This is a genomic window from Dactylosporangium sp. NPDC051541, assembly GCF_044454505.1.
Lineage (GTDB): Bacteria > Actinomycetota > Actinomycetes > Mycobacteriales > Micromonosporaceae > Dactylosporangium.
Map to the genome: position 1 here is coordinate 31,385 of NZ_JBITDU010000016.1, position 170,015 is coordinate 201,399.

Annotated in this window: 155 protein-coding genes, 2 pseudogenes and 1 riboswitch; of the genes and pseudogenes, 74 read left to right on the forward strand and 83 right to left on the reverse strand. The window is 72.0% G+C overall.

The features are described 5' to 3' along the window. Positions 1-443 precede the first annotated feature (443 nt). Together ACIA8L_RS45155 and ACIA8L_RS45160 are read right to left on the reverse strand one after the other, a co-directional pair. Complete coding sequence (locus ACIA8L_RS45155) at positions 444-1,559, reverse strand: hypothetical protein (protein WP_395914697.1); 1,116 nt, start codon at positions 1,557-1,559, stop codon at positions 444-446. Then, positions 1,559-2,047, reverse strand: coding sequence for a SigE family RNA polymerase sigma factor (locus ACIA8L_RS45160; RefSeq protein WP_395914699.1), 489 nt, complete (start codon positions 2,045-2,047; stop codon positions 1,559-1,561). The genes ACIA8L_RS45155 and ACIA8L_RS45160 overlap by 1 nt, the downstream gene beginning before the upstream one ends. Before the next feature lie 575 nt (positions 2,048-2,622). On the opposite strand from ACIA8L_RS45160, the gene ACIA8L_RS45165 reads away from it, so the two are divergent. Beyond that, positions 2,623-4,047: a hypothetical protein gene (locus ACIA8L_RS45165; protein ID WP_395914701.1), complete on the forward strand. Its 1,425-nt coding sequence runs from the start codon at positions 2,623-2,625 to the stop codon at positions 4,045-4,047. A 15-nt stretch (positions 4,048-4,062) separates the two neighbouring features. Here ACIA8L_RS45165 and rox read toward each other — a convergent pair whose 3' ends face one another. Continuing rightward, positions 4,063-5,490 carry a rifampin monooxygenase gene (gene rox, locus ACIA8L_RS45170; RefSeq protein WP_395914703.1) on the reverse strand — a complete coding sequence of 476 codons (1,428 nt, stop codon included), beginning with the start codon at positions 5,488-5,490 and terminating at the stop codon, positions 4,063-4,065. Positions 5,491-5,671: 181 nt separating this feature from the next. Here rox and ACIA8L_RS45175 point away from each other — a divergent pair, with 181 nt between their 5' ends. Both ACIA8L_RS45175 and ACIA8L_RS45180 read left to right on the forward strand, forming a co-directional pair. Next, positions 5,672-6,187 (forward strand): SigE family RNA polymerase sigma factor, encoded by a 516-nt coding sequence (locus ACIA8L_RS45175; protein ID WP_395914705.1) that lies wholly within the window; start codon positions 5,672-5,674, stop codon positions 6,185-6,187. Then, positions 6,180-7,328, forward strand: coding sequence for a hypothetical protein (locus ACIA8L_RS45180; RefSeq protein ID WP_395914707.1), 1,149 nt, complete (start codon positions 6,180-6,182; stop codon positions 7,326-7,328). Before ACIA8L_RS45175 ends, ACIA8L_RS45180 begins: the two co-directional genes overlap by 8 nt. A gap of 1 nt (position 7,329) precedes the next feature. On the opposite strand, the gene ACIA8L_RS45185 is transcribed toward ACIA8L_RS45180, so the two are convergent. Further along, on the reverse strand, positions 7,330-8,130 hold the full coding sequence (locus tag ACIA8L_RS45185; protein WP_395914709.1) for an NAD(P)H-binding protein: 801 nt from the start codon (positions 8,128-8,130) through the stop codon (positions 7,330-7,332). 82 nt (positions 8,131-8,212) lie between these two features. Between ACIA8L_RS45185 and ACIA8L_RS45190 the strand changes: the two genes are divergently transcribed. After that, on the forward strand, positions 8,213-9,145 hold the full coding sequence (locus ACIA8L_RS45190; RefSeq protein ID WP_395914711.1) for an AraC family transcriptional regulator: 933 nt from the start codon (positions 8,213-8,215) through the stop codon (positions 9,143-9,145). Positions 9,146-9,149: 4 nt separating this feature from the next. Here ACIA8L_RS45190 and ACIA8L_RS45195 read toward each other — a convergent pair whose 3' ends face one another. Continuing rightward, positions 9,150-9,689, reverse strand: coding sequence for a DUF488 family protein (locus ACIA8L_RS45195; RefSeq protein ID WP_395914713.1), 540 nt, complete (start codon positions 9,687-9,689; stop codon positions 9,150-9,152). Positions 9,690-9,725: 36 nt separating this feature from the next. On the opposite strand from ACIA8L_RS45195, the gene ACIA8L_RS45200 reads away from it, so the two are divergent. Further along, on the forward strand, positions 9,726-10,400 hold the full coding sequence (locus tag ACIA8L_RS45200) for a helix-turn-helix domain-containing protein (RefSeq protein ID WP_395914715.1): 675 nt from the start codon (positions 9,726-9,728) through the stop codon (positions 10,398-10,400). Here ACIA8L_RS45200 and ACIA8L_RS45205 read toward each other — a convergent pair. Together ACIA8L_RS45205 and ACIA8L_RS45210 are read right to left on the reverse strand one after the other, a co-directional pair. After that, on the reverse strand, positions 10,382-11,014 hold the full coding sequence (locus ACIA8L_RS45205) for a class I SAM-dependent methyltransferase (RefSeq protein ID WP_395914717.1): 633 nt from the start codon (positions 11,012-11,014) through the stop codon (positions 10,382-10,384). The two genes, ACIA8L_RS45200 and ACIA8L_RS45205, sit on opposite strands and share 19 nt — an antisense overlap. A gap of 61 nt (positions 11,015-11,075) precedes the next feature. After that, complete coding sequence (locus ACIA8L_RS45210) at positions 11,076-12,485, reverse strand: M36 family metallopeptidase (RefSeq protein ID WP_395914718.1); 1,410 nt, start codon at positions 12,483-12,485, stop codon at positions 11,076-11,078. A 39-nt stretch (positions 12,486-12,524) separates the two neighbouring features. Between ACIA8L_RS45210 and ACIA8L_RS45215 the strand changes: the two genes are divergently transcribed. Beyond that, positions 12,525-13,016: an RICIN domain-containing protein gene (locus ACIA8L_RS45215; RefSeq protein WP_395914720.1), complete on the forward strand. Its 492-nt coding sequence runs from the start codon at positions 12,525-12,527 to the stop codon at positions 13,014-13,016. Positions 13,017-13,107: 91 nt separating this feature from the next. Here ACIA8L_RS45215 and ACIA8L_RS45220 read toward each other — a convergent pair whose 3' ends face one another. After that, positions 13,108-13,788, reverse strand: a complete 681-nt coding sequence (locus tag ACIA8L_RS45220; protein ID WP_395914721.1) for a TetR/AcrR family transcriptional regulator — start codon at positions 13,786-13,788, stop codon at positions 13,108-13,110. 70 nt (positions 13,789-13,858) lie between these two features. Here ACIA8L_RS45220 and ACIA8L_RS45225 point away from each other — a divergent pair, with 70 nt between their 5' ends. Next, positions 13,859-14,764 carry an ABC transporter ATP-binding protein gene (locus tag ACIA8L_RS45225; RefSeq protein ID WP_395914723.1) on the forward strand — a complete coding sequence of 302 codons (906 nt, stop codon included), beginning with the start codon at positions 13,859-13,861 and terminating at the stop codon, positions 14,762-14,764. Further along, positions 14,761-15,519: an ABC transporter permease gene (locus tag ACIA8L_RS45230; protein WP_395914725.1), complete on the forward strand. Its 759-nt coding sequence runs from the start codon at positions 14,761-14,763 to the stop codon at positions 15,517-15,519. Before ACIA8L_RS45225 ends, ACIA8L_RS45230 begins: the two co-directional genes overlap by 4 nt. Positions 15,520-15,578: 59 nt before the next feature. Here ACIA8L_RS45230 and ACIA8L_RS45235 read toward each other — a convergent pair whose 3' ends face one another. Together ACIA8L_RS45235 and ACIA8L_RS45240 are read right to left on the reverse strand one after the other, a co-directional pair. Continuing rightward, positions 15,579-16,052 (reverse strand): hypothetical protein, encoded by a 474-nt coding sequence (locus tag ACIA8L_RS45235; protein WP_395914727.1) that lies wholly within the window; start codon positions 16,050-16,052, stop codon positions 15,579-15,581. Further along, positions 16,049-16,660, reverse strand: a complete 612-nt coding sequence (locus ACIA8L_RS45240) for a CDP-alcohol phosphatidyltransferase family protein (protein WP_395914729.1) — start codon at positions 16,658-16,660, stop codon at positions 16,049-16,051. Before ACIA8L_RS45240 ends, ACIA8L_RS45235 begins: the two co-directional genes overlap by 4 nt. A gap of 142 nt (positions 16,661-16,802) precedes the next feature. On the opposite strand from ACIA8L_RS45240, the gene ACIA8L_RS45245 reads away from it, so the two are divergent. From ACIA8L_RS45245 to ACIA8L_RS45255, 3 genes are all read left to right on the forward strand, one after another. Next, positions 16,803-17,906, forward strand: coding sequence for a sensor histidine kinase (locus ACIA8L_RS45245; RefSeq protein WP_395914731.1), 1,104 nt, complete (start codon positions 16,803-16,805; stop codon positions 17,904-17,906). Next, positions 17,903-18,553: a response regulator gene (locus tag ACIA8L_RS45250; protein ID WP_395914733.1), complete on the forward strand. Its 651-nt coding sequence runs from the start codon at positions 17,903-17,905 to the stop codon at positions 18,551-18,553. The genes ACIA8L_RS45245 and ACIA8L_RS45250 overlap by 4 nt, the downstream gene beginning before the upstream one ends. A 171-nt stretch (positions 18,554-18,724) precedes the next feature. Beyond that, positions 18,725-20,437: a diguanylate cyclase domain-containing protein gene (locus ACIA8L_RS45255; protein ID WP_395914735.1), complete on the forward strand. Its 1,713-nt coding sequence runs from the start codon at positions 18,725-18,727 to the stop codon at positions 20,435-20,437. Positions 20,438-20,477: 40 nt separating this feature from the next. Here ACIA8L_RS45255 and ACIA8L_RS45260 read toward each other — a convergent pair whose 3' ends face one another. After that, entirely contained in the window at positions 20,478-21,620 is a 1,143-nt protein-coding gene (locus tag ACIA8L_RS45260) for a DUF5925 domain-containing protein (protein ID WP_395914737.1), read from the reverse strand. A 101-nt stretch (positions 21,621-21,721) separates the two neighbouring features. Here ACIA8L_RS45260 and ACIA8L_RS45265 point away from each other — a divergent pair, with 101 nt between their 5' ends. Further along, complete coding sequence (locus tag ACIA8L_RS45265) at positions 21,722-22,675, forward strand: helix-turn-helix domain-containing protein (RefSeq protein ID WP_395914739.1); 954 nt, start codon at positions 21,722-21,724, stop codon at positions 22,673-22,675. Further along, positions 22,676-23,149, forward strand: a complete 474-nt coding sequence (locus ACIA8L_RS45270; protein ID WP_395914741.1) for a cupin domain-containing protein — start codon at positions 22,676-22,678, stop codon at positions 23,147-23,149. A gap of 67 nt (positions 23,150-23,216) precedes the next feature. On the opposite strand, the gene ACIA8L_RS45275 is transcribed toward ACIA8L_RS45270, so the two are convergent. From ACIA8L_RS45275 to ACIA8L_RS45295, 5 genes are all read right to left on the reverse strand, one after another. Then, on the reverse strand, positions 23,217-24,458 hold the full coding sequence (locus ACIA8L_RS45275; protein WP_395914743.1) for a lipopolysaccharide biosynthesis protein: 1,242 nt from the start codon (positions 24,456-24,458) through the stop codon (positions 23,217-23,219). A 22-nt stretch (positions 24,459-24,480) separates the two neighbouring features. Continuing rightward, entirely contained in the window at positions 24,481-25,272 is a 792-nt protein-coding gene (locus ACIA8L_RS45280; protein ID WP_395914745.1) for a FadR/GntR family transcriptional regulator, read from the reverse strand. A gap of 10 nt (positions 25,273-25,282) precedes the next feature. After that, a complete protein-coding gene (locus tag ACIA8L_RS45285; RefSeq protein WP_395914747.1) occupies positions 25,283-26,533 on the reverse strand; it encodes an amidohydrolase family protein in 1,251 nt (416 codons plus the stop codon). Positions 26,534-26,827: 294 nt separating this feature from the next. After that, positions 26,828-27,607, reverse strand: coding sequence for a class II aldolase/adducin family protein (locus tag ACIA8L_RS45290; protein WP_395914749.1), 780 nt, complete (start codon positions 27,605-27,607; stop codon positions 26,828-26,830). Between the two features lie 489 nt (positions 27,608-28,096). Continuing rightward, the gene (locus tag ACIA8L_RS45295) at positions 28,097-28,558 is read right to left on the reverse strand and encodes a hypothetical protein (protein WP_395914751.1); all 462 of its coding nucleotides are present in this window, start codon (positions 28,556-28,558) and stop codon (positions 28,097-28,099) included. Between the two features lie 207 nt (positions 28,559-28,765). On the opposite strand from ACIA8L_RS45295, the gene ACIA8L_RS45300 reads away from it, so the two are divergent. Beyond that, positions 28,766-30,205, forward strand: a complete 1,440-nt coding sequence (locus tag ACIA8L_RS45300; RefSeq protein WP_395914970.1) for a hypothetical protein — start codon at positions 28,766-28,768, stop codon at positions 30,203-30,205. On the opposite strand, the gene ACIA8L_RS45305 is transcribed toward ACIA8L_RS45300, so the two are convergent. Beyond that, the gene (locus ACIA8L_RS45305; RefSeq protein ID WP_395914753.1) at positions 30,187-30,702 is read right to left on the reverse strand and encodes an NUDIX domain-containing protein; all 516 of its coding nucleotides are present in this window, start codon (positions 30,700-30,702) and stop codon (positions 30,187-30,189) included. The genes ACIA8L_RS45300 and ACIA8L_RS45305 overlap by 19 nt on opposite strands. Between ACIA8L_RS45305 and ACIA8L_RS45310 the strand changes: the two genes are divergently transcribed. Further along, a complete protein-coding gene (locus ACIA8L_RS45310) occupies positions 30,649-31,068 on the forward strand; it encodes a hypothetical protein (RefSeq protein ID WP_395914755.1) in 420 nt (139 codons plus the stop codon). The genes ACIA8L_RS45305 and ACIA8L_RS45310 overlap by 54 nt on opposite strands. An 82-nt stretch (positions 31,069-31,150) precedes the next feature. Continuing rightward, a complete protein-coding gene (locus tag ACIA8L_RS45315; protein ID WP_395914757.1) occupies positions 31,151-32,017 on the forward strand; it encodes a S41 family peptidase in 867 nt (288 codons plus the stop codon). 18 nt (positions 32,018-32,035) lie between these two features. Here ACIA8L_RS45315 and ACIA8L_RS45320 read toward each other — a convergent pair whose 3' ends face one another. The 4 genes and pseudogenes from ACIA8L_RS45320 to ACIA8L_RS45335 form a co-directional block, all read right to left on the reverse strand. Further along, positions 32,036-33,298, reverse strand: coding sequence for an ammonium transporter (locus ACIA8L_RS45320; protein ID WP_395914759.1), 1,263 nt, complete (start codon positions 33,296-33,298; stop codon positions 32,036-32,038). 187 nt (positions 33,299-33,485) lie between these two features. Further along, on the reverse strand, positions 33,486-33,713 hold the full coding sequence (locus tag ACIA8L_RS45325) for a hypothetical protein (protein WP_395914761.1): 228 nt from the start codon (positions 33,711-33,713) through the stop codon (positions 33,486-33,488). Between the two features lie 103 nt (positions 33,714-33,816). Beyond that, the gene (locus ACIA8L_RS45330) at positions 33,817-34,584 is read right to left on the reverse strand and encodes a S1 family peptidase (protein ID WP_395914763.1); all 768 of its coding nucleotides are present in this window, start codon (positions 34,582-34,584) and stop codon (positions 33,817-33,819) included. 282 nt (positions 34,585-34,866) lie between these two features. Beyond that, a pseudogene (locus tag ACIA8L_RS45335) lies at positions 34,867-36,135 on the reverse strand (MFS transporter); the annotation flags it as partial. Positions 36,136-36,236: 101 nt separating this feature from the next. Here ACIA8L_RS45335 and ACIA8L_RS45340 point away from each other — a divergent pair. Continuing rightward, positions 36,237-36,878 carry an AAA family ATPase gene (locus ACIA8L_RS45340; RefSeq protein WP_395914765.1) on the forward strand — a complete coding sequence of 214 codons (642 nt, stop codon included), beginning with the start codon at positions 36,237-36,239 and terminating at the stop codon, positions 36,876-36,878. Between the two features lie 42 nt (positions 36,879-36,920). Further along, positions 36,921-37,310 carry a nuclear transport factor 2 family protein gene (locus ACIA8L_RS45345; RefSeq protein ID WP_395914766.1) on the forward strand — a complete coding sequence of 130 codons (390 nt, stop codon included), beginning with the start codon at positions 36,921-36,923 and terminating at the stop codon, positions 37,308-37,310. A gap of 306 nt (positions 37,311-37,616) precedes the next feature. On the opposite strand, the gene ACIA8L_RS45350 is transcribed toward ACIA8L_RS45345, so the two are convergent. Further along, positions 37,617-37,979, reverse strand: coding sequence for a DoxX family protein (locus ACIA8L_RS45350; RefSeq protein WP_395914768.1), 363 nt, complete (start codon positions 37,977-37,979; stop codon positions 37,617-37,619). Positions 37,980-38,046: 67 nt separating this feature from the next. Here ACIA8L_RS45350 and ACIA8L_RS45355 point away from each other — a divergent pair, with 67 nt between their 5' ends. Further along, the gene (locus ACIA8L_RS45355) at positions 38,047-38,604 is read left to right on the forward strand and encodes a TetR/AcrR family transcriptional regulator (protein ID WP_395914769.1); all 558 of its coding nucleotides are present in this window, start codon (positions 38,047-38,049) and stop codon (positions 38,602-38,604) included. Positions 38,605-38,676: 72 nt separating this feature from the next. On the opposite strand, the gene ACIA8L_RS45360 is transcribed toward ACIA8L_RS45355, so the two are convergent. Beyond that, positions 38,677-42,357 carry an FHA domain-containing protein gene (locus ACIA8L_RS45360; protein WP_395914771.1) on the reverse strand — a complete coding sequence of 1,227 codons (3,681 nt, stop codon included), beginning with the start codon at positions 42,355-42,357 and terminating at the stop codon, positions 38,677-38,679. Between the two features lie 49 nt (positions 42,358-42,406). Further along, entirely contained in the window at positions 42,407-42,850 is a 444-nt protein-coding gene (locus ACIA8L_RS45365; RefSeq protein WP_395914772.1) for an HPP family protein, read from the reverse strand. 158 nt (positions 42,851-43,008) lie between these two features. Between ACIA8L_RS45365 and ACIA8L_RS45370 the strand changes: the two genes are divergently transcribed. From ACIA8L_RS45370 to ACIA8L_RS45380, 3 genes are all read left to right on the forward strand, one after another. Beyond that, on the forward strand, positions 43,009-44,853 hold the full coding sequence (locus ACIA8L_RS45370; RefSeq protein ID WP_395914774.1) for a 3-oxoacyl-[acyl-carrier-protein] synthase III C-terminal domain-containing protein: 1,845 nt from the start codon (positions 43,009-43,011) through the stop codon (positions 44,851-44,853). Next, positions 44,850-45,698: a DUF6999 family protein gene (locus ACIA8L_RS45375; protein ID WP_395914776.1), complete on the forward strand. Its 849-nt coding sequence runs from the start codon at positions 44,850-44,852 to the stop codon at positions 45,696-45,698. Before ACIA8L_RS45370 ends, ACIA8L_RS45375 begins: the two co-directional genes overlap by 4 nt. Positions 45,699-45,805: 107 nt before the next feature. Beyond that, positions 45,806-46,261, forward strand: coding sequence for a hypothetical protein (locus ACIA8L_RS45380; RefSeq protein WP_395914778.1), 456 nt, complete (start codon positions 45,806-45,808; stop codon positions 46,259-46,261). Positions 46,262-46,290: 29 nt separating this feature from the next. On the opposite strand, the gene ACIA8L_RS45385 is transcribed toward ACIA8L_RS45380, so the two are convergent. The 11 genes from ACIA8L_RS45385 to glgX are packed head-to-tail and all read right to left on the reverse strand — an operon-like array spanning position 46,291 to position 58,235. Continuing rightward, the gene (locus tag ACIA8L_RS45385) at positions 46,291-47,667 is read right to left on the reverse strand and encodes an MFS transporter (RefSeq protein WP_395914780.1); all 1,377 of its coding nucleotides are present in this window, start codon (positions 47,665-47,667) and stop codon (positions 46,291-46,293) included. Further along, a complete protein-coding gene (locus tag ACIA8L_RS45390; RefSeq protein WP_395914781.1) occupies positions 47,660-48,097 on the reverse strand; it encodes a MarR family winged helix-turn-helix transcriptional regulator in 438 nt (145 codons plus the stop codon). Before ACIA8L_RS45390 ends, ACIA8L_RS45385 begins: the two co-directional genes overlap by 8 nt. A gap of 24 nt (positions 48,098-48,121) precedes the next feature. Beyond that, on the reverse strand, positions 48,122-48,703 hold the full coding sequence (locus ACIA8L_RS45395) for a hypothetical protein (protein WP_395914783.1): 582 nt from the start codon (positions 48,701-48,703) through the stop codon (positions 48,122-48,124). A gap of 33 nt (positions 48,704-48,736) precedes the next feature. Then, positions 48,737-50,530 (reverse strand): ankyrin repeat domain-containing protein, encoded by a 1,794-nt coding sequence (locus ACIA8L_RS45400; RefSeq protein WP_395914785.1) that lies wholly within the window; start codon positions 50,528-50,530, stop codon positions 48,737-48,739. Positions 50,531-50,559: 29 nt separating this feature from the next. After that, positions 50,560-51,408, reverse strand: coding sequence for a type 1 glutamine amidotransferase domain-containing protein (locus tag ACIA8L_RS45405; protein WP_395914787.1), 849 nt, complete (start codon positions 51,406-51,408; stop codon positions 50,560-50,562). After that, positions 51,405-52,229: a hypothetical protein gene (locus ACIA8L_RS45410; RefSeq protein ID WP_395914789.1), complete on the reverse strand. Its 825-nt coding sequence runs from the start codon at positions 52,227-52,229 to the stop codon at positions 51,405-51,407. The genes ACIA8L_RS45405 and ACIA8L_RS45410 overlap by 4 nt, the downstream gene beginning before the upstream one ends. Beyond that, entirely contained in the window at positions 52,222-52,995 is a 774-nt protein-coding gene (locus tag ACIA8L_RS45415) for a DJ-1/PfpI family protein (protein ID WP_395914790.1), read from the reverse strand. The genes ACIA8L_RS45410 and ACIA8L_RS45415 overlap by 8 nt, the downstream gene beginning before the upstream one ends. After that, entirely contained in the window at positions 52,992-53,420 is a 429-nt protein-coding gene (locus ACIA8L_RS45420; protein ID WP_395914792.1) for an ester cyclase, read from the reverse strand. The genes ACIA8L_RS45415 and ACIA8L_RS45420 overlap by 4 nt, the downstream gene beginning before the upstream one ends. A 12-nt stretch (positions 53,421-53,432) precedes the next feature. Beyond that, positions 53,433-54,017 carry a DJ-1/PfpI family protein gene (locus tag ACIA8L_RS45425; RefSeq protein WP_395914794.1) on the reverse strand — a complete coding sequence of 195 codons (585 nt, stop codon included), beginning with the start codon at positions 54,015-54,017 and terminating at the stop codon, positions 53,433-53,435. Next, positions 54,014-56,185: an AGE family epimerase/isomerase gene (locus ACIA8L_RS45430; RefSeq protein WP_395914795.1), complete on the reverse strand. Its 2,172-nt coding sequence runs from the start codon at positions 56,183-56,185 to the stop codon at positions 54,014-54,016. Before ACIA8L_RS45430 ends, ACIA8L_RS45425 begins: the two co-directional genes overlap by 4 nt. 10 nt (positions 56,186-56,195) lie before the next feature. Continuing rightward, a complete protein-coding gene (gene glgX, locus ACIA8L_RS45435; RefSeq protein WP_395914796.1) occupies positions 56,196-58,235 on the reverse strand; it encodes a glycogen debranching protein GlgX in 2,040 nt (679 codons plus the stop codon). A gap of 88 nt (positions 58,236-58,323) precedes the next feature. Here glgX and ACIA8L_RS45440 point away from each other — a divergent pair, with 88 nt between their 5' ends. After that, positions 58,324-59,103, forward strand: coding sequence for a hypothetical protein (locus ACIA8L_RS45440; RefSeq protein WP_395914798.1), 780 nt, complete (start codon positions 58,324-58,326; stop codon positions 59,101-59,103). Here the strand turns inward: ACIA8L_RS45440 and ACIA8L_RS45445 are convergent. Beyond that, the gene (locus ACIA8L_RS45445) at positions 59,073-59,993 is read right to left on the reverse strand and encodes a hypothetical protein (RefSeq protein ID WP_395914800.1); all 921 of its coding nucleotides are present in this window, start codon (positions 59,991-59,993) and stop codon (positions 59,073-59,075) included. The genes ACIA8L_RS45440 and ACIA8L_RS45445 overlap by 31 nt on opposite strands. Before the next feature lie 111 nt (positions 59,994-60,104). On the opposite strand from ACIA8L_RS45445, the gene ACIA8L_RS45450 reads away from it, so the two are divergent. Beyond that, entirely contained in the window at positions 60,105-60,659 is a 555-nt protein-coding gene (locus ACIA8L_RS45450) for a DUF4240 domain-containing protein (protein ID WP_395914801.1), read from the forward strand. On the opposite strand, the gene ACIA8L_RS45455 is transcribed toward ACIA8L_RS45450, so the two are convergent. Then, a complete protein-coding gene (locus tag ACIA8L_RS45455) occupies positions 60,650-61,225 on the reverse strand; it encodes a GNAT family N-acetyltransferase (RefSeq protein WP_395914802.1) in 576 nt (191 codons plus the stop codon). The two genes, ACIA8L_RS45450 and ACIA8L_RS45455, sit on opposite strands and share 10 nt — an antisense overlap. A gap of 98 nt (positions 61,226-61,323) precedes the next feature. Here ACIA8L_RS45455 and ACIA8L_RS45460 point away from each other — a divergent pair, with 98 nt between their 5' ends. Next, positions 61,324-62,094: a VOC family protein gene (locus ACIA8L_RS45460; protein ID WP_395914803.1), complete on the forward strand. Its 771-nt coding sequence runs from the start codon at positions 61,324-61,326 to the stop codon at positions 62,092-62,094. Here ACIA8L_RS45460 and ACIA8L_RS45465 read toward each other — a convergent pair. Next, a complete protein-coding gene (locus ACIA8L_RS45465) occupies positions 62,066-63,019 on the reverse strand; it encodes a class I SAM-dependent methyltransferase (RefSeq protein ID WP_395914805.1) in 954 nt (317 codons plus the stop codon). The two genes, ACIA8L_RS45460 and ACIA8L_RS45465, sit on opposite strands and share 29 nt — an antisense overlap. A gap of 69 nt (positions 63,020-63,088) precedes the next feature. Between ACIA8L_RS45465 and ACIA8L_RS45470 the strand changes: the two genes are divergently transcribed. Further along, positions 63,089-64,264: a glycosyltransferase gene (locus ACIA8L_RS45470; protein ID WP_395914807.1), complete on the forward strand. Its 1,176-nt coding sequence runs from the start codon at positions 63,089-63,091 to the stop codon at positions 64,262-64,264. Positions 64,265-64,493: 229 nt separating this feature from the next. Here ACIA8L_RS45470 and ACIA8L_RS45475 read toward each other — a convergent pair whose 3' ends face one another. From ACIA8L_RS45475 to ACIA8L_RS45505, 7 genes are all read right to left on the reverse strand, one after another. Further along, entirely contained in the window at positions 64,494-65,210 is a 717-nt protein-coding gene (locus tag ACIA8L_RS45475) for an FkbM family methyltransferase (RefSeq protein WP_395914809.1), read from the reverse strand. Beyond that, positions 65,207-66,532, reverse strand: coding sequence for a hypothetical protein (locus tag ACIA8L_RS45480; RefSeq protein WP_395914811.1), 1,326 nt, complete (start codon positions 66,530-66,532; stop codon positions 65,207-65,209). Before ACIA8L_RS45480 ends, ACIA8L_RS45475 begins: the two co-directional genes overlap by 4 nt. A 192-nt stretch (positions 66,533-66,724) precedes the next feature. Then, the gene (locus ACIA8L_RS45485; RefSeq protein ID WP_395914813.1) at positions 66,725-67,990 is read right to left on the reverse strand and encodes a hypothetical protein; all 1,266 of its coding nucleotides are present in this window, start codon (positions 67,988-67,990) and stop codon (positions 66,725-66,727) included. Continuing rightward, a complete protein-coding gene (locus ACIA8L_RS45490) occupies positions 67,983-69,056 on the reverse strand; it encodes a glycosyltransferase (protein WP_395914814.1) in 1,074 nt (357 codons plus the stop codon). Before ACIA8L_RS45490 ends, ACIA8L_RS45485 begins: the two co-directional genes overlap by 8 nt. Beyond that, on the reverse strand, positions 69,049-70,242 hold the full coding sequence (locus tag ACIA8L_RS45495) for a glycosyltransferase family 4 protein (RefSeq protein WP_395914816.1): 1,194 nt from the start codon (positions 70,240-70,242) through the stop codon (positions 69,049-69,051). Before ACIA8L_RS45495 ends, ACIA8L_RS45490 begins: the two co-directional genes overlap by 8 nt. A gap of 182 nt (positions 70,243-70,424) precedes the next feature. Continuing rightward, positions 70,425-71,588, reverse strand: coding sequence for a glycosyltransferase family 4 protein (locus tag ACIA8L_RS45500; RefSeq protein ID WP_395914818.1), 1,164 nt, complete (start codon positions 71,586-71,588; stop codon positions 70,425-70,427). A 4-nt stretch (positions 71,589-71,592) separates the two neighbouring features. Next, positions 71,593-72,375 carry a class I SAM-dependent methyltransferase gene (locus ACIA8L_RS45505; protein WP_395914820.1) on the reverse strand — a complete coding sequence of 261 codons (783 nt, stop codon included), beginning with the start codon at positions 72,373-72,375 and terminating at the stop codon, positions 71,593-71,595. A gap of 198 nt (positions 72,376-72,573) precedes the next feature. On the opposite strand from ACIA8L_RS45505, the gene ACIA8L_RS45510 reads away from it, so the two are divergent. The 6 genes from ACIA8L_RS45510 to ACIA8L_RS45535 are packed head-to-tail and all read left to right on the forward strand — an operon-like array spanning position 72,574 to position 77,387. Further along, entirely contained in the window at positions 72,574-73,344 is a 771-nt protein-coding gene (locus tag ACIA8L_RS45510) for a class I SAM-dependent methyltransferase (RefSeq protein WP_395914822.1), read from the forward strand. A 47-nt stretch (positions 73,345-73,391) separates the two neighbouring features. Next, positions 73,392-74,345, forward strand: coding sequence for an NAD-dependent epimerase/dehydratase family protein (locus tag ACIA8L_RS45515; protein WP_395914824.1), 954 nt, complete (start codon positions 73,392-73,394; stop codon positions 74,343-74,345). 1 nt (position 74,346) lies between these two features. Continuing rightward, positions 74,347-75,420, forward strand: a complete 1,074-nt coding sequence (locus ACIA8L_RS45520) for a glycosyltransferase family 4 protein (RefSeq protein ID WP_395914826.1) — start codon at positions 74,347-74,349, stop codon at positions 75,418-75,420. Next, complete coding sequence (locus ACIA8L_RS45525) at positions 75,417-76,022, forward strand: low molecular weight phosphatase family protein (protein ID WP_395914828.1); 606 nt, start codon at positions 75,417-75,419, stop codon at positions 76,020-76,022. The genes ACIA8L_RS45520 and ACIA8L_RS45525 overlap by 4 nt, the downstream gene beginning before the upstream one ends. A gap of 29 nt (positions 76,023-76,051) precedes the next feature. Then, positions 76,052-76,393, forward strand: coding sequence for a hypothetical protein (locus ACIA8L_RS45530; RefSeq protein WP_395914829.1), 342 nt, complete (start codon positions 76,052-76,054; stop codon positions 76,391-76,393). A gap of 46 nt (positions 76,394-76,439) precedes the next feature. Beyond that, positions 76,440-77,387, forward strand: a complete 948-nt coding sequence (locus ACIA8L_RS45535) for a hypothetical protein (protein WP_395914830.1) — start codon at positions 76,440-76,442, stop codon at positions 77,385-77,387. Between the two features lie 276 nt (positions 77,388-77,663). Here ACIA8L_RS45535 and ACIA8L_RS45540 read toward each other — a convergent pair whose 3' ends face one another. After that, entirely contained in the window at positions 77,664-78,341 is a 678-nt protein-coding gene (locus ACIA8L_RS45540; RefSeq protein ID WP_395914832.1) for a hypothetical protein, read from the reverse strand. Positions 78,342-78,406: 65 nt separating this feature from the next. Between ACIA8L_RS45540 and ACIA8L_RS45545 the strand changes: the two genes are divergently transcribed. The 3 genes from ACIA8L_RS45545 (at position 78,407) to ACIA8L_RS45555 (ending at position 80,433) form a co-directional block, all read left to right on the forward strand. Continuing rightward, positions 78,407-78,844: a SigE family RNA polymerase sigma factor gene (locus ACIA8L_RS45545; RefSeq protein WP_395914834.1), complete on the forward strand. Its 438-nt coding sequence runs from the start codon at positions 78,407-78,409 to the stop codon at positions 78,842-78,844. Positions 78,845-78,895: 51 nt separating this feature from the next. After that, entirely contained in the window at positions 78,896-79,420 is a 525-nt protein-coding gene (locus tag ACIA8L_RS45550) for a hypothetical protein (RefSeq protein WP_395914835.1), read from the forward strand. 221 nt (positions 79,421-79,641) lie between these two features. After that, entirely contained in the window at positions 79,642-80,433 is a 792-nt protein-coding gene (locus ACIA8L_RS45555) for a hypothetical protein (protein WP_395914836.1), read from the forward strand. Positions 80,434-80,469: 36 nt separating this feature from the next. Here the strand turns inward: ACIA8L_RS45555 and ACIA8L_RS45560 are convergent, their stop codons facing one another. The 4 genes from ACIA8L_RS45560 to ACIA8L_RS45575 form a co-directional block, all read right to left on the reverse strand. Then, positions 80,470-81,786: a UDP-glucose dehydrogenase family protein gene (locus ACIA8L_RS45560; RefSeq protein WP_395914837.1), complete on the reverse strand. Its 1,317-nt coding sequence runs from the start codon at positions 81,784-81,786 to the stop codon at positions 80,470-80,472. A gap of 103 nt (positions 81,787-81,889) precedes the next feature. Further along, a complete protein-coding gene (locus ACIA8L_RS45565; protein WP_395914838.1) occupies positions 81,890-83,194 on the reverse strand; it encodes a UDP-glucose dehydrogenase family protein in 1,305 nt (434 codons plus the stop codon). Continuing rightward, positions 83,191-83,991, reverse strand: a complete 801-nt coding sequence (locus tag ACIA8L_RS45570) for a class I SAM-dependent methyltransferase (protein WP_395914840.1) — start codon at positions 83,989-83,991, stop codon at positions 83,191-83,193. The genes ACIA8L_RS45565 and ACIA8L_RS45570 overlap by 4 nt, the downstream gene beginning before the upstream one ends. 55 nt (positions 83,992-84,046) lie before the next feature. Beyond that, complete coding sequence (locus tag ACIA8L_RS45575) at positions 84,047-84,862, reverse strand: phytanoyl-CoA dioxygenase family protein (protein ID WP_395914842.1); 816 nt, start codon at positions 84,860-84,862, stop codon at positions 84,047-84,049. Between the two features lie 1,140 nt (positions 84,863-86,002). Here ACIA8L_RS45575 and ACIA8L_RS45580 point away from each other — a divergent pair. Further along, positions 86,003-87,109 carry a hypothetical protein gene (locus ACIA8L_RS45580; protein WP_395914843.1) on the forward strand — a complete coding sequence of 369 codons (1,107 nt, stop codon included), beginning with the start codon at positions 86,003-86,005 and terminating at the stop codon, positions 87,107-87,109. 98 nt (positions 87,110-87,207) lie between these two features. Beyond that, positions 87,208-87,762 (forward strand): GNAT family N-acetyltransferase, encoded by a 555-nt coding sequence (locus tag ACIA8L_RS45585; protein WP_395914844.1) that lies wholly within the window; start codon positions 87,208-87,210, stop codon positions 87,760-87,762. Positions 87,763-87,818: 56 nt separating this feature from the next. Here ACIA8L_RS45585 and ACIA8L_RS45590 read toward each other — a convergent pair whose 3' ends face one another. Continuing rightward, positions 87,819-87,953 carry a hypothetical protein gene (locus ACIA8L_RS45590; RefSeq protein ID WP_395914846.1) on the reverse strand — a complete coding sequence of 45 codons (135 nt, stop codon included), beginning with the start codon at positions 87,951-87,953 and terminating at the stop codon, positions 87,819-87,821. A 102-nt stretch (positions 87,954-88,055) separates the two neighbouring features. On the opposite strand from ACIA8L_RS45590, the gene ACIA8L_RS45595 reads away from it, so the two are divergent. Next, a complete protein-coding gene (locus ACIA8L_RS45595) occupies positions 88,056-88,271 on the forward strand; it encodes a hypothetical protein (protein WP_395914848.1) in 216 nt (71 codons plus the stop codon). A gap of 15 nt (positions 88,272-88,286) precedes the next feature. On the opposite strand, the gene ACIA8L_RS45600 is transcribed toward ACIA8L_RS45595, so the two are convergent. Further along, positions 88,287-89,768 (reverse strand): polysaccharide biosynthesis tyrosine autokinase, encoded by a 1,482-nt coding sequence (locus ACIA8L_RS45600; RefSeq protein ID WP_395914850.1) that lies wholly within the window; start codon positions 89,766-89,768, stop codon positions 88,287-88,289. Positions 89,769-89,849: 81 nt separating this feature from the next. Here ACIA8L_RS45600 and ACIA8L_RS45605 point away from each other — a divergent pair, with 81 nt between their 5' ends. Together ACIA8L_RS45605 and ACIA8L_RS45610 are read left to right on the forward strand one after the other, a co-directional pair. Further along, the gene (locus ACIA8L_RS45605) at positions 89,850-91,589 is read left to right on the forward strand and encodes a DUF4012 domain-containing protein (RefSeq protein WP_395914852.1); all 1,740 of its coding nucleotides are present in this window, start codon (positions 89,850-89,852) and stop codon (positions 91,587-91,589) included. Positions 91,590-91,630: 41 nt separating this feature from the next. After that, positions 91,631-92,185, forward strand: coding sequence for a hypothetical protein (locus ACIA8L_RS45610; RefSeq protein WP_395914854.1), 555 nt, complete (start codon positions 91,631-91,633; stop codon positions 92,183-92,185). Between the two features lie 58 nt (positions 92,186-92,243). Here ACIA8L_RS45610 and ACIA8L_RS45615 read toward each other — a convergent pair whose 3' ends face one another. The 7 genes from ACIA8L_RS45615 to ACIA8L_RS45645 form a co-directional block, all read right to left on the reverse strand. After that, positions 92,244-92,459 carry a hypothetical protein gene (locus tag ACIA8L_RS45615; protein ID WP_395914855.1) on the reverse strand — a complete coding sequence of 72 codons (216 nt, stop codon included), beginning with the start codon at positions 92,457-92,459 and terminating at the stop codon, positions 92,244-92,246. 478 nt (positions 92,460-92,937) lie between these two features. Then, positions 92,938-93,423 (reverse strand): dihydrofolate reductase family protein, encoded by a 486-nt coding sequence (locus ACIA8L_RS45620; protein ID WP_395914857.1) that lies wholly within the window; start codon positions 93,421-93,423, stop codon positions 92,938-92,940. Further along, positions 93,416-95,269 (reverse strand): asparagine synthase (glutamine-hydrolyzing), encoded by a 1,854-nt coding sequence (gene asnB, locus ACIA8L_RS45625; RefSeq protein WP_395914859.1) that lies wholly within the window; start codon positions 95,267-95,269, stop codon positions 93,416-93,418. The genes ACIA8L_RS45620 and asnB overlap by 8 nt, the downstream gene beginning before the upstream one ends. Beyond that, on the reverse strand, positions 95,266-96,240 hold the full coding sequence (locus ACIA8L_RS45630) for a glycosyltransferase family 4 protein (RefSeq protein WP_395914861.1): 975 nt from the start codon (positions 96,238-96,240) through the stop codon (positions 95,266-95,268). Before ACIA8L_RS45630 ends, asnB begins: the two co-directional genes overlap by 4 nt. Positions 96,241-96,322: 82 nt before the next feature. Further along, positions 96,323-97,330: an NAD-dependent epimerase/dehydratase family protein gene (locus ACIA8L_RS45635; RefSeq protein WP_395914863.1), complete on the reverse strand. Its 1,008-nt coding sequence runs from the start codon at positions 97,328-97,330 to the stop codon at positions 96,323-96,325. Between the two features lie 70 nt (positions 97,331-97,400). Next, positions 97,401-98,741, reverse strand: coding sequence for a trehalose-6-phosphate synthase (locus ACIA8L_RS45640; protein ID WP_395914864.1), 1,341 nt, complete (start codon positions 98,739-98,741; stop codon positions 97,401-97,403). Positions 98,742-98,820: 79 nt separating this feature from the next. Beyond that, on the reverse strand, positions 98,821-100,848 hold the full coding sequence (locus tag ACIA8L_RS45645; protein WP_395914866.1) for a glycoside hydrolase family 6 protein: 2,028 nt from the start codon (positions 100,846-100,848) through the stop codon (positions 98,821-98,823). 456 nt (positions 100,849-101,304) lie between these two features. Between ACIA8L_RS45645 and ACIA8L_RS45650 the strand changes: the two genes are divergently transcribed. Both ACIA8L_RS45650 and ACIA8L_RS45655 read left to right on the forward strand, forming a co-directional pair. Next, a complete protein-coding gene (locus tag ACIA8L_RS45650) occupies positions 101,305-103,695 on the forward strand; it encodes a GH32 C-terminal domain-containing protein (RefSeq protein ID WP_395914867.1) in 2,391 nt (796 codons plus the stop codon). Positions 103,696-103,891: 196 nt separating this feature from the next. Further along, a complete protein-coding gene (locus tag ACIA8L_RS45655) occupies positions 103,892-106,444 on the forward strand; it encodes a tetratricopeptide repeat protein (RefSeq protein WP_395914868.1) in 2,553 nt (850 codons plus the stop codon). 21 nt (positions 106,445-106,465) lie between these two features. On the opposite strand, the gene ACIA8L_RS45660 is transcribed toward ACIA8L_RS45655, so the two are convergent. Next, a complete protein-coding gene (locus tag ACIA8L_RS45660) occupies positions 106,466-107,356 on the reverse strand; it encodes a Glu/Leu/Phe/Val dehydrogenase dimerization domain-containing protein (RefSeq protein ID WP_395914870.1) in 891 nt (296 codons plus the stop codon). A 78-nt stretch (positions 107,357-107,434) separates the two neighbouring features. Between ACIA8L_RS45660 and ACIA8L_RS45665 the strand changes: the two genes are divergently transcribed. From ACIA8L_RS45665 to ACIA8L_RS45680, 4 genes are all read left to right on the forward strand, one after another. Then, on the forward strand, positions 107,435-107,893 hold the full coding sequence (locus ACIA8L_RS45665) for an Lrp/AsnC family transcriptional regulator (protein ID WP_395914872.1): 459 nt from the start codon (positions 107,435-107,437) through the stop codon (positions 107,891-107,893). Between the two features lie 105 nt (positions 107,894-107,998). Then, positions 107,999-110,833, forward strand: a complete 2,835-nt coding sequence (locus ACIA8L_RS45670) for a PAS domain S-box protein (RefSeq protein WP_395914874.1) — start codon at positions 107,999-108,001, stop codon at positions 110,831-110,833. Continuing rightward, positions 110,830-112,302 (forward strand): chemotaxis protein CheW, encoded by a 1,473-nt coding sequence (locus ACIA8L_RS45675; protein ID WP_395914875.1) that lies wholly within the window; start codon positions 110,830-110,832, stop codon positions 112,300-112,302. Before ACIA8L_RS45670 ends, ACIA8L_RS45675 begins: the two co-directional genes overlap by 4 nt. Further along, a complete protein-coding gene (locus tag ACIA8L_RS45680) occupies positions 112,277-113,023 on the forward strand; it encodes an aminotransferase class IV (protein WP_395914877.1) in 747 nt (248 codons plus the stop codon). The genes ACIA8L_RS45675 and ACIA8L_RS45680 overlap by 26 nt, the downstream gene beginning before the upstream one ends. On the opposite strand, the gene ACIA8L_RS45685 is transcribed toward ACIA8L_RS45680, so the two are convergent. After that, positions 113,015-113,590: a helix-turn-helix domain-containing protein gene (locus tag ACIA8L_RS45685; protein ID WP_395914879.1), complete on the reverse strand. Its 576-nt coding sequence runs from the start codon at positions 113,588-113,590 to the stop codon at positions 113,015-113,017. The two genes, ACIA8L_RS45680 and ACIA8L_RS45685, sit on opposite strands and share 9 nt — an antisense overlap. Before the next feature lie 47 nt (positions 113,591-113,637). On the opposite strand from ACIA8L_RS45685, the gene ACIA8L_RS45690 reads away from it, so the two are divergent. Continuing rightward, positions 113,638-114,507, forward strand: a complete 870-nt coding sequence (locus tag ACIA8L_RS45690) for a class I SAM-dependent methyltransferase (protein WP_395914881.1) — start codon at positions 113,638-113,640, stop codon at positions 114,505-114,507. On the opposite strand, the gene ACIA8L_RS45695 is transcribed toward ACIA8L_RS45690, so the two are convergent. The 4 genes from ACIA8L_RS45695 to ACIA8L_RS45710 form a co-directional block, all read right to left on the reverse strand. Next, on the reverse strand, positions 114,504-115,181 hold the full coding sequence (locus ACIA8L_RS45695; RefSeq protein ID WP_395914883.1) for a TetR/AcrR family transcriptional regulator: 678 nt from the start codon (positions 115,179-115,181) through the stop codon (positions 114,504-114,506). The two genes, ACIA8L_RS45690 and ACIA8L_RS45695, sit on opposite strands and share 4 nt — an antisense overlap. 10 nt (positions 115,182-115,191) lie before the next feature. After that, a complete protein-coding gene (locus ACIA8L_RS45700; protein WP_395914885.1) occupies positions 115,192-116,115 on the reverse strand; it encodes an alpha/beta fold hydrolase in 924 nt (307 codons plus the stop codon). 34 nt (positions 116,116-116,149) lie between these two features. Further along, positions 116,150-116,776 (reverse strand): 5,6-dimethylbenzimidazole synthase, encoded by a 627-nt coding sequence (gene bluB, locus ACIA8L_RS45705; protein ID WP_395914887.1) that lies wholly within the window; start codon positions 116,774-116,776, stop codon positions 116,150-116,152. A gap of 38 nt (positions 116,777-116,814) precedes the next feature. After that, positions 116,815-117,024: riboswitch (cobalamin riboswitch) on the reverse strand. Between the two features lie 9 nt (positions 117,025-117,033). Then, positions 117,034-117,600, reverse strand: a complete 567-nt coding sequence (locus ACIA8L_RS45710) for a TetR family transcriptional regulator (protein ID WP_395914889.1) — start codon at positions 117,598-117,600, stop codon at positions 117,034-117,036. A gap of 87 nt (positions 117,601-117,687) precedes the next feature. On the opposite strand from ACIA8L_RS45710, the gene ACIA8L_RS45715 reads away from it, so the two are divergent. From ACIA8L_RS45715 to ACIA8L_RS45725, 3 genes are read left to right on the forward strand one after another with little or no spacing between them, the layout of a single operon-like run. Continuing rightward, positions 117,688-118,086: a nuclear transport factor 2 family protein gene (locus ACIA8L_RS45715; protein WP_395914891.1), complete on the forward strand. Its 399-nt coding sequence runs from the start codon at positions 117,688-117,690 to the stop codon at positions 118,084-118,086. A 9-nt stretch (positions 118,087-118,095) separates the two neighbouring features. Beyond that, a complete protein-coding gene (locus ACIA8L_RS45720; RefSeq protein ID WP_395914892.1) occupies positions 118,096-119,178 on the forward strand; it encodes a sensor histidine kinase in 1,083 nt (360 codons plus the stop codon). Further along, positions 119,142-119,783: a response regulator gene (locus ACIA8L_RS45725; RefSeq protein ID WP_395914894.1), complete on the forward strand. Its 642-nt coding sequence runs from the start codon at positions 119,142-119,144 to the stop codon at positions 119,781-119,783. The genes ACIA8L_RS45720 and ACIA8L_RS45725 overlap by 37 nt, the downstream gene beginning before the upstream one ends. Here the strand turns inward: ACIA8L_RS45725 and ACIA8L_RS45730 are convergent. Both ACIA8L_RS45730 and ACIA8L_RS45735 read right to left on the reverse strand, forming a co-directional pair. Further along, positions 119,721-122,069, reverse strand: coding sequence for a putative bifunctional diguanylate cyclase/phosphodiesterase (locus ACIA8L_RS45730; protein WP_395914896.1), 2,349 nt, complete (start codon positions 122,067-122,069; stop codon positions 119,721-119,723). The two genes, ACIA8L_RS45725 and ACIA8L_RS45730, sit on opposite strands and share 63 nt — an antisense overlap. Positions 122,070-122,154: 85 nt before the next feature. Next, on the reverse strand, positions 122,155-123,165 hold the full coding sequence (locus ACIA8L_RS45735; protein ID WP_395914897.1) for a LacI family DNA-binding transcriptional regulator: 1,011 nt from the start codon (positions 123,163-123,165) through the stop codon (positions 122,155-122,157). Between the two features lie 169 nt (positions 123,166-123,334). Between ACIA8L_RS45735 and ACIA8L_RS45740 the strand changes: the two genes are divergently transcribed. From ACIA8L_RS45740 to ACIA8L_RS45770, 7 genes are all read left to right on the forward strand, one after another. Further along, complete coding sequence (locus ACIA8L_RS45740) at positions 123,335-125,158, forward strand: glycoside hydrolase family 127 protein (protein ID WP_395914899.1); 1,824 nt, start codon at positions 123,335-123,337, stop codon at positions 125,156-125,158. 22 nt (positions 125,159-125,180) lie between these two features. Then, positions 125,181-128,483 carry a discoidin domain-containing protein gene (locus ACIA8L_RS45745; protein ID WP_395914901.1) on the forward strand — a complete coding sequence of 1,101 codons (3,303 nt, stop codon included), beginning with the start codon at positions 125,181-125,183 and terminating at the stop codon, positions 128,481-128,483. Between the two features lie 2 nt (positions 128,484-128,485). After that, entirely contained in the window at positions 128,486-129,508 is a 1,023-nt protein-coding gene (locus ACIA8L_RS45750) for a LacI family DNA-binding transcriptional regulator (RefSeq protein WP_395914903.1), read from the forward strand. Positions 129,509-129,550: 42 nt separating this feature from the next. After that, positions 129,551-130,825 (forward strand): ABC transporter substrate-binding protein, encoded by a 1,275-nt coding sequence (locus ACIA8L_RS45755; protein WP_395914905.1) that lies wholly within the window; start codon positions 129,551-129,553, stop codon positions 130,823-130,825. Positions 130,826-130,833: 8 nt separating this feature from the next. Further along, entirely contained in the window at positions 130,834-131,763 is a 930-nt protein-coding gene (locus ACIA8L_RS45760) for a carbohydrate ABC transporter permease (protein ID WP_395914907.1), read from the forward strand. A 1-nt stretch (position 131,764) separates the two neighbouring features. Further along, positions 131,765-132,544, forward strand: a complete 780-nt coding sequence (locus ACIA8L_RS45765) for a carbohydrate ABC transporter permease (RefSeq protein ID WP_395914909.1) — start codon at positions 131,765-131,767, stop codon at positions 132,542-132,544. Positions 132,545-132,692: 148 nt separating this feature from the next. Beyond that, on the forward strand, positions 132,693-135,005 hold the full coding sequence (locus ACIA8L_RS45770; RefSeq protein WP_395914911.1) for a beta-L-arabinofuranosidase domain-containing protein: 2,313 nt from the start codon (positions 132,693-132,695) through the stop codon (positions 135,003-135,005). A gap of 44 nt (positions 135,006-135,049) precedes the next feature. On the opposite strand, the gene ACIA8L_RS45775 is transcribed toward ACIA8L_RS45770, so the two are convergent. Beyond that, positions 135,050-135,547 (reverse strand): hypothetical protein, encoded by a 498-nt coding sequence (locus ACIA8L_RS45775; RefSeq protein WP_395914913.1) that lies wholly within the window; start codon positions 135,545-135,547, stop codon positions 135,050-135,052. Between the two features lie 92 nt (positions 135,548-135,639). Here ACIA8L_RS45775 and ACIA8L_RS45780 point away from each other — a divergent pair, with 92 nt between their 5' ends. Then, positions 135,640-136,974, forward strand: coding sequence for an alpha/beta hydrolase family protein (locus tag ACIA8L_RS45780; RefSeq protein WP_395914915.1), 1,335 nt, complete (start codon positions 135,640-135,642; stop codon positions 136,972-136,974). A 23-nt stretch (positions 136,975-136,997) separates the two neighbouring features. Here the strand turns inward: ACIA8L_RS45780 and lexA are convergent, their stop codons facing one another. Continuing rightward, positions 136,998-137,609, reverse strand: coding sequence for a transcriptional repressor LexA (gene lexA, locus ACIA8L_RS45785; protein ID WP_395914916.1), 612 nt, complete (start codon positions 137,607-137,609; stop codon positions 136,998-137,000). A 126-nt stretch (positions 137,610-137,735) separates the two neighbouring features. Between lexA and ACIA8L_RS45790 the strand changes: the two genes are divergently transcribed. Both ACIA8L_RS45790 and trxA read left to right on the forward strand, forming a co-directional pair. Continuing rightward, the gene (locus ACIA8L_RS45790) at positions 137,736-138,785 is read left to right on the forward strand and encodes a hypothetical protein (protein WP_395914918.1); all 1,050 of its coding nucleotides are present in this window, start codon (positions 137,736-137,738) and stop codon (positions 138,783-138,785) included. Positions 138,786-138,837: 52 nt separating this feature from the next. After that, positions 138,838-139,278, forward strand: a complete 441-nt coding sequence (trxA, locus tag ACIA8L_RS45795) for a thioredoxin (protein ID WP_395914920.1) — start codon at positions 138,838-138,840, stop codon at positions 139,276-139,278. A gap of 79 nt (positions 139,279-139,357) precedes the next feature. Here trxA and ACIA8L_RS45800 read toward each other — a convergent pair whose 3' ends face one another. Next, complete coding sequence (locus tag ACIA8L_RS45800; RefSeq protein WP_395914921.1) at positions 139,358-139,657, reverse strand: hypothetical protein; 300 nt, start codon at positions 139,655-139,657, stop codon at positions 139,358-139,360. A 16-nt stretch (positions 139,658-139,673) separates the two neighbouring features. Here ACIA8L_RS45800 and ACIA8L_RS45805 point away from each other — a divergent pair, with 16 nt between their 5' ends. After that, the gene (locus ACIA8L_RS45805) at positions 139,674-140,141 is read left to right on the forward strand and encodes a GNAT family N-acetyltransferase (RefSeq protein ID WP_395914923.1); all 468 of its coding nucleotides are present in this window, start codon (positions 139,674-139,676) and stop codon (positions 140,139-140,141) included. A 71-nt stretch (positions 140,142-140,212) separates the two neighbouring features. Here ACIA8L_RS45805 and ACIA8L_RS45810 read toward each other — a convergent pair whose 3' ends face one another. Next, positions 140,213-141,790 carry an aminotransferase class I/II-fold pyridoxal phosphate-dependent enzyme gene (locus ACIA8L_RS45810; protein ID WP_395914925.1) on the reverse strand — a complete coding sequence of 526 codons (1,578 nt, stop codon included), beginning with the start codon at positions 141,788-141,790 and terminating at the stop codon, positions 140,213-140,215. Positions 141,791-141,876: 86 nt separating this feature from the next. Between ACIA8L_RS45810 and ACIA8L_RS45815 the strand changes: the two genes are divergently transcribed. Together ACIA8L_RS45815 and ACIA8L_RS45820 are read left to right on the forward strand one after the other, a co-directional pair. Continuing rightward, positions 141,877-142,407, forward strand: a complete 531-nt coding sequence (locus ACIA8L_RS45815) for a CGNR zinc finger domain-containing protein (RefSeq protein ID WP_395914927.1) — start codon at positions 141,877-141,879, stop codon at positions 142,405-142,407. Positions 142,408-142,564: 157 nt separating this feature from the next. Further along, positions 142,565-143,314 carry a magnesium transporter MgtE N-terminal domain-containing protein gene (locus tag ACIA8L_RS45820; protein WP_395914929.1) on the forward strand — a complete coding sequence of 250 codons (750 nt, stop codon included), beginning with the start codon at positions 142,565-142,567 and terminating at the stop codon, positions 143,312-143,314. Between the two features lie 137 nt (positions 143,315-143,451). Here ACIA8L_RS45820 and ACIA8L_RS45825 read toward each other — a convergent pair whose 3' ends face one another. After that, positions 143,452-144,183: a hypothetical protein gene (locus ACIA8L_RS45825; protein ID WP_395914931.1), complete on the reverse strand. Its 732-nt coding sequence runs from the start codon at positions 144,181-144,183 to the stop codon at positions 143,452-143,454. A gap of 118 nt (positions 144,184-144,301) precedes the next feature. Between ACIA8L_RS45825 and ACIA8L_RS45830 the strand changes: the two genes are divergently transcribed. The 3 genes from ACIA8L_RS45830 (at position 144,302) to ACIA8L_RS45840 (ending at position 147,908) form a co-directional block, all read left to right on the forward strand. Further along, entirely contained in the window at positions 144,302-145,597 is a 1,296-nt protein-coding gene (locus tag ACIA8L_RS45830) for a serine hydrolase domain-containing protein (RefSeq protein ID WP_395914933.1), read from the forward strand. Between the two features lie 56 nt (positions 145,598-145,653). Beyond that, a complete protein-coding gene (locus tag ACIA8L_RS45835) occupies positions 145,654-146,757 on the forward strand; it encodes a hypothetical protein (protein ID WP_395914935.1) in 1,104 nt (367 codons plus the stop codon). Between the two features lie 221 nt (positions 146,758-146,978). Further along, entirely contained in the window at positions 146,979-147,908 is a 930-nt protein-coding gene (locus ACIA8L_RS45840; RefSeq protein WP_395914937.1) for an alpha/beta fold hydrolase, read from the forward strand. A gap of 46 nt (positions 147,909-147,954) precedes the next feature. Here the strand turns inward: ACIA8L_RS45840 and fxsT are convergent, their stop codons facing one another. The 6 genes from fxsT to ACIA8L_RS45870 all read right to left on the reverse strand — a co-directional run bounded on the left by fxsT (position 147,955) and on the right by ACIA8L_RS45870 (position 157,898). Further along, complete coding sequence (fxsT, locus tag ACIA8L_RS45845) at positions 147,955-151,881, reverse strand: FxSxx-COOH system tetratricopeptide repeat protein (RefSeq protein WP_395914938.1); 3,927 nt, start codon at positions 151,879-151,881, stop codon at positions 147,955-147,957. Continuing rightward, positions 151,878-153,044, reverse strand: a complete 1,167-nt coding sequence (locus tag ACIA8L_RS45850; RefSeq protein WP_395914940.1) for a TIR-like protein FxsC — start codon at positions 153,042-153,044, stop codon at positions 151,878-151,880. The genes fxsT and ACIA8L_RS45850 overlap by 4 nt, the downstream gene beginning before the upstream one ends. Continuing rightward, complete coding sequence (locus tag ACIA8L_RS45855) at positions 153,044-153,757, reverse strand: TIR domain-containing protein (protein WP_395914942.1); 714 nt, start codon at positions 153,755-153,757, stop codon at positions 153,044-153,046. Before ACIA8L_RS45855 ends, ACIA8L_RS45850 begins: the two co-directional genes overlap by 1 nt. Before the next feature lie 132 nt (positions 153,758-153,889). After that, positions 153,890-156,091 (reverse strand): FxsB family cyclophane-forming radical SAM/SPASM peptide maturase, encoded by a 2,202-nt coding sequence (locus ACIA8L_RS45860; protein ID WP_395914944.1) that lies wholly within the window; start codon positions 156,089-156,091, stop codon positions 153,890-153,892. A 53-nt stretch (positions 156,092-156,144) separates the two neighbouring features. Further along, on the reverse strand, positions 156,145-156,312 hold the full coding sequence (locus ACIA8L_RS45865) for a hypothetical protein (RefSeq protein ID WP_395914946.1): 168 nt from the start codon (positions 156,310-156,312) through the stop codon (positions 156,145-156,147). Positions 156,313-156,425: 113 nt separating this feature from the next. Next, positions 156,426-157,898, reverse strand: a complete 1,473-nt coding sequence (locus ACIA8L_RS45870) for a phenylacetate--CoA ligase family protein (protein ID WP_395914948.1) — start codon at positions 157,896-157,898, stop codon at positions 156,426-156,428. Positions 157,899-158,072: 174 nt separating this feature from the next. Here ACIA8L_RS45870 and ACIA8L_RS45875 point away from each other — a divergent pair, with 174 nt between their 5' ends. The 3 genes from ACIA8L_RS45875 (at position 158,073) to ACIA8L_RS45885 (ending at position 161,612) form a co-directional block, all read left to right on the forward strand. Further along, entirely contained in the window at positions 158,073-158,834 is a 762-nt protein-coding gene (locus ACIA8L_RS45875) for an SDR family NAD(P)-dependent oxidoreductase (RefSeq protein WP_395914950.1), read from the forward strand. Continuing rightward, positions 158,831-159,577 (forward strand): LLM class flavin-dependent oxidoreductase, encoded by a 747-nt coding sequence (locus ACIA8L_RS45880; protein WP_395914952.1) that lies wholly within the window; start codon positions 158,831-158,833, stop codon positions 159,575-159,577. The genes ACIA8L_RS45875 and ACIA8L_RS45880 overlap by 4 nt, the downstream gene beginning before the upstream one ends. An 88-nt stretch (positions 159,578-159,665) precedes the next feature. Further along, complete coding sequence (locus ACIA8L_RS45885) at positions 159,666-161,612, forward strand: hypothetical protein (RefSeq protein WP_395914954.1); 1,947 nt, start codon at positions 159,666-159,668, stop codon at positions 161,610-161,612. Between the two features lie 11 nt (positions 161,613-161,623). On the opposite strand, the gene ACIA8L_RS45890 is transcribed toward ACIA8L_RS45885, so the two are convergent. After that, on the reverse strand, positions 161,624-161,917 hold the full coding sequence (locus tag ACIA8L_RS45890) for a hypothetical protein (RefSeq protein WP_395914956.1): 294 nt from the start codon (positions 161,915-161,917) through the stop codon (positions 161,624-161,626). An 865-nt stretch (positions 161,918-162,782) separates the two neighbouring features. On the opposite strand from ACIA8L_RS45890, the gene ACIA8L_RS45895 reads away from it, so the two are divergent. Then, positions 162,783-162,899 carry a hypothetical protein gene (locus ACIA8L_RS45895; protein WP_395914971.1) on the forward strand — a complete coding sequence of 39 codons (117 nt, stop codon included), beginning with the start codon at positions 162,783-162,785 and terminating at the stop codon, positions 162,897-162,899. 106 nt (positions 162,900-163,005) lie between these two features. Here ACIA8L_RS45895 and ACIA8L_RS45900 read toward each other — a convergent pair. Beyond that, a pseudogene (locus ACIA8L_RS45900) lies at positions 163,006-164,106 on the reverse strand (serine/threonine-protein kinase); the annotation flags it as partial. Positions 164,107-164,243: 137 nt separating this feature from the next. On the opposite strand from ACIA8L_RS45900, the gene ACIA8L_RS45905 reads away from it, so the two are divergent. The 3 genes from ACIA8L_RS45905 to ACIA8L_RS45915 are packed head-to-tail and all read left to right on the forward strand — an operon-like array spanning position 164,244 to position 167,340. After that, positions 164,244-164,594, forward strand: coding sequence for a molybdopterin oxidoreductase (locus ACIA8L_RS45905; protein ID WP_395914958.1), 351 nt, complete (start codon positions 164,244-164,246; stop codon positions 164,592-164,594). Beyond that, a complete protein-coding gene (gene nirB, locus ACIA8L_RS45910) occupies positions 164,591-167,035 on the forward strand; it encodes a nitrite reductase large subunit NirB (RefSeq protein WP_395914959.1) in 2,445 nt (814 codons plus the stop codon). Before ACIA8L_RS45905 ends, nirB begins: the two co-directional genes overlap by 4 nt. After that, positions 167,032-167,340, forward strand: a complete 309-nt coding sequence (locus ACIA8L_RS45915) for a Rieske (2Fe-2S) protein (protein WP_395914961.1) — start codon at positions 167,032-167,034, stop codon at positions 167,338-167,340. Before nirB ends, ACIA8L_RS45915 begins: the two co-directional genes overlap by 4 nt. Here ACIA8L_RS45915 and ACIA8L_RS45920 read toward each other — a convergent pair. Together ACIA8L_RS45920 and ACIA8L_RS45925 are read right to left on the reverse strand one after the other, a co-directional pair. Then, the gene (locus ACIA8L_RS45920; RefSeq protein ID WP_395914963.1) at positions 167,312-167,938 is read right to left on the reverse strand and encodes a hypothetical protein; all 627 of its coding nucleotides are present in this window, start codon (positions 167,936-167,938) and stop codon (positions 167,312-167,314) included. The two genes, ACIA8L_RS45915 and ACIA8L_RS45920, sit on opposite strands and share 29 nt — an antisense overlap. Positions 167,939-168,010: 72 nt before the next feature. Next, on the reverse strand, positions 168,011-168,829 hold the full coding sequence (locus ACIA8L_RS45925; protein ID WP_395914964.1) for an alpha/beta fold hydrolase: 819 nt from the start codon (positions 168,827-168,829) through the stop codon (positions 168,011-168,013). A 145-nt stretch (positions 168,830-168,974) separates the two neighbouring features. Here ACIA8L_RS45925 and ACIA8L_RS45930 point away from each other — a divergent pair, with 145 nt between their 5' ends. Then, positions 168,975-169,331 (forward strand): hypothetical protein, encoded by a 357-nt coding sequence (locus ACIA8L_RS45930; RefSeq protein WP_395914966.1) that lies wholly within the window; start codon positions 168,975-168,977, stop codon positions 169,329-169,331. Between the two features lie 49 nt (positions 169,332-169,380). Here the strand turns inward: ACIA8L_RS45930 and ACIA8L_RS45935 are convergent, their stop codons facing one another. After that, entirely contained in the window at positions 169,381-169,797 is a 417-nt protein-coding gene (locus ACIA8L_RS45935) for a hypothetical protein (protein WP_395914968.1), read from the reverse strand. Positions 169,798-170,015: the final 218 nt, after the last annotated feature.

A 170,015-nucleotide genomic window follows, 5' to 3' on the forward strand; every position in this document is an offset into this window, starting at 1 on the left:
GCCGCGTGACGGTGACCCGCGCCGCGTGACGGTGACCCGCGCCGCGTGACGGTGACCCGCGCCGCGTGACGGTGACCCGCGCCGCGTGACGGTGACCCGCGCCGCGTGACGGTGACGTGCATTGCGTGACGGTGACATGCGGCGTGTAGCCGTGACGTGCATTGCGTGACGGTGACATGCGGCGTGTAGCGGTGACGTGCATTGCGTGACGGTGACGTGCGGTGTGTGACGGTGACGTGCAGCGTGTGATGGTGACGTGCGGTGTGTGACGGTGACGGGTGCCGCGGGACAGTGACGGGCGGTGCGTGATGGTGACGTGCGGCGTGTGATGGTGACGTGCGGTGCGTGATGGTGACGGGCGGTGCGTGATGGTGACGTGTGGCTCGTAACGGTGACGGTGATGGGCGGGTTGGGGTGTCGGCTGGCGGTGGCTTGCTGCGTTGTCAGGCCAGGGGGTCGGCTGGCCAGTTGCCGGGTTCGATGGTGACGAAGTCGGCTACCGCGGCCAAGTGGCGGACCTCGGCGCCGTCGTAGCCGCCCTCGGCGATCACCGACAGGCCGCCCGGGCCAAACTGCCGGTCGATCTGCAGCGTCTTCGTGCCGCCGTCGCCCGCGCCCTCGACGATTCGGGCCGGTACCCCACCGACCAGCGCGTCCTTGAAACGGTCCTCGTCCAGAGCTTGGCGTTCGAAGCTGAAACCCGCGTAGGACTGGCCCAGGCGCACCGTGATGCCGGCCGACAGGACGTAGTTCTCCTGGAACGTCATCGAGCAGCTGTCGACGATGCCGCCGGCGGCTCGGGCGGCTGGCAGGCGGATCGGGGCCGAGCAGCGGTACGCGCGGTCGAATCGGACACCGTCGGCGAACGCCAGGAGGCCGGGCTGGTCGAACGGGCCTGTTGCTTGCGCCCACAGGCCGTTGGTCAGCTGCCAGCGGACCGTGGACCGGGCGAACTGTTCGTCGCGGGCGAACTGGCCGGGGCGCCCGGCCACCGTGACGTCCTGCTTCGCGCCGGGCACGGGGTCGAACCCGTTCGTCGTGCGGGCCAGGTCGACGCGGACCTGCCGGCCGCCGTTGGTCGCGCCCTGCAGGATCATCCACTCGCCGTCGCGGCTCGTGTGGAACTGGCCCGTGCGGATCGGGAACGGTGGTGTGGCCAGGCCGATGTGCAGCTCGCCCGGGTCGCCGACGGACTCCGGGGTGACCGCGCCGGGGACGACCGGCATCGGCGGGAACCGCTCCAGCAGCACCGGGGCGGCCGCGGTCGGCTGGGCGGAGCCGTTGGCGGACGCGGGGGTCGGCGTGGGTGCGGAGGTCGGGGCCGAGAGTGGCGGGCCGGCCGGCTGCTGGGGTGCCCACGGCAGCAGCGAGGCGGCCACCGCCAGCGTGGACCCGGCGGCGGCGGTCACGGACGCCATCGAGCCGGCGATGACCAGCAGCCGGCGCCGGCGTCGGCGGGTTCCGTCGGCGCGGGCCCCGGCGAGGAGCCGCTCCACGTGCACGTCGTCGTCGGCGGCGCGGGCCAGGGAGTCGGCCACGACCCGGTCGAGGTCGGTCATCACTTGTCTCCGTTCATGGCCGGGCTGATCCGGGTCCGCAGCGTGTCCATGGCCCGTTTGACCTGGCTGCGGACGGTCTCGCGGGTGCAGCCGAGCAGGTCGGCGATCGCGGTGTCGTCCAGGTCCTCGTAGTAGCGCAGCACGACCGCGGCGCGCTGCCGGGCCGGCAGCCGGCTGATCAAGCGCCAGGCCAGGTCGCGGTCGGCGACGGTGGCCCCGACGTCCTCCAGGGACCGCGTGTCGGCGGGTACGGCTACCGGCACCTCGTGGCTGGAGACCCGCCGCCAGCGGGAGATGGACGCGTTGACCAGGGCCCGGCGCAGGTAGGCGTCGGGGTTCTGGGTGGCCGCGATCCGCTTCCACTTGACGAAGGCCCGCGCGAGCACCTCCTGGGCGAGGTCCTCCCCGTGCTGCCGATCCCCGGTCAGCAACCGCCCGAGCCGCACGAGCGCGGCCCCCCGCTGCCGCACGTATTCATCGAAGTCCAACCGGCTGCCCTCCGCAGATGGGTACTGTCATCCAACTGCACGCACCCCGCCCCCGAACTGTTGCATCGATGATCACGTCGCTCGGCCCCGCCTCGGTGCAGGTCCGAACCCCGCCGGTACGATGCGGACCGCACCGACGGGGGAGGACATCGATGCAACCTGACTACGAACCGCCACAGCCCGGCTACGGCCCGCCGCAACCGTCACAGCCCGGCTACGGCCCGCCACAGCAGTCACCGCCCAGCTACGGAACGCCACAGTCACCACAGCAGCCGCCGCCCAGTTACGGAACGCCACCGCCGCCACCACAGCAGCCGCCGCCCGGCTACGGAACGCCGCAGCCGCCACAGCAGCCCCCGCCCGGCTACGACTGGCCGCCGCCCGCAGGCCCACCCACAGCACCGTTCGCAGCCCCGCCATCCGGGCCGCCGTTCGCAGCTCCACCATCCGGGCCAGCGTTCGGTGCACCGCCATCCGGGCCAGCCTTCGGTGCACCGCCATCGGGGCCGGCGTTCGGCGCACCACCGTTCGGCGCACCACCGTTCGGTGCCCAGCCCAAGAAGCGCCGGCGCTGGGTGCTGTGGACCGTCCTCGGAACCGTGCTCATGCTGCTGCTCTGCTGCGGCGGCATCGTCGGCGGCGTCTTCTACTACCGGGCGCAGCAGGCCGACTACCTGCGCCTCGACGGGCTGGCGGCGGCCGACGGCAAGCTCGACGAGCTCAAGTCGGTCAAGCTGCCCGGCGACACCGAGATCGTCCGGGTCGCCACGGACGGTGCGACCCTCTACTACCTGGCGTATCAGCCGACGGTCGGCACCAAGGTGACCGCCGTCTCCGTCAAACCGGACGGCCACAACTGGGAGGTCCAGCTCGGCCTCGACCCGCGGGTCAATGACGCGCGGCTGACGCTCGTCGGTGACGTGCTGCTCGTCGACGTCGTCGACAAGAGCCGGACGCCGATGCTGCTGACCCAGCTGTCGCTGGCCACGGGGGACGGGCATCAGCTGTCGAAGCGGGAGGGCAAGCAGGACCAGACGGCCTACGCGGCGATCGTCGACAACTCGATCATCCTCGCCTACGACGGTGACAGCCGCAGCAGCTCCAAGGTCGAGCGGCAGGACCTGAAGACCGGGAAGGCGGCCTGGACCTATCAGGTCGACGACGCCGGCACCGCGCTGCTCGCCGCGTCCGTCAGCTGGCCGGGCGGGCCGAACAAGGGCGCGTTCCCGTATCGGCACGCGGGGGAGCTGCGCGAGCGCGGCGAGCAGAACCTGCGCACCTCGCTCGTCGCCGACCCGGGCACCCTCGTCTTCAACGACAACCGGGGCGTCGTCCACGTCCTCGACGGGGCCACCGGGCAGCTGAAGGTCAAGAAGAAGATCGAGCGGTGGACGTGGATGGTGGTGACCGGCGGGCTGGTCATCGGCAACTTCGGCAGCACCACCGCGGCCTACGACCTGGCCACCCTCACCGAGCGGTGGCGGGTGTCCGGGCAGGCGCTGTACTTCGGCATGTGCGGCGCGACGACGCTGTGCCTGAGCATCCCCGCGGGCAGCGACAAGGACCTGGTGCGCCCGGTCGACCTGACCACCGGCAAGCCGATGGGCGACTCGACGACGGCGCCGAAGGCCCAGGGCGGCGCGTCCGAGTTCGGCGCCACCGAGTTCACCCCCTTGGACAAGCGTGTGATCGCCTCCAACGTGGTGTCCGGGGCCATCATCCGCGACCCGGCGTCGTGGGACATGACCCGCCTGCTGCAGGACAAGCTCAGCGTCACGCCCCTCGCGGCGTCCGGGCGCTACGCGGTCCTGGAGGTGAACGCCCCCGGCATCCTCAAGAGCGGGGTGTCGGTGCTGGACGTCGAGTCGCTGCGATACACCCAGGCCGTGGCGATGGGCGACAGCGACTACGGGTTCGACGCCACCGCCGACATCGCCGGCGGCGTCGCGGTCGTCGTCACCACGGACCGCAGGATCCTGGCCCTGAAGGTGCCGTTCTAGGGCCCCGGACCAACCCTAGGCGGCCGGGGCGCCGAACCACTGCTGCAGCCGGCCCGGCAGCTCACGCTGGTCGTCACCGAGCCAGGCCACGTGACCGTCGGGCCGTAGCAGTACCCCCGGAGCCGGAAGTTTGGCGTCGACGTCCGCGACCACGTCCACCCGGTCGGCCCAGCCCGTGACGCAGAGCCGGCCGGTCCGGTCGAGGAGCAGGCCGCGGCCCCGGTGCAGCCGCTGGTAGAGGCGGCCGCCGTTCAGCGGGATGTCGCGCTGGTGACGGCCGACGAGGGGGTGCGGGTCGCCGAGGTCGTAGCGGACGTCGACGGCGACGACCTTCTCGATGAGGTACCGGTTCACGTCGTCGAAGTCCATCAGCTCGGCGAGGAGGCGGCGCACGGCGAGCGGGCCGGGCTCGGTCGACAGCAGCTCCATCTGGGCCCGGGTGTTGACCAGCACGTCGGCGGCGACCGGGTGGCGCTCGGCCTCGTACGTGTCCAGCAGCCCGGCCGGCGCCCACCCGGCGACCGTGGCGGCCAGCTTCCAGCCGAGGTTGAACGCCTCGTGCAGGCCGAGGTTGAGGCCCTGCCCGCCGGTCGGCGGGTGGACGTGCGCGGCATCACCGGCGAGGAAGACGCGGCCGCGGCGGTACCGCTCCGCCTGCCGGGTCGCGTCGCCGAAGCGCGACAGCCACCGGGGCGAGTGCACGCCGAAATCGGTGCCGGCGGTCGCCTTGAGCTGCTGCCGAAAATCCTCGAGCGTCGGGGGTACTGTCCGGTCGCCGACGACACCGGCGGCGGGGACGACAACCCGGTACACCCCGTCGCCGACCGGCCCCAGCCCGAACCGCTTCTCGGTCTTGCGCACCTCGGCGACGATCGCGCGGACGGTCTGCGGGTCCTCGTCCGCCGACATCTCCCCGAGCAGCGTCTCGACCCGGCTCGGCTCGCCCGGGAAGCCGATGCCGAGCAGCTTGCGCACGGTGCTGCGGCCGCCGTCGCAGCCGACGAGGTACCGCGCCCGCAGCCGCTCCCCGCCCGCGAGCTCGACCGTCACCCCGTCGTCGTCCTGCGCCACTGCGACCACTTCGGCCGAGCGCCGCAGCCCGGCCCCGAGCCCGACCGCCCACTCGGTGAGGATCCGCACCGTGAGCGGCTGCGGGATGCCGAGGACGTAGGCGTGCGCCGAGTCCAGGTCCGCCGGCGGCGGCTTCTCGATGGCGGCGAAGAAGCCCCGCAGCGGATGCTTGCGGCCCAGCTCCAGGAACCGGTCCAGGAGCCCCCGCTGGTCCATGATCTCGATGCTGCGCGCGTGCAGCCCGAGCGCCCGTACGACCGGCGTCGGCTCCGCCTCCCGGTCGAGTACCACCACGTCCACCCCGTGCAGCCGCAGTTCCCCGGCGAGCATCAGCCCGGTCGGTCCGGCCCCGGCCACGATCACGTCAACCACGAGCACGAGTCTGCGCCCGCACCCGGGTCTTGCGGCAAGAGGTGGGGTCTGCTATACGTTAAATATGGCAAGGGCTGACAAATCGTCCCTCGCCATTTTTCTTGCCCTCCTGCTGTAACCGCCGGACCCCCTCGCGCGTGTGCCTCTGCGTCGGGCCGGACGCAGCCAACGGAGGAACGGTGTGACGACGCGGACCGCGGACTCGCCGCCGGTGAGCCGGGACATCGAGGCGTTCTACGCGGCCAATGTGCGGGCGCTGACGTTGCAGCTGTGGGCGTACACCGGCGATCTGGCCTCGGCTCAGGACCTGGTCCAGGAGGCGTTCTGCCGCGCGCTGCCCCGGTGGGAGCGCATCCGCCGGTATGACGACCCGGCGGCCTGGGTCCGCCGGGTCGCCTGGAACCTCGCCACGAGCCGGTGGCGGCGGGCGCGGGCCGCGGCCGAGTTCCTCCGCCGCCAGCGGGCCGAGCACGTCGAGGGCCCCACCCCGGACCGGGTCGTCCTCGCCGCCGCCCTGGCCGCACTGCCGGAGCAGCAGCGCGCGGCCGTCGTCCTGCACCACCTGGCCGACCTGAGTGTCCGGGACATCGCCGCCCAGCTCGGCGCGGCCGAGGGGACCGTCCGCGTGTGGCTGCACCGCGGGCGCACCGCCCTGGCCGCCCAGCTCGCCGACGAGCCGGAGGGCCACCGTGGCTGACGACCTCGACCGGATGCTCGGCGCGGCCTTCGCCGAGCTCACCGCGGCCCGCGCGCCGCACGTCAAACCGGCCGGCCTCGCCCCCGTCCGCGCGAGGGTCCACCGCCGCCGCACCGTGCGCACCGCGCTCGCGGCCGCGGCCGCCGTGCTCGTCGTCGTCATCCCCGTGGCCGCGTTCGCCACCCGCGACCGCGGTGACGCCACCCCGCCGATCCCGGCCGTCTCCGCGTCGGCCCCGAGCTCGCCGGCCGGGACCGACGCCCCGACGATCGACGCGGTCAACGCCGACTGCTCCCGCCCGCCGGTCGAGGGCCCGGTCAGCGTGCAGGACCTCTGCGACGGTACCGTCCCGATGCCCGCGACCGACCACAGTGGACTCTGCCCCGAGGGGCCCACCCTCTTCTCCGCCGGGCAGAGCGGCGGCCCCGTCCTGCTGCTGCGGACCGTCCGGGCGGACGTCGACCACGACGGCCGGCCCGAGACCGCCGCGCTGTATCACTGCGGCGGCGCCGACCCCGGCCGGAGCACCGTGGCCGCCGTCCTCACCCGCACGGCCGAGGGCGTTCGCGCGCTCGGCGGACTCCGGGCGGCTGCGGACATCGGCGCCGACGAGTCCGGCCGGATCTGGGCCCGCTTCGACAGCGACCGCCCGGCCGACCCGTTGTCCATTGTGGACGCGGTGCACCAGTGGCGCGGATTCGGCTGGGACGGATCGGCCTTCGTCCAGGACCGCGGCTCGGTGTCGTTCGACGTGCGGGCCGCGGGTCTCACCGTGACCGCGGCCCTGCGCCTCGACCGGCCCGGACCCGACGGTGTCCGCCCGGCCACGCTGACGATCGCCGTCGGCAACCTCGACCGCGACGCGCACGCCGGCGTCGACCTGCGCATCCCGGCCCTCACCGGCGGCCCGGTCGCGGAGCGCGGCGACTGCATCCTCGCCGACGAGTCCCACACCACCTACAACCGCTGCCTCGTGGGCACGGTCGCGGCCGCCGAGACCAGGACCGTCGTCCTGCACTACCTCGTCAACCCGGCCGACGTGCCGCGGCTCACGGACCCCGCGGGGGTCGCCGGCACCGTGTTCGTGCACCTCGGCGACCGCCGGGCCGGTCAGGTGGCCATCCCGCCGGCGACGACCTGACTCAGCCGCGCAGCCCGGCCACGTACTCCTCGAACGGCCGCGCCGGGCGCCCGAGGGCCTGCCGCACACCGTCCTGCGGCCCGGGGTCCTGTCCTTCCCGCAGGGCGGTGAAGACCCCGGCCATGATCCGGGCCACGGCGGGCGGCGCACCGGCGGCGACCGCCCGGGTCACGTACGTCTCGGCGTCGATGTCCACGAACCGCGCCGCCCGCCCGGTCGCGGCCGCGATCAGCTCCACGGCCTCGCCGAAGCTCAGCGCCCGCGGCCCGGTCAGCTCCAGCGCCGCCCCGTGCAGCCGGTCCGAGGTCAGCGCGGCCACGGCGACGTCGGCGATGTCCCGCGCGTCGACGAACGCCGTCCGCCCGTCCCCGGCCGGCAACGCCAGCTCCCCGGCCCGCAGCTCGTCCCGCCACGCCGTTTCGGTGAAGTTCTGCGCGAACCAGCCCGGCCGCAGGATCGTCCACCCGGCCCCGGAGTCCCGCACGGCCGCCTCAACGGCGAAGAGCGGATGCCGCGGGTGTACCGCCCCGGGCGCCGACAACAGCACGAGCCGCCCGACCCCGCGCGAAGCCGCGGCCGCGACGAACGCGGGCAGGCGCACGGTGCGCAGGTCCGGCTCGACCAGGTACGCGGCCGTGACACCGGCGAGCGCCGCGTCCCACGTCGCGGGCTCCCCGAGATCGAGGCGGACGTCGGCGCCGTGCCGGGCGGCCGTGCGGGTGGGGACGTTCCTGGCGCGCAGGCGCTCGGCGATGCGGCGGCCCGTCTTGCCGGTACCCCCGAGAATCAAGTGTTCATCCACACGGCCAAGACAACGCCACGCGGCCGTGGACGGTCCATGGGCCGGGGTCGAGGAAACCTTTGCGATCGTCTAGCGTGGGGCGGTGGACGTCCTCAGCGACCTGCTGCACCGCGCCCGCGCCGGTGACGCCCTCGTGCGCCGGCTCATCCAGCGCCCGCCGTGGTCGATGACCTACGGCGACACCCCGCCCCTCACCATCGTGACCGCGCTCGGCGGCCCGGCCGCGATCGCGCTCCCGGACGCCCCGCCGCGCACCCTGGCCCCGGGGGACATCGCGCTCATCACCGGCGGCGGCCCGCACACGGTCGCGGACCGTCCCGGCACCCCGCCGCGGTACGTGATCCGGGCCGGCCGCAAGTATTCGGCCGCGACCGGCGAACCGGTCCCGCTCCGGCCGGGCTTCGCGCCGCGCACCTACGGCGACGGTGACGCCGGCGCGACGACGATGCTGCGGGGCGCCTACGAGCTGCGCGGGGGCGTGGGCGACCGGCTCCTGGCCATGCTGCCGCCCCTCGCGGTCGTCCCGGCCGGCCCGCGCACCCGGCCCGTCCTGGACCTGCTCACCACCGAGGCCGGGCACGACGACCCGGGCCAGGACGCCGTGCTGGCCCGGCTGCTCGACCTGCTGCTGGTGATGGCGCTGCGGGCCTGGTGCGCGGGCCCGGACGCGGCCGCACCCGGCTGGTACACGGCCCTCGCCGACCCGGCCGTCGGCGCCGCCCTGGAGCTGCTGCACGCGGACCCGGCCCGGCGGTGGACGGTGGCCGCCCTGGCCGCCGAGGCGCGGCTGTCCCGGGCCGCGTTCGCCGCCCGGTTCACGGCCAGGGTCGGCGAACCACCCCTGGCCTACCTGACGACCTGGCGGATGACCCTGGCCGCCGACCGGCTCCGGGCCACCGACGACCCGGTGGCGACGGTGGCCCGGGACGTCGGCTACGGCGACGCGTTCGCGTTCAGCGTCGCCTTCAAACGCGCCCACGGCCGCAGCCCGTCGTCGTGGCGCCGGACCGGGTGACCGTTCACAGGCCGGGGAGCGTCGGCTGCTCGGTGACGTCGTAGACCGGCCAGCCGTCGGCGCCGGCCCGCACGCCGCCGGTGAGCCGGTGCGGCTGGCGGGTCCCGGGCTCCAGGAGATGCTCGACGGCGGCGCCGCGCAGCACGAGCGCGTCGGCGATGAGCATCCGGTGGCAGTGCCACCACAGCGTCTCCGCGCACATCACCGCGTGCAGTCCGGGCGCCGCCAGGAGCGCGCCGATCGCGTCCCGGAACTCGGGGGTGTCCATGTGGTCGGCGTAGGCGACGAACGCGCCGTTGCGCAGCGCCGTGTGCCGGGAGCCGGGCCGCTCGCGGCGCCGCCCGCCGAGCGCCTCACCCGGCCACGAATACTCCCGCCCGGCCCCGCGGACGGCCGCGGCGAGCTCGTCCCGGCCGAACTGCGGATGCCGGCGCGAACCCGGGTATCGGCGGACGTCGACGAGGGTGTCGACCCGCGCGTCGGCGAGGATCGCCAGGAACGCGTCGATCGACCTGGCCCCGTGCCCGATGGTGCAGACCCGCACGCCTCCCACGCTACCGCGGGTGCCAGGATCGCAGGCATGGGCACGGGGTTCACGATCGGCGACGGCTACGCGATGTATCGCGGGCCGGTGCGCGACAGTGCCCCGCATCGGCACGCCGCGTTCCAGATCGCCATCGCCGCCCGGGGTGACGTGGCCGTCTCCGGTGACGGTGCCGAGCATCGAGGAGCCGCGATCGTGGTGGCGCCGATGGTGGCGCACCGGCTCCTGGCCGCCGCGGACGTGCTCACGTTCTTCGTGGAGCCGCACTCGGTGTTCGCGGATCGGCTTCGCCGGCAGTACCCCCGCGGCATTGTCCTTGCTCCGGAACTGCGCCACCTCGGCGAACACGACGTCGGGCCGCCGAGCCTGCGGCCGTCCGGGGTGCTCGATCCGCGGCTCACGCGGGCGCTGCACACGCTGCTGGAGCGGGAGCTGTCGATGCCCGAACTGGCCGCCAGCGTCGGGCTGTCGGCGCCGCGGCTGCGGGCCCTCGCGCGGGAGCAGGTCGGGATGCCGCTGCCGCGCTGGCGGGTGTGGGTCCGGCTGCGGCGGGCGGCCGAGGCGTTGCGGGCCGGGCAGGCACCGGCGGCCGCGGCGGTGGCGGCCGGGTTCGCCGACCAGGCCCACCTGACCCGCGACATGCGGGACATGATGGGCCTCACCCCAGCGGTGGTGCTGCCGGTGCTGCGCGGTCAACGCCTCGCGACATAAACCGAGATAGAGCCGGTCACGGTGGGTACCACATCAGCCTCGCGAACCCCGATGAACCCGGCCTCGGCCATCAGTCCCGGCAGCGCGCCGTCCGCGTTCGGCTGGGTGTCCTCCTTGCCGTCCGCGAGCTGCACCGTGCGGAACGCCAGCCGCATGAGGCCGGTGCGCTGCCGGCCGTAGTCGGCGATGACGAGCCGCCCGCCGGGGCGCAGGACGGCCGCCATGGACGCCAGGATCGAGCGCTTCATCGGCACCGGACACTGGTGCAGCACCAGGCTCGACACGACCGCGGAGGCCTCGCCGACCAGGTCGGTGAGGGCGTCGCCGCGGCCTTGGACGAAGCTGACGGTGGGCGCCTTGGGCCGGGCCCGTTCGAGGATTTCGGGGTCCGGGTCCACGCCGATGATGCGCGCCCGCGGCTCGACGTCGGCCAGGAGCCGGGCGAGAGAGCCGGTGCCGCAGCCCACGTCGACGATCACGTCGTCGGGCCGGGGGCTCACGTACAGGGCCGTGAGGGAGCGCCACCGCTGCTCGCGGGTGAGGGCCACCACGGCGTCGTAGAAACGGGTCGGGGCGAGGCGGCCGAGGGCGGGCGTGAAGGTGTCGTCGCTCATGCCCGCAGTCTCGGCCGCCCGCCGCTCGTCCGTCTTGAACGGAACGCTTGCCGGTCGGTGTCTACAGGATGCCGCGGGCGTGGAAGGCGGCCCGGACCTGGTTGGCGGCCTGCTGGCCGTAGAGGGCGCGGGCGGTCCGCACGGTCTCGCGGGCGGCGGCCGGCATCGTGGTGTTGGGGTCGAAGCCGAACTGCGCCTCCAGGATCACCCGGTTGGCCTTCGTGCGCCCGAGGGCGTGGTTGATGTCGAACAGCGCCCGCGACCAGATCTCGCCGTCGGCGTGGACCTCACCCTCGAGGTCGGCCGGGTACATCTTCGTCCCGTCGGTGCGGCGCAGGCAGTGCGGGACGTCGTCGGTGTAGGACGTCGAGTCCCAGTCGGCGATGCACGCGAGGGGCGTCCGGGCCGTGTCCGGGCTGTTCGCCTGCGACATCGTGAACGCCCAGTAGTCGCCGAAGCCCTCGCCGATCGAGCCCGCCTCGAGCTCCACTTCGCTGTTGCCGAAGCCGGGGACCTGGTCGTCCTGGATCGCGTGGCCGTATTCGTGCCAGATGACCTCGATGTCCTCGGCGTCGTCGACGCCCCCGGTCCCGAACGTGATGCCGTCGGTGTCCGGGTCGTAGAACGAGTTGTCGTCGGTGAACCCGGTCGTGGCGTAGTCCTGCGGCTCGTTGTTCACGTCGCGGAAGCCGAGGCCGTGGATGTACTCCTGCGCCGAGGTGATGCCGTGATACCCCATCACCTGCTCGAACCCGGGCTGTGAGCGGTTGAAGCTGAAGTCGCCGCGGGCCGAGCGGACCGGGTCGGTGCTGATGTTGTTCGCGTACGCCCCCTGCAGCGTCGTGCCCCGCCCGTCGAGGTGCGTGAGCGCGACGCGGCGGTAGGCCCGCCGCAGCCCCGGGTAGTCGGCGTCGTCGCGGTCGGTGAGCGACTCGTTTTGCGTGGCCACGACCGGATTGGGGTCGAACACGGTCCCGGTCCCGGTGGCCTCCTTGACCAGGTTCTGCTCCTTGAGCGTGGCCCCGCTGCCGGCGTCGACCACCGTCTGCACGGACCCGTGCCCGGTCCGCGTGACGACCAGCCAGGCCAGTTTGGCGGCGGCCCCGGGCACGACGACCAGCTCGGACCGCCCCGCCTGCCCGCCGTGGCGCCCGGCCACCGACGCCCGGGCATGATCGGCCGCGACGCCGGGCGTCTCGGTCGTGAGCCCGCGCACGTCGAGCCGCCCGTCCTGCACGGTCACCGCCCCGCTCGCCGAGTCGGTGTGCGTGGCGTAGAACCCGCCGAGCACCGGCAGCCCGTGATAGAGCTGCTGATACCAGGTGTGCGAACCCAGCAGCGACTGCCGGACCTGCACCTGCCGCAGGTCGTTCGGCACCGCGGGCGCCGCCTGAGCCGCCGTCCCCGACCCGGCGACCACCATCACCCCACCGGCCACCGAGGCCAGCACTCCAACCACACGTCGATACATCCCGTCAGGCTAGGCCCGCACCAAGATCCATTTGCATTTTTGGATGTACTGCGAGGGCCCGGACGAGGGCCGCAGACCCCGGCCACCGCCGCGACGGTGACCGGCCCCTACGAGATCGTGTTCGCCCACTCCGGCAAGTGCCTCGACGTGGCCGGCGCGACCCCGTTGAACGTCCAGCTCACCCAATACACCTGCACGGGCGCGTACAACACACACTGGTATCTGGACTGGGCTGCCGACAACAGCTACTTCCTGATCCGCAACCGCGCGACCGGCCTGTGTGCCAACGTCTCCGGCAACATCTACCTCAACGGCCGGCCGATCATCCAGTGGACCTGCAACCAGGCGTACAACAACGAACGCTTCAAACGCACGACCGCCCCGAATGGCTACTACCTCGAAACCTGGTTCCCGACCGACAAGGTCATCCACCAGGAGGGCAACCAGACCACCGCGAACAACGCCCCGGTGAGCCTGTGGGGCAAGAGTCCGACCGCCAAGAACACCCAGGTCAGGCTCGTCCAGCGGTAGCACCCGCATCCGCTCGTCCGGTGCGGCGGCCGGGGGTCACGAGGCGAGCGGGTCGAACCGGTGGCGGTGCGGCGCCGCCGCCGGTGGATCGCTATTCGCCGGGTGCCGGGGCGGTGGCGTACGCGCGGAGGAACGCCTCGACGCCGGCCACGATGACCGCCTCGAGCTCGGGCTGTGGTGCGGCCGGCGCCGCCCCGTCCGGCCGGTCCAGGACCCTTTCCAGCGCGATGCCGATGGTCAGCGCGGTGAAGTGGCGCGCCGCCAGCAGCGGGTCGTCCAGTGGCGGTACCCCCAGGCGCAGTACCCCCTCGGCGGCCAGCTCGGCGAAGCGCTGCTCGAGGAGCCGCTCCGGACGGTCCCGCACCAGCGTGGGCAGCCGGGGTACCCCGGGTTGCTGCACGATGAGGCGCCGCAGGGTCGCGTAGTCCGGCGACGGCAACGCCCGCGTGACGATGCGGCCGGCGAACGCGGTCAGGGCCGCGCGCAGGTCCCGCCCGGGCGTGAGCTCCTCGTCGACCGCGGCCCGCACGGTGGCCGTCAGCGCGTCGGTGACCCGTTCGGCCACGCGCACGAAGACGGTCTCCTTGTCGATGAAGTGGTCGTAGATCGTCCGCTTCGAGACGCCGGCGCGCGCGGCGATCGCGTCGACGCTCGTGCGGTCGTAGCCGTCGGTGGTGAACAGCCGCAGGGCCGCGTCGAGGATCGCGCTGCGTTTGTCCTCCGAGCGACGGCGACGGCCGGGCGTCTGCACCGGGGCGATCTGTCGAACCACGTTCACAGCGTACGCTCAGCCAGCATAATTCACACTGACCGGTGTACTTTTCGAGCAGAGGAAGGCTGCCATGACCGTCACCGACATCAAGGCTCAGCGGCTGACCAAGCGCTACGGCCCCATCACCGCCGTGGACGGGCTGACGTTCACCGCGCGGCCGGGCGTGGTCACCGGGTTCCTCGGACCCAACGGCGCCGGCAAGAGCACCACCATGCGGATGCTGCTCGGCCTGGCCCGCCCGACCAGTGGCACCATCACCGTCGGCGGACACCACATCGGCGAACTGCCCAACCCGGCCCGGACTGTCGGGGCGCTGCTCGACGCGCGAGCCGTGCATCCGCACCGCACCGCGACCGCCCATCTGCTGGCCTTCGCCCAGGCCGCCGGCCTGGACCGGCGGCGGGTCGGCGAGGTGCTCGACCTGGTCGGGCTGGCCGGGGCCGCGAACCGCCGGGCGGGCGAGTTCTCGCTCGGCATGCACCAGCGGCTGGGCATCGCGGCCGCCCTGCTCGGCGACCCGGCCGTGCTGGTCCTTGACGAGCCGCTCAACGGGCTCGACCCGGAGGGCATCCGCTGGATGCGCACGCTGCTGCGCGGCCTGGCCCACGAGGGGCGGACCGTGCTGTTGTCCAGCCATCTCATGTCGGAGATGGAGCTGACCGCGGACCATCTGGTCGTCGTCGCCGGTGGCCGGCTCATCGCCGACAGCCCGCTGGAGCGGTTCGTGCGCGACAACACCACGCAGACGGTCACGGTCCGCGCCGCGTCGCCGCAGGAGCTGGCCCGGGCGCTCGAACGGGCCGGCATCCGCTTCTCCACCCGGCCCGACGCGGCCCTGACCGTCACCGGCGCGGACAGCTCGGCCGTCGGCCGGATCGCCGCCGCCGAGGGGCTCGTCCTCGCCGAGCTCACCAACGTCCGCGAGTCGCTGGAGAACGTGTTCCTCCGGCTGACCGAACACCAGGAGGCCGTATGAACGTCCTGCGTTCCGAATGGACCAAGCTCCGCAGCGTCCGCAGCACCTGGATCGCGGCCCTGAGCGCCGTCGTAACCGCCGTGGCTCTGGGTGCGCTCGGAGTGTCCGACGTGCTCACCGGTTCACCGTCGGACCTGCCAGCCGGCTGGGACCCGACCGCCGCCAGCCTGAAGGGGTTGCTGCTGGCCCAGCTCATCGTCGGCATGCTCGGCGCGCTGAGCATCACGCCGGAGTTCGGCACCGGCCTGATCGGCGCCAGCCTGGTCGTCGTGCCGGGCCGTTCCCGCCTGCTCGCGGCCAAGGCCGTCGTGGTGGCCGCGGTCGCGTTCGCCACCGGGCTCGTCGCCACCCTGACGAGCTTCACCGTCGTGCGGCTGCTGCTGCGCGGCGCCGGGCAACCCGCGGCGGGGCCCGGCGATCCCGGTGTCGTCCGCGCGCTCGCCGGGGCGGTGCTGTACCTGACGTGCATCGCCCTGCTGGGCCTGGCCGTCGGCGCGCTCGTCCGCTCGTCCACCACGAGTCTCGCCGTCCTCGTCGGTGCGCTGCTGCTCGCGCCCGCGCTCATGCCCGCCCTGCCCGGTGCCCTGGGCGGCCGGCTGGCCCAGTACTGGCCGATTACCGCTGGTCAGGCCGCGTACGCGGTCGTCGATCGGCCCGGTGCGGTCGCTGCGCCGCTCGGGCTGGCCATCCTCGCCGCCGCTACCGCATTGACCGGCGTCGCCGGCCGGCTGGTATTGCGCCGCCGCGACGTCTGACCGTTCCCGGGGAACTGCTGCAGGATTCGGCGTGCGTGCGGCCCGGTCGGCGCGCGTCGTCAGCGGGCGAGCAGGGCCGGCAGGGCCAGGGCGGCGAAGCGGACCACCCGCCCGATCAGGCAGGCGGTGGCGAACTCCCAGTGCCGCCGGCCGGCGGGGCCGGCGGCGATGCTGACCAGCGCCAGCGGCGGCACCCCGACCGTGGCGGACAGCAGGACGGTGGGCAGTCCGGTGCGGCGGCGGGCGAGCCAGCGCCGGACCGGTTCGGCCCAGCGGGCGGCGCGGGACGCCGTGCGCCCCGGACGGTCGTGCCGTCGCCGGAGCGTCGAGAGCCGGCCGGTACCGCGCCGGGACGCTTCGAACAGCAGCAGCTTGCCGGTGGTCTGCCCGGCCGCGAGGGCCACGACGGCGATCGCGGCCGCGCCGCCGCGGTGTCCGGCCAGGACCGCGTACGCCTCGGCGTTGACGATCGGGACGAGGGCGGAGGCCACACCGTAGCCCAGCCCGGCCAGCGCCTCGACGACGAGGTTCACGCCCGGCCGTCCCGGCCCAGCCGGCGGCCGATCGCCACGGCCGACCACACCTTGACCGCCACCACCATCACGGCGACCACGAGCGCCACGGTGTACTGCCCGAGGGCCACCGCGGCGACGACCCCGGCGGTGTTCACCGCCTTCGCCGCCGGCGACCAGTTCAGCCGCCAGATCCGCCGGTCGACCCGGTGGAAGTCGTTCGGGCCGAGCACCGGCCAGCACAGGAACGCCAGCGACAGCATCGTGTCGAGCACCATGAACGAGGGCAGGAACACGACGGCGACCGGCGCGACGCCGGGGACCAGGGCGACCAGGCCCGTGCAGAGCACCGCCGTGCAGGCCCGGTCACCGATGATGTCGAAGACGGCGCCGGCCCGGGTCTCCTGGCCCAGCCACCGGGCCACGGCACCGTCGAGCATGTCGCCGATCCAGTAGATGGCGTACGCCACCGCGGTCAGCGTCAGGGATCCCGCCGCGACCGCGACGACGCCGACCGTGACGGCGGCGAGCGTCCGGGCGAGGGTGATGCCGTTGGGGACGGTCAGCAGGGGTCCGACCGGCAGCACAGCCGCGGTTCGGGTGCCGGCCCGGGCGTTGATCAGCGTCATGCCCGCAGCGTCCCGGTTCGGCCGGTCCGGGCGGAACCGGCCCGGGTACCGCCGCCGCTGAGGGCCCGGCACCCGGGTACCGGATCGCCCGGTACCCCGGTACCTGGCTGCCGGGCGGCGGATCATCGAGACTGTGCGGGTGGTGACAGCAATCGCGCGATGGGTCCGCGGCGCTGACGGTGTGCGGCGGGCCGCGTACGTCGCAACGGGACTGATCGTCACGGTGATCGTGACGACCGTCGACGAGAACGTGCTCGTGCCGACGGGCTGGGTGTGGCTGGTGCTGCCGGCCGCCCTCATCGCCGTCGTACTGCCGAAGGAGTACCGGGCGCCGGTCCTGGCCGCCTGCGCCGGGTTCACCGCGGTCGTGAGCACCGGCGAGTCGGTCCAGCTGGGCCTGGCGGCGGCCGGCTTCGTCTTCGTCTCGACGTGCGAGGACCCGGCCCGGCGCCCGTGGCTCGGCGTCGCGGCCGGCCTGGTGGGGGCCGCGGGCGCCCTCGCCGCATCGGTACTGCACCAGCACGGGGTCTACGCGCAGCCGTTCCTGTTCGCGGCCGCCGGCTACGTCCTCGCCGCCCTGCTGCGCGCCTGGTCGCACGGCAGTGCCCTCACCCGCGAGGCGGCCGTGCTGCGCGACCAGGCCGCCTGGCTGGAGCAGCGCACCGGCCTGGCCCGCGAGCTGCACGACGTCGTCGGCCATCACGTCACCGCCATGGTCGTGCAGGCCGAGGCCGGGCAGTTGGGCCCCGACCCGGCGGCCGCGCTGCGGGCGATCGCCGAGAACGGCCGGACCGCGCTGCGCGAGCTCGACACGCTCGTCGTGCACCTGCGCGACCCGGGGGCGCGGCTGGCGGTGAGCGCACCGCCGCGGCTGTCCGACATCGACGAGCTGCTGGCCGAGCCGCTGCGCCGGCAGGGGGTGACCGTGTGGGTCCATATCGACGCCGAGCCGGGCCTCGACGAGCTGGGCCGGCTCGCGGTGTACCGCATCGCGCAGGAGGCCATGACGAACATCGCCCGCCACGCGCACGCCACCGCCGCCTGGGTGGAGCTGATCCGCACCGGCGACCGGGCCGAGCTGCGGGTCAGCGACAACGGCACCGGCCCGCCCACGACCGTCACCCGCGGCTCCGGACTGCTCGGCATCGGCGAGCGCGTCGACGCGCTCGGCGGCCGCTGGCACCTGCGTCCCCGGCCCGGCGGCGGCACGGTCCTGGAGGCCGTCCTGCCGGTGACACGATCATGATCCGGGTCGCGATCGCCGACGACCAGCAGCTGATCCGCGACGGCTTCAGCCAGATCCTGCGCTCCCAGCCCGACATCGACGTCGCCGCCGACGTCGCCGACGGACGAGCGCTGCTCGACGCCGTCCGCCGCGACGCCCACATCGACATCGCCCTCGTCGACATCCGCATGCCGGTGCTCGACGGTCTGCGGGCCACCCGGGAACTGGCCGCGGTCCCGCACGCCCCGGCCGTCATCATCGTCACCACCTTCGACGACGACGCCTACGTCCTGGACGCCATCGCGGCCGGCGCCCGCGGGTTCCTCCTCAAACGCGCCAGCGCCCGCGACCTGATCGCCGCCGTGCGCACCGTCGCGGCCGGCGAGGCGATCCTCTCGGCCGAGGTCACCGGGGCCGTACTCGAACGGGTCCGGGCCACCGACCCGGCCACCCGCGCCGATATCACCGGATATCAGCTGACCGCCCGCGAGACGGACGTGCTGAGCCTGATCGGCGCCGGCCTGAACAACGACGAGATCGCGCGCCAGCTGCATCTGTCCATGAGCACGGTCAAGACCCACGTCGCCAACGTGCTGGCCAAGACCGGCAGCCGCGACCGCGTCCGCGCCGCGATCCTGGCCATCCAGGCCGGTCTCCCGTCGCGATGAAGGCGGCCGCCGGCCGGCCCCGGGTCAGCCGGGCCGCACGGTGCGGCTGGGTCCCCGTCCGGTTCCGGTGCGGTTGCGGCTCGGGTCTCCGGCTCAGGTTGTGGCGGGCCGCGACGATGAGGCCGCCACGGGTTGGGACGCAGCCCGCCTCGGGCGGTGGAGGGCAGAGCCGTGGCACTGGTTGGGGTGGCGTCGTCCAACGGCCTCGACGACGGGCCGACGCTCCTGGACGAGTCGCTGGAGCTGGCCGAGCGGGCCAGGCTGGCCGGCGACTACCGGACCGGCGCGGCGCATGCGCGGCGGGCGGTCGCGCTCGCCGGGACGGTCGGCGCCGCGGCCGATCGGGCCCGCGCGCTGCACTGCCTGGCGAACCAGCTCCTGCGGCTGGGCGAGCACGAGGCGTCGATCGTCGCCTCCCGCGACGCCTTGGTGGAGTTCGAGCGGACCGGGGACGACCGGGGTACCTGTCTGGAGCTGACGGCCCTCGGGATGGCCCTCAGCGAGCTCGGCCTCTTCGACGAGGCGCTGGAAGGGCTGGGCCAGGCGCGCGAGATCGCGCTGCGCGTCGGTGAGCAGAGCCTGCTGTACTGGGTGCACAACCGCATCGGCGTGGTCCACAGTTGCATGGGCGACTACGAACAAGCCGACGTGCACCTCGTGCACGCCCTTGAGCTGGGCGACAAGCGGGACATCGAGGCCGAGTTCTGCATTCTCAACAATCTGGCCGACAACGCCACCGGGCTGGTGCCGGCACTGCGGGCCGCCGGGCGGGAGGCCGACGCGCGGGCCGCCCTCACCGCCGCGCTCGAGCGGGGCGCCCAGGGCCTGCGGCTCGCGCGGGCCGCCGAGCATCCGTACCGCATGGCGATCTGCCTGGACAACCTCGGAATGCTGCTGGGGCACGCCGGGCGCTACCCCGAGGCGTTCGGCGCGATCGACGAGGCGCTGGACCTGGCCGCGACGCACGGGTACCGCGGACTGCAGTACTCGGCGTGGCGGCATCGCGCCAGCGTGCACCGGCTGCGCGGCGAGCTGACCGAGGCGGTCCGGGGGCTGACGCAGGTGCTGCGCCGCGCCGAGGAGACCGGTCAGACACCCGACGCGATGGCCGCGCACGAGCAGTTGTGCGAGGCCTACGAGCAGACCGGCGACCACCGCCTGGCGCTGCTGCACTTCCGGCGGTACCACCTGCTGGAACGGCAGGCCCGCAGCGACGTGGCGGCGGTCCGGGCCCGGCTGATGACCCACCACTTCGAACTGGACAACGCGCGCCTGGAGACGGAGAACGCGCGGCTCGAGGCGGAGCTGCACCGGGTGCGCAGCCGGGAGCTGGAGGAGGACAAGCAGGCGCTGCAACAGCAGGCACAGCAGCTGGACCGGTACGCGCACGAGGACGACCTCACCGGCCTGCCCAACCGCCGCTGGATCGAGCTGCGGCTGCCGGAGCTGGTCGCGACGGCCGGCGGCGACCCGGAGCAGCCGGGGCTGTGGCTGGCGATCATCGACGTCGACCGGTTCAAGGGCGTCAACGACCGGTACGGGCACCCGCTGGGCGACGAGGTGCTGCGGCGGATGGCCGGCCTGCTGCGCGACGGACTGGCCGACGAGTTCCCCGGCGCGACGGTGGCCCGCCTGGGTGGCGAGGAGTTCCTGCTGGCCCTGGCCGGCGTCGACGCCCGGCAGGCCGCCGACGCCTGCGAGGCGCTGCGGGCCCGGGTGGCCGCGTTCGACTGGGGCCGGCTCGCGCCGGGGCTGCACGTCACGGCGAGCTTCGGGCTGGCCGGGCACCAGTGCGGCGACGATCACGGCGCCCTGCTGGGTCGCGCCGACGCTCAGCTCTACCGGGCGAAGCGCAACGGACGCAACCGCGTCGAGACGGCCTGAGCCGCCCCGACGTCCTCATCCGCGACGTCGTCCGACGCGGTTACAGGTATTGGCCGCTGAGGACCGGTTCGCGCTCGATCGTCGTGTCGAAGCCGTCCCGCAGTGCGTACAACTCGGCGAGGGTCGCACCGTCGGCGGGGATGCCGGCCGACGTGCCCAACCAGCCCGCCGCCTCGCCGAACGGCAGCGCCGGTACCTCGATCTGCGCCAGGCAGCGGCCGGGCCGGACGACAGCCGGGTGCAGCCGGGCGAGATCCTCGTTGGTGGTGATCGCCACCAGGACCTTCCGGCCTTGGCCGAGCAGACCGTCGGTCAGGTTGAGCAGCCGCGACAGCGCCTGCCCGGTGTGCTGCTTGGCCTCGCCGCGGATCAGTTCGTCGCAGTCCTCGAGCAGGAGCAGCCGCCACTTTTCGTGCCGCTTGTCCGGGCACGAACAGTCGCCGGCCCGGTTGAGCGCGACCTCCATGAGGTAGGCCGGGTTGCTGAACAGCGCGTCCGGGTCGAGCACGCAGTCGAACTGGCACCAGTCCTGCCACTCGTGGGCCAACGCGCGCAGCACCGTGGTCTTGCCGGTGCCCGGCGGCCCGTGCAGCAGCAGGAGCCGGCCGCGCACCGAGCCGCGGTCGACCCCGACCAGCCGGTCGAACTGCGTCGTGGCGCTGCGGGCGTAGTTGTCCCGGATCTCGGACCACGGACCGGCGGTGATGGGCCGCGGGTTGCGCTGCGGGCCGTTCACCGAGGCATACCAGAAGCCCATCGAGACGGCCTGCTCCAGCGGCGGCGGCTCTTCGGTCATCCCGTCGATCGCCGCCGCGATGATCTCGTCGCCGAGCTCCGCGCTGGTCGCGGTGACCGACACCGTGGCGGTCTTGTTGCGCGGCCAGTGCACCGCGCGCAGGGTCCAGCCGTCGCCGGCGGCCAGGCTGGCCCGCTCGGTCTCGTTGATGGTCTTGCGCAGCACCACCACTCCCGGCGGGAGGAGGGTCGCGTCGTCGCGGACGTTGGTGAGGTCCTTGGTGGCCGCGTGCGGCTGGACGCCGGTGACGAACGAGGTCAGCGCCAGGGCGTCGATGACGTCGCGCGGGGAGTCGGCGTCGTCGACCGTGACGACAATGGGCAGCAGCGTCTCCGGCGCGGTGCCGGGGGCGCCGAGCGGCAGCGGGAACTGACGTGGAGTACGCACAGATCAATGATCGCCACCGAAGCTGTTGCGGTACACCGATTTTCCCGGTGCCGGCCGGGACGCGGCGGCCCTGCCGCCGGGATGGCCGTTATCGTTGAGCGGTGATCGGCGATCTCGAGACGTTCCAGGACGAGCTGGCCGCCGGCGGGTTCCCGCCGCTGGTCAACAAGCTGGCCGGGGCCGGCTTCCGGGCCCGGGTCGCCACCCGCGCCCTCGGGCCGCTGCGGCTGTTCTCCCTCGCCACACCCGAGAGCGCCTGCATCGGGCGGGAGCGGGCCGCCACCGACGGCGAGCACCTGGCGATCAAGGTCATGACCCGGGGCCGGACGCGGATCAGGCAGGGGCGCGGCGACGCCGAACTCGGGCCGGCCGACCTGGTGCTGCTCGATCCGACGCGGACGGTCCGGTTCGAGAGCACCGCCGCCGCGCACGTCACCATCCTCGTGCCGCGCCGGGAGCTCCGGATCCGGCCCGCCCAGCTCGACCGGCTCATCGGCAATCGCATCGACGGCAGCCACGGTTCGGGTGCTCTGGTCTCCGTGCTGGCCCGGGAGCTGGCGCGGCCGGCGACCAAGTTCCGCGAGGCGGAGGCGCTGCGGTCGGCGGCGGCCGTCGTCGAGCTGATCGCGGTCGCGCTGGAGGCCCGGCTGGGCGACGGACGACCGGCCCCGGACGAGCGGCTGCGGGACCGGATTACCGGCTACATCGAGGCCCGGCTGGCCGATCCCGGCCTGTCCCCGCCCGGCATCGCCGCCGCCCACCACATCTCCGTACGCCGGCTGCACAAGCTGTTCGAGGATCAGCCGCTGACCGTCGCGGCCCTGATCCGCCGTCGCCGCCTCGAGCGCTGCCGGGCCGAACTGACCGGAAGCGGACGGACGGTCACCGCCGTGGCCGCCCGGTGGGGATTCTCCGACCCCGCCCATTTCAGCAAGCTCTTCAAGACGACGTACGGCTACAACGCCCGTGCGCTGGTGACCAGCAACCGTGCACGGACGACCAAGACGCGCACCGCCGGCCCGGGACAGGATGGTGCTCACCAAGGTCGGCAATAGATGGGAAACGTCGTGGCGAAGGTACATATCGTCCGCCCCGGTGAGGGCGAGATCCTCGGCAGCGGGGCGCAGCAGATCCGGATCCTCGAGAACGGCGAGCACACCGAGCACCGGCTCGGGTTCGCCGAGGTCACGATTCCACCGGGCACCCCGAGCCCGCTGCAGCACCGCCACGCCCAGCACGACGAGGGCTTCTACGTGCTGGCGGGAACGTTCCGGTTCACCGTCGGCGAGGACCAGTACGACGCCGGGCCGGGCACCTGGGTCATCGTGCCGACCGGGGCGCCGCACACGTTCGCCAACGTCGGCGAAGAGAACGCGGTCATGCTGAACACGTTCACGCCGGACCTGTACGTGCAGTACTTCCGCGACTTCAAGGCCATGATCGATTCCGGGCAGCCGGTGAACGCCGAGACCATGGGACCGCTGTGGAAGCACTACGCCACCGAGATCTCGAACGAATACGCCTCCTGAAGCGCCCGCCGGGGCGTCCGCCGGGGCGTCCGCCGGGTGTGTACGCCGCCGGCGGGTGCTCGAGGTGCTAAGCGGCTCGGCGGCGGGGCAGGAGCAGGAGGATCACGGCCAGGGCGGCGGCCTCGGCGGTGGCGGTGGCGGCGGCGGTGCCGAGGGGGCCGAAGAGGGGGACCAGGACCGCCACCGTGACCGTGCACAGGGCGGCCAGGATCGCCATCGACCTGGTCGCGCGGCCGTACTCGCCGTCGCCCATCCAGTTGAACAGGATCGCTCTGGTGACCGCCATGAACGGCAGGGCCAGCATGAACACCGCCAGCCACGAAGCCGAGTCGCGGTGCGGGAGGGAGAGGATGGTCCCGGTCAGGAACGGGGACAGGATCGCCACGCCCAGCGCCATCGGGACGGCGCAGGTCAGGGCCACGGCGATGGAGAAGCCGGCCGGATGGGCGGACCGTTCGATGCCCAGGCGGTTGCGGGCCCGGGCGACCATCGGGACCTGCAGGGCGGACTGGACCACGCCGCCGATGGCCTGATACGCGGTGACGATCGCGCCGAAGCTGCCCATCACCGCAGGCGTGGCCAGCAGCGACAGGACGAGCGTGCCGAGCCTGGCCACATACAGCTCGCCCAAGCTGTAGCCGAACAGATGACGGCTGGAGCGGTACCCCCGGAAAGCTTTGGAAAATGACAGGCCGCGGATCAGGTCCGAGCGCAGTGAACCGTGCTTGCCAAGGGCCAGTTCGCCGACCAGCAGCTGGGCCAGGCCCGCGCCGGCCAGCGAGACGGTCAGCGGGACGCCCAGCAGGACCATGACCAGCGACGCGGCCTTGCTGGTGCAGACCAGCACGGCGTTGGCCAGGAAACGCATGCGGCGGCTGAAGTCCGACTGTTGCAACGTTGAAAGGGCGTTGCCGAGGGCGATGACGCCCGCGGCGATGAGGGCGTTCACGGTGTACCCGCGGGAGGCGTAGAACGCGCCGACGGCCGCGATGCCCAGCAGCAGGCCGGGGACCACGACCAGCATCCACTGGCTGCGGACGAGGGCGCGCTGCTCCTCGGTGCCGTTGAGGTAGAGCAGCACCGAGCCGCCGCTCAGCAGGATCAGCACGAACGCCAGGGCGGACGTCATCACCGTGTAGGCGGCGATCTCGCCGGTCTGGCCCAGTTTCGCACACAGTGCGAGCAGCGCGGCGCTGAGCAGGCCGTTGGCGACGACGGCACCGGCGGCGATGGCCGAGTTGCGGGCCAGCGAGCGAATGCCGGGCGTCGCAGCGGGCACCGGCTCGGCGTCGGTGGCCAGGTCGGACATGCGGCGAACGTAGCAGGCGCGCTCAGGCCGCGTCCGTCGGCTCGCCCGGTGGCAGCATCAGCTCACGCAGGAGGGTGAGGTCGATACTGGGTGAGCCGGCCGGGGTCGGGTTGCGCTGGGCCGCGTCGAGGTGGGCGGCGACCAGGCGGTGTACCCCTTCGGCGTCGCCGGCCTCGATCAGATCCAGGATGCGGCCGTGCTCCGCGCCGGCCTCGTGGCGCTGCCGGAGCGGCACCCCGCGCGGCTCCGTGCGGCTCGCCCAGCCCTCCTCGTGACTGGACCACAGCGCCTCCAGAGCCCCGGCCAGCACGATCAGCGGCGGGTTGCCGCACAGGCCGACCAGGGCCTCGTGGAAGCGGCGGGACACGCCGACGACGGTGGGCAGGTCGGCCACGCTCGCGAGGTACTCCTCGTGCAGAGCGCGCAGCCGGGGTACCACCGCCGTCGCTCGATCGGCACGGGACGCGCACAATGCCGCACACGCCGGCTCCACCTGGCGCAGGGCCGCGGCCACGTCGCCGATGTCCGAACGCTGCGCGGCCAGGACGAGGCCCAGGTTGTAGCCCAGGTTCGCCGGGGACGGGCGGTGCACGACGGCACCGCCGAGCCGCCCCCGGCGAACCGTGATCAGGCCCTCGGCTTCGAGGACGCGCATGGACTCTCTGAGCGTGGGCAGGCTCACGCCGTACCGTCGCAGCAGGTCCTCGGCTTTTGGCAACGGATCGCCGTCGGCCAGCTCGCCGCTGACGATCTGCGCCCGGATCCGGTCGGCGATCTGCTCGGCGAGCCGATGTACGCGTATCCGGGGCTCCACCACCGTGACCTTAGTAGGCGTCCGGGTCCTGCTGCACGGCGGCCGGGACCGGGTGCCTGTACAACACGGACGCGTTCTCCCAGGTCATCTTGCGCACATCGGCAGCCGGCAGACCGCCGATCTCCTCCTCGATCGTGCGCTGGGTGTGCGGCCAGGTCGAATCGCAGTGCGGGTAGTCCTGCTCGAGCAGGATGTGGTCGACACCGATCACGTCGCGCAGCGCGAACGACGACGGGTCCTCGACGGCGCAGAAGTAGAAGTTTCGCAGCAGGACCTCGGCCGGGGTGAGGTCGATGCCCTTCCAGGTGCCGTACATCGCGTGGTAACTCAGCATGTGGTTGAGCCGGTCGACCAGGCCGGGCACCCAGCCGATCCCGCCCTCCGAGAGGACGATCTTGATGTCCGGAAAACGGACCGGGATTCGGCTGTACAGCCAGTCGACGGCCGAGAACATGGAGTAACCGAAGAACAGGACCCCCACCACGTCCGGCGGCGCGTCCTCGGCGGTCGACGGCGAGGTGCCCGACGAGCCGATGTGCAGGTTGACGACGGTGCCGGTCTCGGCGCAGGCCCGCATGATCGGGTCCCAGTGGCCGGTGTGCAGCGACGGCATCCCGAGCATGTGCGGCGCCTCGCTGAACGTGACGGCCTTGAACCCGCGCTCGGCGTTGCGGTAGATCTCCCGCGCGCCGACCTCCGGGTCGAGGAAGTACGGCAGCTGGCACGGGATCATCCGGTCCGGGTACGCCCCCGACCACGCCTCGATGTTCCAGTCGTTCCAGGCCCTGGTCGCGGCGAGGGCGAGCTCCGGGTCCGGCGTGGAGAGCTGCAGGCGCTGGCCGGCGAAGCCCGGCAGGAACGACGGGAAGCACAGGGACGCGTACACGCCGGAGAGGTCCATGTCCTTGATGCGTTCGTGGATGTCCCAGGAGCCGCGGCGCATGTCGTCGAACCGGCACGGCTCCATGCCGTACTCGTCGACGGGCCGGCCGACGACGGCGTTGAAGCCGACATTCGGGAATTCGTTGCCGTCGTACACCCAGACGTGGCTGCCGTCCTTCTCGATGACGTGCGGGGCCTGGTCGGCGTACTTCTGCGGCATGCGGCCGTCGAACGCGTCGGGTGGTTCGACGATGTGGTCGTCGACGGAGATGAACGTGTACTTGCGTTCCTGCCGGGGCGGGTCGGGCAGGAACGTCACCTTGCTGCGGTTGGCGGTGGTGAACCCGGTGTTCTTGAGCAGTTCGTCGATCGATGCCATGGGGTGCGGGGTGTCCTTTCCGGCGGTCTATTCGCGCGTGTTCGTCTCGCGCGCATGTTCATCCCGCGCGCATGTTCGTCTCGCGCGGGTGTTCGTCTCGTGCGTGTGCTCGTCACGCGCGTGTACGTTCGCGCGGGTGTCCGTTCGCGCGCGTGTTCGCTTCGCGCGTGTTCGTTCGCGCGCTTGTTCGTCTCGTGCATGTCCATCGCGCGCGGGTTCGTTTGCGCGCATGTTCGTTCCGCGGGGTGTTCGTCTCGCGCGTGCTCGTTTCGCGAATGTTCGTGTGGCGAATGCCTATTCGAGGACTTCGGGCTCCCGGCGCAGCAGGTTTCGCACGGCGCCGGCCCAGAACACGTCGGAGCCGCGCTCGAGCAGCGACCGCTTCATCCCGTGGCGCAGCCCGGGCGAGATGGCGAGGGGGTCCTTGCCGAGCAGCATCACGTCGTACGCGAGCCGGCACGCCCGGTCGATGCTGGCCGAGCGGTAGGTCGCCTCCTGGATCGTCGGCGCGGTGACGATGATCCCGTGACTGGCCAGGATCACGACAGACTTGTCACCGATCTTGTGCGCGAGGTCGGCCCCGAGCGTCGCGTCGTCCACTTCGCCTGTGTACTCGTGCACGAACGCAAGGTCTCCGTCGTACATCGACCCGGTCTGATGCACGATCTCGGGCAGCACGCCGACCGCCGCGAGCACGGTCACGTAGTACGGGTGGTTGTGCACGACGACTTTCGCATCGGGCCGCACGCGGTGCAGCTCCGTGTGAATGTGGAAGGCGGGGGTGACGTCCCAGCGCCCTTCCTTGAGCGCGCCGTCGCGGTCGACGACGCAGAGGTCGGAGGCGGACACCTCGTCCCACCACAGTCCCCACGGGTTGATCCACATGTCGCCGCTGTCGTTCTTGAGCATCGTGATGTGTCCGGCGATGTTCTCGCTGAACCCGCTGTGCGCCAGGATCCGAAACGCGCACGCGAGCGCTTGCGCGTCTGTCAGGTCCACCCCGATGGGCGGAGTGACCTTGGGCGCCCAAACAGCGGTCCCGCCCGCCTTGACCGTTTCCGCCACGGTTGTCACACTTCACCACCTCCGCAGAGCCGAAATCATTTAAAAGATTTAGCAGTGGTGTGACCCAGAAGCAAGCAATCGCTTGGTTGCTTTCATCCGCCACCGCTAAGCCGCCGCCGTTGGACCCGACGCAGTCAGCCCGTCAGCGTCAGCCCGCCATCGTTCGGGCCGCCGGCGTTCAGGTCGCTGGCGTTCGGGTCGCTGGCGTTGAACCCGCCGCCGTCAGGAGCCGGTACGCCGCGCCTCGGGCGGCACCTCGAACCCGACCCGGCTGCCGCCGCGCCACCGGCTGACCGCCCTCAGAGCCAGCTACAGCGGCGCAACGCCACGGGAATTCGCTGTGGCCTTCGCACCCCACGGCAACACCGTCGCATCGGCGAGCAGCCGCCTTCTCCCCGGACGGCACCGTCGTCCTGGCGAGCACGCGTCCAGCCGTCACCCCGTCCACCGGTGACGGCGCTCACGCCCAGCTGACTCCGGGTGCCGGGATGCGGTCGGTCAGGCCGGGCGCATCCGCTGCCAGTTGCGGAAGACGAAGCGGTGCACCGACTTCAGCCCCACCCACAGGGCCGGGTAGAGCACGGCGGCGAAGCGCGGCCGGACCGACACCGTGGTGGTCCGCGTGATCCGGGTCCCCGACCCCTCCGGCTCCAGGTCGAAGTCGTCGCCGAGCCGGTCGACGAAGCGGTCGAAGCACAGGTCGGTGTGCTCCATGTGGAACGCCAGCCGGGCCGGCGGCTCCCAGACGGTGATGCGCTGGCGGACCACGCCCTGCTCGGAGACGCACTGCCGGGCGGCGCCGACCTCGCCGGGCCCGTCCGGCAGCCGGCATTCGGTGGGGCGCGGGGTGCCGAGGTAGAACACCGGGCAGCGCGGCGTCAACTCGACGGAGGAGTCGCAGAGTGCGGGCCACAGCTGCTCGGGGCTGTGCGGCACGCTCCAGCGCGTACGCACGATCATCACTGCATAGTAGGCGACAGCCGCGCCCGCCGGGGCCCCCGCGACATGATCGGCGGCACCGGGCAGGATGTCGCCGTGATCGACGCTCGTGTTGCTCCGCCCGAACGGCTCGTGCTGCCCGCGGCGGCGCCGGCCGATGCGCGGCCGGAGCTCGCGGCCGGTCTCCTCGCCGCGGTCCTCGGGGTGACGTATCTGCTGTTGCCCCGCATGGGCACGGATCTCGCGGCCCAGGTCGCCCGGGCCGACTTCTTCGCCGCGCACAGCGGGAGTTCGATCGACCTGCGCTGGTACGCGGGGGTGGACCAGTTCGGCTACAGCCTGGTCTCCCAGGCGGTGATGGCGACGCTCGGCGTGCGGCTGACCGGCGCCCTCACGCTGGTGGCGGCCGCGGTCACCTTTGCCGCGCTGCTGCGCCGCACCGGCGCGACCCGCCCCGTGCCGGCCGCGCTGCTCGGCGTGGCCGGCCTGGCCGGGAACCTGGTGTCGGGCCGGGTCACGTACGGCCTCGGGGTCCTCTTCGCCCTGCTCGCCCTGCTCGCGCTCACCCACCCGAGGGCGCGCCCGCTGGCCGCCGGCGCCGCGCTGCTCGCCTCGGCCACCAGCCCGGTCGCGGGGCTGTTCCTGGGGCTGGCCGGCGTGGCCCTGCTGCTGACCCGCCGGGTCCGCGGCGGCCTGCTGATCGCCGGGCCGGCGGCCGTCGCCCTGGCGCTGTCGGCGGCCGTGTTCAGCAACGGCGGCTGGATGAACCTCGGCCACTGGGAAGCCGTCCGGGCGGTCGCGACCAGCTTCGTGATCGCGGCGCTGGTCCCGCTCCGCCCGGTCCGCGCGGCCGCGGTCCTCTCGGCCGCCGGCGTGCTCGCCGCGGATGTCTTCCACACCCCGGTCGGCCTCAACGCGACCCGCCTGGTGGTGATGTTCGCCCTGCCGGTCCTGGCCGGCTATGCGACGGTCCCGTCGCTGCGCCACCCGGCCCGCCTGGCCGCGCTGCTGGCCGCGGTCTGCTGCTGGCAGTCGCCGATCGTGCCGGGCGACATCGCCGACATCGGCAACCCGACGGCCGACCCGGCGTACTTCGCCCCGCTGCGCGCCCGCCTGGCCGAGGCGCCGCTGACGGGCCGAATCGAGATCCCGCCGACCCGCGACTACTGGGAGGCGGCGTCGATGGGCGAGCTCCCCCTCGCGCGGGGCTGGCTGCGCCAGGCCGACATCGACCGCAATCCGCTGTTCTTCACGACCGTCCCGGGTGCGGGCGGTACCGGCGTGCCGTTGACCCCCGCCACCTACCAGGTCTGGCTGGCCGACCAGGCGGTCCAGTTCGTGGCTGTTCCCGACGCGCGGCTGTCCTGGCCCGGCGAACGGGAGGCGGCGCTGGTGCGCGGCGGCCTGCCGTACCTGACCCCGATCTGGTCCAGCGCACACTGGCACCTGTACGCGGTGACCGACCCGAGGCCGATCGTCGAGCCCCCCGCCACCCTGGTCGCCCAGACCGCGTCCACCTTGACCTTCACCACCCCGGCCGCCGGCGACGTCCGCGTCCGCGTCCGCCACCACCGCCTCCACGCGTCCGGCCGCGCGACGGTCCACCCGGACGGCACCTGGACCCGGGTCCACGTCCCGGCCCCGGGCCGCTACACCCTCAGCAGCTGACGCTCCAGCATCGCGAGGTAGCTCGCGTGGGCCAGCGACAGCGCACCGAGCGCATCGGCGGTGAACCACGCGATGGCGTCGTGCTCCTCCGGCGCGGCGTTGACCGGCACTCCCGTCCACGCCTCGACCAGCCAGATCCGCATGTCGAACGTGTCACCGCGCACCTCGTGCACCGGCGCCCCGGCCGGCTCCGCGATGTCGATGCCCAGCTCCTCGCGGAGCTCACGCACGAGCGCCGCGCCGGGCGCCTCCCCGTCCTCGACGTGCCCACCGGGCAGATCCCAGACGTCCGGGGAGTGACGGCGCCCCGGCGACCGGTGACACAGCAACACCCGATCCCCGTCCCGCAGCAACCCTGTGACGATACGAGCCTTCGGAGCACCATCCACCGAGATCGACACATGAGCATTCTGCCACCACCGCCGGGGTCGTACAGTGCGGTGATGGCCGACGACTGGACACCCCCGCAGCGCGGGCACTGCACCTGCGCGGTTCACCTGGAGCAGGTGCTGGACGTGGTGGTGCCGCCGGCCTTTGCGGACCTGGACCCGATGACCGTCGCCGAGCTGCTCGACTCCGGCGACCTCAAAGCCGACCCGCTCTCAACGGCCGCCCGCGAGGCCGGTGCCGGCGACTACCACTGGTCGCTGTGGGTCGGTGACACCGCCCGCGGCTACTACCACGACCACGCGCCGCTGCGGCTCGACGACGGGCTCCGCGCGGCGCCGGGTGTGGTGGCCGTCGAGTGGGTCGAACGCGAGGAGTTCGTCGTCGCCGCGCCGACGCTGTGCACCGACGGGATGACCGCCGTGGTCGCCGGCGTGCTCATCGACCCGCGGGTGCGCGGAGAGCACCCGGCGTGACGCGTGGCGCCGCGCCGCCGGTTCGCTGCGGGCGTAGCGGTCGGGGCGGCCGGACGCGGGCCCACTGCTCTAGCGTTCGGGTATGTCCGACACGCTGCTGGTGCGGGACCTGGTCGGGCGGCTCACCGGCTGGCTGACCCGGCTGATGCCACCGGGTGCACGCCGCGACGCGCTCGTCGCCGTGCTCACCGAACGGTTCGCGGCCGTGGACGCCCCGGTCACCGCCGCCGGCTGCGCGGCGATCGAACGGTGCGCGTGGACGGTCTCCCGCCATCTCGCGCTCAGCTTCGAGCCGGCCGGCACCGCCCGGCCCGACACCGTGCCGCCGGGCTGGCCGGACCCCGACCCGGAGGTGGTCCGGGCCCGGGCCGCGTGCGTCTCGCGGGTGGAGCGACTGGCCGACGGCACCTGTCTGATCAGCGTCGACGACCTCGACGCGGTCAGCCTCGCCCAGCCGTATCTCGACGCCGCGTTCACCCTCGCGCAGGGCTCGGCCCGGATCCTGCTCGACCTGCGCGCCAACGGCGGCGGCGACCCGGCGACGGTGGCCCACATCGCCGGCCGGCTGCTCGGCGACACACCCGCACAGCTGTCCGAGGTCGTCTACCCGGACCGCCGCCGCCAGTGGTGGACACCGGCCCTGCCGTCCGGCACGAGCCTGCGCCAGCCGGTCGCCGTCCTCGTCGGCCCGGGCACGTTCTCGTCCGGCGAGGCCCTCGCATACCACCTGCAGGCTCGGGGCCGGGTCACGGTCGTCGGCGAGACCACACCCGGCGCGGCCGACCACATCACCCCGATCCGGCTCGCGCCGACGGTCCTCGCATACCTGCCCGAGGCCTACGTCGTCGACACCGTCACCGCCACCAACTGGGAGGGCACCGGCGTCGTACCCGACATCGCCAGCGCACCCGACACCGTGATCGAGACCGCGGTAGCAGCGTTGCGTTAGCGCCGGACCCGGCACCGCTCAGGCCAGGTGGCTGATCCGCCCGGCGGTCGAGGTGTGCTGCTCGTAGGCGCTCTCCGCGTGGATGGCCAGGTCCAGGCCGCCGCGCTCGTGCTCCGGGGCGACCCGGAAGCCGGTCGTCTTGTCGATCGCCTTGGCCACCAGCCAGGTGGCGGCGAAGGCGTAGACGGCGACGACGAGCACGGCGAGGGCCTGGCGGCCGAGGAGGTCCAGCCCGCCGCCGAAGGCGAGGCCGCGGTCGTGGCCGGTGACCGCGGCGGTGGCGAGGACGCCGATGAGCAGCATACCGAGCAGGCCGCCGACGCCGTGCACGCCGACGACGTCGAGGGAGTCGTCGTAGCCGAGCTTGTACTTCAGCCCCACCGCATAGCAGCAGGCGACACCGGCGACCGCGCCGACGGCCAGCGCGCCGAGCGGGTTGACGGAGCCGCACGCGGGCGTGATGGCGACCAGGCCCGCGACCGCACCGGAGGCGGCGCCCAGCGTCGTCGGGTGCCCGTCGCGCCAGCGTTCGACGATGAGCCAGCCGCCGACCGCGGCCGCCCCGGCGACCTGGGTGTTGAAGAACGCGGTCGAGGCGACACCGCCGGTGCTCAGCGCGGAGCCGGCGTTGAAGCCGAACCAGCCGAACCACAGCAGCCCGGCACCGAGGATGACCAGCGGCAGGCTGTGCGGTCGCATCGCCTCGGTGCGGAAGCCGAGCCGCGGGCCGAGCACCAGGGCCAGAGCGAGCGCCGACGCGCCGGAGTTGACCTCGACGACGGTGCCGCCGGCCAGGTCCAGGATGCGCAGGTGGGTGGCGATCCAGCCACCGCCGAACACCCAGTGCGCGATCGGCACGTACACGACGAGGGTCCACACGGCGACGAACCCGACCCAGGCGCCGAACTTCGCGCGGTCGGCGATCGCCCCGCTCAGCAGCGCCGCCGTGATGATCGCGAACATGAGCTGGAACGCCGCGAACGCCATCGTCGGCACCGAGCCGGTCAGATCGCGGGCGCCGATATCGGCCATGCCGACGTGCTCGAACGAACCGATCAGGCCGAAGGCGCTGTCCGTGCCGAACGCGAGCGAATAGCCGGCGAGCACCCAGACGACCGTGACGACGGCCAGGCACGCCAGGGACATCATGAGCATGTTCAGCGCGCTCTTGATCCGCACCATGCCGCCGTAGAACAGCGCCAGGCCGGGCACCATGAGCAGTACCAGCGCCGCACTCACCAACAGCCAGGCCGTGTCGCCCGCGCTGAACCCCTCCGGCATCCCGGACCCCTCCCGCCTCGTGTGGTCCGTGATCGCCGTTGACCGCGTGGCATGCAGCGTTACCGTCGCGCGTTTCACCGTTTGTACGCCGACGTTTCCAACATGTTTCCGCGGCCACACTCCCGTATCACCGACCCCGACCGTGCGCGTCAGGCGGGGCCCGCGCGGTTGCGGTCGGGGCCGCGGGCTAGCGATCGTGTTGGCGCGGGGATGGTCGGTCGACGACGGGGCAGCCGTCCTGCCGCATTGCGGCCACGACCCGTTCGAGCACGTCGTCGTCGCAGATGAGCATGCGTCTGGACGTCAGTTGATTGAACGGCAGGTAGCCGCCGGCACCGGTCCTGGACAGTGTCCAGCCGGGCTCGATCCGCCAGAACGCGCCGGCATCGTCGTCCGGGACAGGCTGTTCGTGCACACGATCATTGTGGCCGACATGTGCCCGTCGATGTCCACCGAGCGCGCCGAAGCGGTGGCCCGGCCCTTGAAAAGGACACAGACCACCGCTTCGGGGGTACTGCCTAGCCGCCGAGGGATGCGGCGGCGGCCGCGATGGCCGGGGCGAAGGTGCTCACCTCGGTGTAGACGCCTGGGTAGTTGGGCCGCGCGCAGCCGTTGCCCCAGCTGACGATCCCGACCTGGATCCAGGCGTTCTGGGCGTCGCGGCGGAACATGGGGCCGCCGGAGTCGCCCTGGCACGTGTCGACGCCGCCGGAGGTGTAGCCGGCGCAGAGCTCGTCGCTCGGGACCAGGTCGGGGTACGCGTTGTCGCAGGTCGCGTCGGGGACGTAGGGGACTGTCGCCTTCAGGAGGTAGCGCTGCTGGCCGCCGCCCTCCGTCGCCGCGCCCCAGCCGACGATCGTGAACGTGCCCGTGTTGTACGTCGTGTTCTGCGCGATCGGCAGCGTCGCCAGGCCCGTGACCGGGGTGGCCAGGCGGATCAGGGCCCAGTCCTTGCCGTTGCCGTTGTAGCCCGGTGCCCGGTACACGTAGTTCGACTTCACCGTGATCCGGGTCGACGACTGGAGGTCGACGGCGCCCAGGGTGGCGGTGATGCTGGTGTTCGCACCGGTCCGGCTGACGCAGTGGGCGGCGGTCAGGACCAGGCGGCTGCTGTACAGCGCGCCGCCGCAACCCATCGACAGGCGCACCATGAACGGGAACTCGCCCTGCGCGGCGCGCGTGCCGCCGACAACGGACTCCCGGGGGACGCTCGCCTGCACGTTGCCGGGCAGGGCGCCGATGAGCGCGACGGCCGCCGTCGTGGCGACCAAGAGCTTTCGCAACATGGGGGAATGTTACGAGTCACATGGAAGCATCTCGATATACCGGAATGGTCATACCGCGTCCGTGTCCACGTTCGCCGGGGTGTTTGCGTGTGCGGAACCGTTCGCGTCCGCCGGGGTGTTTGCGTGTGCGGAACCGTTCGCGTCCGCCGGGGTGTTTGCGTGTGCGGAACCGTTCGCGTTCGCCGGAGTGTTCGCGTGCGCGGAAGTGCTCGCGTTCGCCGGCGTGTTGGCGTGTGTGGGAGTGTTCGTGTCCGATGGGGTGTCCACATGCGCGGAAGCGGTCGCCGAAGTGCCCGCCGAGGTGCCCGCCGGAGTGTCTGCGGCAGTGTCCGTGTGAGCGATGCGGGCCAGTTGGCGCCACAGCAGCGCGACGAACACGGCTGAGCCGGCGAACGCGAACCAGAACGGCGCCGTGACGCCGATGCGCGTGGCGAGAGTACCCCCGATGACCGAACCGACGACCAGGCCGCCGAACACGCTGATCGTGTTGACACTGCCGACACGGCCCTGCAGGTGAGCCGGCACCGCACGCTGACGCACGGTCGTCGACGTCGTGCCCCAGACGAACACGTGCGCACCGAACACGACGAACACTGCCGACGCGAACCACGCGGACGTCGTGAGCGCGAGCGCCAGGTGGGTGAGCGTTTCGATGATCAGCCCGACGCGCATGATGTCGCCGAGGCGGACCCGGCGGGTGAGCCAGCCGTACATGCCGGTGCCGAGCAGCCCGCCGGCCGCGCTGAGCGTCGTGAGCAGGCCGAAACCGGAAGGGCCGAGGCCGAGCCGGTCGTGCGCGTACAGCACGAGCACGGACCAGGCCGCGCCGAACGTGAAGTTGAAGATCAGGATGGTGAGCGCGAGCGTGCGCACGGCCGCGTTGTGCACGGTCCACCGCACGCCCTCGACGACCGCGTGCCACCCGCCGGCGGGACTGGTCGCGGTGGTGTCCGCGGTGGAGGGCAAAACGACCCGAGCCATCAGGTGTACTCCCGCCGCCACCAACGCGCACTCGGCGATGAACGGCCACACACTGCCGGCCGCGAACAGCACGGCGCCGATGGACGGCCCGGCGAGCTGGTTGAGCGCGATGTACCCGAACCCGAGCCGCGCGTTGGCGAGCACCAGGTCATCGCGGTGCACCAGCATGGGCGCGAGCGTCGCCGCGGCGTTGTCGGCGAACACCTCACCCACCGACAGCAGCCCGATCGCGATGAGCGCGACGGCCACGGACAGCCGGTCGGTGAACATGAGCGCGACGAGCCCGGCGAGCACGAGTGCGCGCAGCCCGTCGGCGGCCATGACGATCCGGCGGCGGTCGAGCCGATCGGACAGTACCCCCGCGTAAAGCCCGAACACGAGCGGCGGCGCCCACCGCAGCAATGCGCCGAGCGACACCAGGAACGCGTTGTCCGTGAGCGAGGCGACCAGCAGCGGCCCGGCGGCGACCGCGATGCCGTCGCCGAGGTTGCTCGTCCATGACGAGGTGAGCAGCCACCGAAACGGCGAGCCCAACCGGGCGGGCACCGCGACCTGGACAAGTTTGTTCACGAGTAGAGCACCTTACGGCGGTCCGGCCCTTACCGCACACCCATATCCACCCGTATCGCACACCACATCCACCCGTATCGCGCACCCATATCATCGGTGTTGTGTCTGCCCGTCCGACCTTGATCCTGCTGTGCGGGCTGCCCGGGTCCGGCAAGACCACCCTGGCCCGGCGCCTGGCCACCGAGGTGCCGGCTGTGCGTCTGTGCGCGGACGAGTGGCTGACCGACCTGGGTGTGGATCTGTTCGACACGTCGACGCGTGTGCGTTTGGAGCGTCGTTTCTGGCGACTCGCGCAGGATCTGCTGCGGCAGGGCCAGAGTGTGGTCATGGAGTCGGGTTTCTGGCTGCGCGCGGACCGCGACGAGAAACGTGCGGCGGCCCGTGCGCTCGGCGCCGCCGTGGAACTGCGCTACCTGGACGTGCCGCTCGACGAACTGGCCCGCCGGCTGGAGGCCCGCAACGCCGCAGCACCGTGGGCGACGGCCGCGATCACGCGCGAGCTGCTCGAGCTGCACGCGCCGCTGTTCGAACCGCCCGACGCCGACGAGCTCGAACAGTTCGACCCGCCCGACGGCGACGCGCTCAGTCAGTTCGAATCGCCGGGCGCCGACGAGCGTGAACAGTCCGACCCGCCGGGCGCCGACGAGCGTGAACAGTCCGACCCGCCGGGCGCCGACGAGCGTGAACAGTCCGACCCGCCGGGCGCCGACGAGCGCGAACAGTCCGATCCATCCACTTGCTAAGTGGGGAACTCCCCGTTTACCGTTGCGGGTGTGGCTATCAGCATGGATGACCGAGTCGCCATCACCGATCTGATCAACGAGCACGGCCACCTGGTCGACCGCGGCGACTTCGCCGGCCTGGCCGCGGTGTTCACCACGGACGTCGTCTGCGACGTCACGGACTTCGGCCTCGGTGTCCTGGTCGGCCTGGACGCGAGCCGCGAGTCCGCCCTGGAGCTGGGCGACCGCAACCCGGTGGCGCACCACGTGACGAACATCGTCCTGCGCGAGGCGGGCAACGGCGTCGTGCACGCGCGGTCCAAGGGCTTCGGCGTGACGGCGGACGGCCGGACCGGCAGCGTCACCTACGAGGACCGGGTCGAACACACACCCGCCGGCTGGCGCATCGCACACCGCGTCATCCGCCTGCGCCGCGTGCCGCTGCGCGAGTAGCGTCAGCCGTGTGCGGCCGAGCGGATGGGCGGATGTGTCGCGTCCCGCCGTGCGAATAGCGTCAGCCGTGTGCGGTCGTGCGGATGAGTGATGAGCCGCGTGTCGCTGCGCGAATAGCATCAGCCGCGTGCGGTCGAGCGGTCGTGCGGATGAGCGGATGAGCCGCGTGCCGCTGCGGATATGGGCATCAGCCGTGTGCGGTCGTGCGGATGGGCGGATGTGCCGCGTCCCGCCGTGCGAATAGCGTCAGCCGTGTGCGGCCGTGCGGATGAGTGATGAGCCGCGTGTCGCGGTGCGGATGCGCGGTCATCGCAGCCGGCGCGTGTCCGGTCGCCAGGCCCAGGACAGCAGTGCCAGCGCCGCGAACGCGCCGGGCGCGAGCAGTGTCGACATCGCCCGGTGGGTCGCGACCTGGGAGGCTCCGGCTCCGATCATGTTGATGAGGACGCCGGCGTATGCCCATTCCTTCAGTCGCGGCAGGCCGGGCGCTATCAAGATGGCGGCGGCGAAAACCTTCGCGGCGCCGAGGATGAGCGAAAGGTAGGGCGGGTAGCCAAGCTCGATCATCAGCGGGTAGAAGGGTGGCGCTTTGAGCAGATCGAGCACGCCGCCGACAACGCATTCGCTCACCACGACAACCGTGGACGTCCAGTAGGCAACGGGTCGCATCGGACCCTCCTAGCGAAACGGATCCGTATCTATAAGAGTACGGTACCGTTTCGATGGAGGTGGAGCAATGCCGAACGCCCCGATCACCCGCGGCGACGGTGCCCGGCGCCGGGTCCTGGACGCCGCGCTGCGCGTCCTGGACGAGCACGGCATCGCCGGTTTCACCATGGAAGCGGTGGCCCGGCGCGCCGGGGCGAGCAAAGCGACCGTGTACCGCCACTGGCCGACCACCAACGCCCTGCTCGTCGACGCCATGGACAGCACCTACCGTCCGCAGCCGGTCCCGGACACAGGCAACGTGCACACCGACGTCGCCCAGCTGCTCACGATGTTCGCCGACACGCTCAGCAACACGCCATTCCCGCGCCTCCTGGCCGCATACATGGACGCCGCCGAACGCGATCCCGCGCTCCAGACTTTGCACGCCGACCTGACCGGCCGCCGCCGCGAACCGCTGCTGACCGTGCTGCGGCGGGCCCGCGACCGCGGCCAGCTCGCCCGGGACCGGGACCTCGACCTGACCGTCGACCTGCTCGCCGCCCCGCTGTTCTACCGCCGGTTCGTCGCCCACCGCCCGATCACGCCGGCGCTCATCGACGACATCATCGCGAGCGTCCTGAGATGACCGCGGTGCGACGTGACCGGACGGCGAAGCGGGCCCGCGGCGAAGGAGCGACGTGACGAAGTCACCCGCTGATCAGGTGAGGGGGAGTGGGGCGCCGTGGCCGGGGAGGCCGCGGTCCGGTGGGATCGGGGTGTCGGGGCCGGTGGTGGCCGTGATGCCGTGGCTGGTGGTCTGGGCGGCCAGGCGCCGGTAGTACGTGCCGACCGTCGTCAGCGCCGACCTGGTCGCGTCGAGCAGCGCCGGCCCCGCGTGCGTGATCACGTCGGCCTCGTGCTGTTCGAACGCGCGGACGCCGGACAGCACGGCGGCCTTCAGATCGCGCAGCAGCTGCACGTCCATGTGCGCATATGTGCGGCACAGTGCGCTGACGTGGTGGAAGTCGACGCCGCTGTGCAGGACGTCCTTCACCGCCGGTACCGAATGACGCACCACAACGGTGTCCGTCCGCGCGTGCAGCGCGGCCAGGTCGGTGTCGAAGGTGCGCACGTCCAGCGCCGGATCGCAGAAACCGACAGTCAGCTGCCATAGCGTGCGCAGATCGTCCTGCAGCAGCCCGTCCAGGTAGCTGACCAGGAAACGGCGGTGGGTCTCCACGACGTACTGGGCCTTGAACGGCGTCAGCTCCCGGGGATCCTCACCGGCCGTCGCCGCCGCCGCGGTGAAACCGTAGTCCGCGGACAGCGCGTTCTCCATGCCGACCAGCAGGTACACGAACCGGACCCAGGTCCGGAACAGCTCCTCCAGTGGCATCGACCGCAGGCCGGCCTCCGTCAGCACCACGCCCCAGCGGGCCCCGAAGCGCAGCCGGCGCAGGTGCCCGATCTGGTACATCGACAGCTGTGCGTCGATCTCGGCGTGGACGTGGTGCAGGACCTTGCGGTAGGCGGCGGTCGCGTCGAGGCCGACGTGGTTGCGGATGATGTGCGGGCCGCCGACGTGCAGGTGGATGAACTCGGTGACGTCGAAGACGGCGCCGCCGATCGCCATCCAGTAGCCGTTCTCGGGCGTGGTGTGCCGGGCCAGTTCCGAGACCTGGAACAGGGGGCCCTGCTGGGCGTGGCCGAGGTAGGTGGTGAAGACGTCCTCACTGAGCCGGCCTTCGGCGACGAGCCGGCGCAGGAACTCCCGGCCGTCGCCGGGGACGATCGCGGCGAGGGCCTTGACGACCGCGACCGCGAACGGCGCGCTGCCGCAGATATAGACGTGGGCGCCGCCGTTGTCGAGCAGGTCCCAGAGCGTGTCGGCCTCGGCCCGGATCAGGTCGTCGACGCGGCGCCGGGTGCCGGCCCCGACGACGTGGCGGCGGCCGTCGAAGGTGACCGCGTGGTCGGTGCGGGAGAACGCCACCGCCAGGGTGAGCTGGCCGGCCGCGGCGGCCGTGTCCAGGCCGGTGTGCTCGACGAACTCCTCCGGCGAGCGCACGCCCCAGTACAGGCGGCCGGGGCCCGGGTGCGCGGTGACGAACCCGTGGAACGGTGCGATGCCGGAGCCGGCCGCGAACATGACGATCGGCCGGTCGGGGTCGGCCGGGAGCCGGAACCGCGGGGTGGGCACGATCTGCAGCGACAGCCGCGCCCGGCCCTCGGCGGCGGCCCGGCGCAGGAAGTGGGAGGCGGCGCCCTGGCGGGGCCGCGGGTATGACCACGGGCTGCGGGCCGACGTGTAGTCGAGGCCGGCGACGACCAGCCGCAGTGTGGTGGCCGGTCGGCCGGGCGGCGGGGCGGAGGCGATCGAGTACAGGCGGAACGGTTCGGGGGCGATGACGGTGCACAGGGAGTCAGGCTCGCCCGGATCGGCCTTCCACAGCCGGGTGACGTCGTACCCGCCGGCGTAGAGCAGGTTCAGCACGTCCCACAGCTCCCACTGGTCCTCCATGCGGGCGTCGACGATCCGCTGCCAGGAGCCGACCGCGCTCAGCCGCACGAGCCGCTTGGCCACGTCCCGCCCGATCGGGCGCAGCCGCGCGAACCGCAGCAGGGTCCGCAGCGGCAGCACGTCGACGTCGCCGTAGCCGGCCCGCTGGCGCACCGCCGCCTGCCAGGCGGGGGAGAGGGTCACCAGCTCGTCGCCGGTCGCCTGGAGGGCGGCGACGGTGCGGCGCACGAGCTCGTCGTCGTGCTCGGCCCGGACGCCGACGCGGTCGCCGGGCTGGTGGTGCACGCCCTGGCCGGTGACGTCGAGGTCGAGGTAGCAGGTCCAGGCGCCGGAGGCGGTGGTGACGACCCGGCCCCGGCGGGCGGTGCCGAAGACGACCGGCGGGCCGACCGGCGGGCGGCGCTCGTCGCGCACCACGGCCAGCTCACCGTCCACCTTGTCCCACGTGCGGTCCTTGAACAGGCCGGTGAACCGGGCCCCGGTGGTGACCTGCCGGCCGACCTTGAACGCCACCTCCAGGAACCCGTACGCCTTGATGCGGTGCAGCCCCATCCAGCCCCGGTCGCCCACGTAGGCGTCGAGGACGGCGTTGTAGACCCCGCGCAGGGCGTCGTTGCGGGTCTCCTCGACGTACTGGCGCACCGACACCTCGCGCAGCGCCGCCACGAGCTCCCGCCAGTGCCGCGGGAAGAACCCGGCGAGGTACACGCTCTGCTGCCCGACGAGCGAGCCGAAGTCCTGGCGTTCGAGGAACGCGTCGATGGCGTGGATGTGCGGCTGCGCGGTGCCACTCGGGCTCGGCGCCCCGTCGAAGATCGGCACACCGGCCGTGCCGACGGTCTTCGCCCACAGCACCTGGTCCAGCGGGTACCGCGCCCGCGGATTGGGGTCGATCTGTGGATAGATGCTTTGGGTGACGTACCGCAGCCGCTCCAACATCGCCAGGAGCGCCCGCTCCAGTGCGGCCGGATCGTCGGCGACCACGGCCTCCTGGGCCTCGACCATCGCCACCAGCACCGGCGTCAGGGCCATCGCGAACTCGGTCGTGACCAGGTAAAACACCCGCTCGGCCGGGTTGTCCCAGGTCGGCACGAGCAGGTCCAGGTTGTCGAGGACCCGCGGCCCGGCCGGGTCCCGCAGCCGCCAGTTGTAGAAGAACAGGTCGATGTACGACACCGCCGGCTGCTGCTTGCCGAGCCGCCGCGACACCGTCGTCCACGGCCGCAGCAGCGCGTCCGGCAGCGCTCCGGGCGGGTCGACGGCCATGTACTGGTACGCGTGCGCGAAGACGCCCAGCAGCGTGGACGCGCGCAGCAGGTACCGGTCGGGCAGCGCCTCCGGCCGCGCGTCGAGCACCGGCAGCGCGTCGAACGCCCGGCGCAGCGCCAGCCGCCGGAACAGCTCCGGCAGCTGCCCGGTCATGTCGTCCCAGGCCCGGTGCGACTCCGGGAACGCCTCCAGGGGCGGCTCGGCCGGCAGGAACCCGTGCCGGAACGACAGGAACCCGTCGAGCTCGTGCCCGGCCCGCCGGTTGTGCACCTCCGCGTCCTCGATCACCCGCCGGGCTGCGATCCGCTGCGGGGTCAGGGGGCGCAGCGCGGTCAGCTGGCCGGGGTCGATGCGTTCGGTGGCGTCGGGGTCGACGAACGACCAGGCGAGCTCGAACCGCCCGATGCGCAGCCGGTCCCCGGGGGCCAGAACCCGGCGGGTCACCCGCTCGTCGTTGACGAACGTGCCGTTGGTGCTGCCGAGGTCGGCGATCGTCAGTTCGTCGCCGGCCAGCTCGATCCGGGCGTGCCGGCGGGACACGTCGCGGTCGTCGAGCACGACCGTGGCCGACCCGCCGTGGCGGCCGAGGGTGGCCGGGAGCGTGCACACCCGTTCGCTCGCCGCCCGGGTGTGCCGATCGACGAGGACCAGCCGCAGCTCAGGAATGGTAGATCACCGCGCGGCAGAGGTCGGCCCGCGACAGCGTCCCGACGAGTGTGCCGTCGTCGACGACCGGCAGCCGCCGGATCCCGCGGTCGAGCATGACGATCGCGGCCCGGGCCAGCTCGTCGGAGCCGCGCACGGTGGCCGTGTCCCGCACGACGAGCGGGTCGACGACCCGGTCCGCGAGGGCCCGGCCCTGCTCCAGGAACAGCTGGAACGCCCCGGCCAGCGTCCCGCCCGCCTCGGCCACGTCGTCGAAGCGAGGCAGCATCGCCCGGACCAGGTCCTCTTCGGACAGTGAACCGGCGAACCGCCCGTCGTGGTCGACGACCATGAGTGCCCCGACCTCGGACACGCTGAGTACCTCGGCCGCCCGCCGGATGCTCGCACCCAGCCGGATGTACGCCGGAAAGGCCGTCATGACGTCACTGACCAGCACGCCACCTCCAAGGTCCGCGGCCCGAGTGTAGTCAGACCTTTTCGCATCGCATGATCGGACGAACGTCCGGTCATGACTGGCCTTACCCGGTGGTACCCAGCGACACCTGAGTACAACTGCGGATGTGCGCACCGGGGCGCGAGTGGCGCAATATGGACATGCCCGATGCGTATTTGACCGCGTGCGCCGCCTACCTGCCCGGCGAACCGCTCGACAACGACGAGATCGTGGCCCGGCTCGGTGCCGGGACCAGCGGAGCGAGCGCGGCCATGCGGGCCCGGGTGCTCGCGATGAACGGCATCCGGACCCGGCACTTCGCGCTCGACCGGGCCGGCGCGCCGACGATGCTCAACGAGGAGCTCGCGGCCGAGGCGATCACGGCGGCGGTCAAGGACCGGGGGATCGGCCTCGGCGACGTCGACCTGCTCGCGACCGGCACCACCCAGGGCGACCTGCTCGTGCCCGGATTCGCCGGCATGGTGCACGGCCGCCTCGCCGCGGGCCCCCTCGAAGTGCTGTCGGCCGGGGGCGTGTGCGCCTCCGGGATGGCCGCCCTCACCGGCGCGGTCCGCGCGGTCCGGCTCGGTGAGCGGCGGGTCGCGGTCGCGGCCGGCAGCGAGTGCATCGGGCGGACGCTGCGGCAGGACCGCTACGCCGGGCGGCCCCGGTTCGACGCCGAGTTCCTGCGCTGGACGCTCTCCGACGGGGCCGGCGCCGTCGTCGTGGAGCCGGCGCCGCGGCCGGACCGTCCGTCCCTGCGCGTCGACTGGACGCATCTGGTGTCGCACGCACACGAGCACCCGGTGTGCATGCGCGCCGGTGTCGCCGAGTCCGGTACGCCGGTGTCCGGGCAGACCTGGCTGGACGTTGCGCGCGCCGCGGACGCCGAGGCCGACGGGATGTTCCGGCTGCGCCAGGACGTGCGACTGCTGCCGCGGCTGTTCCCGGCCGGGCTGGCCGAGTTCGCCGGCCTCGTCGACCGCGGCCTGCTCGACCCGAGCACGATCGATCACGTGCTCTGTCACTACAGCGCCGAGCACTTCCGCGGCGAGATCTTCCGGCTGCTCACCGGGGCCGGGCTGATGATCGACGAGGATCGCTGGTTCAGCAACCTCGCCACGGCCGGCAACACGGGCGCGGCGAGCATCTACGTGGCCCTCGCCGAGTGCTGGCGGACCGGCCGGTTCCGCCCCGGCGACCGGATCCTGCTGATCGTGCCCGAGTCCGGCCGGTTCTCGTTCGCCTTCGCCCACCTGACGTGCGTCGCCCCGGAGGAGCCGGCGGTCAAAGCAGTGCACGACCAAGCGGATTCGGCGGGTACTGCCGGTGCGGCGACGGGCTCAGACGGTACCCCCGCGCTCATGCGGGGTTTGGCGGAGGTCTGGAGCGACTTCGAGCGAACCCTGCACGATGTGCCGATCGTCGCGCGCATCGAGTCCGGCACGGCGACGATAGCGGACTACCGGCGACTGCTGCTGCACCTGCGCCAGCAGGTGATCGAGGGCGGCCGCTGGATCTCCCGCGCCGCGTCGAGCTTCTCGGCCGAGTGGTTCGCGCTGCGCAGCGCCGCGATCCGGCACGCCGCCGACGAGCACCGCGACTTCCGGCTCCTGGAGCGCGACTACTGCAACGCCGGCGGCACCCTGGCCGACATCCGGTCCGCGCCGAAGAACGTGGGCTCGGAGGCGCTGTCGGCGTACCTGTTCCAGCAGGCGAGCCTGCCCGACCCGATCGACCTGCTGGGCGCGATGTTCATCATCGAGGGCCTCGGCTCCCGCAAGGCCGCCGGCTGGGCCGCCCGCCTGCGCGACGACCTCGACCTGACCGCGGACCAGACGGCGTTCCTGACCTACCACGGCGAGGCCGACGAGGAGCACGTGGCGATGCTCGACGACGCCCTGCGCCTCGTCGCCGCCGATCCCGCCGCCCGGGCCCGGATCCTGCGCACCGCCAGGATCGTGGCCCGCCTGTACGCGCTGCAACTGGAGGAGGTGGACCGATGAGCGACGACGCGGAGACGATGGTGTGGGACGCGGTGCGGGCCGACCCGACGCTGCCCCTGGACCGCGCCACCCTCGACCTGATCATCGCGGACCAGCGGCTGTGGTCGCGCCGCTGGCTGTACCCCTGGATCCGGATCCTGTCGCGAATCCTGGTCGGCGTCATTCAGGTCACGAAGCGCCTGGTGCCGGTCCGTTTGTCCGCGCACGGCCCGATGGACCGCCTGTGCCTGTGGTTCCTGCGCCGGTTCGTGGACGCGGGGGCGGTACACCTGCTGATCCGGCATTTCGTCATCGAGACGAACCTGCTCAACTTCGTGCTCCGCAACACGACCCCACCCGGCCTGCGGGTCGTGACGCTGCGCCCGACGACCTTGGCCGGCCTGGGCGACCGCGCCGTCATCCAGCACGACGTCAACGTCTTCGAGGTCCTGACCGCCCCGCGCGACCGCCCCCTCCCCACCGCCCGGGACCTCGACTACGGCACCCTGGACATCCCGCCGCTGGACCCGGAGCCGACCCGCCACCGCCTGCTCCACCTCGACATCCAGACGGCGCTGTGCCTGATGAACATCCCGTTCGCGCTGTGCCTGACCGGCCCCGAGTATCGCCGCGCCGTGCACTCGATGCGCCTGGACGAGTCGCTGCTGGGCGTGCTGGCCGCGCTGACCGGCGACCCCGTCTTTCACCGCTGGCGACCGGCCGGCTCCGTGGTCCGCCTGGACAGCACCGCCGATGTGCCGCGCGCGGTGTACGAGCACGCCCTGGCCTGCGAATACGCCCACGCCACCCTGGTGCGCATGGCCGCGGCGCCCCAGCCCGCGGCCGCGGCCGGCCTGGCCGCGTGACCGTGCGCGCCATCGCCATCGCTCGACGGCGTGCAGGACCACATCATGCTTCGTCCAGTGCCCACTGGGTCGTCCGCCGCACGATCGCGGCTGGCTAAGATGCGCGCGTGACCGTCCACGACATCGCCGCCGGGCTGCCGCCGATCGACGTCCTTCGTGACCGCTGCCGGGCCCTGGCCGTCCTGGAGGAGATCATGGGCGGGGCCGAGCCGTATTACACGTTCGGCGCGTGGGGCGACGACGAGGCGGCCGCGATGAGCGACGGCAGCGGCGACGAGTGGCACATCGTGTTCACCGCCGACGGTGTCTTCGTCCGCGTGTTCGCGCACGAGTCGCGGATGTCGCCGTACCGCGACGCCGACCGCGAGCTGTGGCCCGGCCTGCTGGACGGCCTCCCCGGCGTGTTCGAGCCGCAGCTCGAGGAGGCCGCGTTCGCCAACGAGGACGGCGATTTCCTGGCGATGCGGTCGTACGGACACTCAATCCTCACATCGGGCTTGCGGACCTGCGCGCGGACATCGCCGGCCACTGACCGCGCTTGCCGCGCGGCCGCGTGGGCCTGATCACGGAGGTGTGGCCGAGCGCTCCGGCGTCAACGGGAGCTTGGCGGCGCGGCTGGGTCGCGGGGCTTGCCTACGCGGTGGAGGGTGCGGTCCAGGAGGGTGCTGAGGAGGAACAGCACGGCGGCGGCGAGCATGAGCCAGGCCAGGTGGTGCATGCCTTGCGTACTGGCGTGGTGGCCGAAGGAGGCGGCCGTCGCGGCGGAGGCGATCATGGAGCCCAGGTAGCCGAAGGTGCGCAGCAGGCCGGCGCAGGACGCTATGCGGTCGGGGGTCGATTGGAAGTACACCGAATTCTGCAGCGCCAGGCTGTTCGCTCCTTGCGGAATGCCGAAGAGCATCGCCAGGGCGACCAGCAGCCAGATCGGGCTGGCCGCGGTCAGGGTCAGCATCAGGGCGCAGGCGGCGATCTGGGCGGCGCCGCCCAGCAGCAGTTTGGTGAGCACGCCCGGGTGGCGGCCGATGGTGACGGAGATGGCGATGCCCACCAGGAACATGGGGATCTGGACCAGGCCGGCGTGCAACGGGGTCAGGCCGTACCCCTCCTCGGTCCACTGCGTGAAGCCGTACAGGAACGCGTAGGACACGACGTAGGCGACCAGCGCGCGGCCGTACGTGGCCAGCAGTGGCGGGTTGCCGCCGAGCACCCGCAGGTCGATGAACGGCGTTTCGGCGCGCAGTTCGCGCAGCGTGAACGCGGCCCCGGCGGCGACGGTGATCAGCGGGAGGTACCACGTCGGGCGCATCAGGAACAGCAGGAGTGCGACGAGCGTCGCCGCGAACAGGGCCATGCCCGGCAGGTCGAGCGGGCCCAGGCGCAGCGGTCGCGGCGGGGATTTCGGCAGGCGGAGCGCGCCCAGCGTGACCGCCAGCGCCGACAGGGGAATGTTCAGCGCGAACGTCGCCCGCCAGCCGCCGACGGCGATCAGGACACCGCCGAGCAGCGGGCCGATCACGGCGATCGTCTGGTTGGCGGCGGCCAGGGCGGTCAGGACACCGGCCGGGCTGTCGTGGCCGGTCCGCGCCGCCTCCCGCTTCAGCAGGGCCATCGCGGCCGGGTAGCCGGCGCACGTGCCGAAGCCGAGCAGGACCCGGGCGGCGATGAGGACACCGAGGTTCGGGGCCGTGGTGCCGAGCACGCCGGCCACGCCGACGAGCGACGTGCTGATCAGGAACAGGCGGCGCGGGCCGAACAGGTCGATCAGGCGGCCCACCACCGGCTGTCCCAACGCGGTCGCCAGGTACAGCGCCGACACCAGCCACGCCGTCTGCGACGGGGGCGCACCGAACGCGGCCCCGATGGGGATCAGGGCGACGGCCAGGACCGTGGAGTTGATCGGGTTGAGGATCGAGCCGAGCATCATCGGCGGGATCAGCCGGCGGTCGAAGCGTACGCTGACGTCAGTCATGCGCGATCCGCTCAAGAACGGCCATGGCCGCGATCACGGTCTGCCGTTCGGCTTCTGTGCACTTGTGTTCGAGTTCGCCGGCCAGCCACTCGCCGCGGGCCTGGCGGCCGGCCTCGGCCCGGTGGCGGCCCTCGGCGGTCAGGGCGATCAGCTGGCGGCGGCCGTCGGCCGGGTCCGGGCGGCGCTCGACCAGTGCCAGGGCGGCGAGGGCGGAGACGGTGGCCGCCATCGACTGGTGCCGGACGCCCTCGATCGCGGCGAGGTCGCTGACGGCCAGGCCCTCGTTGTCCGTGAGCCGGGCCAGGACCGACCCCTGCGACAGGGTGATGCCCTCGGTGCCGCCGGACGCGCGGATGCGGCGGCGCAGCCGGCCGATGACGGCCCGCACGGCCTGGGAGGCGCGCACAGCCGACGGAGAAACAGCAGCCATGCTGTACAGTTTAGCTGTAGAAAATCAGAGCGCCAGCAGCGTGGTGCGCAAGGCCAATGCCTCCACCAGGGCGCGCCCCCCGCTCAGCGAGCCCTCCTCGTCATTGCCGATGGCGGCCGACGGGCGGCGCAGCACGATGAGCCGGCCGTCGGCGGTGTCGGTCGTGTCGACGTCCAGGCCGGTGGTGTCGGTGCGGGCGGCGCTCGCCGCGAGCCAGGTGGCCAGCGAGAACACGGGGTGGCCGGGGCGGCGGCGGTTCCAGGACCGGCGGACGTGCCGCAGGTCGATCCAGGCGTAGTCGGCGGTCCAGACCCGGCCGAGCTCGGCGACCAGGGCCGACACCTCGGGCAGCCGCTCCTCGAGGGCCGGGTTGAGCTGCGGCTTCGTGCCCACCCGCAGCTCGGTGCGGTCCCGGCCCGGCTCGTGCCAGGCCAGCCATAATCGGCCCCGCCCGAGGCTGAGCGAGCCGTCCGGGGTCAGCCGGGCGGTGCCGGCCTCGCCCGGGAACACGCGGTCCAGGCCGCGGATGGTGGCGAGGAGCCGTTCGGCGGCGTCGGGCCACGGACGGGACGGCCCGTCGGTCCGGATCTCCCAGCGATAGCTCACGAGCGCACCCCCGTGTCTCGGTCCCTATCGATGTTAGCCACCTGGCGAAGGGCCCGCTGTCCCGAGCGCGGCCAGGACGGCGGCGGCGTGGGGTCGCAGGATCGGGTCGGCCCGGGCGGCGGTGGCGCGGCCGAGGGGGGTGACGCCGGTGTGGTCGGGGATGTCGGGGCGGGCGCCGTGCGCGACGGCCCAGCGGATCTGCTCCAGGTGACTGTCCAACGTGGACTCGTCGGCGGTGAGTGCCCGATGGACGGTGTCGTCCAGGGCGGTCTGACCGTTGATGGCCGGGCGCTCGTTCAGCGCTGCGGCAAAAGCCAGCGGCGGCATGTGTACTGCGAATTCGCGCAAACATTCGAAGTGGTTCAGGACCGCGGCGCGGATGACGGCGTCGACGGCCATCGGGTGCCGCTCGGGCAGGTCCGGGTCGGCGCCGCGGCCCAGCAGCTCCGTGACGACTCGGCGGCGAGCTTCGGCCGTCGCGGCGTCCGGATCGGTGCCGGTGACGGCGGCGATGATCGGGGTCTGGCCGAGCGGGCCGCCCTGGCGGTTCAGGTCCAGGCCGGGCACGTTCATGGCGGCCGTGATGCGCTCCTGGTCGCGGGGGTCGGCGAGCGCGGCGACCAGCGTGTCGACGGGCGGGTCGGGCTCGCCGGCGATGGCGGCCAGGAGTCGGCAGCGGTAGTCGGCTTCCCGGCCGGGGTCCGACGTCGCCGGGAGTACGGCCAGGATCGGCTCGTTGTGCCACAGTTCGGCCATCGCGCGAGCTGTATAGCCGCGGACGTTGCAGGCGGCCAGCTGCGGTGCGGGGTCGTAGGTGGACAGGAGCCAGGCGATGAGGTCGCGGTGACGGGCGGTACCGAAGAAGACCGCCTGTAACAACACGGTGTGGCCGTTGACGCGGCTGATCGCGGTGACGTGCTCGGGGCGGCGCTCCAGGAGGGCCTTCACGGTGTCGACGTCGCCGTGCTGGGCGGCCCAGAAGACCGGGAGCGCGTCGGCGTCGGTGACGCGCCGGTCGGGGTCGGCCCCCGCGTCGAGGAGCATCCGCACGGCGGCGGCCTGCCCGCGTACGGCGGCCGCGGACAGCAGCGTCCAGCCGGTCAGGTCGGTCAGGTCCGGGTCGCCGCCGCTGTGCAGGTGGCGGGCGAGGGTGTCGAGGTCACCGGCCCGGGCGGCGGCGAAAATCGGGGCCAGCAGCCATTCGCGAATACTGATTCGCTGGTAGGTCTCGTCGGCCGTGGCCAGCAGCGGCAGGTCCAGCGGATACGGGGCCGGGGTCAGGCCGAGCAGGGCCAGGGCACGCATCGCACAGTACGAAAGCCACAGATCGGCCTGGGCCAGGCATTCGACCAGCAGCTTGCCCACGGTCGACGGGTCACGCAGCGGCTGACCGATCCGCAGCAGGGCACTCGCCGCGATCGCGTTGTCGAGCGGGTCGGGGCCGAAGGTGCCGTCGTCGCGTTCCATGGCGCGAAAGAACCGGATGGAGCCGTCCAGCACCGCCCGGTCGGGGGTGCCGCACTCGTCGGCGACCGCGATCGTCATGAAGTGCTCCTCGCGGTTCGCCGCCCGCGCCGCCAGGTCGGCCAGGCCCGGCCCGAGCCGCCCGGCCAGGGACTCCCGGTCGTCGATCGCCTTGAGCCGCAGCAGGGCCCCGGCCAGGGCGAGCACCGGCCCCTCGGCGGGCCAGCCGGCGAGCACCTCGGCCCGGACCGTGTCCGGGTGCGGCGTACGGCGGCCCAGCGCGGCCAGCACTTTGAGCGCGCTGAGCGAGTGGTCGCCGGCCAGGCTCACCAGGAGGCGGCGGCGATCAGCATCCCCGATCACGCGCGGATCCGCAGCCGCGGCGGCGGTCGTCATCCCCGATCACGCGCGAAACCGTATTCGCGAACGCCGGACGTCAGCGCCTCGACCATGACCTGGCCGCAGAGGTCGCTCTCGCCGACCGAGCGGCTGGTGAGGAACGGGTGGTCGAGGATGACCGACAGCCGGTGCCCGACGTTGCCGTGGAAGCGCCCGTGCGGGCCGACCGCGTCGCGCAGGATGTACTCGAGCGAGAACGGCGGCGCGTTGAAGACCAGCGGTGCCCCGTTGGCCATGACGGCCCAGCCGGACGTGTAGTCGTACTCCATCGTGTGGCCGGTCACGTGCCGGCCCTCGATGATCGGGCGCCGGTCGTCGAGCTCCCGGGCCATCGCCAGGCACGTCACGGCGTAACACTCGGCCGCGATCAGCTTGCCGGCCGCGTGGAACCCGAGGACCAGGTCGTGCACGCGCGGGTTGTTCACCATGTCGACGATGGGCCCGCTGCCGCCGACGAGCAGCAGCGCGTCGTAGCGCGGCACGATGTCGTCCCAGGCCGCCTGCCGCCGCTCGTAGTACTGCTCCATCGCCGCGATGTAGTTGCCCGAGCTCAGATACGGCCGCACGGGCAGCAGCTCGGCGAGGCTCTGCCGGTCCTTGAAGTACGTCTCCCAGTCCGTCGAGCGGGCCCGGTCCTCCATCTCCTTCGACGTGACCGGCCGGCCGAGCGGCGGGTCCACGTAGGAGCTGTCGAGGCTGCCGCCGTCCGGGGTCGGCTGCGCGCCGGTCGGGCTCGCGAAGTGCACCGCGATCCCGGCCGACTCCAGGCGGTCGACGGGCAGCAGCAGCTCCTGGGCCCAGAACCCGTACTCAGAAACGACGCACAGCACGTTCTTGCTCATGTCCCGACCTCCAGGGTGGACGTTTCGAACAGGCGCGGGATGAAGATGTCGAGCAGCTGCGGGCAGCGGCGCTGCGGGTAGGCGGCCAGCAGCGCCTCCCGGAACGTGGCCGGGTCGTCGTGGGCCAGGCGCTGCTCGGCGAACGCGAGGTAGTCGGCGTTGTGCAGCACCTCGGCGGCGTCGGCGACCGGGCCGTGGCCGGCCAGGAACGTGTCCGAGCCGGACGTGGCCATGACCCGCAGCAGCGCGATCGTGTTCGCGGTGGTGCGCGTGACGTACACGTGCGTGCCGCTGTAGACCAGATCCTGCGCGATCGTGACACCGTGGCCGGGCAGCGTGAGCACGAGCTGCGCGCCGCACTCAGCATTGCGCACGACGTCGATGTGGTAGTCGACGCCGTCGACGGTGTCGTGGCCGGGCTCGGCGACGTGCTCGGGCATGACGACGGCGTCGGGGACGAACGGGCCGTACTGCACGCGCCGCGCGGCCCGCTCCGACTCGCCGGTGTGCCGCAGCTCCGCGATCGTGTCCTGTGCCGCCCAGATCGGCACGTCCGGGAACGCCGTGCTCAGCCCGAACCAGTGGTCGACGTGGGCGTGGCTGAGGTACACCTTCCGGATCGGCTTGTCGAACGCGTCGACGAAGCGCCGGAAGGCGATCGCGTAGGGCGCGACGAACTGCCCGTCGATGACGACCAGGCCGTGCGCGGTCTCGAGCACGTGCGTCGAGTTGGCCAGGAAGTCGTCGGGGGCCATGAACGTGTGGATGGTCAGGTCGCCCCGGTCGATGGAGCCGATCGTCGGCTCGGGCAGGTCAGGCATGTGCGCTTACCGGCTTCCGCTCGAGGACTTCGACGAGTTTGGCGCCGAACGCCTGCGCCGACTCGACCGACAGGCCGGTGACGAACGGCGGGTCGTAGACGACGCTCGGGCGCTCCCGGGACGTGGTGGGGTCCGACGCGACCGACCCTTGCGGACCGACGGCGTCCTCGACCATGTACTGCAGGGGGAACACGAACCCGCTCGTCGTGAGCCGCAGCCGCGGATTGTCGGCGGTGGCCCGCACCACGTCGTACTCGAGATCCTCGACGAAGTCCCACGCGTGCGGGTGGGCGGTGACGTGCCGGCCGTGGATGACACTGCGCATGCCGTTGTCCGGGTCACGGGTGAGCGCGAGCGCGCCGACCGCGTAGCAGAGCGCACCGATCGTCTTGCCGCTCTTGTACGCGTCCAGGACGAGCCGGTGCACGAGTCCGCTGCCGGCCACGTCCAGCGCCGACCCGGCCCCGCCGACGATGACGAGCGCGTCGTGATCGGCCATGTCCGCGTCGCGCGTGCGGATCGGATGGTCCCACTCGCCGGTGTCGAGGATCTGGTTGACCCGGGCCAGGAGCTCCGGCGGGTTCATCTTCACCTTCTGCATGGGGTCGACGAACTCCGGGTCCATGCTGATGACGCCCGGCAGCGGGGTCTGACCCAGGTAGGTGGCGAGGGTGAGCTCGTGCCCGGCCGCCCGCAGCGCGTCCCACGGCCCCTGCAGCTCCTCCGCCCACACCCCGTAGTTGGACGCGATGACCAGGACCTTCATTGCTCCCCCAGCTGTTCGGTGCCCTGGAGCTGCCGGATGGCGGTGCCCCAGTCCTCGAGGTGGTGCAGGACCGACAGCCGCCCGTCGTCGTCGATCTCGTGGACGTCGATCGTCATGATGCTGAACGAGCGCCCGGTGTGCGGGACCATGAAGTCGCTCGCGGGCGTCCCGGACAGTTCGCTGCGCACGGAGATGTACACGCCGTCGACGCTCATGTGCAGGACCTCGACGTTGATGTCCGGGACGAGCTCGAACAGCCCCTCGATGTACGGCCGGGTGTCCGCCTTGGTGCGGAAGCGCCCGTTCGTGTAGTAGGAGCGCCAGTCGTCGGCGAGGACCCCGAACCCGGCGTCCCAGTCCCGGCGCTTGCTGCGGAACAGGTCGTAGAACGGCTCGATCAGCCGCTCGGCCTCGGCGTGCTGCACGGTCGCCCCCTCTCAGACGTGCGCCGGGACCGCGGCCGCGACCCGGTCGATGACGGCCCGGGCGAACAGTCCGGCCTGCGCGCCGGTGCGCCCGGTGACCAGGTCGCCGTCGACGACGACGTCCCGGTCGACGTAGCGCGCGCCCATGTTCAGCGCGTCGCCGTAGAGGTTCGGGTGGCACGTCACCTCGCGGCCGCGGACCAGCTCCGGGGTCCGGGACAGCAGCCACAGGCCGTGGCAGATGATGCCCTTCACGATGGTGGGTTCGGCGAACGCCCGCTGCAGGAACCGGGTCGCGGGCGGCAGGTCGGCCAGGTTCTCGCTGTACCGCAGCCGGTCCGAAACGAACGCGCTCGGCACGATCACCGCTGAGTATGCGCGCAGTGCGGCGTCGTCCATGTTCTCGAACGATCGCTCGCACACGAACGGCGCCTTGTACTCGTGCCCGGTGAACGTCAGCTGCGACTGGCCCCACAGCCGGCTCAGGAAGTGCACCTCCGCACCCTCCTCCGGGAAACGGTAGGAGTAGTACCAGATCTCGTGCTCGTAGAAGTCGCTCTCGATGAGGACCGCGATGCGATGCCCGGCCAGCCTCACCGGACCAGCTCCTGGTTCAGCTCGCTGTCGCGCAGTTCCCGCTCGACCTGCCCGGCCGCGCCGGTGACGCGCAGCTCGAAGTCGCGCTGCTGCTTGAGCATCGCCAGGTAGCGGGTCGCCTCCGCGTCCAGGTAGACCAGGCCGGCGGCGTCGAGCTCGATGCGCCGGGAGCCGTGGTCGAGGCCGCCCTCCACGGCCTCCCGCAGAATGCCGAGCCGGGGCGGGGTGAGCGATCCGGACAGCCGGATGAGGGCGGTACCGTCGCCGATGCGCACGGTGTCGGCGCTGAACGCCACCGACGCGGCGGCCAGGCGCACCCGGACCGTCTGCGGCTCGGTGCTGTGCGGCAGGTTCACGGTCATCGCCTCGGCGTCGAAGTCCGCGTGCTCGTGGCCGTCGACCCAGACCTGCGTGATCCGCACGGCCTTCGGCGGCAGCAGGTCCGGCGCGACCCGCAGTGTGCCGCCGAACGCGCCCGGCTTCGGCATGAAGTACAGCTCCAGGGGCTGCTCCTCGGTCTCCAGGTTCTGGTAGACGGCGGAGAGGAAGCACAGTTCGGCGCTGTGGTACATCGCCATCGAGTGCGAGCCCTTGCTGCGCTCGCCGCCGAGCATGAACGGGTTGCCGTTGGCGAGCACGTTGAAGTAGACACCGCCGGCCGTCGTGTCGAGCATCCAGCCGTTGTAGAACGCCGCGCTCTCCCGGGCGTACTTGGCGTAGAACGGGTGCGCGAACACGGCGTCGAGGATCTGGTAGGCGAGGATGCCCTGCTCCTGCTGCCACCACGCCTTGCGGTCGTGCCAGACCAGGCGGTGGAACTGCTCGCCGGGCCGCGTGTGCCGCTCGACCATGTCGTACCAGCCGCCGCGCTGCCGGTCCATGCCCACGCCCGGCATCAGGTCGGCGATGCGGCGGGCGAACGCGACCCAGTCGGCGTTGGGGCGCAGGTTGTTGACCCGGGTCAGGTTCCACGCGATCTTCAGGTTGTGCCCGACGATGGCCCGGTCGAGCTGCTGGCCGTATTCGCGGTCCGGGCTCCAGTCGCCGTGGAACTTCTCCTGCACGAACGGGCTGCTGTCGTAGTCCTGGAAGTGCTCCGTGATCAGGTTGCACAGATCGGCGAGCTCGTCCGCGTAGCGCTGTTCGTTCGTGCACAGGTACAGGTTGATCAGGTACGCCGGGATGTGGTCGCCGATCGAGTTCCAGTTCTTGCGGTCACGGTTCGTGCGCGTGCCGTCGTCGAGCGACGGGCTGTGCGGATCGAACGTGACCGGGTCGATGTGCGAGTAGTAGCCGCGCCGCTCGTTGTCCCTGAAGTAGTGCTGGAACAGGTTCACGGTCAGGTCGATGATCTCGCGCAGCTTCGGGTCGCCGGTGATGCGGTACACCTGCGTGATGCCGGCCAGGGCGTAGATCTGCTCGTAGCACGGGATGGCGTCGAAGTCGTCGCCGGACTCGGAGGCGAAGATCTTGCGCTCGGTGCCGTCCGGGTTGAGCACGAGCGCGTGATACCAGTACGCGATCTGCTGGCTGCGGTCGATGCTGCACAGGTTGTCGACCATGTACTGCGCGCCCGCGTTCGCCGCGCGCAGGTAACGCTCACGACCGGTCATCATGTACGCGGTCGCCAGCCCGTACACCAGTCGCGAGATGGTGTCCGTCTCCTGCCGTGCGACGGTCGCCTTCGTGCCCTCCATGGACAGATCCGTGCGATACCCGCGGTAGTCGAACTGTGCCTCCGACCCACCCGAACCAGACCCCGTCGCGCCCGGCCCGAACTCCTCGTCGAGGTAGAAGTCGGCGATCTTCCCGATCTGGTCGACCCACCAGCCGGGCGAGGAAAACCGGAACTCGTCGGGCTCCTTGCCGAACATGAGCAGGTGCTTGGCCTCGAACGCGGTCTCGCCGTTGCCGGCGTCGCCGGGGTAGAAGATGCCGTACACGTGCACGAGCCGGCCGTGCTGCAGCATCTTGGCCAGTTGTGCGGTCGCGTCGAGGTACCCGTCGCCCAGGTTGCGCACCAGCTCCGCCGTCGTCGTGTCGGTCAGCCGGATGCGGAACGGGCGGCCGTCGGAGGTGTTGAGCTCGATGGTGCGGCCGCCCTCGTCGTAGCTGATGACGTAGCCGGCGATGAGGTCGGAGAACGTGAAGTCGATGGCGTTGGGCACGGTGGCACTCCTAGGCGTGGGATTGGAGCACGGCGATACTGCGGCCCTGCGCGGTGTAGTTGGGACCGTCGACGGCCGGTTCGGCCCCTTCGTCGCGCAGGTCGTCGCCCGCGGGCCGGGCGGTGTCGACGGCGCGGACCCAGCGGCGGCCGTCGGCGGGGAGCTGGAAGTCCAGGGGCTCCCAGTACATGTTCATCAGCACGTGCAGATCCGGCCCGCCCGCGCGGCCGCGGATCGTGCACGCGAGGGCCCGGGCCTGCGGGTCGGACCAGTTCGGGGCGCCGAGCTCGACGCCGTGCCAGGCGACCTCGTCCGGCGTGTAGAACTCGTCGGCGCGCAGCGTCGCGTGGCGCGCCCGGAAGGCGATCAGGCCGCGCCAGAAGCGCAGCAGGCCGGCGTTGAGCCCGGCGAAGTGCCAGTTGACCCAGCCGATCGGGTTGTCCTGGCAGTAGGCGTTGTTGTTGCCCTGCTGGGTGCGGGCGAACTCGTCGCCTGCGAGCACCATCGGCACCCCACGGGCGAGCATGAGCAGGGTCGCCAGGTTCTTCATCTGCTGTTCACGCAGGGCGAGCACGGCCGGGTCGTCTGTCGGCCCCTCGGCCCCGCAGTTCCACGACATGTTGTCGTCGTTGCCGTCGCGGTTGTGCTCACCGTTGGCCTCGTTGTGCTTCGTGTTGTACGAGACCAGGTCCGCGAGGGTGAACCCGTCGTGACAGGTGATGAAGTTGATGCTGTTGCCAGGAGCATGACCGCGGCCTTGGTACAGCGACGCGCTCCCGCCGAGCCGATCGGCGACCTCACCGACCAGGCCCGCGTCGCCGCGGACGAAGCGCCGCATGGTGTCACGGAACTTGCCGTTCCATTCGGCCCAGCGGTACCCGGGATAGCGCCCGACCTCGTAGGCGCCGGCGGCGTCCCAGGCCTCGGCGATGATCTTGGTGTCGGCGAGGGTCTCGGACAGCTCGATCTGCCACACGACCGGCGGCTCGTCGAGCACGGCACCGCCGGCCCCGCGGGTCAGCACGGCGGCCTCGTCGAAGCGGAACCCGTCGACGTGCATGTCCCGGACCCAGAACTCGAGGCAGTCCTTGATGAGTTTCGTGACGATCGGATGGTTGGCCATCAGCGTGTTGCCGCAGCCGGAGTAGTCGTCGTAGTGCCGCGGGTCGGCCGGGTCGAGGTAGTAGTAGTTCGCGTTGTCCAGGCCGGCGAAGCTGAACAGCGGCCCGAGCTGGTTGCCCTCGTCGGTGTGGTTGAAGACCACGTCCAGGTACACCTCGATGCCGGCGCTGTGCAGGGCCCGCACCATGTCCCGGAACTCGTCGAGGCGGGCGCCGCCGCCGGGGTGCGCGCAGTATCCGGCGTGCGGGGCGAAGAAGGCCGCGGTGCTGTACCCCCAGAAGTTCCCGGCCTGGGAGGCGTCGAAATCGGCGACCGGCATCAGCTCGACCGCGGTGACACCGAGCCGGACCAGGTGCGGGATCTTCTCGGTGACGGCGGTGAACGTGCCCGGGCGGCTGACCGTGGCGCTCGGCGAGCGGGTGAAGCCGCCGACGTGCAGCTCGTAGATGACCTGGTCGGCCAGCGGCCGGTTGAGCGGGCGGTCGCCTCGCCAGTCGTAGGAGTCCACGTCGAGCGCGACCGACCGCATCGACGTGGCCGTGTTGTCGCCGGGCCGGCACGCCGCCGCGCGGTCCCAGCGCGAGCGGACGACCCCTTTCGTGTACGGGTCGAGCAGGACCTTGCCCGGGTCGAAGCGGTGTCCGGGTGTGTCGGGTCCGTGCACGCGGTAGCCGTAGCAGGCCGGCGCCCGCAGCCCGCGCACGTAGCAGTGCCAGGTGGCGAAGCTGCGGTTGTCCCGCGGGTCCAGGGCGAACACGTGTGCGGGTTGTTCGTCGTCGAACGAGTCGAACAGCAGGAGCTCGACCGCGGTGGCGTGCTCGGAGAAGAGTGCGAAGTTCACGCCGTCGGCGTCGCATCGCGCCCCGAACGGGTGCGACCGTCCGGATTCCAGCGTGTAAACCGGCTGGTCAAGGGCCTGCGAGGTCATGGCGCGACCGTAGCAAGCCCGTGACTGACGGTGAGCGGATCGCGCGTTCTGCTCGCGCCGCACCCGGCGCCGACTACCGTGGGAGCGCGTGGAGTTGTGGCTGGTCCGGGACGTCCCGGCGTGGCTGGTGGGGCTGGTCCTGATCGCCGGGCTGCCCGCGCTGACCCTGGTCTTCGACGTGTTCGTGCACCAGCGGCTGTCGCATCGGCGGCTCAAGCGGCACAACGAGGTCACCGGCGTCATCGTGGCGACCGTCGGCGTCGCCTACGCGATCGTCATCGGACTGTGCGTCGTGTCGCTGTGGGAGGGCTACAAGGACGCGCAGGACACCGTGCGGGCCGAGGCGGTGGCGCTCACCCCGCTCGTGCCGGGCAGCGCGGTGTTCGGTGCGGACGTCCAGCAGGCGGTGCGGGCGCGGATCGTGCGGTACGAACGCGACATCATCGCCGGCTGGCCGGCGCACCGCAACTCCGACCCGGACCCGCGCCGCGTCAAAGACCTCGACGAGCTGACGTCGTTCGTCGGCGGCCTGCCGGCGACGACCGAGGCACAGAAGGCCTACATCACCGACGCCCTGCGCACGATCGGCCAGGCCGAGGCACTGCGGCAGTCGGCCAAGTCCGAGGCCGTCGACCGGCAGATGAGCCCCGTGATGTGGATCGGCGTCCTCGCCGCGACCCTGGCCCTGCTGGCGCTGTGCCCGCTGTTCGGCCTGGAGGACTCGGCCGTGCGCCGCATCCTGCTCGCGCTCGCGTCGGCGGTCATCGCCACGAACCTGTATCTGGTGGTGGAGATGAACTTCCCGTACTACGGCGCGTTCTCGGTCGGCACCGACGCCTACCGCACGGTCGTCGAGGCGCTGTCCTGAGCGTGGTTGGCGAGGTTGCGCATGGCCAGGATCGACGAGCGCACCTCCTGCAGCAGCTCGGTCGTGCTGAGCGCCCGCCCCCACTCGAGGTTGGCGGCCTCGTCGTAGCCGACCGTCTCCACCCCGCACCCGTAGCGGCCGCCGAGCAGCCGGATGGCGTCACAGTGCTGGTGGCGCACGTACGGCGAGTTGGTCACCAGCAGCAGCCGGTCCTCGTTGGACGGTGTGTGCACCAGCTCGGCCCAACCGGTCAGGGTGTCGGCGGTGTTGGCCCGAAGCCCGGGCCGCGTGCTCGGCGCCGCCAGCACATGGATGTCGCCATCCCACGACCGGTGGTGCGCACTCGTCGTGCCGTGGTCGAGGGGGAAGAACTTCTTGAACGCCTCGGCCATCATGTCGGCCTCGGTCTCGACCGGCCCGAGCCCGAGCCGCGCACCTTCGCGGAACTCCCGGTCGTCCCGATACCGCAAACTGCCGAGCCCGGTCAGCGACCCGCGTCGCAGCCCGCCGGCGAGCAGCCGCGCCGTATAGTCGGTCCGCCCGAGCGCGACCCGAATCCCGCCGCCGAGCACCAGGATGTGGTCGTACCGCCCGTGTGCCGGTTTCGGTGCACCGCCCATGCCGATCCCGTGCATGAGCGCCCGGACCCGGGCGTCGCGCTCCGGCTCGAAGTCGATCCGGTCGGCGTCGAAGCGCTCCTTCACCCCGGCCCGGTAGTCCCACACCTTGGAGAACTCGGCCAGCTCGTCGAGGCTTCGCACACCGGCGCCCCCGAACTCAGCGACCAGCCCGCCCATCGCCGCCGACGCCGCCCACGCCGAGACCGACTCCGCCACGGCACGCAGATCCGGCCCACCGGGCTCACAGGGCGGCAGCGGAAACGGCTCCATGGTTCCGGAAGCCTACAAGACCCCCGCCCGGGCACAGATCACGCAGGGGCACGGCTCATCGCTCACCGCTCACCGCTCATCGCTCATCGCTGGCGTGGCAGGATGCGCGGCATGGGCATCATGGAGCGCGACGAGTTCTGGGCGGTCGTCGGCGGCGCGCGGACCGGGGTCGAGGACACCCGCGACGGCGACTACGCCGAGGAGGTGGCCGAGCGGGTCGGGGCGCGGCTGGCGGAGCTCGGCCCGGACGCGGCGGTGGCGTTCACCCTGCGGTACGACCTGCTCATGGCCGAGTCCTACGACTGGGCCCTGTGGGGCGCGGCCTACCTGATGAAGGGCGGCTGCTCCGACGACGCCTTCGACTACTTCCGGGGCTGGCTGGTCGTGCAGGGCCGCGAGGCCTGGGAGCGGGCCCTGCAGGCCCCGGACACCCTGGCCGACCTGGGCGTCGACCCCGAGGACGACTACCTCGAGTGCGAGTCGATGCTCGGCGTCGGGGTGGCCGCGTTCGACGACGACGAGGACTTCTACGCGGCCCTCAAGGCCGCCCGCGCCGACCAGCCCGCCGGCACGTTCACCCGCCCGCCGCTGGGCGCCGGCTGGGACTTCGACGACGCCCGCGAGGTCCGCGCCCGCCTCCCACGCCTGGCCGCCGTCTACCTCTGATCAATCGCGCGGCGGACGACCCAGTGGTGTTTGCCGATGCGGCGGTCGCGGGTGAAGCCGTGCCGTTCGAACAGGGCCACCGTGCCGTTGTGCAGGAACGCCGCGGCCACCGTGCGGTCGACGACCTCCTCCGGGTAGCTCTCCACGACCCCGCCGCCCGCGGCTGCGATCAGGTCGAGGGCGCCGGCCAGGGCCGCGTCGGCGACGCCCTGGCGGCGGTGGGTGCGGGCGACGAAGAAGCACGTGACGCGCCAGTCCGGTGGCGCGACCTCGGCCTGCTCGTAGGCCTGGCGGCGCTTGATCCGGGGCAGTTCCTCCGTCGGGCCGTACTGGCACCAGCCGACGCAGGACTCGCCGTCGTACACCAGGGCGGCGTGGGCGTCGCCGGACCGGACCCGGGCCTCCTTGGCGGCGCGGTTGCCCGCGGGCGTGTGGCCCCGGCCGACGCCCTCCGCGTGGAAGCCCATGCACCAGCAGCCGCCGAACACGCCGTTGTGGGCGGCGACGAGCTCGGCGAAGCCGTCCCACGTCGCCGCGTCGAGGGCCTTGACCTCGAAGTCGGTCACCGCCTGACCTTACGCCCCGGACGTGGAACAAATGTTTTCCGCGACGGTGGTGGGGAAGCTGCCGGGCCGCGTTGCCAACGGACCCTGGAGGAGCGGACATGACGACGAAAGCGGTCGAGACCGGGGCCCTGCCCCCGGCGGGCGGGGCGGCGAGCCGGTTCGTGGGGGTGACGCTCGACGCGGTCGACGTCGAGACGGTCGGGAGTTTCTGGGCGGCGGCGCTGCGGGGGCGGATGGTCGAGACCGGGCCGGACCGGTGGCGGGTGGACACGTCGCGGCGCGACGCCGTCACCGAGATGATCTGGATCAACGCGGTCGAACGGCCGCGGGCCGGGAAGACCCGGGTCCACATCGACGTCCGCCTCGGCTGCGAGACGCCGGTCGCGCTGCTGCGGGCCGGGGCGCGGGTCCTGCGCAGCCCCGGCGTCGACCCCTGGTACGTCCTGGCCGACCCGGAGGGCAACGCGTTCTGCGCCTACCCGTCCGGGCCGGACCGCACGGTGGGCATGTTCGAGCTCGTCGTCGACAGCCGGGACGCGCACGCCCAGGCGTACTGGTGGGCGGCGCTGCTCGGCGGGCGGGTCGAGGAGGAGGGCGACGCCGCGGCCGTGACCGGCACGAACGCGATCCCGTGGGACTACCTGGTGTTCGAGCGGGTGCCGGAGCCCAAGTGCGGCCGCAACCGGATGCGCTGGCACGTCGAGCTGAGCCACACGGACACGGCGCGGCTCGTCACGGCCGGTGCGATCCTGCTCGGCGAGTCCGGGGCGGGCCCGGACCGGGTCTGGGAGCTCGCCGACCCCGAGGGCAACGAGTTCTGCGCCCATCCGGCCGACCGGTTCACGGCCGCGGCCGGCGAGCCACGATGAACAGGCCGCTCTCCTCCCGCACGTGCTCGACCCGCAGACCGGCGGCCGTGAACCACGGTTCAAGCTCTTTCCAGGTGTACCGGTTTTCGATCGGCGCGCTCAGCCGGTCGAACGTGTCGAGCCACAGGCTGCGCACCGGCCGGCCGCGGTAGAAGGCCAGCGGCAGGCCACGCAGTCCCGGCACGCGCGCGGGCAGGACGAAGGTCGCGTACAGCAGCGCCGACAGCGGTGCGCACAGCCCGCGGAGCAGCCCGAACGGGAGCTGGACGGTGACCCGGCGGGCGGCGGTCGCGGCGGCGAGGGCGGCCCGGCGCAGGCCGCGGCCCGCCGGCCGGCTGTACAGGTAGACGAGCAGCAGGCCGCCGGGCGCGAGCAGCTCGGCGACCCGCTCGAAGCCGGCCCGCGGGTCCGGGAGGTGGTGCAGCACGCCGAGGCAGGACACGAACCCGAAGCTCGCCGGGGCCAGGGGCATCGCGTCGATCTGGGCCCGCACGACCACGGTGCCGGGGGAGTCGCGCAGGTGGTGGACGGCTGCGGTGACCGCGTCCGAGCCGTCGAGCGCGACCAGGGCACGCAGGTGCCGGGCCGTGTACCGGGTGTATCGCGCCTTGCCGCAGCCGATGTCCGCGCCGACCCGACCGTCCAGTTCGGACAGGTCCAGGTCGGCCACGTAGCGCTGCCAGAACGCCTCGTCCTCGGGGCGTTCGGCGTCGAATGTCGTCCACTCGTAGCCGAAGCTGTCGAGGGTGCGCGCCTGCGCCGGGTCGGTGACGGCGCTGGAGGCGTCCAGGTAGCCGTCGCGCCACGGCAGGACGTGGTCATTCGCACACCGGGCGCTGGTTTCGCGAATGTCGAGCGGCGCCGCGCAGACATGGCAGCGCAGCAGGTCGGCGACGCGATCGGCGATGCGGGCGGCGGCGTTCACGGGTGCGATCCCTTCAACCGGTAATAGGCTGCAATATACCGAAATAACGGATAGGTCGGAGGGGCTGCGGTGCGGCGGTTGCGAATCCTGCGCGTGCTGACGCGAATGAACGTCGGCGGCCCTTCCATGCAGGTCACCACGCTGCACCGGCACCTCGACCCGGACCGGTACGAGCAGCGGCTCTGCACCGGCCACGTCGGCGAGGACGAGGCCGACTACCAGGCCCTGTTCGCCCCCGAGCTGCCCGTGCACCGGATCCCCACCCTCGGCCGCCGCATCGGCCCGGGCGGCGACGCCTACGCATTCGCGAAACTGTTCGCGCACATGCGCGAGTTCCGGCCGCACATCGTCCACACGCACACCGCGAAGGCGGGCGTGCTCGGCCGCCTCGCCGCGGTCGCCGCCGGCGTGCCCGTGCGCGTGCACACCTTCCACGGCCACCTCCTGCACGGGTACTTCTCGGCCCGCGCGACCCGCGTCATGACCGCGGTCGAGAGCGCCCTCGCACGCCGGACGCAGCGCCTGGTGAGCGTCGGCGCACAGGTGCGCGACGACCTCCTGGCCGCCGGGGTCGGCGTGACGCGGCAGTACCGGGTGATCGCCCCCGGCACCGTCCTGCCCACGTTGCCGGACCGGGCCGCGGCCCGCCGCGAGCTCGGCCTGCCGGACGACGGGCCGGTCGTCGCGTACGTCGGGCGCGTCACCGGCATCAAACGCCCGGACCGGTTCCTGGCCGCGGCCCGGATTGTGCGGGCGGCCGTGCCGGAGACGACGTTCGTGGTGTGCGGGGCCGGTGACCGGCTCGCCGAGACCCGGGCCGCGGCCACGGATCTGGGCGATGCCGTGCGGTTCACGGGCTGGCGCGCGGATGTGCACACCGTGTACGCCGCGGCCGACGTCGTGCTGCTCACGTCGGACAACGAGGGCACGCCCGTATCGCTCATCGAGGCCGCCCTGGCCGGCCGCCCAGCCGTCGCGACGCGTGTCGGCAGTGTGGACGAAGTGGTGTGCGACAACCGGACCGGCCTGCTCACCCCGCCCGACGCCGAACCCCTCGCCGCCGCCACGATCCGCCTGCTGCGCGACGGGTCGCTCCGGGAGCGCCTCGGCCGCCAGGCCGCCGAGCACGCCGCGAATGCTTTCGGACCGGGCCGGCTGGTGTCGGGGATCGACCGGCTGTACTCCGAGCTCGCCGTCGAACGCGGCTGGTGGCCCGAGCACCGGGCGGTCTCAGCAGCTCCATGACCTCGTGATCGAACTTTGTTCGTCAACGTCGAGCTTTGTTTGGCAACACTCCACTGCGGTTAGCGCGAACTTTGTTCGTCCATGTGGAGCTTTGTTCGTCAATCTCGAACTTTGTTCGTCGACACGCTGCTGTCGTCTGCGCGAACTTTGTTCGTCAACTTCGAACTTTGGTCGGCAACACGCTGCGGCTGGGAGCGCGGGCTTTGTTCGTGGGCGGTCGCGGTTGGGCTCAGCGGGTCCGTGACATCGCGCCGAAGCGGGTCGCCGCCCAGCGGAACAGGGGCGGCGGGAGGGTGGCGTGGGCGATCGAGCGTTGCCAGGCGTACAGCGGGCGGTGCAGTCCGAGGTGGTAACGCACCGCCGTCAAACCGAGGCGCGACCGGACACAGTGCCGCTCCAGCCACGCCGCCACCCCCGGCGTGTCGGCGGGCGTGCTGTAGCGGACCCCGGCGGCGCGGAGCCGCTCCTCGATCGCCGCCTGCCGGTGCGCCTGCGACGGGATCCCGCGCACGTCGAAGTCCACGTAGACGGCGCGAACCCAGCCGGCGAGCCCGGCGTCGAGCAGGTCCTCGAGGACGTCGCACTCACTGCCCGCGCAGTTGAGCTTCAGGTAGATGTCGTCGTCGGGGCTGAGGTGGGACAGGAACCAGGCCGCGGCCGAGCGCAGGTCGATGTCCTCGAGGCCGGCGCCGGCCGGGTCGAGCCGGCGCTTGTCGGCGTAGACGCTGGCGCCGAGGAGGCCGGCGCCGAAGAGAGCGGTGCGCCCGGATCGGTTCGACAGCGCGAACTTGTGGATGTGGAGACGGCGGTGACGGTACCCCCGCAGAATGTTCTGGCACGACGAGGCGGGCTCGAACGCGTGGACGGTGTCGAAGCCCCATCGCGGGTCCAGTGCGATGTCCGCCGTCTGCCCGTGATGCGCCCCGACGTCGAGGAAGAGTTTCATGCCCGCGCTCCGGTGCGGTAGTACGGCGCTCGGCGATGGTGCCGGGCGAAGTGCGGGCCCGAGCGGGGGGTGCGGCCGCCCGTGTGCTGCGTACGGCTGTCTGCTTGACGGATGCGGCCGCCCGTGTGCTCAGTGTGGTCGATCGCCTGATGGGCGGGCGGGCGTGGGCGGGCGGTCGGCATCGTGAACATCAGGACCGCGATGAGCGAACCTGCATACAGCGGCATCTCGGTCAGCGACATGCCGAGCGCGCCGGTCAGGCCGAGATATGCGACCGGGTCCGTCAGCGACTCCCGGCCGAGCAGGCCGCAGTACACCAGGAACAGCACCAGACCGACGAGTCCGACGGCACTGCCGAGGTAGATCCAGAGGTCGTACACCGGCAGCTGGGAGACGCCGCTGATGCCGCGGGCCCGGGCGGCGGCGGCCGCGGCCCACCCCTGGCCGGTCAGCATGTTTTCGCGAAAGTCGGCCAGGCCCGCGGCGAATCCGGCGAGGCGGATGTCGGCCGATTCGGTGGACAGGTGGAACGACTGGGTGACGAACGACAGCAGCGGCAGGAGCAGCCCGGCCAGTACCGGCGGCAGCGCGATCGGGACCCACCAGCGGCGCGGGAGCACGGCGGCGACCGTGACGCAGGCGAGCGAGAACCAGACCGAGCGCGTGAACGTGCACAAGATCCCGAACACGAGCACGGCGACGAGCACCCGGCGCAGCCGCCGTGACCATTCGGACATGGACACGATGACGAGCGCGCATACGAGCAGGAACCCCATGTGCGCGGGATCGTTCACGTACCGGCCGAAGAACCGGGCCGGGAACTGCGGGACGTACAGCAGCAGCTCGACGGCGGCCAGCCCGAGGACACCGATGTGCAGCCAGCGCTTGCCGCCGGGTGCGTAGGTGAGCATGACGCCGAGGCAGGCGTACACGGCCAGCCAGCCGATCGTCGACTGCTGGCCGAGGCCGGTGAGCGTGACGAGCACCGTCCACAGGAAGAACAGGGCCAGGACGATCCGGGACGCGGTGGCGTGCACGCCGAGGATCCGGCGGCTGCCGACGAGGCGGGCGAGGTACACGATCGCGGCCAGGTCGCTCAAGGTGAGCGGGCCGAGCACGGTGTCGTGGCGGCGGATGAGCGTGACAACCACGATCGGCAGCAGGTCGAGCGGTGCGAGCGTGAGCGCCGCGAGCAGGACCACCAGGTCGACCGGCACGCCGTAGGGCCGGCCGATGACGGTCGAGACAATGCCGAGCGCGATGCCGCCACCGGTGCGCAGCGCGGTGATCGGGTCGACCCGAATGTTTTCGGCGAGCGTCATGCGGTCTCCAGCAGGTGGGGCAGAGCGGTGAGCCACAGGGTCGTGCTGCGCGCGGCGACCGTGAGGGCGGCCCAGGCGGACCTGGGCGCCGTCGTCATGCGGTCTCCAGCAGGCGGGGCAGCGCGGTGAGCCACGGGGTGGTGCCGAGGGCGGCGACCGTGAGGGTGGCCCAGGCGGACCTGGGCGCCGTCGTCATGCGGTCTCCAGCAGGTGGGGCAGAGCCGTGAGCCACAGGGTCGTGCCGAGGGCGGCGACCGCGAGGGCAGCCCAGGCGAACCCCGCCGCCGTGCCCGTGGCGTACAGCGCGCCGAGCAGCAACACCCCGTCGGCCGTCACCGCGGCCAGTCGCAGGGCGGGCCGGCCCAGCACCAGCGGCAGCGCCTTGGACCACACGACGACGGCCCGGACGGCGGCCGCGGCCAGCAGGACGAGCACGAGCGGAGCGAGATTCGCGAATGACGAGCCGTAGACCCAACCGAGCACCGTGCCCGTACACGGAACCGCGACCGCGACCACGACGGCGCCCCCCGCGGCCAGGAACGCGCTGGCCCGCCACAAGTCGCGGCGCAGCTCGCCGAATTCACGGGCCATGACGGCGGCGGCCATTCGCGAATACAGTTGCGGGCCGATCGGCCCGGCCACGTTGAGCAGCAGACGGCCGGGGGCGAGGCCGATCTTCAGGGTGGTCACGAGCACCGGCCCGCCGAGAACCCCGGCCAGGGCGAGGACCCCCTGGTCGGCGCCGGTCGCCGCGGTCGCCGCGGCCGAGCTCTGCACCGCGAACCGGACCATGCCCGTCGGCGCCGGGCCGGGCCGGGGGACGGGCGGGCCGAACGCCGCGGCGAGGCGGCGCCGGGTCACGAACAGCAGCACGCACCCGGACAGCGCGGCGGCCGCAGCGGTGGCGACCAGGTAGGCGGCCGGGCCGGCGAGCAGCAGCGCGGCCACCGACACCAGCGCGGTCCCACCGGCCGCGGCCAGGCGCAGCCGGGCCAGCCGCGGGAGCTCGCCGAGCAGCGACAGGCCGACACCGGCGAGGCCGGCGGGGGAGCGGACCACGGCGGCCAGGATCGCCAGGAGGATCAGGACGGCCTGGTGGGGGTCGGTCCAGCCGGCCGCGCGGGCCAGGAGCGCGAGCACCGCCCCGGTCAGGAGCCCGGCGGCGGTGACGGCGAGGTCGAGCCGCAGCAGCCGATCGAGCAGGGCGGTACCGTACCCACGCCCCTCGCTCTGGTAGACGGGCACGTACCGCAGCGCGATGTCGTCGGTGCGCGGATCGCACAACAACGCCCAGACCCCGGCGACAGCCTGCGCGAAAAACACCCGCCCGGCCTCCTCCGCACCCGCGCACCGCACGAGCACGACCGCGCCCGCGACCGACAGCACCGCCTCGGCCTGCGTGGTGAACGCCATCGACGCGAAGACGCCCAGCTCCCGGCGCAGCAGCAGCTCAGGCATGGCTCGCGTACAGCTCCTCGAACCACTCCGCGGTCCGCGCGATGTCGACGTGCCCGGCGCTCTGTTGTGCACCTTCGCGCAGCCGCCGGTACATCCCGGGCTCGGCCGCGGCCAGGATCGCGCTCGCGAGGTCGGCCGGTGAGCCGGGCGGGACGAGGATTCCATTGTGGCCGGACACGACGAGGTCGGCGATGCCGCCGACGGCCGTGGACACCACCGGGACCCCGGCGGCGAGGGCCTCCATCACGACGACCGGCAGGCCCTCGTAGTGCGAGGCGAGGACGAGCAGGTCGGCGGCGGCGATCAGGCGGGCCGCGCGGGGGACCGGGCCGAGGAGCCGGACGCGGTCACCGAGCCGGTGCAGCCGCAGCTCGGCCGCGACGACCGGCTGCAGCGGGCCGGCCCCGGCGAGCAGGAACCGGACCGCCGGGTTCGCCGCGGTCACCCGGGCCGCGGCCCGGATCAGCGCGTGGTGGTTCTTCTGGGCCCGGAAGTTCGCCACGTGCACGACGACGAAGTCGTCCGCGCCGACGCCGTGCTCGGCCCGGATGGCGGCCGCGTCGGCGGCGAACGCGCGCTGCGCGGCCAGGTCCACGCCGTGCACACGAGTGGAAACGGCCCGCGCCCCGTGCACGGTGGCCGAGCGGGCGACCACCGGGCTGACGGCGACGGTGTGGTCGTCGAGCCGGCGGGTGAGCCGGTCCAGCAGCATCGTCGGGCGGCGGTAGCGGGTACTGTGCACAGTGGACAGCAGCACGGGCCGGGGCCGGCGCAGCCCGACGGTGAGCCGCAGCGCGACGGCCGGGATCGGCGAGTGCAGGTTGACGACGTCCGGGCGCAGTTCCCGGACAGTCTGGATCAGCCGGGTGTACAGCAACGCACGCGCCCCCGCACTGACGTCCACAACGTGCAGCCCCGCCGCGCGAATCCGTTCGGCGAGCGGCCCGACGGCCGGGCGCAGGCAGACGACGGTGTACCGGGTGCGCCGCCCCGGTGCCCGCAGCAGCCGCTCGGCGAGCAGGGTCTCGACCCCGCCGAGATCGAGCGTCTTCGTGACCTCACACACGTGCAGGGAGCCGATGGCCGAACACCCCCCGACGCACGCAGCGGCGGAACGCGGTGCCGTACCAGTCCTCGATCTCGCCGGCCACCAGCGGCCACGCCCGCGCCCGCACAGCCGCCCGCCCGACCTCGTTCCGTCCGCCGGGCAGCGATCCCAGGACGGCCGCGAGGGCGTCCGCGTCACCGACGGGAAAGGTCCGATACGCCTCGGCCGGAATCACCGGTTCGAGGGTGGCCTCGGTGGAGAGCACGACGGGGGTACCGCACGCGAGCGCCTCCAACGCCGCGGTCGGGACGCCCTCACCCTTGCCGGGCAGTCGCCGGGACCCGAGGACGAACGCCTCGGCCCGGTGCAGCAGCGCGTAGATCTCCGCACGGGGCAGCGGCCCGGTGAGGGTGACGAAGTCATGGCGCCCGAGGACCTCGCGCAGCGGCCCGTCGCCGACGATGACCAGGTGCGCGTCGGGCCTCGAGACCCGCAGGCGGCGGACGGCGTCGATGACGGTGTCGTGGCCTTTCACCGGGTCGAGCGCGCCGACACTGACGATGAGCCCGGGCTCGACCGCCGGAGCCGTGACCGCCGCCCGGTCCGCCCCGGCCGCCGCTGATGGGGTTGTGCTGAGGTCGACGCCGCCGGACGTGGTGAGGATTCCGTCCGGTGCCGCGGCCGGCGCCGGTGGGATCGCGGTGAGGTCGACGCCGCTGGACGTGGTCAGGATCGCGTCCGGGTCCACGCCCAGCGTGAGCAGGTCGGCGGTGGGCCGGGCGCCCAGGGCGACGAACGCGTCGACGTACCGCAGCGCCCACCGGGCCAGACCGCGGTGGCGCAGGTTGAGCGCACCGTGCACGGTGAGGACGAGCGGCACCCCGAGGCGGCGGCAGGCGGGCCCGATCTGGGCCGCGTCGAGGTAGTCGCCGTGCAGGTGGACCAGGTCGGCCGGCTCGGGCCGGCGCAGGGTGTGCGCGACCTCGGCACCGAACGCGAGCACCGCCGAACGCCCGGCGAGGGCCCGCGACCGCGGCGTCGAGGCGAGCGCGAGGACCTCGGCGCCGGCCACCGGCTCGCCGTGGCGGAACCCGACCGTGACCTGATGCCCCCGCGCGAGCTGCTCACGCGTGAGCATCTCGACATGCCGCTCGAGCCCGCCCGGCATCGGCGGCACCCGGTAACTGACCCGCACAATCCTCATGCCCGCTCCCGGCCGACGGTGCTCATGCGCACGCCCCGCACGATGCTGATGCGCGCGCCCCGGACGACGGTGCTCATACGCGCTCCCGTTCGGCCGGGACGATCGCGGTGAGCATGTGCGCGATCCGCTGCGGTGAGAATCTGCACTGTGCACATTCGCTCATGCGCGTTCCTGGGCGGTGCTCATGCGCGCTCCCGTTCGGCTTGGACGATCGCGGTGAGCATGTGTGCGATGTGCCGCGGTGAGAACTTGGACTGTGCCCGTTCGCGCATGCGGGCCCCGAGCGCTGCGCGGTCATCGGCCCGGGTGGACATGACGGTCTGCACGGCGGCGACGAAACCGGGCAGGTCGCCGACGGCGACGATGTGCGGATAGTCCGGCCCGACGACATCCGCGCAGCCGCCCGCGTCGGTGGTGACCACCGGGACCGCGCACGCCATGGACTCGAGCAGCACCCGCGCGAAGCCCTCCTCGTAGCTGGGCATGACGACACAGTCCGCGGCGCCGTACACGGCCGGCAGCTCGCGATTGGGCACCGCGCCGAGCACCTGCATGCGTTCGCGCACGGCCGCCTGCTGCTCGATGAGCGAACGATCAGGCCCGTCCCCGGCGACCGCCAAACGCACAGTGGGCCCGGCGCTGTCCGCGCCAGCGGTCACGGCATCGTAGAGCGGGGCGAGCAGACGTGCGCCCTTGCGGTACGACAGCCGATGCACGAACAGCAGCACGAACTCGTCGCCGGCCCAGCCCAGCCGCCGCCTGGCCGCCGCCCGCGCCTGCGGCGACAGCGGCGCGAAACGGCCCGCGTCGACGTCGTTGTACAGCAGCCGCATCTTGTGCCCGGGCACCTTCCAGCGAACGGCCATCAGCGGCAGCATCGCCTCCGGGCCGGTCACGAAGCCCTGCACGAATGGCACGGTGAGCGCGTTCACCGCCGCCCCGGCCCGGTCCCGCAGCCGCAGCCGGGTGCCGGGCGGGCGCACGTCGGGCAGGCCGCTGCGCCACAGCAGGGTCCGGTGCCGGTACAGCGGCCGGGTCAGGATGAGCGCGATCAGGAACAGCGGCGAATACCGCAGGAAATAGGTGTCGTACCCGTCCCGGGCGCACCGGCGGATCGTCAGCGCCGTGCCGAGCAGCCGCCCGAGCCGTCCGAACCGCCCCCAGCCCCCGACCCGGTGCACGGTCCGGACGCCGGGCAGCTCCGCCGGTGGCGTACCCCGCTCGACGGCCAGGGCCACGTCCATGTGCGAACCGAGCTCCGCCAGCAGTGCCGGGACGTGCGCGAAGTGCTCGGACGGCGACAGGTGCGGCACCACGTACACCAGCCGCGGCCTGGAAACGTGCACAGCTTCAGACACGGGCCGCCCCGACGATCTTGCGGTGGTCGAACAGGAACGCCGGGCGCCGTGCACGCTGCGCGCAGAAGTCCAGAAACGCGCGGCTGTCGTCGACGTCGTCGCTCGCGAGCACCCCGCCCGCGACCAGGTGCGGCCAGACTTCGTCGTATTCGAACAGCTGACTCAAGTACATGTGATCGCTGTCGTGGAAGAACAGCTCGAGCGGCCCGAGCGCGGCGAGTTCGCGGCGCAGGGCCCGGTCCGGGGCGCGCCGGTCCAGGATGGTCAGCCGCCACTGCGGATGATGGCCGACGAGGCGCCCGGCGGTGTCGTTGACGTCGAAGCTGTGCAGTGTCCCGGTGCCGTTGCGGGTCAGCGCGGCCAGGATGACGTAGGAGGAGCGGCCGTCGGCGACCCCGGTCTCGGCGACCCGGGCCGGGGCCAGGAGCCGGGTCAGGCCGTAGAGCGCGGCGCCGGTCTCGGCCTCGACGCCGTGGGTGCGCGGGTAGTACAGCTCGACGGCCGCGTACCGCTCGGCGAGACGGTCGGCGACGGCCGGATACTCCGCCAGGACCGACGCCACCCGGTCGGCGCTGAACCCCAACGCCCGCAGCAGGTCCCCGGCTGCGGTGACGATGGGGCCGCCGCTGGCGGTGAAGTCGCCGATCGCCGGGGCGACGTGGCGGCGGATGCCGGTACCGAGCGCCCGCACGGCGAGGTAGCCGCCGAGCACGGAGGCCGTCCGGCCCGGCCCGGCGTGCCGCAGCCACCGCCGCACGGTCTCGACTCGCCGCATCTTTGAGTTCCCTCCCGAAAGCCGCCACCGGCCGAACTGCACACCACCGACGAGGCTCGCACCGCAAGGCAGTCCCAGCCGCCGAACCGGCCTCCACCGACAAGCCCGATTTCGCAAGCCAGCCAGGACAGCTCGGTGTCTCCTTCTTAGTGCAAATTCGCCGGAAAAGTTGGCATTTGCGGCATATGCTCGGCGCCCATGGGAGTCGGAACCATCGCCCGCAACGCGCTGCGGCCGGGCTATTTCTCGGAGATGGCGCGGAAGGTGTACCTCGCCGGCCGTTACGGGGAGCGCGAGCGCGACGCGGGCCGGCGGTGGGCCGAGCGGCACGCCGAGGACCTCGACGGGTGGTGCCGGGCCCGGGACCCGGACCTGTGGGACGCGTCGCTGCAGTTCGCGGCCCGCATGCGTGAGGACGCCCAGCCGCGCGCCGACGCCCTGCGCGCCGCCGGCATCCACCTCGGCGGGGGCGGCTGCTACCCGCTGCTGCACTTCCTGGTCCGCCGGCACCGCCCCGAGGTCGTCCTGGAGACCGGGGTCGGCGCGGGCTGGTCGAGCCGGGCGATGCTGGCCGCGCTCGACGAGAACGGCGGCGGGCACCTGTACTCCAGCGACTTCCCGGTGTTCCGGCACGAGGAGCCCGAGCGGCACATCGGTTGCCTCGTCCCGCCGTACCTCTATCCACGGTGGACGCTGCACGTGCGCGGGGACCGCCGCAACCTCGGCCCGATCCTGGCCGGCCTGGCCCGCGACGGCACCCGCCCGCAGTTGCTGCACTACGACTCGGACAAGCGCCGCGGGGCCCGGGCCGAGTGCATGCGCCGCGTTGGCCCGGCCCTGGCCCCGAACGCGGTCGTGGTCATGGACGACATCAACGACGACCTGTTCTTCGCGGAGCTGGTGGCGGGCCGGTCCGACGTCGGGGTGTTCTGGTTCGAGGGCAAGTACCTCGGCGTCGTCGGCGCGTGAGTTACGCTCCGTATTCGGTAAGACACTTCATGTGAAGGGTGCTGTACGTGCGAGTCCTCGTCACCGGCGGAGCCGGATTCATCGGAGCGAACCTCTGCCGGGAGCTCGCCGCCCACCCCGGCGTGAGCCGCGTCGTCGTGCTCGACAACCTCAGCACCTCCACATTGGACAACCTCGACGGCGTCGCCGCCGAGTTCGTCGAGGGCTCGCTGCTGGACCGGCCGCTGCTCGACGACGTCGTGTCCGGTGTGGACAGCGTCGTGCACCTCGGCGCCCGCTCGTCCGTGCCGCGCTCGATGGCCGAGCCGGTCGCCGCCCACGACGCCAACGTCACCGGCACCGTGTACCTCCTCGAGGCCTGCCGCCGCCGCGGCACCCACGTCGTCGCCGCGTCCTCGTCGTCGGTCTACGGCGGCAACCCGATCCTGCCGAAGCGCGAGGATCTGGCCACCGCCCCGCTCAGCCCCTACGCGGCCAGCAAGCTCGCCGCCGAGGGCTACGTCACCGCCTACGGTGCCGCCTACCAGCTGCCCGCGCTCGCCTTCCGGTTCTTCAACGTCTACGGGCCGCTGCAGGCCCTCGGTCACGCCTACGCCGCCGTCGTACCGTCCTTCATGGACGCCGCCCTGCGCGGCGAGCCGCTGCGCATCCACGGCGACGGCCGGCAGACCCGCGACTTCACGTTCGTCGGCAGCGTCGTGCGGGTCCTCACCGAGGCGGTCCTGCGCCGGGTCACCTCACCGACACCGGTCAACCTCGCGTTCGGCACCCGCGTCTCCGTCCTCGACCTGGCCGCCCGGGTCGGCGCCGCGCTCGGCGTCCAGGTTGAGCTGGAGCACCAGCCGTCGCGGCCCGGCGACGCCCGCGACACCCAGGCCGACACCGCACGGCTGCGCGAACTGTTCCCGGACGTGGTGCCGGTGCCGATGGAGGAGGGGCTCGCGGCGACCGCCGGATGGGTCCGGGCGCGGCCCGCGTACCGCCCGCTCGCCGTCGCCTGACGTGCCGGCCGCGGTCTCCGTCGTCGTCGTCGGCTCCAGCCCGCTCGGCGACGACGACCCGGTCCTCGACACCGCCCGCGGCCTCGCCGCCCGGCTCGGGGGCCGCTACGACATCGTCGTCCCGTCGGCCGGGGTACCGGCCGGCCCGCTCGAGCGCGACCCCGTGTACCTGCACCGGTTCGCGGCCCCGGACCGGCTGCGCTACCTGGCCGCGGCCCGGCGGGTCGTCGACCGGGTCAGCCCGGCGGCGGGCGCCGTGCTCATGTCCAGCGACCCCCTCGCCGCCGTCGCCGTGGAACTGTCCAGCGCCCGGCGCCGCCTGCCGCACCTGTTCCAGCTGCAGGGCGAGGTGGTACGGCCGGGCCCCGAATACGGTTCGCGGCTGAAGCGGTACACCCTCGGCGCCGCCACCCGGGCCGCCCTGCGCCGCGCCACCGGCGTGCGGGTCGTCAGCGACGGCCTCCGCGCCGCCGTCGCACCCTTCGCCACCGGCCCGGTCGCGGCGATCGGCAGTCGCGTCGACACCTCACGCTTCCGTCCAGATGCCAAAGCTTGCGGGTGTACTGTCCTGATCGCCGGAAATCTGCTGCCGGTCAAGAACCACGCCGTCGTGTGCCGCGCCTGGCCCGGCGTGCTGGAGCAGGTACCCGCCGCCCGGCTCGTCATCGCCGGCGACGGACCGCTCAAGCCACCCGTCGGCGACGGCTCCATCGTGCTGGCCGGCCGCGTCCCGCCGCACGAGATGCCGGCCCTGCTCGCCAGCGCCCGCTGCCTGGCCCACCCGTCGTGGTCGGAGGGGCGCCCGCGCGCGGTCCTGGAGGCCATGGCGTGCGGGGTGCCGGTGCTGTGCTCCGACATCCCGGCCCACCGCGAGATCGTCACCCCGGCCACCGGACGGCTCCTGCCACCCGGCGACCCGGCCGCGTGGACGGCCGCGATCGTCGCCCTCCTGCGGGACCCCGACGGCGCCGCCGCGATGGGCCGGGCCGCCCGCGACGACGTGGTCAAGCGCTTCGAGCAGGAGGCGAACCTCGACCGGTACGCCGAGTTCATCCGGCGGCTGGCCGGGACATGACGCACACGCCGCGGCACGCCGCACCCGAGCGGTTCCGCATCCTGCTCGTCTGCACCGGCAACCTGTGCCGCTCCCCGATGGCCGAGCTGCTCCTGCGCCGGGCCCTGCACCCGCTCGGCGACCGCATCGAACTGGCCAGCGCCGGCACCCACGCCACGCCCGGCGCCGCCATGCACCCCCTCGCCGCCCAGGCCCTCACCGACCGCGGCGCCGACCCGGCCGGCTTCCGGGCCCGCCGCCTCACCGGCCCCGACCTGGCCCGGGCCGACCTGGTCCTCACCGCCGGCCGGGAGCACCGCGCCCGCTGCGTCGAGCTCTCCCCGCCGCACCTGCTGCGCTGCTTCACCCTGCGGCAGTGGCACCGGCTCGCCGGCCACGTCGACACCGCCGCCCTGCCGCCCGCCACCGACCCGGCCCGCCGCGCCGAGCAGCTGCGGGCCGAGGCCGTCGCCGTACGCGGCACGGTCCGCCCGCTGCCACCCGGCGACGAGGGCATCCCGGACCCCCTCGGAGCCCCCGCGGCCGCGTTCCACTCCTGCGCCGACGAGCTGACCGCGCTGGCCGACCGCCTGCACGCCCTGCTGAAGCCCCCCGTATCCTGAGACCATGGTCGATACATTGGTGGACTTCGTTGGCTGACGACCCCTATTTCGACACCATCGTCGCCATCGTCCGCAAGGTGTCCCCGCCGGAGGCGGTGCGCTCGGTGTTCGAGGCCGAGGTCGACGAGCACTACACCGGCCTGCGCCTGCGATTCGACGGCGCCGACGGCCCGCTGGACAGCAGCCGCTGGGCCGAGTTCGCCGACCCGTGGTCGGAGGAGCTCACCAGCACACTGCTGGACCTGCGCGACGCGATGGTCGCCGAGGGCAGCCGGCCCCGCTTCGGCCTGACGTTCACGGTCCAGCGCGACGCCGGCTTCGAGGTCGCGCTGACGTACGACATGCCGGCCGACCTGCCCTGGGTGCACTGAGGGACGGTCATGGGAACCTCTTCGGCTCGGGCCGCGTCGAAGGGGCATGCGAACCGTCGCGCTGCTCGTCTTCGTGCTCGTCGCTGTCGCCGCCTGTGCGCCGAAGCCGGGGCCGGGGATGGTCGCGGCTCCGGACAGTACCCCCGAAATCCATGCTGTTTGGCAGTCGTGCGCGCAGGCCGCCGATCCGGACGTGTTCGAGCCGGCCGTCGAGCTGGGCCTGCCCCGGCTCCCCGCCGACTTCACCCCGGCCGCGCTGGTCGTGTGCTCCGTGGGCAGCCAGGTGCGGGCCGACGGCCGTGAGGACGCGGTCCAGTTCGAGCGGCGCGGCACCGATGTCGACGCCCTGACCAGGGCCTTGAGGCTGCCCAACGCCCCGCGGACCGACGGCGCCTGCACCGCCGACCTGCCCGGCGTGCCGTGGTTCGCCGTCCTCGACGCGACCGGCCGCTGGCTGCGCCCGGGCATCGCCGCCGACGCCTGCGGCAAGCTGCGCATCGAGGTCCGCGACACGATCGAACACGCGACCCTGACCACGGTGGCGACCACGGTCATCGGCGAACGCAAATCCTCGGCCGCGGCGAGCACCGGCTGCGAACCGACCTGGGCCGACATGGTCGGCGCGACGACGTCGATGGGCCAGCAGTTCACCGGCACCCCGGACGCCCCGACGGGCGAGGTCCGCCTGTGTCTGTACACCGTCCAGGCGTCCGAGCAGGGCACCGGCAAGCCCGCCGGCCACTTCGACCGCGGCGCCACCCTCCCCGCGCCGACCTGGACCCCGCTCCGAGCACAACTCCTGGCCGCCGGTGCGCCAGCCCCGTGCCAGACCCACGCGAGCCGCTTCGCGTTGATCCGCCGGCCCGACAACACCCTCGGCGAGGTCTACTTCGAACTGGACGGCTGCCACCGCATCCTCTTCGACACCCCGACCGGCACCGCCCTGCGCCAGGGATCCGCCGACCTCGCCAAGGCAATCGAGCGAACCGTCTGAGCCGCACCCGGCCGAGCACCCCGGCGTGATCCGCGATGTCGGGTGGCTGACCGCCACCGTCCGAAGTGGTAGGTGGCTCGGCGGTCGTGCCGAAACTGCCATGCGTATCCGTGCCCTCGTCGCCGTGCTTGTCGCTCCGCCGCCCTTGACGCCACGCGAGAAGGGCCTGTCCACGTTGCCGCCGATGTGAAGCTGACGAAGCTCGAACTCCACGATTCGGCGTTCTCTCGAGGCGTCAAGGTGGCGTTGCCATGACGAACCCGCAGCTCGTCGTGCTCACGGCTCGGGGTTGAGGCGTGACGCGAGGAAGAACAGCAGGAGGGCCGCCACCATCGCTACCGCGGCCAGCTCGCTGCCCTGGAAGTACAGCACCACCGTCACCACCGCGGCGGCGAGCCCGAGCAGCGCGGCCACGGTCGCGATGATCCGCCGCGGCCGGCTGGTGGTGCTCGCGGCCTGGATCAGGTCCCAGTCGCGCAGCCCGGAGGGGAACGGCCCCGACCGCCACTTCCAGCCGTCGGCGCGCATCTGCCGGACCTCCGGATAGCGGCGCCCGTATGCGAGCCCCCGCGGGGCGAACCCGACCGACCGCAGCCACCCCCGCCGGGCGGCGATCCAGGCCAGGGCGGGCAGGGCGGCCGGCACCGCCCAGAGTGCCGGGCCCACGGTACTGCCCGCCGGGGTGATGCCGAGGAGCTCGTCGAACTGCCCGCTCGCGACATAGGCGATGAACGCGGCGACGGCGAGCAGCGGCAGGGCCTGCTCGAGGCGGTGGCCCCGGCGGCAGCGGGCGCAGCGGGGCACGCGCACACTGCCGGTGTACCACCTGGTGCGGATGCGCAGCGTCCAGGTCATCGTGGTATCGATGTCGATGTGCAGGCCGACGACGCGCTCGTGCTGTGGCGATGCGGTGGCGTCGCCGCAGAACCAGCACTCCCGGGCCGGGCCGACCATGTATCGACCCTACTTTTTTCCGGCGGCCGTGCAACCCCGCAGCGGGCCGCGACCGTGAGTAGCGAATGACTGATCGGGACACGGCGTTCGCCGAGTACTTCGCCGCGCGGTCGGACGCGATGCGCGGCACGGCGTTTCTGCTGTGCGGGGACTGGCACCGGGCCGAGGATCTGACCCAGGCGGCGTTCACGAAGTCGTACCTCGCCTGGCACCGGGTCGCGCGGCACGATGTGCTCGACGGGTACCTCCGCCGCACCCTGGTGCGGACATACCTCGACGAGCGACGGCTCGGCTGGTGGCGGCGGGTGCGCACGAGCGACTCGCCGCCGGAGCCGGTCGCCCGGGACACCGGGCCCGAAGACCGGGTCGCCGTGCTCGAGGCGCTGGCGTCCGTGCCGTCACGGCAGCGCGCCGTGCTCGTCCTGCAGTACTGGGAGGACCTCTCCGTCGAGGCGACGGCCGAGCTTCTGGGCTGCACGGCAGGCACTCCTAAGAAGCGTTAGCTGCCAAGGTCGTTTATAGCAGCTAGGGACGTCGATGGGGAGGCAGTTCCGATGGTACGGCAGGTCAAGCGGACGGGGCAGGGGTTGCGGTTCGCGACGAAGGCGGAGCTGCTGGCCGGGGGCGCGGACGTGCGGGCCGGTCGGTACCAGCGGGCGAGTCAGGACAAGAAGGAGCAGGGGAAGAGCGTCCACGATCAGGGCGTGCTGAATGACGCCGACATCGCCCGGTACGGCTGGACGTGCGAACCGCCACACCAGCCCGGCCCGGACCAGGGCCGTACGGTGCCGCACGGCCGCGGTTCGGCTGCCGAACAGCAGGGTGATGACTTCACCGGTGTCGAGCGGGCCGTGCAGCGTGAGCAGCATCAGCAGCGACCCGTGCCGCTCCCTGAGCCCGTGAAGCTCGGGGTCACCCGGCTGGCGAGTCGGACGCTGCGACGGACTGTCGCCCGGCCGCTGTCGGTACACCCGCGCCACCGCATCACCTCCCCACCCCACCGACAGGGCCTTGAGCGATTCCCCCACGCGCCTATCAGTTTCTCACCTACCCAATGCAGTAGGAATGCGCTTTCCTGAACGCCGCTGTCCACCAAATCAGCCGAAAGGCCGATATCGAAAGGGACGTAAATTTCAAATCTTCCAGCGTTCCACTGGCGACGGAAGTGACCCGAATGGCAGCGATAGGCGGGGCTCCAGAAAGTCTTGATGCGCGACAACCCGTCTCCGACGGTGGGCACTCGGACGGCGGCCCAGCGCGTCTTGGGGCTGGGTGTGACCGTTGCGCGTACGCTGCCCCGATGGCGACTGATGGTGACGTCTCCGCGGGGCGCCGGTCGAGCGGTTCGCAACTCCGGGCAAGGTTTGACCGGCTGTTTGAGCAGGGTCGGGATGCCGTGCTGCGGGGCTCGCACTTTATCGATGTGCCCCCGGTGCCGGGTGGGCGTTGGGGGATGTCGGCCGTGCTCGTGCCGGCCGGGCCGGTTGCCGATCGGCTGGCCGAGGTTACCGCCGAGGTGGCGGCGGTGAGCGGTTCCGGGCATTGGCCGACCGGAGTCCGTGATGCCGTGCATCTGACGGTCCGGGCGATCGAGATGCATCGACCGGGGTTGTCCGGGGCAGATCCGTTGGTGGCCCGCTGTGCGGGAGCGCTCGCCCGGGCGGCGGCGCAGTCCACTGCGGTGCGGTTGCGGCTGGATGGGCTGACGTTGACCCCGTCCGGGGTGATGACCTGCGCATACCCGGTCGATTCGGCCGCTGACGACTTCGCGGACCGGTTGGGCGTGGAGCTCGGTGCGGACGGCTGGTTTGAGACGTCGTACCGGCGTGATATCTGGTACGCCACACTATTGCATTTCGCGGCTGAGGTGCCGGACCCGGCGGGCCTCGCCGCGTGGGTGAGGCGGCGGCGTTCGCTGGACCTCGGGGCGGTCGAGTTGGACGGGGCGGAGTTGGTGGCGTTCCGGTTCGACGGCCGGCAGCCGGTTCGGTCGGCGTTGGCGCAGGCGCCGTTCGGTGGCGTCGCGGTGCCGGTGACGGTGACCAGCGGGCATGGTCGGCAGGTCGGCGCGTCTAGCGCCGGCTGGGGATGAGACCAGCAGTTCCGGCCCCACCCCCACCCGGTTCGGCTACGGGCGGCTGCCAAGTCCGTGGACGGTCCATCCGGCGGCGGCCCAGTGGGCACCGTCGATGACGCCTCGGGCGTCGAGGATCGCCGGGGTGGCGACGGCGGCGGTGAGCGCCTCGGGGTCGATCGCGGCGAACTCCGGCCAGCCGGTCGCGACGATGATGAGGTGCGCTCGGTTGGCGGCGGCGACCGCTGACGAGGCGTAGGCCAGGTGCGGTGCGGCCCGGTGCGCCTCGGTGAGTGCCTGCGGATCATAGACGGTGACCTGCGCTCCGGCGCGGTGGAGCTGTTCGGCGACGTCGAGGGCCGGGGAGTCGCGTACGTCGTCGATCCCCGCTTTGAACGCCGCGCCCCACACAGCGATGGCCCGTCCGGTCAGCGTTCCCCCGACCGCTTCGCGGGCCAGTTCGACGGCGCGGTGGCGCATGTGCTGGTTGATGGCGTCGACCGCGCGGAAGAGGGTCGCGGCCGGGGTGATGCCGCCGGTGTCGGCCTGGCGGGTGAAGGCGTGCAGATCCTTGGGCAGGCAGCCGCCGCCGAACCCCAGTCCGGGGGCGAGGTAGTGCGGGCCGATGCGGACGTCGTGGCCGATCGCGGCGGCGAGGTCGGTGACGTTGGCGCCGGCGGTGGTGCACATCTCGGCGACGGCGTTGACGAAGGAGATGCGGGTGGCGAGGTAGGCGTTGGCGGTGGCCTTGACCATCTCGGCAGTGACCCGGTCGGTGACCACGAGGGGGCAGCCGTGGCTGCGCACGATCGGCGCATACACCTCGCGCAGCAGCCGCTCCGCGTCGCCCGTGGTGGTGCCGATGACAATCCGGTCCGGGGTGAGGGTGTCGGCGACAGCGGTCCCTTCCCGGAGGAACTCCGGGTTCCACGCCACATCGACGCCGTCACCGGCGGGGGCGATGGCGCGGGCAAGGCGTTCCAGGCTTTCGGCGGTCCCGGGCGTGACGGTCGACTTGCCGACGATCAGGCACGGCTGCTCCAGATAGGGCGCGAGCTGGTTGACCGCGCTGTGGAGCTGGTCGAGGTCGTAGGCGCCGTCCGAGCCGGAGGGCGTGCCCACGGCCAGGAAGTGGACCTGGCCGTGGGCGGCGGCGTGCTTGAAGTCGGTGGTGAACCGCAGCCGGCCGGTCTTCAGGTTGCGGGCGAGCAGTTCGTCGAGTTCTGGTTCGTGGAACCAGCTCCTGCCGTCGTTGAGGGTGTCGACCTTGGCCGGGTCGATGTCCACGCCGATGACGTCGTGGCCGATCTCGGCCATGCCGGCCGCGTGGGTAGCGCCCAGGTGCCCGGCGCCGATAACAGTGATACGCAACGGAAGTCCTCGCTGTCGTGTGCTGAATTCAGACCTGGTTCGTGGTGCGTTGTGGGGTTACCTGGTGGACCTCCGGAGCGTCGGCGATGGGTCGTGCGGGTGGTCAGAGGGGGTAGACGGTCCAGCCCGCGCCGGTCCAGCGGGTCCAGCTCAGACCGCCTCGCGCGTCGATGAGCACCGGCTGCGGCGCGGGCCGCAGGTCCGACGGGTCGATCTCGGCGAACTGCGGCCAACCGGTGAGGTGCAACAGCACCCTGGCCTGCTCCACTGCGGTCACCGGGTCGGTGGCGTAGTTCAGGTGGGGGCACTCCGCGCGGGCCAGGTCCATGGCCTGCGGGTCGTAGACGGTCACCGTGGCGCCGGCCTGGTGCAGGCGTTTGGCGACGTCCAAGGCCGGGGAGTCACGCACGTCGTCGATGCCAGGTTTGAACGCCGCGCCCCACACCGTGACCGGCTGACCGGCAGCGGCGCCACCGAGCGCGTTCAGGGTTGCGGTCAAAGCGCGCTGACGGCGCTGCTGGTTGATCTCGTCGACTGCGGTGAGGAGCCGGAAGGAGTCGCCGACGCCGAGGGACTGGGCCATGGCGACGAAGCCGCGCAGGTCCTTGCTCAGGCACGAGCCGCCGAAGCCGAGCCCGGGGGTGAGGTAGTCGGCGCCGATGCGCGGGTCGTACCCGACCGCGGCGGCGAGGTCGGCGATGTTGGCGCCGGCCGCGCCGCAGAACGCGGCGAGGGCGTTGACGTAGGAGATCCGGGTGGCCAGGAACCCGTTCGCGGCCAGCTTGCACAGCTCTGCGGTCGGCCAGTCGGTGACCACGAGCGGCACCCCGGCCGCCACGCACGGCGCCCACAACGCACGCAGCGTCGCCTCGGCCGTCCCGCCGGGCTGAACACCCAGCACGATCCGGGTCGGGCGGCGCACATCGGCGATTGAGCAGCCTTCCCGCATGAAGTCAGGTGACGCGGCGACCTCGATCGTGACCCCCGGTCCGGCGATCTCGGCCATGCGGGCGGCGACGCGGGCGCTGGTGCCCGCGGGCACCGACGACTTGACCACGACGAGACTGTCACGGTGCAGATGCCGGGCGAGGGACTCGGCGGCGGCGAACAGGATGCTCAGGTCGTGGTGGTCGCTGTCGGCCGCCTGCGGGGTGGGCACGGCCAGGAAATGCACGTCGGCGTGCTCGGCGGCGCGGGCGTAGGAGTCGGTGAACGTCAACCGGCCGGAGTCCGCCCCGCCCGTGATCGCCTCGGCCAGACCCGGCTCCGCGAACGGCGCTTTCCCGGCCCGTAGGGCCGCCATCGTGTCCGGGTCCGTGTCCAGACCCAGGACGTGATGGCCGAGGCCGGCCATACCAGCCGCGTACGGGGCGCCGAGCCGGCCGCACCCGATGATGCTGATCTTCACGTGTCCTCCCCACGTCGAGCGATGATCAGAGCTGGTTGCACGGTGGCGACGAAGACGCCGGACGGCTCGACCGCGCACAACGCGCCGGACAGGTCCCGGTCGAAGTCGTCGAAGCGCTCGCCGAACAGCGGCGGCGAGGAGTACGCCTGCGTGTACTGGTTGCCCAGCACCTGCGCCAGGTCCAGCCGCAACGGCTGATCGGTGCGCATGACAGTGAGCTGGTTGAACGGCGAGGCCCGCAGGATGGTTTCGTGGTCGCCGCCCTGCGGCGGGTCGTACATCGCCTCCGGCCCGGCATGGCGGGCCGCGCCCAGGTGGCGGCGCAGCACCTGATCGGCCACGGTGTACCACCACGGCTTGGCCGTGCCGGGCGCGAACGACATCACCAGCGCGACGAACCCGCCGGGCACGACGAGCCGATCCAGGCCGGCCAGCACCCGCGCCCGGTCGAACCAGTGGAACGCGTCACCGATCGTCACCCCCGCCACCGGCCCGACGCCGGTCAGGTCGTGCGCATCGCTGACCTGCCACCGGAATTTGCCCCGGGTCATCCGGCGGGCGGCAGCCTTGCGGGCGGCGTCGATCATCCGCGGGTTGACATCGACCGCGATCACGTCACGACCCCGGTCAGCCAGCGGCAGTGCGATGCTGCCCGGCCCGCAGCCCAGATCCAGCACCGTCCCCGCTGGACGCTGCCCGGCGATCAGGTCCAAGAACACGTCCGGGTGGGCGGCGCGGAACCGCAGATACTGCGCCTCGGTACCGGCGAACAAGGCCGCCGGATTGGCGTACGACATCAGCACCTCCAAGCCACGACGGGCGACTGGTCACGACACAGCCGCGAGCACCGGCTCACCACGAGAAGCCGCCCTCCGCCGTGAGCGGCGTCGTGTCTCGGTCGACCAGGAACTCCGGGCGGCTGGGCGACGGCGGCGCGTTGCCGACCGCGTTGTAGGTGATCAGCAGCATGGCGCGCCGGTCCGCGGACTCGTTGTTCGACGAGGCGTGCACGATGCTCGAGTGGAACGCGAAACACGTCCCGCGCCCGCCGACCGCGACATAGCGGCCCAGATCCTCAGCGAGCGCCGCCACCCGATCCTCAGCGACCGTGTACTCCAGGTCCGCTGACACGTGCCGCCGCCAGTCGCGCCCGCCCGGCGACCGTGGCGCGGTGTCGACGTCGAGCAGCCCCAGCCGGTGACTGCCCGGGATCACCGTAAGCGGGCCGTTGCCGGTGTGGACGTCGTCGAGGAACACCGCGATGTTGACCGCGTTCGGCGTCGGCATGCCGTCCTCGCGCAGCCAGAACGCGAAGTCCTGATGCCACGGCCACGCCCGACCCTCGAACGGCTGCTTCAAGTTCACCTTGAACTGGTACACGTACACCGGCCCACCGACGAGGGTCTCGGCCAGCGCCACGAACGGCGGCAGCCGCGTCAACGCCGCGCATGCCGCGTCGAACCGGTGACAGCCGTGCAACGCCCGCACCACCCGGCTGCCGTCTTCGAACACCACCTCCGGCCGATCCTGCCCGCTGATGTGCGCCACGCTGGCGCAAAGCCGATCCACGACAGCTCCCGGCAACGGCTGCGGCAGCGCATACCAGCCCGCCCGCGCGTACACGGCCCGAGCAGCCAGAAGATCACCGAACCCGTCTGGTCCCACCATGTCCTCCCGTCACGTCGCTTTCACTCGTGCGATGACACGCTGAATGAGCGCAACCGCCCGCCTCTCCACGTCTATGACCCGCATCCTTGGCTGCCGGCGTGGTGTCTGCCCACTCCACAGCGGTGCGCCGACACCACACCGTTCACCGCTGCCGCATCGGCGGCAGCGCCGCCGGGGGCAGTCGGATCACCCGGAAACGGAACCCGTTCCTCAAGGAGAACGGCGGCGTCGCCGTCGGCCCGACGTACACGACGTCACCAGCCCGCGCCGTCGACTGCACCCGACGCTCGGCCACCGCCTCAGCCCGCACGGCGCAGACCCGCTGCGCCGACCCGCCGAGCGCCAACCACTCCGGCCGCGTCGCACCCGGCCGGCGCCGAGGAAACCGCAGCGACGAACGGAACAACCGCGCCGCCCGCTCACGCGCGTCACACGGCCCCGACACCCCGCACGCCAGACAGACGCCGTCAACGCTTGACGTCACGTGACGGTCCAGCTCCGCCTGTGCGAGCGCGATCGAATCAACGCCCCGATAGGTGCTCATGGCTCCCTCTCGATCTCCAGGCGGCTGGGCGCACCACCCCGTAGCACCGCCCGGCCCGCAAGGCGATGCGCCAAGCCTGATCACCCGCCCGCCACGGCCCTTGCGTCACGAAGCGGCGGGGGACTCAGTGATTGACTCGGTCTCGGCGCCGCCTGTTCGACGACAGACGGTGGGTACCGGCCACTCGCTTTCGGTGCATATTGGAGTCTGGCGATCGGGTCGCTGTCACAAGAAGCGCGCGGCTGGGCCGACTATCGGCCGTTGCGCTGCCATAAGGCGGACATCGTCGGGCCATATCAATGCCTGAGTGGTTGAGGGCTGGCTACCCGCAATGAGGGGGCATACCGTCATTCCTAGATCCGTCCGGGAGGGGTCGGCGATGCCCGATGTGAGGCTCACACTGCTTGCTGCGTTGATCGAACGAGACGAGTGCACCCACGCGGAGATCGTCGGAAGGTTCGAACGTTGCGCGCGAGACAATGGCGAGGATGCGACGCTCAGCGTGCGGACCTTGCGGCGATGGGTCGCCGGGGACGTTCGAACAGCACCGCGTCCCTCACAGCGTCGCGTTGCGCGGCTGTTGTGGGGGCTACTCCATGTCCGAGCTCTTGGCGCCAGCCTCGGACGCGATCATCGGCACCAGCCTGGTTAGCGAGCTGGTCACACGAAACAGCCTGACACTCGACAGCCCTCCGACTCCTGCCGAGCCGCTGACGGATTCATCTGACGACTCATTGACGAGCATGCTAGAAAGGCAGGTTGCGATGGCTACTCGGCGCGCGGCCCGATTCGCCACGTTCGCCGAGATCGACAACGTCGGTCCCGAGGCAATCGCCCAGATCCAAGACGACGTTGTTCATCTCGCCAACGCCTACATACGTGAACCGCTCACCGCGATCATGGCGGACCTGATCGAGGAACAGGACACGGTGTTCCGGCTTCTGGAGGGCAAGCAGAAGCCCGCACTCAGCCGCGATCTTTACCTGCTCGCCGGAGTTATCTCCGGCCTCACGTCAAAGGCCAGCCAAGACCTCGGTCGTTTCCACGACGCCATGACACACGCGCGCACGTTGTACGTCTGCGCCGACAACGCCGAGCACCAGGGCCTGCGGGCGTGGGCGCGCGGACTCCAGAGTCTCATTGCGTACTGGGCCGGCCGGCCGCAGGAAGCCGCTCGATACGCGCGCAGCGGCAGCGAGTATGCCGCCGACCTCACCGGTTCGGTCGCTGCATGGCTGCCAGCTCTCGAAGCGCGGGCATGGGCGCAGATGGGCATGGTGGAGGAGGCGAACGCGGCGCTCGGCCATGCTTTCGACCGGCGGGAAGGGCACCGGCCGGATGAGCTCGACGCGATCGGGGGCCTGTTCGCCTTCTCGCCCGCCAAGCAGCGGTACTACGCGGCCGGTACGTTCGTCTGCCTTGATGACGAGCAGGAACGCGCACAGGCCGAGGCGCTGTCCGCGCTCGACCTGTTCGAGCACGGTCGGCCGGAGGATCGTTCATTCAGTGACGAGGCGGGCGCCCGCGCGGAGCTTGCGCTGGCCCGCGTCCACTCCTCGCATATTGATGGCGCTCGGGAGGCGCTGGCGCCCGTGCTGGCGCTGGAGCCGGATCGGCGGATCGGCGGATCGGCGGCATCATCACCAGTGCGGGCCGCGTCCACCATGCGCTGCGGAGCAGGCGCTACATCAGCTCTCCGGTAGCTCGGGACCTGCGGGAAGAGATCGAGTCCTTCTGCCGGGTGCCGGCCGCCGCTCTCCCCGCGTAGGCAGCCACGGAGCCATCGGGATACGGTCAGGCGGTGTTTCCCATCGAGATCGCCGGGCCACGTATCGCTCTGCGCGAGTTCCGGATAGATGATCTTGATGCCTCGATGGCTGTTGTGGGCGACGCCGCCGTGACGCAAACCCTGAGCTTCGACGTGCGGACCCGCGACGATCAGGCAGAGCGGCTGAGTCTGGACATCGCTCGCGCTCAGAGCGAGCCTCGGCCCGACTACTATCTAGCCGTCGCCAACAGCAATGACACGCTGATCGGGTTCGTGCGGATCGGACTCGGCCGGGATCGCAGCGGAGAGCTCGGATACGCGCTCCGCCGTGAAGACTGGGGCAAGGGTTACGCGGCCGAAGCGACCGCACTCATGATCGCGTTCGGGTTCGATGCGCTACGCCTGCACCGCATTCAGGCCGCGTGCGGTCCGGACAGCCGAGCTTCGCAACGGCTCCTCGCCCGCCTCGGATTCACTCCCGAAGGACGACTCAGGGACCACGTGTTCACCAACGGCGCTTGGCGGGATTCGCTGCTCTACTCGTTGTTGGAGCACGAGTGGCGCGAGGCCCGGCACGACGGCTCGTAGCGATCATCGTGAGTGGCGGGGCGGGCAACCGGGCCTCGGTTGCCCGCCGTACCAGCTCATGCTGCCGTCACAGCGTCGCCGTCCTCCGACGCTGTTGACTCGGCGGTCAGCACCTTCGACAGCGCCGAGACCTGACGTCGATCGAGGTCAGCAAGGGCGGGCTCGACGGCCGGCTCATCGTCGAGGTCCACGACCCCGGCCGGTCGACCGCCACCGGTGACCCGTGCGACCTGGCCGACCGCTTCTGGTCCGAGCCGGCGGCGTGCACGGTCATCGAGACCGGCGGCCGGCGCGTGGCCTACGCGACCGGCCGCGGCGACCCGCACGACAACCGCATCGACAACTGGGCGACCTACGGCTACCCGGACGGCACCGTCGTGCACGTGGCCCAGTCGAAGTTCTCGGGCTTCGGCCCGCACCAGAACGACAACGTCCTGAGCCCGCTGCCGTTCAACGACACCGAGCTCGCGGCCGTCGCCCTCGACCCGGCCTTCCACATCCGGCCCTGACCGGCCGCCGACCGGCTAGTGGACCTTGGCCCGGCCGCGCCGTCTCGGGCGGGCGGCCGGGCGGGCGCCGGCGGACTGGCGGCTGGTCAGGTGCTTGGCTTCCTCGAGCTGGTCGACCAGGCGGGGGCGGTGGCCGGTGTCGTCGCCGTAGCCGTAGTCGTACTGGTAGGTGTAGGCGTCGCCGCCGCGGGTGGGGACCATGTTCAGGCCGCAGCCGATGACCGTGGCGTCCACCGCCGCGAGGAGGTCCAGGGCCTTGCCGACCTGGGCCCGGGTGGTGTGGCCGTAGCGGACGATCAGCAGGGAGCCGTCGGCGTGGGAGGCGGCCACGGCGCCGTCGGTGACCGGGAGCAGGGCCGGTGAGTCCAGGATGATCAGGTCGTATCGGGACCTGAGCTCTTCGAGGAGGTCCTGCATCTTCGGAGAGGCCAGCAGTTCGCTCGGGTTGGGCGGGATCGAGCCGCTCGGCAGCACCCACAGGTCGTCGCGGCCCAGCGGCTGCAGGACGTCGTCCAGGCCGACCTGGCCGATGAGGACGTTCGTGAGGCCGACGGAGCCCTCGACGCCCAGGTAGTCGGCGACCTTCGGCCGGCGCAGGTCGGCCTCGACGAGCAGGATCTTCGCGCCGTCCTGGGCGGCCATGGTCGTCGCGAGGTTGGCGGCGAAGGTCGACTTGCCCTCGCTGGGTACCGCACTGACGACCGCGAGCACCTTGAGCGGCCGGCCGACGTCGACGAACTTCAGGTTGGTCCGCAGCTGGCGGAACGCCTCGGCGCGCGGGGAGAAGCCGGCGTCGCCGACGGCCAGTGGTGAGTCCTTGGCGGTGGCGTCGAAGGCGACGGTCACGAGGTCCGGGGCGCCGCTGAGGTCGCGCAGCGCCTCGGTGGAGCGGATCGTCGTGTCGAGGGTTTCGCGGAGGATGGCCAGGCCGATGCCGAGCAGCAGGCCGAGGGCGACCGCGATGCCCATGTTCCGGACCGGGCGGGGCGCGACCGGGGTGGCTTCGAGCCGGGGTCCGCCGACGACCTCGACCTTGACCGGCGCGGCGGTCGCGTCGGGCGGGGTTTCGAGCTGGCCGACGAGCCGGGTGAACTGGCGGCCGAGCGACTGGGCGATGCGCAGCGACTCGTCCTTGTTCGTATCGGTGACGGTGACGCGCAGCAGTACCGTATCCGGCACCACCACCGCGTCCACTTTGGACACCAGGGTGACCGGGCTCGTCTTGAGCCGCAGGTCGTCGACGACGGCCTGGCCCAGGCGTTCACTGGTGAGCAGGTCGGCGTAGGACTTGACGCGCTGCTGGGAGTACAGGCCGCCCTGGTAGGCGTCGCCGGCGTTGCCCTGGTTCGACGTGGTCACGAAGAACGTGAGCGTGGACGCGTACCGCGGCGTCGTGTTGAACGTGACCAGCACGCCGAGCACCACGGCGACGCCGAACGTGATGACGACGAAGGGCCAGCGCTTACGGAGTACCCGGAGGTAGTCGTGCAGGTTCACGGCGAGAGCGTATCGCCGGGTTCATCAAGTAAATGCGGATTTGTACGAATTGCCAGGACTCGCGGCCGTACGATGCGCTTCGTGCCCGGCCGAACCCGCACCGCCCACCGCCGGCCCAGCCGTCTGCGGCGGCGGCTGATTCCCGCGCTCGTCCTCGTGCTCGTCCCGCTGAGCGCGCTGAGCTGGCTCGGCCTGCGCGTGTCCACCGTGCACGACGAGCTCGTCGCCGCGGCCGCCCTCGCCCGGCAACTGCCCGAGGAGCTGCGGCACGGGGACCTCGCCGCGGCCCGCCGCACCGCCGAGGCGCTGCGCCGCCGCACCCACGCCGCCGCCGACGGTGTGCGCGACCCGGCCTGGCGCGCGGCCGCCCTCACCAGCCGGAGCCTGGCGGCCGTGCGTGAAACCGCGCTCGGTCTGGAAACCCTCGCGCGGGATGCGGTACCCCCACTGCTCGAAACCCTCGCCGCCGGTCTCGATCCCGGCGCCCTCGCCGCGGCCGCACCGAAGCTGACGGCCGGGGACCGCGCCGTGCGCGGCGTCGTCGACCGCCTCGCCCGGATCCCCGCCGACGGCCTCGCCCCGCAGGTCGCCCGGCCCCTCGACGACCTCAAGGTCAAGCTGCGCACGATCGCCGCGGCCACCCGGGCCGCCGCCGTGCTCCCCGGCCTGCTCGGCGCCGACCGGCCCCGCACCTACCTCGTGCTCTTCCAGAACCTGGCCGAGATGCGCGCCACCGGCGGGATGCCCGGCGCCTACGCGGTCCTCGGCGCCGACCGCGGCCGGATCAGCCTCCTGGGCCAGGGCACGGCCACCGGCGGGCTCGGCGCCTTCGACGCGCCCGTGCTCCCCGTCGAGGACGGCATCCGGCAACTGTACGGCGACGACACGGCCATGCATTCCGCGAACATCAACCTGGCGCCCGACTTTCCCGGCGCGGCCGCGGTGGTGCGGGAGATGTACCGGCGGCGCACCGGCACCACTGTGGACGGCGTCCTCGCCACCGACCCGGTCGCCCTGGCCTACCTGCTCGCCGCGACCGGTCCGGTGCCCGTGGCCGGCGGCGAGACGCTCACCGCCGACAACGCGGTCCGGCTGCTGCTGTCCGATGTGTACGCTCGGCTGCCGCACCAGGAGCAGCAGGACGCGTACTTCGCCGGGGCCGCCCGCGCGGTGTTCGAGGCGGTCCTCGCGCACCCCGCGCCACCGAGGGCGCTGCTGGGGGCACTGGCGCAGGCGGTACACGAGCGAAGAATTCTGGCGTGGAGCGCCGATCCGGCCGAGCAGACCCGCATCGCCGGCACGCCGCTGGAGGGCGCGCTGCCCGCCGACGACCCCGGCGCCCCGACCGCCGGCGTGTTCCTCGACGAGGGCGGCGCGTCGAAGCTCGGCTACTACCTCACCCCGTCCGCCGGAGTCGTCCAAGAGCAATGCGACAAAGGATTCCGGGGGTACTCCGTGCAGCTCGCCCTGACCTCGGTCGCACCCGGGTCGGGGCTGCCCAGCGGCGTGCTCAGCTGGCCGACGGTGGTGCCGGACCCGTACACGTTGCGCACCCTCGTCTCCGTCGCCGCCCCCACCGGCTGGACCGTCGGCGGGGCCACGGTGGACGGTGCGAAGGTGTCCATCGTGGACGGCACCGTCCGCGGCCGCATGGTCGCTCTGTTCACCGCCGACGTCCCGCCCGGCGCCACGCGGACCGTCACCGTCCGCATCGTCCCGCCACGCCCCGACGCCCCGGCTCCGGAGCTGGTCACGACCCCGCTGGCCAGGCCGTGGACGATAAACCCGGTTTCGCCGGGAAAGTGCGCGCCACCACGATAGTGTGAACACACAATCACTCTGCGTGAGGCCGGGAGGCTGGCGTGAAGAAGGCGTTGACGTGCGTGGCGGCGGGCGTGCTGGGCACCCTGACCGCGCTCGCCCCGGCGGTGGCGGCCCAGGCGGAGTACCCCCCGACGACGAACGACGTGGTCGTGGACACCGGCACCGTCGAGCCCGGCGGCGCCGTCACGATGTCCGGCCGCGCCGACCCGTTCTCCACCGTCACGGTCACGGTCAGCTACGGCGGCGGCGCGTCGTCGTCCAGCCGCTCCCGGGGCTTCGCCGCCCACGCCGCCGCGTCACACACCTACACGACGACCGCCGACGGCTCCGGCAACTGGGCGATCAACATCCCCCTGACCCAGGCCGGCACCGCGGTCCTGACGGCGACGGGCACGTTCGGCACGATCAGCCGCACCGTCAGCGTCGCCACCACGTCGAACACCAGCAACAACAGCAACCTGGCGGTCACCGGCATCGCCGACGGCAACCTCCCGCTGATGGCCCTGACCGGCTCCGGCGCCGTGATGCTCGGCGGCATCCTGGTCTTCGGCGCCACCCGCTGGCGCCGCCGCACCCGCGACGCCAACTCCTGACCTTTCCGCCTCACGGCCGCCACCTCCTCCCGAGGCGGCGGCCGTTCGGTGTTCCGCGCTACAGCGTCCAGTACCCGGCGTCACCTTCGGCGAGAATCGACTTCAGCGCGACCTTCCCACCGGTCTGCGCGTCCTTGGCGATGTCGAACCAGACCGTGCCGCTCGTCTTCTGCCCGGACGCGAGCTCGTTCGCCGAGAGGTCCTTCCCGTCCAGCGCGAGCGTCGAGTCGAACGCCGTGCCGTCCTTCGCCACCACCACCGTCGCCCGCCGCACCGTTGGTCCCCGCTGCTGGAACTACGGCGAGGTTGTTGAGCAGCGCGAGCGTGAAGGGATGGCCGTCGTCCAGCGGTGAGGCGGCGAGCGACTCCCCGGTCAGGCGGCGAGCCTGGTCGGCCGTAGCCGGCGCAGCGCGTCGAACACCAGCGCCATGATCCCCATGCCTTCGGCGGCCGCGACGCCGAGGTGCGGCGCGAGGGACGGCAGCGACTCGCGAACCAGGCAACCCGGGGTTGCGCGGCGGCATGTTCCGCAACCGCGGGTGCGCGTCCGGTTCGTCCGGAAGCTGAGCGGTCCGCGGGTGACTTTGCGTGACTCGGCGGTGTCTGGAGGGCGTTGTCGATCTCGGTGGCGAGGGTGTTGCCGGGTCGGCGGATCAACGCGAAGCGGCTCGCGTGGGTCTGGCACGGGAGGCGGGGAGGCGGGGAGGCTCAGCTCGACGGTCGGCTCGAACGGGGACGCGAGACGGTTCGAGTCAGGCGGGACGGTAGTCGAGCAGGACGAGGCGGCCGTCGAGGACGGTGGAGGCGGCCAGGGTGTAGCCGAGGCGGGGCAGCTCGATGTGTTCCCGGCCGTCGTCGCCCATCGTGACCGGGAAGACGAGCAGCCGCAGCCGGTCGACCAGGCCGGCGCGCAGGAGGCCGGCCACGAGGCGCAGACTGCCGATCGTGCGGATGTCGGCCGGCGAGTCGCGCTTGAACGCGTCCACCGCGGCCGCGAGGTCGCCGCGGAGGAGGTGGGCACCGGCGGTCGTCGTGAGGGTGTTGGAGTAGACGGCGTCGGGCATGTCCGGGAACATTTCGTAGGTTTTCCGGCCCACCAGCATGCGGTACCCCCGCGAGGTCTGCTCCTGAATCCACGCCTGCAGGTCCGGCCCGTCGAGCCCGAAGAACGGCTCGGTGCGCTCGCCGCGGGCATAGCCGTCGGCGCTGATGAACAGGTCCGCGATGAGGTCAGCCATGCACCGCAGCGTAGCGGGCGGGGCGGTCGACGAAAGCGCGGTGCCACAGTTCCAGCTGCATGAGGGCCCAGATGCGGGGGCCCTCGTCCCGGCCGGCGGCGTGGCGGTCGAGGAGGGCGCGGACGGCGGCCGGGTCGAACAGGGCGCGGTCCCGGGCGGTGGTGTCGGTGAGCAGGTCACGGGCCAGGTCGTGCAGCGGGCCGCGCAGCCACGCGGCGACGGGGATGCTGAAGCCCTTCTTCGGGCGGGTGAGGATCGAGGCCGGGAGCCAGTCGGCGACGGCGCGGCGCAGGAGGATCTTCGTGCCCCGCGCCGACACCTTCAGGCGCTGGGGGAGGGCGGCGGCGAACGCCATCAGGTGCTGGTCCAGCAGCGGGGAGCGGGCCTCGAGGGAGTGCGCCATCGTGGTCACGTCGACCTTCGCGAGGAGGTCGCCGGGCAGGTACGTGTAGAGGTCGACGTCCATGGCCCGGCCCGCGCCCGTCGCCGGTGATCGGCTCCACTCGGCCCGGACCAGGGCCTGGCTGTCCACTTCGGACAGGTGCGCGCGCAGGTCCGGGTGGTACAACCGCCGCGTCTCGAACGGGGTGAAGATCGACATGACGGTGGTGTAGCGGTCGGCCGGGCCCAGGCCCAGGGGGCGCACGGCGCGGCCGAAGCGATGGTGCGCGCCGGTGAGCCGGTCGCCGAGCCGGTCGAACGCGGCCGGGAAGCCCAGCGGCGGGACGTGGCGCAGGGCGTGCATGAGGGTGTAGCGCGAGTAGCCGCCGAACACCTCGTCGCCCCCGTCGCCGTTGAGGACCACGGTCACCTCCCCGGCCGCGAGCGCGGCCACGTGGAAGCTCGGCACGGCCGAGGAGTCGGCGAACGGCTCGTCGAAGTGCCAGGCGATCCTGGTCAGCAGCTCGGCCGTGGGAGCCTCGACGACGAGCTCGTGGTGCTCGGTGCCGTAGCGGTCCGCGACCATCCGCGCGTACGGCCGCTCGTCGAAGGCGGTGTCGGCGAAGCCGACCGAGAACGTGCGCACCGGGGCCGGGCTCAGCCGGGCCATCGCCGCGACGACCGCCGACGAGTCGACGCCGCCGGACAGGAACGCGCCGACCGGGCGTTCGCCGACCAGCCGGACCTGTACGGCGTCCAGCAGCAGCTCGCGCAGGCGTGCCGCCGGCTCCTCGGGCACCGGCCGCGGGGTGCTGTCCAGCCGCCAGTACCGTCCGACGTGGATTGTGCCGTCCTGCCACGTGAGCCGGTGGCCGGGCGGGAGCTTGCACACACCGTCGAAGCTCGACATCGGCGCCGGCACGTACCCGAACGTCAGGTAGTGGTGCAGCGCCACCGGATCGAGGCGCCGGGCCAGGGCCGGGTCCTCCAGCAGCGCCTTGGCCTCGGAGGCGAACGCCAGCCCGGCCCCGTCCGGCCGCCAGTACAGCGGCTTCTTGCCGACCCGGTCGCGGGCCAGCAGCAGCCGGCCCCGGCGGGCGTCCCACAGCGCGAACGCGAACATGCCGCGCAGCCGGTGCACGAGTTCGTCGCCGTGCTCCTCGTAGAGGTGGACCAGGCACTCGGCGTCGCCGCCGGAGGTGAGGCGGTGCCCGCGGGCCAGCAGGCCGGCCCGCAGCTCGCGGTAGTTGTACAGCTCGCCGTTGCAGACGGCGACGACGGTGCCGTCCTCGTTGCGGACCGGCTGCCGGCCGCCGGCGACGTCGATGATCGCCAGGCGGCGCATACCCAGCGCGGCCCGGTCGTCGGTGTAGAGGCCGCGGGCGTCGGGGCCGCGGTGGGCCAGGGCGTCGCACATGCGCTCGGCGAGGGCCCGGTCCGGCGGCCCGGCGCCGGGGGCGCTCACGAGACCCGTGATGCCGCACATACCGGGACCCGGAGCAGGGCCGCGACGGCGGCGGCGGTCGCGCACAGCCACACCACCAGGCCGGCCGTCGCGGTGACGGTGCCCGCGCCGACCAGGACGGCCAGGGTCGCGGCCGCGCCCGCGGCGGCGGCGAGGACCCCGACGACCTGGCCGGTGGACAGGCCGAGGGTCCGCAGGCGGTGCGCGGTGTGATCGCTGCCGCCGAGGTACCACTTCCGCCCGGCCCGGCGCCGGGACAGCACGACGAGCACCGTGTCGAGCACGGGCACGAAGCCGGTCAGGAGCATGGCCGCGGGCGGGGCGGCGAGCACGGCGCCGGCCGCCAGGACGAAGCCGAGGAACAGCGCGCCGGCGTCGCCCATGAAGATCCGCGCCGGCGGGCGGTTGTGCCACAGGAACCCGGCGCAGGCACCGGCCAGGCAGAGCAGGGGTACTGCGAGCACCCCGGCGCCGAGCACCGCCGCGGTCGTCCCGACCACGGAGGCCGCCGCGCCGTCCATGTTGTCGAGCAGGTTCACGGCGTTGGTGAGCAGCACGATCCAGGCGACAGTCACGGCCGCGTCGACCCACCAGACGCCGGTGAGCGCCAGCCGCACCCCGGCGAACACGACCAGCAGCGCGGCCCCCGTCTCGACGAGCAGCCGCGGGACCGGCCCGAGCGGCTCGACGTCGTCGGCCAGCCCGATCGCGGCCACGACCAGCGCGGCGACGGCGACGACCACGAGCTTCGGCGGCAGCCCGAAGAGCACGCCGACGACCGCGGCCGGGGCCAGGGTGCCGGCGACCAGCGCGAGCCCGCCGAGGTAGGGGATCGGCTCCCGGTGCTGCTTGTAGCCGCCGGGCCGGTCGGTGACCCCGAGCCGCAGCGCCAGCCGCCGGCAGCCCTCGGTCGCGCTGAGCGACAGCAGGACCGCGATCAGCACGGTGGCCAGGACGACCGCAGGGCTCACGACGACGCCTCCGCCGGCTCCGGCGCCGCCGTGTCAGCTCGGCGCTGATGGTGAGCGGCCTCGTCGCCGCGCTCCGAACCGCTCACGACAGGACCAGCTGCGCGGCCGCGTCCCGCTCGTGGCGGGCCTCGGCGACCATCTCGCCGAGCACGTCGAGCAGGCCGTAGCGCGGCGTCCAGCCGGTCAGCGCGCGCAGCCGGCCGGTGTCCGGGACGCGGCGGTGCATGTCCTCGAAGCCGGAGCCGTAGGCGCGGTCGTAGGGGATGAGCTCGATCCGCGACGCGCTGGCGGCCTGCTCGATGACGAGCTCGGCCAGGCGCAGGATCGACGTCTCCTCGGCCGAGCCGACGTTGAACGTCCCGCCGACCGCCTCCGGGTGGGCCAGCAGCGCCAGCATCGCCCGGACGGCGTCGGAGACGTGGGCGAAGCAGCGGGTCTGCCGGCCGCTGCCGAAGACCGTGAGCGGCTCCCCGGCGACGGCCTGGCGGACCAGGCGCGGGATCACCATGCCGTAGGACGGGCTCTGCCGCGGCCCGACGGTGTTGAACAGCCGCACGACGATCGTCGGCAGGCCGCGTTCGTTGTGGTAGGCGTTGGCGAGGATCTCCTCGACCGCCTTGGCGGTGCTGTAGGACCAGCGGGTCACGGCCGGGCTGCCCAGGACCCGGTCGGCGTGCTCGTCGAGGGGGCCGCTGGAGTTCTTGCCGTAGATCTCCGAGGTGCTGGCGACCATGACGGTGCGCCGGTAGCGGTAGGCGGCCGCGATCACGATCTCGGAGCCGCGGATGTTCGTGGTGAGCGACTTGAGCGGCTGCTCGACGATGAGCTTGACGCCGACGGCCGCGGCCAGGTGCACGATCACGTCCGCCTGGTGCACGAGCTCGTCGACGACGACCTCGTCGAGGACGGAGCCCTGCACGAACCGGAACTGCGGGTGGCTGCTGGCGGCGTCGAGGTTGGCCAGGCGGCCGGTGGAGAGGTTGTCGAGCACGATGACCCGGTCCCCGCGGGCGAGCAGGGCGTCGGCCAGGTGCGAGCCGATGAACCCGGCCCCGCCGGTGATGAGGTAGGTCTGGGCACGGCTCGACATGGGTCGCCCTCCGAGAGGTGAGAAACGCTCCCCTCGGTTCTACTGGATAAACCCGTTTGAAAAGGACAATTCAGGTAAGTGCCGCCAGGAACTCTCGCGCCCACCGGTCGACGCCGTGGCCGTGGACCTGCTCGCGCATCCGGCGCATGCGGGTCGCGAGCTCCTCCGGCGCGGCCGCGATCGCCGCGGTGATCCCGCGCTTGACGTCGTCGACGTCGTAGGGGTTGACCAGGAACGCGTCGCCCAGCTCGGAGGCGGCCCCGGTGAACTCCGAGAGCACCAGCGCGCCGCCTTCGTCGCGGCGGGCGGCCACGTACTCCTTGGCGACCAGGTTCATCCCGTCGCGCAGCGGGGTGACGAGCATGATGTCGGCCGCCAGGTACAGCGCGACCAGCTCGGCCCGGGTCCGCGACTGGAACAGGTAGTGCAGCGGCACCCGGCCGACGTCGCCGAACTCGCCGTTGATCCGGCCCACCTCGCGCTCGACCCGCTCCCGCAGCTGCTGGTACTGCGCCACATGCATCCGGCTCGGCGTGGCCACCTGTACCAACACCGCTTCGTCGTTGGAGATCGTCCCGTCGGCCAGGAGCTCGCCGTAGGCCTCGATGCGCTGGTCGATGCCCTTGGTGTAATCGAGCCGGTCGACGCCGAGCAGCAGCAGCCGGCGGTCGCCGCCGAGGTCCTTGCGCAGGCGTTCGGCCTCCTGCTGGACCTCCGGGTCGGCGGCCAGCGCGTCGATCTCGCCGACGTCGATCGAGATCGGGAACGCCCGGGCCGTGACCGTGCGCCCCTCGTACTCGACCCGGTCGCCCTCGGGGCGCAGGCCGAGCAGCTGCGCGGTCAGGCGCAGGAAGTTCTGCGCGGCCAGGGGCTGCTGAAACCCGACCAGGTCGGCGCCGAGCAGCCCGCGCACGAACTCGGTCCGCCGCGGCAGCTGCATGAACAGCTCCACCGGCGGGAACGGGATGTGCAGGAAGAACCCGATCCGCAGGTCCGGGCGGGCGGCCCGCAGCAGGCCCGGCACGAGCAGCAGCTGGTAGTCGTGGACCCACACGGTGGCGCCCTCGGCGGCGACGGCCGCGGCGGCCTCGGCGAAGCGCCGGTTGACGGCCTCGTACGCGACCCGCCACTCCCGGTGGTGCACGGGCGTCTCGACGGCGTCGTGGAAGAGCGGCCAGATCGTCGAGTTGGACTGGCCCTCGTAGTAGCGGTCCACGTCCTCGGCGCTGAGCTTCACCGGATGGATGTGCACACCGTCGTGGTCGAAGGGCTCAGCGACCTCATCGGGGGTACCGCCCCAGCCCACCCAGGCCCCGCCGGCGCTGCGGGCCACCGGTTCCAGCGCGCTCACGAGCCCGCCCGGGCTCGCGTCCACGGGCAGGCGGTTGGCGACGACCACGAAGGATTTCACGGCTTAAGCTGTACCGTTTTTTCGTTGTTCGAAACGCGGAAAGGCCCCCGGGGTCACCCGGGGGCCCTTCCTCAAACCCTTACAGAGCGGGGTAGGCGTTCTGCATGAGCTGCTGGAACTGCGCCGAGAACCACGCACCGGAGACCGGGGCGTTCGGCAGGGCACCGCTCAGGCTGTTGCCGTTGCGGCCGTTGCCCGTGTAGGTCGGGTCGCACATGCGGTCGAAGCCCTTGCCACCGGGGTTGTTCGGGCCGGTCGGGACCAGCGAGCTGGAGCCGTCCGACTCGCCCGGGGGCTTGACCCACACGTACGCGTCGATACCGGAGGCCGGCGTGGCCCGCGGGCGCTCACCGAGGCCGGCGCCGCTCTGGTTGCACCAGTTACCGGCGTGGATGCGCCGGTCGATGCGGGAGGCGTCGACGTAGGTGTTGATGTCCGTCGACGTGCTCGCCGCGGTCGGCCGGGCCGAGCCGCCCCAGCCGTTGCGGCTGGTGTCGATGAGCATGCCGATGTTGGAGTTGAAGCCCTGCGAGACCAGCTGGGTGCGGAAGGCCTGCGCGAAGGTCAGCTCGTCGGTGTAGAAGTTCCAGTCCACCCACTTCGACTGCCGGATGTTCTGGCCGCCGACCGTGGTCGTGGGCTGGACCCACGGCTCGGACAGGGCGGAGTAGTTGGCGGTGTTGGTGATGAAGCCGTCAACCGTGTTGACGCCACCGGTGGCGGCCTTCGCGGTGCTCGCGAAGAGGGCGGCCGAGGGGTTGAAGTTGCTGTCCCAGCCGATCCAGCCGTGGTGCGCGGCGTCGATGTAGTTGTAGGTGTTGGTGCCGACCGCGTGCAGCTTGCCCAGGGCGTAGGAGATACCCGTGACGTAGTTGCCGTTGGCCTTCATCGTCGCGCAGGCGGCGGTGGCGCCGGCCTGGCCGTCCGCGTTCGTCACGAGGTTCGGCAGGGAGTCGATCTCGATGATGTTGACGATGCGGATGCTCGAGTACTTCGAGTTCGCCTCGATCGCGGCGATCTGGTCGATGTACTCGGTCTTGTAGCGGTCGATCTCTGTCGGGCCGAGCTCACCGTTGGAGGCCAGCGCCGCGCAGTCCCGGCCGGGCAGGTCGTAGATCACGAACTGCGCCAGCGTCGCGCCCTGAGCCAGGGCGTTGTCGAGGTGCTTGGCGAGGCTGGTGGTGTAGCCCGAGCCGGACGGGGCGGTGATGGCGGCGATCGAGTCGAGCCAGACACCGGTCGGCTGGTTGGCGATCCGGCTGCCGCCGGACTCCGCGCTGGCCTTGGAGGACCAGTCCGGGTTCACGTAGACCTTGGCGCCCACGTAGGGGTTGTCGACGTGGGTGCCGCCGTTGCCGCCGCCGGTGGTGACGGAGACCGCCACCGCGGAGGTGGTCGCGGTGTTGCCGTTGGCCGCGGTGGCCTTGGCGGTCACCGAGTAGTTGCCGGCCGCGACGCTGGCCCAGCTGTACGTGTACGGCGAGCTGGTGTCGGTGCCGAGCAGGGTCGAGCCGTTGTAGAAGTCGACCTTGCTGATGGTGCTGCCGGAGACGCTGGCGGTGGCGGCCAGGCCGATCGTGGCCGGCGCGGTGAACGTCGAGCCGTTGGTCGGGCTGGTCAGCGCCACGACCGGGGTGCCGTTGCCCGGGTTCGACGGCGAGGTCCCCGGCGAGGGGGAGTTCGACGTCGGCGGGGTGGTGGTGCCGCCCGTGCAGGCGGTGCCGTTGAGCGTGAAGTTGGTGCCCGCCGGGTTGCTGCCGCTCCACGCGCCGGTGAAGCCGAACGACGCCACGCCGTTGCTGGCGAGGTTGCCGTTGTAGCTCAGGTTCGTGGCGTTGACGTGCACGCCGGACTGGGTCTTGTTCGCGTTCCAGATCTGGGTGATCGTCTGCGAGCTGTTGCCGAAGTCCCAGCCGACGTTCCAGCTGGTGGTCGCGTCACCGAGGTTGGTGACGTCGACCTGGGCCTGGAACCCGCCCGGCCATGAGCTCACGATCGTGTACTTGGCCGAACACCCGGCCGCCGCGGACGCCGCATTGGCGACCACGACAGCACCGGCGGTCGCCGCGAGCGCGGCCGCCGATATGAGGGCAATCTTGCGCCTCATCGACTCTCCTTACATTGACGGGCTCGGAATCGAGGTGCAGTTACCGTCCGTACCGCCCCTGCACCCCGTCAAGGTGATCGTCGGCCGCGAGGCCTTTTACCTCGTAAGTGGCGTGTTACAGGCCTGAAACTTACGGTGATAAGTGCGCCGGGGATGCGGCGAAGCGGGGCCGGGACGCCCCGTGCACCCGAGCGTCCCACGAACCGTTCGGCCCCAAAATGTCGATCACGGCCGATGTCCGCGGCTACGCCTCCGGGCTTTCGAAACGCTTCGCGAGTCTGTGAAAGTTACACACCGTGGTTTTTCGCGGCGCTGGTCCCGACATATTGACCGGCGTCGTGATGAGGCGAAGACTGACAACGTTGACGCCCCAATCCGCAGCATGTCGAACCGGCTGCGTGCGGACGTCTTTGACAACGTTGTCAAAATTTTCCCGACCGCCACCGGGAGGACTGGATGAGACGCCTCATGACCTGCGCCGCGGCTGTGCTGCTCGCCGTGGCTATCCTGGCCGCCCTGCCGCCGGCCCCGGCCGCCGCGGGCACCGCCGCCGACTATCCCGAGTACCCCTATCCGGCGACCGCCTACGACGAGCCCTACCGCGGCCAGTTCCACTTCAGCCCCCAGTCGGGCTGGATGAACGACCCGAACGGCATGGTCTACTACCGCGGCACCTACCACCTGTTCTTCCAGCACAACCCGCACGGCCTGGCCTGGGACACCATGCACTGGGGCCACGCCACGAGCACCGACCTGGTCCACTGGACCCAGCGCCCGATCGCCCTCGAGCCCGGCGTCCACCCGGGCGACCTGTGGTCCGGCAACGCCGTCGTCGACACCGCGAACGTCACCGGCCTCAAGACCGGCGGCGACGACCCGATCGTGATGTTCTCGGGCACGAACGGCGTCACCGTGCACTACAGCACCGACGGCGCGCGCACGTTCCAGACGTTCGACCGCGGCCGCAAGGTCGCCGTCCCCAGCGGCACCAGCCGCGACCCGCACGTGTTCTGGCACGCGGCCTCGAACCGCTGGGTGATGGTGGTCTGGAACGACGGCGGCGGCAACGGCGCGTCGTTCTACACGTCGACGAACCTGCTCGACTGGACGTATCGCAGCCGCTTCGCCGCCGACTGGTTCTTCGAGTGCCCGGACATGTTCGCGCTGAACGTCGACGGCTCCGGCGTCCAGAAATGGGTGCTCACCGACGCTTCCGGGGAGTACACCATCGGCAGCTTCGACGGGACGACGTTCCGCTCCGACTGGGCGTCGCCGCAGCGGATGGACCTCGGCGCCAACGACGCCGGCGGCACGTTCTACGCCGGCCAGACGTTCACCGGGGTCCCGGACGGGCGGCGCATCCAGATGAGCTGGCAGCCGGGCAACCACGGCAGCACGTGGACCGGCGACCAGACGTTCCCGGCCGAGCTGGCTTTGCACACCTTTCCGGAGGGGGTACGGCTCACACGCACGCCGGTTCGCGAGCTCTCCTCGCTCAGGTCCGGCGGCGTGACGTACACCAATCGCGCAGTGGCTTCGAACAATCCGCTCAATGTGACGTCGGCGGACACCTATGAGGTGAGCGCGGAGTTCGACGTCGCGGGCGCCTCGGCGAACACGTTCGGCCTGAAACTGCACACCCGTGCGGACGGAACGTTCGATCGTGCGGTCTCGTACGACCGCGCGGCCGGCACGCTGTACGGCCGGCCGCTGAGCGCCGTGAACGGACGCGTGAAGATGCGCGTGCTTGTCGACCGCGGCCAGCTCGAGGTGTTCGGCAACGACGGCCGGTTGTCCGTGAGCGACAACGTCAACTTCAACTCCGCCGCGACCAGCCAGGGCCTGCAGGTGTACGCCACGAACGGATCCGTCACCCTGGTGTCGCTGCAGTTCTACCGCCTGAACAAGGCCTGGGGCACCGGCGAGTCCACGTTGGACAGCAACCTGGCCGGCCCGTGGACCGCGAACGGCGGCACGTGGACGGACGTGGCCGGCGGCAAGCTGGGCACGGCCACCGGCGACGCGTTCTACCTGAGCGGATCGACGTTCGCCGACGGCACCTACGAAGGTGACGTGAAGGTGCTCAGCGGTACCGCCGCCGCCTTGACGTTCCGGGAGGGCTACGCGGCGAACATCGACACCACCGGCGTCGTGAAGCTGTGGCGCCCCGGCCGGGAGATCGCCACGTATCCCACGCCGATCGCGACCGGCCGCTTCTACCACCTGAAGGTCGTCGCCACGGGCCCGCGGATCCAGGTGTACCTCGACCACGGCGCCACCCCGGTCATCGACGCCACCGACACCACCTACACGTCGGGCCGGCTGGGTCTGAACGTGTTCCACGGCACCGGCGTCGTGGCCAACCCGACGGTCGGCGGCACCGGCTTCCGCACCAACCTGACCGGTCCCTGGCACCCGACCGCCGGCAGCTGGACGGTCCCGGGCACCGGCCTGCGTGCGAGCGCCCCGGGCGACGCGTTCTACCTGAGCAATCACACGTTCACGAACGGCACCTACGAGGGCGACGTGAAGGTCGTCAACGGCGTCGCCGCCGCCCTGACCTTCCGCTCCACTGTGGACGGGACTCAGCACTACACGGCCAATGTGGACACCAGCGGTCTCGTGAAACTCTGGCGCCCGGGCCGCGACATCGCCACGTTCGCGACGCCCATTCTGGAAGGCCGCACCTACCACCTGAAGGTCGTCGCGCAGGGCTCGGCCTTCACCGTCTACCTCAACGGCACCCGCGTCATCGACGCCACCGACACCACGTACAGCAGCGGCTACCTGGGGGTGAACGCGTTCGCCGGCACCGCCACGTTCCAGAACATCACCGTGACCGGGTAACGATCTTCACGATGGCCATCACGAGATCGAGGATCTGGTCGGGGTCCGGGTCGCCGGCGATCTGACCGGCGTCCTGGGCCGCGCCGGCCCCGGAGGCGGGCGTGGCGGCGAGCCTAGGTGGAACGGGGTGGAACGCCGACCCGGGAGTGGTGCACCGGCCCCACCCCCACCCCGTCGCCTGAGGAGCCGCAACCGCATGGTGTTCCCCGACCCCAATCTCGGGCTGGCCGTCCTGAACAAGCTGATCGACGCCGGCCTCGTGCCCGCGCCCGCGCCGGAGGAGTACGACGACGACTTCGGGTATTTCGAGGTCGACACCGAGGTCCGCGACCGGCTGCTCGCGCACCTCGCCGAGCACCGCGCGGCCGTCGCCGAGCTCACCGAGCTGAGCTGGGACGGCGGCGACGACCTGCAGTTCGAGTGCTGGCCGGGCTGGGACGGCGAGGACGACGCGTTCACGGTGACCTCGCTGGCCGGCATCGAGCAGTGCCGCGGCCTGCGCCGGCTGCGCCACTCGAACCTCATCGTGCCGGACGACCTGACCCCGCTGGCCGGGCTGGCCCGGCTGGAGGACATCGAGCTCGAGTTCGTCGCCACCCGCGACTGGAGCCCGCTGCTGCGCATCCCGTCGCTGCGCCGCGTGATCGGCCCGGTCGACGCGGGCACGGCCGAGGCGCTGCGGGCGCGCGGGGTGTTCGTGCGCTCCGGGCACAGCCCGCTGCCGCTGGAGATCCGGTGCCCGCTGCCCGGACTCACCGGGATCGTGCGCGAGGTGCTGGAGCTGCCGCCGGAGGAGTACGAGGCCTGGGTGCGCGAGCACGGCCGCGGCGAGCTGCCCACCGAGCTGGCGGCGCTGCGGCGGGCGGTCGTGGCCCGGGCCGCGCTCGATGCCGGCTTCGCCGAGGCCCTGCTGGTCCTCGCCCCGCGCCTGGGCCCCGGGGCGTCCCTGCCCGCCGCCCGGCATACCGCCGCGCTGCTGCGCGGCCCCGCCCGCGCGGAGGCGCTGGAGCTGGTGGCCGGGCTGACCTCCGACGACCGGGAGCATTTCGAGGCGCTGAGCGAGGCGGTGGCGATCCGGCACGAGCACGCCGGGGTGACCACCGAGACCCTCGACCTCAACGCCCGGCTGATCGCGGCGGCGTGGGGCCCCGCCCGGGAGGCGGCGCTGCGCCGGCGGGTCGCCATGCTGCGCCCCGCGCCGCACCGGGGCCTGCTGATCGAGGCCTTGAACGTCCTGGTTGAGCTGGTCCAGGACACCGGGAGCCGCCAGGCCGGCGTGGGCCTCGACGACTGGCGCGAGCTGGTGGCCGTCCTGCGCGATGACGACCCGCCGGCTTCGGCCGAGGCGCCGGCCTGGCCCGCCGCCCGCCCGGTGCCGCTCGCATACGCCCTGGCCGCGCCCGACGACCCGCAGGTCTCGCCCGACGCCCCCGCCCCATCCGGCGGGAGGCCGGCGGACGATCTGTACACCGGCCCGGCGGCTCTGGCCCGGGCCCTGGCCGGGTACGGCGGCCGGCTGGTGGAGGCCGAGCGGACCGACGAGGCGGTACCGGTGCTGCGCGAGGCGGCCGACCGCCTGCCGGACGGCGCGCAGGAGCGGGCCGGGGTGCTGCGCCACCTGCTCGGCGCCCTGCGCGGGCTCGGCCGCGAGGACGAGGCCGTGACCGTGGCCCGGCAGCGGGTGGAGGCCACGCCGCCAGGCGCCGAGGTGTACCCGATGCGGAGCGCCCGGACCGACCTCCGCGATGTGCTGACCGAGGCCGGCCGCCCGGCCGAGGCCCTCGCCGCGGCCGAGGACCTGGTCGCCGCCGAGCGCGCGTGGCTGGCCGCCGGCCCGGGCTCCGCGGGGTCGCTCGCGCACGCCCTGTTCCACGTCTCCGACCTGTACGACCGGCTCGACCGGCCGGAAGCGGGCGCCGCCGCCTCGGCCGAGGCCGCCGAGCTGTTCCGCGCCGGGACCGGCAACGCCCGCGTCCTGGCCGCGACCCTGAACAATTACGCCAACCGGCTCAGCCGCCTGCGCCGGCCCGCGGAGGCCCGGGCCGCGGCGCAGGAGGCGGTGGAGCAGTTCCGCCGGCTGGGCCGCTCGGCCGAGCACGACCGTCTCCTCGCCACGGGGCTGGGTACCCTCGCCGGCGCCCTGGGCCGCCTGGACCGCCACGACGAGGCGGTCGCGGTGTTCACGGAGGCCGTGGCCGTCGCCCGCCGCGCCGCCGCCGACGAGCCCGAGGCCACCGCCGACCGCCTGGCCAGGGCGCTGCACGGCCTCGCCTTCCACCTGAGCGACGCCGGCCGCCACGCCGAGGCCGTCGAGGCCGGGACGGAGGCGCTCGCCATCCACCGGGGCCGGGCGGCGGCGGGCCCGTTCACCGGTCTCGCCCTGACGCTCGGCACGCTCGCCTGTGCCCTGTCGGAGCTCGGCCGCCACGACGACGCCCGGGACGCCGCGGCCGAGGGGGTGGACATCCTGCGCCTCCTGCCGGGCGAGGACGGCCTGCGGGCCGACGCCCTGACCGACTACGCCGTGATCCTGTCCCGCCGCGGCGACACCACCGAGGCCGTCGCGGCCGCGGGGGAGGCGGTGCGACTGGTCCGCCCGGTGGCCGCGCGCCTTCCGCTGCAGTACGAGGCGGAGCTGGCCCGATCGCTGACCGTCCTGGCCGAGGCCGGCCCGCCCGGCCCGGACTCCACCGCCGCCGCGGACGAGGCCGCGGCCATCCGCAAGCGTCTCGCCACCGGGGACCATTGAGGGGCGTCGGCCGACGCGCGTTCAGAGCCGGTCGAGGTGGCGGCGCAGCGTGGCGCCGATCCCCTCGACGCGGGCCATCGCGGCGGCCGGGGTCGCGCCGTGCAGTTCGACCTCGGTCGCGTAGATGACGCCGCCGGCGGAGACGATGTGGTCGGGAGCCCAGACGATCCCGCGGGCGGCCAGCAGGGCGGCGGTCTCGGGCCGGTCGAGCTGGTTGTTGGCCGGCCCCGCGACCGCCCGGCAGCGCAGCCGCTCCACGGTGGCCGGGGTGAGGACGCCGCCGAGCGCGGCCGGCACGAGGACGTCGACGTCGGCGGCCAGGATCTCGTCGGGGGCGACCCAGGTCGCGGCCGGGAGCAGGGAGCGCTTGGACTCGTCGACGTCGCTCACCACCACGCGGTGGCCGGCCCGCAGGAGGCGCCCGGCCACGTCGGCGCCGACGTGGCCGAGGCCCATCACCGCGAAGCTCGTGCCGCCGAGGACGTCGAGGGCGGCCATGACGCCGGCCGCGGTGGCGGGGGAGGAGTCGCCGGACGCGGACGGGCGGCAGAAGACGTGCCTGGTGCGGGTGGCGATCTGCTCCATGTCGGCCGGGCCGGTGCCGACGTCGGGGCCGGTCGCGTACCGGCCGCCGAGCTCTTCGATGAGGTCGCCGACGTCGTGCAGGGCGGCGACGCTCGGCGTGCCGACGACGACGGTCTTGCCGCCGCCGTGGTCCAGGCCCGCGTCGGCGCACTTGGCGGTCATCGCGGCGGACAGGCGCAGGGCGTCCTCGAGGCCGTCGCGCCAGTCCGGGTACGGCTTGATCCGGCACCCGCCCAACGCCGGCCCGCGGGCCGTGGAGTGCACGGCGATGATGATGGTGAGGCCGCTGCGGGGGCCGCGGCGGATGACGATGCGTTCGTGCTCCATGGGGCGACGGTAGGACAGGCGACCGCTCGTTCCCGTCGCCGCCGAACATTGTTCGGCAAGCGGCCTAGGATTCCGGCCGTGGACGAACTTGATGCGGCGATCGTCGCCGAGCTGCAGCGCGACGCCCGGCAGACGAACCGGGACCTGGCCGCGGCGGTCGGGATCGCGCCGTCGACGTGCCTGGAGCGGGTGCGGGGCCTGCGGGAGCGGGGGGTGATCACCGGCTTCCACGCCGAGGTCAGCCTCCCGGCCCTCAACCGCCACGTGCAGGCGCTGCTGCACGTCCAGATCCGGCCGCTGAGCCGGCCCGTGATCGACGCGTTCAAGGCGCACCTCGGCACGCTGCCGGAGGTGCTGTCGTTCTTCGTGCTGGCCGGCGGCGACGACTTCCTGGTGCACGTGGCCGTCCCCGGCGTCGAGGCCCTGCACGCCTTCCTGATGGACAAGTTCAGCCAGCGCAAGGAGATCGTCGGCTTCCGCAGCTCGATCATCTACCAGCACGCCCGGGCCAACGTCATCGAACCGCTGGACTTGTGACCTAGCTTCCTAGGCGGCTTTACGGCGTGTTATTTGCCTCAAGGCAACCCCGGCCGCGCCGAACAGCCCGGTGAACTGCAACGTTGCGGCACCTGAGGAGCAACCGTGCCTGAGCCGACTCCCGGCCTCGTCCCGGACAAGCCGACGCCCGGCCTGCCCGAGGCCTCGCTGGCGCTGCTGCTGCAGGAGCGCCTGGTCATCGTCCTCAACGCGAAGAACGGCTCGGTCATCTCGGTCAACGACCGGGTCCTGGAGACGACCGACGCGCCGATCGAGGAGATCGTCGGCAAGCGCCTCGAGGACCTGTGGAAGCTGCAGTCGCAGACCGTCGACCAGCTCCTCGACGCGGCGCGCGCGCACAAGTTCGTCGAGCAGGTCAACTCGATCGTCGACAGCGGCGGGCGGCAGCGGTGGCTGCGGTTCAACTGCGGGCCGGTCGGCGGGGCCGGGCGGGAGACCGAAGCGATCCTGATCACCGCCTACGACATCACCAACGACCGGCGCCTCGTGGCGGAGCTGCGCGGGAAGTACGCGGCGGTGGACCGGGCGCAGGCGGTGATCGAGTTCGACCTCACCGGGGAGGTCCTGACCGCGAACGAGAACTTCCTGGAGCTGACCGGATACTCGCTCAGCGACGTCGTCGGCCAGCACCACCGGATGTTCGTGGAGGAGGCCACCGCCAACAGCAACGAGTACGCCGAGATGTGGGCGAAGCTGGCCCGCGGCGAGGTGGAGAGCGGGGAGTACAAGCGGGTCGGGCGGGGCGGGCGCGAGGTGTGGCTGCGCGCGACCTACAACCCGATCTTCGATCTGGAGGGCCGGCCGTACAAGGTCGTCAAGTATGCGCTGGACGTGACCGAGTCGAAGCTGGCGAACGCGGAGTTCGTGGGGAAGGTCGCGGCCGTCGACCGGTCCCAGGCGGTGATCGAGTTCGACCTGGACGGCACGATCAGGGCGGTCAACCGCAACTTCTGCAACGTGACCGGGTATGAGCCGGACGAGCTGATCGGGCACCCGCACAAGATGCTGGTGAGCGAGGACGAGGGGCGTTCGAACGCCTACCGGGGGTTCTGGCAGCGGCTCGGCAAGGGGCAGTTCGAGTCGGGGGAGTACAAGCGGTTCGGCAAGAACGGCCGGGAGGTGTGGCTGCAGGCCAGCTACAACCCGATCTTCGACCTGGACGGCCGGCCGTACAAGGTGGTGAAGTACGCGACCGACATCACCGACACGAAGAACAAGAACGCGGAGTTCGAGGGGAAGGTCGCGGCGATGGACCGCGCCCAGGCGGTGGTCGAGTTCGACCTGGACGGGATGATCCTGTCGGCGAACCGCAACTTCCTGGAGACGATGAACTACGGCAGCATCGACGAGCTCAAGGGCAAGCACCACCGGGTGTTCGTGGACCCGGCCACGGCGTCGTCGGAGGACTACCGGCAGTTCTGGGCCCGGCTGGCCCGCGGCGAGTTCGAGTCGGGGGAGTACAAGCGGTTCGCCAAGGGCGGCCGGGAGGTGTGGCTGCAGGCGACGTACAACCCGATCTTCGACCTGGAGGGCCGGCCCTACAAGGTGGTGAAGTTCGCGACCGAGGTCACCGACGACAAGCAGCGCAACGCCGAGTTCGAGGGGAAGGTCGCGGCAATCTCGCGGGCCCAGGCGGTGATCGAGTTCGACACGAACGGCACCATCCTGGACGCGAACCGCAACTTCCTGGATCTGCTCGGCTACGGCCTGGACGAGATCCGGGGGCGCCACCACAAGCTGTTCGTGGACCCGGCGGACGCGGCGTCGGATCAGTACCAGGACTTCTGGGAGCGGTTGAAGCGGGGCGAGTTCGACTCGGGGGAGTACAAGCGGGTCGGCAAGGACGGCCGGGAGGTGTGGATCCAGGCGACGTACAACCCGATCCTGGATCTGGACGGGCGGCCGTACAAGATCGTGAAGTTCGCGTCGGACGTGACGCAGGCGAAGCTGCGCACGGCGGAGTTCGAGGGCAAGGTCGCGGCGATCAACCGGGCCCAGGCGGTGATCGAGTTCGATCTGGACGGCAATGTGCTGACCGCGAACGACAACTTCCTGCGCACGATGGGCTACTCGATGCGGGAGATCCTGGCCCAGCACCACAGCATGTTCTGCACGCAGGATTATGTGACGTCGCAGGAGTACCGGGACTTCTGGCTGCGGCTGGGCCGTGGTGAGATCCTCAGCGGCCGGTTCCACCGGATCGGCAAGTACGGGCGGGACGTGTACCTGCAGGCGACGTACAACCCGATCTTCGACCTCAAGGGCGACCCGGTGAAGGTCATCAAGTTCGCGACGGACGTGACCCAGCAGATGGAGCTGGAGCAGCGGCTCAGTGTGAAGACGCGGGACATGAGCAAGGCCATCGACGAGCTGTCGACGTCGATCGCGACGATCGTCGGCAACGCCGGGCAGGCCAGTGAGCTGGCCGGGGAGACGCAGACGAACGCGCAGCGGGGGTTCGAGGAGCTGCGCAAGTCGATCGAGGCGATCGATCTGATGGAGCGTTCGTCGGATCAGATCGCTGGGATCGTGCAGGTGATCGGGGAGATCGCGTCGCAGACGAACCTGCTGGCGTTCAACGCGTCGATCGAGGCGGCCCGGGCCGGTGAGCACGGGGTCGGGTTCTCGGTGGTGGCGGGGGAGGTGCGCAAGCTGGCGGAGCGTTCGTCGGACTCGGCGCGGGAGATCAGCCGGCTGATCCAGGAGTCGGCGACCCGGATCAACCAGGGTTCGCAGGTGGCGCAGCGGGCGCAGGACGCGTTCGAGGAGATTCTGCGCAGTGTCGGCAAGACGGCCGAGTCGATCCATCACATCGTGACGCAGACGCAGATGCAGCAGGACGCCTCGCGGACGGTGAACTCGCTGATCGGTGACCTGGTGGGGGCGGCGCCGGCGGCTGAGGTCGGTTTGGATTCATGAGCGGCATCCTGTACGGGGTGTTCACGGTGGCGGAGGTGCATGTCGCGCTGCCGCTGTCGGAGCTGCGTGAGGTCATCCCGTGCCCGGAGTCGTTCAACCCGCTGATGGCCTCGGCACCGGGGCTCGTCGGTGCGGTGATGCTGCGCCATCAGGTGATCCCGGTGCTGGACCTGCGGCGGATGGTCGGGGTCGACTCGCCGGCCGAGCCGCGGATCGTGGTCGTGGCGTCCTACGAGGGTTCGGTGTTCGGGCTGCTGGCGTGCGGGGTCCGCGGGGTGGTGCACGTCGAGGAGCACGAGCGGCTGGGGATGTCGGTGAACGTCGAGCTGCCGCAGGTGTTCGCGAGCACGTTCGAGCGGGCCGACGACGGTGCGGTCGTGTGTGTGCTGGACTGCGCGGCGATCACCCGGCTGCCGGGGATGGTCCTGGCGACGGACACCGGCGGGCCGAGTGGTGCCATGGCGCAAGCCCAGGAGCAAGGGCGTTCCGGGGGTACTGCCACCGCCCGCATGATGATGCTGCTGCGGGCCGGCGAGATCGGCCTGTGCATCGACGTCTCGCACATTCACTCGGTCGTGCCGGAGCTGGTGCTGAAGTCCTCGCCGATCGACGGCGGGATCGTCAACGGGGTCATCGAGCTCGGCGAGCAGTACGTGCCGACCGTCGACGCCCTCGCGGTCCTGGGACTGGGTGTCCTGGCCCCGATCGACGTGAAGCGGGGCGTGGCCCTGGCCTACGAGCGGGGGCTGCTGACGTTCGCGGTGACGGAGGTCGTGTCGATCGTGTCGGTGCCGGACGGTGACGTGCTGGCGGTGCCGGGGTTCGGGCTGCCGTCGTCGGATTTCGCGGTCGGTATCCTGCCCGGTCAGGACGGCGGCTCCTACCTGGTGATCGACGGCACGCGGCTGCGGGCGGACGGGGAGCTCGGTACCCTCGCCGCGCTCGGCACTCCCGTGTCGGGGCGGGCCGCGGCGCCGAAGCGGGAGTCGCGGGCCGATGCGCCGCCGCCGGGGGACGGGCGGGTCATCGAGTACACGGTCCGCAAGTACCTGACGTATCTGGCCGGTCCGGAGGTGGCGACGCCGCTGACGCAGATCGGGGAGATCGTGGCGTATCCGGGTGACGTGATCCCGTTCGTCGGCGGCGGCCCGCTGCGCGGGGTCTTCACCCACCACCGCACGTCGGTGCCGCTGGTCGAGCTGCCGGGCCTGCTCGGTGAGGCGGCGGAGATCGACCCGGCCGCGGCGCGGGTCCTGCTCGTCGACGGTGTCGGGTTCATCGTGCCGGCGCTGCGGGCGATCGAGGAGTCGACGTGGGAGGAGCGGGTCGCCGGCGGTACCCCCGCACCGCAGTCGTTGTCCGGTAGTCCCTTGGTGAAGATCGGCTCGAGGATGCTGGCCCGCCTGGACCTGGCGGAGTTCGCCCGCACTATGGTTGGCGACCGTGGAACTGATCAGGGTGGAGCTTGACGGTCGCCGGCCGACGCTCGACGAGTTGTATCAGCCGCTGCTGTCCAACTACGGCCACTTCACCGCCATGCAGGTCCGCGCCGGCCGGGTCCGCGGCCTGGACCTGCACCTGACCCGCCTGCTGGGGCAGACCCGCGAACTGTTCGCCGCCGATCTGGACACCGTGCAGGTCCGGGCGTGGCTGCGCCAGGCGCTGCGCGACGTCCCGGACGCGTCGGTCCGCGTGAATGTCTACGCGGGTCCGAAGGTCATGATCGTCGTGCGCCCCCCGTCGTCGCCCCCGCCGTCCCCGCTGCGGCTGCGTTCGGTCCCGTACGAGCGCCCCGCGGCCCACCTGAAACACGTGGGCGGCTTCGGCCAGGTCTACTACGGCCACCAGGCGGAGGCCGAGGGCTACGACGACGCGTTGCTGACCGACCGCACGGGCGCGGTGTGCGAGTCGGCGATCGCGAACGTTGCCTTCTCCGACGGCACCACCGTCACCTGGCCGACCGCCCCTCACCTGCCGGGCATCGAGATGCAGCTTCTCGAGCCCCGCCTGCCGTCCCGCCGCGCCCGGGTCGCCCTGGACGAGCTGAAGACCTACCGCTCGGCCTTCACCTGCAACTCCATCGGCGTGACCGCGGTCGCCCGGATCGACGACGTCGACTTCACCGTCGATGGGGCCCTGATGGCCCAGGTCGCCGACGCCTTCGCCGCCGTCCCCTGGGACCTAATCTAGTTTGCGCAGGTGGGTGCGGCGGCCGTCGTGGTCGAAGATGCCGAGGATCTCGGCCGGGCCGCCCTGGGCGCCGAACGCGTGCGGGACCATCGTGTCGAACTCGGCCGCCTCGCCGGTCTCGACGAGGATGAGGCGTTCGTTGAGGCGGAGCGCGATCGTGCCGGTCAGGACCGTGAACCATTCGAAGCCGGGGTGGGCCTTGAGCTGGTCCGGGCCGGGGAGCGGGCGTTCGATCCGCATCTTCGCGACGGTGGTGCCGCCCGGTCCGGCCTCGTGCCGCAGCGTCCATGTCGTCATCCCGCGGTCGGGGTCGTGGCGGGGGCGGATGACGACGTCGGCGTCGCCGGACTCGACGAGTGCGTCCAGGGACGTGCCGAGGGCGCGGGCGATGGCGGTGAGCTGGTCGAGGCTGATCCGCCGGTGGCCGGTCTCGATCCGGCTGAGGGTCGACGGGCTCAGGTAGCAGGCGGCCGCGAGGTCGTCGAGGGACATGCCGAGGGCGCTGCGCAGGCCCCGGATGCGGCTGCGGACGAGCGCGTCGAGGTCACCGTCCCGGTCTTGCTTCATACGCAAGATGCTATGCGATTGCGGCAAGGCGTGGCTACAGTCGCCGTATGACGCACGGTCACCACCACGGCCAGCACGGCCACGGACACCAGCACGGGCACGGCCATCAGCACGGGCACGAGCACAACGAGGGCCTGGCCGAACTCCTGGAGCTCGACGCCGAGGTGCTGCACGACTACCACGCCGGCATCGTCGCGTGGGTCCGCGGCCAAGGCCCCGCCGCCCGCATCGCCGACCTGGGCGCGGGCACCGGCGCCGGCACCCTCGAGCTGCTGGCCCAGTTCGACGGCGCCACCGTCACCGCCGTCGACAGCGACGACGCGATGCTGCACCGGCTGACGGCCAACGCCGCCGCCCGCGGCTTCGCCGGCCGGGTCCGCACGCTGCGGGCTGACCTCGACACCGGCTGGCCGGCCGACCTGACCGGCCTGGAGCTGATCTGGGCCGCGAACTCCATGCACCACATGGCCGACCCGCCCCGGGTCCTGCGCGACATCCGGGCCGCCCTGGCCCCGGGCGGCCGCCTGGCGATGTCGGAGCTCGACTCGTTCCCCCGGTTCCTGCCGCCCGGCGACGGCCTGGAGGAGCGCACCCACCGCGCCATGTCCCGCCGCCGCGAGCAGGACATGCCGCACATGGGCGCCGACTGGGACGTCCTGCTGGCCGAGGCCGGCCTGAAGATCCGGGCCGAACGCCGCTTCGAGGTGACCCTGACCCCGCCGTTCCCGCCGGCCGCGCTGCGCTACGCCCAGTCCTCGCTGCGCCGCACCCGCGACGCCCTGGCCGACGACCTCGACCCGGCCGACGTCGAGGCCCTGACCGCCCTGGTCGCCGACGACGGCCCCGAGTCGCTGCACCACCGCGGCGACCTCACCGTCCGCGCCGCCCGCACGGTCTGGCTGGCCGAGCCGGCCTAGGTCCCGGCCCGGCGCGGCCACCGGTCGAAGCCGTCCAGCAGCGCGGCGAGGACCTGCTCGAACTGTTCCTGCGGGCGGTGTCCGCCGGTGATCGCCCGGGCCAGGTTCGGGTAGTCGCCGAGCAGCACGGCCGCGTCGGCCGCGGCGGGCACCGGGCCGCCCGCCGGGTCGCCGGTCTCGGCCAGGACGTGCCCGATCGTGAACGACCGCAGCGCGTTGACCATGACCAGCAGGTCCCGGTCGGCGAACCCGGACCGGCCGAGCGCGCCGAGGGCCCGGTCGGCGACGCCGAGGACGGCCGGGCTGTAGGCGGGCCGGGTCGCGACCAGCGGCACGACGTGCGGGTGCCGCCGCAGCACGTCGTACAGGCCGCGGGCGAACGCGGCCAGGATGTTGCGCCACCCGCCGTCCGGCCCGTCGATGTCGACGTCGAGCTCCGCGTAGGCGGCCTCGATGACGCCGTCGAACAGGGCGCCCTTGTTCGGCAGGTGGTGGTAGAAGGCCATCGGGTTGACGCCGAGCTCGGCGCCGAGCTTGCGCATCGACAGCCCGGCGGGCCCGTCGCGGTCCAGGATCGCCAGCGCGGCCCGCACGATGTACTCGCGGGTGAGCGCCGGGCGGACCGGCCGGCCGGTGGCGTCGGTGGCCAGGGGGCGCTTCGCGGCGGGCGGCATGCCGTCGACCCTAACCGGCGAGGATCGCGCGCAGTGCGGCCGTCCACGGCCCGGCCCGGTCGAAGTAGGAGGTGTGGTGGCCGGGCATCGTCACCGCCTCGGTGCCGAGCCGTTCGGCCAGGACCAGTGCGGGTCGCCCGTAGTAGCGCCCGGCGGCCCGGGTGATGGCGCCGACGGCGAAGACGACCGGCACGCCGGCGAGGGCGGCGAGGTCCGGCTCGTAGTGCACGAACGGCCGCATCTCCGTGCGGACGAAGAACGGCTGGTTCGCACCGACCCGATCGCCGAACCCGGCCGGGTGCGCGGCGTAGGCGGATACCGGGATGCCGGTCGTCAGCGCGAACACGAACATCCCGGCCGCCGCGCCGCCGACGCGGGTGATCGGGCCGGTGATGGCGTCGAACACGCCGAGCCAGCGGTCCCGGTCCGGCAGGACGGTGAGAACCGGCGGCTCGTGCGCGACAACGGCGTCGACGGCGGCCGGGAAGGCCCGGGCCACCTCCAGGGCGATCGTCGCCCCGCCACTGTTGCCGAACACGAGCGCCGAGGAGTGCCCGGCCGCGCCGAGCACGGCGACGGCGTCCGCGGCCTGCTGCGTCACGTCGAACCGGCCCGCGTTGCGCCCGGTGCTGCGCGAGTTGCCGCGCCGGTCATAGGTGATGACCTCGAACTCGTCCGCGAGCAGCGCCGCCGGGTAGGTGTAGAACCCGGCGTCGCCGCCCCCGCCGGCGATCATGAGCAGCGGCGTCCCGCTCCCGCGCACCTCGTAGTAGAGCTCGTCCCCGTCGGCGCTGGCCCGCCCGGTGCGCACCGGCACCCGCTCCGCGAGGGCGGCCACCCGGGCCAGCTCCTGCGCCGGGGACCGCCGCGGATTGCCGCCGAACATGCCACCAACGCCCCGCACGACAGCCCCGGCCACCGCCCAACTCGTCATACGCCGTATAGTAGCTATACGACGTATAAACGCGCTAGCCGCCCCAGTGGTTCTCGTGGCGGACCTGGTCGAGGGGTGCGCGGCGGCGCCAGCCGTGCCGCTCCAGGTCGGGCACGTCGGCGAGGCGGCTGACCGGGCCGAGGCAGAGCCACGCCACGGGCCGGATCGCGGCCGGGATGCCGAGCAGGTCGCGGAGGAACTCCTCGCGGTAGAAGGACACCCAGCCGACCCCGAGCCCTTCCGCGGTCGCCGCCAGCCAGAGGTTCTGGATGGCCAGGCACACCGAGTACAGCCCGGCGTCGGCGATCGCGTGCCGCCCGAGGACCGCCGGCCCGCCCCGCGCGGCGTCGTAGGTGACGACCACCGACAGCGTCGACTCGAGCACCCCGTCGATCTTGATCCGGGCGAACCGCGCGGCCGCGTCGCCGTCGAGGGTCGCCGCGAACACGTCCCGCTCATGGGTCACGTGCTCGTGGAACGCCGCCCGCAGCTCCCGGTCGCGGACGACGACGAAGTCCCACGGCTGGGTCAGGCCGACGCTCGGCGCGGCGTGCGCGGCGGCCAGCACCCGATCCAGGGTGGCGGCGGGCACCAGGGCGCCGGTGAACTCGCCGCGCACGTCCCGGCGGCGGTTGATGATGTCATACAGGTCATGCGTCATGGGCAGGCTCCCGCTGCGCTCCGGCCCCGGGGCGGTCCCGGGGCACTCAAGCGCGAGGCCGGTCTTCGGACTCCCGGATCAGCACCAGACCACCCGCCTTCCCGGCCCCCTGCGGAGGGCCAGTGGCTACGCGAACGCGTGTGGGTGGCGGCTCCCCGGTCACCGCGGCGGGCCCGTCCCGGATTCGCACCGGGTTCCCAGATTCTCCCCGCCGTCGCCGGCCGGGCACCTCGCATCAGTACATGCCGGTCGGGACTCTACCCGCGGCCCGCCTCCGGGTCGGCGGCCAGGGCGGCCACGCACGGCCGGAGCAGCTCGACGATCCTCGCCGGGTCGGCGGTGGCGAGCTCGTCGGAGCGGATCAGATGGCGGGAGGCGGTGATGCCGAGCATGATCGCGCTGATGATGGCGGCCCGCAGGCCGGCGTCGTCGGCGGGGATGGCCTGGGTGATCTGGCTCTGGTATCGGGCCGCGCCGCCGCGGACGGCTTCGGCCGCCTCCGGGTTGGTCAGGACCGAGCGGAGGATCGCGAGGGAGGCGGCCGGTTCGTCGGTCAGGCGGCCGGCCAGCGCGGCGAGGATCTGCTCGGAGGCCGGGCCGGGCGACTCGGCGAGGTCGGGGACGGGGGCGGTGTCGATGACCCGCCGGAACAGTTCCTGTTTGGAGCCGAAGTAGTAGGTGACCAGACCCGCGTCGACGCCCGCGGCGGCGGCCACGGCCCGGATGGTCGCCCGGTCGTATCCGTCGGCGAGAAAGATGCCGGCGGCGGCGGTGAGGATCCGCGCCTCGGTGTTCCGGCGCTGCTCGGCCCGAGGTGTGGTCATTGCCGGACTCTACCGGTGTTGCCACGCGGGCGGTCCCGCCCTACAGTCGTTTCATTGGACGCATGTCCAATGAAACGGGGAGGCCGCATGTTGACCGATGTCCTGGCCCGGCGCCGCGAGCTGATCCTCGGCGGAAACGCCGACGGGTTCGCCGACCTGTTCGCGGCCGACGCGGTGATCGAGATGCCGTTCGGCGGGCCGCCCGGCGCCCCCACGCGGCTGGCGGGCCGCGAGGCGATCCGCGCCTACTCGCGGCAGGTCATGGCCGCACCGCTGCGGCTGGAGGAGTACGAGGTCACGACACTGCACCGGGCGGCGGACCCGGAGGTGGTGATCGTCGAGATGCGCACGTCGGGGGTCGTGACCACGACCAACCGGCCGTTCACCGCGATCGCCGTGCAGATCCTGCGCATCCGTGACGGGCGCATCGTGCACGTCCGCGACTTCCCCGATCCCCGCGGCCTGCAGGGCGCCCTCGGCGATTAGGGTGCGGGGGTGCGTCGCGTGGCTCTGCTCCTGCTCAAGGTGCCGGCGGTGGTGCTCGTCCTGCTGCCGCCGCTTGCCCTCACGCACCTGTACGGGGCGCTCACCTTTCCGGCGCTCGTCGCGCTCGTCGCCGGGAGCCGGGGGCTGGCGCAGGTCAGCCGCCGGTTGCAGGGGATCGAGCCGCCATATCCGGTGCGGCCGCAACTGCGGAAGGCCGAGCTCGGATGGTACTTCACCGGCTACGACTACCACCGTCAGCGCCCGATCGCGGTGCTGTCGCTGTGGTTCAACTGGATCGGGCGGGACCCGGCGACCTGGCGGGACCTGGCCTGGCTGGTCACCGACCCGCTGGTCGGGACCGTGCTGCTGCTGACCGCGCCGCTGCCGCGCCACGCGCGGTGGACGAAGGTCCTGCTCGGCCCCAACCGGCTGAGCGTTCGGGTCCGGGAGCTCGCCGACAGCCGCGCCGAGGCCCTCGACGCGCAGGCGGCCGAGCTGGAGCGGATCGAACGCGACCTGCACGACGGGGCGCAGGCGCGGCTCGTCGCGATCGGGCTCACGCTCAGCATGGCGCAGCGGGCGCTGCGGGAGCGGCCCGACGACGCCGACGCGCTGCTGAGCGAGGCCCGGGCGACCGCGTCCGACGCGGTGCGGCAGCTGCGGGACCTCGTCCACGGGATCCGGCCGCCGGTGCTGACCGAGCGGGGGCTCGTCGACGCGCTGCGGCTGCTGGCCATCGAGCATCCGCTGGCCGTCGACGTGGTGGCCGACGTGCCGGGGCGTCTGCCGCCGCCGCTGGAGTCGGCGCTGTACTTCGCGGCCTCGGAGCTGCTGACGAATGTGGCCAAGCACGCTCAGGGCAGTACCGCGGCGATCGAAGTTGTCCACAATGGACAGCAACTCACCCTGACCGTCACCGACAACGGGGTCGGCGGGGCGGACGCCGGGAGCGGGTCGGGGCTGGCCGGTGTGCGCAAGCGCCTGCGGGCGTTCGACGGTACGCTCACCGTCGGCTCCCCGCCCGGCGGGCCGACCGTCGTCACGCTGGAGGTGCCGTGCGCGTCGTCCTCGCCGAAGACCTCTACCTCCTGAGGACCGGCATCGAGCGGATGCTGCAGAGCTACGGGTTCGAGGTCGTCGCCGCCGTCGACAACGGGCCCGACCTGCTCGACGCGCTCCTCACGCACCGGCCCGACGTCGCCGTCGTCGATGTGCGGCTGCCCCCGACCAACACCGACGAGGGGCTGCGGGCGGCCCTGCAGGCCCGCGAACAGGTACCGAATCTGCCCGTGCTGATCCTGTCGCAGTACGTGCAGCAGCTCTACGCCCGGGAACTGCTCGCCGGCGGCGGCGGGGTCGGCTACCTGCTCAAGGACCGGGTCTCCGACACCGACGAGTTCGTCGACGCCCTTCGTCGAGTTGCCGGCGGGGGTACTGCCATCGACCCCGACGTCATCGCCCGGCTCCTGGCGCCGGGGCGGGCACCGTCCGGGCTGACCGGGCGGGAGCTGGACGTCCTCGCGCTGATGGCGCAGGGGCTGTCCAACGCCGTCATCGGCAAGCGGCTCTTCCTGAGCGAGGGGTCGGTGAGCAAGTACACGACCCAGATCTTCACCAAACTCGGCCTGGACCAGTCACCGGACACCCACCGCCGGGTCCTGGCCGTGCTCGCCTACCTCGAGAACCAGGCCGGCTGAGCGGCGGTCGGCCTGCCGGGCGAGCAGGTCGGCGACACCGTCGGCGCTCATCGGCTCGGCCAGGTGGTAGCCCTGGCCGAGGGTGTAGCCGAGGTCGCGCAGGACCGCGGCCTGCTCGGCGCTCTCCACCCCTTCGGCGACGGTGTCCAGGCCCAGGGCGTGTGCGAGCTGGATGACGGCCCGGGCCACGGCCTGGCGGGCGTCGGCCGCGGCGGGCCGGCCGTCGTCGATCTCGATGCCGTCGACGAAGGACTTGTCGAGCTTCACGATCGCGGCCGGGAACGCGCGCAGCAGGCTCAGCGACGACTCGCCGGTGCCGAAGTCGTCCAGGGCCAGGCGGATGCCCATCCGGTTGAGCTCGTGCAGGGTCCGGGACACCTGCTGGCCGCGCAGGACCGCGGACTCGGTGACCTCCAGGACGAGCCGCTCGCAGGGCAGGCCGCTGTCGGCGAGGGCGGCGGCGACGTCGGCGACGAAGTCCGGGTCGTGCAGCTGCCGGGCCGACACGTTCGGGCCGACCTCCAGCAGGGCGTCGGGGCCGAACTCGGCGAGCCAGCGGGCCGCCTGCCGGCACGTCTCGCGCAGCACCGCGCGGCCCAGCGGCACGATCAGGCCGGTGCGTTCGGCGGCCGGGATGAACTCGGCCGGGCCGACGACCCCGCGGACCGGGTGGTGCCAGCGGACCAGGGCCTCGACGCCGACGACCCGGCGGTCGGCGAGGCGCATGATCGGCTGGTAGACGACCCGGAACTCGTCGTGGTCCAGGGCCCGGCGCAGCTCCCCGCCGATCTGCATGTGGGCCAGGACCGGCTCGCCCAGGCCGTCGACGTAGCGCACGAAGCGGGCCTTGCCGCGCTGCTTCGCCGCGTACATGGCGACGTCGGCGTCGCGCAGGACCGTGTCGACGGTCGCGCCCGGCCCGGCCGCGGCGATGCCGATGCTGGCCTGCACCAGCAGCCGGTGCTCGCTGATCGGGCCGTCGAGGACGGCGAGGAGCCGCGCGGCCAGGGCCTCCGGGTCCTCGTGGGCGCCGGTGAGCAGGACCGCGAACTCGTCGCCGCCGACCCGCACCGGCAGGCCGTGCGGCCCGCACTCGGCCCGCAGCAGCCGGGCGACGGAGACCAGCAGCCGGTCGCCGACACCGTGGCCGAGCAGGTCGTTGACGGTCTTGAAGTCGTCGAGGTCGACCAGCAGGACCGTCGCCCGGCCGGTCGTGGCCAGGGCGTGGCTGAGCCGGTCGCGGAACCGGGCCCGGTTGGCCAGGCCGGTGAGGCCGTCGTGGCTGACCTCGTGCTGCAGCCGCTCCTCCTGCACCCGGGAGTTGCACAGCAGCCGCTGGTTCTCCCGCGAGGCGAAGTACTGCCGCAGCGTCACCAGGCCCGTGACCAGCACCGCGGCGACGAGGACGATCCGGTTGGGCCAGGACAGCGGCGCGCCGAGGGCCAGGGCCACGAGGGGCACGTCGGCCGCGGCCACGGCGAGGTACGGCAGCAGCCCACCGCCGCGGACCGGCTCCCGGCCCCGGCTGTCCGCCCTCCACTGCGCGGCCGCGGCGCACGCGCCGAGCATCGGGCACAGCGGCATGATGAACGCCTGGGCCGGGATGGCGCCGCGGGTGCCGAAGTGCACGGCGACGACGGCGGTGAGCCCGGCCGTGACGCCGCCGCTGGCCGCGAGGAAGCGCAGGGCGGCCCGGTCGACGGGCCCGCCGGCGATGTAGGAGATCTTCGTCGCGGCCCCGACGGCGACGATGAACGCCAGCCCGACCAGGACCATCGCCTGCGGGCTCCACGGGTCGCGGGCCCAGAGCATCGGGGCCAGGCCGGCGAACCACAGCACGGCGGCGCAGCCGAAGAACCCGATGGCCCGGTCCAGCAGTATCCGCCAGCGTTCGGTGCCGCCGGCCGTCACGACCGGGACCGCGCCGACGGCCCAGATGGCGACCAGGAACCCGGCGGCGACGCAGGCCGCGGCGGGCAGCGGCATGCTGCGGGTGGACGCCGTCGCGAGGTGCGTGAGCTGGTCGAGCGCGAACCAGGCGTAGCCGAACGTCATGGCGGAGCCGGAGACGAGGATCGCCCGCCAGAACCGGCGGGCGATCGGGTCGGCGATGCCGGACCGGGCCAGGTGCAGTAACGCGGCCACGGCGAACCCACCGGTGACCGGCACGAAGACGTAGGCGATCGCGTCCGGCCCGGCGCCGACGGTCGCGTAGGCGATGTACCAGAGCAGGCCCAGCGCGACCACACCCGCCGTGGCAAGCACGTATCGGCGGGCATGCGTCACGCGTGGACAATATCGTGTCTGATCTGTACCGGATCTCACCCGAACGTTCGAGCTTGGACGTACCGAAATGTTTTCGGTGATCGGCTTAAAGACCGGATGATTCACGCACGACGAGGCGGCCCGATTGGCGGACCACCCCGGAGTGCTGCTCGCCGTCGAGGACGGCGAAGAGGTGCTGCACCGCCTTCGCCCCCAGCTGCTCCAGGTTGAGGTCCACTGTGGTCAGCGGCGGGCGGCACTCGGTGGCGAAGACCTCCCAGTTGTCGTAGCCGACCAGGGCCACGTCACCGGGGACGGATCGGCCCAGCTCACGCAGGGCCTCGGCGGCGCCGGAGGCGATCTGGTCGCTGCCGCAGAAGATCGCGTCGACGTCCGGGTGGGCGGCCAGGAGCCGGGCGGTGGCGTGCCGGCCCCAGCGCTGCGACCACTGCCCGAACAACGGCTCGCCGACCGGTGCCAGCCCGGCCGCGCCGAGGACCTCGGTGAACGCGGCCGCGCGGTCACGGGCGGCCCGGTAGCCGGGGTCGCCGGTGATGTGCGCGATCCGCTTGCGGCCCAGCGACACGAGGTGCTCGGCGGCGAGCCGGGCCCCGCCGGCGTCGTCGGCGATGACGGAGATGTCGGCCGGGTCGTCGGACTCGCAGTAGGCGTAGACGACCGGGACCGGGATGTCCTTGGTCAGCGACGGGCGCAGGTCGTTGGCGTCGCCGAGGATGATGAACCCGTCGACCTGCCGGGCCAGCAGGGTGCGGATGTAGTGGCGGCGGCGGATGGCGTCGCCGCGGGCGTCGCACAGCAGCACGCTCATCTGCTCGTTGCCCAGGGCGTTCTCGGCGCCGAGGAGCACCGGGATGGCGAAGCGGGCCGCCGACAGCTCGTCGGTGAGCAGGCCGATCGTGCGGGTGTTGCCCGAGATCAGGCCGCGGGCCAGCACATTGGGATGGAACGACAGCTCCTCGGCGGCCTGCTGGACCCGCCGGCGGGTCGCCGGGGCCACCTCGCCGCGCGAGTTCAGTGCCTTCGATGCCGTCGCGATCGACACCCCGGCCCGTTTGGCGACGTCGGTCAGGGTGACCTGTGCGCGCTTTCTGCCCACGTAACGGTCCTCTCGAAAACTTTTCGAGCAGCATAGCCACCGAAGTCAGCTCGTCACAACTGTCACACCGACTGCATGAGCGGAAATAGACCGTTGACACGGCCGAAGGCTGCTGCCACCATTCCCGAAAAGGTTTTCGAAGTTCGGCCAGATGTGAAAGGTGGTGGCCGTGACGGCCCTTCCGGGACCGGTCGCGCCCGCGCGCGGGGCGCTGCGGCCCGCCGGACTGCACCAGGTGCGGTTCACCGGCGGATACTGGGGACAGCGCCAAGCGGTCAACGGCACCGCAACGATCGAGCACTGCAAGTTCTGGCTGGACCGGCTCGGCTGGACGGGTAACTTTCGCGATCCGGACGCCTCGCTGCGCCGCCGCGGCCGCGAGTTCTCCGACTCCGAGGTCTACAAGCTGGCCGAGGCCGCGAGCTGGGAGACCGGCCGGCCGGGCGGCACCGACCACACCGCGCTGCTCGAGGAGCTCTGCGCGCTGATCGCCGGGGCCCAGGCCGAGGACGGCTACCTGCACACCGCCTACGGGCGGCCGGGGCAGCCGGAGCGCTACAGCGACCTGAACTTCGGCCACGACCTCTACTGCGCCGGGCACTTCCTGCAGGCCGCCGTGGCCGCGCACCGCACCGGCGCCGCCCCCGGGCTGCTGCCGATCGCCTGCCGGGTCGCCGACCACGTGTGCGCGCGGTTCGCCGAGGAGGGCTTCGACGGGCACCCCGAGATCGAGCCGGCCCTGGTGGAGCTCTACCGGATCACCGGCGAGCGGCGCTACCTCGACATGGCGGCCACGTTCGTCGAGCGGCGCGGGCACCGCAGCCTCCCCGAGCACGAGTTCGGGTGGAAGTACTTCCAGGACGACACCCCGGTGCGCGCGGCCGAGGCGTTCGGCGGGCACGCCGTGCGGGCCCTCTACCTGGCCGCCGGCGCCGTCGACGTGGCCGTCGAGACCGGCGACCACGAGCTGCTCACCGCGGTCGCGCGGCAGTTCGACCGGACCCTGGCCCGGCGCACCTACATCACCGGCGGCATGGGCTCGCGCCACCTCGACGAGGCCTTCGGCGACGACTTCGCGCTGCCGCCGGACCGGGCCTACTCCGAGACCTGCGCCGGCGTCGCCACGATCATGCTCGCCCACCGGCTGCTGCTGGCGACCGGGGAGAGCCGCTACGGCGACATCGTCGACCGGGTCCTGCACAACGTCATCGCGGCCGCGGTCGCCGACGACGGCCGCGCCTTCTTCTACGCCCACACCCTGCACCAGCGCACCCGCTCCGAGCCGCCGTCGGCCGAGCACGAGCAGCTGCGCTTCGGCGGCGGGCAGCGGGCCCCCTGGTTCGAGGTGTCCTGCTGCCTGACCAACGTCGCGCGGCTCACCGCCTCCCTCGGCACCTACTTCGTCACCGCGACCGAGTTTGGGACCGATGCAGGAGTGCAGATCCACCAGTACACGCCGATGACGATCGAGGCCGCCGGGCTGCGCCTCGAGGTCGACACGGCGTATCCGGAGGACGGTGCCGTCACCGTCACCGTCATCGAGGCCCCCGCGCGGGAGCGCGAGATCAGCCTGCGCATCCCCGGCTGGGCCGGCGGCGGACAGCACGTCGAGCGGCGCGTCTTCGCCGCCGGCGAGCAGCTGCGCCTCGACCTGCCGGTGCGGCCCCGCTGGACGTTCCCCGACCCGCGCGTCGACGCCGTGCGCGGATGTGCCGCCGTCGAGGTCGGCCCGGTCGTCATGTGCGCCGAGTCGATCGATCAGGAAGACGGCGTCAACCTCGATGAGCTGCAGGTCGACACCGCGGTCGCCCCCGAGTCCGGCGCGGTGAAGGGACGCGCCATCCGGCCGGTCGAGACCGCCTGGCCGTACCGCGACCGCACCACGACGACCGAGCGCCCCGAGCCGATCGTCGTGCCGCTCGTGCCGTACCACCGCTGGGCCCGTCGTGGCCCGTCCACGATGCGTGTCTGGCTGCCCACCACACCGTCCTAACCGACCGCGAGGAGGTGACGCGATGCCACACCCCCGCTGGAAATCCAGGCTGGCACTCGCGCTCACGACCGTCCTGACCGCCTCGACCGCTGCCGTCGTCACGTCCGCCACGCCGGCGGCAGCGGCCCAGACCATCGGCTACCCGACGTTCAGCAACACCTCGGCCATCCCGGCCGCCCCGGTCGGCTACACGACCGGCAACATGATGCAGACGATCTACAACGCGGAGAGCGGCGGCACCGACTTCTGGGTCGACCGCATGCTCGGCCGCAGCGGCGGCGGCGACCCGGCCGACGCCGACGGCGCCATCCTCATGACCCGGGGCCGGGCCCTGTTCATGAAGACGTACAACCCCGGTGTCATGGGCTTCGCCGGCCAGGTCGCCTACTGGGAGAGCATCAGCAACGCCAACGCCTACTCGATCACGGCCAGCCCGGGCACGTTCACGGAGCAGACGGGGCAGCGCTTCCAGGCGCCGAGCTACTCCCGCAACGTGTTCAGCAGCGGCTCGGTCGCCATCACCCAGCAGAAGTTCATCACCAACAACAACGTCGCGGTGACCAACCTGTCGATCAAGAACAACGGCAGCGCGTCGACCACGATCTCGCTGCGGGCCGTCTCGCCCTACGCGACCAGCGGCAGCGGCAACGAGCTGACCGGGTCGACGAGCACGAAGAACAACCTGACGACGCTCACGACGAAGCTCTCCGGTGACGGCTTCGCCGTCTCCTCCGGCGGGCTCAACCGGTCGATCACCGTCGCGGCCGGCGCCACCGCCACGGCGAAGGTCGTCATGGGCTTCATCGCCGCCGAGATCCCGGAGTCCGCGACCGAGTACTCCACCTACGCCGGCTACGACAACGCCACCGCGTTCGCCACCCACGTGCGCACCTACAACAAGTGGTGGGCGGACAACATCCCGTTCTTCGACTCGCCCGAGCCGGCGCTGACGAAGAACTACTTCTACCGCTGGTGGCTCATGCGGTTCAACAACCTCGACGCGAACATCCCGGGGCAGACGTATCAGTTCCCGACGTCCGTCGAGGGCGCGCTCGGCTACAACAACGCCATCGCGCTGACCCAGCCCATGCACATCGACGACCTGAAGTACCTGCGGACGCCGCTGTACGCCTACGGCGACTGGCTGTCGGTCGGGCAGGTGTCGAAGAACGGCCGGTTCGTCGACAACCCCGGCGACCCGGAGAACTGGTCGAACAGCTACACCCAGTACATCGCCGAGGCGGCCTGGCGCAGCTACCAGATCCACGGCGGCCAGCCGGCGATCGCGCAGAACCTGGCCAAGTACGCCGAGGGCGACGTCAAGGGCCAGCTGGCGACGTACGACACGAACAACAACAAGCTCATCGAGTACGACTGGGGCGCGCTGACCGGCAACGACGCCGACGCGGTGTCGTTCCACTGGCGGGCCGGCAACATGGACCGCGGCGAGTCCGCCTACCAGTACTCCGGGGCGCGGGCCGCGGCCCAGGCCTACGCGGCCGTCGGCAACACCGCCAAGGCGGCCGAGATGAACACCCTGGCCGACCAGATCCAGGCCGCGATCGTCAACGTGCTGTGGAACCCCAGCCACAACCTGTTCGAGAACCGGATGGCCTCCGACGGGGCGTTCAACCCCTGGAAAGAGATCAACATCTACTACCCGTTCGCGGTGGGTGCCATCCCCAACACGACACAGTACAAAGCGGCCCTGCGGCTCTTCGACGATCCCGCGCAGTACCCCATCTTCCCGTTCTACACCGCCAACCAGGCGGACAAGGCGGCGTCGGGCACCGGCAGCAACAACTTCTCCACCATCAACTCCACCGTGCAGTTCCGGCTGCTCAGCTCCGCGCTGCGCAACTACCCGACGACCTACCTGAACAACGACTGGTACAAGAAGCTGCTGTACTGGAACGCCTGGGCGCAGTACGTCGGGGGCAACACCAACTACCCCGACGCCAACGAGTTCTGGGCCAACTGGAACGGCTCGTCCATCACCTACCGCTCGTGGATCCACCACAACATCCTCGGCAGCAGCAACTGGACGCTCATCGAGGACGTCGCCGGGCTGCGGCCGCGCAACGACGCGAAGGTGGAGCTCAACCCGATCAACATCGGGTGGGACCACTTCACCGTCAACAACCTGCGCTACCGCAACGCCGACCTGAGCATCGTGTGGGACGACCCGGCCGACGGCGTGACCCGCTACCCGGGCGTGCCGCAGGGCTACAGCATCTTCATCAACGGCACCCGGGTGGCCACGGTCAACTCGCTCGTGCCGTTCACCTGGGACCCGGCCACCGGCACCGTCACCACCACCGGGACCGTCGGCTACAGCCAGGCGTACACCGGCCTGCAGGCCCCGACCCAGGTCGTGCAGACCGACGCCCGCGTCGTCGACGCGATGGCCAAGGCCGGCATCGACAACGCCACCACCCCGCCGACCAACCTCGTCACCGGCTCGACCGTCTCGGCCTCCTACACCGGGTCGGGCACGTCCACCGGCGGCGCGACCGACGGGTACCCGACCAACGAGCCCTACTGGGGCGCCGGCGGCTCGCCGAACGCCCAGGACTGGTACGAGGTCAACTTCGGCACCGCCCGCACCGTCAACGAGGTCCGGCTGTACTTCAAGGACAGCCGCCCGGCCTCGGCGACATACCGGCCGCCGTCGTCGTACGACATCCAGTACTACAACGGCAGCGCCTGGGTCAGCGTGGCCGGCCAGGCCAAGAACCCGAGCACCCCGAAGGGCAACTACAACGTCGTCACCTTCCCCGCGGTCAGCGCGCAGCGGGTCCGGGTGCTGGCGACCAACGCCTCCGGGGCCAAGACCGGACTCACCGAGATCAAGATGTACAACCGGGGCGGCACCCAGCCGCCGGTGTCGACCAACCTGGCGCTGTCGGCGTCGCCGGTCTGCTCGTACACCTCGTCGTGGGAGAGCTGCGCGGCGATCAACAACGGTGACGAGCCGACCAGCTCCAACAGCGGCGCCACGAACGACGGCTCGCGCTGGGGCACCTGGCCCAACAGCGGCACCCAGACGGCCGAGCTGCAATGGTCGACGGCCCAGTCGCTGACCAAGGCGCAGGTGTACTTCTTCGACGACGAGGGCGGCATCGACATGCCCTCGGCGTGGAAGTTGCAGTACTGGAACGGCTCCGCGTACGTGGATGTCGCCGGGGCCAGCGGCTACACCCTCACGAAGAACGCCTACAACACGGTCACCTTCACCGGGGTCTCCACCACCCGGCTGCGGGTGTCGCTGACGGCGACGGGCACCGCCTCCGTGGGGCTGCTCGAGGTCAAGGCGTTCGCCTAACCATGCACACCGTGCGGAGACCTCCGGCGATGCGGGACGTCGCCCACCTCGCCGGGGTCTCCCACCAGACCGTGTCGCGGGTGGTCAACGACCACCCCAACGTCCGGTCGGAGACCCGGGCCCGGGTCCTGGCCGCGATGCGGGCGCTGGACTACCAGCCCAACGTCGCGGCCCGGACCCTGGCCACCAACCGGTCCCAGACGCTGGGGCTGGTCACGTTCGACACGACCCTCTTCGGGCCGTCCTTCATGGTCCACGCCATCGAACGGGCGGCCCGGGAGGCCGGCTACTTCGTCAGCATCGCCAGCGCCCGGGAGCCCGACGTGCCACAGGTCCGCGAAGCGATCCGGCGCCTGCGCGAGCAGGCGGTGGAGGGCATCGTGACGCTCGCGCCCGTCGCGGCGGCCTGGACGGCACTGCGCCAGGAGCCCCTGGACGTGCCGATCGTCGGCCTCGGCATCTCGTCGGGGGAGGCCGAAGGGGTGCCGATGGTGGCCATCGACAACGCCGCCGGGGCGGCGATGGCCACCCGGCACCTGCTCGAACTCGGCCACGCCACCGTCCACCACGTCGCCGGCCCGGCCAACTGGCCGGAGGCCCGCGAGCGGCAGGCCGGCTGGCGCGCCGCCCTGGAGGAGGCGGCCCGGCCGGCCCCGCCCCCCCTCGCGGGGGACTGGAGTGCCGCCGCCGGCTACGACGCCGGTCTGGCCCTCGCCGACCGGCCGGAGGTGACCGCCGTGTTCTGCGCCAACGACCAGATGGCGATCGGCGTCCTGCGGGCGCTGCACGAGGCCGGCCGCCGCGTGCCCCGCGACGTCAGCGTCGTCGGCTTCGACGACGTGCCCGAGGCGCCGTACCTGCTCCCGCCGCTGACCACCGTGCGGCAGGACTTCGCCGAGCTCGGCCGGCACAGCCTGGCCCTGCTCGTCGCCCAAATCTCGACAGGCTCACGGCGGGGCGAGCAGTTCCGCTCCGCGCCGAGCCTGATCGTGCGCAGTTCTACCGCCACACCCCTTGCAAATTGAGAGCGCTCACAAAACGATGAACGATCTAGGGAAGGAACGATCGTGAAACGCTGGATGGGCAGCATCGTCGCTGCGACGTTAGTGTTCGGCGCCGCCGCGTGCGGAGACGACAAGGGCGGGACCAACGCCGACACCCCGGCCAACGCGGACAGCGGGGCCCAGCTCACGCTGTGGACCCGGGCCGCCACCGAGTCGCAGTCGAAGGCCTACGCGGCCGCCTACAACGCCACCCACAAGAACCAGGTGCAGGTCACGGCGTACCCGAACGAGGAGTACCCGGCCAAGCTGGCCTCCGCCGCCGGCGCCAAGGCCCTGCCCGACCTGTTCGCCTCGGACGTCGTGTTCGCACCCCAGTACGCGTCGCAGGGCCTGTGGCTGGACATCACCGACAAGTTCAACGCGCTGCCGTTCAAGGACAAGGTCGCCCCGGCGCACGTGCGCAACGGCACCTGGAAGAACAAGGTCTACGCGGTGCCGCACACCATCGACATGTCGGTGATGCTGTACAACAAGGACCTGTTCACGAAGGCCGGCCTCGACCCGGAGAAGCCGCCGACGACCCTGCAGGAGTTCGCCGACGACGCCCGTGCCGTCGACAAGCTCGGCGGGGACATCAACGGCACCTACTTCGGCGGCAACTGCGGCGGCTGCAACGTGTTCACCATGTGGCCGTCGGTGTGGGCCGCGGGCGGTGACGTCATGAGCGAGGACGGCACCACCAGCCAGATCAACGGCAAGGAGATGACCGACGTCTTCGCGCTGTACCGCAAGCTCTACGACGAGGGCGTGGCCGCCCCCGCGTCCAAGGACGAGGCCGGCCCGACCTGGCTCGGCGCGCTGCAGAGCGGCAAGATCGGTATCGCTCCCGGCCCGGCCGCGTGGCTCGGCCTGATCGAGGAGAAGGCCACCTTCAAGCTCGGCGTCGCCCCGATCAGCGGGCTCACCGGCGGCGAGTCGACGTTCGTCGGCGGTGACGCCATCGGCGTGGGCGCAACCACCAAGAACGCGGCCGCGGCCTGGGACTTCCTGTCCTGGACCCTCGGCGACGAGGCCCAGGTCGAGGTCATCGCCAAGGGCAAGGGCGTGCCGGTGCGCACCGACCTCGCCTCGAACAAGTACTCGCAGGCGGACCCCCGGGTCGTGAAGATCAACAACCTGATGGGCAAGGGCAAGACCCCCTACGCCAAGAACTTCAACGCCACCTACAACGACCCGCAGAGCCCCTGGGTGACCGCGTTCCGCGGCGCGCTCTACGGCGACGCGAAGAAGTCCCTCGACGACGGCGCCACCGCGCTGACGGCCTCGCTGAAGAAATAAGAGAGACGATGACCTTGCTCGTCGACGAGCGGCCGGCGGTCACCCCGCCGGCCGCCCGGCCCCGCCGCCGGCGCGCCCGGCAATGGGTCGGCGCCCTGTACGCCGTGCCCACCGCCTTCATGGTCGGCATGTTCTTCCTGGTGCCCCTCGGCCTGGTCGCGTACATGTCGCTGCACCACTGGCCGCTGCTCGGCGCACCCGAGATCAACGCGCCGGAGAACTACGCCGGCATGGCCGACGACGAGCTGCTGTTCACCGCGGCCTGGTTCACGCTCAAGTACACCGTCGTGGTCACGGTGCTGCTCTTCGCGCTGTCCTTCGGGCTGGCGCTGCTGGTGCAGCACCCCGGCCGCGGCATCGGCTTCCTGCGCACCGCGTTCTTCATCCCGGCCGCGGTCGGCTTCGCCAGCGCCTCGCTGCTGTTCCTGGGCCTGCTCAGCGACGAGATCGGGCCCGTCAACGACATCCTGCGCTGGACCGGCCTGGTCGACGGCTACGTGTCGTTCACCAGCGGCAGCTCCACCAGCGCGCTCAGCTCCGCGGTGGGGCTTGTGCTGTGGCGCTTCGCCGGCTTCAACATGCTGATCCTGCTGACCGGCCTGCAGTCCATCCCGGTCGAGGTCTACGAGGCGGCGAAGCTCGACGGGGCCAACCGTTGGCAGACCTTCCGGCGCATCACGGTACCGCTGATGCGTCCGACCCTCGCGCTCGTCCTCACGCTCATGGTGACCGGGTCCCTGCTCGCGTTCGACCAGTTCTGGATCCTCACCCGCGGCGGGCCCGACAACTCCACCACCTCGCTCGTGATGGTCATCTACCGCAAGGCGTTCATCGAGCTCGACCTGGGCTCGGCCGCCGCCATCTCGGTCGTGCTGCTCGTCGTGCTGATCGTGTTCAACGTGGTGCAGCTCGGCATGCTGCGCAGAAAGGACAGCTGACATGCGACGGCTCACCGGTGCCGCCCTGGCCATCCTGTTCCTGTTCCCGCTGCTGTGGAGCGCGTTCGCGTCGGTCCGCACGAAGTCGGGCTTCGGCCTGGAGAACTACGCGCGGCTGTTCACCTCCGACAACGGCATCCGCGTCGAGCACGTCGTCAACAGCGTCACGCTCAGCCTGCTCACCGTCGCCGGCACGCTGCTGATCAGCGGCCTCGGCGGCTATGCGTTCGGCCGGTTCGACTTCCCCGGCAAGAACGCCCTGTTCCTGCTCACTCTCGCGATCCTGATGGTGCCCTACGCGACCATCCTCATCGCGCTGTACGTGATGCTCGGCTGGATCGGGCTGCAGGACTCCATCATCGGGCTCAGCCTCGTGCTCATCATGTTCCAGCTGCCGTTCTCGGTGTTCATGATGCGCAACTCCTTCGAGGCCGTGCCCAAGGAGCTGGAGGAGGCCGCGCTGCTCGACGGCTGCGGCAGCTTCCGCGCCCTGATCCGGATCATGCTCCCGGCGGTGAAACCCGGGCTCATCACCGTCGGGCTGTTCGCGTTCCTCACCTCGTGGAGCGAGTTCTTCGCCCCGCTGATCCTGCTCAACTCGACCGACAAGTTCACCATGATGCTCGCTGTGGTGAACATGCGCACCGCCTCGTTCGGAGCCATCGACTACGCCGCGTTGGAGGCCGGCGTGACGTTCATGGCGGTGCCCTGTCTGGTGCTGTTCCTCATCCTGCAGCGCAGCTATGTCCGTGGCTTTATGTCGGGGGCGCTGCGCGGCTGACCCCCTGTATGGAGGAGCCATGCCCACCCGCCGCACTGTAGTTATGGTTTCGGCCGGAGCGGCCGCCACCGCTCTGATCAAGCCCGGAATCTCTGCGGCCGCCACCACCGCCCGGCCGGACACCGGAGTCTCGGCCTACCCCTTCCCGTTGGGTTCTGTCCAGCTGCTGACCAGCCCGTTCACCGCCAACACGGGCCGGACCCAGTCCTACCTGCTGTACCTCGACAACGACCGGATGCTGCACACGTTCCGGCTCAACGTCGGGCTGTCCTCGTCCGCCACCGCCTGCGGCGGCTGGGAGTCGCCGACCACGGAGCTGCGCGGGCACTCGACCGGGCACCTGCTCAGCGCCCTGGCCCAGGCCTACGTCAGCTCGGGCAACACCGCGTTCAAGACCAAGGGCGACGCGCTCGTCACGGTGCTCGCCCAGTGCCAGGGCCGGGCCGCCACCGCCGGGTACAACACCGGGTATCTGTCGGCGTTCCCGGAGAGCTTCATCGACCGGGTCGAGGCGCGGCAGTCGGTGTGGGCGCCCTACTACACCCTGCACAAGATCATGGCCGGGCTGCTGGACATGCACCTGCTGGCGGGGAACGCCCAGGCTCTGACCGTACTCACCGGGATGGCGTCCTGGGTCAAGTTCCGCAACGACCGGCTGTCGCAGACTGCTCGGCAGAACATGCTCGACACCGAGTTCGGCGGCATGAACGAGGTGCTGACCAACCTCTACCAGGTCACCGGCGACGCCAACCACCTGGCCGCGGCCCAGCAGTTCGACCACGCCGAGATCTTCGACCCCCTGGCGAGCAACACCGACGCGCTGAACAACTACCACGCCAACACCCAGATCCCGAAGATCATCGGTGCGATCCGCGAGTATCACGCCACCGGCACCACCCGCTACCGCGACATCGCCGTGAACTTCTGGGACATCGTCACGAAGCACCACACGTACGCGATCGGCGGCAACTCCAACGGCGAGTACTTCAAGGCCCCCGACCGCATCGCCAGCGAGCTGTCCGACTCCACTGCCGAGTGCTGCAACGTCTACAACATGCTGAAGCTGACCCGGCAGCTGTTCTTCACCAACCCGGCCCGCGCCGACTACATGGACTACTACGAGAAGGCGCTGTACAACCAGACCCTGGCCTCGCAGGACCCGAACTCGTCGCACGGCTTCCAGTGCTACTACGTCCCGCTGCGGGCCGGCGGGATCAAGACGTACAGCAACGACTACAACAGCTTCGTCTGCTGCCACGGCACCGGGATGGAGAGCAACACCAAGTACGGCGACTCCATCTACTTCCACGACGGCGGCAGCACGCTCTACGTCAACCTGTACATCCCGTCGGTGCTCACCTGGTCGGCCCGCGGCGTCACGATCCGCCAGGACACCACGTTCCCGGACGCCGGCTCCACCAAGCTCACCGTCACCGGCTCGGGGACGTTCACGGTCAAGGTCCGGATCCCGTCCTGGGCGACCGGAGCCGGGCTGGCCGTGAACGGGGCGGCGCAGGCGGCGCCGCAGCCCGGGACCTATGCCACGATCAACCGCACCTGGGCCTCCGGCGACACCGTGACCGTCACCCTGCCGATGGGCCTGACCCGCGAGTCCGCCAACGACAACAGCACCGTGCAGGCGGTGAAGGTCGGCCCGATCGTGCTCGGCGGGCTCTTCGGCACCAGCAACCTGTCGGCGCTGCCCGTCCTCGACCCGTCGACGCTCACGGCGACGAGCACGCCGCTGCAGTACACCGCGAACGGCGTCACGTTGCAGCCGTTCTACAAAGTGCATGGTCAGCGGTACTCGGTCTACTGGTCCGTCACCGGCGGGCAGACGCTGCCGGCGTTCGTCGCGCACTACCCGTTCGACAACAGCGCGACCGACGCCACCGGCAACGGCAAGGCGGCGACGCTGTCCAACACGACCTACGTGACGGGCCGGACCGGCTCGGCCGTGAACCTCAACGGCACCAACGGCTACGTGTCGCTGCCGGCCGGGATTCTCAACGGGGCCACGGCGTTCTCGATCGCGCTGTGGGTCCGCATCGACACCCTGACCAGCTGGAGCCGGGTCTTCGACTTCGGCACCGGCACCGGCGTGAACATGTTCCTGACCCCGCGCTCGTCGACGGGCACGGCCAGGTTCGCGATCACCACCGGCGGGTCCGGCGGCGAGCAGCGGATCGAGGCCCCGGCGGCGCTGCCGGTGGGCGCCTGGACCCACGTGGCCGTGACCCGCAACAGCAACGTGGGCATCCTGTACGTCAACGGGGCCGAGGTGGCCCGCAACTCGTCCATGACGTTGAGCCCGTCGTCACTGGGCAACACCACGCAGAACTGGCTGGGCCGCTCCCAGTACGCCGACCCGTACCTGGCCGGCGCGCTCGACAGCGTCCGGCTGTACAGCCGCGCGCTGTCGGCGTCGGAGGTTTCGGCCTTCTACTCGGCCGGGAACTAGGAGATGTGGGCCCCCGCTCTGCCGGGCGGGGGCCCATCGCTCGTTCAGTGGGCCACGTCGACGGCGACGCGGTCCGGCGCGTGCAGGACCAGGACCCGGAATCCGGCGCCGCAGTGGCTGACGCCGAGGCCGAAGCTGGCGTGGCCCTCGAAGTAGCCGCCGGACTTGATCTGGCGCAGGGTGGGCAGGTTGGGGTTGTACACGGTGCCGAGGTTGATCGCCGGAACGCCGGCGTCGGTGAACACGATGAGCAGGGTGGCCGCACCGGCGACCGGGATCGTCTGGCCCTGGCCCTGGCCGACCAGCGGGGCATACTCGACCCGCCAGCCCGGAGTACCACCGGAGAAGTCGAACACGGCCCGGTCATAGGCGTCGTGCCGCCCGGTGCGGATGCCGGTCAGGACCGGCTGGAAGCCGCCGGTCGCCGGTCCGGAGATCAGGGTGGTGCCGGTGGGGGCGGGCAGGTCGGCGGCCTGCGCGGTCGCCGGCAAGCCCAGCAGTACCGCGGCACACGCCACCGCGGCGAGCAGTAATCGGCGCATGATCTGCGCTCCTTTCGGTTCGAGGTGCACAGATGACGGTGGATCAAAATTGGAGGTTTACGTCGGCTGCCCGACAGTTGTCTCATACATAGATGCGCAACGTTGCGATATTGGCCGTTCTACTCGGCCTGCTGATCTACCCCGCTACTGCGAGCGCGCACGCCGCCCCGCCCGCGTGCACCTTGCCCACCCCGAGCACCACCCAGCCGGGATACACCGTCGCCGACCCGAACTGTGACGTCGACGGGACGCCGTTCGTGCCCGTCGCCGGCTCGGCGGTGTACACCGGAATCCTCAACGGCGCCGCCTATCGCCTGGAGAAACCGTCCGGCTGGAACGGTGAGCTGGTCGTCTTCGCCCACGGCTACCGCGGGGACGGCAAGGTCGTCTTCGTGAGCAACCCGTCGCTGCGGGCCCACTACCTGGCCCGCGGGTTCGCGTGGGCCGCGTCCAGCTACCAGACCAACGGCTACGACGTCGGGCAGGGCGTCCGCGACTCCTACGCCCTCATCGACCTGTTCAAGACCCGCACCGGACACCGGGCCAGGGACGTGTACATGGCCGGGGAGTCGATGGGCGGGCACATCACGGCGGTCGCGATCGAGCACTATCCGCGGGCGTTCGTCGGCGCGATGCCGGTCTGCGGTGTGCTCGGCGACGCGGAGCTGTTCGACTACTTCCTCGACGCCAACCTGACCGCGGCCGCGCTGACCGGCGTGAAGGTGCCGTTCCCGGCCGATCCGGCGGCGTATGAGGCTCTGGTCCGCCAGGAGCTGCCGAAGCTCGACGGGCGCTGGGCCGACGTGGTCGAGCAGCGCAGCGGCGGCACCCGGCCCGGCTTCGACCAGGCGTTCGCGTTCTGGAGCGCGCTGCCGTCGATCCCGCCGCTGACCACGGTGCCGTTCCTGTTCGGCCTGTATCCGGGCCTGACCGGCGGCACCGAGAACATCGCCGACGGCAACGTCACCTCGAACCGGTTCACCATCTACCAGGAGGACGCCTCGCCCTGGCTCACCCGCGACGAGCTGCGGCTCAACCGGGACGTGCTGCGCGTCGACCGCACGGCCCGGCCGAGCCGCGACCTGACCGGCATTCCCAAGGTCGAGGGCCGACCGCCGGTGCCGACCCTGTCCATGCACACGATCGGCGATCTGTTCGTGCCGATCTCGATGGAGCAGGTGTATGCCCAGCGGGCCCGGGCCAACGGCGTGTCGCAGCGGTTCGTGTCACGAGCGGTGCGGGCGCTCGGGCACTGCGAGTTCACACAGCCGGAGCTGCAGCGCGGCTTCGACGATCTGGTGACGTGGGTCCGCGGCGGGCACCGCCCGGGCGGCGACGCGATCCTCGATCCGCGCGTGGTCGCCGATCCGCGGTTCGGCTGCCGCTACACGGTTTCGGACCGGCCGAACTTCGGGGCGGCGTGTTAGCGATTGCGTCCGGCGGTCCTGCGTCACACCCGGCGCAGGACCGCGACCACCTTCCCGAGAATGGTGGCGTCGTCGCCGGGGATGACGTCGTAGGCCGGGTTGCGCGGGACGAGCTCCACGTGGCCGTCGCGGCTGCGGTAGGCCTTCACCGTCGCCTCGCCCTCCAGCATCGCCGCGACGATGTCACCGTTCTCGGCCACCGCCTGCTGGCGCACCACGACGATGTCGCCGTCGCAGATCGCGGCCTCGATCATCGAGTCGCCCTTGACGTTGAGGGCGAAGAGGGTGCCGTGCCCGACCAGGGTGGTCGGCAGGGTGAGCTCGTCGTCGGGCACCTGCTGCTCGGCCAGGATCGGCCCACCGGCGGCGATCGTGCCGACCAGCGGCACCGCGACGCCGGGGTCGGTGCCGTGCGCCGGACTGTCGTAGGGGGAGCGGATGTCGACCGCCCGCGGCCCGTGCGCGTCGCGGCGGATCAGCCCGGCCTTCTCCATCTTCTTGAGATGGTGGGCGACCGAGGACGGCGAGCCGAGGCCGATCGCCGCGCCGATCTCCCGCACGGTCGGCGGATATCCGCGCCGCTCGATCGACTCGCGGATGACCGTCAAGATGCTCTGCTGCCGCGGGCTCGTCATGTCAGCACAATACCGTACGTGTTCGATCAGATGTACGAATCGTGACAACTTTTGATCCATCCGAGGGATACCGGCCGCGATGTTCGGCCCAATACATCGACGTCGGCGAGGCTTATGCTGACCGCCATGCTCGACCGCCCCCCGGTCTCCACCGTCTCGCTGGTCTCCTTACTCGAGGCGGGTGACGACGACGGCCTCGCCGCCGAGCTGGTCGACCTCGCCACCCGCAACCGGCTGCCCGGCGCCGTCCGCGACGAGCTGCAGGCCCTGCCGGACGCCCGCCGCTCCGCCCTGGCCCTGCGCGTGATCGAGCGCGCCGCCGCCACCACCCCGCCGGTCCCGGTCGAGCGGATGCTCATGCGAATCCTCGACGGCCTGGCCCCGGACGCCCTGTCCTGGCGCGCCGCCCGCCACCTCATCGGCGCGGTCTCCACCTGGGTCGGCTCCCGGCCCGGAGCCCTGGCCGTGCTGGCCGCCGTCGCCGAGCGGGAGACCGGCGAATGCCCACCGGCGCTGCTCGCGGTCATGCGGCGCACCGCCCACGAGGGTGACAAGCACTGGCCGGCCTGGTATCGCGCGCCCATGCAGCCCTGGCTCGACGACACCCACGGCCGGCTGAACGTCGGCGAGCCCTGGGCCGAGGCCGCCAACACCGAGACACCGACCGTGGAGCTGCTCACCCACGCCCTGGCCGCGGGCGGCGCGAAGCCGGCCGCCCGCTGGTCCCAGCGCGCCAAGACGCTGATGGCGGAGCTGGGCGCCGACGACACCCGGGCACTGATCCGCCGCTGGTTCGGCCTCGTCCCGAGCCCCCGCACGATCATGCTCCAGACCGAGGATCGTTGGGACCCGAACGAGGTCCCGGACGCCTACAACGCACGAGCATTACGCGGCCTGTTGTACATCCTGGCCGTGACTCCATCGCAGGACGACGACGTCCCGGCCGTCGGCCGCCTGGCCCAGCACGCCGCCGAGAAGGTCCCCGGCCACGGCCCGCGCAGCCAGATGATCGCCCACGCGAGCGTCTACGCCCTCGAGCGCTTCAGCACCGTCGCCTCCCTGCGCGAACTGGCCCGCCTGCGCTCCCTCGGCCAGCCCCCGGGCATCGCGGCCGCGTTGACCGCCGCCATCGGCCGCCGCGCCGTCGCCCTGAGCGTCGACCCGGCCCGCCTGTAGCCGTCCGAGCCGGGCCGGGAATGCGCGGCGCGGCCCGCGTGTCATATCGGACATGAGTTCGCGGATCGTCACCTGTGTGCAGTGCGGCCAGCGCAACCGTGTGCCGGCGACCGCCTCCGGCAAGCCGGTCTGCGGCAGGTGCAAAGCGGCGGTGCCGTGGATCGTCGACGCCGACGACCAGACCTTCGAGGCCGTGGCCGAGCGCTCGTCGACGCCGGTCCTGGTCGACCTGTGGGCGGCGTGGTGCGGACCGTGCCGGATGGTCGGCCCGGCCCTGGAGCAGGTCGCCGGCGAGCTGGCCGGCACCGTCAAGCTCGTGAAGGTCGACATCGACCAGGCCCCGCGCGTCCAGGTCCGCTTCGACGTGAAGGCCGTGCCGACCCTGATGATCGTCCGCGACGGGCGCGTGGTCGCCCGCCAGACCGGCGCCGCCTCACCCGCCGCGCTGCGCAGCTGGGTCGAGCGCACCCTGCAGGAGACCAAGACCGGTTGATCGGCCGCGAGCACCCACCGCGCTGCGCGGCTGGGTCGGGCCCACCTCCAGGAGACCAGGACCGCTTGATCGGCCGCGCTCAGCGGTTGGTGGAGCGGGCGGCGACGTCGGCCATGGTGGCGCGGTAGGCGGCCGGTGCGAGCTCGCCGCGCAGCAGCTGGTCGATCGCCGCGGACTCGGCGGCGGCCAGGCCGTCGCGGTCGGCGGGCTCCGGCAGCGGGCCGAGGCGGGCCGCGAGCCAGAGGGCGGCCCGGGGCTCGTAGGCGCCGCGGCGGCGGCCGCGCCGGATCCGCTGGGCGTGTGCGGCGATCAACGCGGCGTAGACCAGCGCGATCAGCAGGGCCACGAGCAACGGTGCGGGCACGACCCAGTCTCGCACGCGTAGCCTGACGGTCGTGTCCGATACCCGGGTGTACCGCGCCCAGCCCGCCGACCTGGCCGCGATCCTGCCCCTCGTGGAGGAGTTCTGCGCCGCCGACGGGCATCCGTACGACGCGGTCCGGGTGACCCGCGCGCTCACCCCGCTGCTGGCCGGCGACGAGCACGGCCAGGTCTGGCTGGTCGCACCCGCCGCCGCCGGGACCGGGGCCGCCGGGTACGCGGTCGTGACGTGGGGGTGGAGCCTCGAGTCGGGCGGCCGGGAGGCGCTGCTCGACGAGATCTACGTGCGCGAGCGCGGGGCCGGGACCGGGGCGGCGCTGCTGCGGCGGGTCCTCGCGGCCGCGGCCGGTGCGGGTGCGGCGGTCATGTTCCTGGAGACCGAGGCGCGCAACGAGCGGGTCCGGGGGTTTTACGCGCGGCACGGGTTCGCCGCCGACGACTCCGTGTGGATGAGCCGGGCGCTGGGCGCGGCTGTGCACTGACCGGCGGGTAACCGTACAGTGTCACGTGCGGGAGCGCCGCGGCCCGGCACCGGCCGTGCGCTCCCGCCCGCTCAGCCCAGTTGTGCGCTCAGGCGCTCCAGGATCTCCGCCAGCACCGCGGGGCTGGTCGCGAAGTTCAGGCGGACGAAGGTGTCGGTGCTGATGGCAGTACCAATGGAGAATTCGGCGCCGTCACTCAACCGGACGCGCGCGGTGCGCTCCAGCCACCGCGCCGGCTCCGGGTGCTCCACGCCGCCGAGCCAGGCCAGGTAGGTCGCCTCGGGCTCGCGGTAGCGCAGCGGAAGCCCGGCCGCCCACGCGCTCACCGCGGCCCGGTTGGCCGTGAGCGTGTCCATCAACCGGTCCAGCCAGGCGCGGCTGTCCCGCCATGCGGCGACGGTGGCGAGGTGACCGAGCGTGCTCGGGGTGCCGAAGATGTCCGGCGGCATCGCGTCGAGCCGCGCGCGCAGGGCGGCCGGGCCGACGTGCGCGACCGCGCAGCGCAGGCCGGCCAGGTTGAATGCCTTGGTGGCGGAGGTGGTGGTGACGGTACGGCGGGCGGCCCGTTCGGAGAGTGACGCGAACGGGATGTGCCGGTGCGGCGCGTACACCAGGTCGGCGTGGATCTCGTCGGCCAGCACCGGCAGGTCGTGCCGCTCGGCCAGCTCCAGCAGCGCCTCCAGCTCGGCCCGCCGCAACACGCGGCCGGACGGGTTCTGCGGGTTGACGAGCACCATGAGCCGCACGCCGGCCATGGCCTCCGCGCGATCCGCGGCGGGGTCCGCGCCGGGCGTGGGCAGCGGCACGATCCGGCGGCCGCTGCGGGTGATCGCGGCCAGGAACGGGGGATAGGCCGGCACGTGGATCGCGACGCCGTCGCCAGGGCTGGTGGTCTGCTCGATCATCACCTGGAGGATCTGCAGGACGTCGGTGAAGACGCGGGTGTGCCCGCCGCTCGGTGTCCATCCGTGCCGGTCGGCCATCCAGGCCTCGAACGCGGCCGGCACCGGGTTGCCGCCCGGCCAGTGCGGATAGCCGAAGTCCTCGCGCTCCACGGCGTCGAGCAGCGCGTGCCGGATCGCGGGGCTCACGCCGAGGTCCATGTCCGCGACCCAGGCCCCGATGGTGTCCGGCGCGACCGCGCCCCACTTGACGCCGGTACCGCGCCGGAGCCGGTCCGGGTCCACGGTGGACTGCGGCCGCAGCAGGTCCCGCAGGATCTCCATCTGCCCGTGGTGCTGCGCCAGTTCTTCGTAGACGTGCAGCAGTGCCGCCCCCTGCGTCGCGATGCCGCCCGGCCCGAGAAAGCGCGGGTCGGCGGTGCCCCGTAGCGGCGCCTTGCAGTCCGCCGCCCGCACGTCCGCCGCCAGCTGCTCCCGGGCCGCGGCGACCCGCTCCAGCAGCGGCCCGACCGGCCCCGAGCTGGTGAACTCGGCGTCCCGGTCGCGCTCGACGGCCCGCCCGGCGACGAGCGCCCCGGCCCAGTACGAGACCACGCCCAGGCAGTGCGTCAGCAGCGCGTACGGCGAGCTGGCGCCCTGCACCGGCGGCCGCGTATTGGCCAGCTCGTCCCCGAGCCCGTCCACGATCCCGGCCATCCCGGACAGCGCCCGCCCGGTCGCGTCCAGGTACTCCTCAGCGGTGATCACTCCGGCCTCCTCGGCTCGCGTCACCGGCTTGACCGGTGACGGGGGTGAGCTTGCGCCGGGCTGGCGTCACCTGTCAAGCTGGTGACGTGACGTTCGTGTTCGTGAGCGGCGACCTGGCGCTCGACTTCGCCGCGACCCTGAAGTGGCGCCGCGGCCCGGACCCGGAGGAGCTGCTGGCCACCGGCGCGGACGCCGCCCGCTGGGCAGTCAAGGCCGGCGTGCTGTCCCGCCCGCCGCGGGTGGGCGAGGAGGAGCTCCGGGCCCTGCTGACCCTGCGCGAGTCCGTCTACAGCGCCCTGCACCCGGCCGCGGCCGCGCCCCGCCCGGCCGACATCCGCGTCCTCAACCGGGCCGCCGCCCACCCCGCCCCGCGCCCCTCGCTGACCGCCCTGGGCGTCCGCCGCAGCGGCGACGCGGCCGCACTCGGCGCCGCGGTGGCGGTGGCCGCGATCGCCCTGCTGGAGAGCCGCCCGCCGATCCGCGAGTGCGCGGGTGAGGCCTGCACCCGCCTGTTCGTCGACCGCTCCCGCGCCGGCAACCGCACCTGGTGCGGCATGGAGGAGTGCGGCAACCGCGTCAAGGCCGCCTCCTACCGCGCCCGCCGCGCCCAGGAGTAACCCACCCCCGGACCGCGCCCCTTGCGCGGCCACCGGTCCGGTCCGCATGGGCTCCGCCGGGTGATCCTGTTCGGGGCCGAACGGTTGGGCTGGTCGGCGGGGAAGGTCGGCCTTGCGGGCCATGCACACCGGTTACGGACAGTGCTATCCATGCCTGATGTTGCCCGGTGGCATGATGCCCGTCACCCAGCTCGTCACGATGCTGCGCAGCTCACCGCCGAAGTCCGCGGCCGGCCTGCTCATGGCCATGCCCGCCGAACGGCTCCCGATCGTCGCCGCCGCCATGCGCCCGGCCGACCTCGTCCGGATCGTGCCGGCACTCAAACCCGAGGCTCGCCGCGGGCTGCTGCAGGCGCTCGAACCGGCCCACCTCTGTGCGGTCTTCTCGGGGGTACCGCCGCGTGAGGCCGCCGGTCTCGTTCCCATGCTGCCGACGGAGCGGCTCGCGCCCGTAGTGGCCGGCCTCTCCGACGGCGCCCTCGCCGAGCTGCTCGGCGGCCTCGCCCCGGACCAGCGTCAGCGGGTCGAGTCGGTCGCCGATCCGCGGCGCGAACGCAAGGTGCTCGGCCTGCGCTACGGCGACGCGGTCTCGCAGGCGCTGGTGCGCGGCAACGTGCACGTGGCCGTCTACGGCGACACGGTCCTGGTGACGAAGGGCCGCTGGCGGATCGCCGTCGCCGCGCGGCACGGCGACGACGGGCGGGTCGCCGTGCGCGACGCCGAGGACACCGCCTACAAGGTGCGGGCCGACGGTGCCCTCGCCGTCACGGACGTCGCGGCGGCGGCCGACGTGTTGCAGTACACCCGCGAAACCCGGGAGGCCGGACGACCACTGGAAACCGTTGTGTGGGTGGACGACCGGCACGACGGGCACCTCATGCGGGCGCTGGTCAGCCTGTTGCAGTGACCGGCCTCGCAGCCGGGGAGGGCCGCGGTGCAGCGTTTTGCCGCGGCCGGGGCTGCGGGACGGGCCTCGCAGCCGGGGAGGGCCGCGGTGTAGCGTTTCACCGTGGCCGAGGCTCGAGGCCGGGCTGCGGGACGGGCCTAGCAGCCGGGAAGGACCGCGGTACAGCGTTTCACCGCGGTCGGGGCGAGGCTCGAGGCCAGGCCGGCCGAGTCGGTGCCGATGCTGGTGTCGTTGAGCCAGATGACGTAGTCGCCGCGGCGCACGGCCACGATGTCGGCGGTCACCGAGATGCCGATGTCGGTGCTGCCGGTCATGCGCAGGCCCACGGACTCGTCGCCGAGGCCGGCCGGCACGTTCGTCGCGGCGAGCGTGAACTTCACGGCGATGCCGGCCAGCTGCTGCTCGAAGCTCTTGCAGTCGGTCGTGGTGCTGCGCAACGCTTTGAGCGCGCCGGTGGCCTGGCCGGCCGGGAGGCGCACGACGGCGTCGGTGAGGTACGGGCCCATCGCGCCCCGGGCGAAGGTGACCGCCGCCGACACCGACTGGTCGGTGGTCATCGGTTCGAGCGCCGGGCACCCCGGGAAGCTGCCGCCGCCGATGCTCACCTTGCCGTTGTGGCTGGTCGCGACTGCGACGGGGGTGAAGCCCCCGCCGGGGATGTCGCCGTCGGTGAGCAGACCGGCCCGCAGGTCTTCGCCGGCGGGGCCGGCGCTCGGGGCGACCATCACCGGAGCGGCCGACTCGGCGGCGGCGGCCAGGCGGGCCATCCCCGTGAGCCGGACCGTGGTCTCGGCGTTGGCGTGGGCGGAGCAGCCGGTGAGGGCCAGCGTGCCGAGGAGCAGCAGCGCCGCCCCGTTCGTGCGAGTCATCGCTCGTCTCCCTCGAGTAGACGTCCCGCTCGACGCTACGGAACCGACAAAGCTAATGTGTCCGAAATTTCGGATTTGTGCACCGATTGAGCGAATACATTCGCGATAGGCTGCGCGAATGAGCGTGGGGTCTTTCATCGATGCGGTGCAGGAACAGGTCGACGCGCTGCACAGCCTGGTGTTCCTGAAAAACGGCGAGGTCGTCGCCGAGGCCGCCTGGCACCCCTACGGGCTGGACCAGCCGCACCGGCTGTTTTCGCTCAGCAAGAGCTTCACGAGCACCGCGGTCGGGTTCGCGATCGCCGAAGGGCTGCTCGACCTGGACGACCCGGTGGCCAAGCACTGCGACGGCCGCGGCGACCCGCGCCTGCTCATCCGGCACCTGCTGACGATGACGACCGGCCACGTCGAGGACCCGACCAACCTCGCCACGGCGAAGACCGACTGGCTCGACGCGTTCCTGGCGATCCCGATCGAGCGGGAGCCGGGCACGCACTTCCTGTACAACACCGGCGCCACCTACGCCGCCGGCGCGATCGTGCAGCGGCTCACCGGACAGCGGCTCGTGGACTACCTGCGCCCACGCCTGTTCGACCCGCTCGGCTTCGGACCCGTCGTCTGGGAGCAGTGCCCCCTGGGCCGGGACGTCGCCGGCTGGGGCATGTCCGCGACCGTGCGCGAAATCGCCAGATTCGGCCAGGTGTACCTGCACGACCCCGACGGCATCCTCCCGCCCGGCTGGGCCGCGGAGGCCACCCGCAAGCAGGTCGACAACCACAACGACGACCGGCCCGAGGTCATCGACTGGCAGCAGGGCTACGGCTTCCAGTTCTGGCGCTGCCGCAACGGCGCCTACCGCGGCGACGGGGCGTTCGGGCAGTTCTGCGTCGTGCTGCCCGAGCAGCGGGCGGTCCTGGCCATGACCGCCGGCACCAACGACATGCAGACCGTGCTCAACCTGGTGTGGGAGCACATCCTCGACGACCTCGAGCCCGCGCCCGCGCCGGAGCTCGCACTGCGGACCGTCCCCGGTGGACCGTCCACCGTGGAGGGACGCTTCGAGGTGGCGGCGCCGCGCCGGCTCAACCCCCACGACTGGCGGCCCAGCCACGAGCAGGTCCCGACGATCCGCGCGGTCACGTTCAGCCCGGGCCGCATCGTCATCGAGGACGCCACCGGCACCCACGAGCACCCATACTCCCACGACACCTGGGTCCGCAACGGCCTCACCGCCGCCACCGCCGCCTGGACGGGCAACGACTTCACCCTGAAGGTGGCCTATGTGGACGGACCGTTCATCCGCACGTACCGCGGCCACCTCGACGGCGACGAGCTCACCCTCAACCCGAGCGACAACGTCTCCTTCGGCCCGACCGTCTATCCACCGGTGACCGCCACCCGCGTGACCGATTGACGATCGTCGGCCGCGGCTTGGATGCTGGTGCTTCGACCGTCACGCGAGGATGGATGATGCCGTCACCTGAGCGCAGGCCGCTGATCGCCGTCGTCGGAAGTCTCGACCCCGCCAAGACGTATGCACCGCCGTTGCGCGGGGAGCTGGCCGCGGCCGCGGCCGCCTGCCAGGAACTCGGCGGTGCGCTGCTGCGTGACGGATGCGACCTCCTGGTCTTCTCCAGCAAGCCCGGCTACGCGGAGCGGTTGTTCGTCACCGGCTACGTCGGTGCGGCCGGTGCGGGCGCACCGGGCCGGATCGTCGCCCGGCCCGCTCGCGACCAGGACTTCACCGTCGACCTGCCGGCCGGGTCGTCGGTGGTCGTGGAGGTGGCGCGGGACACCAGCGCCGAGTGGGAGGTCGCGTTCTATCGTTCGCTGCTGGCCGCGGACGCGGTGGTGCTGGTCGGCGGCGCGCGCTCCACCCGGGTCGCCGGCATCGTCGCCATCGCCCAGGATGTGCCGGTGTTGCCGGTGGCGGCGTTCGGGGGCGGAGCGGGGCAGGTGTGGGTGAACCTCGACCGGGACCGCAACGGCATCACCGACGACGACGTCGCACTGCTCGGAGCGCCGTGGGACGAGCATTCCGCCATCCGGCTGGTCGCCTGCCTGCGCAGGGCGATCGAGCACGCGCGGCAGCAGCGGGATCGCCGCGAGCGGGCCGCCCGCGGGCTGGCCGCAATGGCCGGGTTCGGGCGGGCCGTCGCGGCTGCGGCACTGGTGGCGGCGTTCACGACGGTGGCTTTGGCCGGTCCGGCCGGGCCCGCCGGGCGGCTGGACATCGCTCTGCTGCTCGCCGGGCCGATGCTGGCCGCGGTTGCCGGTGCGGTCATCCGTGACTCGTTCGGCACCGACCAGCGGTGGACCCGCTCGGCCCTGCGTGGCCTGGGCGCGGCGGCGGTGTCGGTGCCGCTTTACATCGCCTCGCAGCTGCTGGCGGTGCCTGGGCTGCTTGACGATCTGGACGTGCGCCGGTTGCTGTTCTTCCTGGTCCCGCTCGGGTTCGCGGCGGGCTTCACGTTCGACCTGGTCTTCGACCGCATCCGCACGACGCCCGATCTCGTGCCCGGCCTGGCGAAGAGCCCGGCGGGCCCGGCGACGCCCGACCGGCCGGAGCCGTGACATCTGCGAGTGACGGAAGGGTGACCGCGGATTGGGTGTTCACCCGGCAATACCGTCCAAAATGGTCGCTTCTGAGGGGATGGCGTTCCCTCGCGACGGTCCACAGTTTAAGCTGAATTGCCGAATCCGCTCGCGGGGACACATCGAGCGCCTTCATTTCTGCTGAAGAAAATGAGGGTGGCAGTCGGGAAGTAGCACCACGGAAGGCGGCTCGAGTGTCCATGGACGGTGGCCCTGCGCCCGCGTTCGCGGAGCGCCACGACGGAGCGCGGGTCGCCTATGAGGTGACAGGTCACCCCGACGGCTACCCGGTCTTCCTCATGCATGGCACCCCTGGCTGTCGCATCGGGCCGAAGCCCCGCGGCATTTCGCTCTACCGCCGCGGCATCAAGCTCATCAGCTACGACCGCCCCGGTTACGGCTGGTCGGATCGCTGGAAGGGCCGCGGGGTGGCCGACGCCGCGCAGGACGTCGCCGCCGTCGCCGAGCGCCTCCACATCGACGAGTTCGCGATCATCGGCCGCTCCGGTGGCGGGCCGCACGCCCTGGCCTGCGCTGCCCTGATGCCCGATCGGGTGCGGCGAGTCGCCGTCCTGGTCAGCTTCGCGCCGGCCGACGATCCGCAGCTGGACTGGTACGAGGGCATGAACGACGACAACCGGCGAGGCTTCGGCCGGGAGGCTCCGGACAGCGCGGCCGTCGAGGCGGAGATCCGCGAACGGGCCCGGCAGACCATCGCCGATCCGCACTACCTCATCAACCACCTCCGGCGGCAGATGCCGCCGCGCGACCGGCAGACGATCAACCAGGTGGGGCTCCGCCTGAAGATCGTGGAGTCGCACCGCGAGGCCCTGCGCAACGGCTCCGACGGTTGGGTCGACGACGCTCTTGCCTTGCGCACCCCGTGGAACTTCGAGCCGGCCAAGATTGATACGGCGCGGACCGATGTGCTCATCTGGCACGGGGCCAACGACACCTTCACCCCGGTGAGCCACGCCCACCTGCTGGCCGGCCAGATCCGCGGCGCGCGCATCCACGTGTCCGCGGACGCGGCGCATTTCGACGCGATCGAGGCGCTTCCGGCCGTGCTGCCCTGGCTGGCCGGCGGCCCGCTCGCCGCCGACTCCACGCTGCTCACCACGCGCCGCTGAGCGGCACCGGCCCGGCGGCGACCGCCGATCGCCGCCGGAGCCCCGGTCAGTAGGGGTGCGGGTCGAGGATCCGGCGGATGTAGCGGCCGTCCTTCAACGCTGTCACGCTCGGGTGGTGCTGCCCGACTCGGCTGCCGAGCTGATCGATCAGCCGGGCCCGTTCGGCCCCGATCGTCCCACCGCCCGGTGACTCCTTCGCCAGAGCCAGATTGCCCCGGCTGCGCAGCGTGTCGGGGTGCGACTCGCCGAGGGTGTCCGCGAGGCGGCGTACAACCTCTTCCAGGACCTCCCGCGCTCCCGGCCGGCCGAGCTGGATGCCGAAAACCGCCAGGTTGTTCGACGCCGCGATCGTCAGCGGGTGCTCGGCGCCCAGCACTTCCTCGAGCCGCGCGGCCGACTGCGCCGAAAGCTTGTCGGCCGCCTCGCGCAGCTCGTCGGCGGCGGCGACGTTCCCGTCCCGGCGCAGCGCCACGGCGTTGTCCCACATGGCGACCGCCTGGTCGGCCCGGACCACCGGCACATAGGGGTGGTTCTCGTGGAACGAGGCGAGGAAGATGGCCTCGACAGCCAGCTCCTCGGCGAGTGCCTCGGCGGGAAGGCCGCGCATCTGCAGCGTCACCGCCCGCGCGAGCCGGATGAGGCCCGTGTCCGGGTGCTCGGCACCGAATCGGTCCTTCACACCGGCCACAGCCTCATCCAGAAGATCGGCCGCCTCGCCGATCTCGCCGGCCCCGCGCAGCGACGCCGCCAGGTTGGCCTGGGCCAGCAGTGCCTCACGCGAGTCGTTGCCGAACAGGAAGAAGTAGCCGGCGACGACCGCGCGCAGCCGAGTCACGGATTCGCCGTATTCACCCAGCTCCCGCAGGTCGCGGGCCAGGTTGTTGGAGGAGCGCAGGGTGCGGGCGTGGTCCGGGCCGGACACCGCCAGCCAGCTCGCATGGGTCGCCTCGTCCACAGCGAGCGCCCGGCGCGAGTCACCAGTGAGCCGGTACGAGGTGCCGAGGTTGTTGGCCATGCCGAGCGACATCCGGTCGTCGGCGCCGACCTCCCGGACCGAGATCTCATAGGTGATCTGGTCGCGGGCGAGCGCCTCCTGGTATCGGCCGACCGCGCGCAGGTCGCCGCCGAGTGCACCGGCGGTGAGCCGGGTGTGCGGGTGGCCGGCCCCGATCAGGGCCTCCTGCTGGGCCAGGGTCTCCTCGGTCAGCTGCAGCGAGTCGTCGAAGCGGCCCAGGCTGCGCAGCAGGTTGGAGCGGTGGTACCGCAGGTGCAGGAGCTGCAGTAGCAGCTGGCGGTGACGCGGGTCGTCCTCGGCCAGGGCGAGCAGCTGCGCCGACCAGGTCTCGTCAGCCGCCAGCGCGAGGTCCAGGCCCTGCTGGAATCCGCCGAGCAGGTAGATGTAGCGAATTCGGTCGACGACGAGCTGCCGGACGTCGCTGTCCTCGGACTCGAAGGCGGCCGACTGGTCGACGTGGGGCCACAGCACCTGCAGCCGGTGCAGCAGGTCCTCGACGTCGCCCGGCGGCCGCGAGGCCACGAGCAGCTCGTGGGCCTCGGCGCGGACGCCGCGCTCCAGCTCGGGGGTCATCCGGGCGCGCAGCGCGACCTGGACGAGGGTGTGCACCTGCACCAGGTTGGCCTGCTGGTCGAACTTGATCAGGGCGAGCCGGTTGAGTCGCTGCACCAGGCTGATCGCGATGTTGCGCTCGCTGACCAGGTCGGCCAGCTGCGCGGCGAGCTTCGGGTCGTGCCGGGCGATGATCCGGGCGACAGGGGCGCCGTACAGCAGGTCCAGCGAGATGTCCGGCGCGAGCACCGAGGCGACCTGGAGCAGCCGGAACGCGCCCGGGGACTCCTCCCTCAGGCGCTCCAGGGACACGCTGTAGACGTCGTCGCCGGCGCCGACGGCGTTGGTGAGCTCGGCGAGGTATTCGGCCGGGGGTGCGGTACTGTCGGCGATCCACGCACCGGCGAGCGCCACGTGGATCGGCATGTTCTGCACGGCCCGCGCCACTTGCTCGGCATCGGCCGGCGCGATGCGGGCCAGGCCGACGCGGCTGACGAGGTGGTCGACGCTCTCCGCCAAGTCGAAGCGCTCGACCGGTACAAGCGAGGCGACGTCGCCGAAGTCGCCGCCCCGGATCGTGGTGATGAGCACCTGCCCGTCGCCGCGCGGCAGGTAGCCCCGGATGTGCTGGTATTGCTCGACACTGTCGAACACCAGCAGCCAGCGCAGCGGCCGCTCGTCGACTCGGGCGAGGCGCTGCAGTACCGACCTGACCCGGTCCGGGATGTTGGGCTGGGCCGGCAGGCCGAGCACCTCGCCAAGACCGCTGAACCGGACGTCGACGAACTGCGGCGGGTGCGCGCTCACCCACCACACGACGTCGTAGGCGCCGCGGAAGCGGTGCACGTACTCGACAGCCACCTGGGTCTTCCCGATGCCGCTCGGGCCGTGCAGGGCGACCGGAACGCCGCGTGCCGCTGCCGCCTTCAGCTCGTCGCGCAGTCGGCGTAGCAGCGGCGCCCGGCCGGTGAAGCGCGGGTTGCGGTTGGGGGCGTTGAACGCCTGCGGTGCCTCCGACGGGAGGCGGGCCAGGCGCCCGGCGGCCGCGGCGTCGCCCTGGAGGCCGAAGAGGCTCAGCACCCGGCGCGCGGCATCCTCGGCCGACAGCCCGTGCACCGAGGTCCAGTTCTCCGGGGCCACGTTGGGCAGCCGGCGGGAGTCCAGGTAGACCACCATGACCGCCGGGCCGTCTTCGACGGCCGGCGGCTCGGAGGTCTGCGACACCAGCAGCACCTGCCGCTCCGCGGTGCTGGTGCCGCCCTCGTCGGCCGGGTCGACGACGGGAATGCCGGCCGAGCCGAGCACCGCCTGCACCCACTCGGCCCACGCCTGATCCTCGGCCGCGTAACGGATGACCGTCTCCCGCTCGGCGGTCGCCGCCTTGCGGTCGAACCGCGCCAGCGTGCGGCGGCGCAGCGTGTCGGGCATCGGTGGCAGCGACGTCACCCGGCCACCGGTGATGTACGAGGTCAGAGTCTCGTAGGCGGACAGCAGCGTATAGGTGGCGCCCTGCTCCTCGCCGAAGGTCGCGAGCGTCTCCTCGAAGGCGAAGAATTTCCGGTACGGCACCTCGACGGTCAGCCAGTAGGTGCGCCGCTCGGCCTCGGTCATGCCCGCAGGCAGCCCCGGGAACGTGCGGCGGGCCAGCGCCCGGCCCGCGTCTGCCTTCTCCATCTCGCCGTCGTCTACCCGCATCGGCACCGGCAGTACCCGGCGGGTGCGGCGGGTGGCCTGATCGGGCTGTTCCGGCTGCTCATAGTCCGCGACTCGCCGGGCGATCGTCGCGGCACCCTCGATGCCCTGGTCGCTGAGGGTGAAGCAGTCGACGAGCACATCCGGCAGATGCAGCGTGCAGATATCGGCGACATCGCTCAGCCCGGTGCGGCTGTCGATGAGCACGTAGTCGTAGTTGGCCTTCATGTCCTCGCGCAGCGCGTCGAGGAACTGCCCGCCGCCGACGGCGAAGAACTGGTCCCACGGCAGCGCGGCGACCGTCGTCGCATAGTCGAGGTTGTGCCGGCCGGCGAGCATGAGGTCGATTGACCCTTCCGCGGGGAACGAGCTCCACTGCAGCGAGAACGCGTAGAGCCCGACCTGTGCGTACTCGCGGTACCAGTCGTCCGGGCGCGCCTCGTGGCCCTGGTCGAGCCGGGTCGCCTCGTCGAGCGCGGCCCAGGCGTATTCACCGATGAGGTCGGCCGCTCCGCCTGTCGTGCGGACCATGTTCTCGTCGAGGAACGGCCGGAAGAAGCGTGGCAGGCCGGGCGCCTCCAGGTCCCAGTCGGCGACCAGAACCTTGTAGCCGTTGGCAGCGAGAATCCAGGCGACATTGGCCAGCGCCATTGTCCGGCCGGTGCCACCCTTGTATGAGTAGAACGTGATGACTTGACCGTCGCGCTTCGTCATCCTGCCTCTTCCGTTTCGGGCCGTACCACGCTCGGGGGCGGCTCGGTGGCGACACCGGGCCGCAGACTCATCCGCTGGCCGGGCTGCGGCCGGTTCCGGACGACGTGCTGGGAATACAGGTTGCGGGCCCGCAGGACCGCCTTCGGCACCTCGCGCCCGAGTTGCCCGACACTGGCCACGAGCGTCGGCCCGCGCCCGCGCAACTGCTGGGCGACGGCGCCGTCGGGGGCCCGGCCGCCATCGCCCGGCACCACGATCGGCACGGCGTAGGCCGGCAGCTCGGCGAAGGCGTCTCGTGCGGCCGCGGCGTCTGCCGTGCCGTCGACGAGCACGACCAGCGGTCCGGGCAGGTCCGTGCCGATCGTGCCGGGCGCCACCACGCGGGTGGGCATGCCCAGCCGCTCCGCGGTCTCGGCGACGTAGTCGGCGAGGGGGAGCGCGTAGCCGAGGCCGGAGTACGGATGCCAGTCCGTCGGGGCCGGTGCCAGCACCGACACCGTGAGCCGGAAGCCGCTGCGGCGCTGCGGCACCGACGGCGGCGCGGTCGGCTCCGCGGACGCCTCCGGTGACAGCCTGCGGGCCGCCGGGGCCGTCACGATCCGGGTGGCGAGGGTCTGCACGATGCCGCCGTACTGGGCCTGGTATGCGGTCAGTCGGCACATCATCTGCAGCCCGAACTCGCGGTAGACGGCGGCCTCGGCGCCTTCCGGTGGCGGCTCGGCGGCCACGGCGATCGCGGCGCTGGTCTCCGGGCGCCGCTCCCACGGCGGTAGCGGCGTCCACAGGACCGGCACGATGTGTTGCGCGGCGGCGGCCGCGTCCAGCCCGGCCCGCTGGAGCCGCTGCTCGAACGAGGTCCGCTCGTTCAGTGCCCAGGAGCTGTTGAAGTATCGCGGGGAGTAGAGCGGGACCAGGACCTGCGCGGTGCCGAGCGCCGCGGCCGTGGCCTGCCGCACGCCGGTGCCGGCCGGGAGGAGACCGTCGAAGAACCCCGCGCCCAGCGCCGGGTCGCGGTCCGGGTGGCGGCGCACCGCCTCGGCCAGGTCGTCGAAGAATCGGCGGATCCAGAACTCCGGGTCCGGCGCCGACTCCTCGTCGAACAGCGGTGAGCTGCGGGCATAGCTGAGGTAGAAATACAGATCGCTGCTGACCGGCGCTCCCATCACACCTCCCCGAAATCGGTGCGGAGGTCGCTGACGGCGAACGTCTGCGGCTCCACCCAGCGCTCGTTGTAGGCGTCGACGATGGACCGGGCCAGCAGCCAGATCACGGCCTCGAGGCTGCCGCTGGTCGAGTTGTCGAGCCAGTACAGCCCGTGGATGCCCTCGGTGAGATACAGCTGCTCGGCGGGGCCGGAGCGTGGACCCGGGGTGAACCGCTGCACCGAGCGCAGCGCCTTCGGCAGCCGGGACCCGCCGCGTAGCGCATAAGGGTTCCACAGCACCTGCAGCACCGAGGTGCGCCGGTCCGCCCCGGGGATCCCCGGGTTGGGCACCGGCCGGCGGCGGGTGAAGGCGTCGAACTCGCGGGCGCACCAGTCGCTGGTGAGGTAGCCGGGTGTGAGCAGCACGACGAGGACCTGGCAGTGGCCGATGGCGAAGCCGAGTTCGTCGCTCCATCGCTCGCCGCCGCCGAGCCCGCGGTCGATGAAGCCGGCTGGCCGGTCCTCCAACGCCATCGACTCGTTGACCAGGCCCGACAGTCGCATGAAGAAGTCATAGACCGGCTTGTCGAGGTCGTTCTGGGCGCCGTGCAGGGGCTGCGCCCGGGAGTAGCTGAGGAAGAAGACGGGCTCACCGGGGACCGGCTCCGGCCGCCACGGCCGCCGGCCCGGAGCAGCATCGGGCTGCTCCACCGCCGAACTGTCATGCGTCACTGGCCGCTCCACGTCGACAAGGGCGTGCTGCAAGGACCACCGTAGTCGTGGGCGGTGGCCGGAACGTATCACGACACCGGCCACTGTCCGTGGTTCGTCCGTCCGAGGGCACGATCGACGAACGGTCACCGGTTACCATCCGTCGAGCGACGCGCGGAGCCGCCGGGTGAAGCGGGCTCCGTCCGCGGTCAGCCCAGGCCCGTCGAGCAGGAGGTCCAGCACCCCGGCCGCGTTGGCCTGGTACTGCCGGGCCTGGTGCGCCGCGCCGGGCTCGGCGCGGCGCCGCCGCAGATCGCCGACGGCCGCGAACGCGTAGGCGCCCTGCAGCGCGGCCTCGACCGGACGGGGATCCCGCAGCCAGGGCACGGGCACCAGACGCCGGTCATCCCGGTCGATCAGCGAGCAGATGTCGAGCGCGATGTACAGCTTGAGGTGCTGCACCTCGTGCACGAGCAGCTCGGCCAGCGTGGCCGGGTCGTCGGCCGGGCTGAGGGCGACGGCACCGAACGCGCGGCGAGCGGCGGCGCTGCGCAGGCCGGCGCCCGGCTCAGCGGGCAGCGGCACGACGGCCCGCAGTGTGCCCCGGATGCCGGGCAGGTATTCGGGGGCCTCGTCTTGCAGCCAGCGCAGCGCGCCGTCAAGACGCGCGACCCACTGCTCGGCCTGGTCGTCGTCGAGCGGCGGCGCCGGGGCGTTGACGCCGCCGAAGCAGTCGCGGTGCGGGTCGCCGTCCTCGAGCAGGAGGTCGAGCCCACCGGCCGCGACGCGGCGCGAGGCCCGCCAGGCCGGGTCGCCCGGCGGCCGGCCGAGTCGACCATCCACAATGGACACGGGGAGTCGGTCGGTGCCGTCCGCGGCCGCGAACGCGCCGAGGCCGGGCAGGTGGGCGCGGCCGTCGTGCACCGGGACGACGAGGTCGGCGGTGACTCCGGCCCGCACCGCGGCGGCCGCGGCGATCCCGGCCAGCTGGCCGAGGCCCGCGCCGCGTATCGGGGCCGGCCTCGGCTCGTCGGGCAGGCTCGCCATCCACTCCCGCAGGAACGGGTGGTCCAGCACGGTCCGCACCGCAGTCCGGTGGTCCAGGTCCAGCCGAAGCAGCAGGTCCCAGGCCGGGCCCGCCACCGGGTGGGCCGCCGCATGGGGGGCGAGCAGCGTCAGGCGGGCCCGCACGATGGACAGATTGGCGCCCGCCAGCCGCGCGGCCGTCGCGGCGGTGCCGTAGCCGGTGGCCAAGTCGTCGAGCACGGTCGCGGGCAGGCCGGGCGGGCGCGGTCGCAGGTCTGTGACAAGTGCTTTGAGGTCGGCGCAGTACACGGACGGGTTGTCGAAGCCGCTGCCGGCCCGGTAGCGGTGCGCGAAGTGTCCGCCGCCGCACGCCTGCACCACCTCGCAGGCCTGGCACGTGGCGCTGAGGCCGGCGACACCAGCTTGGCGGAGCGCGATCATCGGGTGCGCGGCGACGTCGTCCACGGTGTTGGTGACGATGTCGAGGCCGGTCTGAGGGGCCCCGTCGTAGGCGGACTTCAGCGCGTCGACCTGCTCGTAGCTGCCGTCGGCCTCGATCACCACCAGCGCGGCGGGGGAGAGGCCGAGTGCTTCCGTGTCGCTCGCCCCGCCGGCGGTCGTGGCCTGCGCTGCGTCCAGCAGCCGGACGCGGACCGGGCTGCCCGTCCGCAGCCGGTGGCGGTGCACCGCGAGGAGCCAGTCGGCGTAGGGTGCCGGCACCCCGGCGGGTCGCTGCGGCGGGCGGTCCCAGTTGGCGTGGGGCAGCAGGAAGTCGATGCGGGGCGGCCGCTCCCGGGCGAGGGCGTCGAAGACGGCGACGGGGTCGTTGGCCAGGTCGACGGTGCACAGCAGCCCGGTGTAGATCTCCTTGAACTCGGGCCGGCGCAGCAGCGTGAGGGCGTCGCGGACGGCGGCGTGGCTGCTGCGTCCGTTGGCGTAGAGCCGGTACCGGTCGTTGGCGGCGGCGTCGCCGTCGAGCGAGACGCTGAGGCGGACGCGGTGGGCCGCGAAGAGCTTGCACAGCTCCTCGTCCAGCAGCACACCGTTCGACTGGAGGCTGAGCTCGGCCCGGCCGCCGAGTGCCGACCGCAGCGCCTGGATGATCGCCTCCAGCCGCTTCTGGCCAGCCAACAGCGGCTCGCCGCCGTGCAAGATCACTCGGACCTGCGCCAGGCCGTGCGCGTCGGCGTGCTCGGCGATGCGAGCCGCTGCCAACTTGACGGTGTCCTCGGCGATGAAGAGCGGCCGCCGCATCCAACTGTGGTCCGGTGACTCGTAGACGTAACAGTATTTGCAGGCCAGGTCGCAGCGACTGGCGACCTTCAGCACGAATTGACTGATGGCGCCGTCGCCCTTGGGCGGCGGCACGGCGGCGGCCGGTGCTACAGCGATGCGCCGAAGGCCGCGACGGGCAGCGGCGCCTCGTCGTCGGGCCGGCGATCGTTGCAACGGAGCAGGTTTTCCGCGAGTTCGGCCGGGATGTCGCCGAGCGGCTGGTCGAACGGGTCCAGCGCCTGCGCCTGACCCTGTTCATGGACGGTGCTTTGCACAAATCCCCCAAGAACTCATGAGTGGCCAGACGGTGACCCCCCTCGATTAGCATAAGAGATACGTGCCGTGATGTCACCGGTACCGAAAGTGGAAAGCCTGGCTGTGGTCGCTGCTAGGCGCGGCTGTAGCGGTGTTTGACCCCGGCCGGGAACCAGTCGGGGTCGGCGGGCTCGCGTAGTTCGACGATCGGTGTCTGGTACCGCTCCGGCACGTAGTTCGCGAACTCGCTGTTCAGCCGCAGCAGCGCGGCCCGGATCGCGGCCGCGAGCGCCGCGGTGTCGGGGGCGGGCCGGTCCGGGGCGCGCTCCACGACGACGGCGAAGCGGCGCTCCTCGTCGGCCTCGGTGCGCACCTGCATGACGAACTTGCCGGTGATGTCGTCGGCGATGTCCGGATGTTCGAGGGCGACAGAGACGTTCTCCGGGAAGATGTTCGCGCCGAAGTACGACACCGTGAACAGTGAACGCCCGAACACGAACACGAACGGACGCTTGTCGCCGTCTCGGGGCGTGGGATCGAACCCGTTCGCGCGGCAGAACGCGACGACATCGGCGTGGGTGAGCAGGCCGCCCTCGTCGGCGATGTGGTAGCGGATCAGGGGCACGCCGCCGTCGCCGGTGAACAGCAGTGTTCCTTCGTGCGTTTCGAAGAAGCGGGTCATCGGGTCGTACTGCACGAGCGTGGGCATTCGCGCATCGCCGAACAGCTCCCGGGCCAGCTCGGGCCGCCCGGCGACAAATCGGCGCACGCGCACGCTCATCGGTGTCTCGTTGCCGAGCACGCCCGCGTCCGCCGTCCCGTACAGCGAGACCGAGGCCCGGTCCACATCGGACACACCGGTCCGCCGCCCCATCAGGTCCCGCCACGCCTCGCTGAACACCTCACCGGCCAGCAGCAGCCGCACCCCGAGCGAAGGCCAGTCGACCCCGCGGCGCACCCCCTCGTCGACGGCGTTCTTCACGAACGGCGGGTATCCGGCCAGCACGGTCCGCTCGTACCGCGGCCCCAGCTCACCGACCACCCGCAGGATCTCGTCGACGCTGTTGCCGGGCGTGGCGACCGTGACCGGATAGCCCTTGGCGGCCAGGTGCCGGCACGCGTCCGCGGTGTACATGCCGCCGACCCAGCTGCCGAGTGCGAAACACACAACAACGAGCGTCGGGTGTACCGCCTGCGAGCCCGGCTCCGCACACATGTGCACGAGCGCATCCTCGAACCGCCGCGCGACCGCGAGCTCGTCGACGACCGACCGCGGCCAGATCGTCGGCTGTCCCGAGGACCCGGACGAGACGGCCACGGTGTCGTTCCCGTCGAGCCGCCCGCCCCGGCACCGCTGCGGCAGTGGAAACTTCCGCAGGTACGACTCCTTCGTGACCAGCGGCAACTGCGCGAACTGCGCGGTCGTGCGCACGCCGGCCGGGTCGACACCGTGCTCGGCCAGGAACGCCCGATACGCGGGCACGGTGGCCGCGACCTCGTGGAACAGCTCGAGGGCCCGGGCCGCCGGATCCCCGGGCAGCGGTCCGGCCGGAGCCGTGTAGAACTCGGCCAGCCGCTCCAACGTGCGCGCCGCGCGCTCATGCATGTTCGGACGCTACCGTGTCGCCGGTAAGATCTGGCAACTGCTGCGCGGGTTCTGGTAGCGGCTCCACCGGCGGCGTCGGCCTCAAAACGGACCGTGATCTGCGGGAACTGACGTGCGGGCCGCGCGCGGATGCATGTTCGGACGCTTCCGTGTCGCCGGTAAGATCTGGCAACTATGGCGCGCATTCTGGTAACCGGCTCCACCGACGGCATCGGCCTCAAAACGGCTCGTGATCTGCAAGAGCTCGGGCATGACGTGGTGTTTCACGCGCGCAGCCAGGAGCGCGCGAATGCGCTCGAGGGTTCGCCGGAGGGGCTCGCGGGCAAGCCCGAAGTGCTCGTCGCGGACTTCGGCGACCTGGAGCAGACCCGGGCGATGGGGCGCTCGGCGGGCGCGTTCGACGTGGTCATCCACAACGCCGGGATCGGCGGGCAGCCCGAGCGGGTCGAGACCGGCGACGGGATCGAGCGCACGTTTCAGGTCAATGTGCTCGCGCCGTACATCTTGACCGCGCTCATGCCGCGGCCGCAGCGCCTGATCTATCTGACGTCGGGGCTCGAATCCGTCGGGGTGGCGAATCTCGGCGATTTGCAGTACCAGAGCAGGCTTTGGCACGGAATGCAGGCTTATAGCGACAGCAAGTTGCACGATGTGGCGCTCGCTTTCGCCGTGGCCCGGCTCTGGCCCGAGGTGCTGAGCAACGCCGTCGACCCGGGCTGGATCCGCACGAAGCTCGGCGGACCGAACGCGACCGACGACCTCCCGGAGGGGGCGGAGACGCAGGTCTGGCTGGCCACGGGGGACGGCGACGCGCTCGTGACCGGGAAGTACTTCAAGCGGCGCCAGGAGCTGCCGGCCAACCCCGCCGCGAGCGATGTGCAGTTTCAGGACGGACTGTTGCAGGCATGCGCACAGCTGACGGGTGTTTCGCTGTGAAGTACGCAATCGGGCTGCCGACGGTTGGCCCTTTCGGCAATGTTCGTGCACTGCTGGAGCTCGCCGTCGCCGCCGAGGAGCACGGCTGGGACGGCGTGCACCTGTGGGACCACCTGCTGTACCACGACGAGGACTGGCCCGTCGCCAGCCCGACCGTCGCCGCCGCCGCGATCGCCGCGGCCACCACCCGCCTGCGGATCATCCTCACCGTCGCCGTGCCGCGCCGCCAGGTGCAGGACGTCGCGCAGGACACCGCCGGCATCGACGCGCTCTCCGGGCGCCGCCTGACGCTGGTGGCGACGCTCGGCTCGATCGACCGCGAATACAGCGACTTCGGCCTCGACCCGGACCTGCGCGTCCGCGGCCGGGCCATGGACGAGCGCCTCGACCGCCTGCAGGAGCTGTGGCGGGAGTGGTCCGCGCCGCCGATCCCGATCTGGTGCGCCGCGAAATGGCCGCGCACGGTCGGCCTGCGCCGCGCCGCGAGGTTCGACGGTGCCATGCCGATCTTCGAGGATCAGCGCGTCGCACCGGTACCAGTGGAAGCGTTTTCCGGCGCCGCTTCGTTCGTGCCGGGCAAGGATGTCGCCCTCGAGGGCTTCACCGACGGCCCGGCCGACGCGCCCCGCTTGACGCCGTACGCCGACGCCGGCGCGACCTGGTGGATCGAGGCCCTGGGCTATTGGCGCGGCGACCTGGATGCGGCCAGGACCCGGGTCGCCGCCGGCCCGCCGCGAGCCTGAACCACGGCGAGTATCCGAAAGGCGACATTCGGTATTCGTGCCGGGTGTGTGTCCGTCCTCCCGCAGCACTCGACAAGAGGGGGAGGGTATGCACCCGACAATCACCGCGGTCCAGCCGGCGGTGCCGCCGTCGCGAGCGGCTGAGCTGACGTCACCCGAGCACATCACGGCCTGCCTGGCCCAGCTGCAGGCCGGCGTCGAGGCCGACCTCGAGGCGGCCTTCGACGACCTGTTCCGGAAGCGCCCCGCCGGGCTCACCGACGCGGCCCTCGGTGCGGCCCGCAAGCAGTGGCTGGACGCCGCCTTCGCGGTGCCGCAGTTCGCCGCCGTGGCCGCTGAGCACCCGCGCGTCTGCGCGGATCTGCTCATCGCGTGCATCGATCTGACGCAGGACGCACAAACGAGCACGGTGCCGGTCGCCGGTGATTGGCCGGCCGCGCCGCTCGCCGCGCTCGGCAACCAGCCCGGCGTCGCGGCGTTGGTGCTGGCCCGGCGCTGGAGGAGGCCCGATCGGCTCGGCGCCCGAGTGCTGGCATGGCTGCTCGACAGCCTGAGCTCGCCGGCCGGCCTGCCTATGCTCAACGATCCCGGCAACGGGCTCGCGGCCATAGCGTGCAACATGCTGTGGGTCGGTGTCGCCGACGCCGCGCCGCTGTGCGCACTCATCAAGGCCGGCGCCGACACCGGCCTCGCCAAGGAGATCGGGCTGGAGGCCGACCTGAACCAGCCGCGCGAAGGGGTCTACAGCGGGTTCGTCCAGCCGCTCGAGCACGTGCTCGCGAAGTACGTCGGCCCGGTCGGCGACCCGTCACTGCACCAGACCCTGACCGTCACCGAGCAGGGCCGGTTGCAAAAGGCGGCGGTGGTACTGCAAGCGCTGGCCACGCGCGGCAACACGTCGATCCTGACCAGCTACGCCGAGGTCCGCAAGTCCGAACTGGTGGTCGGGTTCGCCGACCGGCCGGGGTCGATCTGGGGCTTCGAGCACCTCCGGTTGCCCTACGTCCAGGCCGCCCACGCGACCCCCGGCGGCAAGCGGCCGATCCGGATGCTCGAGCTGTGGAACGCCGTCTATCAGGCGCTGGGCGCGGCCGCGTTCACACAGCTGCTGGCCGACCCGCAGACGAAGATCAAGCAGATCGTCGACCAGGCGATCGCCGAGACGCAGGAGGCGATCGACCGGAACTCGCCCTGGATCGCGGGGTACGGCAGTGCCGAGTTCCTCCAGGAGTTCAGGGTCCAGTGCACGGCGTACCTGCAGCACCTGGCGACCACCGACCCCACCGCGAAGTTCCTGACCGCGGAGGCGCGCGGCCACACGTGGGGCAAGTACACGGGGGCGTTCGCGTGCAAGGCCGGTCTGTGGTGGGCCGAGCGCGAGGGCCAGACCGTCTACTACTGCCTGGACGGGATCAAGCGCGACGACGTGATCAATTACAAGCGGTTCAAGACGAAGGCCATCAACACGTACCTGCGGACCGGCGGGCGCCCCTACAACGAGGCCATCACCCTCGCCGAGGTCCGCGAGATCCTCGGCCGGTGGAGCACGCTGGGCCGCATCGTCGTCTTCGTCCGCAAGGGCCAGATCCTCAAGGGCGACGCCCTCAACGAGGTGCTGGGCTGGATTCCGCTCATGCTCAAGGCCGACGCGCAGGTGGAGACCCGCCTGGCGCCGCCGAAGGCCACCTTCGCGGTCCAGGCCCGGCGCCTGGGCGACGACCTGCTCAACACCCGCAGTGACACCGAGATCATGCAGATCGTGGCCCGTGCGGAGCTGGTCGTCATGGCCGCCGGCGCGCAGGCCGAGCTGCTGTCCGGGTGCCTGTACGACCAGGGCAGCAACATCCTGTTCAAGGCCGGCATCATCCCGTGGGGCCTGCGCAGCGACTACAGCGGGCTGCTCGCGACGCGCGATGCCAAGGAGCGGCTCGCCAAGGCCGCCCGGATCGAGCAGCGCTACGGCGACGGCCGGGTGCCCGCGTACCTCTGGAACGCCATCCTCGCGGCCGTCCAGCGCTTCGCCAAACTTCAGTAGCGGTCGTTGCCTCAGTAGCAGTTGTTACTGAACCGGACGTAGTTGGAGGTGCGCGCGCTCGGCGACGTCACCGTGAACCAGAAGTCCGTCGTGGCGGGCTTGGCGCCGATGCCGACGCTGAGCCCGAGGCTGGTCGAGTAGCCGCCGTTTTGAGCGGTCCCGGTGTACGCGCTTCCGTTGAACCCGTCCGTGGAGTGCATCTCGAACCGGACCGCCGCTGTCGGTGTGCTCGTCGTGATGGTGACGTACACGGTGACGGGCGTCGACGAGGGTCCGCAGTAGCCGTTGAAGCTGGTCGAGCTCAACGACAGCGACGCACCGGTCGCGGCGGCTGCGGCCGGTGCGGGCGGCGGTGGCTTCGGCGCGGCCGCGGTCGTCGCCGCCGGTTTGGGAGCGGGCCCGGCCGTCGTCCTGGCCACCTCGGGCTCGGCGGCCGGGTCGGCGGCCGCGGTGGTTCGGGCGGGCCCGCTCCCAAACCGGCGGCGGCGGCCGGGGTGGCACTGCTCGGCACCGGTGGCTCGCTCGTCGCGGCGGCGCTGGCCGGCGCCGCGACGGCCGGCATGACGGGCTCCTGGGCGACCTTCGGCGGCTCGGCACCGGGGCGGGCCAGGATGCCGACAACGACGAGCAGGCTGAGCACGCCCGATCCTGCCAGGACGGCGGGCTTGCGCAGCCACGGCGACCGGCTTTCGAGCGACCGGCTTTCAGGCGCGCTGTCCTGGTGTGCGCTGTTCGAAGGTGCGCTGTCCGAGAGTGCGCTATTCGAAGGTGCGCTGTTCTGGGGTGCGCTGTTCGAAGGTGCGCTGTTCTGGGGTGCGCTGTTCGGAGGTGCGCTGTTCTGGTGTGCGCTGTTCAAGGGTGCGCTGTTCTGGGATGCGCTGCTTTGCGGTGGCGCGACCGCTGAGCCGGCGTCGAGGCCACCCTCGAGGCCACCGTCGAGGCCACCGTCGGGACCTGGGTCCAGGTCGGCGTCGGTGAGGGTGTCGTTCGGCGGCTGGTCGGGTTTCAGGTCGTGGTGCGCCGTCGGCCCGTTGTCGGGTGCCTGGTCGGGCGTGAGCTCGTGGGCCGTGGCGGCGTTGTCCGAGGACTGGTCCGGCGGCTGCTCGGGTGTGCGTTCGTGCACCGGGGCCTGCAGGTTGCCACCCTGCGCGTTTTGTCCGTGCGCGTTTTGTGCGTGCGCATTTCGTCCATGCGCGTTTTGTGCGTGCGCGTTTTGTGCGTGCGCGTTTTGTGCGTGCGCGTTCTGTGCGTGCGCGTTCTGTGCGTGCGCGTTCTGTCCATGCATGAGCACGCGGCCGGGTGTGAACAGTTCGGCCAGTGTCTTGGGAGTGGTTTGCACGTCGGTGCTCGCGGCGAGCAGGGACGCTCTGGCCGCCGGCCCGCGCAGACGATGCGCGGGATCCTTACTTAGGAGGCCGTCGATGACCGCGGTGAGCGGCCCGGCGCGCTCCGGCCGCGGATGCTCCTCGGTGGCCGCGGCGAACAGCCCGGCGAGGGCGTCCTCGGCGATGGCGAACGGGTTGCGGCCCTCGACGGCGAAGTACAGGGTCGCGCCGAGCGAGAAGTAGTCCGCCTCCGGCCCGGCCTTCCCGGTCCGCAGCCGCTCCGGCGCGATGTACCCGGGCGATCCCAGCAGAATCCCGGTCCGCGTCAACGTCCCGGTCCCGAACGCCGCCGCGATCGAAAAATCCGCGAGCAGAACCGTGCCATCAGTTTGCACGAGCACGTTCGACGGTTTCACATCCCGGTGCACGATTCCCGCCGCGTGCGCCGCCTCGAGCGCGTCGGCGAGGGCGAGCCCGACCCGGGCCGCCGCGGCCGGTGCGAGCGGCCCGTCGGCCCGCACCACCTGGTCGAGCGACCGGCCCTCGACGAGCCGCATCACGATCCACGGCCGCCCGTCGTGGACGACCACGTCGTGCACGGCCACGATGTGCGGGTGATCGAGCCTGGCCGCACTGCGCGCCTCGCGCATGGCCCGGTCGGTGAGCTCGGCCCGCTCCTCATCGGACACCGAAGCCGGGAACCGCACCTCTTTCACCGCCACCGCCCGTTCGAGCGTGAGATCGACGGCCCGCCAGACGGTACCCATCCCACCGGCCCCGATCGGCTCCTCGAGCCGATACCGCCCAACCAGCGTGCCGCTCAACCCACTGCTCCCACCCGAACCGGCTCCGGTGTACGCCAACAGTCCACCACGCAGCGTGAGCGGAACCGCCCGGCGAAACGGCCGGTTCCGCCCGCCTGAACGACGTCCCCCGTCCGGTGCGGCGGCCGCCACCGCTGACCGTCCGGGTCGCCGCTTCACTCTCCGTCGATCGTCCGGGCCGCGAGGGGGTCGCAGCCGACGGCCTGGCCGCTCGGCGGCATGACCGGGCCGAGGTCGTGCGGCTCGACGATGTAGGTGATCCCGTCGTGCGCGGTGCGAGGTCCGGCGGTCAGCAGTGCGCTGGGATGGGGTCGCAGCCGACGGCCTGGCCGGGAACGTACACATCCAGCCGTGCACGGTCCCACACTGCGCGCCGCACGGTTGTGAGCGGAGCGGGTAACGGGCGGTAACAAACGGGCGATGTGGCGGCAACACCGGGTCGCGAGCATGGGGGCAGTACCGCCGACGAAGGGACCTCCGCCGTGCGCAGCACTCCGCGCTTCCTGCAAGGTGTCTACAGCTTCGAGGGCAAGGGGCTCGACGCGCCGGCGCTGCTCGACGCGGCGCTCAGCTACGTGGTGCCGGACGGGGTGACGGCGCAGACGGTGTACCTGCGGGCCGGCAACGCCGCACCGGAACTGGTGTATCTGGTGCTCGTGCGGGACGGGCAGCCGATGCGGTACTTCCCGATCGGGGCCAAGAGCAGCACGCACGTCGCGTTGCGGGTCGTCGAGGACCTCGATCCCGGAACCGAGATCGCGCTGCACGCGGCGGCGCCCGCCGGGGTCGGCGCGACGGTCGTGGTCGACCTGGGGCTGGTGGAAGTCGCATGACGAAGCAGCGGCTCGTGGTCATCGGCAACGGTATGGCGGGGGCGCGGACCGTCGAGGAGATCCTGCGGCGCGGCGGGGGTGAGCGATTCGACATCACGATGTTCGGTGCGGAACCGTACGGCAACTACAACCGCATCCTGCTGTCCAATGTGCTCAGCGGCGCCGACGACGAAGCCGGGATCTTCCTCAACGATCTGCAGTGGTACCGCGACCACGACATCGAGCTCAAAGCGGGCGCGCGGGTCACGCGGATCGACCGGTTCGGCAAGGTCGTGTACGCGGAGGACGGAACCGAGCGCCGGTACGACAAGCTGATCGTCGCCACCGGCAGCCAGGCGCACGTGCCCGACATCCCCGGCATCCGGCACCCGAACCGGGGGTACCACCAGGGCGTCTTCACCTTCCGCACGCTCGACGACACCCGGGCGATGATCCGCTACGCGCGCGAACACCAGCGCGCGGTCGTCATCGGCGGCGGCCTGCTCGGCCTCGAAGCCGCGCGCGGGTTGCAGGCGCACCTGCCGCACGTGACGCTCGTGCACTCCGGTTCGCACCTGATGCACGCACAGTTGGACGCGCAGGGCGGTGCGATTCTGCAGCGCAGTATCGAAGCGCTCGGGATTCACACCATCACCGGGGCCCGGACCACCGAGATCCTCGGGCGGACGGCCGTCACGGGGGTGCGGCTGCGCGACGGGCGGGACCTGCCGTGCGACGTGGTCGTCGTGGCCGCCGGGATCCGGCCCGACGCCGAGCTGGCCGCGGCCAGCGGGCTCATCGTGGAGCGCGGGATCGTCGTCGACGACCGGATGCGGGCCCTCGACGAGCCCGACATCTACGCCGTCGGCGAGTGTGTGCAGCACCGCGGGGAGACGTATGGGCTGGTCGCGCCGCTGTGGGAGCAGGCCCGCGTGCTCGCCGACCAGATCACCGGGGCCGACCCGGGCGCCGAGTACCACGGGACCAGGACCGCGACCAAGCTCAAGGTGGCCGGCGTCGACGTGGCGTCGATGGGGCTGCGCGAGGGGGAGCGGGACGACGACGAGACAGTCGTGTTCGCCGAGCCGCGCCGCGGGGTCTACAAGAGCGTCGTCATCCGCGACGGGCGGCTCGTCGGCGCGACCCTCGTCGGTGACGTGCGCCGGGTGGCGTTCCTGACCCAGGCGTACCACGAGGGGCGGCCGCTGCCGCCGGAGCGCGCCGAGCTGCTGTTCGACCTGGGCGCGCCGGACGATGCGCAGGCGATCGCCGAGCTCGCCGACGACGCGCAAGTGTGCAACTGCAACGGGGTGACAAAACGACAACTGGTCGATGCGCGGGCGCGCACCGTGCACGCGGCGATGGAGACGACCCGGGCCGGTAAGGGGTGCGGGTCGTGCAAATCGCTCATCGCGCAGATCGTCGAGTGGGCCGCGGGTGGCGCGGTGTCCGAGGACCCGGCGGCTTCGTGGTACGTGCCCGGAGTACCCATGGACAAGGCGTCCTTGATGGTGGCGATCCGGGAACAGGGTCTGCGGTCGGTGTCGGCGGTGTTCGCGGCGCTCGCACCGGACGGGGCCGAGGACGCGCGTAGCAAGATGGGGCTGGCGTCGCTGCTGCGCATGATGTGGGGCGCGGAGTACATCGATGAGCGGGATGCGCGTTTCATCAACGACCGCGTGCACGCGAACATCCAGCGCGACGGCACGTTCTCCGTGGTGCCGCAGATGAAGGGCGGCGTCACGACCCCGGCGCAGCTGCGGCGGATCGCCGAGGTCGCCGAGAAGTACGAGGTGCCGATGGTGAAACTCACCGGCGGGCAGCGCATCGATCTGCTCGGGGTGCGCAAGGAGGACCTTCCGGCGATGTGGGAGGACCTCGAGATGCCGTCGGGGTGGGCGTACGGGAAGAGTTTCCGCACCGTGAAGACCTGTGTCGGGGCCGAGTTCTGCCGCTTCGGGCTCGGCGACTCCACGGCGCTCGGGATCGCGATCGAGGAGCGGTACCAGGGCATCGAAGGCCCCGGGAAGTTGAAGCTCGCCGTCACCGGCTGCCCCCGCAACTGCGCCGAGGCCTACGTGAAGGACCTCGGCGTGGTGGCCATCGAGGGTGGTCGCTGGGAGATCTATGTCGGCGGGGCGGCCGGTGCGCATGTGCGCAAGGGCGACCTGCTCACCACCGTGTCCACCGGGGACGAAGTGCTCACCCTGACCGGACGGTTCATCCAGTACTACCGGGAGAGCGCGAACTGGCTGGAGCGAACATATTCGTGGGTGCCGCGGCTCGGTATCGAACACATTCGTGCAGTAGTGGTCGACGATGCGATGGGCTGGGCCGCGCGGCTGGACGAGGCGATCGCGGCTTCCGTCGCCGCGTACCGCGATCCGTGGCTCGAACGTCGCGAGAGCGCCACCCCGGGCCAGTTCCGCCGCGCGCTGCCGCTCGTGGTGGTGAACCGGTGATCCGGCTGGCCGACATTCCGGTGGGGGAGGGCCGTGCCTACGACGTCGACGGCGAACTCGTGGCCGTTTTTCATCTTCGCGACGGTACCGTCAAAGCCGTCTCTGGAATTTGCCCTCATGCCGGCGGACCGTTGGCCGACGGGTTGACCGACCTGCGACAGGTAGTCTGCCCGCTGCACCAGCACGCGTTCGACCTGAGCACGGGCTGCTCGACGACGGGCCAGCCGGACCTGACGGTGTACCCCTCCACAGTGGACGAGGAGGGGCACGTCGTCGTCAGCTCCCGGACGTCACGATCAGTGTGACGATGAGCAGGAACAATGCGAGCGGGATGCACAGACCGATGATCGCCATCGGCCGAGACAGCAGCGGCTTGCCCGGGTCCATCGGTTGCTTGCTCGCGCCGTAGGGTGACGGCTGCGGTGCGGGCAGGTTCGCCACTTTGTCGCGCTTGACGACGTTGATGAGCACGGTGATCGGCGTGATGATGAAGGACGCGTAGCCCCACCAACCTTGCACGAGTGTGCGCGCGGTCATTGAGCGAAACGTCGACAGGCCGCAGTCGCGACAGAACGGTCCGTCGAGCGACAGGAACCGCATGAGCAGGATCATGCCCTGATGCCCGCGGAACTTGACGTTGGCCGCGGGCACGCTGCCGCAGAACCGGCACTGCACGGGCGGCGCGCCTTGGGGCTGTTGTGCCTGGTACGGCTGCGGTTGGTAGGGCTGCTGCGCCTGGTACGCGGGCTGCGTCTGGTACCCCTGCTGCGCTCCGTACGGCGGTTGCGCTTGGTACTGGGGTTGCGGCTGTGTTTGTTGTGGCTGCTGTGCCTGGTACGGCTGCGCTGGGTATGACTGTTGTGCCTGGTACGGCGGTTGCGCGGGGTACTGCGGCTGGGTCATCTGACACCTCTTGGACTCCGGGGACGGGCCATGGTACTGCCGATCGGCCCGCTCGCGTTGCCCCGTTTTCGGTCACTTGATGAAGGTCAGCATCGCGTCGAGGACCTCCGCCGGATACTGCACGTGCGGGTAGTGCCCGGCGCCGGCGATCATCTCCAGCCGCCCGAGCCCGGCCGGCAGTGCGGCGACGATGGCCTCGCCCTCGGCCTGCGGTGACACCCAGTCCGGGTCGAGCGAGCCCTCGATGATCAGGACCGGGCAGCGGACGTTGCCCAGCTGCGCGGCGGCGTCCTTGGGCGCGGACCGGCCCATCTTCTGCATGGCCCGCATGCGCCCCGGCTCGCGCATCATGGCGTCGATCCCGCTGATGCTGGCGTGCCAATCCGCGGGCTTGCGGCCAGGGTAGGCGATGTCGAGGTACTGCTTCCACAGCCGGACGCTGCCGAACAGTCCGGATCCGAGCAGTCGGAACGCCCCCTTGCGGTACCTGGCGACGCGGAAGTCACCAAGTTTGATCGCCTGTGCACGAGTGAACGGCGCCAGCTCGACAATCGCGCTGAACAGCTGCGGCGCTGTGGCGGCGGCGATCGTGGCCGCCCCGCCGGCGATGGAGTGCCCGACCAGTACCGCCGGACCACCGAGGTGCTCGACCAGGGCGATGAGGTCGCCGGCGATGTCGGTCCGCGAGTAGGAGGCCCACCCGACGCTGGACTCACCGCATCCGCGCAGGTCAACCGCGGCCACCCGGTATCCGGCCGCGACCAGTTCGGGCGTGATGAACCGGTACGCCTCCCGGCTGTTGCCCATCCCGGGAGCGAGCACGATGAGCGGCCCGTCCCCGCTGACCTCGTAGGCGAGGGTCCCACCGTCGACGTTCAGGAACTCGGTCATGTCAACCTCCGTATTGGCTAATTGCGTTAGCTTTAAGCTAATGGCATTAGCCAGCACGTGTCAACCCGGCAGTGGGCCTAGCCACACCGCGACCGTGGCCGTAGCCGGATACCGCCAAGTCCTGCCTGCTCATAGCGTTCTGGGCATGGAAAACAACGAGCAGATGCGCATCGACCGGCAGTTCGGCACCGTGGTCCGCGAGGGCGCCTGGCTGGTCCCGCCCCGCGTGGAGGTCCGCCTGGCCGCCGCCAATGCGCGCCTGGACTTCACGGCGGCCGTCCCCACCTCCACCACCGTGGACCTGGACGTGGATCTCGGTCTGGGCAGCGAGCTGACTTTGGTGGTACCGCCCGGAGTCAAGGTCATCGCCGACGACCTGGACGCCCGCCAGGGCGACTACGAGGTCCGGACGATGCCCGACCCGAACGCCGATGTGCATCTCACGGTGCGTGTTTCCGGCCGCCTGCACGCCGGCGGCGACCTGATCGTCCGAGCCCCGTAGCGCAACCTGGACCAGTGGCTCCGCCCTAGCCGCGCCACCTGAACCCGGCTCAACCTCGCGTTGTGCTCAGCTCGATGACGCGGTCCGGTGCATTCAGGTCGGGGTCGGGGGCCGGTCTGGGGCGGAGCCGGAAAAGGCTTGCGAGCAGGGCGCCGGCCGCGGCGGCTACGAATATGTGCAGGGTTTCGGCGTCCTGGTCATGGAACGGCACTGGCATCGGTACCACTACTGTGCGGGTCGGGGTGCTCGAGCCCTCCGGCTGGGGCGGTGACGCCGCGGCTGGGGTGGCTCCGATGAAGGCGACAGCGGCAGCCGCGGCCGCCGCCACTGCGGCGGTGGTCGTGGCGGCCAGGCGGGCCGTGCGGTGGGCGGCTCGGCAGGCCGTGGGGCGGGCGGCTTGGCGGGCTGCGTGGCGGGCGGCCAGGGGGGCCGTGCTGCGGGCGGCTTGGCTGAGGGAGGTCGGCATACCGTTCAGGGTCGCGGTCTCGGGCGGGTGGGGGCATCGGGAACGACTTCCCCAGTTTCTGGCCCGGCACCCCCGGGTTGCCGCGGGCGCCGCCGATATTGCAAGTCGATCCCAGGTTGGCATTAAAGATCTTTCGGTTTTTGGGTGATGGTCATAGTCGTAGGCCGGTGTGGTCGAGGAAGTTGAAACAGAGTCGGTAGCTGCTGCCGATGCGGTGC

Bases quoted from the DNA above. Each gene is read 5' to 3' on its own strand.
- ACIA8L_RS45475 (WP_395914809.1), bottom strand. From the start codon at position 65,210: ATGAAACTCTTCCTCGACGTCGGGGCGCATCACGGGCAGACGGCGGAC.
- ACIA8L_RS45920 (WP_395914963.1), bottom strand. From the start codon at position 167,938: ATGACCCAGCCGCAGTACCCCGCGCAACCGCCGTACCAGGCACAACAG.
- ACIA8L_RS45830 (WP_395914933.1), top strand. From the start codon at position 144,302: ATGAGCGTGGGGTCTTTCATCGATGCGGTGCAGGAACAGGTCGACGCG.
- ACIA8L_RS45535 (WP_395914830.1), top strand. From the start codon at position 76,440: ATGCGAACCGTCGCGCTGCTCGTCTTCGTGCTCGTCGCTGTCGCCGCC.
- ACIA8L_RS45620 (WP_395914857.1), bottom strand. From the start codon at position 93,423: ATGGCTGACCTCATCGCGGACCTGTTCATCAGCGCCGACGGCTATGCC.
- ACIA8L_RS45750 (WP_395914903.1), top strand. From the start codon at position 128,486: ATGCACACCGTGCGGAGACCTCCGGCGATGCGGGACGTCGCCCACCTC.
- ACIA8L_RS45675 (WP_395914875.1), top strand. From the start codon at position 110,830: ATGAGCGGCATCCTGTACGGGGTGTTCACGGTGGCGGAGGTGCATGTC.
- ACIA8L_RS45480 (WP_395914811.1), bottom strand. From the start codon at position 66,532: ATGACGCTCGCCGAAAACATTCGGGTCGACCCGATCACCGCGCTGCGC.
- ACIA8L_RS45410 (WP_395914789.1), bottom strand. From the start codon at position 52,229: ATGCCTGACCTGCCCGAGCCGACGATCGGCTCCATCGACCGGGGCGAC.
- ACIA8L_RS45495 (WP_395914816.1), bottom strand. From the start codon at position 70,242: ATGAGGATTGTGCGGGTCAGTTACCGGGTGCCGCCGATGCCGGGCGGG.
- ACIA8L_RS45385 (WP_395914780.1), bottom strand. From the start codon at position 47,667: ATGACTGACGTCAGCGTACGCTTCGACCGCCGGCTGATCCCGCCGATG.
- trxA (WP_395914920.1), top strand. From the start codon at position 138,838: ATGAGTTCGCGGATCGTCACCTGTGTGCAGTGCGGCCAGCGCAACCGT.
- ACIA8L_RS45460 (WP_395914803.1), top strand. From the start codon at position 61,324: ATGACGACGAAAGCGGTCGAGACCGGGGCCCTGCCCCCGGCGGGCGGG.
- ACIA8L_RS45295 (WP_395914751.1), bottom strand. From the start codon at position 28,558: ATGATCGTGCGTACGCGCTGGAGCGTGCCGCACAGCCCCGAGCAGCTG.
- ACIA8L_RS45885 (WP_395914954.1), top strand. From the start codon at position 159,666: ATGCACCCGACAATCACCGCGGTCCAGCCGGCGGTGCCGCCGTCGCGA.
- ACIA8L_RS45320 (WP_395914759.1), bottom strand. From the start codon at position 33,298: ATGCCGGAGGGGTTCAGCGCGGGCGACACGGCCTGGCTGTTGGTGAGT.
- ACIA8L_RS45575 (WP_395914842.1), bottom strand. From the start codon at position 84,862: ATGGTGGGACCAGACGGGTTCGGTGATCTTCTGGCTGCTCGGGCCGTG.
- ACIA8L_RS45930 (WP_395914966.1), top strand. From the start codon at position 168,975: ATGGAAAACAACGAGCAGATGCGCATCGACCGGCAGTTCGGCACCGTG.
- ACIA8L_RS45285 (WP_395914747.1), bottom strand. From the start codon at position 26,533: ATGGCATCGATCGACGAACTGCTCAAGAACACCGGGTTCACCACCGCC.
- ACIA8L_RS45745 (WP_395914901.1), top strand. From the start codon at position 125,181: ATGCCACACCCCCGCTGGAAATCCAGGCTGGCACTCGCGCTCACGACC.
- ACIA8L_RS45660 (WP_395914870.1), bottom strand. From the start codon at position 107,356: ATGGAGCACGAACGCATCGTCATCCGCCGCGGCCCCCGCAGCGGCCTC.
- ACIA8L_RS45765 (WP_395914909.1), top strand. From the start codon at position 131,765: ATGCGACGGCTCACCGGTGCCGCCCTGGCCATCCTGTTCCTGTTCCCG.
- ACIA8L_RS45375 (WP_395914776.1), top strand. From the start codon at position 44,850: ATGAGCGACGACGCGGAGACGATGGTGTGGGACGCGGTGCGGGCCGAC.
- ACIA8L_RS45550 (WP_395914835.1), top strand. From the start codon at position 78,896: ATGGTACGGCAGGTCAAGCGGACGGGGCAGGGGTTGCGGTTCGCGACG.
- ACIA8L_RS45570 (WP_395914840.1), bottom strand. From the start codon at position 83,991: ATGTCGTACGCCAATCCGGCGGCCTTGTTCGCCGGTACCGAGGCGCAG.
- ACIA8L_RS45780 (WP_395914915.1), top strand. From the start codon at position 135,640: ATGCGCAACGTTGCGATATTGGCCGTTCTACTCGGCCTGCTGATCTAC.
- ACIA8L_RS45840 (WP_395914937.1), top strand. From the start codon at position 146,979: ATGGACGGTGGCCCTGCGCCCGCGTTCGCGGAGCGCCACGACGGAGCG.
- ACIA8L_RS45820 (WP_395914929.1), top strand. From the start codon at position 142,565: ATGTTGCCCGGTGGCATGATGCCCGTCACCCAGCTCGTCACGATGCTG.
- ACIA8L_RS45775 (WP_395914913.1), bottom strand. From the start codon at position 135,547: ATGCGCCGATTACTGCTCGCCGCGGTGGCGTGTGCCGCGGTACTGCTG.
- ACIA8L_RS45835 (WP_395914935.1), top strand. From the start codon at position 145,654: ATGCCGTCACCTGAGCGCAGGCCGCTGATCGCCGTCGTCGGAAGTCTC.
- ACIA8L_RS45210 (WP_395914718.1), bottom strand. From the start codon at position 12,485: ATGTATCGACGTGTGGTTGGAGTGCTGGCCTCGGTGGCCGGTGGGGTG.
- ACIA8L_RS45350 (WP_395914768.1), bottom strand. From the start codon at position 37,979: ATGCGACCCGTTGCCTACTGGACGTCCACGGTTGTCGTGGTGAGCGAA.
- ACIA8L_RS45485 (WP_395914813.1), bottom strand. From the start codon at position 67,990: ATGCCTGAGCTGCTGCTGCGCCGGGAGCTGGGCGTCTTCGCGTCGATG.
- ACIA8L_RS45875 (WP_395914950.1), top strand. From the start codon at position 158,073: ATGGCGCGCATTCTGGTAACCGGCTCCACCGACGGCATCGGCCTCAAA.
- ACIA8L_RS45450 (WP_395914801.1), top strand. From the start codon at position 60,105: ATGGGCATCATGGAGCGCGACGAGTTCTGGGCGGTCGTCGGCGGCGCG.
- ACIA8L_RS45250 (WP_395914733.1), top strand. From the start codon at position 17,903: ATGATCCGGGTCGCGATCGCCGACGACCAGCAGCTGATCCGCGACGGC.
- ACIA8L_RS45635 (WP_395914863.1), bottom strand. From the start codon at position 97,330: ATGTCGAGCCGTGCCCAGACCTACCTCATCACCGGCGGGGCCGGGTTC.
- ACIA8L_RS45700 (WP_395914885.1), bottom strand. From the start codon at position 116,115: ATGACGAGTTGGGCGGTGGCCGGGGCTGTCGTGCGGGGCGTTGGTGGC.
- lexA (WP_395914916.1), bottom strand. From the start codon at position 137,609: ATGACGAGCCCGCGGCAGCAGAGCATCTTGACGGTCATCCGCGAGTCG.
- ACIA8L_RS45655 (WP_395914868.1), top strand. From the start codon at position 103,892: ATGGTGTTCCCCGACCCCAATCTCGGGCTGGCCGTCCTGAACAAGCTG.
- ACIA8L_RS45275 (WP_395914743.1), bottom strand. From the start codon at position 24,458: ATGTCCGACCTGGCCACCGACGCCGAGCCGGTGCCCGCTGCGACGCCC.
- ACIA8L_RS45935 (WP_395914968.1), bottom strand. From the start codon at position 169,797: ATGCCGACCTCCCTCAGCCAAGCCGCCCGCAGCACGGCCCCCCTGGCC.
- ACIA8L_RS45270 (WP_395914741.1), top strand. From the start codon at position 22,676: ATGGGAAACGTCGTGGCGAAGGTACATATCGTCCGCCCCGGTGAGGGC.
- ACIA8L_RS45925 (WP_395914964.1), bottom strand. From the start codon at position 168,829: ATGACCGAGTTCCTGAACGTCGACGGTGGGACCCTCGCCTACGAGGTC.
- ACIA8L_RS45355 (WP_395914769.1), top strand. From the start codon at position 38,047: ATGCCGAACGCCCCGATCACCCGCGGCGACGGTGCCCGGCGCCGGGTC.
- ACIA8L_RS45200 (WP_395914715.1), top strand. From the start codon at position 9,726: ATGGGCACGGGGTTCACGATCGGCGACGGCTACGCGATGTATCGCGGG.
- ACIA8L_RS45525 (WP_395914828.1), top strand. From the start codon at position 75,417: ATGACGCACACGCCGCGGCACGCCGCACCCGAGCGGTTCCGCATCCTG.
- ACIA8L_RS45240 (WP_395914729.1), bottom strand. From the start codon at position 16,660: ATGACGCTGATCAACGCCCGGGCCGGCACCCGAACCGCGGCTGTGCTG.
- ACIA8L_RS45205 (WP_395914717.1), bottom strand. From the start codon at position 11,014: ATGAGCGACGACACCTTCACGCCCGCCCTCGGCCGCCTCGCCCCGACC.
- ACIA8L_RS45370 (WP_395914774.1), top strand. From the start codon at position 43,009: ATGCCCGATGCGTATTTGACCGCGTGCGCCGCCTACCTGCCCGGCGAA.
- ACIA8L_RS45555 (WP_395914836.1), top strand. From the start codon at position 79,642: ATGGCGACTGATGGTGACGTCTCCGCGGGGCGCCGGTCGAGCGGTTCG.
- ACIA8L_RS45505 (WP_395914820.1), bottom strand. From the start codon at position 72,375: ATGCGGCGAGTCGAGACCGTGCGGCGGTGGCTGCGGCACGCCGGGCCG.
- ACIA8L_RS45445 (WP_395914800.1), bottom strand. From the start codon at position 59,993: ATGGAGCCGTTTCCGCTGCCGCCCTGTGAGCCCGGTGGGCCGGATCTG.
- ACIA8L_RS45710 (WP_395914889.1), bottom strand. From the start codon at position 117,600: ATGACCACACCTCGGGCCGAGCAGCGCCGGAACACCGAGGCGCGGATC.
- fxsT (WP_395914938.1), bottom strand. From the start codon at position 151,881: ATGACGAAGCGCGACGGTCAAGTCATCACGTTCTACTCATACAAGGGT.
- ACIA8L_RS45155 (WP_395914697.1), bottom strand. From the start codon at position 1,559: ATGACCGACCTCGACCGGGTCGTGGCCGACTCCCTGGCCCGCGCCGCC.
- ACIA8L_RS45645 (WP_395914866.1), bottom strand. From the start codon at position 100,848: ATGAGGCGCAAGATTGCCCTCATATCGGCGGCCGCGCTCGCGGCGACC.
- ACIA8L_RS45825 (WP_395914931.1), bottom strand. From the start codon at position 144,183: ATGACTCGCACGAACGGGGCGGCGCTGCTGCTCCTCGGCACGCTGGCC.
- ACIA8L_RS45415 (WP_395914790.1), bottom strand. From the start codon at position 52,995: ATGAAGGTCCTGGTCATCGCGTCCAACTACGGGGTGTGGGCGGAGGAG.
- ACIA8L_RS45405 (WP_395914787.1), bottom strand. From the start codon at position 51,408: ATGAGCAAGAACGTGCTGTGCGTCGTTTCTGAGTACGGGTTCTGGGCC.
- ACIA8L_RS45345 (WP_395914766.1), top strand. From the start codon at position 36,921: ATGGATGACCGAGTCGCCATCACCGATCTGATCAACGAGCACGGCCAC.
- ACIA8L_RS45715 (WP_395914891.1), top strand. From the start codon at position 117,688: ATGTTGACCGATGTCCTGGCCCGGCGCCGCGAGCTGATCCTCGGCGGA.
- ACIA8L_RS45650 (WP_395914867.1), top strand. From the start codon at position 101,305: ATGAGACGCCTCATGACCTGCGCCGCGGCTGTGCTGCTCGCCGTGGCT.
- bluB (WP_395914887.1), bottom strand. From the start codon at position 116,776: ATGACGCATGACCTGTATGACATCATCAACCGCCGCCGGGACGTGCGC.
- ACIA8L_RS45760 (WP_395914907.1), top strand. From the start codon at position 130,834: ATGACCTTGCTCGTCGACGAGCGGCCGGCGGTCACCCCGCCGGCCGCC.
- ACIA8L_RS45850 (WP_395914940.1), bottom strand. From the start codon at position 153,044: ATGGGAGCGCCGGTCAGCAGCGATCTGTATTTCTACCTCAGCTATGCC.
- ACIA8L_RS45695 (WP_395914883.1), bottom strand. From the start codon at position 115,181: ATGCCGCCCGCCGCGAAGCGCCCCCTGGCCACCGACGCCACCGGCCGG.
- ACIA8L_RS45310 (WP_395914755.1), top strand. From the start codon at position 30,649: ATGGCCGACGACTGGACACCCCCGCAGCGCGGGCACTGCACCTGCGCG.
- ACIA8L_RS45300 (WP_395914970.1), top strand. From the start codon at position 28,766: ATGGGCACGGATCTCGCGGCCCAGGTCGCCCGGGCCGACTTCTTCGCC.
- ACIA8L_RS45790 (WP_395914918.1), top strand. From the start codon at position 137,736: ATGCTCGACCGCCCCCCGGTCTCCACCGTCTCGCTGGTCTCCTTACTC.
- ACIA8L_RS45510 (WP_395914822.1), top strand. From the start codon at position 72,574: ATGGGAGTCGGAACCATCGCCCGCAACGCGCTGCGGCCGGGCTATTTC.
- glgX (WP_395914796.1), bottom strand. From the start codon at position 58,235: ATGACCTCGCAGGCCCTTGACCAGCCGGTTTACACGCTGGAATCCGGA.
- ACIA8L_RS45690 (WP_395914881.1), top strand. From the start codon at position 113,638: ATGACGCACGGTCACCACCACGGCCAGCACGGCCACGGACACCAGCAC.
- ACIA8L_RS45315 (WP_395914757.1), top strand. From the start codon at position 31,151: ATGTCCGACACGCTGCTGGTGCGGGACCTGGTCGGGCGGCTCACCGGC.
- nirB (WP_395914959.1), top strand. From the start codon at position 164,591: ATGACGAAGCAGCGGCTCGTGGTCATCGGCAACGGTATGGCGGGGGCG.
- ACIA8L_RS45540 (WP_395914832.1), bottom strand. From the start codon at position 78,341: ATGGTCGGCCCGGCCCGGGAGTGCTGGTTCTGCGGCGACGCCACCGCA.
- ACIA8L_RS45230 (WP_395914725.1), top strand. From the start codon at position 14,761: ATGAACGTCCTGCGTTCCGAATGGACCAAGCTCCGCAGCGTCCGCAGC.
- ACIA8L_RS45225 (WP_395914723.1), top strand. From the start codon at position 13,859: ATGACCGTCACCGACATCAAGGCTCAGCGGCTGACCAAGCGCTACGGC.
- ACIA8L_RS45390 (WP_395914781.1), bottom strand. From the start codon at position 48,097: ATGGCTGCTGTTTCTCCGTCGGCTGTGCGCGCCTCCCAGGCCGTGCGG.
- ACIA8L_RS45870 (WP_395914948.1), bottom strand. From the start codon at position 157,898: ATGCATGAGCGCGCGGCGCGCACGTTGGAGCGGCTGGCCGAGTTCTAC.
- ACIA8L_RS45545 (WP_395914834.1), top strand. From the start codon at position 78,407: ATGACTGATCGGGACACGGCGTTCGCCGAGTACTTCGCCGCGCGGTCG.
- ACIA8L_RS45685 (WP_395914879.1), bottom strand. From the start codon at position 113,590: ATGAAGCAAGACCGGGACGGTGACCTCGACGCGCTCGTCCGCAGCCGC.
- ACIA8L_RS45330 (WP_395914763.1), bottom strand. From the start codon at position 34,584: ATGTTGCGAAAGCTCTTGGTCGCCACGACGGCGGCCGTCGCGCTCATC.
- ACIA8L_RS45580 (WP_395914843.1), top strand. From the start codon at position 86,003: ATGTCCGAGCTCTTGGCGCCAGCCTCGGACGCGATCATCGGCACCAGC.